This is a genomic window from Acidobacteriota bacterium (assembly GCA_004299485.1).
Taxonomy (GTDB): domain Bacteria; phylum Acidobacteriota; class Terriglobia; order Terriglobales; family SCQP01; genus SCQP01.
Genome location: SCQP01000008.1, coordinates 1 through 230,686, shown reverse-complemented (window position 1 = coordinate 230,686; position 230,686 = coordinate 1). Strand labels below are relative to the sequence as shown.

At 64.9% G+C, this 230,686-nt stretch carries 166 protein-coding genes, 5 tRNA genes, 1 other RNA gene, 1 pseudogene and 1 CRISPR repeat array (1 of these 174 cut by a window edge); of the genes and pseudogenes, 91 read left to right on the top strand and 82 right to left on the bottom strand.

Going from position 1 to position 230,686, the window contains the following annotated elements; genetic code table 11:
• The 4 genes in view from EPN33_07425 to tig are tightly spaced (at most 58 nt apart) and all read right to left on the bottom strand, a layout consistent with a single transcriptional unit that may run on beyond the window.
• Positions 1 to 42 carry the beginning of an endopeptidase La gene (locus tag EPN33_07425; protein TAN22752.1) on the bottom strand. Its footprint begins 2,352 nt before the window's first position, so 42 of the gene's 2,394 nt are visible here — the first part of the coding sequence; it begins with the start codon at positions 40 to 42; its stop codon lies off the left edge, out of view.
• 36 nt (positions 43 to 78) lie between these two features.
• Positions 79 to 1,350, bottom strand: a complete 1,272-nt coding sequence (clpX, locus tag EPN33_07420) for an ATP-dependent Clp protease ATP-binding subunit ClpX (protein TAN22751.1) — start codon at positions 1,348 to 1,350, stop codon at positions 79 to 81.
• A gap of 58 nt (positions 1,351 to 1,408) precedes the next feature.
• Entirely contained in the window at positions 1,409 to 1,996 is a 588-nt protein-coding gene (gene clpP / locus EPN33_07415) for an ATP-dependent Clp endopeptidase proteolytic subunit ClpP (GenBank protein TAN22750.1), read from the bottom strand.
• 8 nt (positions 1,997 to 2,004) lie between these two features.
• Positions 2,005 to 3,321: a trigger factor gene (gene tig / locus EPN33_07410; protein ID TAN22749.1), complete on the bottom strand. Its 1,317-nt coding sequence runs from the start codon at positions 3,319 to 3,321 to the stop codon at positions 2,005 to 2,007.
• Positions 3,322 to 3,345: 24 nt separating this feature from the next.
• Here tig and EPN33_07405 point away from each other — a divergent pair, with 24 nt between their 5' ends.
• Positions 3,346 to 4,353 (top strand): alcohol dehydrogenase, encoded by a 1,008-nt coding sequence (locus EPN33_07405; GenBank protein ID TAN22748.1) that lies wholly within the window; start codon positions 3,346 to 3,348, stop codon positions 4,351 to 4,353.
• Here EPN33_07405 and EPN33_07400 read toward each other — a convergent pair.
• From EPN33_07400 to EPN33_07375, 6 genes are all read right to left on the bottom strand, one after another.
• Positions 4,350 to 4,772, bottom strand: coding sequence for a PIN domain-containing protein (locus EPN33_07400; protein ID TAN22747.1), 423 nt, complete (start codon positions 4,770 to 4,772; stop codon positions 4,350 to 4,352). The two genes, EPN33_07405 and EPN33_07400, sit on opposite strands and share 4 nt — an antisense overlap.
• Positions 4,772 to 5,059, bottom strand: a complete 288-nt coding sequence (locus EPN33_07395; protein TAN22746.1) for a hypothetical protein — start codon at positions 5,057 to 5,059, stop codon at positions 4,772 to 4,774. The genes EPN33_07400 and EPN33_07395 overlap by 1 nt, the downstream gene beginning before the upstream one ends.
• A 262-nt stretch (positions 5,060 to 5,321) precedes the next feature.
• Positions 5,322 to 5,831 carry an HPP family protein gene (locus EPN33_07390; protein TAN22745.1) on the bottom strand — a complete coding sequence of 170 codons (510 nt, stop codon included), beginning with the start codon at positions 5,829 to 5,831 and terminating at the stop codon, positions 5,322 to 5,324.
• A complete protein-coding gene (locus EPN33_07385; protein ID TAN22744.1) occupies positions 5,821 to 6,126 on the bottom strand; it encodes a transcriptional regulator in 306 nt (101 codons plus the stop codon). The genes EPN33_07390 and EPN33_07385 overlap by 11 nt, the downstream gene beginning before the upstream one ends.
• Positions 6,107 to 8,488 (bottom strand): cadmium-translocating P-type ATPase, encoded by a 2,382-nt coding sequence (gene cadA / locus EPN33_07380; GenBank protein TAN22820.1) that lies wholly within the window; start codon positions 8,486 to 8,488, stop codon positions 6,107 to 6,109. The genes EPN33_07385 and cadA overlap by 20 nt, the downstream gene beginning before the upstream one ends.
• Positions 8,489 to 8,505: 17 nt before the next feature.
• Positions 8,506 to 8,727, bottom strand: a complete 222-nt coding sequence (locus EPN33_07375; protein TAN22743.1) for a copper chaperone — start codon at positions 8,725 to 8,727, stop codon at positions 8,506 to 8,508.
• Between the two features lie 158 nt (positions 8,728 to 8,885).
• Between EPN33_07375 and EPN33_07370 the strand changes: the two genes are divergently transcribed.
• On the top strand, positions 8,886 to 11,015 hold the full coding sequence (locus EPN33_07370; GenBank protein ID TAN22742.1) for a hypothetical protein: 2,130 nt from the start codon (positions 8,886 to 8,888) through the stop codon (positions 11,013 to 11,015).
• Here the strand turns inward: EPN33_07370 and EPN33_07365 are convergent.
• From EPN33_07365 to EPN33_07350, 4 genes are all read right to left on the bottom strand, one after another.
• Positions 10,969 to 11,220 (bottom strand): hypothetical protein, encoded by a 252-nt coding sequence (locus EPN33_07365; protein TAN22741.1) that lies wholly within the window; start codon positions 11,218 to 11,220, stop codon positions 10,969 to 10,971. The genes EPN33_07370 and EPN33_07365 overlap by 47 nt on opposite strands.
• A gap of 29 nt (positions 11,221 to 11,249) precedes the next feature.
• Positions 11,250 to 12,140, bottom strand: coding sequence for an iron permease (locus EPN33_07360; protein ID TAN22819.1), 891 nt, complete (start codon positions 12,138 to 12,140; stop codon positions 11,250 to 11,252).
• Positions 12,141 to 12,400: 260 nt separating this feature from the next.
• Positions 12,401 to 14,428, bottom strand: a complete 2,028-nt coding sequence (locus tag EPN33_07355; protein ID TAN22740.1) for a phospholipase C, phosphocholine-specific — start codon at positions 14,426 to 14,428, stop codon at positions 12,401 to 12,403.
• Between the two features lie 32 nt (positions 14,429 to 14,460).
• The gene (locus tag EPN33_07350) at positions 14,461 to 15,861 is read right to left on the bottom strand and encodes a divalent metal cation transporter (protein TAN22739.1); all 1,401 of its coding nucleotides are present in this window, start codon (positions 15,859 to 15,861) and stop codon (positions 14,461 to 14,463) included.
• Positions 15,862 to 15,941: 80 nt separating this feature from the next.
• Between EPN33_07350 and EPN33_07345 the strand changes: the two genes are divergently transcribed.
• Together EPN33_07345 and EPN33_07340 are read left to right on the top strand one after the other, a co-directional pair.
• Positions 15,942 to 16,604 carry a metal-dependent transcriptional regulator gene (locus tag EPN33_07345; protein TAN22738.1) on the top strand — a complete coding sequence of 221 codons (663 nt, stop codon included), beginning with the start codon at positions 15,942 to 15,944 and terminating at the stop codon, positions 16,602 to 16,604.
• Positions 16,605 to 16,647: 43 nt separating this feature from the next.
• The gene (locus tag EPN33_07340) at positions 16,648 to 18,591 is read left to right on the top strand and encodes a M61 family peptidase (protein TAN22737.1); all 1,944 of its coding nucleotides are present in this window, start codon (positions 16,648 to 16,650) and stop codon (positions 18,589 to 18,591) included.
• Between the two features lie 4 nt (positions 18,592 to 18,595).
• On the opposite strand, the gene EPN33_07335 is transcribed toward EPN33_07340, so the two are convergent.
• The 4 genes from EPN33_07335 to EPN33_07320 form a co-directional block, all read right to left on the bottom strand.
• Positions 18,596 to 19,384 (bottom strand): PhzF family phenazine biosynthesis protein, encoded by a 789-nt coding sequence (locus EPN33_07335; GenBank protein TAN22736.1) that lies wholly within the window; start codon positions 19,382 to 19,384, stop codon positions 18,596 to 18,598.
• A gap of 8 nt (positions 19,385 to 19,392) precedes the next feature.
• Positions 19,393 to 20,331, bottom strand: a complete 939-nt coding sequence (locus EPN33_07330; GenBank protein TAN22735.1) for a GNAT family N-acetyltransferase — start codon at positions 20,329 to 20,331, stop codon at positions 19,393 to 19,395.
• A 22-nt stretch (positions 20,332 to 20,353) separates the two neighbouring features.
• Positions 20,354 to 21,208 carry a hypothetical protein gene (locus EPN33_07325; protein TAN22734.1) on the bottom strand — a complete coding sequence of 285 codons (855 nt, stop codon included), beginning with the start codon at positions 21,206 to 21,208 and terminating at the stop codon, positions 20,354 to 20,356.
• A gap of 242 nt (positions 21,209 to 21,450) precedes the next feature.
• Positions 21,451 to 23,217, bottom strand: a complete 1,767-nt coding sequence (locus EPN33_07320; protein ID TAN22733.1) for a nitrite/sulfite reductase — start codon at positions 23,215 to 23,217, stop codon at positions 21,451 to 21,453.
• A gap of 745 nt (positions 23,218 to 23,962) precedes the next feature.
• Between EPN33_07320 and EPN33_07315 the strand changes: the two genes are divergently transcribed.
• Complete coding sequence (locus EPN33_07315; protein ID TAN22732.1) at positions 23,963 to 24,232, top strand: DUF4242 domain-containing protein; 270 nt, start codon at positions 23,963 to 23,965, stop codon at positions 24,230 to 24,232.
• A gap of 16 nt (positions 24,233 to 24,248) precedes the next feature.
• Here the strand turns inward: EPN33_07315 and EPN33_07310 are convergent, their stop codons facing one another.
• From EPN33_07310 to EPN33_07295, 4 genes are all read right to left on the bottom strand, one after another.
• Positions 24,249 to 25,778 (bottom strand): MFS transporter, encoded by a 1,530-nt coding sequence (locus EPN33_07310; protein TAN22731.1) that lies wholly within the window; start codon positions 25,776 to 25,778, stop codon positions 24,249 to 24,251.
• Complete coding sequence (locus tag EPN33_07305) at positions 25,739 to 26,614, bottom strand: isoaspartyl peptidase/L-asparaginase (GenBank protein ID TAN22730.1); 876 nt, start codon at positions 26,612 to 26,614, stop codon at positions 25,739 to 25,741. Before EPN33_07305 ends, EPN33_07310 begins: the two co-directional genes overlap by 40 nt.
• Complete coding sequence (locus EPN33_07300) at positions 26,611 to 27,315, bottom strand: creatininase family protein (GenBank protein TAN22729.1); 705 nt, start codon at positions 27,313 to 27,315, stop codon at positions 26,611 to 26,613. Before EPN33_07300 ends, EPN33_07305 begins: the two co-directional genes overlap by 4 nt.
• Before the next feature lie 128 nt (positions 27,316 to 27,443).
• Positions 27,444 to 27,698 carry a hypothetical protein gene (locus tag EPN33_07295; protein TAN22728.1) on the bottom strand — a complete coding sequence of 85 codons (255 nt, stop codon included), beginning with the start codon at positions 27,696 to 27,698 and terminating at the stop codon, positions 27,444 to 27,446.
• A gap of 106 nt (positions 27,699 to 27,804) precedes the next feature.
• Between EPN33_07295 and EPN33_07290 the strand changes: the two genes are divergently transcribed.
• The 6 genes from EPN33_07290 to EPN33_07265 all read left to right on the top strand — a co-directional run bounded on the left by EPN33_07290 (position 27,805) and on the right by EPN33_07265 (position 34,092).
• Positions 27,805 to 28,056, top strand: a complete 252-nt coding sequence (locus EPN33_07290; protein ID TAN22727.1) for an AbrB/MazE/SpoVT family DNA-binding domain-containing protein — start codon at positions 27,805 to 27,807, stop codon at positions 28,054 to 28,056.
• Entirely contained in the window at positions 28,053 to 28,463 is a 411-nt protein-coding gene (locus tag EPN33_07285) for a PIN domain-containing protein (protein ID TAN22726.1), read from the top strand. Before EPN33_07290 ends, EPN33_07285 begins: the two co-directional genes overlap by 4 nt.
• Before the next feature lie 11 nt (positions 28,464 to 28,474).
• Positions 28,475 to 29,980, top strand: a complete 1,506-nt coding sequence (locus EPN33_07280) for a serine hydrolase (GenBank protein ID TAN22725.1) — start codon at positions 28,475 to 28,477, stop codon at positions 29,978 to 29,980.
• 23 nt (positions 29,981 to 30,003) lie between these two features.
• Entirely contained in the window at positions 30,004 to 31,779 is a 1,776-nt protein-coding gene (locus EPN33_07275) for an MFS transporter (GenBank protein TAN22724.1), read from the top strand.
• A 5-nt stretch (positions 31,780 to 31,784) separates the two neighbouring features.
• Positions 31,785 to 32,021, top strand: coding sequence for a DUF2945 domain-containing protein (locus EPN33_07270; protein ID TAN22723.1), 237 nt, complete (start codon positions 31,785 to 31,787; stop codon positions 32,019 to 32,021).
• Between the two features lie 112 nt (positions 32,022 to 32,133).
• Positions 32,134 to 34,092, top strand: a complete 1,959-nt coding sequence (locus EPN33_07265) for a heavy metal translocating P-type ATPase (GenBank protein TAN22818.1) — start codon at positions 32,134 to 32,136, stop codon at positions 34,090 to 34,092.
• 13 nt (positions 34,093 to 34,105) lie between these two features.
• On the opposite strand, the gene EPN33_07260 is transcribed toward EPN33_07265, so the two are convergent.
• The 8 genes from EPN33_07260 to EPN33_07225 form a co-directional block, all read right to left on the bottom strand.
• Positions 34,106 to 34,948 carry a phosphosulfolactate synthase gene (locus EPN33_07260; protein TAN22722.1) on the bottom strand — a complete coding sequence of 281 codons (843 nt, stop codon included), beginning with the start codon at positions 34,946 to 34,948 and terminating at the stop codon, positions 34,106 to 34,108.
• 64 nt (positions 34,949 to 35,012) lie between these two features.
• On the bottom strand, positions 35,013 to 37,544 hold the full coding sequence (locus EPN33_07255; protein ID TAN22721.1) for an adenosylcobalamin-dependent ribonucleoside-diphosphate reductase: 2,532 nt from the start codon (positions 37,542 to 37,544) through the stop codon (positions 35,013 to 35,015).
• Positions 37,545 to 37,698: 154 nt separating this feature from the next.
• On the bottom strand, positions 37,699 to 38,544 hold the full coding sequence (locus tag EPN33_07250) for an alpha/beta hydrolase (protein TAN22720.1): 846 nt from the start codon (positions 38,542 to 38,544) through the stop codon (positions 37,699 to 37,701).
• A 59-nt stretch (positions 38,545 to 38,603) separates the two neighbouring features.
• Positions 38,604 to 39,383: an SDR family oxidoreductase gene (locus EPN33_07245; GenBank protein TAN22719.1), complete on the bottom strand. Its 780-nt coding sequence runs from the start codon at positions 39,381 to 39,383 to the stop codon at positions 38,604 to 38,606.
• Positions 39,384 to 39,502: 119 nt separating this feature from the next.
• The gene (nth, locus tag EPN33_07240) at positions 39,503 to 40,162 is read right to left on the bottom strand and encodes an endonuclease III (GenBank protein ID TAN22817.1); all 660 of its coding nucleotides are present in this window, start codon (positions 40,160 to 40,162) and stop codon (positions 39,503 to 39,505) included.
• Positions 40,163 to 40,179: 17 nt separating this feature from the next.
• Positions 40,180 to 40,881, bottom strand: a complete 702-nt coding sequence (locus EPN33_07235) for a uracil-DNA glycosylase (protein TAN22718.1) — start codon at positions 40,879 to 40,881, stop codon at positions 40,180 to 40,182.
• Between the two features lie 69 nt (positions 40,882 to 40,950).
• A complete protein-coding gene (locus EPN33_07230) occupies positions 40,951 to 41,700 on the bottom strand; it encodes a cysteine hydrolase (protein ID TAN22717.1) in 750 nt (249 codons plus the stop codon).
• A complete protein-coding gene (locus tag EPN33_07225) occupies positions 41,528 to 42,916 on the bottom strand; it encodes a nicotinate phosphoribosyltransferase (GenBank protein ID TAN22816.1) in 1,389 nt (462 codons plus the stop codon). The genes EPN33_07230 and EPN33_07225 overlap by 173 nt, the downstream gene beginning before the upstream one ends.
• A 114-nt stretch (positions 42,917 to 43,030) precedes the next feature.
• On the opposite strand from EPN33_07225, the gene EPN33_07220 reads away from it, so the two are divergent.
• From EPN33_07220 to EPN33_07165, 12 genes are all read left to right on the top strand, one after another.
• Positions 43,031 to 44,422 carry an MmgE/PrpD family protein gene (locus EPN33_07220; protein ID TAN22716.1) on the top strand — a complete coding sequence of 464 codons (1,392 nt, stop codon included), beginning with the start codon at positions 43,031 to 43,033 and terminating at the stop codon, positions 44,420 to 44,422.
• On the top strand, positions 44,400 to 44,864 hold the full coding sequence (locus tag EPN33_07215) for an OsmC family peroxiredoxin (protein TAN22715.1): 465 nt from the start codon (positions 44,400 to 44,402) through the stop codon (positions 44,862 to 44,864). Before EPN33_07220 ends, EPN33_07215 begins: the two co-directional genes overlap by 23 nt.
• Before the next feature lie 12 nt (positions 44,865 to 44,876).
• Positions 44,877 to 45,863 (top strand): hypothetical protein, encoded by a 987-nt coding sequence (locus tag EPN33_07210; GenBank protein TAN22714.1) that lies wholly within the window; start codon positions 44,877 to 44,879, stop codon positions 45,861 to 45,863.
• A complete protein-coding gene (locus tag EPN33_07205) occupies positions 45,860 to 46,849 on the top strand; it encodes a methionine synthase (protein ID TAN22713.1) in 990 nt (329 codons plus the stop codon). Before EPN33_07210 ends, EPN33_07205 begins: the two co-directional genes overlap by 4 nt.
• A gap of 14 nt (positions 46,850 to 46,863) precedes the next feature.
• Entirely contained in the window at positions 46,864 to 47,286 is a 423-nt protein-coding gene (locus tag EPN33_07200) for a BrxA/BrxB family bacilliredoxin (GenBank protein TAN22712.1), read from the top strand.
• Between the two features lie 249 nt (positions 47,287 to 47,535).
• Positions 47,536 to 50,628 carry a glycosyl hydrolase gene (locus EPN33_07195; GenBank protein TAN22711.1) on the top strand — a complete coding sequence of 1,031 codons (3,093 nt, stop codon included), beginning with the start codon at positions 47,536 to 47,538 and terminating at the stop codon, positions 50,626 to 50,628.
• A 4-nt stretch (positions 50,629 to 50,632) separates the two neighbouring features.
• Complete coding sequence (locus EPN33_07190; GenBank protein TAN22710.1) at positions 50,633 to 50,989, top strand: DUF4236 domain-containing protein; 357 nt, start codon at positions 50,633 to 50,635, stop codon at positions 50,987 to 50,989.
• A 14-nt stretch (positions 50,990 to 51,003) separates the two neighbouring features.
• Entirely contained in the window at positions 51,004 to 51,462 is a 459-nt protein-coding gene (locus tag EPN33_07185; GenBank protein ID TAN22709.1) for a type II toxin-antitoxin system HigB family toxin, read from the top strand.
• The gene (locus EPN33_07180; protein ID TAN22708.1) at positions 51,459 to 51,863 is read left to right on the top strand and encodes a DNA-binding protein; all 405 of its coding nucleotides are present in this window, start codon (positions 51,459 to 51,461) and stop codon (positions 51,861 to 51,863) included. The genes EPN33_07185 and EPN33_07180 overlap by 4 nt, the downstream gene beginning before the upstream one ends.
• A gap of 1,000 nt (positions 51,864 to 52,863) precedes the next feature.
• Positions 52,864 to 53,073, top strand: coding sequence for an addiction module antidote protein, HigA family (gene higA, locus EPN33_07175; protein TAN22707.1), 210 nt, complete (start codon positions 52,864 to 52,866; stop codon positions 53,071 to 53,073).
• A gap of 85 nt (positions 53,074 to 53,158) precedes the next feature.
• The gene (locus EPN33_07170; GenBank protein ID TAN22706.1) at positions 53,159 to 53,716 is read left to right on the top strand and encodes an HdeD family acid-resistance protein; all 558 of its coding nucleotides are present in this window, start codon (positions 53,159 to 53,161) and stop codon (positions 53,714 to 53,716) included.
• Between the two features lie 68 nt (positions 53,717 to 53,784).
• Positions 53,785 to 55,809 (top strand): S9 family peptidase, encoded by a 2,025-nt coding sequence (locus EPN33_07165; GenBank protein TAN22705.1) that lies wholly within the window; start codon positions 53,785 to 53,787, stop codon positions 55,807 to 55,809.
• A 47-nt stretch (positions 55,810 to 55,856) separates the two neighbouring features.
• Here the strand turns inward: EPN33_07165 and EPN33_07160 are convergent, their stop codons facing one another.
• Positions 55,857 to 56,120, bottom strand: coding sequence for a hypothetical protein (locus tag EPN33_07160; protein ID TAN22704.1), 264 nt, complete (start codon positions 56,118 to 56,120; stop codon positions 55,857 to 55,859).
• A gap of 384 nt (positions 56,121 to 56,504) precedes the next feature.
• Between EPN33_07160 and EPN33_07155 the strand changes: the two are divergent.
• Positions 56,505 to 56,660, top strand: a pseudogene (locus EPN33_07155) (ISL3 family transposase).
• Positions 56,661 to 56,731: 71 nt separating this feature from the next.
• On the opposite strand, the gene EPN33_07150 reads toward EPN33_07155, so the two are convergent.
• A tRNA-Glu gene (locus tag EPN33_07150) sits at positions 56,732 to 56,809 on the bottom strand.
• A 94-nt stretch (positions 56,810 to 56,903) separates the two neighbouring features.
• Here EPN33_07150 and EPN33_07145 point away from each other — a divergent pair.
• The gene (locus tag EPN33_07145; protein TAN22703.1) at positions 56,904 to 57,188 is read left to right on the top strand and encodes a hypothetical protein; all 285 of its coding nucleotides are present in this window, start codon (positions 56,904 to 56,906) and stop codon (positions 57,186 to 57,188) included.
• A 19-nt stretch (positions 57,189 to 57,207) separates the two neighbouring features.
• On the top strand, positions 57,208 to 58,113 hold the full coding sequence (locus EPN33_07140) for a CBS domain-containing protein (GenBank protein TAN22702.1): 906 nt from the start codon (positions 57,208 to 57,210) through the stop codon (positions 58,111 to 58,113).
• Between the two features lie 36 nt (positions 58,114 to 58,149).
• Here EPN33_07140 and EPN33_07135 read toward each other — a convergent pair whose 3' ends face one another.
• Genes EPN33_07135 through EPN33_07110 form a run of 6 tightly spaced genes read right to left on the bottom strand, consistent with a single transcriptional unit; the run spans position 58,150 to position 64,355 of the window.
• A complete protein-coding gene (locus EPN33_07135; protein ID TAN22701.1) occupies positions 58,150 to 58,386 on the bottom strand; it encodes a DUF1902 domain-containing protein in 237 nt (78 codons plus the stop codon).
• A gap of 25 nt (positions 58,387 to 58,411) precedes the next feature.
• Positions 58,412 to 59,539 (bottom strand): hypothetical protein, encoded by a 1,128-nt coding sequence (locus EPN33_07130; protein ID TAN22700.1) that lies wholly within the window; start codon positions 59,537 to 59,539, stop codon positions 58,412 to 58,414.
• 25 nt (positions 59,540 to 59,564) lie between these two features.
• Positions 59,565 to 61,283 (bottom strand): aldehyde dehydrogenase family protein, encoded by a 1,719-nt coding sequence (locus tag EPN33_07125; GenBank protein ID TAN22699.1) that lies wholly within the window; start codon positions 61,281 to 61,283, stop codon positions 59,565 to 59,567.
• 12 nt (positions 61,284 to 61,295) lie between these two features.
• Complete coding sequence (eutM, locus tag EPN33_07120) at positions 61,296 to 61,592, bottom strand: ethanolamine utilization microcompartment protein EutM (protein ID TAN22698.1); 297 nt, start codon at positions 61,590 to 61,592, stop codon at positions 61,296 to 61,298.
• A 38-nt stretch (positions 61,593 to 61,630) separates the two neighbouring features.
• Positions 61,631 to 63,301 (bottom strand): single-stranded-DNA-specific exonuclease RecJ, encoded by a 1,671-nt coding sequence (gene recJ, locus EPN33_07115; protein ID TAN22697.1) that lies wholly within the window; start codon positions 63,299 to 63,301, stop codon positions 61,631 to 61,633.
• Between the two features lie 31 nt (positions 63,302 to 63,332).
• The gene (locus tag EPN33_07110) at positions 63,333 to 64,355 is read right to left on the bottom strand and encodes a radical SAM protein (GenBank protein ID TAN22815.1); all 1,023 of its coding nucleotides are present in this window, start codon (positions 64,353 to 64,355) and stop codon (positions 63,333 to 63,335) included.
• 247 nt (positions 64,356 to 64,602) lie between these two features.
• Here EPN33_07110 and EPN33_07105 point away from each other — a divergent pair, with 247 nt between their 5' ends.
• Positions 64,603 to 67,050 (top strand): ABC transporter permease, encoded by a 2,448-nt coding sequence (locus EPN33_07105; protein TAN22696.1) that lies wholly within the window; start codon positions 64,603 to 64,605, stop codon positions 67,048 to 67,050.
• A 6-nt stretch (positions 67,051 to 67,056) separates the two neighbouring features.
• The gene (locus EPN33_07100; GenBank protein TAN22695.1) at positions 67,057 to 69,501 is read left to right on the top strand and encodes an ABC transporter permease; all 2,445 of its coding nucleotides are present in this window, start codon (positions 67,057 to 67,059) and stop codon (positions 69,499 to 69,501) included.
• 5 nt (positions 69,502 to 69,506) lie between these two features.
• On the opposite strand, the gene EPN33_07095 is transcribed toward EPN33_07100, so the two are convergent.
• Positions 69,507 to 70,316: a methyltransferase domain-containing protein gene (locus EPN33_07095; protein ID TAN22694.1), complete on the bottom strand. Its 810-nt coding sequence runs from the start codon at positions 70,314 to 70,316 to the stop codon at positions 69,507 to 69,509.
• A gap of 87 nt (positions 70,317 to 70,403) precedes the next feature.
• Between EPN33_07095 and EPN33_07090 the strand changes: the two genes are divergently transcribed.
• From EPN33_07090 to EPN33_07045, 10 genes are all read left to right on the top strand, one after another.
• Positions 70,404 to 72,704 (top strand): hypothetical protein, encoded by a 2,301-nt coding sequence (locus EPN33_07090; protein ID TAN22693.1) that lies wholly within the window; start codon positions 70,404 to 70,406, stop codon positions 72,702 to 72,704.
• Between the two features lie 71 nt (positions 72,705 to 72,775).
• Positions 72,776 to 73,501 carry an LPS export ABC transporter ATP-binding protein gene (lptB, locus tag EPN33_07085; GenBank protein ID TAN22692.1) on the top strand — a complete coding sequence of 242 codons (726 nt, stop codon included), beginning with the start codon at positions 72,776 to 72,778 and terminating at the stop codon, positions 73,499 to 73,501.
• A 7-nt stretch (positions 73,502 to 73,508) separates the two neighbouring features.
• The gene (gene rpoN, locus EPN33_07080) at positions 73,509 to 75,071 is read left to right on the top strand and encodes an RNA polymerase sigma-54 factor (protein ID TAN22691.1); all 1,563 of its coding nucleotides are present in this window, start codon (positions 73,509 to 73,511) and stop codon (positions 75,069 to 75,071) included.
• Positions 75,068 to 76,165, top strand: a complete 1,098-nt coding sequence (rapZ, locus tag EPN33_07075) for an RNase adapter RapZ (GenBank protein TAN22690.1) — start codon at positions 75,068 to 75,070, stop codon at positions 76,163 to 76,165. Before rpoN ends, rapZ begins: the two co-directional genes overlap by 4 nt.
• An 83-nt stretch (positions 76,166 to 76,248) precedes the next feature.
• Complete coding sequence (locus EPN33_07070; protein TAN22814.1) at positions 76,249 to 78,030, top strand: ABC transporter ATP-binding protein; 1,782 nt, start codon at positions 76,249 to 76,251, stop codon at positions 78,028 to 78,030.
• A 38-nt stretch (positions 78,031 to 78,068) separates the two neighbouring features.
• On the top strand, positions 78,069 to 78,329 hold the full coding sequence (locus EPN33_07065) for a hypothetical protein (protein TAN22689.1): 261 nt from the start codon (positions 78,069 to 78,071) through the stop codon (positions 78,327 to 78,329).
• Positions 78,326 to 78,745, top strand: coding sequence for a PIN domain-containing protein (locus EPN33_07060; GenBank protein ID TAN22688.1), 420 nt, complete (start codon positions 78,326 to 78,328; stop codon positions 78,743 to 78,745). The genes EPN33_07065 and EPN33_07060 overlap by 4 nt, the downstream gene beginning before the upstream one ends.
• A gap of 17 nt (positions 78,746 to 78,762) precedes the next feature.
• Entirely contained in the window at positions 78,763 to 79,695 is a 933-nt protein-coding gene (locus EPN33_07055) for a bifunctional 5,10-methylenetetrahydrofolate dehydrogenase/5,10-methenyltetrahydrofolate cyclohydrolase (protein ID TAN22687.1), read from the top strand.
• Positions 79,696 to 79,823: 128 nt separating this feature from the next.
• The gene (locus EPN33_07050) at positions 79,824 to 80,405 is read left to right on the top strand and encodes a dephospho-CoA kinase (GenBank protein ID TAN22686.1); all 582 of its coding nucleotides are present in this window, start codon (positions 79,824 to 79,826) and stop codon (positions 80,403 to 80,405) included.
• Entirely contained in the window at positions 80,402 to 81,580 is a 1,179-nt protein-coding gene (locus EPN33_07045) for a trypsin-like serine protease (protein TAN22685.1), read from the top strand. The genes EPN33_07050 and EPN33_07045 overlap by 4 nt, the downstream gene beginning before the upstream one ends.
• Here EPN33_07045 and EPN33_07040 read toward each other — a convergent pair.
• Positions 81,558 to 82,559 carry a 1-phosphofructokinase family hexose kinase gene (locus EPN33_07040; protein TAN22684.1) on the bottom strand — a complete coding sequence of 334 codons (1,002 nt, stop codon included), beginning with the start codon at positions 82,557 to 82,559 and terminating at the stop codon, positions 81,558 to 81,560. The two genes, EPN33_07045 and EPN33_07040, sit on opposite strands and share 23 nt — an antisense overlap.
• Here EPN33_07040 and EPN33_07035 point away from each other — a divergent pair.
• Together EPN33_07035 and EPN33_07030 are read left to right on the top strand one after the other, a co-directional pair.
• Positions 82,545 to 83,384: an ATP-binding protein gene (locus tag EPN33_07035; GenBank protein TAN22683.1), complete on the top strand. Its 840-nt coding sequence runs from the start codon at positions 82,545 to 82,547 to the stop codon at positions 83,382 to 83,384. The two genes, EPN33_07040 and EPN33_07035, sit on opposite strands and share 15 nt — an antisense overlap.
• Positions 83,385 to 83,393: 9 nt before the next feature.
• Positions 83,394 to 83,666, top strand: coding sequence for a hypothetical protein (locus EPN33_07030; protein TAN22682.1), 273 nt, complete (start codon positions 83,394 to 83,396; stop codon positions 83,664 to 83,666).
• Here EPN33_07030 and EPN33_07025 read toward each other — a convergent pair whose 3' ends face one another.
• Entirely contained in the window at positions 83,667 to 84,104 is a 438-nt protein-coding gene (locus EPN33_07025; protein TAN22681.1) for a CrcB family protein, read from the bottom strand. It lies immediately after the preceding gene.
• 191 nt (positions 84,105 to 84,295) lie between these two features.
• Between EPN33_07025 and EPN33_07020 the strand changes: the two genes are divergently transcribed.
• Positions 84,296 to 85,510 carry an MFS transporter gene (locus EPN33_07020; protein ID TAN22813.1) on the top strand — a complete coding sequence of 405 codons (1,215 nt, stop codon included), beginning with the start codon at positions 84,296 to 84,298 and terminating at the stop codon, positions 85,508 to 85,510.
• Here EPN33_07020 and EPN33_07015 read toward each other — a convergent pair.
• Positions 85,452 to 86,717 carry a hypothetical protein gene (locus tag EPN33_07015; protein TAN22680.1) on the bottom strand — a complete coding sequence of 422 codons (1,266 nt, stop codon included), beginning with the start codon at positions 86,715 to 86,717 and terminating at the stop codon, positions 85,452 to 85,454. The genes EPN33_07020 and EPN33_07015 overlap by 59 nt on opposite strands.
• A gap of 203 nt (positions 86,718 to 86,920) precedes the next feature.
• Here EPN33_07015 and EPN33_07010 point away from each other — a divergent pair, with 203 nt between their 5' ends.
• On the top strand, positions 86,921 to 87,385 hold the full coding sequence (locus EPN33_07010; protein ID TAN22679.1) for a hypothetical protein: 465 nt from the start codon (positions 86,921 to 86,923) through the stop codon (positions 87,383 to 87,385).
• A gap of 164 nt (positions 87,386 to 87,549) precedes the next feature.
• A complete protein-coding gene (locus tag EPN33_07005) occupies positions 87,550 to 88,713 on the top strand; it encodes an ATP-dependent Clp protease ATP-binding subunit (protein ID TAN22678.1) in 1,164 nt (387 codons plus the stop codon).
• A gap of 3 nt (positions 88,714 to 88,716) precedes the next feature.
• On the opposite strand, the gene EPN33_07000 is transcribed toward EPN33_07005, so the two are convergent.
• Together EPN33_07000 and EPN33_06995 are read right to left on the bottom strand one after the other, a co-directional pair.
• Complete coding sequence (locus EPN33_07000) at positions 88,717 to 90,576, bottom strand: beta-galactosidase (GenBank protein ID TAN22677.1); 1,860 nt, start codon at positions 90,574 to 90,576, stop codon at positions 88,717 to 88,719.
• A 4-nt stretch (positions 90,577 to 90,580) separates the two neighbouring features.
• Positions 90,581 to 93,949 carry a protease gene (locus tag EPN33_06995; protein ID TAN22676.1) on the bottom strand — a complete coding sequence of 1,123 codons (3,369 nt, stop codon included), beginning with the start codon at positions 93,947 to 93,949 and terminating at the stop codon, positions 90,581 to 90,583.
• Positions 93,950 to 94,144: 195 nt separating this feature from the next.
• Here EPN33_06995 and carA point away from each other — a divergent pair, with 195 nt between their 5' ends.
• Positions 94,145 to 95,257 (top strand): carbamoyl-phosphate synthase small subunit, encoded by a 1,113-nt coding sequence (gene carA / locus EPN33_06990; GenBank protein TAN22675.1) that lies wholly within the window; start codon positions 94,145 to 94,147, stop codon positions 95,255 to 95,257.
• Positions 95,258 to 95,273: 16 nt separating this feature from the next.
• Entirely contained in the window at positions 95,274 to 98,555 is a 3,282-nt protein-coding gene (gene carB / locus EPN33_06985; protein ID TAN22674.1) for a carbamoyl-phosphate synthase large subunit, read from the top strand.
• A gap of 277 nt (positions 98,556 to 98,832) precedes the next feature.
• Here carB and EPN33_06980 read toward each other — a convergent pair whose 3' ends face one another.
• The gene (locus EPN33_06980) at positions 98,833 to 100,242 is read right to left on the bottom strand and encodes a DUF262 domain-containing protein (protein ID TAN22673.1); all 1,410 of its coding nucleotides are present in this window, start codon (positions 100,240 to 100,242) and stop codon (positions 98,833 to 98,835) included.
• A gap of 77 nt (positions 100,243 to 100,319) precedes the next feature.
• Here EPN33_06980 and EPN33_06975 point away from each other — a divergent pair, with 77 nt between their 5' ends.
• Genes EPN33_06975 through EPN33_06965 form a run of 3 tightly spaced genes read left to right on the top strand, consistent with a single transcriptional unit; the run spans position 100,320 to position 101,062 of the window.
• Complete coding sequence (locus EPN33_06975; protein TAN22672.1) at positions 100,320 to 100,604, top strand: toxin; 285 nt, start codon at positions 100,320 to 100,322, stop codon at positions 100,602 to 100,604.
• Complete coding sequence (locus tag EPN33_06970) at positions 100,601 to 100,873, top strand: antitoxin (protein TAN22671.1); 273 nt, start codon at positions 100,601 to 100,603, stop codon at positions 100,871 to 100,873. Before EPN33_06975 ends, EPN33_06970 begins: the two co-directional genes overlap by 4 nt.
• 3 nt (positions 100,874 to 100,876) lie before the next feature.
• Positions 100,877 to 101,062, top strand: a complete 186-nt coding sequence (locus EPN33_06965; GenBank protein ID TAN22670.1) for a ribbon-helix-helix protein, CopG family — start codon at positions 100,877 to 100,879, stop codon at positions 101,060 to 101,062.
• Positions 101,063 to 101,166: 104 nt separating this feature from the next.
• On the opposite strand, the gene EPN33_06960 is transcribed toward EPN33_06965, so the two are convergent.
• The 10 genes from EPN33_06960 to ffs all read right to left on the bottom strand — a co-directional run bounded on the left by EPN33_06960 (position 101,167) and on the right by ffs (position 113,667).
• On the bottom strand, positions 101,167 to 103,701 hold the full coding sequence (locus EPN33_06960) for an FtsX-like permease family protein (protein ID TAN22669.1): 2,535 nt from the start codon (positions 103,699 to 103,701) through the stop codon (positions 101,167 to 101,169).
• The gene (locus EPN33_06955) at positions 103,698 to 106,268 is read right to left on the bottom strand and encodes an FtsX-like permease family protein (GenBank protein TAN22668.1); all 2,571 of its coding nucleotides are present in this window, start codon (positions 106,266 to 106,268) and stop codon (positions 103,698 to 103,700) included. The genes EPN33_06960 and EPN33_06955 overlap by 4 nt, the downstream gene beginning before the upstream one ends.
• A gap of 2 nt (positions 106,269 to 106,270) precedes the next feature.
• Positions 106,271 to 108,859, bottom strand: coding sequence for an FtsX-like permease family protein (locus EPN33_06950; protein ID TAN22667.1), 2,589 nt, complete (start codon positions 108,857 to 108,859; stop codon positions 106,271 to 106,273).
• Positions 108,856 to 109,185, bottom strand: coding sequence for a PadR family transcriptional regulator (locus tag EPN33_06945; GenBank protein ID TAN22666.1), 330 nt, complete (start codon positions 109,183 to 109,185; stop codon positions 108,856 to 108,858). Before EPN33_06945 ends, EPN33_06950 begins: the two co-directional genes overlap by 4 nt.
• Before the next feature lie 55 nt (positions 109,186 to 109,240).
• Positions 109,241 to 109,405: a DNA gyrase inhibitor YacG gene (yacG, locus tag EPN33_06940; GenBank protein ID TAN22665.1), complete on the bottom strand. Its 165-nt coding sequence runs from the start codon at positions 109,403 to 109,405 to the stop codon at positions 109,241 to 109,243.
• Between the two features lie 5 nt (positions 109,406 to 109,410).
• Positions 109,411 to 110,841, bottom strand: a complete 1,431-nt coding sequence (gene rimO / locus EPN33_06935; GenBank protein ID TAN22664.1) for a 30S ribosomal protein S12 methylthiotransferase RimO — start codon at positions 110,839 to 110,841, stop codon at positions 109,411 to 109,413.
• On the bottom strand, positions 110,838 to 111,452 hold the full coding sequence (gene recR, locus EPN33_06930) for a recombination protein RecR (GenBank protein ID TAN22663.1): 615 nt from the start codon (positions 111,450 to 111,452) through the stop codon (positions 110,838 to 110,840). Before recR ends, rimO begins: the two co-directional genes overlap by 4 nt.
• Before the next feature lie 14 nt (positions 111,453 to 111,466).
• Positions 111,467 to 111,778 (bottom strand): YbaB/EbfC family nucleoid-associated protein, encoded by a 312-nt coding sequence (locus EPN33_06925; GenBank protein ID TAN22662.1) that lies wholly within the window; start codon positions 111,776 to 111,778, stop codon positions 111,467 to 111,469.
• The gene (gene dnaX, locus EPN33_06920) at positions 111,775 to 113,466 is read right to left on the bottom strand and encodes a DNA polymerase III subunit gamma/tau (GenBank protein ID TAN22661.1); all 1,692 of its coding nucleotides are present in this window, start codon (positions 113,464 to 113,466) and stop codon (positions 111,775 to 111,777) included. Before dnaX ends, EPN33_06925 begins: the two co-directional genes overlap by 4 nt.
• Positions 113,467 to 113,570: 104 nt before the next feature.
• Positions 113,571 to 113,667: signal recognition particle sRNA small type (gene ffs / locus EPN33_06915), an RNA gene on the bottom strand.
• A 256-nt stretch (positions 113,668 to 113,923) separates the two neighbouring features.
• On the opposite strand from ffs, the gene EPN33_06910 reads away from it, so the two are divergent.
• Genes EPN33_06910 through EPN33_06875 form a run of 8 tightly spaced genes read left to right on the top strand, consistent with a single transcriptional unit; the run spans position 113,924 to position 122,728 of the window.
• Complete coding sequence (locus EPN33_06910) at positions 113,924 to 114,946, top strand: ketoacyl-ACP synthase III (GenBank protein ID TAN22660.1); 1,023 nt, start codon at positions 113,924 to 113,926, stop codon at positions 114,944 to 114,946.
• Between the two features lie 6 nt (positions 114,947 to 114,952).
• Positions 114,953 to 115,771 (top strand): hypothetical protein, encoded by an 819-nt coding sequence (locus EPN33_06905; GenBank protein TAN22659.1) that lies wholly within the window; start codon positions 114,953 to 114,955, stop codon positions 115,769 to 115,771.
• A gap of 10 nt (positions 115,772 to 115,781) precedes the next feature.
• The gene (locus EPN33_06900; protein TAN22658.1) at positions 115,782 to 116,483 is read left to right on the top strand and encodes an ABC transporter ATP-binding protein; all 702 of its coding nucleotides are present in this window, start codon (positions 115,782 to 115,784) and stop codon (positions 116,481 to 116,483) included.
• A gap of 2 nt (positions 116,484 to 116,485) precedes the next feature.
• The gene (locus EPN33_06895; GenBank protein ID TAN22657.1) at positions 116,486 to 118,978 is read left to right on the top strand and encodes an FtsX-like permease family protein; all 2,493 of its coding nucleotides are present in this window, start codon (positions 116,486 to 116,488) and stop codon (positions 118,976 to 118,978) included.
• On the top strand, positions 118,979 to 119,989 hold the full coding sequence (locus EPN33_06890) for a carotenoid 1,2-hydratase (protein ID TAN22656.1): 1,011 nt from the start codon (positions 118,979 to 118,981) through the stop codon (positions 119,987 to 119,989).
• Positions 119,990 to 120,023: 34 nt separating this feature from the next.
• Complete coding sequence (locus tag EPN33_06885) at positions 120,024 to 120,980, top strand: ATP-binding cassette domain-containing protein (protein TAN22655.1); 957 nt, start codon at positions 120,024 to 120,026, stop codon at positions 120,978 to 120,980.
• Between the two features lie 30 nt (positions 120,981 to 121,010).
• Positions 121,011 to 122,279 carry an ABC transporter permease gene (locus EPN33_06880; GenBank protein ID TAN22654.1) on the top strand — a complete coding sequence of 423 codons (1,269 nt, stop codon included), beginning with the start codon at positions 121,011 to 121,013 and terminating at the stop codon, positions 122,277 to 122,279.
• A 14-nt stretch (positions 122,280 to 122,293) separates the two neighbouring features.
• A complete protein-coding gene (locus tag EPN33_06875) occupies positions 122,294 to 122,728 on the top strand; it encodes a nucleoside deaminase (protein ID TAN22812.1) in 435 nt (144 codons plus the stop codon).
• A gap of 6 nt (positions 122,729 to 122,734) precedes the next feature.
• Here EPN33_06875 and EPN33_06870 read toward each other — a convergent pair whose 3' ends face one another.
• From EPN33_06870 to EPN33_06860, 3 genes are all read right to left on the bottom strand, one after another.
• Entirely contained in the window at positions 122,735 to 123,550 is an 816-nt protein-coding gene (locus EPN33_06870; protein ID TAN22653.1) for a hypothetical protein, read from the bottom strand.
• Positions 123,551 to 124,207: 657 nt separating this feature from the next.
• Positions 124,208 to 124,624, bottom strand: coding sequence for a type II toxin-antitoxin system VapC family toxin (locus EPN33_06865; protein TAN22652.1), 417 nt, complete (start codon positions 124,622 to 124,624; stop codon positions 124,208 to 124,210).
• Positions 124,621 to 124,902, bottom strand: a complete 282-nt coding sequence (locus EPN33_06860) for a hypothetical protein (protein TAN22651.1) — start codon at positions 124,900 to 124,902, stop codon at positions 124,621 to 124,623. The genes EPN33_06865 and EPN33_06860 overlap by 4 nt, the downstream gene beginning before the upstream one ends.
• A 36-nt stretch (positions 124,903 to 124,938) precedes the next feature.
• Between EPN33_06860 and EPN33_06855 the strand changes: the two genes are divergently transcribed.
• From EPN33_06855 to EPN33_06845, 3 genes are all read left to right on the top strand, one after another.
• Positions 124,939 to 125,028, top strand: a tRNA-Ser gene (locus EPN33_06855).
• Between the two features lie 10 nt (positions 125,029 to 125,038).
• Entirely contained in the window at positions 125,039 to 126,082 is a 1,044-nt protein-coding gene (locus EPN33_06850; GenBank protein ID TAN22650.1) for an ABC transporter ATP-binding protein, read from the top strand.
• Positions 126,073 to 126,843, top strand: coding sequence for a hypothetical protein (locus tag EPN33_06845; GenBank protein TAN22649.1), 771 nt, complete (start codon positions 126,073 to 126,075; stop codon positions 126,841 to 126,843). The genes EPN33_06850 and EPN33_06845 overlap by 10 nt, the downstream gene beginning before the upstream one ends.
• Here the strand turns inward: EPN33_06845 and EPN33_06840 are convergent.
• Positions 126,840 to 128,153: a carbohydrate porin gene (locus EPN33_06840; protein TAN22648.1), complete on the bottom strand. Its 1,314-nt coding sequence runs from the start codon at positions 128,151 to 128,153 to the stop codon at positions 126,840 to 126,842. The two genes, EPN33_06845 and EPN33_06840, sit on opposite strands and share 4 nt — an antisense overlap.
• Here EPN33_06840 and EPN33_06835 point away from each other — a divergent pair.
• The 3 genes from EPN33_06835 (at position 127,925) to EPN33_06825 (ending at position 130,580) form a co-directional block, all read left to right on the top strand.
• Positions 127,925 to 129,682 (top strand): PLP-dependent aminotransferase family protein, encoded by a 1,758-nt coding sequence (locus EPN33_06835; GenBank protein TAN22647.1) that lies wholly within the window; start codon positions 127,925 to 127,927, stop codon positions 129,680 to 129,682. The genes EPN33_06840 and EPN33_06835 overlap by 229 nt on opposite strands.
• Positions 129,683 to 130,120: 438 nt before the next feature.
• Positions 130,121 to 130,357 carry a hypothetical protein gene (locus EPN33_06830; protein TAN22646.1) on the top strand — a complete coding sequence of 79 codons (237 nt, stop codon included), beginning with the start codon at positions 130,121 to 130,123 and terminating at the stop codon, positions 130,355 to 130,357.
• 37 nt (positions 130,358 to 130,394) lie between these two features.
• Positions 130,395 to 130,580, top strand: coding sequence for a hypothetical protein (locus EPN33_06825; GenBank protein ID TAN22645.1), 186 nt, complete (start codon positions 130,395 to 130,397; stop codon positions 130,578 to 130,580).
• Between the two features lie 137 nt (positions 130,581 to 130,717).
• Here the strand turns inward: EPN33_06825 and EPN33_06820 are convergent, their stop codons facing one another.
• From EPN33_06820 to EPN33_06805, 4 genes are read right to left on the bottom strand one after another with little or no spacing between them, the layout of a single operon-like run.
• Entirely contained in the window at positions 130,718 to 131,281 is a 564-nt protein-coding gene (locus tag EPN33_06820; GenBank protein ID TAN22644.1) for a hypothetical protein, read from the bottom strand.
• A gap of 1 nt (position 131,282) precedes the next feature.
• Positions 131,283 to 132,071 carry a hypothetical protein gene (locus EPN33_06815; protein TAN22643.1) on the bottom strand — a complete coding sequence of 263 codons (789 nt, stop codon included), beginning with the start codon at positions 132,069 to 132,071 and terminating at the stop codon, positions 131,283 to 131,285.
• Positions 132,068 to 135,457, bottom strand: coding sequence for a CHAT domain-containing protein (locus EPN33_06810; GenBank protein ID TAN22642.1), 3,390 nt, complete (start codon positions 135,455 to 135,457; stop codon positions 132,068 to 132,070). The genes EPN33_06815 and EPN33_06810 overlap by 4 nt, the downstream gene beginning before the upstream one ends.
• 52 nt (positions 135,458 to 135,509) lie before the next feature.
• Entirely contained in the window at positions 135,510 to 136,148 is a 639-nt protein-coding gene (locus tag EPN33_06805; protein ID TAN22641.1) for a sigma-70 family RNA polymerase sigma factor, read from the bottom strand.
• An 88-nt stretch (positions 136,149 to 136,236) separates the two neighbouring features.
• Between EPN33_06805 and EPN33_06800 the strand changes: the two genes are divergently transcribed.
• The 3 genes from EPN33_06800 (at position 136,237) to EPN33_06790 (ending at position 138,116) form a co-directional block, all read left to right on the top strand.
• Positions 136,237 to 137,139 (top strand): hypothetical protein, encoded by a 903-nt coding sequence (locus EPN33_06800; protein TAN22640.1) that lies wholly within the window; start codon positions 136,237 to 136,239, stop codon positions 137,137 to 137,139.
• 82 nt (positions 137,140 to 137,221) lie between these two features.
• On the top strand, positions 137,222 to 137,758 hold the full coding sequence (locus EPN33_06795) for an RNA polymerase sigma factor (GenBank protein ID TAN22639.1): 537 nt from the start codon (positions 137,222 to 137,224) through the stop codon (positions 137,756 to 137,758).
• Positions 137,742 to 138,116, top strand: coding sequence for a hypothetical protein (locus EPN33_06790; protein TAN22638.1), 375 nt, complete (start codon positions 137,742 to 137,744; stop codon positions 138,114 to 138,116). Before EPN33_06795 ends, EPN33_06790 begins: the two co-directional genes overlap by 17 nt.
• On the opposite strand, the gene EPN33_06785 is transcribed toward EPN33_06790, so the two are convergent.
• Both EPN33_06785 and ribD read right to left on the bottom strand, forming a co-directional pair.
• Positions 138,082 to 138,729, bottom strand: coding sequence for a riboflavin synthase (locus tag EPN33_06785; GenBank protein ID TAN22637.1), 648 nt, complete (start codon positions 138,727 to 138,729; stop codon positions 138,082 to 138,084). The two genes, EPN33_06790 and EPN33_06785, sit on opposite strands and share 35 nt — an antisense overlap.
• A 4-nt stretch (positions 138,730 to 138,733) precedes the next feature.
• The gene (gene ribD / locus EPN33_06780; protein TAN22636.1) at positions 138,734 to 139,825 is read right to left on the bottom strand and encodes a bifunctional diaminohydroxyphosphoribosylaminopyrimidine deaminase/5-amino-6-(5-phosphoribosylamino)uracil reductase RibD; all 1,092 of its coding nucleotides are present in this window, start codon (positions 139,823 to 139,825) and stop codon (positions 138,734 to 138,736) included.
• On the opposite strand from ribD, the gene deoC reads away from it, so the two are divergent.
• The 5 genes from deoC to EPN33_06755 all read left to right on the top strand — a co-directional run bounded on the left by deoC (position 139,797) and on the right by EPN33_06755 (position 142,804).
• Positions 139,797 to 140,591: a deoxyribose-phosphate aldolase gene (gene deoC / locus EPN33_06775; protein TAN22635.1), complete on the top strand. Its 795-nt coding sequence runs from the start codon at positions 139,797 to 139,799 to the stop codon at positions 140,589 to 140,591. The genes ribD and deoC overlap by 29 nt on opposite strands.
• A gap of 9 nt (positions 140,592 to 140,600) precedes the next feature.
• A tRNA-Gly gene (locus tag EPN33_06770) sits at positions 140,601 to 140,675 on the top strand.
• 232 nt (positions 140,676 to 140,907) lie between these two features.
• A complete protein-coding gene (locus EPN33_06765) occupies positions 140,908 to 141,477 on the top strand; it encodes a hypothetical protein (GenBank protein TAN22634.1) in 570 nt (189 codons plus the stop codon).
• 12 nt (positions 141,478 to 141,489) lie between these two features.
• The gene (locus EPN33_06760; GenBank protein ID TAN22633.1) at positions 141,490 to 142,077 is read left to right on the top strand and encodes a hypothetical protein; all 588 of its coding nucleotides are present in this window, start codon (positions 141,490 to 141,492) and stop codon (positions 142,075 to 142,077) included.
• Positions 142,078 to 142,399: 322 nt separating this feature from the next.
• Complete coding sequence (locus tag EPN33_06755) at positions 142,400 to 142,804, top strand: hypothetical protein (GenBank protein TAN22632.1); 405 nt, start codon at positions 142,400 to 142,402, stop codon at positions 142,802 to 142,804.
• Here EPN33_06755 and EPN33_06750 read toward each other — a convergent pair.
• Together EPN33_06750 and EPN33_06745 are read right to left on the bottom strand one after the other, a co-directional pair.
• Positions 142,801 to 143,634 carry a tetratricopeptide repeat protein gene (locus EPN33_06750; protein TAN22631.1) on the bottom strand — a complete coding sequence of 278 codons (834 nt, stop codon included), beginning with the start codon at positions 143,632 to 143,634 and terminating at the stop codon, positions 142,801 to 142,803. The two genes, EPN33_06755 and EPN33_06750, sit on opposite strands and share 4 nt — an antisense overlap.
• 71 nt (positions 143,635 to 143,705) lie before the next feature.
• Positions 143,706 to 146,300, bottom strand: coding sequence for a penicillin-binding protein 1A (locus EPN33_06745; GenBank protein ID TAN22630.1), 2,595 nt, complete (start codon positions 146,298 to 146,300; stop codon positions 143,706 to 143,708).
• A gap of 60 nt (positions 146,301 to 146,360) precedes the next feature.
• Between EPN33_06745 and EPN33_06740 the strand changes: the two genes are divergently transcribed.
• A complete protein-coding gene (locus tag EPN33_06740; GenBank protein ID TAN22811.1) occupies positions 146,361 to 147,332 on the top strand; it encodes a radical SAM protein in 972 nt (323 codons plus the stop codon).
• Here EPN33_06740 and EPN33_06735 read toward each other — a convergent pair.
• A complete protein-coding gene (locus EPN33_06735; GenBank protein ID TAN22629.1) occupies positions 147,329 to 149,005 on the bottom strand; it encodes a proline--tRNA ligase in 1,677 nt (558 codons plus the stop codon). The genes EPN33_06740 and EPN33_06735 overlap by 4 nt on opposite strands.
• An 82-nt stretch (positions 149,006 to 149,087) precedes the next feature.
• On the opposite strand from EPN33_06735, the gene EPN33_06730 reads away from it, so the two are divergent.
• Together EPN33_06730 and EPN33_06725 are read left to right on the top strand one after the other, a co-directional pair.
• Complete coding sequence (locus EPN33_06730; protein ID TAN22628.1) at positions 149,088 to 149,483, top strand: metallopeptidase family protein; 396 nt, start codon at positions 149,088 to 149,090, stop codon at positions 149,481 to 149,483.
• 77 nt (positions 149,484 to 149,560) lie between these two features.
• Positions 149,561 to 149,636 (top strand) — tRNA-Thr (locus tag EPN33_06725).
• Between the two features lie 2 nt (positions 149,637 to 149,638).
• Here EPN33_06725 and EPN33_06720 read toward each other — a convergent pair.
• Positions 149,639 to 150,745, bottom strand: coding sequence for a two pore domain potassium channel family protein (locus EPN33_06720; GenBank protein ID TAN22627.1), 1,107 nt, complete (start codon positions 150,743 to 150,745; stop codon positions 149,639 to 149,641).
• A 52-nt stretch (positions 150,746 to 150,797) separates the two neighbouring features.
• Positions 150,798 to 151,397 carry a short chain dehydrogenase gene (locus EPN33_06715; GenBank protein ID TAN22626.1) on the bottom strand — a complete coding sequence of 200 codons (600 nt, stop codon included), beginning with the start codon at positions 151,395 to 151,397 and terminating at the stop codon, positions 150,798 to 150,800.
• Between the two features lie 88 nt (positions 151,398 to 151,485).
• Between EPN33_06715 and EPN33_06710 the strand changes: the two genes are divergently transcribed.
• The 3 genes from EPN33_06710 (at position 151,486) to EPN33_06700 (ending at position 153,189) form a co-directional block, all read left to right on the top strand.
• A complete protein-coding gene (locus tag EPN33_06710; GenBank protein TAN22625.1) occupies positions 151,486 to 152,064 on the top strand; it encodes a DUF2249 domain-containing protein in 579 nt (192 codons plus the stop codon).
• 192 nt (positions 152,065 to 152,256) lie between these two features.
• Positions 152,257 to 152,739, top strand: coding sequence for a nucleotidyltransferase (locus EPN33_06705; GenBank protein ID TAN22624.1), 483 nt, complete (start codon positions 152,257 to 152,259; stop codon positions 152,737 to 152,739).
• A gap of 33 nt (positions 152,740 to 152,772) precedes the next feature.
• Positions 152,773 to 153,189 (top strand): DUF4190 domain-containing protein, encoded by a 417-nt coding sequence (locus tag EPN33_06700; protein TAN22623.1) that lies wholly within the window; start codon positions 152,773 to 152,775, stop codon positions 153,187 to 153,189.
• Between the two features lies 1 nt (position 153,190).
• Here the strand turns inward: EPN33_06700 and EPN33_06695 are convergent, their stop codons facing one another.
• The 3 genes from EPN33_06695 to EPN33_06685 form a co-directional block, all read right to left on the bottom strand.
• Positions 153,191 to 153,676 carry a carboxymuconolactone decarboxylase family protein gene (locus EPN33_06695; GenBank protein ID TAN22622.1) on the bottom strand — a complete coding sequence of 162 codons (486 nt, stop codon included), beginning with the start codon at positions 153,674 to 153,676 and terminating at the stop codon, positions 153,191 to 153,193.
• A 276-nt stretch (positions 153,677 to 153,952) separates the two neighbouring features.
• Positions 153,953 to 156,541 carry a serine/threonine-protein kinase gene (locus EPN33_06690; protein TAN22621.1) on the bottom strand — a complete coding sequence of 863 codons (2,589 nt, stop codon included), beginning with the start codon at positions 156,539 to 156,541 and terminating at the stop codon, positions 153,953 to 153,955.
• Positions 156,538 to 158,559, bottom strand: coding sequence for a S9 family peptidase (locus tag EPN33_06685; GenBank protein ID TAN22620.1), 2,022 nt, complete (start codon positions 158,557 to 158,559; stop codon positions 156,538 to 156,540). Before EPN33_06685 ends, EPN33_06690 begins: the two co-directional genes overlap by 4 nt.
• Before the next feature lie 74 nt (positions 158,560 to 158,633).
• Here EPN33_06685 and EPN33_06680 point away from each other — a divergent pair, with 74 nt between their 5' ends.
• Together EPN33_06680 and EPN33_06675 are read left to right on the top strand one after the other, a co-directional pair.
• Positions 158,634 to 162,053 (top strand): hypothetical protein, encoded by a 3,420-nt coding sequence (locus tag EPN33_06680; protein TAN22619.1) that lies wholly within the window; start codon positions 158,634 to 158,636, stop codon positions 162,051 to 162,053.
• A gap of 2,217 nt (positions 162,054 to 164,270) precedes the next feature.
• Positions 164,271 to 164,504, top strand: a complete 234-nt coding sequence (locus EPN33_06675; GenBank protein TAN22810.1) for a hypothetical protein — start codon at positions 164,271 to 164,273, stop codon at positions 164,502 to 164,504.
• A gap of 2,963 nt (positions 164,505 to 167,467) precedes the next feature.
• A CRISPR array of direct repeats spans positions 167,468 to 175,763; the repeat unit is 36 nt; unit sequence GCTTCAATGAGGCCGCAGCCGATTGGCTGCGGAAAT.
• Positions 175,764 to 175,976: 213 nt separating this feature from the next.
• Here the strand turns inward: EPN33_06675 and cas1 are convergent.
• Together cas1 and cas2 are read right to left on the bottom strand one after the other, a co-directional pair.
• Positions 175,977 to 177,779 (bottom strand): CRISPR-associated endonuclease Cas1, encoded by a 1,803-nt coding sequence (cas1, locus tag EPN33_06670; protein ID TAN22618.1) that lies wholly within the window; start codon positions 177,777 to 177,779, stop codon positions 175,977 to 175,979.
• Positions 177,780 to 177,787: 8 nt separating this feature from the next.
• Entirely contained in the window at positions 177,788 to 178,078 is a 291-nt protein-coding gene (cas2, locus tag EPN33_06665) for a CRISPR-associated endonuclease Cas2 (GenBank protein TAN22617.1), read from the bottom strand.
• Between cas2 and cas3u the strand changes: the two genes are divergently transcribed.
• The 4 genes from cas3u to cas5u6u are packed head-to-tail and all read left to right on the top strand — an operon-like array spanning position 178,077 to position 184,583.
• Positions 178,077 to 181,001, top strand: coding sequence for a type I-U CRISPR-associated helicase/endonuclease Cas3 (cas3u, locus tag EPN33_06660; protein ID TAN22616.1), 2,925 nt, complete (start codon positions 178,077 to 178,079; stop codon positions 180,999 to 181,001). The two genes, cas2 and cas3u, sit on opposite strands and share 2 nt — an antisense overlap.
• Positions 180,991 to 181,770 (top strand): hypothetical protein, encoded by a 780-nt coding sequence (locus EPN33_06655; protein TAN22615.1) that lies wholly within the window; start codon positions 180,991 to 180,993, stop codon positions 181,768 to 181,770. The genes cas3u and EPN33_06655 overlap by 11 nt, the downstream gene beginning before the upstream one ends.
• On the top strand, positions 181,767 to 183,029 hold the full coding sequence (gene cas7u / locus EPN33_06650) for a type I-U CRISPR-associated protein Cas7 (protein ID TAN22614.1): 1,263 nt from the start codon (positions 181,767 to 181,769) through the stop codon (positions 183,027 to 183,029). The genes EPN33_06655 and cas7u overlap by 4 nt, the downstream gene beginning before the upstream one ends.
• Before the next feature lie 6 nt (positions 183,030 to 183,035).
• Positions 183,036 to 184,583 (top strand): type I-U CRISPR-associated protein Cas5/Cas6, encoded by a 1,548-nt coding sequence (gene cas5u6u / locus EPN33_06645; protein ID TAN22613.1) that lies wholly within the window; start codon positions 183,036 to 183,038, stop codon positions 184,581 to 184,583.
• A gap of 485 nt (positions 184,584 to 185,068) precedes the next feature.
• Here cas5u6u and EPN33_06640 read toward each other — a convergent pair whose 3' ends face one another.
• Entirely contained in the window at positions 185,069 to 187,858 is a 2,790-nt protein-coding gene (locus EPN33_06640) for a multifunctional oxoglutarate decarboxylase/oxoglutarate dehydrogenase thiamine pyrophosphate-binding subunit/dihydrolipoyllysine-residue succinyltransferase subunit (GenBank protein ID TAN22612.1), read from the bottom strand.
• 5 nt (positions 187,859 to 187,863) lie between these two features.
• Between EPN33_06640 and EPN33_06635 the strand changes: the two genes are divergently transcribed.
• Entirely contained in the window at positions 187,864 to 189,345 is a 1,482-nt protein-coding gene (locus EPN33_06635) for an aminotransferase class V-fold PLP-dependent enzyme (protein TAN22611.1), read from the top strand.
• A gap of 104 nt (positions 189,346 to 189,449) precedes the next feature.
• On the opposite strand, the gene EPN33_06630 is transcribed toward EPN33_06635, so the two are convergent.
• Positions 189,450 to 190,073: a hypothetical protein gene (locus EPN33_06630; protein ID TAN22610.1), complete on the bottom strand. Its 624-nt coding sequence runs from the start codon at positions 190,071 to 190,073 to the stop codon at positions 189,450 to 189,452.
• Between the two features lie 120 nt (positions 190,074 to 190,193).
• Positions 190,194 to 195,170: a choice-of-anchor D domain-containing protein gene (locus EPN33_06625; GenBank protein ID TAN22609.1), complete on the bottom strand. Its 4,977-nt coding sequence runs from the start codon at positions 195,168 to 195,170 to the stop codon at positions 190,194 to 190,196.
• A gap of 485 nt (positions 195,171 to 195,655) precedes the next feature.
• Between EPN33_06625 and EPN33_06620 the strand changes: the two genes are divergently transcribed.
• Positions 195,656 to 195,731: transfer RNA gene (locus EPN33_06620), tRNA-Phe, on the top strand.
• A 116-nt stretch (positions 195,732 to 195,847) separates the two neighbouring features.
• Here the strand turns inward: EPN33_06620 and EPN33_06615 are convergent.
• Positions 195,848 to 197,809, bottom strand: a complete 1,962-nt coding sequence (locus EPN33_06615; protein ID TAN22809.1) for a CocE/NonD family hydrolase — start codon at positions 197,807 to 197,809, stop codon at positions 195,848 to 195,850.
• Between the two features lie 125 nt (positions 197,810 to 197,934).
• Entirely contained in the window at positions 197,935 to 201,261 is a 3,327-nt protein-coding gene (locus EPN33_06610; GenBank protein ID TAN22608.1) for a TonB-dependent receptor, read from the bottom strand.
• A 155-nt stretch (positions 201,262 to 201,416) separates the two neighbouring features.
• On the opposite strand from EPN33_06610, the gene EPN33_06605 reads away from it, so the two are divergent.
• The 4 genes from EPN33_06605 (at position 201,417) to EPN33_06590 (ending at position 223,822) form a co-directional block, all read left to right on the top strand.
• On the top strand, positions 201,417 to 204,740 hold the full coding sequence (locus EPN33_06605; GenBank protein ID TAN22607.1) for a hypothetical protein: 3,324 nt from the start codon (positions 201,417 to 201,419) through the stop codon (positions 204,738 to 204,740).
• A 287-nt stretch (positions 204,741 to 205,027) separates the two neighbouring features.
• Positions 205,028 to 219,682 carry a choice-of-anchor D domain-containing protein gene (locus EPN33_06600; GenBank protein ID TAN22606.1) on the top strand — a complete coding sequence of 4,885 codons (14,655 nt, stop codon included), beginning with the start codon at positions 205,028 to 205,030 and terminating at the stop codon, positions 219,680 to 219,682.
• Positions 219,683 to 219,726: 44 nt separating this feature from the next.
• Positions 219,727 to 222,378 carry a serine/threonine protein kinase gene (locus EPN33_06595; protein ID TAN22605.1) on the top strand — a complete coding sequence of 884 codons (2,652 nt, stop codon included), beginning with the start codon at positions 219,727 to 219,729 and terminating at the stop codon, positions 222,376 to 222,378.
• 301 nt (positions 222,379 to 222,679) lie between these two features.
• Positions 222,680 to 223,822: a mechanosensitive ion channel family protein gene (locus EPN33_06590; GenBank protein ID TAN22604.1), complete on the top strand. Its 1,143-nt coding sequence runs from the start codon at positions 222,680 to 222,682 to the stop codon at positions 223,820 to 223,822.
• On the opposite strand, the gene EPN33_06585 is transcribed toward EPN33_06590, so the two are convergent.
• Together EPN33_06585 and EPN33_06580 are read right to left on the bottom strand one after the other, a co-directional pair.
• A complete protein-coding gene (locus tag EPN33_06585; GenBank protein TAN22603.1) occupies positions 223,737 to 226,460 on the bottom strand; it encodes an ABC transporter permease in 2,724 nt (907 codons plus the stop codon). The genes EPN33_06590 and EPN33_06585 overlap by 86 nt on opposite strands.
• Positions 226,409 to 226,738 carry a PadR family transcriptional regulator gene (locus EPN33_06580; protein TAN22808.1) on the bottom strand — a complete coding sequence of 110 codons (330 nt, stop codon included), beginning with the start codon at positions 226,736 to 226,738 and terminating at the stop codon, positions 226,409 to 226,411. Before EPN33_06580 ends, EPN33_06585 begins: the two co-directional genes overlap by 52 nt.
• Positions 226,739 to 226,827: 89 nt before the next feature.
• On the opposite strand from EPN33_06580, the gene EPN33_06575 reads away from it, so the two are divergent.
• The 3 genes from EPN33_06575 to EPN33_06565 are packed head-to-tail and all read left to right on the top strand — an operon-like array spanning position 226,828 to position 230,552.
• Entirely contained in the window at positions 226,828 to 229,878 is a 3,051-nt protein-coding gene (locus tag EPN33_06575) for a peptidase S9 (protein ID TAN22602.1), read from the top strand.
• 34 nt (positions 229,879 to 229,912) lie between these two features.
• Entirely contained in the window at positions 229,913 to 230,188 is a 276-nt protein-coding gene (locus EPN33_06570; GenBank protein TAN22601.1) for an AbrB/MazE/SpoVT family DNA-binding domain-containing protein, read from the top strand.
• Entirely contained in the window at positions 230,169 to 230,552 is a 384-nt protein-coding gene (locus tag EPN33_06565; protein ID TAN22807.1) for a PIN domain-containing protein, read from the top strand. The genes EPN33_06570 and EPN33_06565 overlap by 20 nt, the downstream gene beginning before the upstream one ends.
• Positions 230,553 to 230,686: the final 134 nt, after the last annotated feature.

Here is a 230,686-nt window from a genome sequence, read left to right as displayed (position 1 = left end):
GGGCAGGGATCGAAGTGCGGCCTGTACCTTTTCTTTCGGCATGGCTTTCTGTACCTGTGACCTGTAACCTTGAGCCGCTTAGCCGGCCTTTTCCAGGGTGGGCAGCATCACTTCCCGCCGCTCCACCATTTGCTTGGTTACCTGAAACTCCCGCACCCGCTTCTGCTGCGGCAGGTTGTACATCAGGTCCAGCATCAGCTCTTCCAGAATCATCCGCAGGCCGCGCGCACCCACTTTCCGCGCCAGCGCCTCGTCGGCTATCTGTTCCAGGGCGGCTTCGTCAAAGCGCAGCTTCACATTCTCGAATTCGAACAGTTTCTGGTACTGCCGCACCAGCGCGTTGCGCGGCCGCGTCAGAATCTCAATCAGCGCCGTCCGGTCCAGGTCGTCCAGAACGCCGATGACCGGCAACCGGCCTACAAATTCCGGAATTAATCCGAACTTGATCAAATCCGCCGGTTGCACCTGGCTCAGTAACGCCGTATCGCGCTGCCGCACCGGCAGCGGACTCGCCGCCGTGTCCGCCTCGCCGCGGAAGCCCATGGCGCGCTTGCCCACCCGCCGGCCAATCACCTTTTCCAGGCCCACAAACGCCCCGCCGCAGATGAACAGAATGTTGCTCGTGTCCACCGGCGTGAACTCCTGGTGCGGATGCTTGCGTCCGCCCTGCGGCGGCACGTGCGCCACCGTGCCTTCCAGGATCTTCAGCAGCGCCTGCTGTACCCCCTCGCCGCTCACGTCACGTGTAATCGAAGGGTTTTCATCCCGCCGCGAAATCTTGTCGATTTCGTCGATGTAGATGATGCCGTGCTGCGCGCGAGCTACGTCTCCCTCCGCCGCCTGCAGCAGCTTGAGGATGATGTTCTCCACGTCTTCGCCCACGTAACCGGCTTCGGTCAGCGTGGTGGCGTCGGCGATGGCAAAGGGCACATCCAGCACTTTCGCCAGGGTCTGCGCCAGCAACGTTTTGCCGGTGCCCGTCGGCCCGACCAGCAGAATGTTGGCCTTTTGCAACTCCACCTCGCTGGTGGTACGCATGCGGTTCATGTGCAGCCGCTTGTAATGGTTGTACACCGCCACCGCCAGCCGTTTCTTGGTCGAGTCCTGACCGATGACGTACTCGTCCAGAAAGGCTTTCACTTCGTGCGGTTTGGGCAGCGTCTGCACGCCATGTGTCTGCGGTTCGGCGCGGTCGTCTTCCAGAATCGAATTGCACACCGCCACGCACTCGTCGCAAATGTAGGCGCGCGGGTACTCATTTGGGCTGGAGATCAGCTTCGCCACCGCCTCCTGGCTTTTGTGGCAGAACGAGCAGCGCAGCGTTTCCGGGTTTCCGTTTCGTGGTTTCACAGTGGTTTTACTCCGTACAGCCTATAACCAACCGTCCACTTGCCGGCGGCTCCAGCCGTCATTTGTGCTTAGTGATGATATCGTCAACGATGCCGTATTCCTTAGCTTGCTCGGCCGTCAGGATGTGATCGCGCTCCACATCGGCTTCAATTTTGCTCATTTCCTGGCCCGTATGCTTGACGTAAATTTCATTCGTGAGCTGCCGCAGCCGCAGGATTTCCCTGGCGTGAATGTCAATATCGGTCGCTTGGCCGCTCAGTCCCCCCATCGACGGCTGATGAATCAGCACTCGGGACGTTGGCAGTGCAAAGCGCTTCCCCTTCGCGCCCGCCGCCAGCAGCAGCGAGGCCATGCTCGCCGCCTGCCCGATGCAGATGGTGGTCACATCCGGCCGGATGAATTGCATCGTGTCGTAAATCGCCAGCCCCGCGGTAATCGATCCGCCCGGGCTGTTGATATAGAGCGAAATGTCTTTTTCGGGATCTTCGGCTTCCAGAAACAGCAATTGCGCCGTTACCAGATTGGCGACGTTGTCGTCGATCGGCGTGCCAATGAAAATAATGTTGTCGCGCAACAGGCGCGAAAAGATGTCGTACGCCCGCTCTCCGCGCGGGGTCTGCTCGACCACCATCGGAACCAAGCCCATGGGTATCCTTATTCCTTTGCCGCGGTCTTCCCGGTCGCCTGCGGTTCCTGTCCAAATCCGCCTTGCGTCGCGCTCTCCACTAGAAGCGCCAAAGCCTTTTCCTGACGGATTCTGTTCTGGATCCTATCCAGACCACCATTCTCTGTCAATCGCGCGCGCACGGAATCCGGGCTTTGCCTGAGTTCTGCCGCCGCTTGCTGTACTTCCGCATCCACCTCTTCAGGGGTGGCCGTCAAATTTTCCTGCCCTGCAATCTTGTCCAGCAGCAATCCCGCCCGCACATCCCGTTCGGCATCGGTCATGTGCCGCTCGCGCAGCTTGCTCCAGTCGACTTCCAATTTCCTTAAGTCCACGCCCTGCCGCGCCAGCCCGTGCAGGTTACGCTCGATGCGGTCTTCAATCCGCCGGTCCACCATCGCCTGTGGTACCGGAAACGCCACCTGCGCCAGCAGGGTATCCATCAACTTTTCTTCCACCGTATGGCGCGCCGTGTGCCTGCGCTCCGCTTCCAGCCGCTGCCGCACCCACGCGCGCGCTTCTGCAGCGGTCGTGGTGCCCAGGGTCTCGGTAATGGCAGGATCGGTCAACTCCGGGATCGCCTTCTTTTGGATGCTGTTCAGCTTCAAATGGTATCGGCGCGTCTGCCCCTGCAGCGCCTGGTCCGGAAAATCAGCAGGATAGTTGACCTCCAAGTCCCTCTCTTCGCCAATTTTCATACCGCGCAGCGCCGCGCTGAACTCCGGTAGCGTCGCCTCCGCGCCCACGTCGATCGGCACTTCACTGCGTTTGGCCTCTTCTTCATTTGCCGGCTCCGGGGCATCGGCTGGCCGCGCTTCCGCGATCGCCGTCAGCCCGTCGGCGGCTTCGGTCGCATCGCTCGGCTCCAGGTGGCTGTGCCGTTCCTGCAAGCTCTCGACCGCGGCTTCCACTTCCTTGTCGCTGACTTCGAGCGCCGGCATATCAACCCGGATTGCCTTGTAGTCTCCCGGCTCAAACACCGGCATCACCTCGAAGCTGGCTTTGAACTTCAGTGCCTCGCCCGGCTCGAACTTGACGTCGCTCAAGCGCGGCTGCGACACCGGCTCCAGGCTCTCGCGCTCAAATGCCGCCCGCAGGTGTGCCGGCACCAGCGTCTCCAGCGTCTCTTCCCGGATCTTCGCGTTGAAATGCTGCCGCACCAGGTTCAGCGGCGCCTTGCCCGGCCGGAAGCCCGGAATGCGCGCCCGCTTCTGAATCCCCTGTGCGATCCGCGTGTATTCGCGTTCCACTTCGCCCGCGGGGACTTCCACTTCCACCTCGCGGATGCATTCACTCGTACTTGCCATTCGAGCAATTATAGACTGTATTGCATGCAGGCATTACGCATCCACACGCATGGAGGGCCGGAGGTGCTGAAGCTGGAGGCGGCGCCCGATCCGGTGCCGGCGCCCGGCGAAGTTCTGGTGCGCGTGCGCGCCTGCGCTCTCAACCATTTAGATCTGTTTATTCGTGAGGGCATACCCGGCATCAAAATTGGCCTGCCGCGCATTCTCGGCTGCGACATCGCCGGCGAGCGTGCCGACAACGGCGAGCGCGTCGTCGTTGCGCCCGGTGTCGGCTGCGGCCACTGCCATTTCTGCCTCGATGGGCGCGATAACGAATGCCGCCAATATCAGGTGTTCGGCTACCAGCGCGACGGCGGCTGCGCCGAGCTGGTTGCGGTGCCCGAACGCTGTCTCATCCCCATGCCGCCGCAGCTTGATTTCGTGCAGGCCGCTTCCATGCCGCTCGTGTTTCTCACCGCCTGGAACATGCTGGTGCGCCGCGCCGGGGTTCAGCCCGGGCAAAGGGTGCTGGTCTGGGCTGCCTCAAGCGGCGTTGGCATCGCCGCCGTTCAGATCGCGAAATTCTTCGGCTGCCCCGTCATCGCCACCGCCGGCGGCGCCGCCAAGTTAAAGCTTGCCCATGATCTCGGCGCGGATGAAGTCGTTGACCATTACGACGCTGCAACGCCGGTGTCCAAAGCTGTCAAGCGCTGGGCGCCCGAAGGCGTCGATATCGTTGTCGAGCACGTCGGCCAGGCAAGCTGGGAGCAAAGCGTGCGTTCCCTCGCCCCCGGTGGCACGCTCGTCACCTGCGGCGCCACCACCGGTTACGACGCCACAATCGACCTTCGCTTCCTGTTCTCGCGCCAGCTCCGGCTGATTGGCAGCTATATGGGACGCCGCGCCGACCTCGATACCGTGTTTGCGCTCATCGCCGCCGGCCGCCTTCGCCCCGTCGTCGACCGCACCTTCCCTCTCGCTCAAGCCCCCGACGCCCATCGCTACCTCGCCGCCAAGAAGCAGTTCGGCAAGGTTGTACTGACGCTGGCCTAAAACAGCTCGGTGTCTAGTGGTGCGATGAAGTCGATACCCGGTACGTGCAGGCGACACAGCGCGCGATTGTTGGTCAGAAACAGATTGGCCCGCGCCCGTGCGGCAGAGGCCAGATGGATTGCGTCGGCGGGTGCGACGCGACACACCGCCCGTATACGCGCGAAGTGATCGGCTGTTTCCTCATCGAAATGGATAATTTCGATTTCCGGTGGTCGCATCAGCCGCCGTAGTTTTTCGACCGCCGCCAGGTCTCCTAGCCGGTAGGGCCGAACCATAATTTCGCCCAGGGTCAGCATCGCCGTGCATAGCTTGTCGCCTCGCTCTTGCATTGACTTTCGCACTGACCAGATGCGATCCATCGCCGGGCCGCCCTCCGACAAGTAAATAAACAGCATCGTATCCCAGTAAACGCGGCGCATTATCGGGCGCGGACCCCTGCCCCGCTGCGTTTCTGGTTGCGCTTGACCGTGCGCCGGGCTAGAGGCGTCGCGGCTGCGGCCGCGTTTAGGTCGTCGAGGTAGCCGTAAGGCCGGTTCGGCCCGTAGAACTCGCTGCGCTCCTTTTTCAGCCACGCCTCGCCGCCGCCCTCGTCATCCCACGCGCCGCGCAACATCCCTCTCATTTCGTCGAACCACGCCCAGCTCTGCTTCACCGTCGCCGGCGCTTCCGCCTTCAGGCCGTAGGTGAGCACAACGCGCGGTCCCAAACCGGATGGCGGACCTTCGATTGCCTGGATTGTTAAGCCTTGATCGCGCAAGAACGACCTTTTCTGTAGCGCTCGGCACACAGTAGGCGCTCGCTGCTTGAGACCCATCTCCCGCTCCACGTCGCCAACCCGAATCCGCACCCGTGCTGCGGCGCGCTGGCGCGCTGGTGCGATTATGCTTCGCACGACGTGCTCACGTATGCGGTCCGACAACCCGGCCATGCCCGTAGCATAGCACAAATAGCACAAAGTCTATTTTGTGCTATTGCCCCTGTGATAACGGCCGCGGGTAGGCCGGCCAGCGCTTGACCCGCTGACTCAGCAGGGCTGCGGTAACCACGGCGACTAGCGTGAACGGCAGCACCACCGTGAGCGGAAACCAATTGCCCGGATGCAACAAGAGCGGATAGATCGCCAGCGCCACGCCGGGCGGATGATAGGCGTGCAAAAGGCTGATCACGCCGAAGGCAATCACCGCTGCCAGCACCGCCATGGGGAGCCCATGCGCGAAAAAGCTGACTGCCGTTCCCACCGCCGCGCCGGCGACTGACCCCACGATGAGCGCATACGGCTGCGCGATGGGAGATTCCGGGAGCAACAGTAAGATCGACAGCGTCGCGCCGAACGGCGGCACCAGGTACAAGCCCACCCGGTTCGTCTCCAGCACCGCCAGGAGCGCAAACATGGCGGCCAGCCAGACGTAGCCGGCGACAAACGGATAGGGCTTGGTTCCCCATGCCGCTACGATCTGGCTCAGACGATTAGCGCGCATGCTTGTAAAACAAATCCGTCAGCTCGGCGTAGGTCGCCTGGGCGCGGGCGGCGTCACCGGAACGCAGCGCCGAGGTGGCGCAGTGCTCCAGGTGGCGGCGCATGAGCAGCCGTGCCACGCCCCGCAGCGATTCCTGCACCGCCGAGATTTGTGTCAGCACGTCGGGGCAGTAACGGTCATCATCGACCATGCGCTGCAGGCCGCGCACCTGGCCTTCGGCGCGCTTCAGCCGCAGCAGCAGCGCGCGCTTGCCCGCCGCGGTCACCCCTTCCGCTTTAGTTGGCTTTCGCATCATACTGATTCCCCCTTGGTTCGGCGGTTCGCGGCAAAGGGGAGGCCGACCAGCGGGAGGCTCGGGGCGCAGCCCCGCTTACAGGCGGCGCGAGCCGCCACCTCCGCAGTCTCAGGCTGTTCGACACGACGCTCACCGAGCTGAACGCCATTGCCGCGCTGGCAACCACTGGCGACAGTAGCACCCCCAGCCAGGGGTACAACACGCCGGCGGCAATCGGAATTCCGATAGCGTTATAGATCAGCGCCCAGAACAGATTCTCGCGGATGCGGCCCATCGTCGCCCGCGACAGTGCGATGGCCGTGGTTACGCCCCCCAGGCCGCTACCCAGCAGCGTAATATTACCCGCCGCCATCGCCACATCCGTTCCGCTGCCGATGGCAATGCCGAGATCGGCTTGCGCCAGCGCCGGGGCGTCGTTAATCCCATCGCCCACCATGGCGACGACTTCACCCGCCTGCTGCCGCCGCCGCACGGCGTCGAGTTTGCCGCCTGGCAGCACGCCCGCCTCCACGTCTTCCGGCGCGATCCCGACCGTCCGCGCGACGGCCAGTGCCGCCGGCGCGCTGTCGCCGGTCACCATCGCCACCTTCAGCCCCCAGCCACGCCAGCGCGTTACCGCAGCCGCAGCTTCCGGCTTGACGGCATCGGCGATCGCCAGCAGCCCAGCGCTGGCGCCTGCGATGCGCACCGCAACCGTCGTCCAGCCGCGCTGCCGCCACTCTTCGGGAATGGCCGCGTCCTCGCCGGGCCGCCCCACTTCGGTGATCCGCCCGTCGACCTGCGCCCGCACGCCCTGTCCGGCTGCGCTCGCGAAGCCTTCCGCCTGCAGCAGGCTCAACCCGCGCGTGCGTGCTGCCGCCACAATCGCTGCGCCCAGCGGATGCTCCGAATGCCGCTCCACCGCCGCCGCCAGCCGCAGCAGCTCGTCCTGGCTGCATTCGTTGGCTGGCGCCGCTGCCAAAACCCGCGGCTTGCCCTCAGTCAACGTTCCTGTCTTGTCCAGCAGAATCGTGGTCACCGCCTGCGCCCGCTCCAGGGCCTCGCCTTTGCGGATCAGCACGCCCAGCTCGGCGCCGCGCCCCGTGCCCACCATCACCGCCGTCGGCACGGCCAGCCCCATGGCGCACGGACAAGCAATGATCAGCACCGTGACAGCCGCGATCATGGCCCACAAAAGCTGCGGCGCCGGCCCCGCCAGCATCCAGACCGCAAAGGTCACTACCGCAATGGCAATTACCACCGGCACAAAAATGCCCGCCACGCGATCGGCCACACCCTGAATCGGCGCCCGCGAGCCTTGGGCCTGCTCTACCAGCCGCACGATCTGCGCCAGTATGGTGTCGCTGCCTACGTGCTTGAGCTCGACCACCAGCGACCCCGAGCCGTTGAGCGTCGCGCCCGTCACCGCCTCGCCCGCTGCCTTGCTCACGGGCGTCGGCTCGCCCGTCAGCATGCTCTCATCCACGTGGCTCGCACCCGACGTCACCACCCCATCTGCCGGAATCCGCTCGCCCGGCCGCACCCGCACCCGCATGCCCGGCTGCAGTTCGCGTAACGGCGTCATGGCCTCGCTGCCATCCGCATGAATCACCAGCGCTGCGCTTGGCTGCAGGCCCATCAGCTTGCGCACTGCATCCGACGTGCGTGCCCGTGCCCGCGCTTCCATCCAGTTGCCCAGCAGAATCAGCGCCAGAATCCAGACCACTGCTTCGTAGTACACATTGGCCGGCATACCATGCGCGGTGAAGACTGCCGGCGCCACCGTCGCCACCAGCGAAAATAGAAATGCCGCGCCCGTGCCCACCGCGATCAGGGTGTTCATGTCGGCGCTCGCGTGCCGCGCTGCCTTCCACGCGCGTTCATAGAACCGCCGTCCCGGTCCGAGCACGACCGGCAGCGTCAACGCCAGCAGAACCCAGCGCAACGCGCCCGCGCCAACCCGGCCCAACCAGGGCAGGGAAGTGCCCAGTGCGTGGTTCAGCGGCGCCATCCACCGCATCAGCGGATCGAGCGCATGGCCGCCCGCCATAGGCAACGCCATCTGCACCGCATCGAGCGCCATTGACCCGATCATCACGGCGACGGCCAGGCCCAGCGCCCACCAGAACGACCGCGCCGTCTGCGCGGCTTCGTTCTGCGCCCCGGCCGGCTTGTTCTCGGCCACTTCATATCCCGCTGCACGCACCGCGGCTGCCATGCCTGCTACATTGCCCGCGGCGGGGTCATACGCCACCAGTGCCCGCCGCGTGGCGAAGTTCACCTGCGCCGTCTTTACCCCCGGCGCCTGCGCGAGCGCCCGCTCCACGCGCCGCACGCAGGAGGCGCACGTCATGCCCTCCACCGGCAGTTCGACTTCCTTCACCGCTATCGCCGTTGCGCTCATACGATTTCGGCTGTGTAGCCCTCCTCGCCAATGCGCCGCGCAATCTCGTGCGATGAAATTTTCACCGGGTCATAGTCCATCTCCGCCCGGCCAACTTCGACCTTGCCCGCCTTTACCCCTGGCGCCGCCGCCAACACCCGCTCCACTGACTTCACGCAGTGGCCGCAGCTCATGCCCTCAATCTTCAACGTGAGCTTCTCCATCCCGGTCTCCTCCATATACCCAGGTAGGGTATACAACAAGCGTACCACGGGGTGTCAATGATGGGCACGGGGCCCCGCTCGGCTGCACCGGGCGACCCGCGTGCCTGGGCAGGGCTGGGGCCCCGTGGCCCCAGTCCTGCCGGCGCGGGCACGTGCTACAGTAGCGATGCACCATGCGGCCCGCCGCTGCCACGACTCAGGTCAATAAGCTGCGCCCGGAAGACAGCGCCCTCCACGACTGGTATCGGTTCGTCCTGTCCTACCCGCCGCATCTGGTCCGCAACTACGCCGAGCGGTTTTCCCTCGGCAGCGGCGCCACCGTACTCGATCCGTTCTGCGGCACCGGCACCACGCTTGTCGAGTGCAAACTCCGCGGGATCGGCAGCGTCGGCGTCGAAGCCAACCCTATGGCAGCGTTCGCCAGCCGCACGAAGCTGGATTGGGACATCGACGCCGGAGGCCTCAGCGACCACGCTGACGCCGTTGCAGAAGCTGCAGCCAGCCGCCTTGCCGCACAGGGTCTGGGCGACGGTCAGGATTTGCCGCTGTTCCGCAGCGGTCGCCCCCTCACTGGTGCCCCGTTGCTTGCGCTCCCGGAAGAATCGAACGCGATCCTGCTCACCAACAGCATCAGCCCGGTCCCGCTGCACCGGCTGTTGACTCTGTTAGCAGTGTTGCGAGAACAACACGATCCGGCCTTTGTCGCCCACGAGCGCCTGGCTCTGGCCAAAATCGCCGTTTTTGGCGCCAGCAACCTGAGCTTCGGGCCCGAGATCGGCTTGGGCAAAATCCGCCGGGACGCGCCTGCAGTTGCTCTCTGGCGCGCTGCGGTCGCGCAAATGGCGGCTGACCTGCGCGGCTTGCCGCCCGAGCGGACTGCATCTTCGCTGCTGCAGGCAGATTCGCGCCAGTTGCCCAGAATGCTGTCGGCCGAATCGATCGACGCTGTCATTACCTCGCCCCCGTATCCCAACGAGAAGGACTACACGCGCACCACGCGGCTCGAATCCGTCCTGCTCGGCTTCCTCAACAGCCGCCAGCAGCTCCGCAGCCTCAAGCAGGATCTGCTGCGCTCCAACACGCGCGGCGTCTACATCGGCGACCGCGACGATCAGCTTGTCGCTCACAACCAGGCGATCCAGAAGATTGCCGCGCAAATTGAAAAGCGCCGGATCGAGTTGGGCAAGACTTCCGGTTTCGAAAAACTGTATGCCCGCGTCACCCAGCTCTACTTTGGCGGTATGACGCGCCATTTCGCCGAACTCCGCGCGGCGCTCCGGCCCGGCGCGCAGCTCGCCTACGTGGTCGGCGACCAGGCCTCGTACCTGCAGGTCATGATCCGCACCGGTCAATTGCTCGCCGACGTTGCCGATTCGCTTGGCTACGAGGTCGTCGGGCTCGATCTCTTTCGCACTCGCCTAGCCACAGCAACACGCGAGCAATTGCGCGAAGAAGCTGTCATTCTCCGCTGGCCCGGCCCCAAATCCCGCCGCATGAGAGGGAGCATGAACACCAAAAATGCGTATACCGCCATCATAGAGCACCTCTTTCATGACAAGTTCAAGCCTGGCGATCGCCACATCGATTTCCGGCGCGAGGAGCTTGCCGAGGCCGCCAGCGCCCTCAATCTCGACCTGCCCAAGAACTTGGGCGATCTGGTCTACAGTTTCCGTTATCGCACCGCGCTGCCCGCCAGCATCCAGCAGCACGCTGGCGCGGGCGAAGCATGGCTTATCCGGCCTGCTGGCCGTGCGCGCTATCGCTTTGTACTCGCGCGGGACAACCCCATCGCGCCCAATCGCGCCTTATCGACAACGAAGATCCCCGACGCAACGCCCGGCGTGGTCGCCAAATACGCGTTGAGTGACGAGCAGGCCTTGCTGGCGAAGGTCCGCTACAACCGGCTCATCGACATCTTTACCGGCGTGGCCTGCTACTCGCTCCAGAGCCACCTGCGCACTGCGGTACCGGACATCGGTCAGGTCGAGACCGATGAAATCTACATCGGCATTGACAAGCGCGGCCGTCAATACGTTTTGCCCGTGCAGGCGAAGGGCGGCAACGACAAGCTTAGCGTCGTTCAGATCGAGCAAGACCTGGCGATCTGCGCGCACAAATTTCCCTCGCTGATTTGCCGCGCGATTGCTGCCCAGTTCATGGCCGAAGGGGAGATCGCGCTGTTCGAGTTCGAGGAATCAGACGATGGGGTTACGGTCACCGAGGAGCGGCATTACCGCCTGGTGCCGCCCGAGGAGCTCAGCGACGCCGATCTGGCGGTCTACCGTGCTCGCGCCGAATCCTAATCCCGTTTTTTAGGCCGTGCAGGCGGTGGATGTAGGCGAGCTTTTGCTCGAAACCTTCCATCGGATCAGCCGGAGGCCAGGCGCCCAGCGCGCGCGCATACTCCAGAGCCGACTCGTACCAGCGCAGATTCTTGTCGAAGTCGATCGGCTCATCCGCCTTCTGCGCCGCCTCCCACTTCCGCCATTCCTCGATGTGGCGAATCATATGCAGCCAGTGTAAGCTACCTCGCGCCGCTAGACCGCGCGCGGCCGGCGGCGGTTGGCGACGAAGTAGGAGCCAATCACCGCGCCCGCCGCCACGACCTGCGCTAGCAGCGACTCCACCGTCGGGAACACCGACAGCCACAGTCCCATCCAGCCCGGAATCCGCCCCTCCAGCCAGGGAATCGTGGTGGTCGAAACCCAGTGCGCCAACTGCATCTCCTGCACTTGCTCGCCCACCATCACAAACAGCACAATCCCCAGCAGGATACCGGTAAACACCAGCATTTTCCGGTAGGGCAGCTTCTTGTGCGCCACAAACGTCAGCACCGCGACCACGCCTGCCAGCAAAACCCCGATCAGCGCGCCCCACATCACCATGGCGTTGCCAAGCTGCAGCCGGTAAGTCTGCAAAAACAGCACCACCTCGAAGCCTTCGCGATAGAGCGAGGTGAAACCCAGCAGCACCATGCCCCAGAACACCGCCCGCCGCGCGGTGTGTTCGCTATCGGCCCGCTCCATCAGCCGGCGCTTCTGCTTGTTGTGCATCGAAATCCAGCCCGTCCAGTAGAGCTTATGAAAGAACCAGTTCATCACCACCAGCAGCACGATCACCGCCAGCAGCCCGGTCGCCGCCTGCAACGCCAGTGCCGAAACGCTATGGCTGAGGCCGTCAACCACGCGCACCGCACCTATCCAGGTCAGGACCGTGGCGATGAAGCCGGTACCCACGCCCAGCGCGATCGGCCGCAGGTAGGACTGTCGGCTCTCCGGCAGCCCTGCGGTTACCGCCGCGAGCACCAGCACGCACTCCAAACCCTCGCGGAACACCAGCACCGCAATATCCAGCAACGCCGCCGAGCCGCTATTCGCCGGCGTCAGGGGATTGGGATTGCCCGAGGCTGTCAACGCCTGCCAGGCGATCAACGCAGCTACCGCCAGACCGCCAAAGATGAGGAAGTACCGCAGCCAGCCCGGTCGCGGATGGCTGCGCGCCGGTGCCGGCAAATTCGGTGTAACCGATGTACTCACGCCAGCACCCGCTTGCGAAATTCTCGCAGCCTCATTGATTTCGACTTCCGGACCCACGCAAATTTGCCCTTATCTTCAACTGCGATTAATTCGCAACTGATTGGACCAAGTCCAGTACGAAGCTCTAGATTCCCCTGCCCGCCGCTACGCTGTCAAGCACTTTGGCCGATATGAGGGTCGCTTAGGCTGTTCGCACCGCGCTCCAGATGCCCGGCAAAGTGCCTCCGGAACCCTGGCTCGGCCGCGCAGCGCACATCCAGATCGTACCAGCCATGGCCCGCTTCGAGTGCCCATCTCTGTCGCCACGACTCCCCCGCCGCCAGCGTATACGAATGTACCCGCCGCGTGTACCCGTCGCGTACGGTAATCTGCACCACCTGGCTCGGCCTCCAGTGCAGCTCGACGGCATTCTGTGCATCGTCATAACGCAGCTCCGGCTCGCCCAGCTGTTCCGTCACGGTGCCGGTCAACTCGCGATAGAATCCGTTCGGCCCGTGAGCCGCGAGCGCGTAATTCCGTGCCGCTTTCCAGGTATCGCGCAGTTCCGCTCCCACGCCGATGGTAAAGCATCTCGGCTTCGCAGCGCGTGCGCGCACCTGCACGGTCGCTGCGGCTCGCCCGGCATTGTGCAACCTTAGTTCCACGCCTGGCGCCATCACCTGGGCATGAATCTCTAACCCGTAGGGCACGGCCCGCGCCGGCCGCTGCCCCAGCTCCTGCTGCGGCATTTGTTGTTCTTTGGGAAGCGCAGGTTTGTAGCTGGCATGCCGCGTTCGGTCTGGCGGTGCATACGCCACGGTGCTCGGCAGCGCCACGTCCGCCTCGTTGGGGGTGGCGAAATCGAGCGTCGCGGTCAAGTCCCCGCACACTGCGCGCCGCCAGGGGGTAATGTTTTCCGCTCGCACGCCGAAGCGCCGTTCGGCAAACCGCAGCATGGAGGTGTGGTCGAACACCTCCGAGCTTACCCAGCCGCCCTTGCTCCAGGGCGAGATCACCATCATCGGCACCCGCACGCCCAGCCCATACGGTCCACTCGGATACTTTTGGCTGCCCGGATAGATCTCGTTTTCAATCGACACTGTCGACTGTCCCAGCTCCGCCGTCATGGGCGGTGTCGGCGGCACAACGTGGTCGAAGAACCCATCGTTTTCGTCGTAGGTCAAAAACAGTATCGTCTTGCTCCACACCTCTGGGTTCGCAGTCAGGGCGTCGAGCACTTGCGCCGTGTACCAGGCGCCGTAGTTGGCCGGCCAGTTCGGATGTTCGCAATACGCTTCCGGCGCCACGATCCACGACACCTGCGGCAATCTACTTCCGCGCACGTCGCGTGCGAACTCTTCAAATAAGGTGCCGCGGCGCTCGGTGCGCGTTCCCGTGCGTGCCTTCGTGTACAGTGCCGAACCGGGTGTGGAATCCTCATAGGCTTTGAAATACAGCAGCGCGTTGTCGCCGTAATTGCCGATGTAGGCGTCGCGCTCGTCGCCCCAATCCGTTTTTGTACTCAGGCCGGTGCCGGTGTCCTGATAAATTTTCCAGGAAATTCCCGCCTGCTCCAGCCGCTCGGGGTAGGTCATCCAGGTGAAGCCGTCGCCGTCGTTGTCCACCCGCGGCCCGCCGCCGCGGCCGTCATTGCCGACCCAGCCGGTCCACATGTGCATGCGGTTTGGCCCGGTTGGTCCCAGCAGCGAGCAGTGGTAGGCGTCGCAAATCGTGAAGGCATCGGCCAGCGCGTAGTGAAACGGAATATCGCCGCGCACCAGATGCGCCATGGTGGTCGGGGTTTTGTGCTGTACCCAGCCGTCGTACCATCCCTCCCGCAACGCCGCGTGCGTCGAGGTCCAGTCGTGCGCCAAATCTTCCAGAAACCGCAGCCCCGGATTCGGCGCGCCCGGATGAAACGGCAGCACTGCTCCGCCCCCGGCCCGCGGCTGCGCCCATACCGATGCGCCATCCTCGAGCCGAATCGCCCTGGGATCGCCGAAGCCGCGCACGCCGCGCAGCATGCCGAAGTAGTGGTCAAAGGAGCGGTTTTCCTGCATGAAGAAGACGATGTGCTCGACGTCTTCAATCGTGCCCGTGCGCCGGTGCGCCGGAATGGCTAGTGCCTTCAGGATCGAAGCCGGAAACGCCGCCGCCGCCGCGCCCGCTCCGAGTACGCGCAGGAACTCTCTTCTCTGCATCGCGGCCAGTATACATCCCGGGCTGGACGGCTTTAGTGGCCAATGATGACGTGCCAGGCGATTCCCAGCGACGACGGCAGCGCGTAAATATCCGCCGCCGTAATCAAAATCGCCGTCGACCAACCGGCAATTTGCAGCCACGCCGGGCTGCGCCACTGGCCCATGCGCTTGCGGAAACTGGTGAAGTGCAGCAGTGGATACATGGCGAAGGGAAGCTGCAACGCCAGAATCACCTGGCTCAGGGTCAGCAGATCGGTCACGCTGCTGTCGCCGCGCAGTCCAATGATCAGCACCGCTGGAATCAGCGCGAACAGGCGCGTGATCAGCCGCCGCACCCAGGGCGCGATATGCCAGTGCATGAAGCCTTCCATCACCACCTGCCCGGCAAGCGTACCGGTGATGGTGCTGCTCTGGCCGCTGGCCAGCAGGGCAATGGCGAAAAACAGGCTGCCGGCGATCGTGCCCAGCAGCGGCTCCAGCGTCAGGTAGGCCTGCCGGATCCAGTCCGTGTCGGCGTTGAAGTGTACATACGCACCGCCCGGCAGCAGCACGCCCGCCTTGCCGTAGAACACCATCGCCGCCAGCACCAGAATGGCGGCGTTGAGAAAAAATGCCAGCGTCAGCGCCACCGTCGAATCCAGCGTGTTGAACTGGATCGCCTTGCGCAGCGAGGGCTTGTCACGCCGGATTTTGCGGCTCTGCACCAGCGCCGAGTGCAGGTACAGGTTGTGCGGCATCACCGTGGCGCCAATGATGCCGATCGCCACATACATCATGGCGTAGCTGCCGAAGGTGGGGTGAATCAGGGCGCTGCCCATCTCCCGGAAGCTGGGCTGCGTCGCCGGCAGCACAAAAATCTCCAGCCAGTAGCACACTCCCATGGTCAGGATCAACAGCGTAATCACTGCTTCCAGCGTGCGCACGCCGTAGCGCTGCAGCGCCAGCAGCAGCAGCACGTCAAAACCGGTGATGATCACCGCCCACAGCAGCGGAATGTGAAACAGCAGATTCAGCGCCACCGCGCTGCCCAGCACCTCGGCCAGATCACAGGCCGCAATCGCAATTTCGCTCAGCAGCCAGTTCGGCCAGCGCGTCCAGCGCGGATACCAGTCCCGGCAGCACTGCGCCAGGTCCTTGCCCGTCACCACCCCCAGGCGTGCCGCCAGAATCTGCATGAAGATGGCCATCAGGCTGGCGACCGCAACCACCCACAAGAGGTTGAAATGGTACTGCGCGCCGGCCTGCAGATCCGTGCCCCAGTTGCCCGGATCCATGTAGCCCACGCTGACCAGCACCGCCGGGCCGACAAACGCCTTCCAGTGCCGCCAAAAGCCTGCCTGCGCCTCGGGAATGGCCACGGTGTCGTGCATGGCCTCCAGCGACGGGTGCGCCCCGTTCACGACTTCCGTCGCCGTTCCCATCTTGGGTTGCATTGCTTTATTTAACCATAGTTAACTTAAACATTTCACCTGGATTTTGCTCGTTTTCTTTGCTAGGCTACAAGCAACCCTCTATGGAGCTGACCGTTTCTAAAGAGGACTACCTCAAGGCCATCGCCGAAGCCGAATCCGAGGAGGGTCCGGTCATTGCCGCCACCCTCGGCCGCTGGCTGCGCATTTCCGCGCCTGCCGTGACCGTCGCTCTCCGCCGTCTCAAGCGCGACAAGCTCGCCTGGGTCGACGCCAAAGGCCGCATCCTGCTCACCAAGAAAGGCCGCGCCATCGCCAACCGCATGCGCCTGCGCCATCACCTCATCGAGCGCATGCTGCACGAAATGCTGGGAGTGGAATGGTACAAGGTGCATGACGAGGCTGAGCGCCTGGAGCACTCCATCTCGCCCGACGTCGAGCGCCGCCTGATCGAACGCCTCGGCCCCGGGGGCCTCTGCCCCCACGGCAACCCCATCAACAAAAGTGCTGCCGAACGGCGCAAAGCCGGCCTGCAAAGTCTCTGGGAAGCCGTGCCCGGCTCCAGCCTGAAGATCGCCGGCATGCACGAGCGTGACCGCCAGTTACTGGAGTATTTCGACCGTCTCGGCCTCCGTCCCGGTACTCCTCTGACCATTGCCAGCCGCAACTACGACGGCACTCTGACACTCGGCGTTGCATCCGGTCCCGTCACCCTCGCCTCCTCTGCCGCCCAAAAAATTTGGGTCTCACCAGTCCTCAATCCCTAATCCCTTTTCCCTTTTCCCTGCTACCCTGTACTCCGGAGGTCCCATGCGTCTTCGGTTTGCTTCCGCCCTCGTTCTGCCGCTTCTGGCCCTGAGTCTTCTCGCCCAGCAAGGCGTCGGCCCCATGCCCGCCCCCGAGCCGCCCCCGCTGCCCACCCCGCGCGACGTGCCCTACACCCCTGGCACCATCACTCTCAATGCCAACTTCACCAACGTGCCCCAGCGCGTCGTTCAGGTGGAGGAGACCATTCCCGTCACTCCCGGTAAACTGACGCTGCTCTATCCCGCCTGGATTCCCGGCAATCACGCCAAGGATGGCCCCATCAAGAATGTTGGCGGCCTGGTGATCACCGCCAACGGCGCGCGCCTGCCCTGGACCCGCAACGACGTGGAATACTACGCCTTCACCGTCAATGTCCCCGACGGTGTCCGGTCGCTCGACGTGAAATTCCAGTATCTGCCCGCGCTCCGCCCCAATCAGGGCCGCATCAGCTTCGATCACAACATGATTGATCTGTCCTGGAACCAGGTCGTGCTCTATCCGGCCGGTCATTTCTCGCGCGACATCAATTTCTCTCCCTCCGTCACCATGCCCGCCGGCTGGAAGTACGCCACCGCCCTGACCACCGCCAGTCAGGACGGGGATGTGGTTCACTTCGCCACCGTCCCGCTCAACACCCTGGTCGACTCGCCGCTCTACGCCGGCGTGAACTTTCATCGCTACAATCTTTCGCCCAATCCCAGCGACATCGTTCATCTCGATATTTTTTCGGACACGCCCGCGGAAGGCATCATGTCGTCCGAGGAGCTGCAGTTCCATCGCAACCTCGCGACCCAGGCGCTGGCCCTGTTCCACGCACGCCATTACGAGCATTACGATTTCCTGCTCAGCCTCTCGAATAGCATCGGCGGCGAGGGCCTCGAGCACCATCAGTCCAGCGAAGACGGCACCGGCGCCAACTACCTCACCGACTGGCAGGCCGGCGTCGCCCAGCGCGACTTGCTTGCCCACGAGTACACCCACTCCTGGAACGGCAAATACCGCCGCCCCTACGATCTCTGGACGCCCAACTTCAACGTCCCCATGCAGGATGACTTGCTTTGGGTCTATGAAGGGCTGACCCAGTACTGGGGCGAGGTTCTCTCCGCCCGCTCCGGCATGCGCACGCCCGAGCAGACGCGCGATCTGCTCGCCAATCTCGCCGCCAACTTCGCCATTAGCCGCGGCCGCGACTGGCGCTCGGTGGAAGACACCACCAATCAGGAGCAGGCCTCGCACCGCACCCCGGTCACCTGGCCAAGCTGGCTCCGCGGCGAAGACTACTACACCGAAAGCGTCCTCGTCTGGCTCGATGCCGACACTACCATCCGCAAACTCAGCGGCGGCAAAAAATCACTCGACGACTTCGCCCATCTCTTCTATGGCATGGACAACGGCAGCTTCGTCACCAACACCTACACCTTCGATCAGCTCGTCCACGCCTTGAACGAGGTCCAGCCCTATGATTGGGCCAAGTTCTTCCGCACCCGCATCTACGACGTCCACCCCGCCGTACCCATGGACGGTATCACCCAAGGCGGCTACAAGCTCGTCTATAGCGACGCCGTTCCGGCCTGGGAAAAACAATCCGGCTTCAGCCGCTTCGGCGCCAGCTTTGCCACCTCGCTCGGCTTCAGCGTCGCCGCCAATGGCGACCTCGCTCAGGTCTGGTGGGACGGTGTTGCCTTCAAGGCCGGCCTCGCGCCGGGCATGCAGCTTGAGGCCGTCAACGGTAAGATCTTCTCCATTGACGCGCTGCGCGATGCCATCCTCGGCGCCGAGCATACTTCCGCCCCCATTGCGCTGCTGGTCAAGCACGCCGGCGAGGTCTCGACCTACTCGCTCGACTACCACGGCGGCCTGCGTATCCCGCACCTGGAGCGCGCCTCCGGCACCGACCGCCTCGACGCCATCCTCGCGCCGGTGCACTGGTCCGGTGTTAACCAGTAGAGGATTACGCCAGCTCGCCGCGCAGTACGGTGACCGCCTGGCCGCCGAGCTTCACCCGCTCGCCGCGCACGCCCACGCGCAGCACGCCGCCGCGCGGCGAGGCCTGGTAGGCGAGCAGGTCGCTTTTGCCGAGGCGCTTCGACCAATAAGGCCCGAGGCAGCAGTGCGCCGAGCCGGTGACCGGATCCTCGTCCACGCCGCTGCCGGGCGCAAAGAAGCGTGACACAAAATCGTACGGTTCCTTTTCCGCGCGGCAGGTCACCATCACGCCGCGTACTTTAAGCTGCCGCAGTAGCCCATGGTTGGGCTGCAGACCGCGCACCGCCGCCTCTGATTCCAGCTCCACCAGGTAGTCATACTGATTCCGCCCAACATACTTCGGCCGGACGCCCAGCGCGGCTTCCAGCCCGTCCGGCGCCGCCGCTTTCTTTTCTGCCTTGGCGGGAAAATCCAGCTCGATCCAACCATCCTGCTTCGCCGCCGTCAGCACGCCGCTTTGCGTGTGAAAACGCAGCAGCCCGTCCGGCTTGGCCAAGCCCTCTTCCCAGATGGCATGCGCGCTGCCCAGCGTCGCGTGGCCGCACAGCGCCACCTCCACTGCGGGCGTGAACCAGCGCAGCCCGAAGCCGTCGTCGCGCCTTTCCAGAAACGCGGTCTCCGATAAATTCATCTCCCGCGCCACTTTCTGCATCCACGCCGCCTCGCGCGGCGCACGCAGAAAGCACACCGCCGCGGGATTGCCGCCGAACTGCTCGGCCGCAAAGGCGTCCACCTGCACGATTCGCTCGCCCATGGATATACTTAGCGGTTCTGTACCGCGCTCGCTGCCAACGCCAGTTCCCACGTCTGCTCGACCAGGTCGACGCCGAAGCTATGGTGCGCGGCTTCGTGGGCTTTGATGAATCCGGCCTGCTGGTAGAGATGGATGGCGGCGCGCAGAACGCTTTGGGTCCAGAGCGTCATCTGCTGGTAGCCGGCCGAACGCGCGAAGCTGACGCATTCCCGCACCAGTGTCCGCCCCAGCCCCTGTCCGCGCGCTGCTTTCTCCACGTGCAGCAGCCGCAACTTTGCGGTGTCGAGCCGCTCGGGGTGCTGCACCAGGAAGATGCAGCCCAGCCGGTCGCCATCGCGTTCGGCGATCCAGCAGCGTTCGCGCTGGGCGTCAAAATGATCCAGAAAATCGGCCACAATGCGGGAGGCGAGCGCTTCGTACTGACTGTTCCAGCCATATTCTTCGGCATACAGGGCCGCCTGCCGGCTTACCACCCAGCCCATGTCACCGGCGCGGTGCGGCCGGAGCACGAAGGGCGCGGGGTTGGCGTCGCCCAGCAAATCCTCAATGGTCTGCATCGAGCGGATGAGGCGGGATTGTTGCTCCGCAGTCAACGGCGCCAGCAGCTCTCGCGCCAGCTTGTCGGCTCGCTGGTTGACCACTGCAAATGCGCGCCGGCCCTGCGGCGTCAGCGTCAGCCGTAGCTCCCGCCGGTCGTGTGGCGAGGTCTCGCGCCGCAGCAATTTCGCCGTTTCGAACTTCCGCACGAGCCGGCTGAGATAGCCGGGATCGAGTTCGAGTTCGGCGGCAATGGCTTGCGCTGAGATTTCGCCGCGCGTGGAGAGTTCGAACAACACCCGCGTCTCTGTCAGCGAGTACGGTGAATCCAGTAGGTGTTCACGCAGCGTGCCCGCTTTGCGGGTGTAGAAGCGGTTGAAGCGGCGCAGGGCTACAACTTCGGTTTGCATGCAACCATTATACTTGCTTGTGTCAACTACTCTGCAAAAGCGCTTCTTCGGCGCGCGCAAGCACGGCGGTGCGCAGCGCGGGATGACCCTGCAGGCTGGCGGCTACGGTGATGCGCAGGCGCGGATCGCGGCGCTGTTCGGCGGCGACGAGCGCGGGGAGATCACGCTGGACATGCAAACCCGGCGCGAGAAAATAGGGCACGACGACGAGGCGCCGGACGCGCTGCTCGCGCGCAGCCTGCACGGCGTTGGCCAGGCTCGGGGCCACCGGCGGCAGAAAGGCGGCGTAGGTGAACTGGCCGGGCGCGGCCAGCTCCTGGGCAAGCTGCACCACGCCCTGCTGCCAGCCGGGCAGCGGCGAACCGTGCGCCATCAAAATCAGGCCGGGCGGTATTTCATGGCGCACGCGTTGCGGCCGTGCGAGCTTGCGCGGCGCCGCCACGGCACCGGTGATCAGCAGCGCGGGCGATTGAAGCTGGGCGCGCTGTGCCTGGGCGGCAATGTCGCCCAGGGAAGCGAAGAAGCGGCGCTCGCGCCGGAGGGTGCCGCGCTCGATCAGCGCTGCCGGAGTGGCTGGATCCCATCCTTGCGCCACCAGCTCGGTGGTGCGCTCGGCAAGCTGAGCGGCCGCCATCAGCAGAACGAGGGTTTCGCTGCCGGGCGCGGGCGCAGCGGGGAGCGGGGCGTGGCCGGAGAGAATGCGCACGCCCGAGGCCACTCCGCGGGCGGTGAGGGCAATGCCGGCGGCAGCGGCTACGCCGGTGGCAGCACTGACACCCGGGATGACCTCCCAGGCGATGCCGGTGCTTTCAAGCGCCGCGACCTCTTCTGCGCCGCGGCCAAACAGCATGGGATCGCCGCCCTGCAGACGAACCACAGTAAGTCCGCGGCGCGCTCGCACCACCATCCAGCGCGCAATCGCGTCCTGCTCCAGCGCATGGCAGCCGGCGCGCTTGCCGACGTAACAGCGCTCCGCCCCGGCGGGAGCCAGTGCCAGCAGATCCGGGCTGGCGAGGTGATCGTAGAGAACGGCATCGGCGGAGCGGAGAATGCGCTCGCCCTTGCGGGTGAGCAGCTCGGGATCGCCGGGTCCGGCGCCGACGAGATAGACTTTGCCGTTCAGACTAAATCCTCCACGGGAACGAACGTCTGGTGTTCGCGCCGCGGCGTCTCGGCGGCGGGCACGGTGCCCAGCACAGCTTCGAGCGCGGCGGTGCCGGCGCGCGCCACGAAGTCACGGAAGCTCTCGTCCGGCTGCCGTCCGGCGAGATAGTGGCGGAACAGCGCTTCGAGGCGATCGGGGAGTTCGGTAGCAAGCACCCGGCCCAGTGTTTTCTGCGAGAGGCGCGCGCCCGCACCCAGGCCGCCGCCGAGGTACACGTCGAAGCCATCGGCCGGACCGTTGGTTGTTTTTACGCGTGCGCCTTGCAAGCCCACATCGGCGACCCAGTGCTGGCCGCAGGAGTTGGGGCAGCCGTTCAGATTCACGCGCAGCGGCACAGGAAAGTCGGGGAGCCGCTGTTCCAGCTCGGCCATCAGCGTCGCGGCGAAGGATTTGGTTTCCGTCACCGCCAGCTTGCAGAACTCCTTGCCGGTGCAGCTCATGACGCCCCGCCGGAACGCCGAAGCGCGTACCGGCAGTTCCCAATGTTCGAGGTGCCCGACCAGGGCCATGACATTGCCCTCGGCAACGTGCGGAATCACCGCGTTTTGCATGGCCGTGAGCCGCACCTCGCTGGCGCCAAAGCGCCGGGCGCCCTCGGCGAGCGCGGCCAACTGGCCGGCGTGCAAGCGGCCGCGCGGCACACTCGCGCCCACGCAGTAGCGGCCGGCTTGCTTCTGCTCGTAAATGCCGAGGTGGTCGCGGAATTCGGGCACCGGCGCCGGGTCCGGCGCCGAGGGCTCAAGCACAAACCCGAGGCGGCGCTCCAGCTCGGCCTGAAACTGCGCGGCCGTCCAGCCATGCTTGAGGAAGAGAAATTTAAGCCGCGCTTGCGCGCGGCTTTGGCGCAGCTCCTGGCGATCGCGGTACAGGCCGGCGATCGCGCAGGCGACTGGCACCACCTGCTGCCATGCCACCTTGACCGGCAGTGGCAGGGCGAGAAAGGGTGTGTTCGACAGGCCGCCGCCCACGCGCAGGCCGAACCAGACGGGTTCGATTGACTGGCGCGGGGCCTGGCGTGGCTGCGCCCCGCCACCCGCTTGACGCTCGGCCGGGCTGGGGACCCCGAGAGCCCCAGCCCGATCCTCGCGTCGGGCACCAGGGCGGGGAAAGGCAGTGAAGGCGACGTCGTTGATCTCCGGATTCGAGCACCAGTCGCGGCAGCCGGTGATTGAGATTTTGAATTTGCGCGGCAGGTTGTAGTAATCGCCGCTGGCGAGCAGGGCCCGGTTGACGGCCAACGCCAGCGGACTGGCGTCAGCGTATTCGGTGGCGTCGAGACCGGCGAGCGGGCAGCCGGTGAGGTTGCGCGGGTCGTCGCCGCAGGCGGATTTTGAGGTTAGTCCGGCCGCCTCCAGGCGCTCAAGAATTTCCGGCAGCGCCTCGGCTTCCAGCCAATGCAGTTGGATGTTCTGACGCACGGTGACATCGGCCAGGCCGCGGCCGAACTCCTCCGAGAGCGCGGCGATGGTTTCGGTCTGCGCGGCGGTGAGCAAGCCATTGGGGATGCGGATGCGCAGCATGAAATAGGGCGCCGCCGCGCCAAACGCGCCCGCGCCATCACCCTGGGTGTACAGCCCCCACCAGCGCAGCCGGTGGCTGAGATCGTCGGGATCGATCGCCGCGGCACCGCGGCGGAAGCTGGCGAGCAGGCGCGGCAGTTCGTTCCAGGGGTTCTGCTCCTGTTTCAAGCGCTCGGCTTTCTGAATGGCTGTTTCTGGCATTGGCGTAAATACTCCTGTCCCTCCGTCCGGTAACGGCGGTGAGTGGCTGGATCTGAGTGAGAGACGAGGGAAGAAGGTTCAGATCACGCGCAGGCCACGCCACCGGTGCCCCTACACATGCACCGGCAACAACAACCGCAGCTCTGCATCGCGCGCGTCATCTTGAGACTGATCTAGTCATGGTACACCCAATCACTTGCCGCGCCGCCCTGCGTTGGCCCAAGATGAGGCTGTCATGCGTATGCTCATTAGCGGCGCTCACGGCATGCGGCTGCTGTGTGACGCACTCCTGCGCCTGCCGCAACCTCCTCGCATGCTGGGAAACGCGTCTGCGATTGGATATTACAGTGATCGCAGCGACGAGATCCTTACCGAGGCGAGCGCAGCGGGGACGGGTTTTCTCGCCACCGTTTGCCAGGAGCTGGAAGCAGAGAGCGCTCGCGCGGCTAGGAGGTGGGTTGGCTGCCGTCCCGCGCTTGAGGCGGAGAATAAAGTCCGACTTCCTCATCATGCGCCGGATCGGATTGTCACTACAGAAAAAGCGACACCACCGGCGGCAGCTTGGAGGAGCCCGGAGCGCCAGCGGGCGGACCCTGCCGGGAATCGAAGCCCGCACTCCAAGCGACCAACGGGAGCGACCAGGGCAAAAAGTGGCGAGCCACCGGCGGGTGGCTCGTTCTGGCAGCACCGTCGCAGCAGACCCTTCTGCATCCAAAGAAAAATATAATAGCCATGAGGTACATCTATGCCGCGATTCGTGATCGAGCGGGAGGTTCCCGGAGCAGGCACGCTGGGCGACGAGGAGGCGCGGGCGATGGCGCGGAAGTCGTGCGCGGTGCTGCGCGGTATGCCGGACGTGCAGTGGCTGGAAAGCTTTGTGACTGATCATAAAATCTACTGCATCTATCTCGCCCCCAGCGAGACGGCGATCCGCGAGCACGCACGGCTGGGCGGTTTCCCCGCGAACGCGGTGGCCGAGGTGCGCCGCATCATCGATCCGTCCACAAGCGAATAGACAGCGGCGCTTCCGGCTATGCTGCGGTCCAGCGGTTAAGGCGGGGGATAAGGGCGGTGGAGGCCAATGCACAGACCAGGGCGCCGGCGCCCAGCCAGGCGAAAACGTGCATGTAGAGCGACAGACTGAGCGTCACGCTGGCGACGCCGCTGGGGACGCTGGCGAGGCCGGCAATCCAGCCGCCGGCGTAGAGGCCCACGCCTATCCCCAGATACCACGCGCCCATGGTGATGCCCCGCGCCCGCTCGGGTACAAGCTGCGAGACCATCGAGAAGCCAAGGGCGCTCATGAGCAGTTCGCCCAGCGATTGCGCGCCATAGCCGGCCACCAACCACCAGGGCGAGACGACGCCGCCGGGCGCATGCAGGCCGCTCGCGGCATAGAGAAAAAAGCCGATGGCCAGAAGATACAGTCCCGCGGTGTATTTTACGGCCATGGAGAAATCACCGTGACGCGTGCGCGCCATCCGCTGATAGAGGCCGGCGAGCGGCATCGCCATCAGCACCAGCCAGAACTCGTTCAGATCCTGAAACTGCGCCGGCGCCACGTACAGGCCGAGCAGACGATGGTGCACGTTGTGGTAGGCGAACAGAGTGAGCGAGGTGTAGATCTGCTGATTGAAGATCGCCCAGACGATGGACAGGATCGTGAACACCAGGCAGGCCCAGATGCGGCCGCGCGCCCCGCGCTCGCGGTTCGTTCGCAGCAGATGTGCAAACACCCAGGCGATCAGGATCGCAAACACCACAACCATCCCCGTTGCGATCTGCGGATGGCGGATGATTTCCGCCAGCACCCCGATCGCGATGAGGCAGGCCACGATCACCGCACCCAGCTTGCGCCAGGGCAGCGGCTGGAAATCCGGTTCGGTGCCGTACGGCCGCATGTAGCGCCGCCAGGTGCCGTAGTTGATCAGTCCCAACGCCAACCCAAGGGCGCTCAGGCCGAACGCGAGGTGCCAACTGTCGAACCGCAGACCGGCGATGCTCACGGTCCACTTCTGATGCTCGGCAATCCACGGCGTCAGCAGGATCGACACGAACGAACCCACGTTCAGCGACATGTAGTAAATCGTGAAGAGGATGTCGAGTTTGGTGCGATCGTCGCCGTAGAGGCGCGAGACCAGGTTGTTGGGGTTGACCTTGAACAGCCCATTGCCGGCGGCAATGACGGCCATGGCGGCAAAAAAGGTCGCAGTTAGCGGAATGGCCAGCAGCAGATAACCCAGGCCGAGCGTCGCCGCGCCCAACACCAGCGTGCGGCGGGCGCCCAGGACGCGGTCGCCAATCCAGCCCCCGGCAATCGGCATGGCATAGACCAGCGCGGAAAACGCGCCCCAGATCAGATCGGCGCGCTGATCGCGCCAGCCCAGGCGCTCCACCATGTAGAGCACCATGATCGAGGCCATGCCGTAGTAGCCGAAGCGCTCCCAGATTTCAACCAGAAACAGAACGAAGAAGGCGCGGCGCGGGTACTGCTGCGGCGGCGCGGCGGGCTGCGCGGCCGCTACGCCTGGACTAAGGTTCCCTGGTGGCTGATCGCGCATACGGGCATGTTAGGTGTGTTTTTGCAAAACGCAACCCGGCCTTGCCGGTCAACCAGAATCAGGCCGGCATCGCCGGCCGCGGTGGCGTTGAGTTCTGCGAGCGCGGCTTCACCCGCGCGTTGCGCATCGCTGGAGCTTTCGTATTGAAATGCCGCCAGCCGCGCCAGCGTCATGCGGATAATCTGCTCGCCGTGGCCGGTACAGGAAACGGCCAGGCGCGCGTCTGCCCAGGTGCCACAGCCGATGAGCGGAGTGTCACCGGTGCGTCCGGGCAGCTTGTTGACCATGCCGCCGGTTGAGGTCGCCGCCGCCACATGACCCTGGAGATCACAGGCCACCGCGCCCACCGTGCCATGCTCACTCTGCGATTCGGCAGTCCGCACGCGCTCCCACTGCGCCCGGCGGGCATCGACGATTAGATCCTCAGGGCGCAGCCGCGGAAATCCCTGCGATTGGGCAAAACGTGTGGCGCCCTCACCGGCGAGCAGCACATGGGGCGTGGTTTCCATCACCCGCCGCGCAAGCTGCACGGGATGGAGAATGCCGCGCACACAGGCGACAGCGCCGGCGCGGCGGGTGGCCCCATCCATGATGGAGGCGTCGGTTTCGATTTCCCCTTCGGCATTGAGTACCGAGCCCCGTCCGGCATTGAACAGCGGCAGCTCCTCGAGCACTTCAACCGCCGCTTCCACGGCATCGAGCGATGTGCCGCCCGCGCGCAGAACCTCGAAGCCGCGCGCCGCCGCCTGGCGCACGCCTTCCGGCCGCTCGGCCACGGTTGCGGCCTCGATGCGGCCGCAGCCGCCATGAACCACAATCGCCGGCGCGACGCTCATGCCGGCCAGTCTCCGGCGATGACCGCGCGGGTTTCTTCCACACCCGCCTGCCAGACGCGATCCATTACCGTCTCGGGCATCTGGTAGGCGCCGCCGAGATTGCCGTCGCCGATGTTCTCGCGCACTTGCTTCGGCCCCAGCATGCGCATTTTGCTCATATCGAGCACCGGCTTGCGCTCACCGGGATATTGGCGGCCGTCGATGCGCGTCCAGCGGAAATTTTCCATCCAGGAGGCATGGCCGGTGCCGGCGTTTGCGGCCTGCACCGCTTCCCAGGTATTGGGCGCGTTCCACCAGTTGTGCCACTTCACGCACACGCCCGCACGGCCCGCCAGCGCCGACACCACCGGTTGCTGCGCGAAGCTGTTGCCGCCGTGACCATTGACCACCACGATGCGTTTGAAGCCGTGGGCCGTGATACTGAGCAAAATTTCCGTGAGCAGCCGCAGGTAGGTCGCCGGCTGCAGCGTCACTGTGCCGGGAAACCCCATGAAATAAGGCGTTACGCCATACGCCACGGCGGGAAATACCGGCACGCCGAGCGGTTTGGCGGCATCGACCGCGACGCGCTCCGCCAGAATGCGGTCGGTCTCCAGACTCAGCCCGCAATGCTGCTCACAGCTTCCAATCGGCAGCACCGCCCGGCCATCCGTGCGCAAGTAGGCCTCGACGTCCGCCCACGCCATCTCGCTGATCTTCACCGTGCTCCTCCTGTGCGTCTCAGTATATGCCGCTGCGCAATTCAGGTAATCGCACCCCGCTGCAAGGAGAAGCGCCCCGCGGCGGATAGTAAGAGCGTTGCAGCAATGGTGCAGCGCGTAGGGATGCGCTACTGGCTCGCAAGCGCCTGATTGATTCGCTTTGCTGAATTGTTGGCGTCGACCATTCCCCAAATCCAGAGTGCAGGAGTGGTGAGGAAGCCCACGATCACGAACATCAGGAGTACGGAAACGATGTAGCTCGCCATGAACGCGACGCCCTTGCCGATTTCGCCGTTGTAGATTTGTCCAACGCCCATCCAGAAAAAGGACAGGAGTGTAGCAACGTTGGGATTCTTGTAAAACTTTGGCGGTTCGTTTGACATGAAAATCCCTCTAACTGTGGTTCGTACTCTGGCACTATACCTGAACGCACGGTCAGCCCCGCGTTTCAGCAGCTTCACCCTTTACTTTTGTTAAAATGTAAAGACTATGCAGTCCACCATCAGCAGCAAGGGCCAGACCACGATTCCCAAGGAAATCCGCGACCACCTGCGGCTGAAGCCGGGAGACAAGGTCAAGTTCTTCATTCACCCCGACGGGCACGTTGTCATCCTGCCCATGCTTCCCGTAACCGCGCTTAAGGGCATGTTGCACGCCCGGCGCAGAGCCTCGCTGGAGGAAATGGCGGAGGCGCCAGTGGCAGGCGCGGCCGAGCGTTACCGGCGCTCGCTGCGCTCGTGATCGGCCTGGACACCAACATCCTCGTTCGCTACATCATGCAGGACGACGTTGAGCAGTCCCGCATCGCAGCAGATGTCCTTGAGCGCCTGGCGCCGGAGCGTACAGGTTATGTGAGTCTGGTCGCGATGGTGGAACTGGCTTGGGTGCTCGAAAGTGTATTTCAATCGTCACGCCAGGAAATCGCCGCGGCGATCCAACGCCTGCTGCAAATGGAGAGCGTTGTCGTGCAGAATCAGCGGGAGGTCTTCGCGGCAATGGAATGCCTCAAGGTCGGCCTGGCGTCGTTTCCGGACGCTCTGATCGCCTTCGTGGGCGCTTGGGCCGGCTGCGAGACAACGCTCACCTTCGATAAGGCGGCAGAGCGGCTGCCGGGGTTCACGCTTGCCAGGTCACGGCCTTTGGCCTAAGATCCCGGCTCATGAGGTTAAGGCAAACTTATCGCAAGGTACTGTGTCTCGCGGTCGCGATGGCGGCGCTGGGCGAGTTGGCGGCGGCGCAGGCCGTCACCTCCTTCACTGCGGCGCCGGCGCTGAGCCGCTATATCGAGACCTCAATGCGGGCGTGGAAGGTGCCGGGCGCCGCGGTGGGCATTGTGCGCGGCACGGCGCCGGTGTACCTGCGCGGCTTCGGCGTGCGCGACGTGCGCACGGGCCAGGCGGTGACGCCGGATACGCTGTTCGACATCGGCTCCTGTACCAAAGCCTTCACCGCGGCTGCGGCGGCCATGCTGGTGGACGAAGGCAAGATGCGCTGGGACGGCAAGGTGCGCGACTATATTCCCTGGTTTCAGCTCTACGATCCGCTGGCGGATGAACAGGTCACGCTACGTGATCTGCTCACGCACCGCACCGGCGTGCCCGGCACCGATATGCTCTGGTACGGCACGCACCTCACGCGCGCGCAGGTGATCCGCCGGCTGCGCTATGCCAAGCCGGATGCCGGCTTCCGCGCCGCGTTTCAGTACCAGAACGTCATGTACGTGGCCGCGGGCTACGCCGTGGGGCAAGCCGCCGGGGAAACTTGGGACGCCTTCGTGCAGCAGCGTATTTTTGCACCGCTGGGGATGAGCGAATCTGATACCAGCGCCGAAGCGGTGCAGCGGTCGCCCAACCATGCCGCGCCGCACGTCGAGGCGCCCGATGGCCGCGTGCACGCGATTGCCTACCGCAATATAGACAATGCCGGTCCCGCCGGCTCGATCAATTCGAGCGTGCGCGACATGGCGCGCTGGATTGGGCTACAACTCAACGACGGCGTGTACGATGGCCGCCGGCTGATCTCCGACGCCAGCATGCAGGCGATGCACACGCCGCAAATGGTAGTGCCGATGCAGAGCGAGATCGGGCGTGTATTCTTCCCCGATTCGATGCAGCTGAGCTACGGGCTGGGCTGGTTCATCCAGGATTATCGCGGCCACCAGCTCATTCTCCACCCCGGTGACATTGACGGCTTTTCGGCATTGGTCGTGCTCATTCCCGAGATTCACACCGGCTACGTGGTGCTGATTAACCTTGGCGGAGGGACATATCGCCAGGTGCTCGGCTATCACATTGCGGACCTGCTGCTGCATCTGCCGCCTGAACACTGGGGCGCCTATTTCCGGAGACTGCAAACCCGGCTGGCGAGCGAACAAAAGCAACAGGTGGCCGACTTTATGAAGCAGCGGCATCCGGCCACGCATACGACGCTGCCGCTCGCCGACTACGACGGCAACTACGCCAACCCGCTCTGGGGCCCAGCCACCATCACGCTCGCCGATGGCCACCTGGTCTTTCACGTGTTCGACCGCACGCTGCCGCTTACCCATTTCCAGTACGACACCTTCCTCACTTCCGCGCCCAATGCGCTTACCTTCACGCTCGATGCCCGGGGTCGCGTCAGCGAATTCACCTATTCCGGCGCGCGCTTCCAGCGTAAGCACTGAAACTCCTGCTATTGTTGGGGGCAATGCCCGAGACCGCGACCCCACCCGCGCTCGACGCGCTCGCCCGCTATAACCGCCGCCTGCTCTGGGTGGCGAGCCTGGGCGGGCTGCTCTATGGCATCGATGTCGGCATCATTGGCAGCGCGCTGCCCTATCTGCAGGCGACCTCCGGCCTGAACGGCGATCAGCTCTCCATTGTGGTCGCCGCGGTGCTGCTGGGCATGACGCTTTCGACGCTGTTTGCCGGCTGGCTGGCGGATGCCATCGGCCGGCGGACACTCATGATTCTGGCAGGAGTGCTCTTCGTCGCCAGCATTCCTATCATCGCGCTGGCGCACGGCTATGCGCCGCTGGTGAGCGGCCGGTTGCTGGAGGGCATCAGCGCCGGTCTTGTGGGCGTGGCCGTTCCGCTATATCTGGCCGAAACCCTGCCGGCGGCGATCCGCGGCAAGGGCACGGCCATGTTTCAGTGGCTGCTGACGCTGGGCATCGTGCTGGCCGCGGCGGTAGGCATGTACTTCAGTCTGCGCGTGGCCGAGGTGGCGAAACTGGGCGATGCCGCGCGGTTGTTGGCCTTCAAGGATGCGGCGTGGCGCAGCATTTTCTGGGTGTCGTTACCGCCCGGACTGGTGTTTCTTGCCGGTTGCTTCTTTCTCGAGGAATCGCCGCGTTGGCTCTACCTGCGCGGCCGGCGCGAGCGCGCGGCGGCAGCGCTGGCCCGCTCGCGCAATGCCGCTGACGCTGCCGCCGAGCTGAACGCGATCGCCGCCTCACAGACCGAAGAGCGCGAGCGCAAGCAGCGCCGCAAGGAATCGCTGCTGCAGCGCAAGTACGTGCTGCCCTTCGTACTGGCCTGCGTGATTTTGGTGCTCAACCAGACCACCGGCGTCAACTCCATCATCCAGTACAACGCCAGCATTCTGATTCAGAGTGGCCTGTCCGATCTCGCCGCGCACAGGGGCTACATCGTCTTCACGTTGGTCAACTTTCTCGCAACCATCATCGGCATGATGCTGGTCGACAAGCGTGGCCGCAAGTTCCTGCTGACCCTCGGCACCGCCGGCGCCGTGATCGGCCTGGCTTGGGCGGGCACGCTGTTCTGGATGAATCAGCGCCACGAAGTGCGCGTCACCGCTGCGGTGCAGGCGCTGGTGACGCCTAACCAGTCGCTCGCCCTGCGCTTCACGCCCGCGCTGGCGCACCAGCTCGCGCCAGCGATCACAGGCCCGGCCTCGCTATCAGTAATTTACAGTTATGGTGGCTATCGCGCCGCCACGCCGGTACTGCGCTCCGACCAGACGGCAGTCGCCCCGGTGGTCATCACCCGCGCCGCCAGCCTGCCGAGCAATCGCGTGCTGGCGTTCTCCGCCAATCCTTTCGGCTCGCTCGCCGCCGCCCGGCGCGCGCCGCTGAAGATCGTCCAGGCCACGCTCACGCCGCTGCCCAGCGCCGCCTGGGGATGGCTGACGGCGCTCAGCCTGTTTTTCTTCATGGCCAGCTTCGCCGTTGGGCCCGGCATCGTCGTGTGGCTGGCATTGAGTGAGCTGATGCCGACGCGCATCCGCTCCAATGGCATGAGCATCGCGCTGGTGCTGAACGAAGCCGCCTCGACCCTGATCGCCGCTGCATTCCTGCCCGCGGTGGGCGAATACGGTTACGCCACGCTCTTCTTCCTCTTTGCCGGCTGCACCATCATCTACTTCCTCGTCGCCCTCTTTTGGCTCCCGGAGACCAAAGGCAAAACGCTCGAAGAAATCGAAGGCTTCTTCCACCCCCGCCGTGCCGGTGCCGCACAATAAGTGGAGTGGCGAAGCGCGAATTTTACGTTGGCGATCGGGTGAGCTGGAATTCCGAGGCCGGACGCGTCTCGGGAGTCATCATCGCCGTACATACCGCGGATTTCGATTACAAGGGCTACACGCATCACGCCAGCCCCGCCGATCCGCAGTACGAAATCCGGAGCGAACGCACCGGGCACATCGCCGCGCACAAGGGAGCGGCACTGCGGCGGCTGGCCACACGGCGGCGACCGACCCGCTGAAGTCCCTACAGTTTCCGGAAGGGTACAAGCGGTGCACAAGCAACATCATCCTCCTGCAGCGGGCGCCCACCCTCACGCCGGCCACGACCGGCATGCCGGCCACTCCGTCGCGATGTTTCGCGACAAGTTCTGGCTGACCCTCGCGCTGACGATTCCGGTAGTCGTCTGGTCCCCGCAAGTGCAGCACTGGCTGCATTATCGTGCCCCCACTTTTCCCGGCTCGCCCTACCTGCCCGCGATTCTGGGCACGGTCGTGTTCTTCTATGGCGGCCTGGTTTTTCTCCGCGGCGCGCGCACCGAGTTGGCCGATCGCAAGCCCGGCATGATGAGCCTCATCAGCCTTGCGATCCTGGTCGCGTTTGGCACCTCCATCGCCGCGACGCTGGGCCTGTTTCCGATTGAAGTCTGGTGGGAACTCGCCTCGCTCATCACCATCATGCTGCTCGGTCATTGGATGGAGATGCGGGCGATCGCCAGTGCGAGCGGCGCGCTGCAGGCGCTCTCCGCCCTGCTGCCCGACACAGTCGAGCGGCTCGAGGGAACACAAGTGGAAGTGATCCCGCTCTCCAGCCTGCGGGCGGGCGACCTGCTGCTCATCCGTCCTGGAGGACGCGTGCCCGCTGATGGCGTGGTGGTCGAAGGCGAGGCCGAGGCGGACGAGGCCCTGCTGACGGGCGAGTCGCGGCCGGTTGCCAAGAGCGCGGGAGCGCCCGTCCGCGCCGGTTCGGTGATCGGCGGCGGCAGCCTGCGGGTGCGCGCCGAAGCTGTGGGCGCGCAGACTGCGCTGTCCGGTATCGAGCGGCTGGTGGCGGCGGCGCAGGCCTCCAGCTCGCGCGCGCAAGCGCTCGCCGACCGCGCCGCCGGCGTGCTGTTTTATGTTGCGGTGGCCGCCGGCGCCGCGACGTTCCTCACCTGGTGGTTCCTCGGCGATCGTGAAGCCGCCCTGCTACGGACGGCCACCGTGCTCGTCATTGCCTGCCCTCACGCTCTCGGGCTGGCGATTCCGCTGGTGATTGCCATCTCCACCTCGCTCGGGGCGCGCCACGGCCTGCTGGTGAAAGACCGCTTGGCGCTCGAGCGCGCCCGCGAGCTCGACGTCGTCATTTTCGACAAGACCGGAACGCTGACGCGTGGTACACCCGCGATCACCGATATCGCGGTGGCGCCGGGCGTGAACGAGGCCGAACTACTCCGGCTGGCCGCTGCCGTCGAGTCCAGCTCCGAACATCCCCTCGCCCGGGCGGTCGTGGCCGCAGCCGATCGCCGCCGCCTGCCGCGCGCCACCGCCTCGAACTTCGAATCCCTTCCGGGACGCGGTGCGCGCGCGCGCGTCGGCGCATCCGAGGTTTGGATTGGTGCGCCGCGCCTGCTGGCTGAAACCAGTGTGCAGCCAGTTCCGGAACTGGAGCGCGCAACCGCGGCCTGGAGCGGCAGAACCGTGCTGTTCGTGGTGGTTGACGGCGCGGTGCAGGGAATGCTCGCGGCCGAAGATGAGATCCGGCCCGAGTCGGCGCCAGCCATTGCGGCGCTGCACCGGCAGCACATCCGCGTGGCCATGATCACCGGCGATGCCCGCGCCGTGGCCGAGTCGGTCGCGCGCCGCCTCGGCTTGGACGAAGTGGTCGCCGAGGTCTTGCCGGCCGGCAAGGCCGCGGCGGTGGCTGCTTTCCAGCGCGGCGGCCGGAAAGTCGGCATGGTCGGCGATGGCGTCAACGACGCGCCTGCCCTCGCCACCGCCGACGTCGGCATTGCCATCGGCGCCGGCACCGACGTGGCAATCGAATCCGCCGGGATTGTACTGGTCCGCAATGACCCCGGAGACGTGGTGGCCGCCATCGAGCTTTCCCGCGCCAGCTACCGCAAGATGGTCCAGAACCTGGTGTGGGCCACGGCCTATAACGTGGTCGCCATTCCGGTGGCCGCGGGCGTCTTTGTCCGCTGGGGCGTGAGCTTGCCGATGAGCCTGGGCGCGGTCGCCATGAGCCTGTCCACCATCATTGTGGCCGTCAATGCCCAGCTCCTGCGCCGCCTCCGGCTGCGGTTACCGGAAGCGGAAACCCACGCGGGGTGACTGTTGGTGAAGCTCAGCCTTTGTAGGTCAGCACCCGCCCCCACAGGCTCTTGGTGCCCCAGATGCCGGAGCGCAGGCATTCGAGCTGCACAATCTGGCTGTGGTCGATGAAAAGGTTCACCTCGGCTCCGTAGTTCTTGACGTACCAGGCGAAGACTTCTGGATCGGCGGCCTCGAACATGACCTTCCCGGTGCCTAGTTTCTGGACGATCTTAGCGGGCACATCGGTACGCCAGACTTTGACGTTCTCGGTAATGCCTTCCGACTCGATCATGATGAGGTAGGCTCCAGCATCGATAAAGCGTTTGGCCAGTGCGATGGCGCCCTCCGGGTCGCGCGTACCCTCGGCGGCCAGCTCTTCGGACGAAGTTGCGCCGCCGGCGCCGAACTGGATGCCGACTTCGGGCTTGGCCTTGAGCCCGGCCTTCTGCACTTTTTCAATCAGGCGCATCCAATCGTCGCCGGGAATGGTGATGAAGCCGCTGGAGATCTCGATGATGTCAAAGCCCAGCGCCTTGCATTCGTTGATGTATTGGCTTACGGCTTCCGGCCCCTGCGTGAGGACATGTTCGAGGAAACCGCCGGTGGAGACCAGCACGTTATGGCTGTGGCAGAGATCGTTGAGGTCTTTGACGGCCTTGCGCGGCATGAGGCTGAACGAGCCGCCAGCATACTTCACCGAATCCACATACCACCCCATGGTCTCGAGCACGTCAGTGAGATAGCGGGTTCCCATGGGCGAGTAGTAAGGACCGCGAATTTCTGTCAGCCCGACAGTACGCGGCTTGGCGGGGCGGTCGTTCAGGCGGAGAAAGGGAAACGCGCGATCAGGAGCAGCAGCAGGGGATTTGGGCATTGCCATTCGTTCCTTTCACACTCAGTTAGATGCGACACGCCATGATGCGTTGCCGCAGATTCTATTAGTTGATAGACCCTCCGCAGGTGGAATAGCCGCAGCGGACGCAGGTGAGGCAGCCGCCGGAGGGGTACAGCGCCTCGCGGCCGCACTCCGGACACTCGCGGGCGCGGGCGGGCGTGGGCGCTGGCGGTGCCGCCGGCGATGTAACTGGCAGCGCGGCCGTGCCGGCATCCGGGGAGCGGAAGATCTCTTCCGCGCTCTCGAGGGTGTGGGCAATGGCCTGCGCCGTCGAGGTCAGGATGCGTTGGTCGAGCACGATGGTGTTCTGCCCGCGCGTGCGGTAAAGCTGCGGCAGGATTTTCTGTAGCGGCACGCGCGCCCGCAGCAGCAGGCTGAGCAGGCGGCCGATCAGCTCCCAGGCCTCGTTGCCGCTGCTCTCGCGCACGAAAACCTCGGTAATCTGGCGCGCTTCCGTGTCGTAGTTGACGGTCACGTAGACGGTGCCGGCAGGTGTGCGGATCTTGCGCGTCAGGCCGCGCAGGTACTCGGGCCGGACGATTGCACCCGCCGGCGCGACAGCGTGGACCGGGGCGGCCACCGGAGCCACAACGGCGGTCGCGGTGTCAGACCGGGGTGCGCTGCGCCGCAGCACGCCCTCGCGGCTGCCTTCTACGTACACCGTGACCGACTTCAGGCCGTGCTCGTAGGCCAGCCGATAGGCTTGCTCCACGTCGCGCTCGCTGGCGCCGGCGGGCAGGTTCACCGTCTTGCTGACGGCGTTGTCGATGTGCTGCTGAAACGCCGCCTGAACCAGGATGTGCTGCTCCGGCGTGATGGCGGCGGCATCGACGAAATAGTCCGGCAGCGGCTGCCCGGGGCTCGCCTGCGCCCAGGCGGCAGCCGCGGGGTGCTGGTAGGCGCGCGTGCCCAGCGAGTCCTGACGCTCGTAGGCAAAGGCAAACACGGGCTCGATGCCCGAGCTGCATTCTGCGATCAGGCTGAGCGAGCCGGTGGGCGCCTCGACCGTGACCTGGCAGTTGCGCACGCCCCACTGGCCATAGAGCTCGTCCAGACGCGAGGGCGCTTCGCCGCCCAGTGCAACGAATTCCGGACCGGTGAAGGTCTGACCGAAGCGCTCGGTCAATTGCCGCATCTTGGCGTCGAAGTAGCCGCGGTTGCGGTCGAGCTCGGGGAACGACCCGAACTCCCGCGCCAACTGGGTCGATTCCACCCACGCCCAGTACTGGATCCACTGCATCAGGCGCCCCGCCAACGCAATGGATTCGGGACTGCCGTAGCGGATGCCGAGTGCCAGCAACAGATCGGCATAGCCCATCACGCCCAGCCCGGTGGGTCGCGTCTGCCGCGTGACGCTGGCGATTTCCGGAATCGGATACTGACTGACCGTAATCACATGATCGAGAAAGCGTGCCGCGGTGCGCGCCGCGCGTGCCAGCCGCGCCCAGTCAATTGATCGGTTCGACCGCAGGAATCGCGTCAGGTTGAGCGAGCCCAGATTGCAGGAGTTGTAGCCCACCTGCCAGTACTCGCCGCAGGGATTGCTGCTCCGGATCTCGCCCAGCGAGCGTACCGGGTTGTCACGGTTGATCCGGTCAATGAAGGCGATGCCGGGCTCGGCCGCCTGCCAGGCGTTGGCGATGATGCGCTGCCAGACGGCGCGCGCGGGCAAGCCCAAGCCGCCTTCCGGCAGCGGCGTGGCGCGCAGTGCCCCGCGCGGATCGGTGATGCCGCCATTCCAGACGCCGCCCTGCGGGTCACGCAGGGGAAAGAGGCCATCGGTTTCGACCGCGGCCATGAAGGTGTCGGTGAGCTTTACGGTCAGGTTAAAGCCGGAATAGGGCGCTTGCCAGCCTAAGTCAGTCAGCAGTTCCTGGGCAAGTGACTCCGGCAGGTTGTGCTCCACGGCCAATTGCCGCGCGCGCCCGGGCGGCGTGGCGCGCTTGGCGTCGAGGAAAGCCAGAATATCGGGGTGCTGCACGTCGAGCATGGCCATCATGGCGCCCCGCCGCCGGCCGCCCTGACGGATGGTTTCCGACATGGTCTGAAACGAGGTCATGAACGACAGCGGGCCCGAAGCGACGCCGCCGAGGGCCGTGCGCGCCCCCTGCGGGCGAAGCTGCGAGAAGTCCATGCCAATGCCGCCGCCCAACTTTTCGATCACCGCGCCGTCAGCGATGGATTTGTAAATACCACGGATGGAATCCTCGACCGGCAGAATGAAGCAGGCCGAGAGCATCGGTTGCGCCGTGCCCGCGTTAAACAGCGTCGGCGAGTTGGGTAGAAACGTCCGGCTTTCCATCAGCCGGTAGAATGTCTCTTCCACTTCCGCGCGCCGGCCGTGCGGCTCGTCCGGCTCCGCCTGCGCCACATAGCGCGCGACGCGGCGGCACAGGCCCGGGAAATCCTCCAGGATGCGTCCCGCCTCGTCCTTCCGGAAGTAGCGCTTCCGCAGAATATCGAGCGTATTCGCCTGCAGCACTGCGCTCACCCAACACCTTCTCCGTTTATTATCCTGCGCTTTAACGCCGAGGTATAGAGTGTGAGTAATATCACACCGAGGAGGTATAGGGATGGCGACGCCCTGCGCGGCGGTTCAAGGCCTGGCAGCGCGCTCGCGTCACGTGGGGGCCGCGCCGTTGGCACCGTGGGCCCCCGGCCCGGCCGAGCGTCAAGCGGGTGGCGTGGCGCAGCCACGCCAGGCCCCGCGCCAGTCAATGTGGCTCTAGTTAAGCCGCTTTGCGCGCCTGGTGTACCGAGTTGAGGAACTGCAGCAGGTCGGCGTTGACTTCATCCTGATGAGTGGCGGTCAGGCCATGCGAGCGGCCGGGGTAGTAGATTGTGCGGGCGCTCGGGATCAGGCGGGCGGACTTCTTGGCGGAATCCCCGATCGGCACGATCTGATCGTCCTCGCCGTGCATGATCAGCGTCGGCCGGTCGAATTTGCGCAAATCGGCGGTGAAGTCGGTCTCGGAAAACGCCCGGATGCACTCGTAAATATTGAGCAGGCCCGCCTGCATGCTCCACCGCCAGAACTGGTCCAAGAGTCCCTGTGAGACCTTTGCGCCGGCGCGGTTGGCGCCATAGAAGGCGAGCGCGAATTCTTTGTAGAACTGCGAGCGGTCGGCCGCCAGGCGGCGACGCAGCTCGTCGAAGACCGCGATGGGGATGCCTTCCGGGTTGGAGTCGCTGCGCAGCAGGAGGGGCGGCACCGCCCCAATCAACACAGTGGCCGCTACCCGCCCGGTGCCATGGCGCCCGATATAGCGGGTCACCTCGCCACCGCCGGTGGAGTGTCCCACCAGGGTCACGTCGTTGAGATCCAGCGCTTCTATCAGAGTGGCGAGATCGTCAGCGTAGTGGTCCATGTCGTTGCCCCGCCAGGGCTGGCTCGACCGTCCGTGGCCGCGCCGGTCGTGGGCCACCGCGCGGTAGCCGTGCTGCGCCAGGAAAAGCATCTGGCCATCCCACGAATCGGCCTGCAACGGCCAGCCGTGCGCCAGCACCACCGTCGGCCCCTGGCCCCAATCCTTGTAATAAATCGAAGTGCCGTCGCTGACGGTAAGGGTGCTCATAATGTCTCCTTTGACTGCGACCTTCGCACCGCCGCGCGGCCCGCTTTCCGCGAGTGGATTCATGCGGCCGGCGCCTGCGCATCCGGTCTCGGTGCTCCAGCCCGGGCCAGCCAGGTTTCGAAACGGATGGTTCCCGTTTCTGCGTCCTTGCCCGGAAGCAGCGTGTTCTCGGCCAGCTTCGCTCCCGAGTAGCGCGCCTCGGGATCGGCGACCACCCGGCGTGGGTCGCCGAGTGCGCGCAGGCGGCGCTGCACTAGCTCATCCAGCCAGAATGGCTCCGGCCCGGCAATTTCGACCACGCGGTTGGCGGGGGCGCGGAGCGCGATGCCGGCCACGGCGCGGCCCACATCGTCGGCCGCCATCGGCTGGAAGCGCACATGGGGCATGCGGATTTCGCCGTTGCTGGCCGAGAGGTCAGCCAGCTTCTTGAGAAATTCAAAAAACTGGGTGGCATGCACGATGGTGTAGGGGTTGCGTGACTCGCGAATCAGCTTCTCCTGCACGATCTTGCCGCGGAAGTAGCCGCTCTCGCTCAGCCGGTCGGTGCCCACCACCGAAAGCGCCACATGATGACCCACGCCCGCCGCCGCTTCCTGGGCAAGCTGGTTGCGGGTGGAAGTCTCAAAGAACTTCAGCACCGCCGCGTCATCCCAGGCGGGCGAGTCGGAAACATCTACCACCACCGATGCTCCCCGCAGCGCCGCGGCCAGCCCCTCGCCGGTAATCGTATTCACGCCGGTTTCGGGTGCGGCGGCCACCGTCTCGTGCCCCTGCCGGCGCAGGTTGTTGACAGTTCTGGAACCGATTTTTCCGGTGCCGCCCACCACCACGACCTTCATGGCGTCCTCCGCATTCGCCGGATGATTCCGGGCGCCGTGGAATGGTTGCGTGAACTTCGGGCTTCAGCCTCCCTGGGACGGACACCGGCCGGGCAGTGGCGCCGGCGGCGCGGTGTAGCTTAGACGGTTTTTTCCGGTGAGTCGCAGATGGGCTCGAGTGGGCATTGCGCGCAGCGGGGTTTGCGCGCCAGGCACAGCTCGCGGCCGAAGAGGGTGGTCTGATAGCTGAACGAAATCCAGCGGTCGCGCGGCACCAGGGTGATCAGGTCCTGCTCGACGCCGGCGGCCGTGGTCGCGCTGGACAGTCGCAGGCGGCGGGTAGCCACGCGGAACACGTGGGTGTCGACCACGATGCCGCTCGCCACGTGATACGCGCTGCCCAGAACGACGTTCGCTGTCTTGCGCGCCACCCCGGGCAGCGTCAGCAGCTCGTCCATGGTCTTGGGAACCTGCCCGTCAAAACGCGCCACCAACTGCTGCGACGTGCCCACGATGCTTTTGGCTTTATTCCGGAAAAAGCCGGTGGAGTGAATCTCGGGCTCCAACTGCTCCGGCCGCAGCGCGGCGAACGCCTGCGGCGTGGGATATTTACGAAACAGCCCGGGCGTCACCTGATTGACGCGCGCATCGGTGCATTGCGCGGAGAGAATGGTGGCGACCAGCAGCTCGAAGGCGTTGCCGTAATGCAGCAGACAGGCGGCGTTGGGATACAGTCCCGCCAGTTCTTTGAGAATTTGCTTGACGCGCCGGGGCCCGGTGTAACCGCCCAGCGCCTCGATGGCAGGCGTGCGATTGTTCACGACAGATACTCCTGGATATCGTGCAGCACCTGGCCGAACATGGCCGGCGTCAGCCGCCCGGTCTGGGTGTTGTGCTGGCTGGGGTGGTAGGAGCAATACAGGCGCGGCAGCGGTCGCGGCAGATCGAAGACCGCGCCGTGCGCGAAGGGCATCTGGTTTTTTGGCGGCAGCTTGGCCTGCTCGCGTGCGAGACGGAGATAGGCGTCATAGGCAAGCCGGCCCAGCGGCAGCACCGCGCGCACGCGGTCCAGCAGCTCCAGCTCGCGTTGCAGAAAGGGCAGACAGCGGCGGATTTCCTCCGGCGTGGGCTTGTTCTGCGGCGGCGCCCAGCGCACCACCGTCGAGATGTAGCAGTTGCGCAGCGCCAGGCCGTCGGCGGCGTGTACGGAGGTCGGTTGATTGGCGAAACCGGCTTCATATAGCGCCCGGAAGAGAAAGTCGCCCGAACGGTCGCCGGTAAACATGCGGCCGGTGCGGTTGCCGCCGTGCGCGGCCGGCGCCAGGCCGATGATGAGCAGTTCCGCGCTCTGGTCGCCGAAGCTGGGCAGCGCCTTGCCCCAGTAGGGCTGATCGCGGAACATCAGCCGCTTGGTCTTCGCCACCCGGCGGCAATAGACGGCCAGCCGCGGGCAGGCGCGCGAGCCGATAATCTTCTGCTGCAGCCGCTGGAACGCCTGCTCACGCTCAACAACCGTCATGTTGTCATTCTGCCACCTCGCGCAGCAGCCGGACGAGGCCCTGCAAGCGGTCGACGGATTGCACCTCAATCAGCCCGTGGCCGACAGGGCAAGCACGTCATCGGTGCTTGCAAAACGGACACCAGCCTCAGCGAGCGTGCGCAAAGCCGTTTGGTGGCCCTCCTCGGTGATGCCGCGAATGGCGTCGGTCACGACGATGACGGCATAGCCGCGGCGCCGGAGCGCCAGCGCCGAAGCCTGGACGCAGTAGCCGGTAGCGACGCCAAAAACGACGAAGCGGCTGTCGCCCAGTGCGCGCAGCAACGGATCGAAATTCGGATTCGAGGAGACGTCGTAGTCGATCTTTTCCAGAATCACCTGGCCCGCAGCCGGCGCCGGCGGCCGGAATGCCCCCGGCCGGTTGAGGAGAAGGAGCGGCGCGGGCATTCGCGTCTCGGCAATCCTTTGCTGTCCGGGCGTGCCGGCGACGCAGTGCGGTGGCCATTGCGCGAAGCTGGGGTCGTCGGGTGCGTGGGCGTCGGCCGAAGACAGCACCAGCAGCCGCTGCGCGGCGGCGAAGGTCATCAACCGTTGCAGGTTGGGAATGATGGTTTCCGCGCCGGGCACGTAAAGCGCGCCCGCGGGCAGCATGAAGTCCACCTGCGTGTCAATGTCGAGAAATACCAGCTGCGCTTCGCTCATGATTCTTTGGCTCGCCGAGTGCCTTGCGTACTCCGGCGTCGAGTTCCTGTAACGCGGCGCTGGGCTCAACGCGATAGGCAGTCGCGTTCCTGAGCGCCCTGACGCCCTCTGGCAGGCTCTGCACCTGTTCGCGCGCATGCGCCCGGATCGTCTGCGCCGCCGCCGCTGCCTGCAATCGCTTCCCCGACCGCATCACCGGCTGCAGCAGCGGCCTTGCGCCGGTGATCGGTTCGTCGCTGCGAGCCAGAACGTCGTGATCGAAGCGGCCGCTGCGGCTGAACCGGAATACCTGCTTCTTGCCGGGAAAATAGCCCTTGCCTTCTTCCGTCTTGGTAATCGGGCGGATGCGGCCCTGCGCCTCGATTTCCACCAGCTTGTAGATGGCGTTCAGAGCGGGGGCGTCGTGCGAGGTGGCCAGCTCGGTGCCCACGCCAAAGGAGTCGATCGGCGTGCCCGCCGCCACCAGCGCCGCGACTTTGTCCTCGTTCAGATTGCCGCTGGCCATGATTTTGGTTTCGCGGTGACCGCCCCGGTCCAGAATCTTGCGGACTTCGCGGCTCAGCGCCGCCAGATCACCGCTATCCAGCCGGACCCCGGGAATCGGCACATCGAATTCTGCCGCCATGCGGGCCGCAGCCAGCGTGTCGTAGGTGTCCAGCAGCAAGTAGGCGGATTGCGGAAACGTCTTGAGCAGCGCCTCAAAACTCTCGCGTTCACTGGGGAACGCCTGCGTCCAGGAGTGTGCCGCCGTGCCGGCGATAGGAATGCCCCAGCGGAAGCCGGCCAGCACGTTCGAGGTCCCGGCGCAGCCGCCGAGGTAGGCGGCGCGCGCCGCGCGCAGCCCGGCCTCGGGCCCCTGTGCGCGGCGTGTGCCAAACTCGACGACGTCGCGGCCGGCCGCGGCTTCCACCACCCGCGCCGCCTTGGTGGCGATGAGGGTTTCGAAGTTGACGACCGAGAGCAGATAGGTTTCCACAATTTGCGCCTGAATGATGGGCGCGGAAATCTGAAGAATGGGTTCGCCGGCGAAGACGGCGGTGCCTTCCGCTACGGCGGCCACATCACCCTCGAATCGGAGCCGGCCAAGAAAGTCGAAAAACCGGCTCGACACCGTACGGAAGGCTGGAAGCTGACGCAGGTAACCGATCTCCTCACCCGAAAATGAGAGCTGCTCGATGTAATCCAGTGCGGCCTCGATCCCGCAAGCGAGCAGAAACCCGCGGCGGGGCGGCAGCGAGCGCACAAACAGTGCAAACGTGGCGCGTGCCTCCAGCCGGCGCTCGAAATAACCCGCGGCCATGGTGAGCTCGTAAAGATCCGTCAGCAGGCTGAGGCGGCTGGGAGCAATCGGCATAACGAATACGCGCATTTCGATAGTAGCGCGGTTCTACTCACGTGACTTGTATCACACCCATGCTGTGTTCCACACATCACGCTGTCGGGTAAACTGAAGAAGGAGGTGGGTGCGATGACCTATGCCGCAGCGCTTGCGGAATTCGCAGTGGGGGCCTCGTACCGCAGCCTGTCGGAGGCTGCCCGCCTGCAGGCCAAAATCCGGGTGCTCGATGCCCTGGGGTGCGCCATCGGCGCGCTGGACGGTCCTCCCGTGCTGCTGCTGCGTCAGCACACCGATGACTTTGGCGGCCGGCCCATGGCCACGCTCATCGGCGGCGGCAGGACGGCGCCCGACCGCGCTGCCTTTTACAACAGCGCGCTCGTCCGCTACCTCGACTTCAATGACAGCTACCTCGCCAAGGGCGAAACCTGCCATCCCAGCGACAACATTGGCGCCGTCCTCACCGCGTCGGAGTACGCCGGCCGCGACGGCAAGGAATTCCTGGCCGCCGTGGCGCTGGCCTATCAGGTGCTGTGCCGTCTGTGCGACGTGGCGCCGGTGCGCGCCAAAGGCTTCGACCACACCACGCTGGGTTCGTTTGCCGTCGCTGCCGGCGTAGCGCGCGCGCTGGGACTGAACGTGGCGCAAACCACCAACGCGATCGCCATCAGTGGCACCGCCTTTAACGCCCTGCGCGTGACCCGCACCGGCGCCCTGTCCAACTGGAAAGGCCTGGCGTACCCGAACACCGATTTCTGCGGCACCCACGCCGCCTTTCTGGCGATGCGCGGCATCACTGGCCCGCCGGAGGTGTTTGAGGGCAACAAGGGCTTCATGGACGCCATCTCCGGACATTTCGAGATCGACTGGGCGCGCGAAGACCTGGAGTGCGTCACCCGCACCATCGTCAAGAAGTACAACGCTGAGGTGCACTCACAGTCGGTGCTGGAGACGGTGCTGGCTATGAAGCGCCAATACGGTTTCCAGGCGGCCGCTGTCAGCCGCCTCGAGCTGGAGGTTTTCGACGTCGCCTTCAACATCATCGGCGGCGGCGAGGAAGGCGCCAAAACGCTGGTGCGGACGAAAGAAGAAGCCGACCATAGCCTGAACTACATGGTCGCCACTGCGATTGTGGATGGCGAAGTTACGCCCGAGCAGTATCTGCCTGAGCGCATCCAGCGGCCGCAAGTCCAAACCCTGCTGCGCAATGTCAGCGTGAAGCCGAACGCCGCCTACAGCGCCCGCTTCCCGGAGGAGATGCCCTGCAAAGTGACGATTCATTTGACCGATGGCCGCACGCTGACAGAGGAGGGCCGCGACTACGAAGGCTTCCATACCCATCCGTTTACCTGGAAGACCGCGCTCGATAAATTCAACCGTCTGAGCGAGCCGTACGCGCCTGCACCCTTGCGCCAGAAAATCGCAGAAGCGGTCGAGGATCTCGAGAACCGGAAAATCGCCGACCTGATGAACCTGCTGGCCAGCGTGAAAGGAGTCCACCATGGAGCCCCAAAAAGCGCTTAAGACCTTCCAGTTCCACAACACTGTAGTGCTGCAAACCGCCAAAAGAGGCGTAATGCGTCTGCCGCAACATGCCGAGGTCGCCATCGGCAGCCCGCCGGAGTTTCGCGGCACGCCCGACGTGTGGTGCCCCGAGGAGCTGCTGCTGGGCAGCGTCAACAGTTGCCTGATGCTCACCTTTGTCGGCCTCTCGCAGCGCCGCGGTCTGAACGTGGCCGCGATAGACAGCCAGGTGGATGGCACCGTCGAAAGCGTAGACGGCCATTACGAAGTGACACGCATTACCGTGAAGCCCGTCATCACGCTCGGTCCGCAAGGCGATCCTGCGCTTGCAGCGGAGTTATTCAAAGCGGCGCGGCAAGCCTGCATTCTCTCCAACTCGGTCAAAGCCACCATCGCTCTGGCGCCGGAATTCCGCACCGGCGGCGCCAGTGCGCTCGCCTAGGAGGTTCGCGCTATGGAACTTCGCACACTGACCCACGGGAGCTATCCGCGCATTGGCAGCACACCGGAGGAGCAAATCCTGCGCAAGACTATCGCCCAGCTTGATCGCGGGGAAAAGACCGAAGCCGACGTACATGCCGCCGAAGACCGCGTCGCCGCCCTAGCCTTGGCGGAGCAGGACGCGGCCGACATCGACGTCGTCACCGATGGCCTGGTGCGCTGGTACGATCCGGTCTCGCATTTGGCAGGCAAACTGGCGGGCGTGCGCATTGGCGGCTTGCTGCGCTTCTTCGACACCAACTTCTACTTCCGCCAGCCCGTGGTCGAAGGCAAAATCGTGCGCACCCAGCCACTGGTGTTGGACGAATACCAGTGGGCAGCGAAAAAAGCGGTGCGGCCGGTCAAGCCGGTGCTGACCGGACCCTACACACTGGCGCGCTTATCGCTGCGTGAACCCGGCGCGCCCAGCTTCGAGGCAACCGTAGAAGCCATGGCCGATGCGCTGGCGGCCGAAGTGGCTGCGCTGGCGGGGGCCGGCGCGCGCCTGATCCAGATCGACGAGCCGGCGCTGCTGCAGTACCCCAGGGACGTACGCATGGCGGCGGAGGCCTTCGGCCGTATCGCCGCGTACAAAGGGCGGGCAGAGCTGGCCTTGGCCTTGTATTTCGGCGATGCCGTGCCACTGTACAAGACGCTGCTCGCCTGGCCCGCCGATGTGCTCCTGCTGGATTTCACCTATAGTCCGGATCTGCCCCTGGTGGTCGCCGGCGAAGCCTGCGGCCGGCAGATCGGCTTTGGCTTATTGGATGGCCGCAATACTCGCCTCGAGGACCGCACCCTGGTTCTGCGCCAACTCGAAGCCATGCTGCACAAGTGCCAGGCGCCGCGCGCCTACCTCACCACTTCCTGCGGCCTGGAATACTTGCCGCGCGACCGCGCCCGCGCCAAATTGCAGCATCTGGGCGCGCTCAAACGCGAATTTGCCGGAGGCATGCAATGAGCCGGGCCAAGTTGCAGCATCTCGGAATCGAGCTCCCGCCGCTGCCCACTACCTCGGTCGGCAGCTTTCCCAAGCCGGACTATCTGCTGAAGGCCCGCGCCGATTTCGCGCAGAAACAAATCGCGGCCGATGCCCTGCATGCCGCCGAGCAGCGGGCCACCGAGTTCTGGATTCGCAAGCAGGAAGAACTCGGCCTCGATGTGCTGGTCGACGGCGAGATGTACCGCGGCGACATGACCGCCTACTTCGCCGACAACCTCGCCGGCTTTGCGCAAGGCGGCCTCGTTCGCTCCTACGGCAACCGCTACTATCACAAGCCCATCATCACCGGCGCCATCGCATGGAAGGGGCCGATCGCGCTCGACTGGTGGCGTTACGCCCAGGGGCTCACCCGCAAGCCCGTCAAGGCCATCCTCACCGGCGCCTACACTATGATGGACTGGTCGTTCAACGAGTTTTATCCCACCCGTCGCGACGCCTGCCTGGCGCTGGCGCGCGAGATCCGTAAGGAAGTCGAAGCCCTGATCCAGGCAGGCTGCAAGTTCGTGCAACTCGACGAACCCGCGGTTTCAGTCCGCCCGGCCGAGCTGCCGCTCGCGGTTGAGGCCATGCGCCTCATGACGCATGATCTCGACGCCTACTTCTTTACCCACATCTGTTACGGCGATTTCGAGCGCATTTATCCCGCCATGCTGGAGCTGGCGGTCGATAACTTTGACCTCGAAATGTCGAACAGCGGCCTCGACATGCTTGATCTCTTCCGCAAAAACGCCTTTCGCAAGGACATCAGCTACGGCGTCGTCGACGTGCATTCACACGTTGTCGAAGACTCGGGCACGGCTACCCAACGGCTGCAACAAGGCCTGGCCGTTCTGCCGCGCGAGAACGTCTGGGTAGACCCCGATTGCGGCCTGAAAACGCGCACCACCAATGAGGCGATCGCCAAGCTGGGCGCGGTAGTGGCGGCAGCGCAGGCGATGCGGTAGGAGGGATCACGCGAATGTATCCAGAAATATGGGTCACACCGATGCGGGAAGAACTGACGCGCATCGGCTTCCTTCAGTTGCACACGCCAGCAGACGTGGACGCAGCCCTGGCCACAGAGGGCACGACGCTGCTGGTAGTCAATACCTTTTGTCCTCACGCCGTCCTGGCGCGTCCGGCCGTCGCGCAGGCGCTCCAGAGCGCGCCGCGGCCGGATCATCTCGTAACCGTGTTTGCCGGTCAGGACCTGGCCCCGACCGCCCGCGCCCGCGCTTTTCTCGCTCCCTATCAGCCGTCCTCGCCTGCCTTTGCGCTATTTTCCGGCGGCAAGCTGATTTTCATGATGGAGCGCGATCAAATCCTCGGCCGTCCGGTTGAGGCCATCGCCGCCGATCTTGCCGCTGCGTTTGGGCATTTTTGCGTTGCCAGCGGTGTGTGACGCGGCCCCAGACGCCCCTATGGCGGCAGCTTGGAGGAGCCCGGAGCGCCAGCGGGCGGACCCTGCCGGGAATCGAAGCCCGCACTCCAAGCGACCAAAGGGAGCGACCAGGGCAAAAAGTGGCGAGCCACTATGAAATTTCCTGCATCTATAGCTCTGCCACTCCCCTCTGCGCTATAGTTCCTTCGCCAGCTCTTTTTTGGGCCTAGGCTCGGTCACTCTGTGACCTGTGAGAGGGGATCTGCCGCCATGTTCAAATCCAAATGGTTCTTGCTTGCTTCTGGTCTGTTGCTGACGCTGCCACTGACGCTCGCGGCGCAGGTGCCGGTGAGCCAGCTCACCGCCGGCCTGCATTGGCGCAGCGTCGGTCCCTACACGGGCGGCCGCGTGACGACGCTCGCGGGCATCCCCTCCCAGCCCAATGTCTTTTTCGAGGGCACCGCCGGCGGTGGCGTCTGGGAAACCACCAACTACGGCTCAACCTGGGAGAACATCTCCGACAAATACTTCAAGGTCGGTAGCATCGGCGCCATGGCCATCGCGCCTTCCAATCCCAAAATCATCTATGTCGGCACCGGCGACTCCGCGCCCCGCAATACCGTCACCACCGGCGAAGGCATGTACAAGTCCACCGACGGCGGCAAAACCTGGCAGTTCACCGGCCTCGGCAACACCCACATCATCAGTTGGATTCTGATCGACCCGCAGAACCCCAATATTGTTTACGCCGCCGCCCTGGGCCATCTCTTCGGCCCTAATCCCGAGCGTGGCGTCTTCAAGTCCACCGATGGCGGCCAGACCTGGCAGAAGATTCTCTACGTCAACGACCACACCGGCGCCATCACCATGGCTATGGACCCGTCCAAACCGCAGGTGGTCTATGCCGCCATGTGGCAGATGCGCCGCCGTCATTGGGGCTTTTCCAGCGGAGGTCCGGGCAGCGGCATTTACAAAACCACCGACGGCGGCGCGCATTGGACCAACATCACCCACAATCCCGGCCTGCCCACGGGCATTTTCGGCAAAGTCGGCCTTGCGGTCTCCCCGTCCGATCCCAGCGTCGTCTACGCCCTCATCCAAGCGGATTACAAAGGCCAGGCAGGCGGCCTCTTCCGCTCTGACAACGCCGGCCAGACCTGGAACCTCATCAGCCTCAGCCAGGACATCACCCAGCGCGCCTTCTACTACGGCCGCGTCTACGCCGATCCCAAAGATCCCAACACCGTCTACCTGCCCAACGTGGGCGTTTACATCTCCCACGATGCCGGCAAAAAGCTGATCACCCTCCGCCCGCCCCATGGCGACAATCACGCCTTCTGGGTCAACCCCGACAACACTCAGATCTTCATCGAAGGCAACGACGGCGGCGCCACCGTCACCCGCGATGGCGGCAAGACCTGGAGTTCGGAAGATAATCAGCCCACCGGCCAGTTCTATCACGCCAACCTGGACGATCAATTCCCCTTCCACATTTACGGCGCGCAGCAGGACCGCGGCTCGGATGAAGGCTCCAGCGCCACGCCCGCCGCCGTCTGGACCACCGTTCGCGGCGGCGAAATGAGCTGGGTCGTCCCCCAGCCCGGCAAGCCCTGGATCACTTATGCCTCCGGCTACTACAGTGATGAGTACCGCGGCAACCGCCGCACCGGCTTCTCCCAGCTCGTTAGTCCCTGGCCTGCCTTCAAGTTCGGCGACGGCGGCCGCATGCTCAAGTACCGCTTCGGCTGGAATCATCACGCTGCCGTGTTCAATCCGCATAATCCCAGTGAATTCGTCCTCGGTGCTCAGGTGCTGCTCGTCACCACCGATCAGGGCATTCATTGGAAAGCCATCAGTCCCGACCTCACGCGCAACGACCGCACCAAGCAACTGCGTCCCGGCGGCCCGATCAGCAAAGATGTCACCGGCGAAGAGATGTTTGACACGATTTCGTCTATCGCCTTCTCGCCGCTCACCGATGGCGTCATCTGGACTGGTTCCGACGACGGCCTCGTCTACCTCACCCGCAACCATGGCGCCCACTGGAGCGAGGTTCGCCCGCCGCAGCTACCCGAGTGGTCGACCATTACCTGCGTCGAACCTTCCAACACCCAGCCCGGCACTGCCTACGTCTCGGCGAGCCGCTTCGACTGGGATGATTTCCACCCCTACATCTACAAGACGACCGACTACGGCAAAACCTGGACGCCGCTCACCACTGGCCTTCCCGACAATGAATACGTCGAGTCCGTCCGCCAGGATCCCAACGACCCCGATCTGCTGTTCGCCGCCACCAGCCGCACCGTCTATTTCAGCCTCAACGGGGGCGCGCAATGGCAGCCACTAAGCCTCAATCTTCCCGCCGTCCGCGTCGACGACATTGAAATTCAACCGCAGCAGCACGCCGTCGTACTCGCGACGTTTGGCCGCGCGTTTTGGGTCCTCGATGACCTGCAATACCTCGAACAGCTCAACACTGCCTCTGTCACCGCGTCCGTGCCCTATCTATTCAAGCCGCAGCAATCCTGGGAGGGCGCTGCCGGCGGCGGCGGCTTCGGCTTCGGCGGACGCGGTGGTCCCGAGCGCCGTGCCTCGGGCGCGACCGTCTTCTTCTATCTGCCCTCCGATTACACCAGCTCGACTCCGGTCAAGCTTACCTTTACTACCGCTGATGGGCAGCTCATCAACAGCTACACCCTCCCGCTCAAACCCGTGCGCTCCCGCTTCGGCGGCATGAGCCGCGTGGTCAAGCTGCATCCCGGCATGAACCGCTTTCAGTGGAACCTGCGCTACGCGGACGCGGTCGAGGTGAAAGGCATTTACCACTACACCCAGCAGAACGGCCCCATCACCGGCCCCGAGGTCGTTCCCGGAACCTACGACGTCAAACTGACGGTCGGCAGCAGCACCGTGACGCAGCCCCTTACCGTCACCCTCAACCCCAACCTGCCCACCACGCAGGCTGAGTTGCAGGCGCGTTTCGATCTCCTCATGGGCCTGCGCAACGCCGCCAACAAACTCGACACCGCGCTGAACCGCGCCATCGACGCCCGCGCCGTGCTGCAAAAAGACGTGCGCACCAGCTCCTCCGGCTCGGCTGCGGCCCAGCCTCAGATCGCCCGCCTCACCACCGACATCAACGACCTGGTGAATCTGCACATTCAGTCGGGCGAAGGCAGCCTGGTTTTCCGCAATCACCTGCGCTCGTGGCTGTTCCGCATCAACAGCCGCATTGATCGCAATTACCTCCCGTTGACCTCGGGCATGATCGGCGTCGCCCACATGTATATCCAGCAGGCCGATGCCGGCGCCGCCCGCCTGCAAGCGGACCTCACCGCGGGCAAGGTGGCTACGGCCAACTAAGCCGATGGCCTACGTCCGCCTCTTCCGCCGCGTCCGCGTGGCTCCGGGCGTGACTATGAATCTGAGCAAGTCCGGTCCCTCGCTCAGCTTCGGCGTGCGCGGCGCCCACCTCACCGCCGGCCGCCGCGGCCTCACGCGCACGGTCGGCATTCCCGGCACCGGCGTCTACTGGACCGACCGCTCCGGCCGCCACACCGGCGCCCACACCGCCCCGCACTTCGCCGACGCCGCCAACCCCGCCGGCCAGCCCCCAAAGCACGCCTCAGTCCGCTCGGCTGCGTCCTCTGGCTCATCGCCGCCCTCGGTGTCCTCGGCTTCCTCGGCCAGGCCTTCGGTTCCTGAATTCGCAACCGCCGTTTGACAACTTCACGACTCGTGAAGTACGGTAAGGAAGTGCATCTCGTCACCCGCAGGCATCTGCGCGAGGCCATGAAGCAGCACCCCGATGCAGCGAGTGAAGTGGAAGCTTGGACGACCATCGTTGAGGCGGTCCGCTGGCGCAATTTTGCCGAAGTGCGAGATATGTTTAAGGACGTCGATTATGTCAATGGTTATGTAATCTTCAATGTCCGGCGCAACCGGTACAGGCTGATCACCGTCATTCATTACGCGAAGACGATCGACGGGAGGCAGACCGAGGGCCACGTGTACATTCGCTCGTTCTTGACGCACAAGGAGTATGACAACCCTGGGAATTGGGACAGGAGGTTTGCGCATCCGGCGGCAGCTTGGAGGAGCCCTGAGCGCCAGCGGGCGGGCCCTGCCGGGAATCGAAGCCCGCACTCCAAGCGACCAACGGGAGCGACCAGGGCAAAAAGTGGCGAGCCACAATGAAATCAGTTCTTGCCAATCCCGCAGAGATGATCGCGCATGGCGCCCCGCGTGTCATTCATAACGATCAAGAGCTCGAGTCGTACACGGACGCACTATTCCAGCTCACCGCCCTGGAGCATCCGTCTCGGGCGGAAGCACAGGCAGTCGAACTGCTGACCCTGCTCGTGGAGCGCTACGAGCGAGCTCACTATCCCATCCCGGCGGCTGATCCCGTATCGATCGTGCGGTTTCTCATGGCGCAGCAGCACCTCAGGCAACGCGATCTGATTCCTCAGTTTGGGTCCGAGAGCGCAGTGTCCATGTTTCTTGCCGGCCAGCGCAAACTCACGCTGGAACAGCTTCGCCGCCTGAGCACCCGCTTCAGCCTCTCCGCCGACGTCTTTCTCGCGCCCTCGGGCTGAATCGGTGCGTGTCGCCGCCGTCATTGAAAGCGGCCTAAGCAAAGGGCCGGAGTAGGATCCCCCCGTCGTGCCGCTATGTGAGAAAATGCGCCGATGCCGGCAAAGCCATACAAAAAACCAACGATGGGGACCTGCCCGCTTTGCCGACAGCACCGTAAGCTCTGCCTGAGCCACTTTCTGCCGACTGGCGCGTACAGGTGGCGGCAGCTTGGAGGAGCCCTGAGCGCCAGCGGGCGGACCCTGCCGGGAATCGAAGCCCGCACTCCAAGCGACCAACGGGAGCGACCAGGGCAAAAAGTGGCGAGCCACAGACTGTGGGGCAACGATCAGCATGCGCTAGTCGTATTTGGCTCCAGAGGCGCAGTCACGACGGTCCGCCAACTGAAGGAGTACGTCCTGTGTGAAGACTGCGAGTCCGCGTTCTGCACTAAGGGGGAACAATACACGCTGAAGCACTGCTTCGACCGCCGAAGCAACTCCTTTCCATTGTGGCTACTTTGCTCTCAGCCTTCTCTGGCGTTCTGCCATTCGGCGGTGGAAAGTGCCTGTAGAATTCGGAAGCTGCGCCACACCGATGCAGTTGGGCCCGTACGCGGAAAGGATCAGACAATTCCTCAGTGGCAGAAGCTGCCCTGGCCGACACCATAAGCGTGATCGTCACCGCCTGCACCGACGCGGTTTCACAACAGACCGCGGTTCTCCCGTATGACATGGGTCGAGGAGGCAGAGCTTTCCGGTATGGGCTCAAGGTCCCCACCAGGATTTCACCCACCGTGGGCGGCTTGCGCTTTGTGTTTAGCATGATTCTCGTCATCGATAGGTGCCGCGGGACGGACGGGTTCGTACATTACTGCACAAATGGCGGGTGCTGCGAAAGGATGCCAACCGCACAGAGATCGCTGATCGCGCCAAGAATGTCTTGGCTCCTGCCGGAAATGAGCAGGCAGTTGGGCTGGCGAGTGATCGAACATCGCCAACCCAGGCCGCGCTGGCCGAAGCGATGGGCGTGCCTCGCAAGCACGTGAACCAGCTTTGCAACGACCGCCGGGCCGTCACCGCGCCCACCGCCCTGATCCTCGCCCGCGTATTCGGCACCAGCCCGGACTTTTGGCTCAACGCCCAGCGTCGCCTGGACCTCTGGGAGGCGATGCATAGCCCGCGCGAGCACGCTCGCATTCGCCGCGCCAAGCGTATCGGCGCCGTCGCCTGACCGGTCAAAATGGGACTCGGCTGCGGCTCTCGATCTCCAGAACTGGATTCGCTCATCCGCATTAGGATGAGGGCAAGGAGCCAATATGACACCAGCTCTGTTCCCTGCCGGATTCCGCGAACTACGTCGCAATTGGATATGGCTGTTTGTACTCGGCATACTCTTGATTATCCTGGGCGTGGTCGCGCTCATCGATTCGGTGACTGCCACCGTCATTTCCATGCTGTTTTTTGGCTGGGTGCTGTTGATCGCGGGCATTGTTGAGGCGGTGCAAGCGTTCCGGCATCGCAACGGGAGCCACATCTTCCTCCATGGGATGAACGCCGTCCTTGGCATTGTTGTTGGCCTGTTGTTGCTCCGGCACCCCGTGGCGGCAGCGATGGTGATCACCCTGCTGCTCGCCGTCTACTTCACGGTCGCCGGGGTTTTCCGCATTATGAGTGTGTTGGCACTAAGGCCGCCGCGCTGGGGCTGGGCTCTCGCCGACGGCATCATCACCTTTATCCTGGGCGTTCTGGTGTGGGTACGCTGGCCGAGTTCAAGCCTGTGGATCATCGGTTTATTCATTGGTATCGATCTGATTGTCGTCGGTTGGTCAGAGGTGATGTTGGCTTCCGCTGTCCACCAGATCCCTCAGGAATAAGCCAGGTTTCAGCATTGTGTTCACTGGGGTTTGGCATTACGCTACAGGGTGACCTATCCGGATACCCTATGAACCCCAGCCGCTTCCATTGCTTGTTTGCGTTCCTGCTCGCCTTCGCCGTTGTTCCGATTGCTGGCGCCCAGTCTCCCGCATCCGAAAACGCCCGCATCGACCAAGTCCTGGCGCAACGCGCCGCCGTAAGGCGGATCTCCGATGTCGCGATGTCTCCCGACGGCCAGCATCTCGCCTGGGTCGTCGCAAGCCGCGGCCGATCGCTTGTGATCGGCGATGAGAACGGCCGCGAGGCCCACAGCGTCGCCATCCCCGGCGGCTGCGCTACCGCAGCCCTGAGCTGGGCGCCCGATTCCCGCTCCCTGGCCGTCCTCACCCGCTGTCGCGTCGCCGCATCCAACACCAAGCCGATCGCCGGCGCCCTCTGGCTCGTCAGCGCTAACTCCTCCACCGCACCGCACAAAGTTGCCAGCCTCGACGGCTACACTACCGACCTCGAATGGGCTCCCGACGGCGCCCACGTCGCGTTCCTCTACGTGCGCGGCGCCACGCGCCTGGCGCGCGCAACTGCATCCAGCAACCCCCGCGTCGGCGTCATCGGCGGCAACGACGTCCGCCCGGAGCGCGTCGCCACCGTGGCCATCGCCCACGGATCACTGCGCGAGCTCACCCCCGCTAGCCTCTACGTCTATGAGTTCGCCTTTTCGCCCCACGGTAACCGCATCACCTACACCGCTGCTCCGCCGCCGGGCGACAACAACTGGTGGATCGCCAAACTCTATACCCAATCCGCCCGTCCCGGCGCCGCGCCGCAAGCGCTGGTCGATCCTGCCACCATTACCGGCGAACTGCATGACATGCAAATGCAGCAGCCCACCTTCTCGCTTGACGGTAAAAATATCTACTTCGTCGGCGGCCTCATGAGCGATCGCGGCGCCGATGCCGGCAACCTCTATCGCGTCGCCTCCGCCGGAGGAGCACCCGTCGACCTCACGCCCGGCATCCCCGTCACCCTCCATCAGTTCACCTTCCTCGACGCCCACAATCTGGTGATCACGCAAGAGTCACTCGGCTACGTGCAGCTCGCCCATTACACCCTGTCCGGCAACGCCGCCCACCAGACGCACGTCCTGTTCACCGCGCCCGGCGCTTTCCGTCAGGTGTCGATCTCGGCCACGGCGCCCCGCCGCATCGCCTTTGCCGCCAGCTCCTTCGAGCATGCCCCGGAGGTTTACGCCGGCCCGCTCGGCGATCAAGCCCCGCCTGCCGTCACCGCCGTCAACGCTGCTCTCAAGCCCTCCTGGGGTCAGGCTCGTTCGGTCGAATGGCACGATGGTTCGCTTCTGGTCCAAGGCTGGCTGCTCTACCCGGTGAATTTTGATCCCCACAAGACCTACCCCATGATCGTGTCGGTCCATGGCGGTCCGACGTTTGCCAACCTCCCCTCTTGGGGCGGCAATGCGACGGTCTATTCCAATTTCGGTTATTTCGTCCTGCTCCCGAATCCGCGCGGCAGCACCGGCGAAGGCGAAGCTTTCACGCAGATGGATCGCGGCTCCGGCAAAATGGGCTACGGCGACCTCGACGACATCCTCAAAGGCATCGACAAAGTCGAAACCATTGCGCCCGTCGATAACCACCGCCTCGGCATGACCGGCTGGAGCTACGGCGGCTTCATGAGCATGTTTGCCCCGACCCAGACCAACCGTTTCAAGGCCGTGGTCGCCGGCGCCGGCCTTTCGGATTGGAAAAGCTACTACGGCGAGAACCAGATCGACAAGTGGATGATCCCCTTCTTCGGCGCCTCTGTCTACGTCGCCCCCACCGCCTACGCCAAAAGCTCAGCGATCAACTTCATCACCCACGATCACACCCCGGCGCTGGTCGTCGTCGGCGAGCGCGACGAAGAATGCCCCGCGCCGCAGTCATTTGAATACTGGCACGCGCTCCGCGCCATGGGCGTGCCCACGACACTCGTCGTCTACGCCAACCAGGGCCACGGCATCTCCAACCCCGCCGACCAGAAAGACATCCTCCGCCGCTCCCTGCAGTGGTTCGCCCGCTACCTTGCCTCTCGCTAGCGCGGAAGGGCGCCGTGTGCGCCCGCTGCACCATTCCGGCTTCGCCTTCAGGCCGCCCGCGCTGATATGTTCTCTCCGTGGGAACCGAGCTGCTTCACGAGTTTGTTGTAGACGCCCATCAGCAGAATAGGGGCGGCCCACTGCCCTACGAAGAGAGCCGCTGAGTCCCGCCGGGCCAGCTTGAGGCCGGCCGAGATCCCCATGGAGGCAATCGCCATCCCCAGATAACCTATTGAGGGTATGCGCGCAGTTTGGCGCTCGATTTGTTGAGTGAACTGATCTTCCCGTGCATTTTGTGCCATGGATTGCATGGATGCATCCACCGGAGCTGGTGATCCTGCCCTGGCCGCCGATTGAACATTAGTAGGCCGCCTGGCGCCTCGACTCCGCCGCAGGGTGGACTGCTGATCGAGAAGCGCAACGGGCTCTCCCGGTAGTGGTTCGTCAATACCTCGCACCCGGGCGTTAGCCCAACCGGCGGACACGCGGTTGGCGGGCGAAGGCTTTATCGAAGGTTAGAATCTCGGTGGCGCAAAGCCGGTTGCGCACGGCTTCAAGCAGCGGCTGCGCTATCTGCTGGTCAAGAAAAACCGCACCCGCTGACAGCGCGCCCAGCTCGCGGCCCGCTTTTTGCGCGCGGTTTGCGGCAGGCGCGCCTGCCGCAACTGGTGCAACTGCGTGAAACGCTTCACTACTCCTGGTCAGAAAAAATCGCCACCATGTGGCGCTTCAGCCGCAGCAAGGGCATCACCGAGGGCTTTCACAACAAAATGGAACTGATCAGCCGCCAAGCTTACGGCTTCCGCAACTTCGAAAACTACCGCATGCGCGTCAAGGTACTATGTGGTTGAACCGTTCCGGGGACCGGCACTCCCCCGTTGTTGGCGTAGAGCCCGAGGCAAAAACGGCCAAATTTGAGAACTGGCGTCCCCGACGGGATTCGAACCCGTGTTATCGCCGTGAAAGGGCGGTGTCCTGGGCCGGGCTAGACGACGGGGACGCAGAACAGGAAGGCAGTGCCAGTTTACCATGTGCTCCCCCGCGTCCCCTCGCGCCTTCTCGCACCCGCTCGCAATCCCGGCTAGACTGCGCCTATGATCTCCTGCACACACGTCGATCAAGTCCGTCACGTTACCCCCCGGACCCCGAACGGCTGCGAAGAATGCCTCCAGTCCGGCGACACCTGGGTGCAACTGCGCAAGTGCATCACCTGCGGCCACATCGGCTGTTGCGACAGCTCCAAAAACAAACATGCCACCGCCCATTTCCATGCCACGAAGCATCCCATCATGCGTGCCTACCGGGCCGGCACTGATTGGGCCTGGTGCTATGTCGATCAGGACTACCTCAACCCGATTCCGCAACCCAAGGCCGCCTGAATATTGAGGAGCGTTCAACATGTCCCTCGAACCCTTCCGCCGCGAAAAACTCGTGATCCTTTCCGCGCGCTCGACCGTCTATCAGGCCGCGCGTGCAATGGCCGACAACCACGTCGGAGCCGTCCTCGTCTCGCGCGAGGGCCGGCTCGCCGGTATCCTCACCGACCGCGACATCGCCCTTTCGGTGGTCGGTGAAGGCCTCGATCCGGTCATCACATCCCTCGATGAAGTCATGACCGAAGGTGTACTCACCTGTCCTATCAGCGCCAATCTCGCCGATGTGGCGCGCCTGATGCGCGATTACGGAGTCCGCCACCTGCCGCTGCTCGAAGCCGACCGCCCGGTCGGCTTAGTTACCTTCGACGATCTGGTCCTGTCCGGCGAGGTGCGCCTCGACGATCTGCGCGCCGTCGTGCACGAGCAGCTTGTCGAATCCGAAGCGCCCGGCAAGCCCATGGGCGTGCCGCATCCCGCCCGCGCCACCGATGCCGGCACCCGGATGCGTTCCCGCATGCGCGCCGAAGCCCGCGCCCAGCACGTGAACGACCGCTTCATCACGGCCGTGATGCAGGCCACAGGTCTTGACCATGACCGTGCCGAACGCGGCATGGCGCTGGGCATTTGCATGTTGTGCCATCGCCTCACGCCCGAGCAGGCGCAGCACACTATCGCTCAGCTCCCCTCCAAGCTGCACGAGCGCCTGATCTCCTGCGCCGACGGACCCGACCGCGCCGTTACAGCGGCTGCCATGCAGGTGGAAATCTCCCGTTCCCTCAGCCTCGACTCGGTCACCGCCAACGATTTCCTGATCTCCCTGTTTTCCGTGCTTCACGATTTCGTCTCGCACGGCCAGATGGAGGAGGTGCGCGACCAGCTCCCCGAGGACCTCCGCGCGATGTTCCCCGTCGTCCGCCGCGCCGCGTAGCCTGCTTCAGCACGCCGTTCGCGGTGTGAATGTTATCTACACTCGAGCGGGCGCCACAGGCTCAGCGTAGGCCGCGACCAACTCCACGGTGAAATCGGGCTCAGCCGGCGCAGATAGACCATTAGCTTCAAGTAACTCGGGTATCAGAACCCGCAGCTTCGCCTGAAGCGCATCGGGTCCAGTAGCCTCGGTGACCAGCCCGGGCCCGTCGGACGATTCCGCGACCCAAACCTTAGCTTCGCAATCCCAAAACGCACGAACGTGAATCACCATTCTGGCCCCAGCATACCAGACGGGCTTACGCCGCCCTGAGCCAAGCGGCCAGGCCTCCCGCGCCACGCTCCAGCTCCTCGGCCGCTGGGCCGGCCACAATCTCCACCGGCACGCCCCGCGCCTGCGCCAATTGCGGCAGCACCGCGCGCGGCGACTGCACTGGCCGTTCATGGCCGCACTGGGGACACTCCGCCGGCCCGCCCCGCTCCACCCAGCCGCACGAAGGGCAGGCGCGCACACGCCCGCGCAGGTCGCGCATGGCGATGAGTTCGCGCACGCGACCCTCCTGCAGCGCGTTCAGCGTCGCCTCGAAACCGGTGACCACATCCGGTCGCGTCCGCTGTTCCAGCAGGCGCTGCACATCCGCGCGCTCCCGCTCGCGCTTCCACTGCTGGATCAGCGGCTCCGCGACCGCCACGATTTCGCTGGCGCGTTCGCAGGTGATATTCCGCTCCGAGCTGAGCACCCGCGCCGCAAATGCTTCCGGCAGCGCTGCCTGCACCTGCGCAACGGCTTTCGTGTCTCCCAGCAGCAGCACCGGCTCCAACCGCTCGCGCTCGCTCCATCGCTGCGTTTCCGTAGCCACGCTCTCGTAGAAGCGCTGGTGGTTGGCCGCGAGCCGGCGCTCAAAAATGTCCTTCTCGTCGCCGGGCCCCATCACCCGCGTAATCTTACGCCACTGCGACGTGTCAAGCTGCAGGGGCCGTGCGGCATCCTCCTCGATCTCACCCATCCGGTACCGGAAAAACCGCGCTCCGCCCCGGCTGACCACCACGATCCCACAGGGCTGATGTTCGTCCAGCAGCCATAGCAGTTGCCCCAACGCCGGCTCGCCCCAGTAGATTTCCTCCTCCACGCGCACCTGCAGCGGCAGCAAGCGCCAAGTCCTGGGACCCGCAAATACCACCAGCCCCTTCGATCCTCCGCCGCGCCGGTCCATCAGATACTCGGCGACTCGTTCCGCCTGCGCCAGGCAGGCTTCTCGCTCCGACGGTCCCCACGCCGCCACTAGCCGCCGGGCTTCCGAGCGCAGCCATGTTGCCGGCCCCTTGCGGCCCTGGTTACGGGGATTGGCAGGATCGGTGTCGAGATAGGCGGTGAGAACCGGCTCCCCAATTTGCGGCAGAGCAAGCACCTCGCGCGTGTCGAGCATGCGTCTTTAGATGCTCGTGCCCAGCCTACGTGGTGACCAAAAATATGTCGCGCTCACGCCCCAGATCCCGCGCTGCGGGCGTCACGATAGTCTTTGGGCCAATCGCAATTTTCCTGCCCGCGTTCGCCGCCTCGCGCACATCCGCTTCGCACACAAACGCCACCGGCTTGGGCTTCGGCGGTAGTGGCGGCGGCGTGAAGGCAGGGGTCAGGGGCCTGGGGTCAGGGGCCGGCGGGGTTGCCTCGGGGGCAGGATGGATGCCGCGTTCCGCCAGGATGCGCTCGACCGTCGCTCGCAGCTCATCCTTGGGCGCGGCGTGCTGACAGGTACACGTGGATCCCACCGGCGCCCCCACCCCGCTGACCCGCTGATCCGCTGACCCGCTGACTCGCTCCCCTTTGTCCCACGCGATTCTCTTGATGTTCATCAAGTGCTGCGGTCCAATATTGTCGCTGGTGATGTTGCCGCCAATCGCTCCGCAGCCCAGCGTCATGGCTGGAAACAGGTTTGTCGTGAGGCCAATCGATCCCTGCGGCGAGGGGCTGTTCACCACCACGCGGTACGCCGGCATGCGCGCTCCGTAATCGCGGATCACGGCTTCATCCTGGGCGTGAATCACACACGTATGTCCCAGGCCGCCAAAGTGCAGCAGGTCGCGGCAGCGGTCCATCGCGCGCACCCGGTCCGGGAGAAAAAACAGCGCCAGCACCGGCGACAGTTTTTCCGCCGAGAGCGGATACTGCTTGCCCATGCCCGCCAGTTCCGCGGCCAGCACACGAATTTCCGGCCCCACCTTCTCGCCAAACCCCGCCATCGCTGCCAGCTTTTGCGGCGCCTGGCCGACACATTTGGCGTTGACCGTGAACGTCTCCGGATGGATCAGCGTCTTGCCCATCTTGTCCGCTTCTTCCGGCGACATCAAATAGACGTTCTGCTTTTTCAGCTCCGCCAGAATCGGCTCGCGCAGCGCCGTCTCCGCCACCAGCGCCTGCTCGGAGGAGCAAATCGTGCCCCAGTCAAAGCTCTTGCCCGCGACTACGTGCCCCACCGCCCGCGCCACATCCGCCGAGCGGTCGATGTACGCCGGCACATTGCCTGGTCCCACCCCAAACGCCGGCTTGCCCGAGCTATAGGCGGCCTTCACGATGCCCATGCCGCCCGTCGCCAGAATCACCTTGGTGCGCCGGTGCGACATCATCTCCTGCGTGCCTTCGCGCGTCGGCGTCGAAAAGCAGCCGATCAGATCGCCCGGCGCACCCTGCGCCACCGCCGCCTGATGCATCAGCCCCACGGTCTCGCAAATGCAGCGCATCGCCGCCGGATGCGGACTCAGCACAATCGCGTTACCCGCCTTGAGCGAAATCAGGATCTTGTAAATGGCAGTCGACGTAGGGTTGGTGCAGGGAAGTATCGCCGCCACTACCCCCATCGAAACCCCCATCTCGATGATGCCGCGCTCTCGGTCTTCGCTGAGCGGGCCCACGGTGCGCATGTCCCGGATGGCGCTGTAGACCTTCTCCGAGGCAAACAGGTTCTTCTGGATTTTGTCGGCGACCTTGCCGTAGGTGGTCTCGTCGACCGCCAGTTTCGCCAGCCGCTCCGCATGTGCAGTTGCGGCTGCCGCCATGGCGCCCACAATGGCGTCCACCTGGGCCTGTGAAAATTCGCGGTAGGTCTGCCAGGCCGCGTGCGCGCGCTCGATCAGCTCGCGTGCCTCAGCTACGGATTGTGCCGCGTTGGCCACGCCGGCTCCGCCTTACTTCTTGCTGTCGGCGGGGATGACGCCCTTGTTCGGCAGAATCTTTTCGACTTCGCTGTGCGGCCGCGGAATCACGTGAACGCTCACCAGTTCGCCCACTCGCCGCGCCGCTGCCGCGCCCGCGTCCGTGGCCGCCTTGACCGCGCCCACGTCGCCGCGCACCATTACCGTCACATAGCCGGCGCCGATATATTCCTTGCCCAGCAGGACCACGTTGGCGGCCTTCACCATGGCGTCGGCGGCTTCAATCGAACCCACCAGGCCTCTGGTTTCAATCATTCCCAAAGCTTCCATCCGCGTTTCCCTCCCGAGACACCAACGCGCTTACGCTATCACAGAACTGCTGCCGAGGTCACGAAAAACTCACGCAGCATCAGCCGGGTCTGCTCCCCAAAGCGCTCGTGCATCGTCGTCTCCAGCCGCCCGATCAGCTCCAGTTCCACTCCCGGCGCCAGCCGTGCGCAATCGGTCGAATTCCACAGCAGCGCCGTATGCCGCACCCCATCCTCTTCGACCACCAGCTTCAAATGACGCTCTTTCAGGACTTGCGGCGCCTCCGCCAGCCGCGCGCCCCGCACCCGCAGGACGGGCTCGGGGTTGCCTTCCCCGAACGGCTGCAGGCGCGCCAGTTCTTTGCAAATCGGCGGCGTCAACTCGCTCAGCCGGACCTCGAAATACTCCGCGTTTTTGCGAGCCGGCGTAGGCATCTCCGCCTGCGCCAGGTAGGTCCGCAGCGCCTCCAGCTTGCCCGCGTCCATTGAAAACCCCACCGCCTGCGCATGTCCGCCAAAGCGGTCAAACAGATCTCCGCAGCCTTCGATGACCTGTAGCAAATGCATCCCGTCCGGCGCCCGTCCCGACCCATGTGCCCGTCCCTCCTCGAGGCTCACGATCACCACCGGCCGCTGTGTCCTCTCCACCACCTTGTTGGCCACAATCCCCAGCACGCCCCGGTGCCAACCCTCGCCGGAAATGACCTGCACCCCGGGCTCCTCGCCCAGCCCCCGCGCTTCAATTTCCGCCAGCATCCGCGCGCAGCACTGCTGCCGCTCCTGGTTCAGCCCCTCCAGCGCCTGCGCAATCCCACCCGCCTCCGCCGCCGGGGCAGAGAATAGCTCGACCACCCGATCCGCCGCGCCCATCCTGCCCGCGGCATTGAGCCGCGGCGCCAGCCCAAACGCCACATCCCGGCTGGTGACGCGCGTTTTTCCCTTCGCCATCGCAAATCCCAGCAGCGCCCGCAGCCCGGGATTCACCGGCCGCTCCAGCCCCTCCAACCCAAACCGCGCAAACACCCGGTTTTCTCCCAGCAGCGGCACTGCATCCGCCACCGTCGCGATCGCCACCAGCTTCAAATATGACCGCAGCCCCGCCGGCCACGTGCCCTCCAGCTTGCCGCTGCGCTCCAGCAGCGCCTGCGCCAGCTTGAACGCCACCCCCGACCCGCATAAATTCTTATCCGGATATTCGCAACCCGCCTGATGCGGATTCACAATCGCCACCACCGTCGGCAATGTTTGTGGCGGCAAATGGTGATCGGTGATGATTACGTCGATGCCCAGCGCCTGCGCCCGCTCCAGCGCCTCCTGCTCGCGGATGCCGTTATCGACCGTAATCGCCAGCTTTACGCCATCCGCTGCCGCGCGCTCGAACGTTTCCGCCCGCAACCCATACCCATTGCCCAGACGCTCCGGCAGCTCATAGCTAACTTCGGCCCCCAGTGTCTTCAGCGCCTGCCGCAAAATGACGGTCGCAATCGTCCCATCGACGTCATAGTCCCCGAGAATCCGTATGCTCTCGCCGGCGGCGATGGCCCGCAAAGTCCGCGCAACGGCTGGCTCCATCCCCAGCATCAGCCAAGGCGAATGAGTATGCTCCAGTCGCGGATACAAAAACTCCGTAACGGCTTCAATTTCACTCCACCCGCGCTCGGCCAGCAGCCGCGCCAAAAGAGGCGACACCCCCAGCGCCACCTGAATCCTGTCGGCAGAGTTCGTCTTCACTGACCACTAACCACTAACCACTGACCACTGTTCATTTGATCTGCACCAACTCCGCCCCCTCGGCCGCCTCCGCGCTCCGCGCCCTCATGGCCTCCGGGGCCTTCTGCTCATCCCGCCAGAAGTCCATGATCGAGGTGTAATGCGCGCAGGCCACGGTGCAATAGGGTGCGCAGGCTTTCTTCAGCCCGTACTCGCGGCGGATGTCTTCGATGGTGTATTCGGCCAGTGGGATGCCCGGCGTGCCGCGCTGCTGCGAGCAGTAATGCACCAGCCCGTTTTCGCAGATATACAGATAACGGCTGCCGGCGCGGCACTTCCAGTCGTTCGGTTTGCCGCGCGCGATGTTGTCCTGAAACTTGTTCAGCCGGAAAAACTCGCGCTTGCCCAGCCGCCGTACCTGCTCGTAGATCGCCATTTCCTGCTCCGCGAGCGGCCGAAGCTGTCCATGCCCATCGTGAATAATGCCCACCGTGGTGGCAAAGCCGCATTCCACCGCCCGTTTCGCAATGGTCAGCGCATCTTCCGGATGCCGCACGCCTGATCCCAGCACACTATTAATGTTCACGTTGAACCGGGCATATTCCGCCAGCAGCGCCAGCTTCTTGTCCAGTACCTTGAGACTCTTGACCGACACGTCATCCGGCTGCACGTTGTCGATCGAGATCTGCAGGTAGTCGAGCCCGGCCCGGTTCAGCCGCTCAATGCGCTCCTTGACCAGCAGATAGCCGTTGGTAATGCAGCCTGCCAGCATGCCCCGCTCGCGGATGCGGGCGATGATGTCGTCCAACTCCGGGTGCAGCAACGGTTCGCCGCCGCTGATCGTCACCAGGCTCGTGCCCAGCCGCGCCAGATGGTCCACCCGGCGCCGCATCTCCTCAATCGGCACCGGCTTCGAGTGATCGTCGTACTCGTTGCAGTAGCCGCATGCCAGGTTGCAGCGCCGCATCGGCACCATATGCACCTGCACCGGGTGCTCGGTCGAGCGTACCCCATGCCAGATTGCCGCCCACTCGCGCAGGCGCCGGGAGATCGGTTTGTGGCGTGCCTTGACCATGCCCTGATCCCACACAGTGTGCCTGTAAAGCCGCATTTTGTCACTATTTTCGGCGCGAACGGTCGGAACCGCGCCATGAACTGCGCGTATATTTGGGTAACATGCGGGACTTGCACTATGCGTTGCGTCTTTGCTCAATCGCGGGCACCCGGCTTCACTCGGCGCTGCGCGCCTCGCAAAGCCGCCCGCTCTCTGGGCTGGGGGCCCGGCGCCCCAACCCAGCCGCGCTTGCGAAAATTGAGGAGCCATGCGAGACCTGCGCTATGCGTTGCGTCTGATCGCGAAAAGCCCCTGGCTGTCGCTGGTTGCGGTGCTCTCGCTGGCGCTGGGCCTGGGCGCCAACACCACCATCTTCGCCTTCGCCAACCGTCTGCTGCTGCAGAAGCCGCCGGTGGCCAATCCCTCGCGTCTGGTCGAAATCTACACCCACGACCCCGACCCCCGCGCCGCGCTCAATGGCGACTATCCACTCAGCTATCCCGACTACCTCAGCTTCCTCCATCGCGCTCACAGCCTTTCCGGCTTGCTCGCCTACAGCCCGCTCAACCAGGTCAATGTGGTCACCGCGCCCGGCGCGTCAACCCAGCCCTGGACCGGTGAGCTTGTGACTGACGGCTACTTCCATGTCCTCGGTCTCCACCCGGCCCTCGGCCGCTGGTTCGTCTCCGCCGAAGATACAGTGAATGACGCCAGCCCCGTCGTCGTGCTCTCCTTCGCCATCTGGAAAACCCAGTTCGGCGGTTTGCCCGGCATCCTGGGCCGCACGGTTCAAATGAACGGCGCTCCCTACAGCGTCATTGGCGTCGCCCCGGAGAGTTTTCATGGCCTGTTTGGCGGCGTCGAGTGCAATTTCTGGGCGCCGGTCACCATGTCCGATCATCTCGGCGAACCTGGCGTCATCGAACAGCGTGCCCACCGCGCGCTGCTCGCCGTCGGCCGTCTCAACCCCGGCGTGACCCTCGCCGCGGCCTCGACCGAGCTGGACATGATCCAGCACCAGCTCGATCAGCAATACCCCAAGGCTGAACTAGCAACGTTCGGCGGACTCGCCGTGCCCTTGGAGGCGATTCCCAAGCCCTTCCGCGGCTCGGCCAGTTCCATTGTTCTGCTGCTCGAAGTCGTTGTCGGCCTGGTGCTGCTGATCGCGTGCACCAACACCGCGCTGGTGCTGCTGGCGCAGGCGCTCGGCCGTCAGCGCGAGTGGGCGCTGCGCGCCGCGCTGGGCGCCAGCCGCCGCCGCCTTCTCCGCCAAGGCCTGGTGCACAGCGTCCTTCTCGCCCTCATCGCCGGCGGCCTCGGTCTCGGCATTGCCGAGTTGCTCTGGCCGCTCTTGATCCGCCTGCGGCCCTCGGGCTTTCCGCTGGCGCCGCCCACGGGTTTGAGCGCCTCGCTCATCGCCTTTACGTTCGCTCTGGCGCTCGTGGCCGGCATTCTGTTTGGACTCGCTCCTGCCCTGCAAGCCACGCGCCTGCGTGTCCTCGACTACATCAAAGACGGTACGCCCGGCTCCGGCGGCGTGCGCTCGCGCCTGCGCAGCGGCTTCATCATCGCCCAGATGGCGCTCTGCGTCGTGGTGCTGGTCGGCGCGGCGCTGTGCCTGCGCTCGCTCGCCCGCGCCCGCGCCATCAATCCCGGCTTTGACACCCAGCACCTGGTCCTCGTCCATGATGTCAGCCCGCAGTCGCTCGGCCATAACGGTCCCGCAGCGCATCAATTCCTGCTTCAGGTTCGTCAGGCGGTCGATCGCGTGCCCGGCGTCACCGCGGCCGCCTGGATCGTCGAAGTGCCGCTCCAGACCGGCGAATCCGATGCCATGGTCCTGCCCCCCGGCGCATCCCCTGGCACTCACGGCGAAGGTTATCGCGTCGAGGTCACCAGCGTCTCGCCCAATTATTTCCGCGCCAGCGGTACGCCGCTGCTGGCGGGCCGCGGCTTCACCGAAGCCGACCTCGCCGCCGGCCGTCACCTCATCGTGATCAACGAAAATCTCGCGCGCCATTTCTGGCCGCAGGGCGGCGCCGTTGGGCACGAGTTCACCTTCCCCGGCGACAGCACGCATCCGCCCGCGACCATTGTTGGCGTCGCTGCCAACGGCAAGTACCACAACCTGAACGAATCCCCCCGCCCGTACCTGTATGAGCTCACTCCCATCGCCACCCCCGGCTCGCTCATGATCCACGTCGCCGGCTCGCCGGCCAGCTTTTTGCCGGCCATCCGCAAGCAGTTGCAATTGCTCGATCCCAACTTGCTCAGCGCCAATATCCAGACCGGCGCTGCCTTTATGGAACTGCCGCTCTACACGGCGCGTATGACAAGCGTGCTCCTCGGCAGTTTCGGCATCTTGGCGCTGCTGCTCGCCATTGTCGGTCTTTATGGCGTCATGGCCACGACGGTCACGCGCCGCACCCGCGAATACGGCATTCGCATGGCCCTGGGCGCCGGCTCTGGAAATTTGCTGCGCCTTGTGCTCGGCCAGGGCCTCCGCCTCGCCCTCTGGGGTACCCTTGCCGGAGTCGTTCTGGCTGCGCTCCTCACCCGTTATCTCTCCTCACTCCTTTACGGCATGAGCCCGGCCGATCCGGTCAGCTACTTCGCTGCGGTGGCGCTCCTCATCGCCGTGACCCTCCTCGCCAGCCTCATCCCCGCTTTGCGCGCCGCCCGCGTCGACCCCCTGCCTGCGCTGCGTCAGGAGTAATCGGATATGCGTGATCTTCGCTATGCCCTTCGTCTGATCGCCAAAAGCCCCTGGCTGTCGCTCATCGCCGTGCTCTCCCTCGCCCTGGGCCTCGGCGTCAACGCCACCATATTCAGCGTCGCCAACGGCCTGCTGCTGCAAAAACCAGCCGTCGCCAGTCCCGACCGTCTGGTCGAGGTTTACACCCACGATCCCTCGCCGCGCGCGGCGCTGAATGGCGACTACCCGCTCAGCTACCTCGACTATCTCGCCTACGAAAAGCAAGCCACCAGCCTCTCCGGCCTGCTTATCTACAATCCCGTCAGCCAACCCAACGTCATTCCTTCGCCCGGCGCTTCGCCCATGCCCTGGACCGGCCAGTTGGTCTCGGGTAATTACTTCGACGTCCTCGGTCTGCACCCGGCTCTCGGCCGCTGGTTTTTGCCAAACGAAGCCGCCGTCAAGGGATCCAGCCCCGTGGTCGTGCTCTCCTGGGCCACCTGGCAGCGGCAATTCGGTGGCGACGGCAGCGTACTCGGCCGCACGGTTTCGCTGAACGGCATGCCCTTCGTGGTTATTGGCGTTGCCCCACGTGGTTTCCAGGGTCTCTTCCATGCTGTCGAGTGCAATTTCTGGGCGCCGGTCACCATGTCCGACCGTCTGGGCTTGCCCGGGATTCTAGAAAGCCGTGGCAACCGCAGCCTGTTCGCCGTCGGCCGCCTCAAGCCTGGCGTCACCGTCGCCGCCGCCAGTGCCCAGCTTGATGCCGTACAGCACCACCTCGACCGCGAATACCCCAATGGCGAGCTGCCCACCTTCGGCGGTCTCGCCGCGCCTCTCGGCTCCGTGCCGCTGCCCTTCCGCGGCTTCGCCACCGGCGGCATTCTGCTGCTGGAAATTGTCGTCGGCCTCGTCCTCCTCATTGCTTGCGCCAATGCCGCCCTCGTGCTCCTGGCGCAAGCTCTCGGCCGCCAGCGTGAGTGGGCTTTGCGCGCCGCCCTGGGCGCCGGCCGCGGCCGTCTCATCCGCCAGGGCCTGATCCACAGCGTGGTGCTGGCCGTCATCGCCGGCGGCCTCGCGCTGGTGATCGCCGCAGGCTTGCACCCACTGTTGCTGCATCTCGTACCCGCCGATACGCCCATTGCCGCGCCTCCAGCACTGAGCAGTACCGTCGTTTGGTTCACTTTTGCCCTGGCTCTCGCGGTAGGCATCCTCTTCGGCCTGCTGCCGGCACTGCAAGCCGCGCGTGTGCGCATTCTCGATTACATCAAAGACGGCACGCCCGGCTCCGGCGCCGTTCGCTCCCGCACCCGCAGCGGCTTCATCATGGCCCAGATCGCCCTCTGCATGATGGTGCTGGTGGGCGCGGCTCTTTGCCTGCGCTCGCTCGCCCGTGCCCGCGCCATCAATCCTGGCTTCGACACCCAGCACCTGATCGTCGTCACCACCCTTAACCCGCAGTCCCTCGGCCACACCGGAAAGGATGCGGAGACGTTTCTGAAAAACCTGCGCGCTGGCGTCAGCGCCGTCCCCGGCGTCAGCGCGGCCGGCTACACCACGCAGCCGCCGCTGCAAGTCGGCGAGTCCGATACTTTCGTGCTGCCCGAGGGCATGGCGCCGCCGCCGCATGCGCAAGGCTTCCGCTCCGAGTACACCCAAGTTTCGCCGGATTTCTTCAAGGCGTCCGGCACGCCGTTGGTCAGCGGCCGCGGCTTTACCGATGCCGACTTGGCCTCCGGCCGCCAACTCGTCGTCATCAACCAGACCTTGGCGCAGCAGTTCTGGCCGCACGGTGATGCCGTCGGCCACACGCTCTTGCGCAACGGCCAGGGCGGCACGCCCATGACCATCGTTGGCGTCGCCGCCGACGGCAAATACAATTCCCTCGACGAATCTCCCCGTCCGTACTTTTATCCCCTCACCACCATCGCTATGCCCGCCACGATGATGATCCACGTCGCCGGCAACCCGCAGGCGTTTCTCACTCCGGTCCGCCGCGTTCTGCAAAACGCCGACCCGCAGATGCTCAGCAGCAACGTCGAAACCGGCGCTCAGTTCATGCAGTCACCGCTGTTCACAGCGAAGATGTCCGGCGTCCTGCTCAGCGGCTTTGGCATTCTCGCCCTGCTGCTCGCCCTCGTCGGCCTCTACGGCGTCATGGCCTCGACCGTCGCCCGCCGCGCCCGTGAATACGGCATCCGCATGGCACTGGGAGCCGACGCCCCGAATCTCCTGCGCCTGGTCGTGAGCCAGGGCCTGCGCCTCGCCGCCTGGGGCATTCTGGCCGGCGTCATTCTGGCCGCCCTCGCCACTCACTTCATGACCTCGTTGCTCTATGGCATGAGCCCCGCCGACCCCATCAGCTATATCGCCGCCGCAGTCCTCCTGGCCCTCATCACTCTCCTCGCCAGCCTGATCCCGGCCCTCCGCGCCTCCCGCACCGACCCCCTCCGCGCCCTGCGCCAGGAATAGACGGACTAGGCCTTCACCGCTACGAACGCGATCGCGCCCATCTGCTCCGTATACTTCCGGAACAGCCGCCGCATGGTCTTCACCCGCGCCCGGGCGGCCGGCCTGCGTGCCAGGTTGCAGGCAATCCGCGCCACCCCCAGCAGCCCTTCGTCCGCGATCAGGCGGCGGGGCTCCAGCAAGTGCATCGGGGCATGCGATTCCGCCACGACGCGCAGGCCGGCCTCGGCCAGTAACTCGCGCCATTCCGAACTGGTAATGGGTTGCACGCCCACGTGGATCTCACGCGACATCACGCTGGAAATTTCGCGCCGCGAATCCGCATCGATCTCATCCGGCGTCAGACACAACTCGTGGATCCCGTAGCGTCCGCCCGGCTCCAGTAACCGGGCGGCCTCGGCAATGATCCGGCGCTTCTGCTCCGCCGTATGCAGGCTCAGCATGGCTTCGCCGTAGACCACGCTGTAGCTTGCCGAGGCCAGCCCGGTGGCGTCGGCGCTGTTTTCTACGCAGCGCACCGCGTCGCCACCTATCGCTGCCAGTTTGCGGCACATGCGGGCCGCCGCCGCGGCGTCGCGTTCCACCGCGACGTACTCCCGCGGCTTGGCGGCGAGCGTCTGCCGCGCCGTCGCCCCCATCCCCGGCGCGAACTCCACCACGCGGTCGTTGGCGCCAATCGCCAGCCGCGACAGCATCCAGTTCGTCAGCTCGCGTCCGCCCGGCCGCAGCACCCGCTTGCCCAGGCTCGCCAGCAACCAGTGGCCCGGCTGCCGTTCCTCTTGTATCCCTTTGATCCCCAGCGCCGCATCGGTTGCCATGGCCTACCCTCCCGACGTTTACTCTGGCTCCCCGCCGATCCCTTGGCTGTGACGCGGATCACCCGCCCGGCATATCCTTAATAGCGAATGCCCAGCGCGCCCAATCCCTACACCCGGCGCGTCGAGCGCCTGACGCGCCTCCGCCGCGGCATTGCCGCTGCTCTGGTCCTCGGCGCGGTCGCGCTGGCGGCGACCTATTTCGTCCAGCGCCGCCGCCATCCCGCACCCACTGCACCGCTGCTCGGTTTGCAGGTGCAGCAAAGCGCTGCCGGCGTGGACATTTCTAAATCGGTGAATGGCCGCCCGGTGTTCCGCGTGTATGCCTCCCGGGCCGACAAGCTGCGCTCCGGCGGGGTGGTTGCGCTCCACCAGGTCCGCATCCTGGTCTACGATGGCCAGGGCCGCAATGCTGACGAAATCAGCGGCGCCGCCTTCCGCTACGATCAGGCGAGCGGCGATTTGCAAGCCGACGGCCTGGTGCATATTCAGCTCGAGCGCCAAGTGGACCTCACCGCCCGCGGCCTGCGTTATAACGTCAAGCAGGGTACTGGCTCCATTGCCCATGGCGTTCTTTTTGCCATGGGCGGCGCGCGCGGCCGCGCCGCTTCCGTCGAGTTGGACAGTCACCGCGGCCAGGCCAGTTTCGCCGGTGGAGTGCAACTCGACTGGCCGCGAGCGCGCCAGCCCGATCTCAATCTCAGGAGCGACTCCGCCCGCCTGCAACGACTGTCCTCTGGCGCCGTCACCATCAATCTGGATGGCCATGCCTATCTGCGGCAGGGCGTCCAGTCGCTCGCGGCAGATCATTTCGTGGTTGCCGTCAGCCCCACCTACGCCCTGCAGCGCCTCGATGCCAGCGGCCATGTGTTGGCCACCAACGCCACCGTGAGCGAACCCTTACGCGTTCGTGCCGATACCGGCCACGCGGAGTTTACTCGGGCAACACAAAAGTTGCAGCGCCTCGAACTCGACGGCCATGTCCTCGCCGAGCAGACCCAGACCCTGCGCGGTCAGTATTTACTCCGCCGCCTGCGCGCCGGCCAGCTTGCGCTGCGCTTCGCCCCCGCCAATATCCTGCACATGCTGATCGCGCGCCAGAACGCCGTGCTTACCGAAACCGGCGCTGTACCCCAGCGCCTCGCCGCTCCCGAACTCGACTTTGCCTTTGGCCCCTCCGCCGCGGGCCGCCCAGTTCCCAGCCTCATCGCCGTTTCCAGCCAGGGGCGGACAGAGATCGTGCGCGGCCCTCTGCGCGCTGCCGCCGACCAGTTGCAGCTTACGCTCGCGGGGAATCAGCAGCCGCGCCTTCTGCGTGCCCGCGGCCACGTCGCGGTTCATCAGACCGTCAACGGCATCGAACGCACCTCGCAGAGCCAATCGCTGCAGATCGAATTTTCTCCCTCTGCCGGCCGCGGCGCTCAGCCGGGCAAAGTCGTCGAAACCGGCGACGTTCAGTTGCGCGCGGGCGAGCGTGAGCTTTCGGCGCAGCAGCTCACCTATACCCCCGCCGACGGCAAAGCCATCCTCACAGGCAGCGTCCACGGCTCCGATCCCCAGGCCGCATTTTCCGCCGAGGCGGCCACTTGGATCAGTCATCCCGATGGCAGCGCCAGTCTGTCGGCCCACGCCGCGCCTGCGGGTAACATCGAACTCAGCCTTTCCGGCCGTTCCTCCAACGTCGGCCCCATGCTCGCCGCCAACCGACCGGTCGTCATCACCGCCGGGAGCGTCCATTGGGACCAGCCTGCCGGCCCGAAACCCACCTCCGCGGCCAGCTTTCGCGGCACCGCAGTCTTCACCGGCTCCGTGCGCTTGCTGCAAGCCCCAAGTCTGCTGCGCGCCGGTCGGTTGACCATCACCGCCGGAGCCAATGGCATGCCCGCCCAGCTCCTTGCCACCGGTGATGTGCAAACCGATTTCCTCGCCAACCGCAGCTCTGTTGGGAGCCTCAACCGGCAACTCACACACACTGCGGCTGGCCACGAGCGTGCCGTGCGGGTGCGGGCGCGCCAATTGGTTTATTCGGCAGCCGCTCACCAGGCGCGCTACAGCGGCGCCGTTCGCCTCGCGGTGGATGATGCAACGCTCTCCGCTCCGCAACTGACCATCTATCTCAGCACCTCAGGCAATTCACCATCTCTGGAGCGTGCGCAAGCGACCGGCGGCGTCGCCCTCCGCCAGCCCGGACGCAGCGCGCATGCTGCCCGGCTTAGCTATGACTTTGCCAGCAACCAGGTCCGCCTGGACGGCGGACCCCCCAGCATTTTGGATGCCGAACACGGCAAAATCACCGGTGATCCCTTGACTTTTTCTCTGTCGAGTGATGAAATTCAGGTGGGTGGCAAGTCCGGAACCCGCGTTTTGGGAAAAACCAAGGGACGTAACTAATTCGTTTTCACTAGCTTACAATCACCCCAACGCGCCCCGCCCCTTTCCCTCTTCCCTTGTCCCCTTTGTCTATGGAGCGTCTCGCCACAGATCAGATTTGTAAACTCTTTAAGGGTCGCGCGGTCGTCAACGGCGTCAGTATCTCTATTGCTCGGGGCGAAGTCGTTGGTCTGCTCGGCCCCAACGGCGCCGGCAAGACCACCACCTTTCACATGATCGTCGGCCAGATCGCGCCCGACATGGGCCGCATCCTGCTCGACCAGCACGACATCACCGCCCTGCCCATGTATCAGCGGGCGCAACTCGGCATCAGCTACTTGCCCCAGGAACCATCGGTGTTCCGCAAACTCACCGTCGAGCAGAACCTGCTCGCCATTCTCGAAATCCTGCCCCTCTCGGCCGGCCAGCGCAAAGAGCGGCTCGAGAAATTGATCGAGATGCTCGGCCTGGGCAAAGTCCGCCGTACTCTCGCCTATTCGCTCTCCGGCGGCGAGCGGCGCCGAGTCGAAATCGCCCGCGGCATGGTGCTCGAGCCGGCGTTCATGCTGCTCGATGAACCGTTCAGCGGCATTGACCCTCTCGCGGTGCTCGATTTGCAGCACATCATTTCCCGCCTGCGTGCCGATCATATTGGCGTGCTGATCACCGACCACAACGTGCGCGAAACCCTGAGCGTCACCGACCGTGCCTACATCATTCACGACGGCCGCATCTTCCGCGAAGGCACGCCCGCCGAGCTGGGCGAGGATGCCGATGTGCGCCGCGTCTACCTCGGCGAAAGCTTCAGCCTGGTATGAGCTGCCTATGAATCTTGGCCCCAAGCTGATCGCCAAGCCGGCCCTCAAGCAGACGCTCACGCCCGGGCTCGTGCAAATGGTCAATATCCTGGCCATGAACAAGCTCGAGTTGCAGGAAGCCATCAGTCACGAGCTGCTCGAAAATCCCATGCTCGACGAAAACCAGGAGGACGGCAACGCTCCCGGTCTGGACGAGTTGACGCGTCTCGAGCAGGACCTGCAGCGCCAGAACGAGATGGAGCGCACCCCCGCGCCGGCCGCCGCCGCGCCTGCGCCTGCCGATGGCAGCACGCCCGAAGCTGGCGCCGAGGCGCCCGCCAAGGATTCGTTCGAGGAGATCGATTACGGCGATTTCTTCAAGAACTATCTCGACCCCGGCTATCAGCCCCACGAGCGCGAGGAGATCGACCGCCCCTCCTTCGACAACTTCCTCAGTGCCCCCACCACCCTCACCGATCACCTGCGCTGGCAACTCAGCGTCGAGCCTATCGATAACGGCCTCCGCCAGGCCGCCGAAGCCATCATCGGCAATCTGGACGAGGACGGCTATCTCACCGCCGAGGACGACAAGGGCCGACGCCCGCTGCGCATCGAGGAAATCGCCACCGGCGAGGGCATCGCCGAAGACCTCATGCGCGAAGCCCTGAATCTGGTGCAGCGCTTCGATCCGCCCGGCGTGGGCGCCCGCGATCTGCGCGAATGCCTCCTCATCCAGCTCTTCCAGCTTCCCAGCGTCCAGATTCTGGCGATCGCCCTGGTGAGCGAGCACCTGCCCGCCCTGCAGAATCCCCGCCGCCAGGAGCTGGCGCGCACACTCAATGTCAGCGAGGAAGAGATTGCCGGGGCGCTCGCCGAGATCCGCAAGCTCGATCCCTTCCCCGGCCGCCGCTACAATCCCGCCAACACCCGCCTCATCGAGCCCGACGTCGCTTTCGTCAAGGGCCGCGCCGAGCGCTGTCCCATCTGCGGCTCCGAGTCCTGCCGCAATCCGTATCAGATCATCATGAACGATGACGGCATGCCCAACCTGCGTCTGAACTATCAGTACCGCGACATGAAGTTCGGCCGCGAGCAGCGCGACACCAGCCGCTACATCAAAGAGCGCTACGCCAGCGCCATCCAGTTCCTGCGCAACCTGGAGCAGCGCAAGCAGACCATCGCCCGCGTCTGCCACACCATCGTCGAGCGCCAGAGCGACTTTCTCGACTTCGGCATGGATTTCCTCAAACCCATGATGATCAAGGAGGTCGCCGAGGAGATCGGCGTCCACCCCTCCACCGTCAGCCGCGCCGTCGCCAATAAGTACGTCCATACCAGCCAGGGCGTCTTCGAACTGCGTTTCTTCTTCACCGAGGCTGTCCAGGGCGTGCGCGGCGGCGAAACCTCGCTGCTGATTCTCAAGCGCCGCGTCAAAAAGCTGATCGCGGAGGAAGATCCCAAGCACCCCCTCACCGACGACCAGGTTGCCGCGGTGCTCAAGCAGCAGGGCATCGACGTCACCCGCCGCACCGTCGCCAAATACCGCGAGGACATGCACATCCCGTCCACGCACCAGCGGCGTGTGCGATGAAGACGCCTCGGGGAGTCCGGAGCGCCAGCGGGCGGACCCTGCCGGGAATCGAAGCCCGCACTCCCAGCGACCAACGGGAGCGACCAGGGCAAAAAGTGGCGAGCCACGCGGTTGCGCGGGCACAGGGAGTGGGCCGGCGGCCGCACTCGCGGCGCCGCGCGCCGCACAACCGAACCCGAACGCCATCGGATCTGCACGTCGTAGTCATTACCGGTCTGAGTGGCAGCGGCAAGGGTTCGGCCGAAAAAGTCTTTGAGGATTCCGGCTACTACTGTGTCGATAATCTGCCCGTCGGCCTGATCGGTCCCTTCGTCGATTTGGTCCGCCAGGCCTCGTTTGACGGCTCCGGCGAAGTGAAGCGTGTCGCCGCCGTCGTCGATATCCGTGAAGGCCAGCGCCTCGAGGCGCTGCCCGCCCTGCTGCAAACCTTGCGCGACTCACCTCTGCGGCTGACGCTGCTCTTTTTGGAAGCCAGTGACGAAGCCATTCTGCGCCGTTTCAGCGAAACCCGCCGCCCCCACCCCCTCGCCGAGCGCGATGGCAGCCACGGCCGCGACCGCCGCAAAGGCGAAACGGAGCTCCGCCGTGGCATCGAGGCGGAACGCAAGGCCCTGGCGAAAATCCGCGCCGCCGCCGACCTCGTGGTCGATACCTCCCGCTTCAACGTCCACGAGCTGCGCGCCTTCCTGCGCGAGCACGTCATTGAAGCCGGTCTCGCTCCCAGCCTGCAGATCGCGGTCACCAGTTTCGGCTTCCGCAGCGGCGTCCCCAGCGATGCCGATCTGGTCTTTGATGTCCGCTTCCTGCCCAATCCCAACTACATCCCCGCCCTGCAGGCGCATGACGGCCGCGACCGCAAGGTGGCCGAATACATCCGCTCCTTTCCCCAGACCGCCGAGTTCCTCACCCGCATCCGCGATCTGCTGGCCTACCTCATCCCCCATTACATCGAGGAGGGCAAGAGCTATCTGAATATCGCCGTCGGATGCACCGGCGGACGCCACCGCTCCGTCTATATCGCCGAGGCCTTGCGGCGCGAGCTGCGCAAGCTGGGCTACCGCCCCACCCTGGCGCACCGCGACCTGCGGCACTGAGACTCCCGGCGATGCGCCCTTTCTATCGCCTGCTCGGCTTCGTCACGCGCTATTGGATCCAGTTCCTTGCGGCCCTGGGACTCATGGCCGTGGCCAGCGCTCTCGATGCCTCCGTCGCCCTGATGCTGGCGCCGGTCATTGACAAATTCCTCAAGCCCGCGAGCGGCGGCGGTGCGATTCTGCTGCTCAAAGCGCGTCCGCCGCTGCTTGACCATAACATTTACCTCAATAGCTTCATCCCCCACGGCTTTTCCCACAACCCCGCGTCCATCATCGCTCTGGCGCTGATTGTGCTCGTCGTCGGCAAAGCCATCGGCGAGTACTGCGGCACCTACCTCATCAACTGGGTCGGCTATGGCGCCATCACCGATCTGCGCAATGCGGTCTACGAAAAGTTGATCCATCAATCTGCCGCCTTCTTTTCCCGTCAGGCCACCGGCAAGCTCATGTCCACCGTCGTCAATGATCTGGAGCGCATCCAGGTGGCGGCGTCCAACTCCCTCGCCGACAGCGTGCAGCAGACCTTCAGCTTCATCTTTTTCGCAGCCGTGCTGCTCTTCCTGAACTGGAAGCTGACCCTCTACGCCGCCGTCCTTACCCCCGCCGTCATTCTGCCCACCGCCTGGCTGGGCAAGCACGTCCGCCGTACCGCCCGCCGCGGCCAGGACGAAATGGCCGACGTGCAGCACATCCTGCACGAGACCGTCACCGGCCACCGCGTCGTCAAAACCTTCAGCATGGAAGGCCGCGAAGTCGCCCGCTTCCGCGCCGCCGCCCACCGCCTGCTGCACTCCAATCTGCGCTACATCCTGCAGCAGAGCATCGCTTCCCCGCTGATGGAAATTCTGGGCGCGGTGACCATCATCCTCTTCCTGCTCTACGCCCGCGGCGCCGTCGGGCGCGGCATCATGTCCACCGGCATGGTGGTGGCCTTCATCTACTCGCTGTTCAAGCTCTATGAACCCCTGCGGCGTATGGCCGGTATTTACAACAATTTTCAGACCGCGGCCGGCTGTGCCCAGCGCGTCTTCGAGTTTATGGATCTGCACGAGGAGATCCACGAGCGTCCCGGGGCCCGCCCGCTCGCGCCCTTCTGCACCGCCATCCGCTTTGCCGGCGCGGCGTTTGCTTATCAACCCGACGAACCCCTGCTGCACGATCTCGATTTCGAGATCCGCCGCGGCGAAGTGGTCGCCCTGGTGGGCTCCAGCGGCGCCGGCAAAACCACCGTCGCCAATCTCATTCCGCGCCTGTTTGACGTCACCGCCGGCGCCGTCCTGGTCGATGGCGTGGACGTACGCGCCTGCACCTTGCGCTCGCTACGCTCGCAGATCGGCTACGTCACCCAGGAGACCATCCTCTTCAACGACACCGTCGCCAACAACATTGCCTACGGCAGCCCCGCCGCCACCCCCGCCGCCATCCGTGCCGCTGCCCAGGCTGCTCTCGCCGATGAGTTCATCGCCGCCACGCCCCAGGGCTACAACACCATGCTGGGCGAACGCGGTGTCCGCCTCTCCGGCGGTCAGCGCCAGCGCATCGCCATCGCCCGCGCCCTCCTGAAGAACGCCCCCATCCTCATCCTTGACGAAGCCACCAGCGCTCTCGACAACGAAAGTGAAATGCTCGTCCAGCGCGCGCTCGCCAACCTCATGCAGCATCGCACTGTCGTGGTTATCGCCCACCGCCTCTCCACCGTCCGCAATGCGGACCGCATCCTGGTGCTCGACGCCGGCGCCATCGTCGAGGTGGGCAGCCATGACGAGCTGCACGCGGCCAACGGCATCTACCGCCGCCTCTACGACCTCCAGTTCGCCGATTTCGACGCCGTCGCTGCTGTCCCCGGCCCCCTCGATCCCGCCTGATGCGGCGTAGTGTATTACACTTGTATTACGGAGGGAAGATGGCGATTCGGACCGTTCGACTCGGAGCCGAGGACGAGCGCATTCTACGGCAATTGCAGCGAACGACCTGCGAGCCGGTCTCGGCGATCCTGCGCCGCGGTTTGCGCGCGCTGCAGCCGCGGCAGCCGGTTAGACAGCACCCGCGTGCCTTCGATATCTACAAGACCCTCGATCTCGGTCCGGGAGGCTATGCCAGGGGTGCATCGTTGGAGGTCGAAAAGCGCATGAAGGATGCAATCCGCCGCAAACACGGCCTGTGAAGCCACCTGTGATGATCGATGCGGGTCCACTGATCGCCCTGTTTGATCGGACCGAAGCGCCGCACGTTGCTGCCCGCGCAACCTTGTCCACTATCTCCGACCGGCTGTTCACCACGGTTCCCGTGCTCGTGGAGGCCGCTCACCTGCTGCAGCCAAGCACCCCGGGCGGCCGCGCGCTCCGCGATTTTGTCCTGCGTGGGGCGGTTGCCATTTGGTATCTTAGCTCGGCTACACTGACCCGATGTTTCGCGCTGATGGAGCAATACGCAGACCAGCCTATGGATCTGGCGGATGCCAGTCTCGTGGTCGCCGCCGAACGGCTGCGGACCAGCCGCATTTTCACCTTGGATCGCAAGCACTTCAGCGCTTACCGCATCCGCCGCGGCCACCGCTTGCTGCCGTTCGAGCTCGTCTGATCCGCTAAACTTTTAAAGTGAGCGCCAAAGTCCTGGATGGCACGGCCGCCGGCGCGGCCATTCGCAGTGAAGTCGGTGAGCGCGTGCGCGCCTTCAGCGCCCACCCGCCCGGTTTGGCCGTGATCCTGGCCGGTGACAACGCCGCCTCCGCCGTCTACGTCCGCGCCAAGATCCGCGCCTGCAACGAGCTGGGCATCTTTTCCGAGCAGATTCTGCGCCCGGCCAGTGTCTCCACCGCGGAGCTGCTCGACGATGTGGCCCGCCTCAACGCCCGCGATGATATCGACGGCATTCTCGTCCAGCTCCCACTCCCCCCTCAGGTCGATGCCGCCGCCGTGCTCCTCGCCGTCGCGCCGGAAAAAGACGTTGACGGTTTCCATCCCGTTAACCTCGGCAAGCTGGTGACCGGCCGCCCCGGCCCGCGCCCCTGCACACCTGCCGGCATCATGGAGCTGCTGCGCCGCAATCAGATCGCTGTCGCCGGCCGTGAGGCTGTCGTGGTCGGCCGCAGCGACATCGTCGGCAAGCCCCTGGCCCTGCTGCTGCTCCACGCCAACGCTACGGTGACGCTGTGCCACTCGAAAACCCGCAACTTGCCCGAAGTCTGCCAGCGCGGCGAGCTGCTCTTTGCCGCCATCGGCCGCGCCGCCATGCTGGGCGAGCGCCATATTCGCCGTGGCGCCGTCGTCGTCGATGTCGGCGTCAATACTCTCATCCGTGCTGAGGATGTCGAAACCTATTTCCCCGGCAGCCGCAAACGCCGGGAAGAATTCGACCGCCGTGGTCGCACTCTTATTGGTGACGTCGACCCCCGCGCCGCTTGCGCTCTGGCCTCCGCCTTTACTCCGGTGCCCGGCGGGGTCGGTCCCCTCACCATCGCCATGCTTATGAGCAACACCGTCGATCTGGCCGCCGCCCGCCGCGGCGTAGCCGTCGCCCCAGCTTCCTGACGCTATGCTGCGCTCGACGAAACGCAACGCAGCGAAGCCGGGGAGTAGGGGGCCCCGGCGTAGCGGGCTGGCCGCCTTGGAGAGCGGGCCGCGCGGCGCAGCCGCGCTGGGCGCCCGCGATCAATAGAATGCTTAAGCTGGCGATAACCGGCGGCCTGTCCAGCGGCAAGAGCACCGTCTCCGCCCTGCTGCGCGAGCGTGGCTGTCCCGTGGTCGATGCCGACCGTCTCGGCCACGAGCTGCTCCAAACGGAGGCCCACGACGCCGTGCTCGCCCGCTTTGGCACCGTGGAACCCGCACAATTGGCGGCCATCGTGTTTGCTCCCGGCGCCACCGGTGCTCTAGGCGAGCTCAACCAAATCCTGCATCCGCTGATCATGGCCCGCGCCTGGAATCAGTTGCACCAATGGCAGCAGCAGGGAACTAAGGTCGCCGGCATCGAAGCCACGTTGTTGATCGAAGCCGGGCTGCTGACGGGCTTCGATCACGTAATCCTTGTGGCCGCCGATCCGGAAGTGCGCATCCAGCGCTTCATGCGCAAGGCCGGCGCCAGCCGCGAGCAGGCTCTGGCCCGCATGGCGCATCAGTTGCCCGAGGAACGCAAACTAGCGCAAGCTGATATTGTGATTTCAAATAAGGGAACCCTTGCCGCCCTCGCCGCCGAGGTGGGGCGCCTTTGGAATCGCTTTCTCGCCGAGGCAAACGCATGAAATGGAGACCGGTGCTGGCTCTCGCCCTAATTCTGGCTGGGGGCTTTTTCCTGTATGTCTCGACTCACGGCGGCCCATTTTACCCGGACTTTGGGAGCGCACTGGCGCCACGCGCTATCGGTCACACGGTGGCTCTGGCGGAGGCGCCGCCCCAGACCCAATTCGAGCCCGACGAGCTGCGCGACATCAATATCTACCACCGCGTCAAGCCCTCAGTGGTCAACGTCACTTCGCAGATTATCCAATACAGCATGCTCTGGGGACCGGTTCCGGCCTCGGGCCAGGGTTCCGGCTTTTTCATCAACGGCAAAGGCTACATCCTGACGAATTATCACGTCATCCGCGATGCGCAAAAGCTGACCGTGACTTGGACGCCCAAAAAGGATGACTCCCATCAATACCCCGCCACCGTCGTGGGCACCGCCCCGCAGCTCGATCTGGCGGTGATCAAGATTGACGCCGGCCAGTCCGTGCCGGCCATGACCCTGGGCGACAGCGGCAATCTGCAGGTGGGCCAGCATGTGCTCGCCATCGGCAATCCCTACGGGCTGCCGGGCACTATGACTTCCGGCATCATCAGCTCCATCCGCACCGTGCATGAAGGCCCGCAGGATAATGGCGCGCCCGGCGCCGACATCGAAAATGCCATTCAGACCGATGCCCCCATCAACCCCGGCAACAGCGGTGGCCCGCTGCTCAATACCCTGGGCGAGGTGATCGGCATCGACACCATGATTTACACCCAGACCGGTTCTAACGTCGGCATTGGCTTCGCCATTCCTATTAATAGCGTCAAGGCTGTGCTGAATCAGCTCATCACCACCGGCCATGTGCAGACCGTTTCGCTCGGCATGCTGACCTATCCCATTTCGCCCAGCGTCGCCCAGCAGCTCGGCCTCAACGTCAGCCACGGTCTGTTGGTCCTGGGCGTACGCCGCGGCAGCCTGGCCGCTAACGCCGGGCTGCGCGCCGGCAATGAACCCGGCTACATCGGCAATACGCAGGTCCACTTTGGCGGCGACATCATCCTGGCGGTTGACGGCGAACCCCTGCAGGATCAGGGCCAGTTAGGCAACATCCTGTTGCTGCAGAAACCGGGCAGCACCATCACCCTCACCATCCAGCGCCACGGCAAGCAAATCAAGATCCCCATCACGCTGGGCACGGAGTTGTAGCTTCGACCCTGCGAACCGCGATCTGAGGCAGCAGCCCCTCCAAATCCTCGCGCCGCACCTGCGCGCATTCCTTGGTCAGCACGTTCGCGCCGCCGCAGGCTGCCGCGAGCTGCAGCATGGCTTCCGGCTTCAGGCCGCGCGCCAGTCCTGCCGCCAGTCCCGCTACCGCGGCATCGCCCGATCCTACAGAATTCACCCGCTGCAGCTTGGGCATCACGGCACGCAGAACCTGTCCGCCCGCCAGTGCGTAGAGCCCCGCCGCTCCGTCCGAGATCACCGGCATCCCAATGCCCGCCTGTGCCAGCCGCTGCAGAGCACGGCCAATGCCTGGCGCATCGGCCAGCGTTTCGCCAAGCAGCGCCTCGGCTTCCCGCCGGTTGGGTTTTACGATGGCCGGAGCCGGCCGCGGATGCGACTCGTATACCGCCCGCAACCACCGCCGGCTCGTATCCACGATCACCGGGCAGTGCCCGCCACAATCGCGCAGCAACTGCACATAAATGTCATCCGGACATCCCGGCGGCACGCTGCCCGACAACACCACCACCGCCGCCCGCGCTGCGGTCTGCCGTAGCTGGGCGCGCAGTTGCACGATCTCCGCCGCGCTCACCTCACCGCCCGGCTCGACAATTTCCGTTTCACATCCGTCCGCTTCGACAACTACGAACGCCGTCCGCGTCGTCGCCTGAATCCGCACCGGGTCGACGTGAATCCCTTCTCGTGCCACTTCTTCGAGAATGTACGCACCCGTGTGACCGCCAAAAAATCCAATCACCTCAACTTCTTCGCCCAGCACCCGCAGCACTCCGGCTACATTGATTCCCTTGCCGCCCGCTGACGTCACCACTTCTTCCACTTCTACATGCTCCCCGCGTCGCAACTGCTGCAAGCGCAAATACTTGTCCACCGCGGGGTTGAGCGATACCGCGCATATCATGCCGTCTATAATAAATCGAGTACTGTTATGCCTGCTCCTCATCCGTCTCACCCGCCCGCACCGACCCAACAAATTCCCGGAGTCAAACACATCGTCGCCGTTGGCAGCGGCAAAGGCGGCGTCGGAAAAACCACGGTCGCCGTCAATCTGGCCATCGCCCTGGCCGAGTTGGGCCAACTGGTGGGCCTGCTCGACTCCGACGTATATGGGCCGAACGTGCCACTGATGATGGGCAAAAGCGAAATGCCCCACGTCCTCGAAGGCAATCGCATCGAGCCGCTCGAGAATTTCGGCATCAAGTTCATGTCCATGGGCCTGCTCAATCCCGGCGACAAGCCCGTAATGTGGCGCGGCCCGCTGCTCCACAGCGCCATGCAGCAGTTCCTGCGCCAGGTGCAGTGGGGCGATCTCGATTACCTCCTGATCGATCTGCCGCCCGGCACCGGCGACATTGCCCTCAGCCTGGCGCAAAGCGTCCCCCTCAGCGGCGGCATCGTCGTCACCACGCCTTCCGACGTTTCTCTCCAGGATGGCCGCAAGGCCCTGAACATGTTCCAGCAACTGCGCATTCAGGTGCTGGGCGTGATCGAAAACATGAGCTACTTCAATTGTCCGCACTGCCACAAAGGCGTCGACATCTTCAGCCACGGCGGCGGGGAAGTGACGGCCGAAAAGTTCGGTGTCCCCTTCCTCGGCGCCCTGCCGCTCATGGCCGATATCCGCCAGGGCGGGGATCGCGGTTGCCCCGTGGCCACACTTGGCGAAGCCAGCGAGGCCGCGGGTCCATTTTTCGAAGTGGCCCGGCGGCTGCGTGCTAGTGTGGAAGAGTTGGGCGCCGAGGGCGATGTGCTGCACGTCCGCGCCTGACCATTGCCTATGGAAGAGCGCGAATTTTTCAACGAATCGAACGAGCCCAAAAAGGCGCGGCTGACTTGCCCCCATTGCCGCACGGAGGCCGAATATGCCGTCACCTGGGTGGTGCGCCGCAAAAAACCCGCGCCGCCCGCCCGCGCCGACTCGCTCGACCGCGCCAAGTTCGCCAAACTCTCCAGCTATATGGTCCGCCGTGACGACAAACTCGCCTGCTCCAACCCCCGCTGCCGCAAATCCTTCGAAATCACCGGCCTGCAGTCCATAGTCTCGCTCTAGTTAGTGCAGTAGCCCCGTGGCGAGCCGTCCGCCCGCCCAAATCAGCAGGAACCCCAAAAATACGTTCACCGCGAAGTTGCCCGCCGCCAGCAGCACTTCGCCGCCGCGCGCCATGTGCAGTGTTTCGAACTCCCAGGTGGAAAACGTTGTCAGGGCGCCGATAAATCCCACCGCGATGATGGTGCGCATCTCGCCGCTGATCCAGCGTGCGTGGCCGCCGATGTGCATCACGAAGCCCAGCAGGAAGCAGCCGATCAGGTTCGCGGCCAGCGTGTCGTAGGGGAAGTGTCCTCCGCCTAACACCTCCAGCCACTGCCCCAGTCCCCAGCGGCTCAGCGCGCCCAGCGCCCCCGCGATGGCAATGCCCAGCGCCAGCGTGCGCCCGGAAAGCGCATGCTGCACCACTTCAGCAGGCACAGAAACGGTTGTAGCCAAAATTTAACTCCTGCCAATGATTTGGTAGGAGTCATCTGCTCCGGCCCCATTTAGGAGCTAGAGCGGTTGGGTAAGGCGAACTCCAACGCCCGACAGCAACTCCATGCTAGCATCAACCCACTGCTCCCGTGTCTTTCCCCGCGCATGTAGAATCGCCGCCGCAGCATCGTTGGCTCAACCGTGATGTGGCCGGCATGGCCATTGCCAGCTTCCTGTCCGATGCGGGCCACGAGTTGGTCACGGTCATGCTGCCCGGCTTCCTGCACGCCCTCGGCCTCGCGGCCGGCGATCTGGGCTGGATCGAAGGCGCTGCCGATGCCTCCTCCAGCTTCGTCAAGCTAAGCGCGGGCTGGCTCTCCGACCGCGCCGGTAACCGCAAGGGCCTGGTCGCCAGCGGCTACGCCCTCACGGCGCTGGCGCTGGGCGTGCTCGCCGCCGCCGCAAGCTGGCCCGTCGTGCTTGCCGGCCGCGCGGTGGCCTGGATGGCGCGTGGCATCAAAGGACCGGCGCGCGACGCCCTGCTCTCGGAAGCCGCGCCGCCGGACGTGCGCGGTAAAGCTTTCGGCCTGCACCGCGCCGCCGATACTTTAGGTGCCGTCGTGGGACCGCTCGCCGGCATCTGGCTGTTGGCGCATCTGCCGCATCTCAATCCCGTGACTCCGTTCCGCACGATTTTCCTGCTGGCCATCATTCCCGGCTTGGGAGCGGCGGCCGCCTTCTGGTTCCTGGTGCGCGAACGCAGCCACGGCGCGCGCCGCGGCCTCAAACTGCATCAAGCGGTGCGCTCGCTGCCGCGCAGCTTTTTCCAGTTCGCGCGCGGCGCCGGCGTTTTCGGTCTGGGCGATTTTTCCCACACCCTTTTCATCCTCGCCGCCACCCAGTTGCTCACCCCTGCGCACGGCCTCATCCGCGCCGCGCAAATTGCTGCCCTGCTCTACGTGCTGCACAACATCGTGTATGCTGCAGTGTCGTTTCCTGCCGGTGCGCTCGCCGACCACGTTTCCAAAACTAAATTACTGGCGGGCGGCTATGTCCTCGCCGCCGCCAGCGCGGTCGGACTCGCCCTCCTGATGGCGCGGCATGCGGCGCCGGTTGCCTGGCTGGCGCTGGTCTTTGCCGCCGCCGGCGCGTACGTCGCCTTCCAGGATGCTCTCGAAGGCGCCATCCCCGCCGACTTGCTGCCCGCGCCCTCCCGTGCCACCGGTTACGGCGTGCTGGGCGCAGTGAACGGTGTGGGCGATTTCGTCGCCAGCGCGCTTGTCGGCGGGCTTTGGGTCATCTCCGCGAGCCTGGCCTTTGCCACTGCCGCCGCCCTCATGTTCGTGGGCGCCGTGCTCGTCTGGCGCCAACCTACGGCCGGCGGGCCGGGCCGGGCTGGGGCCCCGGGCCCCCAGTCCGGCCCGGCCTAAGCGGGTCGCGTGGCGCAGCCACGCGGGGCCCCGCGCCAATCAATGTCACGGGGTAGGGATAGCCGCCGCTGAAATATTTGCTCCCGGCAGCCAGCATTGCCGGCATCGCCGCATTCGGCGCGGTGTAGATATTGCCCGCGTTCCAGAGCATGAAGCCCCCGCCGCCCGCGGCGTGCTCCGTCGCCACCTGCTCCTGCACGTATTCCGGTCCGTACGATTTCGTACGCCAGTGGAACGCCTGCAGCCACGGACGGATCACCACCCCGTCGCCCCGCGTCAGCTTTTGAAACTTCTGCATCCCCGCCTCGATGAAATGCACCGGGTGCGCTGAGGGATCGGCGAAGCCGTCGAAATGCCCGAAGAAATGCGATGGATAGATCATCGGGCAGATGACGTCGCAGTAGTGCGCCAGCACCGCGATATTTTGCCCCGTCGCCTTCAGATCTACGGAATGTTGCCAGCCGGTGATGCCGTACACGTCAATCGAAATCCGCACGCCGCTGGGCTTCAGCTCCTGCTGCGCGCGCCGCAGAAAGCTGGTGATGAAGTCCGCGCGCGCCTCCTCCGGGTGCGCCGCCTGATAGGCAAACCGCGCATCCGCCTGATGCCCGTCCACCGGAAAACGGATCGCGTCAAACTGCACTTCATCGACGCCCGAGGCCGCCACAATCTTCGCCAGCGCCAGATTGTAGTCCTCGACCGCCGGTTGCGACGGATCCATCCACGTAGCCGCGCCATGCTCGCGCCACACGCCGCCCGTCGCGCGCGAACGCACCGCCAACTCTGGATGGGCTTGCACCAGCCGCGCATCCAGAAATACGTCAATGCGCGCGATCGCGTACAGACCGTGCGCGTGCAGCCAATCCACCCACGCGGGCAAATTCGCAATGTACGGATGCCGTAGATGGCTGGCCAGCGCCAGTGGCGCATTGAAGCTCACCGGGCTGCTGTCGTCTTTGATGTCAAAGACCACCGCATTTCCGCCTTCACTCCGCCACTGCTCCGCCAGGCGCCGGCCCAGGGCTCGGCCCGCCGTTGGCCCGGTTAGGTAAATGGCACGAATTTCCGCACGCGCCGGAACCGCATGGCGCGAGCTTGCCCTCGGCGTCTGCCCGGCCGCCGGGGCACTGGCCGCAATCAGAAAAATACCTAGCGCCACAGGCAAAGGCGAGAAGCAATATTTGGGGAAGTGCATAGAGAATGACATCCGCTGGAACTACAAGAAGGTAACATGTACACTATCGGTAAGGGGATTACCAGCCGGGTGCGTTTCGACGCTTGCGCGGCCAAGGGCGTCCAAGTCGGTGCTTGCGGCAGGGACAACCCGAATCGCTTGCTGCCCCATCCTACCCGTGGTGGGAGTAGAACCACCACGACAGGAGCCTGGGGCGGAGAACTGAGGAGGTTGGGATGGCGTTCGTTCGCAAAAAGGGCAAATCGTACTACTTGGTACATAACGTTCGTGAGGACGGCCACGTTCGGCAAGTCCACTTGGCTTGCCTCGGCAACCGGCCTCGGGTTAGCGATGAGGTGCTCGATCAGGTGCGCGCCTCCCATCCGCAATTGCAGATCGACTGGGCCGCAGTACGTGCCCGCGCGGCCGAAACCTTCGTTTCGCCGTTTGCCGATCTGGAAGGCGTGGATTTGTTGCTTCGTTCCATCCGCACGCTCGTCCAGGACTTGGCCGAGCTTGATTTCGGCCTGCTGCAGCGCCACTTGCAGGAGCGTGGCCAGGTCGCCGAAGGGGAGCCCCGCGTCCGCGAACTCCTGCGCGAGATGGCGGAACTCCGCACCCAGTTGGACCTGAAATTGAAGCATCAGCCCGGCGCCGCCGCCGCGCCCTCGGTGGGCGAGCATCAGGGCCTGGGCGACTGAACCGCAACCGCAGCGGATGCCGGCGTACCCGGCATCCGCTGCGGTTGTCGAGCCAAAAGCGGCAGGACCCGCGCTCGAATCCATTACGGTTCAGTCCCACCTATTGGCGCCTGGGTGGCATTATCCCCCGCCCTCCGCCCTTGCATCCCATCATGCAGGGCGATATGAAAACAGGCTGCCAGGAACTGTTGGATCCAACCTTACGCTGCGACGACGTCTGCCAGTTTGAGTCGGCTTTGCGGCGCAAAATTGTTGGGCAAAATCAGGCCGTCGGCTGCGTGGTGGACCTCTACCAGACCTTTCTCGCAGGACTGCATCCGCCCGGCCGTCCTATTGCCAACCTGCTGCTGCTCGGGCCCACTGGCTCCGGTAAAACCCGCGTGGTCGAGGCTATCGCCGAAACCTTGTTCGGCGATGCTCGCGCCGTTATCAAAGTGGATTGCGCTGAATTCCAGCATAGCCATGAAATCGCCAAACTCATCGGTTCCCCTCCCGGCTATCTCGGCCACCGCGAAACTCACCCTCTGCTGACCCAGGAAGCGCTGGGCCAATGGCACACCGACCGCCTGCGGCTTTCGCTGCTGCTGTTCGACGAAATCGAAAAAGCCTCCGATGCCCTTTGGCAACTGCTGCTCGGCATCCTCGACAAAGCCACCTTGACCCTCGGCGATAACCGCCGCGTCGATTTCACCCAGACCATCATCTTCATGACCAGCAACCTGGGCGCGGCCGAGATGGATACCCTCACCCTGGGCGGTACCGGTTTCATGCCCCCGCAGATCGGTCACGACGCCCGCTTCGACGCCCGCCTTGACGCCCAGGTCGATCGCGTTGCCGTGGCGGCCGCCCGGCACAAATTTTCTCCCGAATTCATGAACCGTATCGACCGCACCGTCGTCTTCCACACCCTGCGGCCGGAAGAACTCGGCGCTATCCTCGACATCGAGCTGGGCATGGTGCAACAGCGCATTCTCGCCTCCAGCGGCAACCATCCCTTCCTGTTCAACTGCACCCAGGAAGCCAAGGATTGGTTGCTTCACGAAGGCTATGATCCGCGCTACGGCGCCCGCCATCTCAAGCGCGCCATCGAGCGCCACGTCGTTTTTCCCCTCGCCAAGCTCATCGCCACCGGCCAAGTCCGATTGGGTGATGTCGTCCGCGTTGACTACTCCGCCGAACAGCAGGCCATGACTTTCGTCCGCGAGGCCGAGGGCATGACCACCATGTATCGGCCCAGCCCCCCTACGCCTATGGCCGCCTCCATGGCCCGCGGCGCCGCCCGTGGCGCACGCCGCTTCGAGTTCCCCATGGCCATGGACGGGAAATAGTTGTCAGTTATCTGTTGTCAGTTCTCGGTTGGCGGAGCGTGGGCGAGAGTAGATCGGGTCGCGGAGGCCTTGTAGCCGGAAGGGGCTCGCGGCGCTCCAGCAGAAGACGATCACTTCGTTCGTGCCGCGCCGCAGCCAGCAGCCGGGCAGGAATAGCGTTTGCTGCGGACCACGATCCCAGTAGCGGCCGAGGTTGTGTCCGTTCACCCAGACGCAGCCCTTGCCGCAACCCCGCAGGTCGAGGAACGTATCGCCGGTTTGCGCCAGCGTGAACCGGGCGCGCTGAAACCCAGGCCTATCACTCGCTTTCGCCACAAAGCTCAATTCCGATAGCTCTTCCGCCAGCGGCAGCGGGTAGATTTCCCAATCCGTCAGCTCTTGCTCGCCCACCAGCACCCGCTCGGTGATACCTTGCAAGTTATCCTGCAGCTTCGGTCCGAAATTAATCCGGCCCATGTTCTCCACCAGAATGTCGAGCGTGTCGCCGGCCGCAAGTTGCACCGGTAGCGTCACCCGCTTCCGGCTCCGCTCCAGTTCGCCCATCTCGCGCCCGTTCACATAGACGCGCGCATAGTCGCGCAGCTCCAGCGGCTGCAGCGAGCCCGCGGCCGGCTGTTTAATCCTGGTCCGATACCAGACGAGACCGTAAGCCTGGCCCAGAGCCTCCATCGATAGCGGCCGCTGGCTGCTGTGCGGCGCGTGGAGCAGTTGTTCGAGTGATGCATACTCGCCCAATGTGAATTCCGGAATCGTGATCGCGGGCAACGCCGCCGGCAGCTCCGGCAACCGTTCACCGGCCGGCAGGTGCTTTTCGATCACCGCGCGCAGCGCATGAAACTTGGCCGTTGGCCGCCCCGCTTCGTCAATCGGCGCGTCGTAGTCGTAGCTGGTGGTATCGGGCTCATAGCTGCGGCCGTGGTTCGCGCCCGCCATAAAACCGAACGAAGTCCCGCCATGCGCCATGTACAAATTGCACGAAACCCCGCGCGAAAGCATCCAGTCCAGCCCGCGCGCCGAATCTTCCGGCGGTGTGGTGTGATGCTTTTCGCCCCAATGGTCGAACCATCCGCACCAGTACTCGCCGCACATGCGCGGCCCCTGTGCCCGGTATTTCTCCAGCTCCGCAAACGCCTGCGCCGGATCATCGCCGTCGCCGAAATTGATCACGCTCGTCAGATCGGGCAGGGAACCATTGGCCAGCATTTTCTGCCCCGGCCCGTTCGAGGTGTACAGCGGCCCGCGAAAGCCAGCTTCACGAATCTGGTCTCGAATTGCGGCGAGATAGCCGTGATCGCCCGCGAACGACCCGTACTCGTTTTCCACCTGCACCAGCAGAATCGGTCCGCCCCGTGCCGCCTCCAGATGCGCCACCTGTGCCCCGACTTCGCGCAAATACCGCTGCGAAGCCTGCAAGAATTTCGGGTCTGCGGTTCTCACGTTCATGCTTGGCGGCTTGAGCAGCCACGCCGGACAGCCGCCGAAATCCCACTCCGTACACACGTAGGGTCCGGGCCGCAGAATCACCCACAGCCCCTCCTCGTGCGCCGTCCGCAGATAGGCCGCGAGGTCATGCTGGCCGCTGAAATCAAACCGCCCCGGCTCCGGCTCGTGCAGGTTCCAGAACACGTAGGTGCAGACGGTGTTCAGTCCCAGCGCGCGCAGCTTGCGCATGCGGTCGCGCCAGTACGGCCGCGGTACGCGAGGATAGTGCATCGACCCCGAGCGGATGACAAAAGGCTTTCCGTCGAGCAGAAAGCTCTTCTCACCCGCCTCGAACCGAGGCGCGCCTTTCGCCCAGGCGCGCGGCAGCGCCAGCGCTGCCGCCGCACCCGCGCCGGCTTTCAGAAACTGCCGTCGCCGCACGCCGCTACCGCCCTCCGCCGTTGCCGTGAGGAATCGGTGGCAGCACCGGATGGTAGTTCTGATAGGCGGGGTTGGCGTAGGCCGGCCGCGGATGCGCCGCCAACTGCTTCATGGCGATGGTGACCGCCGCATCCAGTTGCGGATCCTGTCCTTCGCGCATCTTGGCCGGGTCCTGCCACACGGTCACATCCGGCGCCACGCCGTGATCCTCGACCACCCAGTGCCCGCGCAGCCCCGTAATCGCCCAGCGCGGCGCGGTCACCGTGCCGCCATCCATCAGCACCGGATAGCCGCCAATGCCCACCAGTCCGCCCCAGGTCCGCACGCCCACCATAGTTCCAACCTTCGCCTCGCGGAAGTACCACGGCAGTGCGTCGCCGCCCGATCCCGAGAACTGGTTGATGACCAACACCTTGGGCCCAAAGATCGCCTCCTGCGGATCAATGGTCCGGTGCCCGTGTTTGGTAATGTCGAGGCTCATGGGCACGCGCCGCAGGTAGTCAATAATGTAGTCGCTCAGGTCGCCGCCATGGTTGAAGCGTTCGTCAATGATGGCGCCCTGCTTGCCCACCTGCGAAAAGTAGTAGCGGTTGAAGTTGGTGAACCCACCGCCGGCCGTGTCCGGCAGATACACATAGGCCAGCTTGCCGTGGCTGAGCTTATCGACCTCGCGCCGGTTGCCTTCGATCCAGTCCATGTTGCGCAGCCCGTGCTCGTTGGCAGTGGGCGTCACCACCACTTCGTGCGCGCCGCTGCCATCCGGGTTCGGTCCGACGTCAAGGGTGGCCTGCTTGCCCGCCGTCTGCTGGAAGTACTGGTAAATGTTGTCGCTCGCCGTCAACGGACGCCCGTTCATCGCCAGCAGGTAATCACCTGCCCGCACATTCACGCCCGGTTCGGTCAGCGGGGCATGCAGCCGCGGGTTCCAGTTTTCGCCGCTGTAAATTTTGGCGATCTGATAATGGCCGTTGGCGATGCGGTAATCGGCGCCCAGCAGACCGGTGTGCTCGGGGTTACCGGTTTCCGGCTCCGCGCCGCCGCGCACAAACATGTGGCCCACCGACAAATAGCTCAGCATTTCCCGGAACAGCAGGTTCAGGTCGTCGCGACTGGCGATGCCGGGCAGGTAATTGGCAAACTCAGCTTCGGCGGCCTTCATGTCCAGACCGTGGAAACCGGGATCAAAATAATAGGCCCGCTCAATCCGCCACACGTCGTGGTACATTTCCGCCCACTCCTCGCGCGGCACGACGTGAACCTGCAATTCGCTGACGTCCACCTTGCCCGCGTCGGGCGCCGGCGCTTTGGTGGCATCGGTGATATACCAGCTTTTGTTGCGGTCCAGCAGCATCTTCTTGCCGTTATACGAAATCGCTACCCGCGAAATCCCGCTGGCAATGGGCTTGGCCTTGCGGTCTTTCAACGTGAACCGCTGGAGCGAAATCCGCCGCGGTCCCTCTCCCCCCATCTCCGGCGCCGACATCAGGAACAGCGCCCCATCCGGCCGCGCCGCGAGATCCACAAAGTCGGCCGCGGGAATCGGCAGCGCCAGCGTCCGCTGCAAAATCCCCTGAAAGTCGATGCGCACCTCCGGCGCTGTGTCCGGTCCCGGTTCCGGCTTGGGCTTCGCTTGCTGTTGCTGAGGCGTCTCATCGCTCGACTGCGGCGGCAGCGGTGAGGGCAAATCTTTCCGCAGCACTGCCACGTAGACGCTGCGCGTCACCGGGTGGTCGAGGCTGGTCATATCCAGCCAGCCCGGCGTCAGGCCGGTATTCGTGCTGGCGGTAAAGTACAGATATTTCCCGCTGCGGTCGAACTGCGGGTACAGGCAGTCGCTCATCCCGTCCGTTACCTGATGAATGCTACGCTCGGCGAGCGAATAAATAAAGACCGCGTGCAAATGGCTGGGCAGCTCGCGCGTATAGGCAATCCAGCGGCTGTCAGGCGACCACGCCGGATCGAACTGGTGCGTGGGGTTCTCGTACAGGTCGGTATCCACTTTCACGGGCGTACTGCCCGCCGCAGCGTTAACCACCCACAAGTGCAGCGCCTGGTCGCTGTACACCAGAGACTGGCTGTTGGGCGACCATTTCAGGTCGCCGTAATACGCGTTCGGATCACTCAGATGAATCGTTCGCGCCGGTTTCAGCCCCTTCTGGTCCACAATCCGCAAATCATAAGCGCCCGCTCGGTCGGAGAAATATGCAATCCATTCTCCGTCCGGTGACCACGCCGGATCGCGGTCCATCACGCCGGGTGAGTTGGTCACATTGCGTATGCTGCCGTGCTCGGCCGGCACCGTCAGTATTTCCCCGTGCGCGGCAAACAGCGCCCGCTCGCCGCTCGGCGAAATCGCCGCCGTCTGTATCTGCTTGGCTGCCTTTTCCCAGCGCGGCCGCACCTGCGGCATATCGCCAGGAACCGTAATGTTCACCACCTGCTGCCGGTGACGCGCAATGTCGTAAATGTGAATCTGCCCGAACTGCGAGTACACGATCGCATCCGGCCCAGCGCCCGCCGAGGTAATGTCAAACTGCCCGTCGGTATTCACGAGCTGCTGCACCTTGCCGGTTGCGGTGTGGTACGCGTATAGCCCAAACGGCCCGTTGCGGTCCGAGACAAAGTAGATGTCGTTGCCAATCCACATCGGGTCGCGGTCGCTGCCCTCAAGGCACGGATTTCCTGCCACGCCGCCGTTTCCCGGATCCGCTGCCTGGCAAACCTCCGAAGCTGTATTGGGCGCACTGGTGCGCGGAATCTTGATTACGCTCGAATCCGAAAGCCGTGCAATCCAGATCGGCGTTGTCTGCCCGCCGCGGTACCGCTGCCAGAAATCCTCCCACCTCGAGTTCGGAATGTAGGCGATGTGCGAGCCGTCGGGTGAAAACGAACCCGTCTGCGCCATCGACAGCGGCAGCTCGGTCGGGAAGCCGCCGGTGACCGGTACCGTCCACAACTGGTTGGGATCGGAGAAGCTGGCGCGGTTCGACCGGAACAGCACCGCCTTGCCGTCTGGCGTCCAGCCCACCGCCACATCGGGCGCCGGGTGATAGGTCAGCCGCCGCGGCGTCCCGCCCTCAGCCGGCGCCACGTACACATCCACGTTGCCGTCGTACTCGCCTGTGAACGCCACTTCGCTCCCGTCGGGAGAGAAAATCGGTCCGCTCTCCTTGTCGAAGCCAGTGACCAGCCGATGCGCCACACCTCCCGAGCGCGCGACGATCCAGATGTCGCCGCCATAGGCAAACGCAATTTGCGTGCGGCTCAGGGTTGGCGTTTGCAGCAACAGCGGTTCAGGCGCTTGCGCGTTCGCAAAAAAGCCTAACGAAGCGGCCAGTGCGAGCACAGCGGCAAATCGTAGTGACAGGCGCATGAAAATTTCCTCCGGCCCGAGAATTCTAAACCAAAGCTGATAAAATGGTTTGATCCAAGGGCAAACACCGCCGGTGGATCATAATCCACGCGAGCGGCAGGGATGGGCCACCGGGTCCCGGCTCTGCCGCGAGCAAGCGGGTCGCTCGGCGCAGCCGAGCGGGGTCCCGCGCCATTCAAATGGGAAGGACGGGCGATGGAAGCCTTACTGGCACTAGAAGATGGCCGGGTATTCCGGGGCACTGGCCACGGCGGAATCGCCAAAACCAAAGCCGGCGCCGGCGAAGTAGTTTTCAACACCTCCATGACCGGCTATCAGGAGATCTGCACCGATCCCTCCTACGCCGGCCAGATCGTCTGCCTCACCGCGCCACAAATCGGCAACTACGGCACCACCGCCGAGGATGACGAGGCCAACCACCCCTTCGTCGAAGGCCTGATCGTCCGCGAATTCTCTTCCATCACCAGCAACTGGCGCAGCCAGCAGGACTGCCAGGACTATCTCGACCGTTTCGGCATTCCGGTGCTCGCCGGTATCGATACCCGCGCCCTGGTCCGTCACTTGCGTTCCCAAGGCGTGCTGCGCGGCGTCATCGCCCCCGCCGCCGGCGCATCGATCGATGCGCTCGTGGCCCGCGCCCGTGCCATCCCGCCGATGACCGGCACCGATCTGGCGCAGGTGGTCAGCACCAAATCGCCCTACGACGGCCCTCCGCCGTCGTCTCTTGAGATCGCCCCCCTGGTCGTAGCCTTCGACTATGGCATGAAGCGCAACATCACCCGCCAGCTTGCCGGGCACGGCTGCCGTGTCCGCGTCGTTCCGGCGAAAACCTCCGCCGCCGACGTACTGGCGCTGCATCCCGATGGCGTCTTCCTTTCCAACGGTCCCGGCGATCCCGAACCCTGCACTTACGCCGTCGAAACCATCCGTGGCTTGATGGGCCGTGTCCCCATCTTCGGAATCTGTCTTGGCCACCAGCTCATCGGTCTCGCCCTCGGCGGCAAAACCTACAAGCTCAAGTTCGGTCATCATGGTGGCAACCATCCGGTGCGCTATGAACCCACGGGCCGCATCGAAATCACTGCCCACAACCACAACTTCGCCGTCGATCCCGACTCGCTCCGCGCCAGCGACGTCGACCTCACCCATTTCGACCTCAACGACGGCACCCTCGAAGGTCTCCGCCACCGCTCCCTGCCGCTGTTTTCGGTGCAATACCACCCCGAAGCCGCTCCCGGCCCCCACGATTCCCAATACCTCTTCCACGACTTCGTGACTCTAATGACCGACCGACCGACCGACCGATAGACCGACAGACCTCCTCATGCCCCGACGCTCCGACATCCACAAAGTCATCATCCTCGGTTCCGGCCCCATCGTCATCGGCCAGGCCTGCGAATTCGACTACTCCGGCGCCCAGGCTTGCAAAGCGCTGCGTGCCGACGGCTTCGAAACCGTGCTGGTCAACTCGAATCCGGCCACCATCATGACCGACCCCGAGATGGCCGACCGCACCTACATCGAACCGCTCACGCGTGCCTACGTGGCCGAAATCCTTAAGCGCGAAGCCTCGCCTGCTGGAGGCGTCGCCCTGCTGCCCACCGTCGGCGGTCAGACGGCGCTCAACCTCGCGGTCGAGCTGGCCGATAGCGGCGACCTCGAGCGTTACGGCATCCGCCTCATCGGCGCGCAGCTCGAAGCCATCAAAAAAGCCGAAGATCGCCTGCTCTTCAAGGACGCCATGAAGAGCATCGGCCTCGACACCCCGCGCTCGCGCCTGGTCAACAACCTCAAGGACGGCCTCGACTTCGCCGCGCAGTATCCGGTCATCATCCGCCCGTCGTTCACCCTCGGCGGCACCGGCGGCGGCCTTGCCTACAACCGCGAAGAGCTTTCCGCCATGCTGGTGCGCGGCCTCGACCTCTCACCCGTGCATGAAGTGCTGGTCGAAGAAACCGTGCTCGGCTGGAAAGAGTACGAGCTCGAGGTGATGCGCGACAACGCCGACAACGTCATCATCGTGTGCTCGATCGAGAACCTCGATCCCATGGGCGTGCACACCGGCGACTCCATCACCGTCGCCCCCGCCCAGACCCTCAGCGACCGCGAGTATCAGGCCATGCGCGACGCCTCGCTCAAGGTCATGCGCGAAATCGGCGTCGAAACCGGCGGCAGCAACATCCAGTACGCCGTCAACCCGCGTGACGGCCGCATGGTCGTCATCGAGATGAACCCGCGCGTCTCGCGCTCCTCCGCACTCGCCTCCAAAGCCACCGGCTTCCCCATCGCCAAAATTGCCGCCAAGCTCGCCGTCGGCTACCGCCTGGACGAAATCGCCAACGACATCACCCGCAAAACTCCTGCCTGCTTCGAACCCACACTCGACTACGTGGTGGTGAAAATCCCCAAGTGGCAATACGAGAAGTTCCCTGGCGCCGACACCACCCTGGGCCCGCAAATGCACTCTGTCGGCGAGGTGATGGCCATCGGCCGCAGCTTCAAGGAAGCCCTGTTCAAAGGCGTGCGCTCGCTCGAAACCGGCAAGAAGGCCGGCCACATCGCCATTGACCCCGCGCGCCTGATCCAGCGCCTGGTCTCGCCTCATCCCGACCGCCTCAACTACGTCCGCTACGCCCTCGGCGCGGGCGGCATGAGCGTCGCCGACGTCGCCGGGTGGACGGGCATGGATCCCTGGTTCCTGCACCAGATTCAGGACGTCTCCCGCCTCGAGGCGACCGTCGCTGACACGGGCGATCTCGCCAAGCTCCCAGCAGCCATCTTGCACGAAGCCAAGCGCAGTGGTCTCAGCGATGCCCGCCTCGCCGAGCTGACCGGCGCCGACGACTCCAAGGTCGCAGCCCGCCGCCGCGAACTTGGCCTGCTGCCTGTCTACAAGCGCGTCGATACCTGCGCCGCCGAATTCGAATCCTTCACGCCCTACATGTACTCCAGCTACGAGGAAGAGGACGAGTCGGAGCCCTCCAGCCGCCGCAAAATCGCCATCCTCGGCAGCGGTCCCAACCGCATCGGCCAGGGCATCGAGTTCGACTACTGCTGCTGCCACGCCTCCTTCGCGCTGCGCGAGCGCGGCTTGGAGACGATCATGGTGAACTGCAATCCCGAGACCGTCTCCACCGACTACGACACCAGCGACCGCCTCTACTTCGAGCCGCTCACCTTCGAGGATGTCTCCCGCGTGCTCGAGCACGAAGCCTCGACCGGCAAGCTCGAAGGCGTCATCGTCCAGTTCGGCGGTCAGACGCCGCTCAACCTCGCCCTGCCGCTCGAAAAGGCGGGCTTCAAAATCCTCGGAACCTCGCCCCGCTCCATCGATCTCGCCGAAGACCGCAAGCGCTTCGGCGCCCTGCTGCGCCGTCTCGACATCCGCCAGCCCGAAAGCGGCACCGCAACTTCGGTCGAGCAGGCCCTCAAAGTGGCCGCCCGCATCGGCTATCCCGTGCTCGTGCGGCCCTCCTACGTGCTCGGCGGCCGCGCCATGGCGATTGTTTACGACGACGCCATGCTGCGCGAGTACATGGCCCTCGCCACCGAATACTCCTCCAACCGCCCCATCCTCATCGACCGCTTCCTGGAAGACGCCATCGAAGTCGACGTGGACGCCATCTCCGACGGCACCGACGTCGTCCTCGGCGGCATCATGGAGCACATCGAAGAGGCCGGCATCCACAGCGGCGACAGCTCCTGCGTCCTGCCGCCCTTCAGCCTTTCGCCCGAACTCCAGCAGCAGTTGCAGGAGCAGACCATCCGCCTTGCCCGCGCCCTCAAAGTCGTCGGCCTGATGAATGTCCAGTTCGCCATCACCCACACCAACGGGGACGGCGCTCCCGAGGTCTACGTCCTCGAAGTCAACCCCCGCGCCTCGCGTACCATCCCCTACGTCAGCAAGGCCACCGGCGTTCCGCTCGCCAAGCTCGCCGCCATCGTCATGAGCCGTGCCGCCAAGCTGCGCGCGCTGCTGCCGCCCGAGGTGCTTGCCGCTCAGCGCTTGCCCACCGGCGCCAACTACTGCGTCAAAAGCCCGGTCTTCCCCTGGAACAAATTCCAGGGCGCCGACCCCGTTCTCGGCCCCGAAATGCACTCCACCGGCGAAGTCATGGGTGTCGCACCCACCATGGGCGAGGCTTTCGCCAAAGCCCAGCTTGCCGCCGGCCAGGCGCTGCCGGAGCAGGGAACCGTCTTCTTCAAGCTCCGCGAACGCGACAAAACCCGCGGCATCCCGCTCGCCCGCCGCTGTCTCGATCTCGGCTTTACGCTCCTCGCCACCCGCGGCACCGCCGCCGTCTTCCGCCAGGCCGGCCTGCCGGTCACGCCCGTCTTCAAGATCAGCGAAGGCCGCCCCAACTTTATCGACCTCATCAAAGGTGGCGGCGTCACCCTCGTCGTCAACACCCCCGCCGGCCGCGAGCAGTTCTTCGAGGAAAAAGAGATCCGCCGCACCGCCGTCGCCCGCCGCATCCCCATCGTCACCACCCTCGCCGCCGCCCAGGCCGCCATCGAAGCCATCGCCGCCCGCGCCGCCGCCCACCCCTCCGTCCACGTCCTCCAGGACATGCACCGCCACCTCGCCCACCCCGCCACGCGGTAGCGGTGGCGCCGCTGCTGCGACATGCCGGCCTACCCGGTGGCGCCCCGCCAATCTGGAGATTTCAGCACCAGGCAGGCCGAGCGACCGGCAAATGGCCATCCACTTCGGGGCGGACTTCTTCAAATGGGCCTAGCTGGAGCAACGCCGTCCTACTCGCCTCCCGACCCCAGCAATGATCCGATAAGGACACCCTACGCATCGACGGCAGCTAGCCAGTAGCCGGCACGGGGCTGGAGACGAAGTCGTGTCAACAGAGCGATTGCAGGTCAGGAGGAGCTTACACAGAGCCGATGAGCTTGGCAAAGAGGTCCTGCCGCTGCTGCCTCCTGCCGGGGTGGGTTGTCTGCTTGGACGAGAGATCCATATAGTCCCTCAGGTCCTGCGCATAGCCTCGCGGCGGCTGGTCCTTCCCATCGATGACCTTAGCCAGTGCCGCGATACGGTGGCTCAGATCCGGGTACGCGCTGGCGAGGTTTAGCGCAATGATCGACGTAACCATTGTGTAGAAGTGCGGTTGGTCCATTGCCAAGCGCGACTCCTTTAGCTCCGGCCGACCGTAAAGCGAGCGAAGGAATTTGAAGGCCGACGCGAGCCGCTGCCTCTCGTCCGGCGATAGCTTCGCGCTGTCCACGCGGACGCCAATGAACGCCTTCAGGATCTGGGCCAAGGTGCGGTGCTGGCCTGTTCTCACAAAGAGAGCAATCTCGAGGAGCCGCTCCCACATCCGGTCAACCCGTTCTTCGGACTGATTTTCCTCAAGGCTTTGGACAGACTGAAGGCGCTTCAGCACGAATGTGAAGTCATTGTCTACCATCTTGTAAAACCAGTCTTTGCGTCGCTTCTGTCTGATTGCAACCAGCTTAAAAATATCAGCCAGCAGGCGGTTTTTCGAGTACATCGTTCTCACGATGTTCCATCTGCTCACCTTGACCCCAAGCTGGTTGATGTCGATGAAAAGGTCAATCAGCTCCTGGATGCCGCCCTCTTCCCGGTCCATGTCTATCTCGATCGTTGGGATCTTGTACTCTCGGAAGTTTCTCACCGTCTCGTCGTCGAGATCCGCGAAGGATCTGTTGTCCGCCGGCTTAAGGGCTTTCGAGACGTCAATCTTGAAGTCCGGCTTTGCGGTCGTTTTGAAGAAGTACTGCTTCCAGTTCGGGATCGCAAGGTCTTCCCGCTTGCAGCCTATGAAAAGCAAAATGCTCTCGAGGCGCTGCTTGCCATCAAGGATGTTGTAAGAGTACTTACTGCCTGCCTCATCCTTGTAAAGGAAGATCGCCGGAATCGGTCTGCCACGTACCATATTCTCCAACAGTTTCTTGCGCAGCGCGGGCGACCATGCACGGCCACGTTGGAACGGCGGGATCAGATTTATCTTTCCATCTTTGAAATAGCCAGCGAGTTCGTCAACCTTCATCTTCCCAATTTCGTAGTTCATCTCGTCTCCATGGCTCGGCAACCGCTGACATTGGCAGCTCACCGGGAATGGTACGATGGTCGGCAATTCTGGGCAAGCCCGAATTTTTGAGTATCGCCCTGCCTCAGGGAGATCGACGGCCAGGTCGTGCGGCAGCCGCTGCCTACCTCGCGGGTGTCGACGCGCAGCTACGGTGGACGAGCAGCGTGCCGCAAAGTGGTTTGCGTGGGCGCCCGACGCTGCCACTTCCACCGCTCCAAAGCAAGACATGCACCGCCACCTCGTCCCCGCAGACCGCCTGGCCGCATTTGTGTGCCGATCCGGCACACAAGTGTTATTCTGGCGGTGTGCCGCGCCTTGCCTGGAACCCTGAAAAGGACGCCAACCTGCGCGCGACGCGCGGCATCGGATTTGAGGATGTCGCCTTTTACATTGCCGCTGGCGACTTGGTGGATGTGCTCGAACATCCCCACCCAGAGCGCTATCCCGGCCAGAAGATTTTTGTCGTCTGGTGCCGGGACTACGCTTACTTGGTGCCGTTTGTCGAGAGTGAGCACGAGGTTTTTCTGAAGACCATAATTCCCAGCCGCCGTTGGACCCGGAAGATCCGAGAGGAAAGAGGGAATCTATGAAATCCAATCTGACCGCGCAAGAGCGCCAGCTCCTGAAAGAAGTGGAAGCGGGCAAGTGGCAACCGGTAAAGCTGAGCCCCGCAGCACGCAACCGCTACGTCCAGGCTGCACGGGATTCGCTGCGCAAAGATTGTCGCCTGAATATTCGCATCTCACGCGCCGATTTGAAAGCCATCCAGAAACGCGCCGTCGACGAGGGCCTGCCCTACCAGACCCTCATCGCCAGCCTGATCCATAAGTACGCCGCGGGCCGCCTGCGCAGCGAGTGAAATATGAGGGCCACCACCATCTCGCTGCCTGACGATCTGATCCGCCGGACAGACCGGCTCGCGAAAAAGATGAAGCTGTCGCGCAACGCTCTAATCGCCAAAGCGATCGAAGCTTTTATCGCCGACCAGCGCGACGCCGAGATTACGGAGCAACTCAATCAGGCCTATGCGCACGACGATGGTCGTTAGCACGAATGGATGAGCCGAGCGGCGAGGCGCATGCTGGCGCGGGAGCCCTGGGAAGAAGCTGACCCGTTGCCCGAGCCAAGCCATCCGGGCCGACGCGCTAAACCTTAGCCGTCATCCCGTAGCGTGCTCATCGGATCCGTGCGCGCCGCCCGCCGCGCCGGCAGCCACGCCGCCGCCAGCGCCGCGGCCACCAGCACCACGACCGCCGCCCCGAGCGTGGCCGCATCGGTGGGTCGCAACCCATATAGCAGCTTGCTCAGCGCCGCCTGCGCTGTCCGCGCGCCCACCCACGCCAGTGGTACGCCGATCGCCACGCCAATGCCGACCACCCATGCCGCATCGCCCAGCGCCAGCCGCAGCACCGAGCGCGGCTCGGCCCCCAGGGCCAGCCGGATGCCGAACTCACGCTTCCGCCGCTCCGCGTTGTACGCCATGATGCCGTACAGGCCGATGGCCGTCAGCAGCAGCGCCAGCCCTCCAAACAGCCCCGACAGCCATGCCAGCAGCCGCTCGGTGCTGAGCGTGCCTGCTATCGCGTTGGAAAACGACCGAAACTGGTAGCTTGCCTCCGGCTCGTTTCGCCGCATCACGCGGTGCACTTCCGCCGCCAGCGTAGCTTGCGGCAGAGGCGAGCGCAGCTCAAAGTTGATCGTCGGGGAGGTCTCCGCAAGCTGCGCCAGCGCGAAGTAAACCTGCGGCGGCGCAGGATCGCGCAAGCCCTGGTACTTGGCATCCTCCGCTACGCCGATGACCTCATAAGCGCTTGCTCCACTCGCACCCGCCCAAAGCGGTTGGCCAATCGCTTCTGCACCCGCGGACAACACGTGTGCCGCAGCCTGATTCACGATAACCACCAGCGGTGCGCCTTCCGTGTCGCCTGTTCTGAAATCCCTGCCCGCGACCAGCCCGGTGCGCAGGGTGCGGAAGTAGTCCGGCGAGACCGCGTTAAAGAACATGCCCGCCGTCCGCCCCGTGCGGTTGCGCACCGGTCCATCCCATTGCAGCCCCTGCGAGGGCACGATGAGGCTGGCGCTGGCCGCCGTAACGCCAGGCAGCGCACGCAGCGCCGCGACCGTGCGGCTGCGTGTCGGCGCAATATCGCTAGTGGCGTGCGATGCATCCGGCGCCATCACCTCGACCAGCGCGACATGAGCCGGATCAAAACCCAGGGGCGCCGCCGCCAGCTTGGCAAAGCTTCGCAGGAACAGTCCCGCGCCCGCCAGCAGGATCACCGCAATCGCCACCGCGGCGACTGTCGCGCGCCGCCCGGCAGCGCGCGATGTGGCCTTGGCGCGGCTGACGCTGAGCGCTGGCGCCAGTCCCACCAGTACTGCCGTCGCCAGCGTCAATCCCAACGCGGCCAAGAGTACGCGCCCATCCAGCGTCAGATTCAATTGTGCCCGTAGCAGTCGCTCGGCCGCCTGGCACGCCCAAACTGCGAAGGCCACGCCCAGCGCCGCGCCCCCCAGCACCAGCAGGCCGCTCTCGGTCAGCAGTTGCCGCACCAGCCGCAACCGGCCCGCGCCTAGCGCCCGGCGCACCGCAATCTCCTGCCGCCGTGCCGCCGCGCGCGCCAGCATCAGCGCGGCCAAGTTGGCGCAGGCGACCAGCAGCACCAGCAGCGCAATGCCGAGCAGCAGTAGCAGCGCCGTTCCATAGCTGCGCCCGAACCAGTTCATGCCGCCGCTCGCCGGCGTCAGCGTCCAGCGCCGGTTGCGCCGCTTGGTGGGCATCCAGCCGGGTGCCTGCGCCGCGAGACGCGTGCGCGCCGCCGCCAGAGTGACGCCCGGCTTCCGCCGCCCCATCAAAAGCAGAAGCCAATTGTCGGGACCGCCCGCGCTCATCGCAGGACTGGCGCACAGCGGCGCAACGATATCCGCGCGCCTGCCAATATAGGTCCCCAGAAATCCCGGGGGCATAACGCCGACGATGGTAAACGGACCATTGGCTACGTCCAGTGCCACGCCCAGCGCGCGCGGCGAGCCGCGAAAATGATTGCGCCAAAAAGCGTCGCTGATCACCGCGACCTTCGCGCACCCGCGGTAGTCATCGTGCGGCCCAAGCAGCCTCCCAGCCTCGGCATGAACGCCCAGTCCAGCGAAGTAGCTGCTGCTCGCATACGCGCCCCACAACGGCTGCTCTCTATCGCGTGGGTAAAACTCCGTGTTGGCCCACGCGAACACATTCGAGAACACGTCCTGGTGCTCCCGCATCTGCTCCCACATATGCCGCGTGAACCATGGCGCCGCGCTTGCCTCATCCGGTCCCTGCGTGTAGACCTGCGCCAACTGCTCGGGATGGTTGACCGCCAGCGGCCGCAGCAGCACCGCATCGGTGAGCGAGAACAGTGTCGTTGTGGCGCCGATGCCCAGCCCCAGCGACACCAGCGCCAGCGCCGTGATCAGCGGCGTGCGCCGCAGCAATCGCAATCCGTGCCGGATATCCTGCGCCCACGTCTCCAGCCACGTCCAGCCCCACTGCGCCTGGCTGCGCTCCAGCAGCCGCAGTTCATTTCCAAAGCGCCATTCGCCGCGGAGCTCCCGGTGCAGCCGCATCTCCTCGGCCAGCTCGCGCCGCCAGCGCCCCATCGAGAGCAACATGCCGAGTCTGCGCAACAGCTCGCCCATAAGCTTGCTCACTCGTCCCGCAGCGTGCTCATCGGGTCGGTCCGCGCCGCGCGCCGCGCCGGCAGCCACGCCGCCACCAGTGCCGCGGCCACCAGCACCGCAACCGCGGCTCCGAGCGTGGCTGCATCCGTCGGCCGCAAGCCGTACAGCAGCTTGCTCAGCTCCGCCTGCGCCGCCCGCGCGCTTGCCCACGCCAGCGGCACGCCGAGGGAAACCCCAATGCCCACCACCCAGGCTGCATCGCCCAGCGCCAGCCGCAGCACCGAGCGCGGCTCGGCGCCCAGCGCCAGCCGGATGCCGAACTCCCGCCTCCGCCGCTCCGCATTGTACGCCATGATGCCGTATAGCCCGATCGCCGTCAGCAGCAGCGCGAGGCCGCCAAACAGGGCCGACAGCCACGCCAGCAGCCGCTGCGGCAGCAGGATGCCCACCAGCAGCCGGTTGTAGCTCAGCACCGCGTAGCTCGCCGCTGGATCCGCGGCTGCCATTGCCAGCTTCACCTCCGCCCCCAGCACTGCTCCCGGCAGTGACGAGCGCAGCTCAAAGCTGGTGGTCGGAAAACCCTCCTTCAACTGCGCCAGCGCAAAATACACCTGCGCCGGCGCCGTCTCTTGCACGGTTAAATATTTGGCGTCAGCCACCACCCCCACCACCTGCGCCCGCTGAATGTCCTTGCCTTCGCCTTGCATGATCTCCTGCCCCAGTACCCGGCCGTTGGGGAATAGCATCCGTGCCGCCGCCTCATTCACGATCGCGACCGTGGCCGTGCCCCGCCGGTCCTGTGCCTTGAAGTCGCGCCCCGCGAGCAGCGGCGTGCGCAGCGTGGCGAAATAGCCGGGCGAGACGCCATTCAGCAGCGCATCCGGAATTGCTCCTGTGCGGCTGTGCACCGGCGTATCCCACTCCATTCCCTGGCCCGGAATGATAAACGACCCGCTCGCACTGCTCACGCCCGGCAGCGCCCGCAGAGCCGCTAACGCCTGTGCGCGCGCTGCCACGGCGGCGTTGCTGATCCGGAGCGCGTTTTGATTGTCGACCTCCAGCAACGTCACATGCGCCGGATCAAACCCGAGTCCGATGTTGCCCAGCTTGGCAAAGCTGCGCAAAAACAGTCCCGCTCCCGCCAGCAACACCACCGCAATCGCCACCGCCGCCACCGCAGCGCGCCGTCCCGCCGCCCGCGAAGGCGCCTGGGCGCGGCTGGTGCTGAGCGCCGGCGCCAGGCCCACCAGCAACCCCGTCAGCACCGTGGCTCCGATCGCGCAGGCGAGCATGCGGCCATCCGGCGCCAGGTTGAGCTGCGCCTTGAGCAACGTCTCCGCCGCGCGGCACGCCCACTTCGCAAAGGCCACGCCCAGCGCCAGGCCGCCCGCGGCGAGCAGCGCGCTTTCCGTCATAAGCTGACGGATCAGCCGCGCGCGCCCCGCTCCCAGCGCTTGCCGCACGGCAATTTCCTGCCGCCGTGCCGCCGCCCGCGCCAGCATCAGCGCCGCCAGATTGGCGCAGGCGACCAGCAGAATTAGTCCGGCAATGGCAAGCAGGATCTCCAGCGCCGAACCGTAACGACGCCCTATCCTCGACATGCCGCGCGCGCCCGACGCCAGGCCCATCCGCCGCGCGCGGTAGCCCGCTTGCTCCGCCGCCGTCCAGTCGCCCGGCACGGTCGCCGCCAGCCACGCCGGCGCTGTCGCCGCCAGCCGCACTCCGGCCGCCTTCAGGCTCATTCCCGGCCTCAGCCGCCCCATCACCATCAGCCACCAGGCGTCGCGGACGTTCAACATCTGCCGTTCGTCGCACAGCGGCACCACAACGTTCACCTGCGTGCCCACGTCCGTGCCTGGAAATCCCGCCTGCATCACACCTACGACGGTGTACAGATGGCCGTCGAGCCGCAGCGTTGCCCCCAGTGCTTTGGCCGATCCGCCGAAACGGCTCCGCCAGAAGGCGTCGCTGATGTCGGCAATGTTCGGGCAGCTCGGGTAGTCATCCTGCGGCCCAAACACCCGCCCCATCTCGGCGTGTACGCCCAACGTCGAGAAATACCCTCCGCTCGCCCAAACGCCCCACACCGTCTCCCGTGGCCCGCCCGTCGTGAGCACAAACTGATTCGCGCTCCACGCGAACGCGCCCGAGAACACATCCTCGTGATCGCGCACCTGCTCCCACATCGGGTTGGTGAACGAAGGCGACGGCCGCTTCATCCGCGGCGCCTGTGTATAGACTTGCGCCAACTGCTCGGGATGGCTCACCGGCAGCGGCCGCAGTAGTATCGCATCGGTCAGCGTGAATAGCGCCGTCGTGGCGCCGATCCCCAGCCCCAGCGATACCAGCGCCAGCGCCGTGATCAGCGGCGTGCGCCGCAGCAGGCGCAGCCCGTGCCGGATATCCTGCGCCCAGGTCTCCAGCCACGTCCAGCCCCACTGCGCCTGGCTCCGCTCCAGCAGCCGCAGCTCATTGCCGAAGCGCCGCACGCTGCCGCTGCCCCGCAGCTCCCGGTGCAGCCGCATCTCCTGGGCCAGCTCCCGCCGCCAGCGCCGCCGCCCCAACAGCATCCGCACCCGCCGCCACAATTCGCCCATGCCTATTCCTCCCGCAGCGCCGCCATCGCATCGGCTCGCGCCGCGCGCCGCGCCGGCCACCACGCCGCCAGCAAGGCAACCGCGCACAGCAGCGCAACCGCGCCCGCCCACGCCGCCGCATCCTGCGCCTTCACGCCGTACAGCACCCTGCCCAGCTCTGCCCGCAGCACGCGCGCCAGCGTGAACGCCACGCCTCCGCCGATGACCAGCCCCGCCGCCAGCGCCACGCCCGCCTCCCGCAGCACCTGCCGAGCAATCGTGCCCTCGCCTGCGCCCAAGGCCACACGAATGCCAAACTCCCGCCTCCGCCGCAGGGCATTGTAGGCCGTCACGCCGTACAGCCCCAGCCCGGCCAGCACCACCCCTAAGCCGCCAAACAACGCCGCCAGCCACGTCAGCATGCGCTGCGGCTTGATGCCCTGGTCCATCAGCGCGGTAAACGGCTGGACGGTGAATGCGGCGCTGCTGCCGAGCGCGTGCCGGACCTCCTCGCCCAACGCAGCGGCCGAAAGCGGCGTGCGCACAAAGAGCGTCGAAGCCGGCCAGAACACGCCGGTGATCGGAATGTAGGCGGTCGGCGGTGCGGCCCGCTGCAACTGCCAGTTGTGGGTATCAGCGACCAGGCCGACGACTCGCACCGTGCGCCGGCCCTTGGGGCCAGTGTAGGCCTCGAAAGTTTCGCCAATGGGGTTGTGGCCGGGAAACAACATCCTGGCGAGGGCAGAGTCGATGATCACCACCGGCTGATCGATGTCGCTGGGCTCGAACGTCCGCCCCTGCAATACCGGTGTGCGCAGCGTGGCGAAGTAACCAGGCGATACGGCATTGAAGAGCGCGGCCCGCCAGTGACCGCCATCGGCCTTGGGCCAAACGGTTGCCGTCAGCGTGGACTCCCATCCGGCCGGAATCGTGCGGGCGGCGGCGATGTCCTCGACGCCCGGAAGGACCTTAATGCGCTCCATAGCCGTTTGCCGCACGGCAACCAGCCGCGTAATCTCGGCCCTGCTGGCGCCACGTACCACTGGGTATTCAACCAGCAAGACATGACGAGCGTCAAAGCCCTTGCTGGGCCCAGTAAGCTCCGCCAGCGAGCGTGCGAACAACCCTGCCGCGGCAAGCAGCACCAGCGCCAGTGCGAGCTGCCCGGCGATCATCCGCCACCCCAGCGCCGCACGCGGGCGGTTCTGCCGCGCGCTCGAGCTGAGCTGCGCGTCGCTCGCCCGCAGCGACGGCCACAAGCCCATCAGCAGCGCCGTTGCCACCGTCAGACCGGTGAGGAAGAGCAGCACCCGGAAATCGGTCCTGAGATCCAGGGCCGGTGCAGTGCCGTGCATCGACCAGAACGCTACGGCGGCACGGCACGCCCAGACCGCGAGCGGCCACGCGAGCGCCAGGCCACCGAGAGTAAGCAGAATACTTTCGGTGATTAGCTGCCGCACCAGCCGCGCCCGCGACGCGCCAAGCGCAAGGCGCATGGCGATTTCCGGTTGCCGTGCCGACGCACGTGCCAGCATCAGTGCCGTGAGATTCGCGCAAGCCAGCAGCCAGACCAGCCCGGCAATTCCGAGTAAAGCCACAATTGGCGCACCCAGATTTATGCGTAGGGCCGACGGCCGCTGCGAAGCGGACTCCAACCGTACGCGGAAAGACTTTCGTTGCGCCACGAGTGTGTCCGCAGGCATGGCTGCGATCAGTTGTTGCTCGACGGCGTTCAGCCGGGCCTGCGCTTGTCTTGCGTTTTCACCAGGCAGCAGGCGGGCGTACACATTGAGGTTGGTCGAGTCGCCCCAGGCCTCGCCATAATTGTTGGGCCCGAGCACGATGCTCTCGTCGCACAACGGCAGGGCGAGGTCGAATCCCCGGCCCGCTATCGTGCCCGAAAATCCGGGTGGCGTGACCCCGACAACATCAAACCATTGCGCGCCAAGTTCGATGGCCGAGCCCAGCGCCGTGAGGGAAGCTTGATAATGACTGCGCCAGAACGCGTCGCTGATATCGGCTATCGCTGGGCAGCCTTCATAATCGTCGCTGGCAGCGAGCAGACGCCCGCGTTCGGCGTGCAAGCCGAGTGTGCCGAAATAACTGCCGCTGACCAAGAGATTCGACGCACGCCCCCCGCCCGCAGTCGGCAGCATTACATCGTCAGCGGCAGCAACGCCGGCGAAAAGTCCGTTCTGCTCCTGAAGGCGGCTAAACATCCGCGGGCTGAAGCCAAATCTTGTCTGCAGCCAGACCAGCCGTTCCGGATGACTCACTGGCAGCGGCCGCAGCAGCACCGCATCGGTCAGCGTGAATAGCGCCGTCGTGGCGCCGATCCCCAGCCCCAGCGATACCAGCGCCAGCGCCGTGATCAGCGGCGTGCGCCGCAGCAGCCGCAGGCCGTGGCGGATGTCCTGCGCCCAGGTCTCCAGCCACGTCCAGCCCCACTGCGCCTGGCTGCGCTCCAGCAGCCGCAGCTCATTGCCGAAGCGTCGTGCGCCACCGCCCCGCAGCTCCCGGTGCAGCCGCATCTCCTCGCTGAGCTCGCGCCGCCAGCGCCGCTGACCCACCAGCATCCACACCCGCCGCGCGCATTCGCCAGGCCAGCTCATACCGGCTGCAGCACCTTTCCCACCGCGCCCATTACCCGCGCAAACTGCGCCCGCTCCGCCGTCAATTGCTTCCGCCCGGCAGGCGTCAGCCGGTAATAGCGGGCGCGCCGGTTCTCGCTCGTCTGGCCCCACTCGCCCACGATCCAGCCTTTCACCAGCATCCGCTGCAGCGCCGGATACAGCGACCCCTCTTCCACTCGCAGCACGTCCTCCGACCGCCGCTCAATGGCTTCGGCAATCTCAAACCCGTGCAGTGGCGCCTGCCGTTCGAGCGTGACCAGAATCAGCAGCACCAGCGTTCCCGGCGGAATCTCATCAGGACGCATGACATAGACAATCTATGCCACACTCCCGCCGCCTCTCAACTGGGTAATCTACGAACTATTGTTTCTCGTCGGGCGGAGAGTCAGGTTCGTCCGGTTTTACCGGCACGCGGTAGACGCCACTCGCCCAGTTGCCCAAATCAATCGTCCGGCAGCGCTGGCTGCAGAAGGGGAATTCCGGGTCATCTTCCGCCACCGGTTTGTGGCATATCGGGCAGCGCATGGCTCTTATTGTACGAGCCGTGCGAGTAGATCGTAATCCTGCGCTCCGGTGATCTCCGCCCGCGCCAAAATCCCGGTCCGCAGCTCAGTACCCTCGGCACAATCGTTGATCAGTACCTTGCCGTCAATCTCCGGCGCCTGCCCCTCGATCCGGCCTTCCCACAGCAGCTCGGTCTCGCTGCTCGGGCCTTCCACCAGCACCGGCACGGTCCGCCCGATCATTGCCTTGCGCCGCCGCCGCGAGATCGCGCGCTGCATCTGCATCAGCTTCTTCTTGCGCTGCTCGATTACCGCCTGCGGCACTTTGCCCTCAAGATGCACCGCCTGATTAATCGCCTCATCGGAGTACGCGAACACGCCCATCCAGTCAAACTCGACCTCGCGCACGAACGTGCACAGCTCCTCAAACTCCGCCTCAGTCTCGCCCGGAAAGCCCACGATGAACGACGTCCGCAGCGCCACGCCCGGAATCGTCGCCCGAATCCGCTCGATCAGCTTCAGAAAAATCTCCCCCGACCCGCCGCGCTTCATCCGCTTCAGCACGCCCGCGGCGGCATGTTGCAGCGGCATGTCCACGTACTTGCACAGCTCCGGGTGCGCCGCGATCGTGTCAAGCAGCGGCTGCTTGACCTTGTTTGGATAAAAATACAGCGTCCGGATCCAGCGCAGCGTCTCGGACTCCGCCGCCACGCCCGCCAGCCGCCCGAGCAGCGCCGCCAGTCCGTCCTTCAGCCCCAGGTCTTCGCCGTAGCAGGTCGTGTCCTGCCCAATCAGCACCAGCTCGCGCGCGCCCTCGCCCGCCAGCCGTCGCGCCTCGTTCACCACCGACTCAAACCGCCGGCTGCGGAAGCGGCCGCGATACTTCGGAATCACGCAAAAGCTGCACGGATGATCGCACCCTTCGGCGATCTTCACATACGCCGAATGCTTCGGCGTCGCCCGCAGCCGCGGCGTCAGGTCATCGTACAGATACGGCGCCGCCGGACTGGGATCAAAAAAATCCTGCGGCAGGATCGGCAGCAGCGACCTAAGCGGGTCGCTCGGCGCAGCCGAGCGGGGCCCCGCGCCAGTCGAGGTCCCGGAGCACGCCGCTTCAATCTGCTGCAGTTCATTCGTCCCGATCAGCGCATCAATCTCGGGCATCTCCTTCTGCAGTTCGCCCCGGAACCGCTCCACCAGGCATCCGGCTACCACCAGCCGCTTCGCGCGCCCGTTCTTCTTCTGCGCGGCCATCTCCAGAATGGTGTCAATGCTTTCGCGTTGCGCTGGTTCGATGAAGCTGCACGTATTCACCACCAGCACATCGGCGTCGCTGGCATCGGCGGTGACGCGCCAGCCGTTTTTCTGCAGCATGCCCATCATCACCTCGGAGTCCACGAGGTTCTTTGGGCAGCCGAGGCTGACAAACCCCACCGTTTTCGGCTCGCTCTCGCTCACAGTTCTTGTCTCCCTTCGAGCGCCCGCGACATGGTCACCGCATCGGCGTGCTCGATCTCGCTGCCCACCGGAATCCCCATCCCGATGCGGCTCACCCGCACGCCCAGCGGCTTCAGCAGCCGCGCCAGATACAGCGCCGTCGCCTCGCCCTCGGCGTTGGGATCGGTGGCTATAATGATCTCCCGCACCACCGGCTCGCCGCCCGCGCCCGTGGCCCGCAGCCGCGCCAGCAGCGAAGGAATCTTCAACTGCTCCGGCCCAATCCCCGCCAGCGGCGCAATTGCACCGCCCAGCACGTGATACTGCCCGTGAAATTGTCCCGATTTCTCCACCGCGACAATGTTATGCGGTTCCTCAACCACGCACACCACCGACGCATCACGCTGCGCATCCCCGCAGTACCCGCATGGATCGCAGTCAGTGATGTTGTTGCACACCGAGCAGAAGTGCAATTGCTCCCGCAGCGTGGCCACCGCCTCCGCCAGCTCGCGCGTCTGCTCCTCCGGCGCGTTCAGCAGATGAAACGCAATCCGTTGTGCCGACTTCTGCCCCACGCCGGGCAGCCGATGCAGGGCATCGATCAGGCGTTTCAGCGGCGGCGCAAGTTCCATAGCAGTCGCCTGGCCTAAAACAATCCCGGCAGCGGCATGTTGCCCATCAGTCCGCCCAGTTCCGACTTCACCATTTCATCCACCCGCCGTGAAGCGTCGTTGACCGCCGCGCGGATCAGGTCCGGCAGCATATCGGGATCATTCTTGACCACTTCCGGGTCGAGCTTGACCTCCAGCAGTTGCTTATCCCCGCTCATCTTCACCGTCACCATGCCCGCGCCCGCTGTCGCCTCGACCGTCGTGCGCGCCATCTTTTGCCGCAGCTCTTCGTAGTGCTTGCGCGCCTCGCCCAGCAGCGACTGCATTTGATTCAAGTCGAAGTTCATTGGCCCTTTCCTTTAGCTTCACTCGCCGGCAGCGCCCGCGTCCGCAGCACATGCATCGGAATCTGCGCTTTCAACTGCCGCAGCAAGGGATGATTTTCCGCCCGCTCCTCTGGACTCCCCGGCAGCGCCGGCGCTGGGTCTGTCGATCTCTCGGTCTGTCGGTCTGTCGGTCCCGCGCCGTCAAGGATGACGCTGATCTCCGGCGCCGCCCCCATTGCCTTCAAGCACGCCGCCGTCAGCGCCTTTTGCGTGGAAGCCTGCTGCGCCAGCGCCGCCCGCCCATCGCCCTCGGCAAACGTCAGCGTCAACTTCCGCTTCCCGCCCTCTTCATTCCATTGCCACCCCGCCGCCCCCAAAATCGCCAGCAGTGACGCCTTTCCTTCCCGCTCCAGTACGGCCCTCACCGCGACCGTAGGATCCGCGGCCGCGCGCGTGTGCTGATGGCTGATAGCTGATGGCTGATGGCTGATCGTCCCTGTCCCCTGGCTCCTCGCTGCCGTTCCCTCTTCCCTTTCCCCTTTTCCCTCTTCCCTTTTCCCTTTTCCCTCTTCCCCCTGCCCCTCTAGCGCCGCGATCACCTCCTCCACGCTGCTCAGCTTCCGCGCCTCCATCATCTTCATCAGCGCCAGCTCAAAATGCAGCCGCTGCTGTTGCCCGTGCCGGAAATCCCCCGCCACCCGCAGCAAAATCTGCAGAAACCGCGTCAGCTCCTCTTCCCGGAACCATCCGCCCAGCTCGCGTGCCAGCGCGCGCTCGCCCTCGCCCGCCGCAATCAACTCCGGCTCCTCCGGCGCCGCCTGCGCCACCAGCACGTTCCGCACCGTCTGCGTCATCTGCGCGCAAATCTGCGCTGGCCCCACGCCCGTCGCCAGCAGCTCGTCGGCGCGCTCGAGCAGATCATGCGCGCTCGCCTCGCGCACCGCTTCCAGCAGTCCGCGAATGCCCGCTCCGGCAACACGTCCCAACAAACTGCGCACCGCCTCCGCCGTCAGTCCCTCGGTCGCGTAGGTGACGGCCTGATCGAGCAGCGACAGCGCATCCCGCACCGAGCCGTCGCCGGCTTCAGCAATCAGCTCCAGCGCCTCCGGTTCCGCGGCAACATTTTCTGCCGCGCAAATCTCCTGCAGCCGCTTGAGCAACACCGGGAAACTCACTGCCCGGAACGCAAACTGCTGGCAGCGGCTGCGGATGGTCGCCGGCAGCGCCTCCGGTTCCGTCGTCGCCAGCACAAAGATGGCCCACTCCGGCGGCTCTTCCAGCGTCTTCAGCAGCGCGTTGAAGGCATCGCCGGTGAGCTGATGGGCTTCGTCCAGGATGAAAAACTTGTACCGGTCCCGCGCCGGCCGGTAGCGCACGCGCTCGCGCAGTGCCCGGATCTCGTCAATGCCGCGGTTGCTGGCGGCATCAATCTCGATCACATCGACGGCATTACCCTCGCGGATCTCCGTGCAGCTCACGCACTGCTGGCACGGCTCCGGCGTTGGCCCCTCACTCGCCTGGCAGTTCATCGCCTTGGCCAGAACGCGCGCCACGGTGGTCTTGCCAATCCCGCGATGGCCGGAAAAAATATATCCGTGCGCCACCCGCCCGCTCGTGATCGCATTCCGCAGCGTGCGTACAATCGCGTCCTGCCCGATCACTTCCTCGAAGCTTTGCGGCCGGTAGCGTCTGGCGATCACAGGAGGCATGGTGAAGTAAGCGGGGCAGAAATGCACTATCAGTTCGGCCGCCCGTCCGAGCCTTCGCTAGCCACAAACCACTAGCCACTGACCACTGCTGCGGTCGTATTGCCAAGCTTCGGGGATCGCGCTGCACAGTCCAGTCCCGTTACCGTTGCTTCCTTCCGGACCTGGCGGGGTTCGCAGGCGGAGCTTGCGCGCGTGCCGTCGGCATCTTGCGACGCCCACGGCGGCCCGAAGCTTGACGGTCTATTATATCGCGGGCCGCATTCCCTAAATCGCGGGCACCCAGCGCGGCCGCGCCGCGCGGCCGGCTCTCAATAGGCCGCATGCGCCGTGTTGGGGACCCTCTCGATGAATTCGCTTCAACTCTGCGGACCCGCAGACCGACAGACCGACAGACTGATAGACCGATAGACCGATAGACCGTTACAATCGAACTTCTACCGCTTTCGCACCCCCAACCATGTCGAACCCTGTCAGAGCCAAGATCACCTCCGTCGGCACCTATGTGCCTCCCCGCCTGCTCACCAACGCCGACCTGGAAAGATTGGTCGAGACCTCCCACGACTGGATCATCTCCCGTACCGGAATCACCGAGCGCCACATCGTCGAGCCCGGCGTTATGGCCACCAGCGACATGGCGGTGGAAGCCTCGCGCGACTGCCTCCGCCGCCGCGGCCTCATCGATGCTGCCGGCAACCCCGATGCTTCCAGCGTGGAAGCCATCCTCGTCGCCACCGTCACGCCCGACATGCTCTTCCCCTCGACCGCCTGCCTCGTGCAGGACAAGCTGGGCGCCAAGTGTTGGGGCTTTGACGTCGTCGCCGCCTGCAGCGGCTTTCTCTACGCCCTCGCCACCGGCGCCAGCCTCATCGGCGCCGGCACGCATAAGCGCGTCATGGTCATCGGCGCCGATACCATGAGCAGCATCATTGATTACACCGACCGCGCCACCTGCGTCCTCTTTGGCGACGGCGCCGGCGCCGTACTGCTCGAAGCGGCCGCTCCGGACGAGCCCTATGGCCTGCTCGATTACTTCCACCAGATCGAAGGCGTCGGTGGCCCCAACCTCTATATGCCCGCCGGCGGCAGCCGCCGTCCTGCCAGTGTCGAAACCGTCCAGGCGCGCGAGCACTTCGTCCATCAGGAAGGCCAGTCCGTCTTCAAGTACGCCGTCCTGAAAATGTACGAAATCTGCCAGGCTATTCTCGACCGCAACGGCTTCAAAGCCAGTGATCTGGATTGCTTCATCCCCCATCAGGCCAATCTGCGCATCATCAAGTCCACCGGCGAGCGCCTCGGCCTCGATCCCAACAAAGTCCTGGTCAACATCGGCAAATTCGGCAACACCACCGCCGCCACCATTCCGCTGGGCATGCGGGATGCCCAGGACCAGGGCTTGCTGCATCCCAATGCCTTGGTGCTGCTGGCCGCCGTTGGCGCCGGCTACACTGCCGGTGCCCAGCTCATCCGCTGGGCCATTTAGGAAGAAATGCGGGCGAGAATCACTCCTCTAGTGCTGCTGCTCCTGCTGCTCGGCTGCGCCAGTGCCCCGGCGCCCCAGCAGCCTGGCAGCGGCAACTACTACCACCCCGGCTTCAATATGTTTTCTCCGCAACAGGATGTCGCCGTAGGCCAACAGGCCGCTGCTCAAGTCGAAAAGCAGGTTCCGATCCTCCACAACGCCCAGGCCACCCACTACCTGACCTCGCTCGGTGACTCGCTCGCGGCGCACATGCCTGGCCCGAAGTTCCCCTACAACTTCCACATCGTCAATCAAAAGGAGATCAACGCCTTCGCCCTTCCCGGCGGCCCCATCTTTGTCAACGTTGGCGCCTTCTGCGCGGCCACCGACGAAGCGCAACTCGCAGGCGTCGTAGCGCACGAAGAATCCCACGTAGCGCTGCGCCATTCCACTTCCATGGCCTCGAAAAAGCAAATTGCCGCCATCCCTCTCAGCATTTTGGGTCAGGCGCTGGGCGGCAACCAACTCGCTCAGATCGCCGCGCAGTTTGCCGTCGGCAGCGTCTTTCTCAAATACTCGCGCGATATGGAAAGCCAGGCCGACGCCCTCGGCGCACAGGACATGAACGCCACCGGCTTCGATCCCCGCGCCATGGCGCAGTTTTTTGAAACTCTGCAAGCCCAGGGCGGGAGCCAGGCCATCCAATTCCTGTCCGACCACCCCAACCCCGGCAATCGCCGCGCCGCCATTGAAGCCGAGATTCCTACCCTCGGCCCACACCCTTCCTATCACGACGACTCGCCCGCCTTCGAACGTACCAAAGCGGATCTCTGCGGCAGGCACTAATCTAAAAGGTATGGCGAGCGCCGAGACGGAAACCGCCTTGCGGACAGCCGTAGTGCGAGCCGATGCCGTCAGCAAGCGCTACGGCGCCGGCGGTGCCGCCACGCTCGCCGTCCGCGACGTCTCGCTCCAGATAGAACCTGGCGAGTTCGTTGCCCTCATGGGCCGCAGCGGCTGCGGCAAAACCACGCTGCTGAACCTGCTCGGCGCCATGGACCTGCCCACCCGCGGCCACGTCTGGCTTGCCGGCCAGGACACTTCCGCGCTCGCCGATGACGCTCTCACCGCCCTCCGCCGCCGCTCCGTCGGCTTTGTCTTTCAGGCTTTTCATCTCCTGCCCACGCTCACCGTCGAAGAGAACATCACCGTGCCCCTGCGCCTCGCCGGCCAGCCCGCCGGCTCCCGCGTCCTCGAGCTCGCCGATCGCCTCGGTATCGCCTCCCGCCTCGCTGCCTACCCGCATCAACTCTCCGGCGGCGAAGCGCAGCGCGCCGCGCTCGCCCGCGCCTTGATTCATCGCCCCGCTCTCATCATTGCCGATGAACCCACCGGCAATCTTGACACCCAGGCCGCTGCCACCGTCATCGATCTCCTCGGCCGCCTCAGCCGCGAGCAGAACGCCGCTGTCGTGATGGCGACGCACAGCCCCGAAGCTGCCGCCCACGCCGGCCGCACCCTGCACATGCGCGATGGCGAGCTGATCGCGGCACAGTAACCATGTTCCTGCGCGCTCTGATCCTGCGGCCGCTGCGCAACGACTGGGGTCGCACCATCCTCAGCCTGCTCGCCATCGCGCTTGGAGTCGCCGTCGTCATCGCCATTCGCGTGGCCAACCGCGCCGCCATCGCCTCCTTTGAGCGCACCACCAACTCCCTCGCCGCTCAGGCCGATCTCCTGGTCACCGGTCCCGCGCCCATTCCGCTGACGCTGCTGCCCAAACTGTTTCTGCTGAACGCCCACGGCGAAATCACCCCTTACATCGAGCGCCGCGCCTGGGACCCCGCGCACCAGGATGCCCTTGAAGTTCTCGGCATCGATCTCGTCGCCGAGGCCAGCCAGCGCGGCATTTCCTTACGCGATCCAGGCCCAATTCCCAAAGCCACCGCGAACCTGCCGCTGATCCTGTTGCCCTCGGCTTACGCTTCACGCTTCCACTTGCAGCGCGGTGCCCGCGTCGACTTGGCCATGGGCGGCGGTATTCACGCCTTCCGCACCGGCATCGCGCCCACGGGCGATCTCGCCCTGCTCGATCTTCCCGATGCCCTCGCCGCCTTCGAGCCCAACGGCCCAGGAACTGCCGATGGTCTTCGCGTCTCGCTCGCCCCGGGCGCCTCGCGCCGCGCCGTGGCCGCGCGCCTCGCCGCTCTCGTCCCCGCGGCGGATAGCGTCGCCCCGCCCGCCGCCCGCGTCCAGAACCAGGCCAAGATGCTGGCCGCCTTCCGCGCCAACCTTACCGCGCTCTCCTACATCGCGCTGCTCATCGGCCTTTTTCTCATCTACAACACCGTTTCTATCTCCGTCGTCCGCCGCCGCACGGCCATTGCCACGCTGCGCGCCCTCGGCGCCCCGCGCAGCCAGGTTCTGCGCTTGTTCCTTGCCGAAGGCGCCGTGCTGGCGCTCGCAGGTGGCGCGCTGGGCGTGCTCGCCGGATGGTCCCTCGGCGCCCGTGCGCTGGCCCTGGTCGAGCAAACCGTCCACAGTCTCTACACCTCGAACGCCGCCCACACCTCCGCCGCAGCACACCTCATCGCCGCCGACTGGCTCTGGGGCCTCGGCCTCGCGCTCGCCGCCGGTCTGCTCGCCGCCTGGTCGCCCGCACGTCAGGCCGCCGCGGTCGCTCCCGCGCAAGCTCTGCGCCCGGGCAGCGCCGAGGCCGTGGTTCGCACCCGCCTGGGCTGGCTCGGCGTTGCGGCTGTGGTTCTGGCCGTGCTCGCGGTGGTTCTGGCGCACTTGCCCGCCATCGGCCGCATCCCCTGGTTCGGCTTCGCCAGCGCGCTCGCCGCTGTGCTCGCCTGGGCTGCGGTCACGCCGCTCACCCTCGCACAACTGTTGCCACACCTGCGCCGCGGCCGCAGCCTGCCCGGCGTCGCCGCTGCCTCGCTCGCCGGCGCCCTCCGCCGCAGCTCCATTCTCACCGTCGCCGTAGCCGTCGCCATCGGCATCATGCTTGGCGTCGCCATCATGGTCGGCAGCTTCCGCGCCACCGTCTCCACCTGGATCGGCCAGCAGCTCCAGAATGATGTCTTCGTCCAGGCCGCCGACTGGGATCGCAATCGTCCCGTCCCGCTTCCGCCCGCCGTGATTGCCGCTGCCTCCGCCACGCCCGGCGTCCGCGCCGTCGGCGCCGGCCATTCGCAATCCTGGCGCTTCCGCGGCCAACCCGTCATCCTTGAAACCCGCTGGCGCGTGCGTGGGGAGGCCGCCCTGCCGCTCCGCCATTTCCTCGCCGGCGGCCGCATCACCCGTCCCGGTCAGGTGCTGGTTTCTGAGCCCTTCGCCCGCCGCTTCCACCTCTGGACCGGCTCCACCCTCCCGCTCACCGGCACGCAGGCCGCCGCACGCCTCCGTATCGCCGGCGTCTTTTACGACTACTCCAGCGATCAAGGTCTCGTCGTCATTCCGCGCCCTGAATACACCCACCTCTTCGGCCCGCCCGCCGCCACGGTTCTCGGCCTCGATGCCGCACCCGGCCTTGCCTCTTCCACTTTGCAATTGCGCGTCCAGCGCGCCCTGCCTCCTCGCGCTGCAATCGTTGTCGCCGACAATGCCTCCATCCGCCGCCAGGCCATGGCTGTCTTCGATCAAACCTTCCGCATCACCTACGCCCTTGAGATCATTACCCTCCTGGTCGCCATTCTCGGCGTCGCCAACACCTTGCTCGCCGTCGTGCTCGAGCGCGCCCCCGAATTCGCGGTCCTGCGCTTCCTCGGTGCCACCCGCGCCCAAATCCGCCGTCTGCTGCTGGCCGAATCCGCCCTGATCGCCTCCTTCGCGCTGGCGCTTGGCTGGGGCATGGGCATCGTGCTCTCGCTGATTCTCGCCCGCGTCATTAATGTGCAATCTTTCGGCTGGTCGATTCAGTTCCATCCGCCTTATCTATTCCTGGCGATTGCCTCAGTCATCGTCTGGCTCGCCACCGTGGCCGCCGGATGGCTTCCCGCCCGCGCCGCCCAGCGCAGCGCCGTGCCCTCGGCTTTGGAGGCTACCTAAATGCGCCTCCTCGCGCTTTTGTTCGGTATCTTCCTCTTCGCTACGCCCGCCACCTTCCGCGTCGCCACGCCCGGCTACGTCTGGCATTTCCCGCAGGACGACTTCGCCCACCCCAACTTCGCCACCGAATGGTGGTACTTCACCGGCAATCTGCACTCTGCCGCGGGCCAACAATTCGGCTTCGAGCTCACCTTCTTCCGTATCTCGCCCCAACCCGGCGCCGACCCAAAGCACGACCTCTACTTCACCCACTTCTCCATCACCGGCGCGGCGGATCATCGCTTCCTGTTCCACACCCGCGCTCGCCGCGGCAACTGGTCGCAGGCAGGCGTCGCCCACCGTGCCTCTGGCTTCCGCGTCTGGAACGAAAATTGGTACGTCGATTTCACCGCCGCCGGTCCCGATCACCTCCACGCCGCCTGGGGCGGCCAATCTCTCGACTTGGCGGTAACGCCCGGTCAGCGCATGCTCAACGGCATCCACGGCTGGAGCCAGAAGGGAAGCGCCCCCGGCGAAGCGTCTTACTATTACTCGTTCCCGCACCTGCAAGTGACCGGCACGGTGCAGGGAAGTACCGTCTCCGGCCTCGCCTGGATGGACCACGAGTTTGCCACCGATCAGCTCGCTGCGGATCAGTTAGGCTGGGACTGGCTCGGCCTGCACCTGCCCACCGGCGATCTCATGCTCTACAATCTCCGCCTCACCGGTGGCCGCCGCGATCCTCATTCCGCGGGCACCTGGCGTCCGCATGGCGGTGCGCCCGTTCACCTCACCGCCGCCGACTTCACCATGACGCCGCTCGCCCACTGGCAGTCGTATCCAACATCCTGGCGCGTCACTGTGCCACGCTTCGGCTTGCAATTCACGGTGACACCGCTGGTAAAAGACCAGGAGATCCGCGCCCCCGCCATCGGTGTCGAATATTGGGAAGGCGCAGTGACCGTCTCTGGCGGTGGTGAAGGCTATCTGGAGTTGACTGGCTATAAAAACCGCTTCCGCCTGTTGCAATAATTCGTTCTGCGCCGTTATCATTTTGCGAACTGCCATGCCTTCATCCCCCGCTATCGCCTGCGATGCCATCGAGAAGTCCTTTGGCGCCGTCCGCGCCGTTCAGTCGCTGACGCTGAACGTGCCTGAGGGCAGCGTCTACGGCATCCTTGGCCCCAACGGCTCCGGCAAAACCACCAGTATCCGGATGATGGTTGGCATTTACATGCCAGACTCCGGCACCGTCACGGTCCACGGCAAGCCGGTGAGCGACGAGACCAAAGACGGTATTGGCTACCTGCCCGAAGAGCGCGGCCTCTATGCCAAAATGAAGGTCCGCGAGCTGCTCGAATTTTTCGCCCGCCTCAAAGGCCTTCCCGCCGCCGAGTCGCGCACGCGCGTGAAGCAATGGCTCGCGCGCGTCGAACTCAGCGATTGGGCCGAAAAGAAGGTCAACGATCTCTCCAAGGGCATGCAGCAAAAAATCCAGTTCATCGTCGCCGTCATCGCCGATCCCGAAATCCTGATCCTCGACGAGTTTTCGAGCGGCCTCGATCCTGTCAACGCCAACCTGCTCATGGAAATCCTGCTGGAGCAGCGCGCCCAGGGCAAGACCATCCTGCTCTCGACCCACCGCATGGAAGAAGCCGAACGCCTCTGCGATCACGTCTGCCTCATCAACAAGGGCCGCAAAGTCCTCGATGGCCGCCTCGCCAGCCTCCGCGCCGCCGCCGGCAAATCGACCGTCCGCGTCGACTACACCGGCGATCCCGCCGTGCTCCGCCAGGCTCCCGGCGTCCTCCGCACCGACGACTTCGGCAACTACGCCGAGCTCAAGCTCGCGCCCGACGCCCAGTCGCCCGCCGCCGTCTCCTCGCTCCTGCGCTTTCTCGCCCCACAGCTCTCCATCACCCGCTTCGAACAACTCCAGCCCACCCTCAACCAGATCTTCTTAGACACCGTCGCGGCGACCACTCTCGGCACCCAAGAGCGCGCGGTCGCCGCAAGAAACTGAAAACTGACGACTGAGAACTGATAACTCTCCATGAAAATCCTCACCGTCATCCACCGCGAGCTCCTCACCCGCGTCCGTACCAAAGGCTTCCTCGTCATCACCTTCGGCTTTCCGGTCCTGCTCGCCGCCTTTGGCCTGTTCGAGTACGCCATCATCCACGCCAGCCAGCACGCCGCCGGCTCGGTCGCCGTCGTGGATCTTTCGCACCAGGTCCTGCCCGCGCTGGAAATCGCCGCCGCCACACCCTCGGCCCTCGGCACCCAGCTCAACCTCGAACCGGTCACCGCCACCGCGGCCACGCTCCCTGCCGTCCAGCAGCACTTGCGCGCCGAGGCGCTCAACAAGACTATTGACGGATATCTCGTAATTCCCGCCGATGTCCTCACCAGCCGCACCGCGCAATATCATGCCCGCAACTCCGCCGCCCTGGCCGTGAATCAGGAGCTCAACAGCCGCCTCGAACGCGCCGTCAATCAGGCGGCGCTGCTGCACGCCGGTGTTTCCGTCAGCGAAATCAAGGGCCTCATGGGCAGTTTCAAACTGGACGAGCTCAAAATCACCGCCCAGGGCGACCGCAGCGAGAACAACGCCTCCATCGTGGTCCCGATCGCTCTCGTGATCGTTCTCTATCTGTTCCTGCTCGTCTACGGCGTGGTCACCATGCGCGCCGTCACGGAAGAGAAAACCTCGCGCGTCTCCGAAGTCCTGCTTTCCGCCGTCGATCCCTTCTCGCTCATGATGGGCAAAATTCTCGGTATCGCCGGCACCGGCCTCACGCAATTTGCCGTCTGGGGCCTCTGCCTGGCTCTCTTCGCCGGCTATGCTTTGACCATGGCCAAGGCTGGCGGCGCCAATCTCGCCCAGTACCTCCCCCACAACGCCACCGCGCTTTTCCTCGCCGTCGTGATCTTCTTCGTCCTCGGCTATCTGCTCTACGCCAGCATTTACGCCGCCATCGGCGCCGTGGTCTCGAGCGAGCAGGAAGCCCAGCAGATGCAAATGCCCCTTTCCATGCTGCTCGTCGTTGCCATCTGGCTGGCGTTTCTGGTCATGGCCAATCCCACCAGCCCCCTCAGCGTCGTGCTTTCGCTGATTCCCTTTCTCGCCCCCATTCTCATGGTGATGCGCATTGCGGTCTCCAACCCGCCGCTCTGGCAGGTGCTGCTCTCCATGGCGCTGGTCGCCGCTTCCTTCTGGGGCTGCACCCTGCTTACGGCTAAAATCTACCGTGTGGGCATCCTCATGACGGGCAAGCGTCCCAATCTTGCCGAACTCCGCCGTTGGCTGAAATACTCTTAGACGACAACGCCTGGATGACGGAGGCGTTGAAGCTCGCCCGCGCCGCCGAGCTCGCCGGCGAAGTCCCGGTCGGCGCCATTGTCGTCTCCGAGGGTGGCGTCATCCTTGGACGCGGCTACAACCGCACCCTCCTCGACGTCGATCCCACCGCCCACGCCGAACTCGTCGCCCTGCGCGAAGCCGCCTGGCGCGCCGGCAACCATCGCCTCAACGGCGCGACTGTCTACGTCACCATCGAACCCTGCGTCATGTGCGTCGGCGCCCTCATCCAGGCCCGCATCGCCCGCCTCGTCTACGGCGCCCCCGAACCCAAATCCGGCGCCCTCCACTCCCACCCCTCCCTCGCCGCCCACCCCGCCCTCAACCACACCTTCGCCGTCACCTCCGGCCTCCTCGCCGCCGACTGCGCCGCCCTCGTCCAGGAATTCTTCCAGAAGCGCCGTTGCTGAGCTGGTTCAGTTGCTTCCCGCGAATGGGTTCGCCGCGCAGCCAAGAATCTCGCTCAGGAGCGTATCTGCTTCCGGTAGCGGCCGCCCCATGCGTGCCAGTAGGTTCTGAATCTGCCCCGGCCCGATAATCGGAATTTCGTGATCCGCTGCGTCAGTAACCTCAGCACCGACAGGCTCAGTCGCGCTAAAGATGACACCGCGGACCTCAACTCCGCGCCCGATCCCTTGGCTCCCCAGATGCTTGGAAAGCTCCTGAACTCGGACTGCCAGGTTTGAGATCTTCTTCATCGGCTGCTCGATCGTGCACTCGACCAGTACAACCCGGGCTGTACCGCTGTCGTGGATAATAACCGCGTCCGGCCGTGACTGCCTCGCACCTGTCTTCTCCGCATACGAGATGACGCTGAACCCAAGGCTCGCCAGCAGCCTCACCACGCCGCGCTCAAAGTTATGCTGCCGGCCATCCCGGTTCGGCGCCGCCGCAAGTGCGTCGCGAAGCCAGCCATGGCCTTCATCGAAGTATCCGTTCACTGCGGCGCCCAAATTGCCGGAACCGCGCCATCGCTGCACTTCCAACGAATCGACGGTTACGCCCTCCGCAGTGATGTGTACCGTCGCAAATGAGGTGCCATCGGGCCACCGCATTTCAGCGCCGAACCCCCCGGCGCTGCCGTTCGAAAGGATAAGCGATTGGGATACGTTGTTATCGAAGAACGCCGCCGCCTTTATGTTTCGCCGGAACGCCGCCGGGCACTCCACGACCACGCGGCCAGTATCCGCTACGTACCTGCCACGAATCGACAGGGGCGCAACGATCTCCATCGACGTATGCGAGCTAGCAAAAGGGAGGGGCGATATCCCCGGGGCGTGCGTGTATAGCCAGCCGTCGATTCCGTTGTACGGGGATTGGTCGCTGGCGCGCAGCTCCGCGTCCGCGCTTGCGAGCAGGTCCGCGCCTGGGAAGCTTGCGATCCGCTCGCCCCCGCACGCCAGAGCAAGCGTGTACGGCCGCCCCTCCCATCGCTCCCGCCTCTGAAACTGCCAATACGCTCCACTCGCACCCGCGAGCTGGATGGTGGTGCTGCCGACGCCGCTCAGCGTAAACCGGTTCTGTTCGCACGCCTCTTGCGCTATGTCAAGCACGCGTTCGCGGTTAATAGGCCCACATTCGAGCACGAGTTCTTGGCCGACTGGCCACAGCCTACACCGCTTCGGTTCGGCCACGCAGAGCTCGATCCGAAGTGCCAGCGCGCGGTACTCACCGGCGTGGCGAATCGCAACGCAAACGACCCTCGCATACGCCCAGAGCTCAAGAAACGGTGCAACCGCACTTTGGAAATCATCCCAAGGAGTCACACGCACATTCTCCCACGAGGCGAGCACCCTCCGCCCATCACCCTCAACTCTGGACCGGCCCTACGACCGCATTCTCCCGCCGTTACGTTGGAGGTCGCCGTGCGGAAGTGCAGACCTGCCTGGTTACAGTTCACGGAATGGGTTGAACACGCGTACGCCCGCATGCTGGAAATCACGCTCATTGCCGGTAGCGACAACCAGTCCGCACCGGCTCGCGGTTGCGGCGATGTAGCTATCCGCTAGCGGCATGGGGTGCCCGGTCAGAGCCCGCGCTCGCTCCTGCTCTGCCCAAACATGCGCCACGGCCACGTTGAAGCTATACACTCGACCCTGCAATGCCGCCAGCAGTTCGGTTAACCAAATCTGCAGCTCGCTCCGCCGCCGCCCCTCACGGCTGCGCACCCAGTAGGCGAGTTGCGCGATCACGATCGCGCTGGTGTAGCACCGCGCCCGTTCCGCTTCCATCCAGGCAATCACGCGGCTGTCACCGCTCCGCTTGGCGGGCTGGCTGAGGACATCAGTATCCAGCAGCCAATTCACAGCTTGCGATGCCTCGGCAACTCCCGGCTTCGCGGTGGAATATCATCCATGCTCACGGGACATGACTTCAGCACATCCAGCCAGTCCCGCCCGGCGGGCAGGCGGCGGAAGATCAAGGTATCCTCATCGGCATCAAAGCAGGCCTCAAACCGGTCGCCGGGCAATGCTGGCGCGAGCTCTCGCGGCACCGTCAACCGCCGTTTGGAGTCCAGTTTCAATACCATGGTGGGATTGTCCCACCAAGTCACGCCCCCGTCAAATGGCGCCCGCGCCGCCATGCTAAACTCATCTCTGGCGCAACGCACGCGCGATCCGGAGAGGTGGCCGAGTGGTTGAAGGCGCGCGCCTCGAAAGCGTGTGTACCTTAACGGGTACCGGGGGTTCGAATCCCTCCCTCTCCGCCACTCCCCCGCTATGGCCGAGCCTGCTCTCGAGGTCGACAACCTCATTAAAGTTTATGAGCGCCGCGGCAGGCCCGCTGTGCGGGCTGTCGATGGCATCAGCTTCTCCGTCCCGGGCGGCGCCATCTTCGGTCTGCTCGGTCCCAACGGCGCCGGCAAAACCACTCTGCTCAAGGTGCTGACCACTCTGCTGCGTCCGACCAGTGGTAGCGCCCGCGTCGCCGGCTTCGACGTGGCCGCGCGCCCGCTGGAAGTCCGCCGCCGCATCGCCACCGTCTTGCAGGAAACCGCGGCCGAGCTGCTCCTCAGCGTCCGCGATAACCTGCTTACTTACGCCCGCTTTCGTGGTCTTGACACCCGCGAAGCCCGCCGCCGTGCCGCCGCGGTTATGGAAAAATTCCAGCTCACGCCTTACGCCGAGCAAAAAGTGCAGGATTTGAGCGGCGGCTCCCGTCGCCGCGTGCAAGTCGCCAAAGTTTTCCTCGCCGACACGCCCGTTATCTTCCTCGACGAGTTCTCCACCGGCATGGACCCCATCCTCAAGCGCGCCATCATGGGCTACGTGCGCGAGGAAGCTGCCCGCGGCCGCACCATCATCCTCACCACCCAGATCCTGAGCGAGGCCGAGGAACTCTGCGACGACATCCTCATCATGCATCACGGCAAGCAGGCCGCCCGCGGCAGCTTGCAGGATCTCAAGCTTCTATCCGCCGGCGTCTATGAAATTTCACTCACCTTCGAGACCTTGCCGCCTGGCATCGCCGAAGCGGCTGCCGCGTTGTACCCCCTGCGCTGCGACCTCGAAGGCAACACCCTCGAAATCACCCTGAAGACCGGACTCGGCCGGGTTGGGGACCGCGGGGCCCCCGGCCCGGCCGAGTCGCAAGCGGGTGGCGTGGCGCAGCCACGCCAGGCCCCGCGCCAGTCAATGGAGGCGCAGATTCTCGATCTGGTCAGCGCGCTCGCCCGCCGCGGCCGCGTCCTCCGCGTGGAAGTCCGCGGTGCCAGCCTGGAAGACATCTTCGTCCAGCTCACGCAGGCAACCGCATGCCGGTGAGATACGGTCCCCTCGCGGCGGTGTTTTATCGAGAGAGCAAGATTCGCGCCACCAACACCACTTTCCTCTTCTTCGATCTCTTCTATCCGCTTCTCTACCTGCTCGTCTTCGGCATCGGCGTGAACGCCGCGCTCGGCGCTGCGCCCGCCCTCGGCAAGGGCGTCGATTACAATTCCTTTTTCCTCGCCGGCGTGCTCGGCATGGCCAGCCTTGGCGTCGCCGTCAACAGCTCCTGGTCGTTCTTTCTTGACCGCGACAACGGCATTTTCCTCGAAATGCTCACCTACCCCATGCGCCGTTCCGAATACCTGCTGGGCAAGGTGTTGTTCAACGTTTGCGTCGCCGTCCTCCAGGCCGCCATCACTGTCGCGGCCGGTTGCCTGCTGCTGGGCATCCATCTGCGCTGGAGCCTGCTCCCCATCCTCGCCATCGCGGTGATCGCCGGCACCGCCGGCTGGTTCTTCTTCTATGCCATCTTCGCCCTGCGCATCCGCCGCAACGACGCCTTCAACAGTCTCGTCAACGCCTCCTATTTCGTGCTGATGTTCGTCAGCTCCATGTTCTATCCGCTCGCGCCGCTGCCCCGCTGGCTGCGCCTCACCGCCCGCGCCAACCCTGTCACCTGGCAGGTGGATGTGCTCCGCTACGGTTCCATCGGCCTCGGCACGCCCTCGCGCCTCGCTCTCGAAGCCCTCGCCTTCGTCATCTTCGCCCTCGCCTGCTTCGCCCTCGCCGTCCGCAGTCTCCGCGACCAGGGCTAAAACGTGTGTTGCATGCGAATGGAATAGAGCCAGGCGTTCGGTGTCGCCCTGCCTCCGGGATGCTGCCAATACTCCACATCCGGCTGCACCGTCAGACAGCTCGAGACGTAAATCTGGTAGTACGCCTCAAACTCATTTTCAAACCCGTGCAGAAATCCGCCCTGCGGTGATAGCGAGCCGTCGCTGAACGCAAACCCGATCTCGTCGTGCGGCCGTGCGTCGAACGCCCCCGTCCATACCACTCCCGCGCCCGCGTGCCGGTCGATCGCCGCCACCGTCGGCGGTGCGCTGCCAAGCTGCAAAAACGCGCCCAGCCCCCGGTCCGGCGCCTTCGCCGGATGCCACAGCTTCTGCCCCGCCACCAGATACGCGCCCGTCGCGCCAGGCACCACGCTGCCCACCGGCCCGGCCAACGGCTGGAAGCTCCCCGTGTCATGCCACGCACCCACCTGCAGGCTGAACGGCAGCCCACGCCACGGATGCTGCCAACCCTCTTCGGTCACCCACAAGTCCCCGCCCGGATCGTACGGCAGCTCCGCGCTGTGGTCGTTGAACACGCCCGCCGATACATACACGCCTTTCACCGGGTAAAAAAACGCGCTCCCGCCAAACGATCCCCTGGGATACGTGGGCAGCACGAACGTGCTGATCGTGGCATCCGAGGAGAAATTCAGCGAAATGAAATTGTCCCCGTAGGGCACGGTGAAAAACTGCTCGTCCACATACATCAGCCCCACCTGCAGTTGCAGCTTCTGCCCCCACAGCATCTGCCGGTACCAGGCGCGGTCAATCTCGGTAAACGAGTGCGCGTCCATATTGTCCGGATCCTGAATCGCCGGTACGTACTGACTCACGATATTCGGTCCGCTGTGCGTCTGCATATCCACCAGCAGCGTTCCGCCCGCCCACCCCGCCAGCTTCTGCGTATCAAACGTGGCAGACAGGTCCAGCAGATACTGCCCGTCGAAGGCCCGCGCCGGACTCAGTCCGCCGCCCAGCGTCGCGCCATCGAGCTGCAGCCAGCCTTCAAAATCAATGCCGCGCTTGGCGAACCCCGTCTCCGGGCCGAAGACCTTCTTGCATGCTGCAGGACATAAGCAGTCTCCCGCGGGTTGCACGCGGGGGCCGGGCTGGGGCTCCCGGGGCCCCCAGCCCGGCCGAGCGTCAAGCGGGTGGTGTGGCGCAGCCACGCCAGGCCCCGCGCCAGTCAATGCTGCCGCTTGCGCCCGCGCGCGCGCCGGCCCGAGCAGCAATCCAGGAAGGCAGACACAGAGGCATAATAGGCGCGGGCACCGTACGGGCATGTTCATCTATTTTAAGAAACCACCCGCCCCATTCCTGCCTCTCACCCATGTTTCCTAGTTCTATGCCCGCCGCCGACGGTATCCTCCCGCTGATTCCCCTCGATCGCCGTTCGCCGCGCCCTCTGCATCAACAGATTTGTGCGGCCCTGCGCGCCGCCATTGGGCGCGGCGATCTGCGTCCAGGCCAGCGCATTCCCTCCAGCCGCGAACTGGCAGCTACGCTCCATCTATCGCGCATGCCGGTCACGACCGCCTACGCGCAGCTCACCGCCGAAGGCTATCTGGAAGGCCGTGCCGGCGCCGGCACCTGCATCGCCCGCGCCCTGAGCGAGTTGGCGCCGCGCACCGCCGCCGCCGCCAAACTCGCGCCGGGCTCTGCATCCCCTCCGCGTCCCCTCGCGCGCCGCATGGCGCTACTGCCGCCCTACGAGCGCCTTCCCTGGTACGTCTGGGGCGCCTTTGGCGTTCACCAGCCCGCGCTCGACCAGTTCCCCTTCGTGCTCTGGGCGCGCCTCATTCAGCGTCACGCCCGCAATCCTCAGGCGCACGCGCTGCACCGTATGCGCCCGGAGGGTTCGGCGCGTTTGCGTGAAGCCATCTGTTCTTACTTGCGCACTGCCCGCGCGGTGCGCTGTCAGCCCGAACAAATTCTAATTACCTCCGGATCCCAGCAGGCCGTGGATTTGTGCGTGCGTGTGCTTTGCGATCCGGGCTCGCCGGTCTGGTTCGAAGAACCAGGTTATTGGCTCGCGCGCCAGGCCTTCCTCGCCGGCGGCGCGCGTCTGGTGCCCGTGCCCGTCGATGCCGAAGGCCTCAGCGTCGCCGCTGGACGCCGCCTCGCTCCCCGCGCCCGCCTCGCCTACGTCACCCCCTCGCATCAGTACCCCCTCGGTTCCACCATGAGCGCCGCGCGCCGTTTCGAGCTCCTGCGCTGGGCCGCGCAGGCGGGTGCCTGGATCATCGAGGACGACTACGACGGCGAGTACCGTTTTTCCACCCCTCCCGTCGCCTCCCTGCAGGGTCTCGACAATCAGCAGCGGGTCCTCTATATCGGCACCTTCAGCAAAGTCCTTTTCCCCAGCTTGCGCGCCGGCTATTTGGTCGTTCCCCCGGATTTGGTTTCCGCTTTCGCGGCCGCCCGCTACGCTGCCGACATTTCTCCCTCCTTCCTCACGCAGGAAGTGCTCGCCGACTTTCTCGCCGAAGGCCATTTTGCCCGTCACATTCAGCGCATGCGCCGCCACTACGCGCAAAAACAGGAGATGCTGCTGGCGCTGCTTCGCCCCGCGCTTGGCCCCGCCTGGGAAATTCACGGCGCCGGCGCCGGCATGCACATCACCCTCACCACCTCCCGCCGCTGCAACGATGTTGCCATCGCCACCCGCGCCGCCCACCAAAAGCTTTCCCTCTGGCCGCTGTCTCCGGCCTACTTTGCTTCCAAGCCCCGCTCCGGTTTCATTCTCGGCTTCGGCAGCATCGCGCCCGCGGAACTCCCCGCCGCCGTCCGCCGTCTCATCGCTCAGCTTCCTTTCTAAGTTGGCTATGGCAATCTGTCAGCGAGTGGCTATTGCTCCAGGCGATTGCCTGGGCGAAAGTGACGGTACAAAGTAACGTCGCGGACGGAGCGGAACTTCTCGCGAGGCAGGCTGCTCCGCCCGCGTTGTTTCCAGCGGAGGTCTACTGTGTGGAGACCGCGTGCCATTACCGCGGCGGTGGGATTATTGGCTGTCTGCGCCCTCGGAGAAGTTTCCCAGCCGCCGCTTCAGGTTCCCGAACCCAATACTCATGTTGTCTACGTCTGCGCGTGCCTGGGCAAAAGTTCCTGTTCCTGCATGAGCGAGGCCATGACTAAAGGTCCTTGCGCCTGCGGTACGAGCGGTGGTCCGCCGATGAAAGCTGTCCTCGCCAACAGCGCCTGGGCCCGTCACAACCGCCAGGTCCTGGCCGGTGCGGACTCCCGGTAATCGCTTTCTTTGTCTGGCATGCCGGCCAGCGGCTGCACCACGCTGGTGCAGCAGTACAACGACGGCATGGCAGCCCCCAAAAAAGTCGGCGGGGTGCGAGCCGAGGCCGAGGCAGAACGTGCGCTGCGCGTCTCGCATCGCCGGTTCTTAAGCGCAGCCACCGACACCGAGCGAGCTGTGGCCGGCCGTGATCTGATTCAAGCGGTGTTCGGAGAGCAGGCGGTTGCCGAAAATCAAGTTCGCTGATCTTCCGAGGCCGGTCTGCGAACATCTGCTGCAGCGGGTGCAACAGCGGGAAGCCACGCTGGAAGATTTGCAACGCCTGCGTCAATGGGTAGCGAGCGGCCCACTTGCTCCCGACGGCCCTCGGCACAAGGATTTCGGTTCGTTCAAGCTCTGCAGTAATGGTGAATACCCGCTCACCGTGCTTGCGCCCGGGATGGCCGCCTTCGGTCTCGAGATCGACTGAACACCGGCTCCCACCCGTGCCCCGGCAGCCGGGCAACCGTTGAACTGCAGCGGCGCCCGCTACCGGCGACTCAGAGTGGTGTGCTGTCACCTCTGTTGTTTTCTGTATCGTAGGCGCGGGAGAAATCCCTGCAACTCTCACCAACACGCGGCGGAAAGTTGCGCCTCGGCCGCGATCCCAGTCCGCCAGGTCGGCCTCGCCGCGATCATGGCGTAAACCCTATTGCGGTTGGCGACGGGCGCCGCGCTCAGGCGCGCCAGTTCCTCTGCCTCGAGCAATCGCACTTCGACGATGGCCGCCGCGGTCCGCAGTTCCGTGCTCGGTTCAGTTCCTACGACCACTAAGCTTCGCACCGGGATCGCAGTCAGACCGCAGGCGCGCAAGAACGCGCGCAATCGCGCCGCCTGGTGTACCACCCGGCCGATTTCCTCTTCTGGCTGCCCCGACGCCGCTCCGAACACCACCACCGCTCCGGGATCCGGGTCTGGAGCCGTAAAAAGGTATACCTGCGCATCGCCCACGTAATCCCAACCGAGCCGGCTCAGTAGCAGCGCCACCGACGCCCGGAACCGCTGCGCCCCGACATCGCATCTCGCAGACCCCGCACGGGCGGGGAAAAGCTCGCGCCAGATCGCCTCCCGCTCCAAGAACTCGCTTACCGGCGCGACGAGCGAATGCCCAAATTCCGCCTTCGCTGCCATCTCAGGAGTAAATGACAATGTTGCCGCCGCAGGTAAACGGTGGATCTTGGCGCAGCACGGGGGCCAAATCCTGCAAGTCGGCATCAATGAGCGGCGCCGGCGCCGGCGCTACGGTGTGCGGCCCACCGGCATCCTTCAGCGCCACATCGATTCCGAACACTCGCGTCATGCAGGTGAAATGGCTTGCGCACATGTCGTCGCGCATGGGCGTGACGCCCGCATACTGCGCATACAAATGCAGCTTGCGGCAACCGCCGCCCGGCGGATTGGCCGGACTCCACGGCTTGTGCGCTCCCGGAAACTGCAGCTCAATGTCTGCGGCCGCCGGGTAATGCAACGCAATGCAGTGCGGAAACGTCGTGCCTTGCACGGCCGCGCCGTCCCGGCCATTGAAGCCCACCCAGGCGTTGGCACTACCATCGGCGCAGACCGCGTGACCCAGCAAGCACGTCCCAAAGCTAGGCAACCGGACGCGCAAATACGCCAGGTCTGAGATGCACGCGGTCCGTCGGATATGCGCCTCCGGCGGATTGGGCGGGAACGCCGTTGTCGCTGCGGCTTGCAGCGAGGTCAGCCGCAATTCATACCCGCCCGCCGGCAGCGCCGGCAGCACATTGTTCTCATAAACGTTCTGATCCTCGCGGTAGGCATAGGTATGCGGCATGCCGCCGCCTATGATCGCCGGAGTCGCCGCAGTCACGCTGCCGTCGCGTGAATTGACCAGCACGCCCCAGGGGCCGTGCAGAATCAGGCAAAAATCTTGTTGTGGCAATGAGGGTATCGGTTTCATCGGTACTCCGTGCTGAATAAGCCAAAACTGGCCCAGTAGTAGGGAGCGGCGCGCCCCGGCCGGCGGCGCGCCGTGACCTCCGCCATCTGTAACGCGCGCGCTGGAGATTTTCCTGCAAGCAGCGCCGAATAAAATGCCCGGTCAAGCTGCGCCGTGCTTTCTGAATCCACCGGCCACAGGCTCGCCGCCACGTTCGCCACGCCCGCCCGCAGCAGCGCCCGCACCAGTGTGGTCGCATCCATCGCCCCCGCCGCGCCCGGCGCCGTCGTGCAGGCCGCCAGCACCGCCAGCCGGCAGCGCTGCAATCCGCGGCGCGGAATCTGCTCTGGTCCGAGCATCCCCGGGCCGCTTCCCGCCAGCACCAGCCTCACCTCGCCCGCCATCTCCTCAGCGTGGCCGGCAAAATGAAACACCTCCGCCTGCCGCAGTCCCTGCACCACCGCCGCCGGCGTCGCCTGCGGTCCTTCCAGCACCTGGGCATGATGAAACTGCGCTGCAATCGCACTCGCCTCTTCCGCCGCCTCGGGCAGCGGTGCGTAGCTGTTTCCGCTGGCCGGATCCGCTACCGCCAGCAGCCGGCTCCCGGTCGTGACCGCTGGCCCAGTTCCCGCCCAACCTGCGTAGGCCAGTCCGGGTGCGTATTCCAGTGCAAAGCGCTCGCCCAGCCAGGTTCCTTGCCCATCGCGCAGCGCCGCAAACGGCAGCGGCCCCATCGTCGGGTCCGCCTCGATCACCAGCGTCCGCGCCGGGTCTAGATCTTTCGCCACCGGCGCAATCAGCCAGCTATACAATTGCTCCGCCTCTGCATCCAGCTCCCGCGCATCCGGCGCCGGGTTCGCGCACGCCACCGCAAACTTCCGCACCCGCTCCTGCAGCGCTTTGGCCGCAATCGGAGTTTGCCGCATCTCGATGCCCTGGTCATCAAACCGCCAGATCACTACTTCTTTCGGCAGCACCGCGTAGCTGATCACCTGCACCGTGCGCAAACGCGCCAGCCCCGGAGCAAGCTCCACGCCTTCAGGCGGCGCCGGCACGCCCGCCGCGTTCAAGTTCGCCAGCTCCCGGCTCGGTGCCGCCGGCCATGCGCCAGCGACCACTGCGCCCCGGCTGGCTTCCCACGCTGCCAGCATCTGCTGCGCTGGCGCCTTCTGCGCCAGCATCACCTGCAACAGCCCCCGGTACGGCGCATCGTTCGCTTCGCGCCACGCCAGCCGGTTGCGGTCGCGCTGCATCTCCGTCAGATAAATGTGGTTGATCCAGATGGCCGCCTGAAACGCCTGTTTCGCCGGCTCGTACTTTTTCTGCGCCAGCGCGATCTGCCCGCGCAGCTCGAAATAGGGCAGAGCGCGGTTCTTCAGGTTCTCTACGGCCGGCTGCTCGCGCTTGTACGCGCGCAGCCGCGCTGCTGCCAGCTTCAGTTTCCCTTGCCGCAATCCCGCCCGCGCCAGCTCCAGGTCATTGATGGCCATGAAGTTCCGCGTCGCCGGCGTGGCTGGCAGCGTGGCATAGAGCTGGTCCGCCTTCTGGATTTCCTTCTCCGCCCCGCCCACCTGCCCGCACTCGGTCAGGTACACCGCCAACTGCCGCCGCGCGATGGCCTGAAACGAGCGCTCGGGCAGCAGGCTCACTTGCGCGACCGCTGCCCGCGCAAAGTCCCTCGCCGCGTGCGGCCGCTGCATCTGCGCCGACCGCAGCGCCAACGTCATATAAAGCTGATACCCCCACATCGGCGACACCGGCTCGGCCCAGAATTCCCGTAACGTCTCCAGGTGCTGCCGCCACAATACTGGCGAGCCCGGCGCTAGCGGTGCCGCCGCTAGAAATGCCTCCGCCCGCATCGTGACTCCGGGATATCGGGCCGTGCGTGCAATCGCCAATGCGCGCCTCACATCCACATCCTGCCCCGCCACATCTCCCGCCAGCACTTTGCAGTTGGACTGGTCGAGCAATGCCTGCGCTTCCATCCACCGATACTGCCCCTGCGCGCTCGTTGAAATTACGGCGCCGGATTGCTGGAGGCACGCCGCCGCATGTTCCTCCCGTGCCTGCGCGTAAACCCACTCCAATTCCGCTTGCCAGTATCCGGGCAACGAATACCCCTCAGGAGATAAAAAATCGCGGCGCGCCGCTTGCGCTGCCGCCGCCGCTTCTCCGGGTTTACCGGAATCATTCGCCGTCTCCGCTCGCCCCAGCTCCGCCACGCCGGCTCCGAACTCCGGCCCTGCTCTCGCGCCTGCGGTTACCAGCAGCTCCTCCAGCCACCGGTCCCCATGCCGCTGCTGCAATCGCGCCGCCAGCGCTTGCACCGCGGCACGTGCCGGCCCGCGGGCGGCGCCGGTTCCAGAAAATGCATCTGGCAGCCATTGCTCCAGCGCCTGCCGCAGATAGGCTTCATCCTGGCCCGTCAGTGCCGGGCTGCCCCGCGCTGCCGCCTCGACAAACTGCCTCGGCGGCAACAGCGGACGCATCTCCGTCTTGTCATGCGTCGCCAGTAACGCCTCGTCCTTTTGTAAATGCTGCCGTGCCGCCTCCGCCCACGCTCCGGTGCTCTCCACCCGCAAATACGCGCGCCAGTCGCTCACCGCCAGCGAGTACAGCCGCAGCCGCTCCGCCGTCAGCGCCCGGTTGAAGCGCGCGACGCGATCGTCTGGCGCCTGCGCCAGCGCTTGTCCCAGCACCTCCAGCGCGGCGTCGTAATCGGAGCCGTTGCCCTCCGCCTCCGCTCGTTCGAAATAAGCCCCTGCTTCGTCGCTCAGCGCGTCCAGCGCATGGGGTTGCGTTTTCAGCACCGCTTGCGCATGCTGCAGCGCTTCGCTGTAGGCAAACCGCAGCAGATCGGCTCTCGCTTCCAGCTCCAGCCATTTCGTGCTCGCCGGCTCGCGCTCCAGCGCGTGCGCAATTCGATCTTCCGCTTCCAGCAGCGCCGCCGGCGCCTCGCCCTGGTTCCCGCGTGTGGTTGTCAGCGGCGCATACGCCGCGCCCGGCAGCCGCCATGCCAGCGTTCGGTTGGCGCTATAGGCGTCGGCCAGCAGCACCGCCGGGGCATGCCGCCGCTGGTAAACGCTATAGAGCAGCGCCGCACTAAGGATCACAATGGCCGCGACCGCCCACGGCGCCACCTTCAAGCCCCAGCCGCGCTTCTCCCGCGCCTCTGCCGGCTCGATCCCCAAATCCTCAATCGCCGCCCGCAGCCGCGCGCCGCATGCCCGGCACTCCGCCGCGTGCGCCAGCGCGCGCCGCGCCTCGTTGGGCGGCTGACTCCCGGCCGCGACCTCATACCAATCTTCTGCCGGAGGACATGCATGTTGGGGCGCATGCAGTCCCCCGGTCCCGGCGCCAGGTCGCCGTAGCAGACGGCCAAGTTGTGCCTTGCTACCTACCGGCATCCGGCGCCTCTTCCTTCTCTATCGCAATCCATCCCCGCTATCCTTTGCGCCCTCATTTCGCTCCTGCTCCCACAGCCTTCGGCTTCAGCACCTCTCCCTGGATCAGCCGTATCATCCGCCCCAGCGCGCTTTCTACCCCTTTGGCGCTCAACTCCAGCGCCGGTATCGACGCAATCGCCTGTGCCGTCATCCCCAGCCGGTAATGAAGTTGAAAAATCAATAGGTTGCGGTCCACCCCCCCGACGCGGCTCAGCCGCTGCAACGCGCTCTCGACCTCGCTCAACAAGAGCTGCTGTTCCGCCCCTCCGTTGCCGCTCGCCGCCGGCTCGGCCCAGTCGTACAACGGCAATTCCTCCACGCCCCCGCCGCGCTTCTGGGCCGCAATCCCGCGAAAATGGTCATGCGTCACCGCGGCCGCAATCGCCTTTAGATACCGTAGCCCCGAGCCTTCCCCGCGCGCTTCAAACCGGCTCAGCGCCGGCGTCGCCACCAGCCGCGCATAGACCTCCTGCACCATATCTTCGGCCACACTGAGGTCCCGGTTGCCCCACCGCCGCGCTACGCGCCCGCAGACTGCCGCCAGTTCCTTCCGCGTACGTTGCGCCAGCGCCGCCCAGTCGTCTTCCTGCGGCGCTCCGGCGCAGCGCGACAACAGCTCCTCGAGCGATTCGCTTTCGTTCCTGGCTTGCATCCAACCCTGCCCCGCGGGTGTATGATCCGCGCCATTGTACCTCAGCCACTACACAATCGAGGGGTCAAATCTGTGATGTAATCAAGGCATGCAGAAACTTGCTCCGCTTTCCGCCGGGCTCGTGCTGGCTCTCGCCGCTGGCCTGTGCGCTCAATCCACCCCCAAACCGGCCGCCCACAGCACTGATCCGATCGTCATCGCGGCCGGTCCGGAGCATATCCGCGCCAGCCAGTTCCAGGCACTCATCGATTCCGCCCCGCCTCAAAACCGCGCCGCTATGTCTGCCAACAAGCGTGCGGTTGCCGACGAGCTGGGCAAAATGCTCGCCCTCGTGGATGCCGCCCGCCAGCGCGGCCTCGACCAGCAGCCTGCCTTCAAGGCCCAGATGATGCTGGCGCGCGACAATGCCCTCGCCAAGGCCATGGTGGACAAGCTCCAAACCGAAGCCAAACCCACGGCCGCGCAGGAGCAGGCCTACTACACCGCCCACGCCTCCGAGTTCCAGCAAACCAAGCTCCGCCACATCCTGATTACCGATACCGAAACCCCTGGCGCCGGCAGCAAGCTTACCCCAGCTCAGGCGCTCGCCAAGGCCCAAAAAATCGACGCCCAACTTAAGGCGGGCGCCGACTTTGCCACGCTCGCCAAGCAAAATTCTGACGATCCCGGTTCCAAAGTTAAGGGCGGGGAACTGGGCGAAATCTCTCCCGGCCAGACCGTTCCCGAGTTCGAAACCGCGGTCAAAAAGCTCGCCGTGGGCGCCATCAGCGATCCCATCCACACCCGTTTTGGCTACCACATTGTCCAGGTCGAGTCCCGCTCCACCCAGCCCTTCGCTCAGGCGCAGCCGGAAATCGAACAGAACCTTTCGACTCAAAATGTCGAGAATGCCATCGATTCCATCGCCGCCAAGGCCCATGTGATCATCAGCAACAGCTACTTTGGCCCGGCCAAGCCCGCCCCCGCCAAACCCGGCACGCCGCATCAATAAATTCGTGAACGAACGCCGCCCAGCCCGCTCTTTATCTGGTGAGGCACAGGTGGCGACAACAGTAGCTCCGTGGGCTGCAGCCATGCCTACGGACGAGCAAAGGCATTGGGAGGCGGTCGTCTGGGCGCACGCGCGCACCCTCTACCGCATCGCTTTCGCCGCGCTGCGCAACCACCATGACGCCGAGGACGCGGTGCAGGAAACTCTGCAGCGCGCCTGGAAATACCGCCATCGCCTTGCCTACGTCGAGAGCCCCGAGGCCTGGCTCGCCCGCATTGCGTGGCGCGTCGCCAAAGCCCACCGCTCCCGCGTACACACCGTCTCGCTTGACGACGACGAATCGCCGCTCCAGCTCGCCGCCACCGGCATCGCCGCCGACGAGCTCGCCGCCGATCATCAGCTTCGCCGCCTCACCCACCAGTTGATCCAGCACTTGCCCGCCAAGCTGCGCGAGCCCCTCATCCTGTCCACCGTCGAAGAGCTCTCGGCCCGCGAAATCGGCCGCATGCTCAAAATTCCTGAGGCTTCGGTGCGCACCCGCTGCCTGCGCGCCCGCCGCCTGCTGCGCGAGAAACTCGCCGCGAAACTGGGGGAGGCCAACGTTGCCGCGCGATCTTGACCAGTTCGTGGACGGTGTTCTCGCCGATTACAGTCGCGTCGAACCCGCGCCCGGCGCCGTCGCAACCTGGATGGCCCACAGCGCCGACTCTCCTCGCCCCGCCAGCCGCTTCCTCTCGCTGCCCGCGCCCGCCTGGGCCGCCATCGCTCTGGCGCTGCTCATCCTGCTGGCCCTAAGCTGGTACCGCGCGGATGTATTTGCCCGCCAGCAGCCTCGCCTTGCCAGCGAATCCACCAGCCTGCGTGCCCTCTCGCCCAACACGCCGCTCACGCCCGAGCAGAAAAAGTTGATGCACATCCTGCTCACCAATCCCGCCGCGCTGTCTAAAATCCCTGCGCCCGCAGCGCACGTTCACTAAGCCCACTTCGCGCCGCTCGCGCGGCCAGCAACTGCTCCACATGCCGCGCAATCGGATCGGTTTCCAAGTTCATCGTCGCTCCCGCCTTCAGCCAGCGCAGATTCGTGTGCTGCCAGGTATGCGGGATGATCGCAAATCCGGCCTCGTTGCCCGTAAGCGCCGCCACCGTCAGGCTGATCCCGTCCACCGCAATCGACCCCTTCGGCACCAGCAGCGGCCGCAGTTCCGCCGGGATGCCAACCCGCATCCACCACCCACCGTCGCCCGCAAGCTTTTTGATCCCGAGCAGCTTCCCCGTCCCCTCCACATGCCCCTGCATCATGTGCCCGCCCAGCGGATCTCCCATCCGCAGCGGCAGCTCCAGATTCACCCGCGTCCCTGAGCTGTAGCCGCCCAGCGCCGTCTTCGCCAGCGTCTCTTCGCTCAAGTCGGCGGTAAATCGCCCCGCATGCTGGGCAACCATCGTCAAGCAACACCCATTGACAGCAATGCTGTCTCCCCGCCGCATCCGCTTCAGCATCGCGGTTGGCGCCCCAATCTCCATCCGCGCCCCCGCCCCCTTGCGCGCCAGCTTCTCCACCTTCCCTATCGCCTTCACAATCCCAGTAAACATGGTTCTAGTCTGCCAGATAGACTTCGATCATGAGATCCGGACCCACGCTCTCACTCGACAGTGCTCCAGTCACGCCGCGCTCGAGCTCCGCGAACCCACAGGCCAACGGCACACCGCGATCGCCCAGCAATACCGGCGCCTTAAAAAGAATCAGCTTATCGACCCAACCGCCTGCCAGCATGGCGCCATTGAGCTGCGCTCCCGCCTCGAGCAGCACCGACGTGATCTGTTCCTGCCCCAGCATGCGCAGGACAGCTTCCAGGTCCACGCGTCCGCCGCCGGCTTCCGGCAGCGCCACGGCCCGCGCTCCCGCCTTTTCCAGCGCCTTCTGCGGCTCTTCGCCTCCAGTGGCATGGCACACCAGCAAATCCTTCTGCCGCCTTGCACCCTTCAATATTTGCGCCGTCGCCGGCAGCCGCAGCCGGCTGTCCAGCACCACCCGCAGCAGCGGACGCCGTCGCGGCAGCTTGGTCCGGTCGGTGAGCAGGGGATCATCCGCCAGCACCGTCCCGATGCCGGTCATCACCGCGTCCACCTGATGCCGCAGCGTCTGCACCCGCTCCCGTGACTGCTGCGAGCTGATCCATCGCCGCCGCGGGCCGGCAATCCGCCCATCCAGACTTACCGCCACCTTGAGCGTTACAAACGGCAGCCCGGTGCGGATCCACTTACAGAAATCCTCGTTCAGCCGCCGCGCCTCGCGCCCCATGCAGTCGGTCTCGACCTTGATGCCCGCCGTCTCGAGCTGCTGCAACCCTACGCCGTTGACCTTCGGATTGGGATCGCGCAGTCCGATCACCACGCGCCCAATCCCCGCCGCAATCAGCGCCTCCGTGCACGGCGGCGTCCGGCCGGCATGGCAGCACGGCTCCAGGTTCACGTAGAGCGTTGCCCCGCGCGCCGCCTCGCCCGCCTCCGCCAGCGCCAGCACCTCGGCATGGCTTTTCTCTTCGTAGCGGTGCGTCCCGCGCCCCACGATTTGTCCCTCGCGCACAATCACCGCGCCCACGCGCGGGTTCGGCGACGCCAGTGCCGTCCCCTCTGCCGCCAATCGCAGCGCCTCACGCATGAAATCGAGATCTTCCAGCCGGTACATGCTCTTTGGGAATGCTATCATCGGCCCGATGGTCGAGCTCGCCCCGGAAGCCTACGAAGCCCTCGTCAACGACATCGTTGCCGCGGTGCGCCCCAAGTCGGACGCCGCGCCTTCCTCCGGCAGTCTTGCCGCCGCCGTCGAATCTACGCTGCTCGCCCCCGGCGCCACCGCTGAGCAAATCGACCGCCTCTGCGACGATGCCGCCGCCTGGGGCGTGGCCGCCGTTTGCGTGCCGTCCGTCTGGCTTGCGCACGCCGCCGCCCGCCTGCGTCCCACGCCCGTGCTCGTAGCAACCGTCGTCGGCTTTCCGCTCGGCAACTCGCTCGGTTCGGTCAAACTCTTCGAAGCCGCCGAGTGTCTCAAACTCGGCGCCGACGAACTCGACGTCGTCATCAACTTCGCGGCGCTCAAGTCTGGCCAGGACGCTCTCGTTCAGTCCGAGCTCGCCGCCGTCACCGCGCTCGCTCACGCCGCCGGCGCCCGCGTCAAAGCCATTCTTGAAATGGGCTTGCTTTCGCCCGCCGAACTCGGCCGCGCCGCCGCCGCCGCCCTCGCCGCCGGCGTCGATTTCCTCAAAAACGGAACTGGCTTCGGCGGCCATGGCGACGCCACGCCTGAAACCATCGCCCGCTTGCACGAACTGGCCGCCGGCCGCGCCCGCATCAAAGCTGCCGGCGGCATCCGCACTCCTGCCCAGGCCCGCGCTCTCCTCAACGCCGGCGCCGATCGCCTTGGCACCAGCACCGGCGCTGCTCTGCTATCCTGAACTCAGCGAGCGGGAGTAGTTCAGCGGTAGAACGTCAGCTTCCCAAGCTGAATGTCGCGGGTTCGATCCCCGTCTCCCGCTCCAGTGCAACTGATTGAGCCGCACGCGCAGCGCGAGCACGCCGGGGAGGATGGGTTCCGGGCTCTGACGAAGTGACCAGGGCAAAAAGTGGCGAGCCACCCACCCCTCCTTTGAAGTTCAAGCACGAGAAGAGCGCCACGCAGGGCGCATCAAGCTAGCAAACGGCCTCCCACCGCTCCCCTTGCTATACTGTGGACACAGGTTGTCCACTCGCAAGTAGTCTCGGAGGTGTCATCTGAAGCTCACTCGTTCTGCAGTTTTGTCCACTCTGCTCCTTGTGGTCTGCCTGTTCCTGCTCCCTTCGGCCCGTGCTCAGTCGCTGGATGTGTTTGGCGGTCTCAACGCCCTCACGGCCAAGCAAGCCGTGCAAAACTTCCCCAAACTCGGCGGCGGCTTATTTCCTAGTGCCGGTGTCGATCTGTTCCTGGGTCCCGTCGGCGTTGGTGCTGAAGTCGCCTTCCGCGCCACCCAAAACTCTTCCGGACTCCGGCCCACGTACTACGATTTCAACGTCCTTCTGGACCCGATTCACATCAGCCGTTCCCTTATCCCTGTGCTCATGCTCGGGTTGGGTTCGCAAAATATTCAGGGCTTCCAGAACCTCACCACTTGCGGCAGTCTGTCCAACTGTGCTCAATTCGCCGGCAATCACCTGTCGGCCCATGTTGGCGTCGGCCTCAAATTCTACGTCACCGAGCATATTTTCCTGCGCCCCGAGGCGCATTTCTATTTCATCCACAACAACACGCCCTATCCCAACGCCCAGCGCTGGGGCGTGTCGTTGGGCTACACGTTTGGGTCTTAGTTAGGAGGTTGTGTGAAACACGTTCGCTGGATGCTGGTTGCCCTAGCCTGCCTCACCCTGATCGGCTTCTCCGCCGCTCAATCCGTTGACGCCTACATCGGGGCCGGAACCCTGCTCACCAAAGCCGGCCCGAGTGGTGTCCCCAAATTGGGCGGAGGTACGTACCTCAATGCCGGTGGCGATCTGATCTTTCTGCCGCATAATCTCGGCATCGGCGCCCAAGTGCAATGGCGCGCCAGCCAGAGTCAATACTTCGGCGTCGGCTCGCGCCCGGTCCTGTACACCTTCAATCTCGTATGGGAGCCGGTGCCCACCGGAGTCAGTATCCGCCCGGATTTCTCCGTCGGTATCGGCGCCGAAAACCTGCGTTTCTACACTGGCTTCTTCTCTTGTGGCACCTTTACCGGCTGTACCAACCACCAGAGCAACAACCACTTCGCCTTTCACGTCGGTGCCGGCCTGAAGGTCTACTGGGGTGAGCACATCTTCCTTCGCCCCGCCATCGACTACTACCATATCCACAACAACATACAGTACGGCGTCCCCACCGCCTGGCAGGTCGGCATTTCCCTCGGCTACACCCTCGGCCCCAGCCAATAGCCCGCCCTTGCGGGGATTGAAGTTGACAGAGAGCAGCTTTCGCGCCAGCATCAAAAGTAGAAAGAAATGAGACGGCGCGGAGGCGATCATGATCACCAAACAATGCGCAGGGTGCGGCCGATATTTTTCCGGTCAGTTCGACGGCGATTACACTTGCGCTGAATGCCGCCAACATGGTGTTATGCGCCTGCGCCCTTTGGGGCCGCTTGATGACTATTGCTGCACCATGGCGGCCGAGGCCGGTGCTTATCCGCCTCGCCGTGTCGAGTGGCCGCTTGCTTCCCGCCACAGCGCCCGCGGCCAGGCCGCCTGAAGCTGCCACGTGCCCTGCCTGATCTGTGACCTGAGGCCGCACGCGGCCTCGCTGCTTGACGAGTACCGTGCACTGCTTGGGGCCGGGGAAGCGGTAGCCCTCTTTTGGCCGGCCATCGAGGAGGCGCTTGGCGCTTGCACTGCCAGCGCTCAGGAATTACAGACCTGCTTCGAAAATGAGCAGCTCGCCTTCGTGCCCGGCTCGGAGCTCCCGCTCTGGCTGCCGCTGGATGAGTTCCACCGCGTACTCCTGATCGCCCAAGGCCCTGAGCTGCACCCTTCCGAGCGTGACCTTGCCAGTCTCCTGCTCGCCCGCGGAGCCGAAGCCGTCGAAGTGCTCTCGCCCGCCGCGGCTGCCGATCTGGCGCAGAGCTGGGCCAGCGGCCGCCGTACCGGCTCCATCGTCCTTACTTAAAAGCTCGAATACGCTCCCCGCAAGCTTCCGCCGTTTCCGCCTTTCGTCGGCACAGGCGGCAGGGGCGGCAGCCCCATCAGCGTGCGGTACTCCGGCCGCTGCCGCAGCGGTGCAAACGCCGGATCAGTCAACGAGGCTTTCAGCTCTTTGTAATGCATGTCGTAGGCCTGGCTGAACTCATGCACCGCCTCGTTCAGCATGCCCATGCTGCAAAACAGCCGCGCCAGGTCATAGTGAAACCGGGCCGTGTTCGCTCCCTGTACATCCTGCACAATGGGTCCGCCGCTGCTCACCGGAAACAGCGAATCCGGATCGATCCGTAGCGCCACCCGGAATGCGGCGAGGGCCGGCTCGAACTTCTTCTGTGCAAACAGCACCCCGCCCAGGTTGACGTAATACGTGGCCTTGGTCGGGTCCAGCCGGATCGCCTGCTGGAATTGCTTGGCCGCATTCTTCCATTTGCGTTTCATGTAGTACACCGTGCCCAGGTTGTTGCGGTACCGGCCCGACTTCTTGTCTTTCTTGATCGCTTCCTTGTAGTACTTTTCCGCCATGCCCAGGTTGTTGACCTGTTGGTACGCAATGCCCAGTCGGTTGTACAGCGGCGCGGTCCGCATGTGTTTGTCGCGCAGCGTTTGCTGCAGCAGCGCAACTGCCTCGGTGTAGTTCCGCTCCGCCAGATAAATGTCGGCGCGCTGTCCCACTGTCAGCTCCGCCGGCTTGGCGGGTGCATTCGAACTGTACGTTTGTGCCGCTGCTGGCAGCCATAGCGCCGCCATCAGGAAGAGTGCAACCCCTACCGCGCTTGCGCCTGCTACTCGCGTTCGCATAGTGCCTCCACACTTGGCTATCTATGACGCCAGTATCCTCCCGTCCCGTCTCTATGGCAAGCCCACGTGGGTTACAGTAGGCCGCCGCCCCCGCCGCCGTTTTTACTGTCTCCACCGCCGCCGATCGCATGCAGCAACCGCCCGAAAAATCCGCGCTTGGGCTGGGGTTTTGGCTTCGCTGCGGGCAATTCCGTGGCCGGAGCTGCGGTCAGCCGCGGCGGCAAGGCTTCCCCTTTCCTCGTGGCCGCAGCCGGCTCCGGCGGCGGTGGGGCCTCGACGTGCAGGAACTGCAGGGCTTTGTGCGTGGCCTCGGCAATGCCGCGCGGAATCAGCGGGCTGGGATGCAGGTGACACATCACCGTCGGTTGCGTCCCGTCAATGTAGTAGTTCACCTCGGTCTGGTCGGGCGGACACAGCGGCGTCGCCACTTCGTGCGAGACCGTATCGACCTTCACCGCTACCACCCCCGGTGGTGGCGCGAACGGCTGCGGATGCGAATAGCCCGGCAACTGGATGGCGGCCTTCATGAAATCCGTCCAGATGGGCAGAGCAGCGTGCGCGCCTTCAATGTCAATGTCCTGATAGTTGTCCAGCCCCACCCACACCACGCACAGCAGATTGTCGGTAAAGCCGGCAAACCAGGCATCGTGCGAGGTGCCCGTCTTGCCCGCCGCCGGCACGTCAAATCCCATGGCCCGTACCCGCACCGCCGTACCCGCCTGCAACACCGACTCCATCAGGTTCGTCGTCAGGAACGCGATCCGTGGATCCAGCACGCGTTTCGGCTTCGGCAGATGCTGCAGAATGACTTGCCCCTGCGCGTCCTGCACCGAGTCGATCAACCGCGGTTTTTCCAGCACCCCGCCGTTGTCGAACATGGTATACACGCCCGCCATCGTCAGCGGCGACGCTGTGTAGGTGCCGATCGCCTCCGACGGTGTCGGCTCCGCGCTGGTAATCCCGGCTGCGTGCGCCAGATCGGTCACCGCCTGCAGGCCCACTTCTTCCGCCAGCGTAATCGTTGCGTTGTTGAGCGAGTGTTCCAGCGCTACCCGCAGCGTCACGGGCCCGAAATATTTGTTTTCGAAGTTTGCCGGCGCATACCCGCCCGGAAACACCGTCGGCTCGTCGTTCAGAATCGAACTCTGGGTAATCGCCGGAAGATTCGGCAGCAGCCCGGTCTCCAGCGCCGTGGCGTACACGATCGGTTTAAATATGCTGCCCGTCGGCCGCTGCGCCAGCGCGTGGTTGAGTTGGCTGAAGGCGAAGTTCCGCCCCCCCACCAGCGCCAGCACCGCCCCGGTGTGCGGATCCAGCGCCACTAGCGCCACCTGCGCCTTTTCCTCCGGTTTCTTCGGCTGGCGGCCGTGATGGCGCGCCCGCCGCAGTGCCGCCAGCTCCTTATCCACCCCTACCATCCCCTCGCTCACCGCCTGCGCCGCCGCCGCCTGCAGCTCCGGGTTCAGGGTGGTGTAGATGCGGTAGCTTTCCGTCGACAAATCCTCGTTCGACGCCGCATCGCTCAGCCGGTCGCGCACCATCTCGGTGAAGTAGGGTGCATCGCTCGCCTCATTGTTCGCCGCCGTCGTCACCAGTGGCGCCTTATCGGCCTCCAGCCGCTGCGCTTCCGTGATCGCTCCGTCCGCCACCATGAACCGCAGCACTCCGTCGCGCCGCTCCTGCGCGCGCTTCGGATGCCGGTAGGGCGAGTCTCCGTTCGGCGCATGAATTATCCCCGCCAGCAACGCATCCTCCGGCAGCGTCAGTTGATTCACCGGTTTGCCGAAATACGCATCCGCCGCTTCGCCAAAGCCGTGAATCGCGTAACTGCCGCGCTGCCCCATATAAAGCTGGTTGGCGTAGAGCTCGAATATCTGCTGTTTCGTCAGCCGCTCTTCCAGCTCCATCGCCACCAGCACTTCCTCCAGCTTGCGTTTGGCGGTTTTTTCAAATCCCAGGTCGAAAATATTCCGCGCCACCTGCATGGCGATCGTGCTCGCGCCCTGTTCCTTCCGTCCCGCGCGCACGTCCCGGTAGGCCGCCGCTACCACGCGCGGCCAGTTCACCGCCCCGTGCTGAAAAAACCCCTTGTCTTCGGTGTCCAGCACCGCCTGAATCAGCATCGGCGGCAGATCCTGATAGCGCACAATCCGCCGCTTAATCCGCTTCTCATTGAACAGCGTCGTCAGCAGCTCCGGCGCCAGCGCGTAGTTATCCATCGCCTGCTGGTTTTGCAGATCGGTAATGGTCGTGACTTCGCCGTTCTGAAACTGCACCTGCACCGGAATCGTCGCGTGGTACGCCTCCGGTCCCGGCGCAATCCGTACGCTGTCGCCGGACACCAGAAACGTTCCCACCGGCGAGGCCTCACGCGCCGCATATCCCGCCGCCGTCAGCCAGTTGCTCAACTGTTGCGGCGTCAGATTCTCGCCTACCGCCACCACCTTGGGCGTCGCAAACACCAGCGACGAAGGATGAAAAATCGGCGAGGCCAGCCGTGCGTCAATGATCTCCGCGTAAAAGTTGTAGTAGTGGATAAACGCCACGCCACAGGCCACAAACACCGCGAACACCAGCGCCAACAGCACCCGTCCCGACGGCCGCGCCAGCCACCGCGCCAATCCCCTGGTTGTGATGCTTACCCGCACTTGCGACCGCTTCGGCACGTAACTTCAGGATACATTAGAGTGTTCCGGCGAACGTTTCGGCTGCATCCTATTTATATGGTGCCTAAACGGGATGTCCTGCGTGCCTGGGCCGCGCTCTTGCGCGGCCGCAAGCCTGCACTTTCTATCGAAATCACCAAAGAATGCCCGCTGCACTGTCCGGGTTGTTACGCTTTCAGTGAGGACCATGTCGGTGATGGCGTGAATCTGCGTGACTTGCATGACCTGCGCGGCGACGCCCTCGTCGAGGCCGTTGTCGCTCTGGTCCGCCGCTACAAACCGCTCCATGTCTCTATCGTCGGCGGCGACCCGCTCGTCCGTTACCGTGAAATGGAAGTCATCGTCCCTCGGCTGCTGGCGATGGGCGTATTTGTGCAAGTCGTCACCAGCGCTTTTCGCCCGCTGCCGGAATCCTGGCAGGCGCTGCCGAATTTTGAGCTGGTGGTTTCCATCGACGGCCTGCAGCCCGACCACGACCGGCGCCGCGCGCCGGCCACTTACGACCGCATTCTGAAAAATATTGCCGGCCATCAGATCGTCGTTCACTGCACCATCACGGCGCCCATGATCCGCCAGCCCGATTACCTCGATCGCTTCGTCGCGCAATGGTCCGCCAACGCGAACGTCAAAAAAATCTGGATGAGCATTTTCACGCCGCAGATCGGCGAAACGCTCGCCGAAATTCCCACCGCTCCCGAGCGCGCCCGCATCATCGCCGAACTGTTCCGCCTGCGCGAAAAATATCCCAGCCTCGACATGCCTCGCGGCCTGGTCGCGGCGCTCGAACATCCGCCGTCTTCGCCGCGCGAGTGCATCTTCGCCCGCGCCACCACCGTCGTCTCCGCCGATCTGCGCTCCACCATCGCTCCCTGCCAGTTCGGCGGCCGGCCCGATTGCGAACGTTGCGGCTGCTTCGCCTCCATGGGCTTGGCCGCCATCGGCGACTACCGTCTGCCCGGCGGCCTCAAAGCCGGCACCATTTTTCACGCCTCCGCTACCCTCGGCGAGCAAATCGAGCGCTGGGTCAACTAAAGTGCCGCGACCGCAGCTTCCGCGCTGAGTTCCTGTTTCTCCCGTTTGGCGCGCTCCACCAGCTCGACAATCCCTTCGCCGGCTTTCTTGCCCACCGTGATCCGGTGCGGAATCCCGATCAGGTCGGCGTCCTTGAACTTCACCCCCGGCCGTTCATCCCGGTCATCGAGCAGCACATCGCGCCCTTTCGCCCGCAGTTCTTTATAGAGGCGCTCGCTCAGCTCCGCCACGTTCTTGTCGCTCAAGTTGGTCGGCGTAATCACCACTGCAAACGGCGCAATTGTCCGCGGCAGCCAGAAGCCTTCGCTATCGTGGTTCTGCTCAATCGCTGCGGTTAGAATCCGCTCCATGCCGATGCCATACGATCCCATAATCGGCACGATTTCCTTGCCGTCCTTGTCCAGTACCCGCACGCCCAGCTTGTCGGCGTACTTCCGCCCCAGCTTGAAAATATGTCCTACCTCGATCGCCTGCGCCACCGTCAGCGGCTGGCCGCACTTCGGGCAGCCGTCGCCGTGCCGCACGTCGCGCACATCCACCCACTCCGCCTGAAAATGCACCCCGGGCGTCACCTGCCGGAGGTGATACCCCTCTTCATTCGCGCCCACGGTAAGATTCCTCCGCCCCTGCAGCGCCAAATCCGCCAGAATCCGCACCGGCTTCGCCGTGTGCAGCGGTCCCACCGATCCCGGCGGCGTCCCAAAATATTCGACAATCTCTTCCGGATGCGCCGGCCGGAACTCTCCGCCCAGCGCGGTGCCCAGCTTCGCCTCGCTGGCCTCGTCATCGCCCCGCACCAGCACCAGCACCGGCTTTTCGCCCACCATATACACCAGCGATTTTGCCAGCCGCCCCTCCGCCTCACCGGTAAACGCCGCCAGCTCGGCAATCGTGTGCGCCCCCGGCGTGGCAAACTTTTCCGGGTCGCCTTTCGCTTCCGGATCCTTCACTGCTGCCGGCGTTCCGCTCGCCTTTTCCAGATTCGCTGCGTACCCGCACGCCACGCACTGTGCGATCACGTCTTCGCCCGCATCGCCCAGCACCATGAACTCCTGCGACTCCGCCCCGCCCATCGATCCCGAGTGCGCCTCCACCGCCACGTACCGCAACCCGCACCGGTCATAAATTCTCCGGTACACGGCATCGTGCTTGCGGTAGCTCACATCGAGCCCGGCTTCGTCCACGTCGAAGCTGTAGGCGTCTTTCATGATGAACTCGCGCACCCGCAGCAGCCCCTGCCGCGGCCGCGGTTCATCCCGGAACTTCGTCTGAATCTGATACCAGATCTGCGGCAACTGCTTGTAGCTGCGGATCTCGCCCGCGGCAATCGAGGCCATCACCTCTTCTTCCGTCATCCCCAGGCACATATCCCGCTGGAAGCGGTCCTTGAGCCGAAACATGTTCCCGCCCATCAGCTCCCACCGCCCGCTTGCCTGCCAGAGCTCCGCCGGATGCAGCGCCGGAAGCTGAAACTCCTGCCCGATGGTGTCCATCTCTTCCCGCACGATCTGCTGAATCTTCAGTAGCGACCGCCATGCCAGCGGCAAATAGCTGTACAGCCCCGCCGCAAGCTGCCGGATGTACCCCGCCCGCAGCAAATAAATGTGGCTCGCCACCTCCGCATCTGCCGGCGCCTCGCGCAGCGTCGGAATAAACATTTGGCTCCATCGCATAGAACAACAGGTTATCAGTTCTCAGTTTTCAGTTGTCAGTTTGCTCCCTCCTCTGGCTGCCACATAATCAAGGAAGTAGCGTATGCGCGCCTCAGAGTTTGAAAGCATCGTGGAACAAGCTCTGGCCAATATCCCTGAGGAGTTTCGCGCCCGTCTCGATAACGTGAGCATCACGGTTGAGGACGAACCCACTCCGGCCACTCTTGAGGCGCGCGGCGTAGCCCTTGGCGGAACCCTGCTGGGGTTGTACGAAGGCCGGCCGCTGACCGTCCGCAGCAGCTTCGATACCTTCTCCCTCCCCGACCGCATCACCATTTTTCAGGGCCCCCACGAGCGCCTCGCCCGCAACCGCGAGCATCTTGAGCGTCTGGTCGAGCAGACCGTCTGGCACGAAATCGCCCATTACCTCGGCATGGATGAAGATCACGTCCGCGCCGCCGAGCGCACCCGCCACGCCCACCACCTCTGGCCTCACTGAAACGCCTTGCCCTCCGGCTTGCTACAATAATTCCTGCCCGTCCGTATGCAGCGGCAACTCTCCGGCCCCAGTACTTGGCCGACGTAGCTCAGTTGGTAGAGCGGCTGATTCGTAATCAGCAGGTCTCCGGTTCGAACCCGGACGTCGGCTCCAGCTTAATAGTGGCGTTCGACTTCACGTTCGCGCTGCTTGACGATGCCGGTGGCGCCGGTGGCGAAGCGATCCCAGGGGCTGCGCTGCCAATTGTCGGGGACGTTCGGATTGCCGAGCCAGCGCGGAGGTTCCAGTTTTAAATGGGCGGCGATTCCCAGCAAATGCGGTTCATAGAGCTGGCGCAGGGCAATGAGCTGGCGCCGGTTCGCCTCCTCCCAGCGCAGCGGCACGCCGGCTTCGGTCAGCCCCGCCTGCAGCCGGGTCAGGTCGGCGTCCGGTAGCCGGTCGGGAATCGTCCGCGGAAGCCGGTGGATGAAAATCTGCGCCAAATCCACCACGGCATGCCGGGCGACCGCAAAGGTGAGCTGGGCTTGCCGGGTGCAGTGATCCTCGCCGCAGGCCAGCAGCAAGGCACAGGCATCGAGCATGCTTCCGAGTGCCGCCACCCAGGATTGGTTCACGTGTTGGGAACGGAAATATCCCAGCACCGGGTACGAGATATGGGTTTCCAGTAGCTCGGCCGACCACCGCTCCCACTCCGCCAGGTAGGTCTGTAATTCCTCCAGCGCGCCCGCATGGCGGCGCAGCAGTTCCGACGCCGAGGGTGGCGAACCGGCGCGGGCGTCGAGCATCGAAATGGAGGTCTCGCGGCGTGAGAAGCCGGCGTACAGCACCGGCAAGTAGCTGATGATGATGGCCACGAAACCGAGGCCCAGCCCCCCTTCGGCGACTGCCAGTACGCGGCTGAAGGCGGTATGCGGCACGGCGCCGCCGATGCCGATGGTGAGCAGCGTGACCCCGCTCAGGTACACGTCCATGCCGAAGCCGCGCAGTGGTTCGGGTGTCTGCAGCGGCGACCCCAGCGACCAGTACACGCAGGCAAATCCGCCAATCAGGATCACCGCCCAAAGGACAAAGAGCAGCAGCATGGATAGCGGGCCAAACAAGCTGAGTGCCGATTCCCGGCGCCGGCCGCGCAGCCGCGCTGCTGCCGCCGACCACACTGGCCAGATGCCCTGGAAATAGACGCGGGTGAAGCGAAACCGCCCGTTCAGCCGCCGCGGCAGGATCATGGTTTCGAATGCATCGCGCAGCACAAACGCGATCATCGCCCATCCTGCAATCCCGCCGAATACCCTGCCGATCACTGGTTCGAGCCCCTCATGAGACCCCTGGTTCGATGATGCTGCCTTGGCGGTCGCCTTCCACGCTGGCAGCGTAAGCTTTGGCCACCTCGGCGGCCGGCAGACCGACATTGGGGTCCATGTGGAGTTGGATCAACGTCTCTCTGACCCACGGCGGGCTGACCACGTTGATCCGCAGCCGCCGCGGCAGCTCCAGCGCCGCCGCCCGCACGAACCCCTCCAGCGCCGCGTTCACCAGGGACACCGCCGCGCTGCCCGCCATCGGTTTCTGCGCCAGCACGCCCGACGTGAGCGTAATCGAGCCGTCCTCCCGCAGGTAATCTTTGGCAATCCGTGCCAGTCCCACCTGCCCCATCAGCTTGCTCCGAAGCCCAAGCTGGTAGTCGGTATCGGTCAGTTCCGCAAACGGCCGGAACGCCGCATCGCCGGCGCAGCACACCACCGCATCAACGTCTTTCACCTGTTCGAACATTGCCCGGACCGACCCCGCATTCTCCAGATCAACCTTCACCGCCGCCTTACGGCTGGCGCCAATCACTTCGTGCCGTTTCGCTTCCAGCGTCTTGACGACCGCCGACCCAATCGTCCCACTTCCGCCAACCACGATGATCTTCATGTCTATCAGCCTAACGCGGAACGCCGCCAGTCTCGCCCCGTGACGCCGGTCACGGCAGCTTCGGTCTCGCGCCTGCCACACTGATTTCGTGACTCCCACCAACGTGCTCGAAGCTGCTGATTTCAACGATCATCATATTGGCCATCGCGTCGTGCTTGAGGATCCCATCCGCCGCGTCCTGCTGGTCTCGCTCCGCAAAGGCCAAACCCTCGCCGAGAACACCGCCGAGGGGTTGCTGACCATTTACTGCGCTTCCGGCCAGGTCGAGCTGAACCATCGGCCCGGCAAATCTACCCTCAAAGCCGGCGACATCATCGGCCTGGTTCCGGGCGAACGCCACAGCCTCCTGGCGCTTGAGGATGCTCGCCTTCTGGTCACCCTCGTTCATCCCGCCCCGGAAGCGCTCTGGAACTCGCTCGCCCCCAGCGGACGCGACCTCGACCTGCGCTCCGTCCCCCACGCCCAGCGCCACAGTACCGTCTTTTACGCCTTCGACAATCTCGCCGTCGGTGAAAAATTCTTCATTGTTAATGACCACGACCCCCAGCCCCTCCGCTTCCAGATCGAGCAGGCCCGCCCCGGCGAAATGAGCTGGGAATACGCCCTTCGCGGTCCCGAGCATTTCCGCATCGAGATCGCCCGCGTCGCCGCTCCCGCCCGCGCCTGAACCCCTCTATACTGGGTCCATGGAGCGGCGCATTGCCTGGGCCGATTCGATCCTCGACACCATGGAAAGCGGCATTGACGTGTCGCAAATCGACGAGCGTCTCGCCATGACTCCCGAGCAGCGTCTGGAGAGCTTGCAGTCGTTCCTGGCATTTCTCGATGAGTTGCGGTGCGTCTGGAAGAACGCTCCGAAATGACCGCTGACTTTCACGGACTGCTCTCCACGCTGAAGGCGCATGAGGTCGCGTTCGTCGTGATTGGCGGCGCCGCCCTCGTCCTCCACGGCTCGGCACGTAGCACCCAGGACCTTGACATCTGCTACGACCGCGAGCGCAGCAATCTGCTGCGCCTTGCGGAAGCCATTGCTCCGCTGCGCCCTCGCCTGCGCGATGCGCCTGTCGAGCTACCGTTTCGTCTCGACGAGGCGGCGTTGCGCAGCGGATTGAATTTCAAGCTGACCACGGATCTGGGGGATCTGGATCTTCTCGGCGAGGTCGCCGGGATTGGCGGCTACAGCGTCTTGCATGCGACAGCCACGGTCCTGCCACTCTATGGCGTTACCGTCGAGGTCATGGATCTCGATTCCCTGGAGCGTGCCAAGGCTGCGGCCGGCAGGTTGAAAGACGTACTCGATATCGCCGAGATCCGCCTCCTCCGCGCCCGTCAGCCCAACTAGCCTGTGCTACACTCGGCGGGCGAGCCATCTGTCATGACCGACGCTCCTCATTTCTGCGGCGCCTGTGGCCAGCCCGTCGATCCCGCTCAGCCCCTCTGCCCGCATTGCGGCGCCGCGCTGTCTGCTCCCCTCCCGCCACCGCCTCCGGCAGTGCCCGTGCCCGCGGCCGCGCTTGCCAATGGCGAAACCAACGGTTTTGCCATCGCCAGCCTCGTGCTCGGCATTCTCTGGCTTTACTGGCTCGGCTCCATTCTGGCCATCGTCTTCGGCCACATCGCCCTGGTGCAGATCCGGCGCAGGCAAGGCAACTCTGCCGGGCGCGGCATGGCCATTGCCGGCCTCGTGCTCGGCTACATCGGTATCGCCATCGCCATCCTGATCATCGCCCTCGTGCTCTCTCTCCCGATCTTTTTTCACGGCCATTTCCCCGGTCGCGGCATCGTCGTGTGAACTAAGCCGCCTTCTCGCGCAGTTCCAGGCGCTGCCGGGGATGATACTGACCCGGCGGTGTCCGGAACGGAATCGCCAGCCGGTTCCAGCAGTTGATCGCGATGATCGCCATGGTCAGGTCCACCAGCTCCTTTTCGTCGAAGTGCCGTCGCGCCTCTGCATACACCTCATCCGGCGCCCGATCCCGGCTGATCTGCGTCACCGCCTCGGTCCAGGCGAGCGCCGCCCGTTCGCGCTCGTTGAAAAACGGCGTCTCCCGCCATGCCGATAGCGTGTACAGCCGCTGCTCGGTTTCACCCTTCAGCCGCGCATCCTGCGAATGCATGTCCAGGCAGTATGCGCAGCCGTTGATCTGCGAGGCTCGCATCTTCACCAGCTCCTGCAGTTTCGGATCCAGACTCGTCTGTCCGTCTACGTAGTGCTGCACCCCCAGCAAGGCATGAACCGCCAGAGGCGCTACTTTGTTGTACTCAATTCGCTGCGCCATAGTGCCTCGACGGATGCGAAGGGCCTTCCCGTTGTTGCCCGCCGCTCCCGCAGCGCCGATGTTGCATCCAACCCTCCGGGACTTTTCCCTTGTGAGGCTGTGCCATGGCCATGGAAACCGGCGAACGCTACACCTGCTCCAACCCCAACTGCGGCTGCGAAATCGAAGTCACCCGCGGCGCCAAGCCGGGCGGCGGCGGCGCCATGAATCCGCGCTGCTGCTGCGGCAACGAGATGAGGCAGAGCAGCGCGGGCGAGCGCGAAGAAGTCGCATAGGTCAATGCCGTAGCAACGATGTCCAGTGTGTAATCACGGTGATTGGCGCAGCGGAACCGCTGTTGAGCAAGCCAATGATGCGGCCGCCATCGGAGGAGACGGCGTAGCTATAGCCGCTTCCATAGGCATTCAGCGGCCCGAATAGAGCTTTGGGCGAGCCCAGGGTTGCCGCGTTGGCCTGTAAACGCACGGGCACGGCCATCAGGCGCGGTTGCGGAGCGAGGAAGTAGATGGTTTTGCCGTCGGCACTCCAGCGCGGTTGGTGGCCGCCCGCCAGCGAGACCTGATAGCGCGCTCCCGGGCCGGGGAACTGGGTCAGATAGACCTGACGGTCCGACATGTAGACGACCCAGCGGCCGTCGGGCGAGAACTGCAGATCGCGCACAACTCCGGTGGAGTGGATGCGGGCGGCAGGGCTTGAACCCATCCAGATGTAAGGCTTGCCCGCGCCCTGGAGCGGAAGAACCAGCACGTTGTCGCCGGCTTGCCCCAGCAGCGCCAGACGCCCATCGCGCCCAATGCTAAATGGGACGAAGGGAATGGAGGCGGAATATAAAACTGTGGGCGGACTGACGCTGTCGGGGCGGCGTTCCACCAGTTCAAAGCGTTCGCGGTTGCGGCGTATGTAAACAATCTGGCCATTCGCCGGGTTCCAGGCCGCCGCCGTGCTCTTGGCGGAAGGGTCCAGCAGCGTGCGCGCATTCCGCGTCAAGTCGTAAATCCAGAGGCCCGAGTCCGGCTGAACGTCCGCCAGTTGCTGGCCATTGGGGGAAAGCTCAAGATCGCCAAATGTCGCCGCCGCGGCGAGGGTTTGCAACTGGTGGCCGCTGCGGTCAAAAATGGCGAGCTGTGCGGGGCCGCCGCTGCCGAGCTGATAAAACAGCGTGCCGTGGGCGGCGCCGAAGAAGGCGTGCGGTGTAACGCTCTCGGTGGTGATGGCGCCGGCAAGCGTTTGCGGTTGTCCGGCGAAGGCGAGGGTCCTGGCGTCGAACGGCTGCGCCACCAGCGCCCCGCTGCGTTCAAAGATCAGGGAGCCGGAGTCATAAACGGCGTTGCTGTCGGCCATTCCGAGCGATACGACGCGTGGCGAGTCCAGGCTGCCCACCTTGAGCCGGCTGCCCTGGGTGGTGGTGGCCATGAAGAGGAAATGATTGCCATCGGGCAAGAACCAGGGCATGACATCGCCGGTTTCGCCAGCTTTGACGTCGACCACCGTCGCTGGCCGGCGCGAGCCGCCGGAGGCCGAGATGCGGAAGATTGGGCCAGTCGTAGCGGGGCAATAGAGAATTACACCGCGCGGGCTCCAGCTTCCGCCGACGTCGTTGGGCACGGGAGCAAGGGCGGTGGGAGTGCCGCCGTTCAGATCGAGGCGCATCAGTTCGCCATGGGCGAAGTAGGCGACGGAGTTGCCGTCCGGCGACCAGAACAGGCTCGACCAGCCGCTGCCATCCACTGAGCCAGCCGCCTGTGTGCCGGCCAGAGGCGATACGGTCACAGAATCGAGCGGGCGCAGAAACAGCTGCGACATCTGGTTGGGCGCGGCGCCGAAGACCAGTCGGCGGCCATCGGGTGAAAGCGCGGCGATGCCGTTATCGAAGTTCGCATCCGCGGGCGGCGCGACGGTGAAGGCGACGGCGGAGGCAGCAGGAGCGGGATGCCGGGCGAGTGCGAGCCAGGCGAAAACCGCCGCGACGGCCAGAGCCACCGCGGCCACAATCCACGCGGCCAGCGGTGAGCGGCGTGTCCGTGCGGGAGCTGTGGCGTCCGGTTGCGATTGGGCCACCAGCGCCATGGTGTCGCCAATGTCGCGTAAGCGCAGCTTGGGGTTCTTTTCGAGGCAGCGCCGCAGCAGCGGGCGCAGCGGCGCGGGCGCGCGGTTCCAGTCGGGCGTTTCCTTGAGCACCGCGGCCAGGGTCTCGGAAATTGTTTCTCCGGCGAAAAGGCGCTCGCCGGTGGCCATTTCCCAGACCACGGCGCCAAACGCCCAGATGTCGGCACGCTTGTCCACGGGCTTGCCCTTGGCCTGCTCGGGCGCCATGTAGGCGGCCGTGCCCAGAATCGTGCCCACCAAGGTTGCGGGCGTGGTGAGGGTGGGCGCATCGGATAAATCCGTGCTGGAGTCGGTGCTCAGCGCTTTGGCGAGGCCGAAGTCGAGGATCTTTACGCGGTCGTCGAGCGAGAGTTTGATATTGGCGGGCTTGAGATCGCGATGGATCACGCCGTGCTCGTGGGCGAACTCGAGGCCGTCCGCGATCTGCTGGGCGATGGGCAGCAGCTCGTCGAGCGGGATGGGGCCTTGCAGGATGCGCTCTGCCAGGGTCGGGCCCTCGACCAGCTCCATCACCAGTGCCCGCTCCTCGACGCCGTAGACGGCGGCGATATTGGGGTGATTCAAGCCCGCGAGCAACTGCGCTTCGCGCGCGAAGCGGGCCATGCGCATGGCGTCGCCCGCCATCGCCGCGGGCAGCAGCTTGATGGCGACTTCGCGGTTGAGCTTGGTGTCGGTCGCGCGCCAGACCTCTCCCATGCCGCCGGCGCCCAGTGGGGCCGTGAGACGGAAATGCGCAATCGAAGTGGGCGCCGTACTCATGGCTGTAGCATACCTAGAATCCAGGCGTACTCAAACGCGGTCTCCTTGAGGCGGTCGTAGCGGCCGGAGGCGCCGCCGTGGCCGGCGCCCAGGTTGGTCTTCAGGAGCACCGTCGCATTCGGGTTGAGTGCCTGCAGCTTCGCGACGTACTTGGCCGGCTCCCAGTACATCACCTGACTGTCGTTCAGGCTTGTCGTGACCAGCAGCGCCGGATAGCGGTGCGCCGCGAGGTTGTCGTAGGGGCTGTACGAGAGCATGTAGGCGAACGCGTCTGCCTGCCGCGGATCACCCCACTCCAGATACTCGCCCGTCGTGAGTGGCAGCGACTCGTCACACATGGTGTTGATCACATCCACAAACGGTACCGCCAGATGCGCCGCCGCAAACAGCTCCGGCCGCATATTCACGACTGCGCCGATCAGCAAGCCGCCGGCGCTGCCGCCCTCAATCGCGAGCTTCTCTGGCTGCGTCCAGCGCTGGGCGATCAGATACTCGGCGCAGTCGATGAAATCCGTAAACGTATTTTTCTTCTGCATCAGCATGCCGGCGTCGTGCCAGGCCTCGCCCAGCTCATTGCCGCCGCGCACATGGGCGATGGCGTAGGCCACGCCCCGGTCCAGCAAACTCAGCCGGGAAATCGAAAATCCAGCGGACAATCCATAGCCGTAGGATCCGTAGCCGTACAGCAGCAGCGGCGAGGCGCCATCGCGCGCGAAGCCGGACGGATAAACGATGCTGATGGGCACGCGCACCCCATCCCGCGCCGTGGCCCAGAGCCGCTCGCACTTGTATCGTGCCGCGTCATATCCGCCCAGCACCGGCTGCTGCTTCAGCAGTCTGGCGGCACCGGTCGCGAGGTCGTACTCGAAGATGCTGGCCGGCGTCACCGGACTTTCGTACTGATACCGGAATGCCCTCGTCGCAAACTCCGGGTTCGCTGACGGGAACAAACTGTACACCGGCTCGGGCACTGCAATCGTGCTCCACTTGCCTGTGGCGAACTCCAGCACCCGCAGCCGCTCCAGCCCCAGGCGCCGATCTGCTATCACCGCGTAGTCCTGGAATAAGTCCACGCCCTCCAGCAGCACTTCCGGATCGTGCGCCAGCATCTCGCGCCAGTGCTGCGGCTCCGGATGCTCCACCGCGGTCGTCAGCAGCCGGAAATTCTTCGCCCCGCGGTTGCTGCGGATGTAGAACAACCCCGCCCGGTGATCGAGGTCATATTTATGATCCCGCTCGCGGGCCAGAAATAGCCGCGGCTCGCTCGCCGGCGCATCGGAGCGCCAATAGCGGAACTCGGTCGAATCGGTTGCCGCCGCTTCCAGCAGCAGATACTCCCGGTCGCGCGTGCGCTGGACGCCGATGCTGTAGAGCTCGTCGGCCTCGTGATAGATCTCTTCCGCGGCGCCGTCGAGGGGATGACGCCACAAGCGATCGCTGCGCTTGGTGGTTTCATCTTCGGTCGTGTAAAACAGCGTCTGGTTATCGCTGGCCCACTCGAGCGAGGTTACGCGCTCTGCCGTCGTCTTCAGCAGGCCGCCGGTCGTCGTCAAATCCTTCACGTACAAGCGGTAGCGCCGCATGCCGGTGGTGTCGGTCGTGTAGGCCAGCGTGGTGGCGTCATCGCTGATCGCAAATGCCCCCAGGCCCAGAAAGCTGTGCCCCTCCGCCAGCACATTCAAATCCAGCAGAATCTCCTCTTCCGCCTCGGTGCTCCCCTGTTTGCGTGCGTAGATCGGGTACTGTTTTCCCTCGACCGTCCGGCTGTAATACCAGTACTCCCCCCGCCGCACCGGCACGCTCAAATCCGTCTGCTGAATCCGCCCCAGCATCTCCTGGTACAGCGCTTCCCCGAACGCCTTCGCGTCCGCGGTCGCGGCCTCGGTATAGGCGTTTTCGGCCTTGAGGTAGTCGAGCACCTCCGGGTTTTCCCGTTCGCGCAGCCAGTAATAGTCATCGCTGAACGTTTGGCCATGACGGTTTTCAACATGTGGGTGTTTGGCAGCAATGGGAGGCATACTTTATTAATTTTCTCTTGGCACGGTCCGCAACGGCGAACTACTATATTCCTGTTTTCCTCGAGGTCTTTCCAATGCGCCGGACGCTGCTGCTCGCTTGCTCCATTCTCACCCTCGCCCTTTGCCTGCCCGCCGCCGCCCAGTTCGGCCGCGGCCCGCGCGGTCCCGAGAAGACCACCACCCCGCCGGCACTGCAGTTCCATTTCATGGGTCCGCCTCCCGGCGGCCGCGTCGCCTCGGCTTCCGGCGTTCCCGGCGATCTCGCCACCGTGTATCTCGGCTCCGCTTCCGGCGGCCTGTGGAAATCCAGCGACGGGGGCCACACCTTCCAGCCCATCTTCGACGATCAGGATGCGGCCGCCATCGGCGCCATCGCCGTCGCGCCGCTCGATCACAGCGTCGTCTGGGTCGGCACGGGCGAGCCCTGGGTCATCCGCCCCAGCGACATCATCGGCGACGGCGTTTACAAATCCGACGATGCCGGCGCCACCTGGCAGCATATGGGTCTGGTGAAAACCGGCCGCATCGCCACCATCGTCATCAACCCCAAAGACACCAACAACGTCTTCGTCTGCGCCGAAGGCCGTCTCAGCAGCCCGCAGCAGTCGCGCGGCGTCTTCCGTTCCGCCGATGGCGGCAAGACCTGGCAGCGCACGCTGTTCGTCAATCCCAACACGGCGTGCAGCGGCCTGAGTATGGATCCCAGCGATCCCAACACTCTCTTCGCCGCCACCTGGCAGGTCGAGCAGCGCACCTGGGTTGAGGCCAGCGGCGGCGCCGGCAGCGGCGTTTACGTCTCGCATGACAACGGCGTGACCTGGACGCATCTCACCGGTCACGGCCTGCCGCATTCGCCCCTCGGCAAAATCGACGTCGCCATCGCGCCCTCCCATCCGCAGCGCGTCTACGCCCTCATCCAGACGGCCGATCAGGGTTCCCTCTGGCGCAGCGACGACGGCGGCAATAACTGGAAAGATGTGAGCTGGGATCGCTCCCTCATCGGCCGCGCCGGTTACTACATCCACATCGAAGTCGATCCCAAAAACGACAACAACGTCCTCATCACCAGCTCCAACGTCCATTACTCCACCAACGGCGGCGAGACCTTCTCCGGCGAAGGCGGCACCGGCGTCAAGCCCATCGGTCCGGCAAGCTGCGGCGACTGCCACGACACCTGGATCGATCCCACCAATTCCGCTCATTACATCCTCACCGATGACGGCGGCGCCAGCATCTCGACCGGCGCCGGCAACGCCCTCCGCGTCAGCCTGCCCAACGGCCAGACCTATCACGTCTTCAGCGACAATCGCGTGCCGTACTGGCTCTACACCAACCGCCAGGACAACGGCACCTGGCGCGGTCCCAGCGATCTCAGCGCCGATACCGGCAACGGCATGCTGCCTAAAGCCGACTTCATGCCCCAGGGCGCGCGCTTCGACTTCGCCCGCTTCTTCCGCCGCCGCGGTCAGGCCAAGGTGAATCAGGCCCTGCTCGCCGCCTATCCCAAGCAGCAAAAATCTCCCGCCGGCTGGGCCTTCAGCCCGGAAGGCTCCGACAAGCCCATCGGCGGCTTCGGCTTCGGTGGCCCGCCCGCGGCCCGCCCGCAGTGGCAGTTCAATCTCGGCGGCTGTGAATCCGGCTTTACCGTCCCCGATCCCACTAACGCCAACATCGTCTGGGCAAGCTGCTACGGCAACAAACTCACCCGCTACAACGCCGCCGAAGGCACGCCGCATTCCGTCGCGCCCTCCAAAATCACCCTCGACTCTCCGCCGACCGAGGTCAAGTACCGCTGCCACTGGACCTCGCCTGTGGCGATTGACCCCTTCAATCACAACAACGTCCTCTACGGCTGCCAGATGGTGCTGCGCACCTCCGATGCCGGCCATCGCTGGATGGAGTTCAGCCCCGACCTCTCCCATCGCAATCCCAAATACATCGTCAACAACGGCGGCATCATGGGCGACAATCTCGCCCAGTACGACGGCGAGGTCATCTGGTCGCTCGCCTACTCGCCTATCGTGAAGGGCCTGCTCTGGGCCGGCACCAACGATGGCAAACTCTGGTACACCCGCGGCGCCGAATCTCAGGCCGCTCCGCACTGGGTCGACGTCACCGCCCATCTCCATTTGCCGCCCTGGGGCGAAATCAACCAGATCGCGCCATCGCCGTTCACTCCCGGCACCGTTTCCATCGCCATTGACTTCCGCATGGCAGGCAGCAACGATTACAAGCCTTACCTGCTGAAAACCACCAATTACGGTCAAACCTGGACCAGCATCAACGGCGACATCCCCTCCTCCAATCCGCTCGACTACACGCTCTCCATCGCCGTCAATCCGAATCGCAAGGGCATGCTGTTTGCGGGAACCGGTCACGCTTTCTATTACTCGCTCGATGACGGCGCCCATTGGATTCACTTCAATCAAGGCCTTCCCCCATCCCCGGTCACCTGGATCAACGTCGAGCGCCGCATGCACGACGTCGACGTCTCCACCTACGGCCGCGGCCTCTACATCCTGCCGCACATCACCGCGCTCGAGCAGTCGGGCGCAACCGCTGTTCCCAGCGGCGATGACGTCAAGCTCTTCCAGCCGAGCGAAATCTTCCGCAAGACGCGCAGCGTCTATCCCACCACGATGGAACCCGCCCGCCCGCAGTTCCAGTTCTATCTCCCCACCGCGCCCACCAACCCTGTGACTCTCGACATCCTCGACCGCGCAGGCCACGAGATCCGCACCATGAAAGTGGATGCCCACCAGGGCCTCAACGGCGCCTACTGGAACCTGCTCTACGATCCGCCGACGCTCGTCAAGCTGCTCACCACCCCGCCCGAAAATCCGCACATCTGGGCTGAGGCGCGCTATCAGGGCAAGACGTTCCGCACTATTATTCATTGGGGCATTACCGGAACTACCGGCGTCCCCATGGCCGCTCCCGGCGACTACACCGTCAAGCTCACGGTCGACGGCCACAGCTACACCCAGCCCTTCCAGGTCACCAAATCGCCCGAGGTCGAAGCCAGCGACGCCATCCTGCGCGAATCCACGGCTCTCCAGGTCCGCCTGCGGGCCGATCTCACCCAAACCTCGCTCATGGTCAACCAGATGGAGCAGTGGCGGAAGCAGATCGAAGACCAGCTCAAGACCGACTCGCCCGCGACCGGCGCGGCGCTGGCCAAGCTCAACGGCCAGATCCTGGACGTCGAGCACCAGCTCGTGAGCGAAGAATCCATGCTCAGCGACGACAAATATTTCCCCACCGCCTACAAGGTCTACATGAACCTCATCTGGCTCAGCGGCCAGGTCGGCCAGGGCGCCCAGGACGCCGCCGGTGGCCTCGACTACGCCCCCACCGCCGCCCAGCGCCGCGTGACCGCCAAGCTCGAAGCCCAGCTCACCCAAGCCCGCGCCGGCTTCGCCGCATTGAAGGCGACGGTGCTGCCCGCCTTCAACGCCGCCATGTTGGGCAAGGGGGCGCACATCGTCATGTAGGTCAGTATTTCAGTACTTCAGTATTTCAGTACTTCAGTATTGTCGTGCGCCTCGAAGCGGTGGAGCATGCGTTCTACGATCTTGTCCAAACCGGTGGCTCGCCACTTTTTGCCCTGGTCGCTCCCGTTGGTCGCTTGGAGTGCGGGCTTCGACTCCCGGCAGGGTCAGCCCGCTGGCGCTCAGGGCTCCTCCAAGCTGCCGCCATTCGAAGCATCGCCTAATATCGGGCCCGGCATTGCAAACAGATCGGGCGGCGTGCTAGGGTGGAACCGTTTGTCGCTGTAGCCAGGAATAGCCTACCCATGCGGAAATCACTGTCACTAGCAGCCTGTCTCCTTTCCATCGGCCTTGTTTTGAGCCTCGCGGCTGGCGCGCAGGCGCCGAATCCGCTGCGGGCGCTGCATTTCCGCTTTGTCGGGCCGCAGGGCAACCGGGACATCTCGGTGGCCAGCGTGCCCGGCAACCCGCTCATCGACTACTTCGGCGCGGCGGCGGGCGGGCTGTGGAAAACCACCAACGGCGGCGTCACGTTCAAGCCCATCTTCGACCATGAGGACGTCTCCGCCATCGGCGCCATCGCCCTCGCGCCCTCGGCCACCAATATCGTCTGGGTCGGCACCGGCGAGCCTTCCATCATCCGCCAGCCCACCTCGCCCGGTGACGGCGTCTACAAATCCACCGACAGCGGCGGCCACTGGCAGCACATGGGTCTGGAAGACTCGGGCCACGTCGTCGGCATCGCCATCAACCCGCACGATCCCAAAATCGTCTTCGTCTGCGCCGTCGGCCAAGCCTACAACGACAATCCCCAACGCGGCGTCTTCCGCACCGAAGACGGCGGCAAATCCTGGTCCCAGGTTCTCAAAGTCAACGCCCAAACCGGCTGCTCTGGCCTCTCGATGGACGCCCACGACCCCAACACGCTCTTCGCCGGCATGTGGCAGCTTTCCATCCGTCCCTGGAACGAAAACAGCGGCGGCGCCGGCAGCGGCATCTTCGTCACCCACGACGGCGGCACCACCTGGCATCGCCTCAGCGGCCACGGCCTGCCCGCAGCCGGGGCTGACATTGGCAAAATCGCCGTGCGCGTCGCTCCTTCCGACTCCAGCCGCGTCTACGCCCTCGTGCAGGAATCCCCCGCGCCGGGCTTCTATCAGTCCGACAACTCCGGCCGCACCTGGCACCTGATGAACCGCAACAACCGCATGACCGGCCGCGGCCCCTACTTCACCAACTTTGACGTCTCGCCCGGCAACGAAAACCTCATCTACTTCACCGCCCAGTACTGGTCGGTCTCGCGCGACGGCGGCAAAACTTTCGCCACCGACGCCGGCCGCGCCGGCGGCGACCTGCACGCCATCTGGATCGATCCCAAAAATCCCAACCGCATCCTGACCGCGCATGACAGCGGCGGGTCGATCAGCCTGGATGGGGGGAAAAGCTGGCAGCAGATCAAGCTGCCGATCGCCCAGATCTATCACGTCTACACCGACAACCGCATCCCCTACGACGTCATGGGCAACCGCCAGGATGACGACGGCGAATGGGGGCCGAGCCGGTCGCTGTTCAGCTCCGACTTCAGCGGCGTCGCGGGCGGCGTCATCACCTCCGCCGAGTGGCACGGTTACGCCGGCTGCGAAAGCGGCTTCACCGTCCCCGATCCGGTCGATTCCAACATCCTCTGGACCGGCTGCTACAACGGCGACCTCACCCGCGTCGACATGAAAACCGGCCAGGCGCGCAACGTCTCCATCTGGCCCATCGACAACTACGGCGGCGCCCCCAGCATGTACCGCGACCGCTGGAACTGGACCTTCCCCATCGCCATCTCGCCGTTTGATCACAACCAGGTCTTCGCCGGCAGCCAGTACGTCTACGAAACCGGCGATGCGGGCCAGAGCTGGAAGCGCATCAGTCCCGACCTCACCCTCAACCTCAAAGATCATGAAGGCAGCTCGGGCGGCGTTGCCGGCGACAACCTCATGACCTTCGACAGCGAGACCCTGTCGAACATTTCGATTTCTCCCGTCAAGCCCGGCATTCTCTGGGTGGGCAGCTACGACGGCGAAGTCAGCGTGACCCAGGATGGCGGTAAAACCTGGACCAATGTGACCAAAAACATCCCCGATCTGCCGCCCTACGGCGAAATCACCCGCATCGAGCCCTCCCACTTCGCCGCCGGCACCGCCTATCTCAGCGATGACCTGATGATGATGGGTGACTACAATCCGTACATTTACAAAACCACCGACTTCGGCCGCACCTGGACCAAGATTTCCGGTGACATCCCGCACACCCTGTTCAGCTACGTCCACGTGGTGCGCGAAGATCCCGTGCGCGCGGGCATGCTCTACGCCGGCACGGAAAACTCCATCTACTTCACCCTCGACGATGGCGCGCACTGGACGTTGCTCAAAAACAACATGCCCGCCGCGCCTATGTACTGGCTGACCATCCAGCCCCATTTCAGCGATCTCGTCATTGGCACCTACGGCCGCGGCATCTGGATTGTGGATGACATTACGCCGCTGCGGAGCTGGGACAAAGTCGTAGCCGCCGCCGCGCCGCACTTCTTCAAGCCGCGCGACGCCTACCGCTTCCGGCGCTCGGTGCTGGTGCCGCAGGACGGCCCCAACGATCCCGTGATCGGCCAAAACATTCCCTACGGCGCCGACCTCAACTACTACCTGCCCACGTCCGCCAAATCCGCAACCCTCACCATCCGCAGCGCCGATGGCGCCGTGATCCGCACGGTGAAGGGAACTACCCGCGCCGGCCTCAACCGCGTCTGGTGGGATCTGCGTTACCCCGCAACCACCGTCGTCCACCTCCTCACTCCGCCGCCCGACAAGCCCTGGGTCAAAGTTGGCGCTGAAGGTTGGCGTCCCCTGGTCGCCTGGGGTGGCGAACCGGGCTCGCCGCGCGTGGTCCCGGGAACCTACCAGGTCCAGCTCACCGTTGATGGCTCCGCCGTCGGCACCGAGCCCCTGACCGTCCTCAAAGATCCCAGCGCCTCGGGCACCCAGACCACCATGGAGGCGCAACTCAAATTCGCCCTCATGATGCAAGGCGAAGTCAACGACGTGGCCGAGATGATCAACGGCGTCGAGCGTACCCGCAAGCAGCTTGCCGATGCTCTGCCGCTGCTCGCCGATCACGCCGATGCCGTCCGTGCCGCTCACGCCCTCGATCAGAAATATCTCGCGCTCGAAGGTCAGCTCTTCGACACCCACCTCAGCAGCGAGAGCATTGAGGAGAGCTTCATCACCCCCGTCCAGCTCTACGCCAAGCTCTCGACGCTCGCTGCCGATTTCAACGGCACCGGCCGTTACGGAGCCGGCGCCGACCTCGGCCCCACCGCGCAGGCCATCGCCGCCAATCAAACCCTGGCCGCGCAAATGAATCAGGTTCGCTCCGGCCTCGCCGCCCTCAACCACGGTGACGGCGCCGCTTTCAACGCCAAGCTTCACTCGCTCGGCCTCGGCCTCGGGATTCAGTTCACGGCGCCGCCGGCGGAGCATCGCTGAGCGGCCGGCAGTTGCCACGAGACAGTGACTGAGGCCGCGCCGGCTCGATTGGCCGCGAGTGTGAGGCGACGAGAAGGCGCGTGGTTGTTGGGCGGGAGCGGATTTGTCGGCTGTGCCGTTGGCGCCTGCGCAAGGTGTGCTGCGCGGTTTTTCCACCACGTTAACTGTCTCATTCCTTGATCGGGAGCAGGCGCCACAGGCGCCTGTTCCCCCAGCGCGGCTACGCCACGCGGCCCGCTCTCTATGGACTTCCAGGCCGCTCAGCCGGGGGCCCCTACGCCCCGGCTTCGCTACTGGGGAGGCGCGAGGGGCTTGCGGGCACCCAGCGCGGCGCTGCCGCGCGGCCCGCTCTCCAAGGACTTCCAGGCCGCTCAGCCGGGGGCCCCTACGCCTCGGCTTCGCTACGGGAGAGGCGCAACGGGATTGCGGGCGCCCAAACTGGCTCCGCCACGCGGCCCACTCCCTATGGAGGTCCGGACCGCTCGACCGGGGGCCCCTGGGCCCGGGCCTCGCTACGAGGGAGGCGCAGCGACGACGGCGGAGGGGGTAGGAGGGGTTGAGGGCGCGCTGGAGGAGGAGGATGGTGCGGACCGGATTGACGTAATTTGGGTGCGGGTACCCAGCCGGGCTGCGCCGGCAAACGACGCACTGCGTCGTTGTGCCCCGCTCTCTATGGACCTCCAAGCCGCTTAGCCGGGGGCCCCTACTCCCCGGCTGCGCTACGCTGAAGACCTTCGGGTCGTCTGGCGGCTCATCGACGAAGCCGTGACGGCGGTTCCACTCTTCCACAGACTCGGGATGGTAGATGGGGAAGCCGTTGGGGCTGATTTCGGGAGGCGGAGGGGGAGGGAACTCGCTGTCCTTGTAGAGCTCGGCCACCCAGTCGGGTTGGGGCCGGGGGCCGGCTGGGGGTTTGGGCTTGGGTTTGGGTTTGACGCCGGGGCCAGGGAGAAAGGCGTCGGGAGGCAGGTGGACGAGCGATTCCTGCCATTTGGCGATGGCGCCGAGGCCTTTGGGATCGAAGGTGAGATCGGAGAGGGCGCGCCAGTAGGAGAACTTGTCGGGAGCCTGGGCGCGGGCCTGGTTCATCAGGGCCACACCGTCGAGGAGCAGGCGGGAGGACCAGGCGATGCCGAGCCAGGCGCGGAAGTTTGGGTCGCGGCACCAGCGGTAGAAGCTGGCGCGGCTGACGTTGGCGGACTGGCACAGCCCCAGGGTGGGCAGGGGCGAGGGGTTTGCGTGGATGTAGTCCAGCAGACGGCGCTGAGCGGGAGAAGCCTTGAAGTCCATGGAGACCTCCGTGGCAGGGGAACAGTGGCTAGTGGCTAGTGGTTAGTGGCTAGCGAAGGCTCGGAAGGCGTGGGGGCCTCAGGAACCTGAGCAGGGATCGGATGTTCTTCGGAGAACCGCGCCCGCGATGGTGCGCGGCGGGCTGCCCGCGTGGGAGCGTTGGGCGGCGCGAAGCCCACGCCGGTAGCGTTCCGCAGAAATTGGGTGTCAATAGATTAGAGGCGGAAAATTGTACTTTGGTTGGCTGGAGCGGGGGATGCGTGCGCGTTTGTTCTAGATCTCGTCGCGCGTGCTTTCGTGCTTGCGCGCGCCGCTCATGCCGCCGAGGACGTATTTGACGTTGGCTACCGCCTTGGCCGCGAGGTACTGCGGCGCGGCGTAGCCAGCCGCCGATCGGGCGCCTCCGCGCCGGGGTGCAAGCGGTCCAGCCCGAGGGTTGCGGCCCGCGTTTACGAGCCGCTGGCAAGCCGCGCCCGCGCGCGTGCGCGCCGGCGAGCCAGCGGAGACTTGCTCTCCGTTGCAATCTGCCAGGCAAGCCAGGTCTCGGCCGCCTGCATTTCCGCTGCCCGCCCGTGGCATGAGACTGGCGACCCGGCCGCTTCAATGAGGCCGCAGCCGATTGGCTGCGGAGATGACCGTCCCCGTCGCGCTCACCCATGCCTGCCACGCGCTTCAATGAGGCCGCAGCCGATTGGCTGCGGAAATAGCATGGCCCCGCCTCCCTCCGCGTCCAAAGCTGAGGCTTCAATGAGGCCGCAGCCGATTGGCTGCGGAAATGGCTTCGTCCTCATCCCATAGCGTCTGATACGGCAGGCTTCAATGAGGCCGCAGCCGATTGGCTGCGGAAATGCCTGCATCCATGGCTGCGGTGCCCCGTCCGTCGCGTGCTTCAATGAGGCCGCAGCCGATTGGCTGCGGAAATTGACCGCCGCGTCGAGATTCCCGACGACCGCGATCTGCTTCAATGAGGCCGCAGCCGATTGGCTGCGGAAATACGCCCGGCGAAGTAGGCGCCTTCCTGCTGGTAGTTGCTTCAATGAGGCCGCAGCCGATTGGCTGCGGAAATGCTTCGCGTCCCCGCCGAGCTGCTTCACCCTGGTCAGCTTCAATGAGGCCGCAGCCGATTGGCTGCGGAAATCAGTTCCGCAAGGCCGCACTTGGCGCAGACGTTCACGCTTCAATGAGGCCGCAGCCGATTGGCTGCGGAAATGGCGGGGGCGGCGGCCGCACAGATTGGTGTCGAACAGCTTCAATGAGGCCGCAGCCGATTGGCTGCGGAAATAGGCCGCCGCTGAGATGGGGCTGGCCATCGAAGGCCTGCTTCAATGAGGCCGCAGCCGATTGGCTGCGGAAATTATCGGCGCCAGCAAGGGCCAGACGGTTTCCTTGGGGCTTCAATGAGGCCGCAGCCGATTGGCTGCGGAAATAACCGGCACGGCTTCAAGCACTTTGCCCAGGTCGTAGCTTCAATGAGGCCGCAGCCGATTGGCTGCGGAAATAGGCAGTAGCGCAATATATCGCTGCTGGTGACAAAGGGCTTCAATGAGGCCGCAGCCGATTGGCTGCGGAAATTACGCCTACTGGCTCAACATCAACGCCTGGAACGAAGCTTCAATGAGGCCGCAGCCGATTGGCTGCGGAAATACCTCACAACGGAGTATACAATGACCCAACGATTACGCTTCAATGAGGCCGCAGCCGATTGGCTGCGGAAATGGCGCTGGCGGCACGTCGTTGGTGTAGGTGACCTTGCTTCAATGAGGCCGCAGCCGATTGGCTGCGGAAATATTTCCCAACACCATTTCCACGCTGACTTCTCCCGGGCTTCAATGAGGCCGCAGCCGATTGGCTGCGGAAATAGCTCGAGGACCGGCACGCGCTCGCCGTTTATCAGGCTTCAATGAGGCCGCAGCCGATTGGCTGCGGAAATCATTGGTGCTCAGCGGCAACCGCCGGAAGTCACCTGATGTTGCGGTACGGGCTTCAATGAGGCCGCAGCCGATTGGCTGCGGAAATGCGAGAGTCCGACGGGCGCGGCCATTGGCGCATGGGCCGGCTTCAATGAGGCCGCAGCCGATTGGCTGCGGAAATGAGCGTATTCGTAGAACCTATTCCGCTCGCACCCACAGCTTCAATGAGGCCGCAGCCGATTGGCTGCGGAAATCGCGGGCTTACGAACTACGCGCAGCAGGACGCCTCGCTTCAATGAGGCCGCAGCCGATTGGCTGCGGAAATCCCGCGACCCCTACGAAGTCGAGATGGCCCGCGCCGCTTCAATGAGGCCGCAGCCGATTGGCTGCGGAAATGGCAAGCTGTTGCACGGCTCCGATGTGCCCGAAGGCGTGCTTCAATGAGGCCGCAGCCGATTGGCTGCGGAAATGCCCACTCATGCGACACAGAGTCGATCACTAGAACATGCTTCAATGAGGCCGCAGCCGATTGGCTGCGGAAATCCGGGCTGCGGCTGCGCGTCGCCCTGCGCCACAGCAGGCTTCAATGAGGCCGCAGCCGATTGGCTGCGGAAATACAGGCGCTCCAGTTCAAGAGCACGCAGGGCCTCATGCTTCAATGAGGCCGCAGCCGATTGGCTGCGGAAATGCAAGGAGATTGACGCAGAAGCGCCGGATGCCGTTGCTTCAATGAGGCCGCAGCCGATTGGCTGCGGAAATCGAAGTGACACGTACATTGGGAACAAAGCTAGAAGCACGCTTCAATGAGGCCGCAGCCGATTGGCTGCGGAAATCAGCGCGGGCTGGGCGATGACAGCATCACATCTCTCTGGCTTCAATGAGGCCGCAGCCGATTGGCTGCGGAAATCAAATATCTGCGGCCGTATTTCAACTACCACGAGTTGCTTCAATGAGGCCGCAGCCGATTGGCTGCGGAAATTTTGGTGTTGCTCCGTGAGGGACAGTGCAAATGAAGCTTCAATGAGGCCGCAGCCGATTGGCTGCGGAAATTACGATGAATCGCTGGACGGCTGGCACCGCGTAGAGCTTCAATGAGGCCGCAGCCGATTGGCTGCGGAAATCATTCTTTCGGTTCCAGGTCGCATCCACGCACTGCGGGCTTCAATGAGGCCGCAGCCGATTGGCTGCGGAAATATTCGATGAGAGCATCACGGGCACCATACCGCTGCGGGCTTCAATGAGGCCGCAGCCGATTGGCTGCGGAAATCATTGGTGCTCAGCGGCAACCGCCGGAAGTCACAGTGCTTCAATGAGGCCGCAGCCGATTGGCTGCGGAAATACGCCCGACCGGCGCGAGGATGGAGCGCGCAGTGAAGCTTCAATGAGGCCGCAGCCGATTGGCTGCGGAAATGATCAGCGTTGAGCTTGCATTAAGCAATTCGATTCAGGCTTCAATGAGGCCGCAGCCGATTGGCTGCGGAAATCGCGGGCGCCCGAGCGGCGCATCTCCCTGAATGTGAGCTTCAATGAGGCCGCAGCCGATTGGCTGCGGAAATCCATGCTCCGGGAGCGTACTCCCAGCCGGGATGAACGCTTCAATGAGGCCGCAGCCGATTGGCTGCGGAAATCGCGACATGGACGCCCAAGCGTGGCGGCCGACGAAGGGGCTTCAATGAGGCCGCAGCCGATTGGCTGCGGAAATGCTGGAACCTTGCGAAGCGAGAGCACAAGCGTTTCATGCTTCAATGAGGCCGCAGCCGATTGGCTGCGGAAATCTGACTGGGTGCCAGCGGATGCCTGGTGCGCGTGGGCCGCTTCAATGAGGCCGCAGCCGATTGGCTGCGGAAATGCGCCTCCGGAAACTTGTGCCACTGGATGCCGTCGAGCTTCAATGAGGCCGCAGCCGATTGGCTGCGGAAATTGGTTGCTCCCTGTCCCTGCCCAATGCCAAGAGCAGCTTCAATGAGGCCGCAGCCGATTGGCTGCGGAAATGCTCTTGAGCGCACTAAGTGCCTGCTGCGCTTGAATCAGCTTCAATGAGGCCGCAGCCGATTGGCTGCGGAAATGCACGCATGGTCCTTGCGAACACCGCGACGCTTGCGGGCTTCAATGAGGCCGCAGCCGATTGGCTGCGGAAATCCTGTCGGTGCCCTGGCCAGCGCGTGCAGATACGTTGCTTCAATGAGGCCGCAGCCGATTGGCTGCGGAAATGTGGACCGACGAGCGCAAGCCCACTGGAACGACGACGCTTCAATGAGGCCGCAGCCGATTGGCTGCGGAAATATGCTGCTCTCCGGCTCCGACACGACCTTCTACACCGTCGCTTCAATGAGGCCGCAGCCGATTGGCTGCGGAAATAGACCAGCCCCAGCGCACTCGCCGGGCTCGGCGATCTGCTTCAATGAGGCCGCAGCCGATTGGCTGCGGAAATCTGCCGAATGGGGGGCGGTGGTCCCAGCTTCAAATAGCTTCAATGAGGCCGCAGCCGATTGGCTGCGGAAATAGGATGACCGTGGTGCCGCGCGTAATGTGGTATCACGCTTCAATGAGGCCGCAGCCGATTGGCTGCGGAAATGCCTTTGCGCGTTTGGCGAAACCAGACCCTGGAATGGCTTCAATGAGGCCGCAGCCGATTGGCTGCGGAAATTCACGGTGACCGCCCAGCTTGCCGCCGCCTACTGAGGGCTTCAATGAGGCCGCAGCCGATTGGCTGCGGAAATCTGCTAAAATACACCGTGCTCGTCAACGGCGCAACGCTTCAATGAGGCCGCAGCCGATTGGCTGCGGAAATGGCGGCGTCCGGGGCCACGCTCGAACGCATGACGCGGCTTCAATGAGGCCGCAGCCGATTGGCTGCGGAAATGCGCATCGTGGACGGCGAAGGCGTGTGGCGCTCTGACGCTTCAATGAGGCCGCAGCCGATTGGCTGCGGAAATCTGGCCGCCACGACTGCTGCCACCGGCGCCCCCGGCGCTTCAATGAGGCCGCAGCCGATTGGCTGCGGAAATGCCGTGGCTGTCGGCCAGCTCGGCACGGAGTCTGGTGGCTTCAATGAGGCCGCAGCCGATTGGCTGCGGAAATGGCATCGTCGCTGTTGGCGCCGATCTTGAAAAGTAGCGCTTCAATGAGGCCGCAGCCGATTGGCTGCGGAAATGCGTGCTTTACGGGGCCGCCGCCTGCCGGTACTACAAGCTTCAATGAGGCCGCAGCCGATTGGCTGCGGAAATGAGGCGCAGTTTAACCAGCAGCAGGCGCGCGAGCAGGCTTCAATGAGGCCGCAGCCGATTGGCTGCGGAAATGCGCGGCCAGCGCCGCCGGGAGACGGCTGTTATGGCGCTTCAATGAGGCCGCAGCCGATTGGCTGCGGAAATAAGAAACGACCCCGGCGCTGAGTGGCGCAACCGCTGGCTTCAATGAGGCCGCAGCCGATTGGCTGCGGAAATGAGCGACCACGCGCTGCTCGGCGCCGACTACGTGAAGCTTCAATGAGGCCGCAGCCGATTGGCTGCGGAAATCTGTACGAGCGGCGCGAGGACGTTGCAGCGTCTATTGCTTCAATGAGGCCGCAGCCGATTGGCTGCGGAAATCAGGGCGGCCGTATCGCCATCAGGACGCCGCACCCGCGCTTCAATGAGGCCGCAGCCGATTGGCTAAGGAAATATCGATTGCCAGAATCGGGTCGCTGTTCGCATAGTCAGCTTCAATGAGGCCGCAGCCGATTGGCTGCGGAAATGGCAGTCGCGGACGAAGCTGCGAGCGCCTCCTGCGCGCTTCAATGAGGCCGCAGCCGATTGGCTGCGGAAATGACGGCCCGGACAAGCAGCAGGCGATTGACAAGCTGCTTCAATGAGGCCGCAGCCGATTGGCTGCGGAAATCCGGGCGCAGTGGCCGCTTGAGATCCCCTCGACTTCAGCTTCAATGAGGCCGCAGCCGATTGGCTGCGGAAATCCGCGGCGCAAGCCACCATTTCCGCGCCATCGTCAGCTTCAATGAGGCCGCAGCCGATTGGCTGCGGAAATCAACCACGCCATGACACGAGCGATGCGGCACACGACGCTTCAATGAGGCCGCAGCCGATTGGCTGCGGAAATATCGCCAATCGGGTCGTACTCGACGACGTCCACGGGCGCTTCAATGAGGCCGCAGCCGATTGGCTGCGGAAATGCCGGTAAGGAAGAACCGTCAGATCCGTCAGGGAAGACGCTTCAATGAGGCCGCAGCCGATTGGCTGCGGAAATGCGAACGACGGCGTGCTCGCAACGGTGGTAGGAGCAGCTTCAATGAGGCCGCAGCCGATTGGCTGCGGAAATCTACTCGGCCGAGATCATCCCCGGCTCGACGCTCAAGCTTCAATGAGGCCGCAGCCGATTGGCTGCGGAAATGTGCGCGTCAGCCGCTTGGCAGCGCCGCGCCAGCTTGCTTCAATGAGGCCGCAGCCGATTGGCTGCGGAAATCAGCAGCTTGGCGTAGCCAGCGTCCTCGTTGCGCGGGCTTCAATGAGGCCGCAGCCGATTGGCTGCGGAAATTATACGCCGGTCGAGTTTGCGAGCCGGGAACCGTTGCTTCAATGAGGCCGCAGCCGATTGGCTGCGGAAATCTACTCGGCCGAGATCATCCCCGGCTCGACGCTCAAGCTTCAATGAGGCCGCAGCCGATTGGCTGCGGAAATCCGCCCTCGAAGCGCGCCGCCACCAGCAGGACGATTTGCTTCAATGAGGCCGCAGCCGATTGGCTGCGGAAATTCCGCGCTCGATGCCCGCGCCCACCGGCACCACGAAGCTTCAATGAGGCCGCAGCCGATTGGCTGCGGAAATGGGCATCGGACAGCTTAGCGCCGAGCTTGGACCGCGCTTCAATGAGGCCGCAGCCGATTGGCTGCGGAAATCAGGCGGATCGCCCATCGCCTGCCGTTGGTCACGCCGCTTCAATGAGGCCGCAGCCGATTGGCTGCGGAAATGGCTATCGACGCGGCCCGGCGCGAAGCGGACAAGAAGCTTCAATGAGGCCGCAGCCGATTGGCTGCGGAAATGTGGGAAGGGTCCGTCTCGGGGTACATTATCGAGGGTCGCTTCAATGAGGCCGCAGCCGATTGGCTGCGGAAATTTCAGTAGAGGTGTAGGACGTGGTGTTCATTTTGCGCTTCAATGAGGCCGCAGCCGATTGGCTGCGGAAATGTATCAGCTCGCCATGACGCCTACCGGCCAAAACGTCGGCTTCAATGAGGCCGCAGCCGATTGGCTGCGGAAATGCCTGCCCGAAGCTGTGCGCACAACGCCGCGTAGTCAGCTTCAATGAGGCCGCAGCCGATTGGCTGCGGAAATATCTTCGCGCTGAGCACGCCGGGTGAGCTGGTGATGCTTCAATGAGGCCGCAGCCGATTGGCTGCGGAAATCTATGCGGTGACTGCAACTGGCGCGCCTCGTCTACGAGCTTCAATGAGGCCGCAGCCGATTGGCTGCGGAAATCCGCCCCCGCCTTTGTGACCACGGTGCAACTTTGGCCGCTTCAATGAGGCCGCAGCCGATTGGCTGCGGAAATGCGGCCGCAGACGACTTTACTGATTAGTCACTCCCCGCTTCAATGAGGCCGCAGCCGATTGGCTGCGGAAATACCCGCACCGCCGTCCAGAGCAAGATTGAAACACTCGCTTCAATGAGGCCGCAGCCGATTGGCTGCGGAAATCTGAACTACCCAGGGCTGTTTGCCACCCTTGCGGATGGCTTCAATGAGGCCGCAGCCGATTGGCTGCGGAAATCGTAGCAGGTTCACTCAGCCGCCGTCCGCGCGCGTTGCTTCAATGAGGCCGCAGCCGATTGGCTGCGGAAATGCCGACCGGGACCTTCTACACGGCGACGCTCGAGGATGCGCTTCAATGAGGCCGCAGCCGATTGGCTGCGGAAATGCGACGTGCGCCTGTATCAGGCGCTCTCCGACCTGGCGCTTCAATGAGGCCGCAGCCGATTGGCTGCGGAAATCCCCGAGCCTAACATGACTCCGCGCAAATGGTCCCCGGCTTCAATGAGGCCGCAGCCGATTGGCTGCGGAAATCTTCCTGGACCAGGTGCAGCAGCTCGGTGACACAGAGCTTCAATGAGGCCGCAGCCGATTGGCTGCGGAAATGGCGCGTCAACGTCACCCCGGCGATGCTCGAGCGGCTTCAATGAGGCCGCAGCCGATTGGCTGCGGAAATGGTGCCGCTGGTGGCGGGCACGGCGCTGACGACGCAGCTTCAATGAGGCCGCAGCCGATTGGCTGCGGAAATGACCGCGACGGTAGGGCTGACGCCAGAGCAGGTCGAGCTTCAATGAGGCCGCAGCCGATTGGCTGCGGAAATTGGTCGCCGCGGCCAGCAGCCGCGCGGGATCCGACGGCTTCAATGAGGCCGCAGCCGATTGGCTGCGGAAATGAGACCGCGGCGACAGTGAACGGGGTGAATGAGACCCGCTTCAATGAGGCCGCAGCCGATTGGCTGCGGAAATGGAGCTGGCGGATGGCACGATCGTGGACGCCATCACGCTTCAATGAGGCCGCAGCCGATTGGCTGCGGAAATGAAAGCCCCTGGTGGAACCGCCCAGGAAGCAGCGATGCTTCAATGAGGCCGCAGCCGATTGGCTGCGGAAATGAAACGATCCGGGTGGAGCTAAGCGAGTTGAAGGGGCTTCAATGAGGCCGCAGCCGATTGGCTGCGGAAATAACCGATAGCATCTGGCAATGGACCGTCACGCAAACGCTTCAATGAGGCCGCAGCCGATTGGCTGCGGAAATCTGATGGTGCACACGCTCACGCCCGCCTTCAGCGGGCTTCAATGAGGCCGCAGCCGATTGGCTGCGGAAATTGCCCGCCCCGCGGGTTTGCCAGGCTCTATTATTTCCGCTTCAATGAGGCCGCAGCCGATTGGCTGCGGAAATGTCCGCAATCTGGTACGGAAACCGGACACCAGCAGGGCTTCAATGAGGCCGCAGCCGATTGGCTGCGGAAATGGACCGCGTAAAACTGGCGTGTTTTCAAGCGTTCCGCGGGCGGTTTGCGAGCGGCCCTTGGGGGCGACAACGTTTTCAGCATAGGTCTGTTGCTGTGGTTGCGCAAGTGGATGGAGGGCAAGGGTTTATTGGGTGCGAGCGGGTGCCGGGATTTCCGCATCACGGGACCGCTCGCGGCGGTGGCGGCACTCGGCCCGGGCATCGGCGCTGCGCTCATCGGGTCACGAAGGGCGGGTAGGTCATCAGCTCGCCGTCGAGGTAGCGGATGAGCAGGCGCGCCTGAATCTCCAGCAGGCGACGGTAGCTGACGCGGTAGTCCAGGTCGGGGTGGGTCACCAGGCTGCCCATGCGCAGCTCGTAGGCGTGGAGAAAACCCTTTCGGCCCTTCTCGGTCAGCGCCACGGCCGGTCCGGACTGGACGAAATCGTCGGCCGTGACCATTCTCGTGTTGACCGCGCTTAGGACTGCGGAGTCGGCGATCAGCGGGCGGAAGGGCTCCATCAGATCCAGCGCCAGGGCGGGGCGGCTGAAACGCGGCTGATGGTAATAGCCCCAGTAGGGGTCAAAGCCCAGCGCCTGGCAGACCACAGTCAGGTCTTTGGTGAGCATGCTGTAGGCGAGCGAGAGCAGAGCATTCACGGGATCGCGCGGCGGGCGGCGGTTGCGTCCGCGGAAGTCGAAGCGCAGCCCGGCGCCGGCGGAGGCCCCGGCATCGAAATCATCTTCGGGCTTCAGCATCCCCGGAAAATGCTGGAAGTAGGTTGCCGCGGCTGCGCCCTCAATGCCCAGCAGACTCGCCTGCGACGGCGCCAGCAGGGCCTCGTCGGCCAGCCGTTTCATTTGCAGCAGCGCCTCGGGCGGAGGTGCGATATGGTTGCGCTGCAGCAGGGTGCGCTGATTGCGGATTTTGCCGGCCACCAGGGCGCGCGCCAGTTCCAGCGCCAGGGCGGAGTTGTCGGCGGTGTGAAATTGCCGCCGGCGCAGCAGCACGTTGCGGCTGCTCAGGCCGGTGGTGATGCCGTAAAACCATGCGCTGTGCGAGAAATAGCAGACCGGCACATTCGTCCTGCAGAACTCCTGAATCGCCTGGGTGGAGACCTGTACGTTGCCGAAGACGTTGACCTGCGAAATCTCGCCCAGGCGCGCCTCCTGCACCAGGGCGTCTTTCTCTCGCACCTGAATTACCTGGCCCGATTTGCCCACGCGCATGCCCTGCGAGTTGAGGTAGAGCGGGCGCAGATCGTCGCGCGCGCTGACGAGTTGGCGCACCGGCCGGCCTGGCTCCGCCGGTTCGGCAAACAGAGCCAACTGGCGCCCGGCTCCGGCGTGGGAGAGCTCGAGCGCGTGCAGGGCGCTGGTTTCATCGGGCAGGCAGATGCCGACGAGCGAACAGCGCGGGCACTTGGGGCTGTCCTCGAGCGGCGGCGGAAGCGGACCGGCCGCCGCCGTGCGCGCTTGCTCTAATAGGGAGGCAATTTCGGCTTCCAGCGCCGCATCGACCGGCACCGTCACCCGCTGCTTGGTGGCGGCGTAGTAGAGGACGCCCTCGCGGCAGGCGTAGCCGTTGTCGCGCAGCAGCAGCACCTGGGCGGCAATCTGGGCGCGGTCGGCGGGCCAGGCGGCGGGCATGCCGTCCGCATCGGCGGGACGGCCGCGTTTGTAGTCGACAGGGGTTACCTCGACGCCTGCCCCGCCGTCGGCCGATTCCACCAAGTCGAGGCGCGCGAACAGCTTCAAGCGGTCGCTGGAAAGTTCAATTGATCGCGCTTTGATTCCGGCTTCTGCCAGTTGAGGCGCGGGCGCGAAGGCGCCCGGCTCGCCATCGACGCGGCGGTGGCGCGCCGAGCCGTCGGCGGTGTCGGCGCTGCCGCGGAATACGCCCTCGACCCACTCGTAGTAGAACAGCCGCGGGCAGTAGACGAATTCATTCAACATGCGCGCGGGCAACAGCTCGGGGAGCGGCTTTTTCCCCGGACTGGTTTCGACATTCTCCGGCTGTAGGGATGGTGTAGCCATATCGCGCCTCAGACCACAATGCAGGGGGCATCGATCTGCGTATAGGGTTTACCAAGCGCGGTGATGACGCGCTCGCCGCGCCCCTCGCTCGGACCGAGATTGACGAACAGGACCTGGTCCTCGCGGTGATGGATGATGCCGCGCAGCTCCTCGCGGCAGCGGACCAGGTCCTCGGGCGTCATCTGGCACTCGAAAATCGAAAATTGCAGATGATCCCCATACCCGCGCATCGCCTGAAACACCTTGCGCAGCCGCTTGTCATCGGCAATGTCGTAACAGACCAGGTAAGAAGATCGCATGGGGGCGCCCTCAGTGCCTTTTGGCCAAATAATACACCCGTTTGGGGAATTGACAGTAGCTCATTCCATGCTACTCTCCACAAGTCAGCAGTATCTCAGCATGCCGGCGAGCAACCCAGCCCCTGACTCATTCGGGCACCAGTACGAAGCGCTCCGCGATTTCACGCCCATGCGTTGGATGGAGCGCATGTTCGGAGAAATCGCGGCCGGCGATTATCCCCGGCTGGTTGACCTGCCCTGCGGCGCTGGTAAAACGGATCTTGTGTTCCTCTGGCTAATCGCCCTCGCCCGCTACGGCATGCAGCGCCCGGGGGCCAAAGCAGTCCCGCGCCGTCTGGTGTGGGTTGTCAATAGGCGCGTCCTTGTTCAGCAGGTCTATCGGATTGCGCAAGCCCTGCGCGAAAGGCTTGCCGACAGTTCAACCCTCGCCCCGGTTCGCAGCGGTCTCACCACTCTGGGCGCCGACGCGCAGCCCTTCGAGATCGTGGAGCTCCGTGGGCAAACCCTGCAGGACCGGGATTGGGTAATTCGCCCGGCCGCTCCCCAGCTCATCGTCGGGACGGTCGATCAGATCGGCAGTCGTCTCCTTTTTCAAGGCTATGGCCTCGGTAAGTGGGGGCGCGCGCAGCATGCCGGCATTCTCGGTACCGACACCTGGGTTGCCGTCGACGAAGCCCACCTCGTCCCTGCCTTCGTCCTTACCTTGCGCCAGATTCACGCCAAGCAAACGTCCTCGCTCGAAAGTCTCCCACTTCCGCTGGCTGCGGCGTTCGCCCGGCTTCCGTTCTGGCTTACCGAGCTTTCGGGAACCCCGGGCCTGCCACCACCCACCCCAACGCCGTTCCGGCTAACCGAGCACGAACGCGAGGATCCAGCGCTGAGGCCTCGCCTTGCCGCCGAAGCGACACGCCGCGCCGTCATCGAGGTGCCCGCCGTCGAAAAGAAGCAGCTGCCGGGAAAGCTCGCGGAAAAAGCTCTCCAGCTCGCCCATGCAGGCCAAGTGCGCCGAATCGCCATTTTCGTCCGCGAAGCCACCGCCGCTGCGAGCGTCGCTAGGGGGCTGAAATCCAAAAACGTCTGCCTCATCACCGGTCGTCTGCGCGGCTACGAGCGCGAGCGACTCGCGGACAATGTCATCTTCCGGCGCTTCGTTGGCGAGCGCACGTCCGCTGAAGGGAGGGAACCCTGTTTCCTCGTCGGCACCGCCGCCGCCGAAGTCGGCCTTGACGCTGACGCCGACGCCATCGTCTGCGACTTTGCCGACCTGCCGACGCTCCTGCAGCGCCTCGGTCGCCTTGATCGTCGTGGCCAACTGAGCACCAGCGGCATTGTCCCGCAAATGCATATTATGGGCGTACCGCCCGAACCCGACTCGGCGGTCGCCGAGAAACTCCAATGCCTGGCAAAGGATCTGCGCGCCGCTAACCAGCCGGTCTCGGGAGCCCTCCTCGCCGGTGCCGCGTGGGCAGAGGCCGACGAAAAGCAGCTTAAGGCTTGGCCGCTGGGCGCCACTCGTAAGATACTTGCTGAGGCCGCAGCCCCCAACGACTGGTCCTCCTGCGAACTTGCCGCCGCCGCCGCCCCGCCCGTTCAGGCGCCTCCCCTAACCGACGCCGTCCTCGGCGCCTTCACCGCAACCACCGAGGATCGCGGCCCTTATCTCTCGCCCCATCCGTTCCTTTACGGGTTTACGGAAGATGAAAGCTCGGCACCCCTAATCGATGTCGCCTTTCGCCTCGAGGTGGAAGCTCTGCGCTGGATAGATCTCGACGATGACGCCGAGAGCGCAGGCGACGTCCGCGCCGCTCTGGAAGCAATCTTTACGCGGTTCCCTCCGCTACGCGCAGAGCTGCACCACGTCAGCATCGGCGCCGTTCGCGATTGGCTCAAGGGCAGTCCAGGCTCCTCGTTACCGCTGCTCTACCGCGACCGCGACCGCTGGCGCTGCAAGCTCGCAGATGGGTCCTGCGACCCGATCCTGCGGGCGCTCCGCCCCGGCTCGACGCTCATCCTTCCCGCAGCCGCCAACACGCTGGACGGTTGCGCCGGCCTGCTGAAGGACGCTGGCGGCGAAGCGGGCATGGTTTCCATCTCCGACGTCCTCGATGGGCTTCAAAAAGCCGCGTGTTACCGGCGCACAATCGCACCCGCCACAGGCCGCGTCGCTCAGGATGGCGCAATTGCCTGGGACTCTGAATCCGAAGCGAGCCCGCCCGATCAACCGGATCCCAGCTGGAAGCAAACCTTCCGCCAGATTCTTCGCGTTGGCGCCGTCGACTATACGTTTCGGTATTTCCGTCCTGACCGCGCGGCCAGCCAGCAACTCCAATATCTGGACGACGTCGGCTGTGTCCACGGCCACCTCACTCGCGCTGCCGCTGAAGCCCACCGCCTGGCGGAAGCGGCCGCACCCGGCGATGCTTTTCTCGACTCACTTCTTACTACCGCCGCCCGCCTGCACGATGAAGGCAAGCGCTTCCCAAAGTGGCAAGATGCCTTCGGCCGGCAGTCCGCCGAGCCGGAACTCGCCAAGCTGAACCCGCGTCTCTCTCGTCCGCGGCCCCTCAACGGCTTCCGCCACGAATGGGAATCCCTTCGCCACGCACTCGACCACGTCTCGCCCCCGCCCGGCCTGCCCGTCGATCACGCCGCGCTCTGGCGCGATCTCGTACTTCACTTCGTCGCCTGCCACCACGGCCACGTCCGGCCATCAATCGCCGACGAGGGGCTAACGCCTGGGATCGAGCCCGCCAAGCAAAACGCCACCCGCGTCGACGCCGCTCTGCGCTTCTGCAACCTCCAGCGCCAGCTCGGCTCTTGGCGCCTCGCCTATCTCGAGGCCCTCATCCGTTCCGCCGACGTCGAGGCCAGCCAAGTCCAGACCGAAGACGAGCAAGCTGAAGGAGATGCCGATGAATCCTGAGCCCCTCCTCCTCGCTCTCGACGAGCGCAACCTCGCCCACTTCCTCGCGGCGATCGCGCTCGCGGGAATCGCTGAGCGTGAGTCGGCCCTTCAGCAGCCCTCCGGCACCTGTCGCTGGGCAGAGAACGGGAAGTTCGAAATCGATGCTGGCCTCACCAAAAACCGGCTCTTCACCGCGGCTCACGACTATGTCGGCAATTTGAACTGGTCGCCAAGCCCCTCCGGCCCCGCCGCCGGCGTCATCGCCTGCGGCGACGAGCTCGGTGCCAACCCATATATCTCGCTGCAGGACAGCAGGGGCAGAATGAGTGCCCTCAAGGTCTTCAGTGGCAACGTCCGCGCCGCCAAGTTCTTGAGCGAACAGAAGCTCAGGCCTCCTTCGGAAACGAGCGACTGGTTGCGGCAGGTTGCTTATGGGGCCGGTCGCTGGGGTTTCGACTCCGAACTGGAATCCCATGCCAGCGACTTGGGTTTCTCCAGCGACGCTGAAGGTACGAGCAACCGCGACCCTGTTTTCCCGGCGATTGAACGGCTCAGCTTGGCTGGCGCGAGTTTCTTCGCTCCCGTCCATATCTGGCAAACGTCGGTGCATGGCGTCGAAGTATTTGCCTGGTGCAACCCCATCCCGCTGGCAATGGCAGGACTTGTGAGCACCGGCCGCGTCCGGGGCATGGCCGGTAGCAAGCTTGCCTTCGCCCGCCGACCCGCCGGCCACGGCGATGCCGGCAACTATAAATTTTTCCCCGAAGCATCCCCTGCAGGAGCATGAAAATGTCCGAACCCCCTAAAGTCACAGAGCAGCAAATCACGGAAGCGAACCAGCACCTTGATGCTCTCCTCGGCGTCGAAGCGCGCAAGCCCGGCAAAGCGGCCTCGCATCCCGCCGTCATCCGCGTCATCGAGCAGCTTGAGCCGGCCGGCGGCTTCGACTTCCCAGTCTTCCCCGCCTCCTATGCCGGCGAAGGCAAAAACGACCCTCCGCCCGTTTACGACCTCAATGGTATCGAGTGGGGCGATCTGGAACAGGAATGGGCCGACGACAACCACCGCAAGCACCTCCGCTACAAGGTCTTACGTGCGCGCCAATGCACGATCGACTCGCCTCAGTCCCAGGCGAACCGCACCGAACTTGCCTTCCTCGTCGACGAGGAGCTGCGCAAGCTTGTGCCGCAAGGCACGGCCAGAATCCCTGGCAAGCCAGAGCCGACCAGCGTTTTGCAGCTACCGCATCGCATTGGCGACTTCCGCGTCCGGCTCTCCAGGCAGAGCGAGACGGTCAAGGCGGCGATCAGCGATTTTGCTCATGGCGATGGCCTCGCACTGCTGAAGCTGATGCCCACGAGCCTTATCTTTGGCTTCTGGGATAGCCGCGGCGACGGGTACAAGCACGCTCGCATCCTCCTCAGCCGCATCGACGCCTTCAATGTCACCCCGTTTGAAAAGCACTCCGTCTATAACGCCCCATACTCGAAGGATGAGTTTGCCAGCGAAGTACTCGAAAAACAGTCCACAACGAAGGCCGAGGAGGACGCGATCGCAACCTGCGGATTCTCCAACGCGCTTAGCAAGAAAGGCTCTCTAGGTGGCATCCTTTGCGAAAAGATCGAGCGCCTGTCGCTGATCTCTCTCACTGACATCGCCTCGATCTTCTGCGGTGAAGCTCAGAAAACCAACGCAGCCCGCCGTTATCTTCTTGCGCTCGCCGTCCTTGCTGAGGCCTATCCGCGCTCGCGAGGCAGCCATCGCCTCCGCTCCGGCTGCGAGCTTCTTCAAAAAGCAGCCACGAAGCATGAGCTTCTCGGCGCCGGCAGGGGTTCCGCTGAGGCCCAGGGGCTGCTTGGCCTTTGCGACAACCGCGAGCTCCTGATCGCCGTGGCGGTTAGAGCAGGCGACGAGCTCGGTATTCCGCCAAACCTGCCAGAATTCGAGTGCTTTGCGCCGGACCTTAAGGCGGAATTCGAAAAGGCCGCCAAAGTCAAACCGCCTCAAGAAAAAATCGAAGCGGCGAAGGCGGGCAAAGGGAAGTAGCGCCCGATGCCCTGCCTCGTCATCTCCTGCTGCTTCATCGCGCACAGCTATTCGGGCGTCCGCCAGGACAGGACCATGCGCGACGAGCTCGATTGGCCGCCCGCGCCCGCTCGCCTGCACCAGGCCCTCATGTCCTCGGTTCTCGCCAATTTACCCGCATCGCTGCGATCCGAATACGCCGGCGGGACGCTTGCTGCCCTTCGCTGGCTCGAAAAGCTCTCGCCGCCCACCATACTCGCGAACAGGCTAGGTGACGACCGCGAGCGCCAGCGTCCGCAGGTCGCCATGCCCCACAACAGTCCCGCTAAAAAAGAGTTCGCCCGCTACCACATCGACCTCGCTCCTTACTTGCGCGCTGCGGCATCTGATCCCGGCGCCCTCCGGGTTGACTATTTCTGGGAGCTTAGCGGGCACGGCCTCGCCGAAGCAAGAGACAACCTCGATTCTCTGAACGAAGCGGCTGCCAAGCTGGGGTATCTCGGCCGCGCTGAGGACCGCGTCCTATGCCGCGCCCTGATCACTAGAAGCGGGGGCCGGCCATCTGTCGACCTGCAAGCGTGGCGGCCGTCGGAGCCGCCAGCCGGCATCAGCCTGCTGGCCGCAATGCAGTACTCAACCGATAAGCTGCTTGAGCGCTTCGACCAGCAGCGGAACCGAATCGCACGCAGCGCAAAACCGCCCGCTCGCCGCGACCTTCGCCTTCAGGGCTACAGCTGCGACATCGCCTCGCCTCGCCTCCCCGTGCACATCTCACTTTTTCAGATTGTTCCCGATACGTGTGACCCCGACGAGCGTCCGGTTTCCTGCGACCCCTTCAGCGCCCACCGCTGGCGCTCGCCCCTGCGGTCCCTCGCCTGCAGCTTCGCCCGCGAGGTATGGCGCTGGGCGGACCCAGCCCTTGCGCTCGAACTCATTTCCGGCCACGCGCCGGATAACAGGCCCACGCGGAAACCCCACCTGGCCTTTGTTCCGCTCCCGTCCTTGAGCCCCTCGGGCAATGCCGACGGCCGCGTGCGCCGCTTTGCGCTGTTTGGCCACGCCAACGCGTCTGATACTGCCCTCGCCCGTTCCATCTACAGCACCCTCGCATCGGCAATCGCCGGCACAGAAATCGAACCCGGTTTTCGGGTCCGCCGCCTCGAACACGATGGCGATGACGGAGTTTACCGGCTGTACGTCAGCGCGGGCCGCGTCTGGCTGTCGGCGACCCCCGTCGCGCTCGCCCGCAGCTACAAGGTCCCAAGCAAGTCGCCCGACGGTAGCGCGCTGACGCGCAACGAACGCGACCTCCGGCGTCTTGCCGAAATCTCGGCCCTGCTTCGCCAAAGCCTGAGCGACGCCGGGCTGCCCAACGACCTCGTCGCCAGCGCGTCAATCACGCCCACTCTTACTCCGTTGCTTCCGTCCACGGCCCGCGCCGAAATCTACCGCGCCCCGGGCGACGCCGTCACGATCACGCACGTTAGGCTGGAATTCACCGAGCCGGTCCGCGGCCCACTCCTCATCGGTGACCGGCGCTACCAAGGCCTTGGCCTGCTCCTACCGGAGCGCTGAAGCGGGCCAGCGAGCAATCAACCGGCTCTCGGCCGGCGACACGCTACCAATGGGTCCCCTGCGTTTTCGCAGCACTTCGCATCCGGGTCGGTCAGGGCGCGAATTTCAAGGTGAGCTTCCGCCCTGCCGTCGCCCTCTAATTCGCATAGCCGGGTCGGTTTGGGGTCGCGTTGCGTAGTAACATGTGGTTACAACTCCCCCCGCCAGAAGCGGGGTTGGGGCGGTCTATAGGACCGCCTCTTTTTCTTTGCGCTGCGCGTCGCTCCGCGCAGACGCGCGGGCAGGGAAGTGGCCTGTCGCTTCGCTAGATCTCGTCCCAGGCGGTGTCGTGGTCGGCCGAGGTCGCGCGGAGCGGGCCTTTGATGATTCCAACCGGGCTCTTCGGCGCCGGCAGCGGCGCGTTTTTCGGGTGGGTGAGGCGCCAGGCCACGTAGATGCTCGCCGCGGCGATGGCCCAGATGATCCGCATCGACGCCTGCTTCCGCTTACCCCAGCGCCTCGGCGACCAGGGCGGCTTGCTCCTGGTTGTGGCGGCGGAGGGAGCCGGCGGCGGGGCTGGGGCTTTCGTGGCGGCTCACATGTTTCAGCTCGAGGGCTGAGGGCAGCAGGGGGCGGAGGCGGGGGGCGACGAAGGTCCAGGCGCCCATGTTTTCGGGCTCTTCCTGGGCCCAGTAGCATTCGCGCATCTGGGGATAGCGCGAGAGCTCGCGGGTGATTGCCTCGGCGGGGAACGGGTACAGCTGCTCTACACGGATGATGGCGGGCTCGGTTGCCTTCTTCGCTTTGCGCGCCTTGGTCAGGTCGTAGCAAATCTTGCCTGAGCAGAGGAGAACGCGCTTGGTCTCCGCCGGCGCCGTGGCGTCGCCGATTACGGGCTGGAACGCGCCGCTGGTGAAGGACGCGAAGGGCGAGGGGACTTCGGCGTGGCGCAGCAGGCTCTTGGGCGTCATCAGGATCAGTGGGCGGCGCGGGCGGCGGAGGCCCTGATCGCGCAGCAAGTGAAAATACTGCGCCGCGGTGGTGCAGTTCGCCACACGCCAGTTGCCCTCGGCAGAGAGCTGCAAAAAGCGCTCCAGGCGGGCGCTTGAATGCTCCGGCCCCTGGCCCTCGTAGCCGTGCGGCAGCAGCAGCGTCAGGCCACTCGCGCGCTGCCACTTGGTCTCCGATGCCGCCAGAAACTGATCGATAATCACCTGCGCTCCGTTGGCGAAATCGCCAAACTGCGCCTCCCAGAGCACCATCGCCGTGGCGTGCGACATGGCGTAGCCGAACTCGAAGCCCATCGCTGCTTCTTCCGATAGCAGGCTGTCGTAGATCTCGACGGATCGCTGCGCGGGGTCGATATTTGCCAGCGGGATATACGGCGCCGCGGTCTCGTAGTCGTAGAGCAGCGCATGGCGCTGGCTGAACGTCCCGCGCCCCGTGTCCTGGCCGCTCATGCGCACCGGCACGCCCTCGACTGCCAGCGTGCCCAGCGCCAGCGCCTCCGCCAGCGACCAGTCGATGTTGCCGCGCTCGCGGATGGCCTGCAGGCGCTTGCCCAGAAAGCCCTTCAGCTTCGGATGCAGATGAAATCCCTCCGGCAGCGCGGTCAGGCCTTCGCCTACCTTCGCCAGCTCCGCCTCCGCCACCGCCGTCGCCGGCACGTACGGCTCCGGTTCGGCTTCGATTGCCGCCGCCGCTGCTGCCGGCTGCGAGGCCGCCTGGCTCAGCGCCTCGTGCGTCGCCTTGCGCTCCGCCTCCGCCTCTTCCGCGCTCAGCACCCCCGCCTTCACCAGCGCTGCCGCGTACAGCACCCGCACCGAGGGATGCTGATCAATATTCCGGTACATCACCGGCGAGGTCAGGCTGGGGTCATCGCCCTCGTTGTGGCCATGGCGCCGGTAGCAGACGATATCGATCACCACGTCCTTGCGGAACTCCCGCCGGTAGGCATACGCCAGCTCGGTCGCCCGCACCACCGCTTCCGGATCGTCGCCGTTCATGTGAAAAATCGGCGCTTGAATCGTGCGCGCAATGTCGGTGCAGTATAGCGACGAGCGCGCCCCCTCGGGCGAGGTCGTAAACCCGATCTGATTATTAATGACGATATGGAAGGTGCCACCTGTCCGGTAGCCGCCCAACTGCGACAGGTTCAGGGTCTCCGCCACCACGCCTTCGCCCGCAAACGCCGCATCGCCGTGAATCAGGAGCGGGATCACGTGGCGCCCGCGCTCGTCGCCGAAACTGCCGCGCAAATCCTGCCGCGCCCGGGTGCTGCCCTCGGCCACCGGATCCACTTCCTCGAGATGGCTGGGATTGTTGATCATCTCCACCGGCAGGCGCTTGCCCTCCGGCCCCACATGCACGCCGCGCGCGCCCACGTGGTACTTCACGTCGCCCGAGCCTTCGACGCTCTCCGGGTCCTGATCTTCGAACTTCGAGAACATCTCGCTCATGCTCAGGCCGAGGACATTCACCAGCACGTTCAGCCGTCCGCGGTGCGCCATGCCCAGCACCACTTCCTGCGCCCCGTCCCGCGTCGCCAGGTTCAGGAAGCGATCCAGCGCCGGAATCAGCGATTCGGCGCCTTCCACCGAGAAGCGCTTGTGGCCCACAAAGCGGGCCTGCAGCAGATGCTCGAACTCCTCCGCCTCGGTCAGCTTGGCCAGAATGCGCCGCTTCTGCGCCGTGCTCAGGCCGCGTTCGTCCTGGAACGGTTCCATATGGTCCTGCAGCCACTGCCGCTCCTCGGGGCGCTGCAGGTGCATGAACTCCAGGGTGAGGGTGCCGCAGTAGGTCGTGCGCAGCACATGCAGAATGTCCGCCAGGCTGCAGGTCGGCCCCGCTTCCGGCGAGCGCCCCGCCAAGGGACACAGAAACGGCTGCTGCATTTCCGTCGCGCCCAGGCCGTAGTGCTCGGGCTCCAACTCCTCATGCGGCACAATCTTTCTCATGCCCAGCGGATCGACGTTGGCCAGCAAATGCCCGCGCACCCGGAAGGCATGAACCAGTTGAAACACCGCGGCCTGCTTGCGGATGGTGTCCAGATCGGGGGCCGCGGAGACGAGCGCCGGCGCCGCCGCCGCGGTGCCGTTGGCATGAAAGCCGTTGTGGCGGGGAAATTTCTGAAAGACTACGCGCCAGGCTTCCGGCACGGCGTGCGTATTGGCCTGATACAACCGCCACAATTCGCGGCCGTAGCCTTCATTGGCGCCCAGCGATTGCAGGTAAGAATCGATTTCGGTAAAGAGTTCCGGCATGGTGGTGCAGTGCTCTTCTAAAATTATAGCCATCTGCTATGGACCTGAATGTGACTTCCGCTAACGCCGATCTAGCGCTCGATGCCGACCTGCGGCTGGAGCTCTGGCAAAAGCTTTCCACCGAAATCGAGCGCTATCTGCGCCTGCTGCCCGGCGACCCCGTCTCCCAGCCGCTCGACGCGGCCGGCACGGCCGCGCTGCGCGCCCAGATTGGCACGATCGACCTCGACCACCCGATCGCGCCTGCCGAGGCGCTGCAGTTCGCCGTCACCGGCCTCTGGGAGCATCAGGTCCACACGCCCCATCCGCGCTACTTCGGCCTGTTCAATCCCGCGCCCACCACCATGGGCGTCGCCGCCGATGCTCTCGTCGCCGCCTTCAATCCCCAGATCGCCGCCTGGAGCCACTCCCCCTTTGCCGCCGAAATCGAAGCCTACGTCCTGCGTGCCGTCGCCGCCAAATTCGGCTACCCGGCCGCCTCCAGCGATGGGGTCTTCACCAGCGGCGGGGCCGAAGCCAACCACACCGCCCTCCTCTGCGCCCTCAGCCACGCCTTCCCCGAGTTTTCCCGCGGCGGCGCCCGTGCGCTGCCGCGCCCGCCCGCCATCTACGTCTCCAACCACAGTCATCACTCCATCGTCAAAGCCGCCCGGCTCTGCGGCCTCGGCACCGGCGCTGTGCATGTGCTCGACGTCGACGACGCCATGCACCTCCAGCCCGCAACCGTTGCCGCCGCCATCGCCCGCGACCGCGCCGCCGGCTTCCAGCCCCTGCTGCTGGTCGCAACCCTGGGCACCACCGGAACCGGCGCCGTCGATGCCATCGGCCCGCTCGCCGATCTCGCCGCCCGCGAAAAAATCTGGCTGCATGCCGATGCCGCCTGGGGTGGTCTTGCTGCTCTCGTTCCCGAGCTTCGCCCCGTCATCGCCGGCGTCGAGCGCGCCGATTCCATCACCTTCGACGCCCACAAATCGCTTTCTGTCCCCATGGGCGCCGGCATGTTTCTCACCCGCCATGCCGACATCCTCGAACGCGCCTTCCGCGTCGATGAAAACTACATGCCGCGCGACGCCTCCGGCCTCGCGACCGCCGGCATCGACCCCTTCGCGCACTCGATGCAGTGGTCGCGCCGCTTCATCGGCCTCAAGCTCTTTCTCTCGCTCGCCGTCGCCGGCTGGGAAGGTTACGCCGCCGTCCTGCGTCATCAGCTCGCCATGGCCGCCCTGCTCCGCCAGGCCGCACCTGGCGCCGGCTTCCGCATCGTCAACGACACCCCTCTGCCGCTGGTCTGCCTCGCCCCCGACCGCCCCGATGGCGACACGCCCGCGGTCATCGACCCCATCGTCCGCGCCGCCGTTGCCAGCGGCCAGGTCTGGGTCTCCGCCGCGGCGTTGCCGGCGCGCGACGGCAAACCCCGCGCCGCCATCCGCTGCTGCATCACGAACTACCGCACGCAGGCGGGCGACATCGCGGCGCTTCTGGAATGCCTCACTCAGTTTTCAGTTATCAGTGATCAGTGAACGCTACTCAGTTATCAGTTATCAGTTATCAGTGAACGCTCGTCAGGCGTGCTATCGGCGGGGGCGGCCGCAGAACTGAAAACTGAGGACTAAGAACTGTTAACTCAGAAGGTGAGGATCAACCCCACCGACGGCTGCGACACGTGCGTCCACTTATTCAACGCCAGTGCCGGGTTGCGGAAATCCGGAGTCTTGAACCACAGCATCTGAAACTCCGCCCGCGCTCCCAGGTGCCCGACGTGGAAGTCAAATCCCGCCCCGGCGTTGAACGCACCCCGCGTCTGCCGCCGCAGCAGCAGCGTGGAAGGACCGGACCGCGGCGAGAACATCACCGCGCCTCCGCCGCCCAGAATGAAGAACTGGAATGTCCCCAAGATCCTGGGCGTCGTTATTACTTCGTTTCCGATCAGCTCTTGAAAATTCGACGTGATCGCAAAATTCGTCGCCGGCGTCCCTACCGCCGTTGCCGGCGTAAAGTAGCGCTGACCGTCGCGCGTGTAGCCGTACTCCGCTTCCAGCGCTTCCCACGACGTCAGGTGAAAGCGGTAGCCCACCAGCAGCCCGGCTGAGTCGGTTGCCAGATGCCTCGTCGGCGTGCCATTGCTATTGGAGGTGAACAAGCCGGACACTTGCAGCGAAATCTCTGATCGCTGCAATCCCTGCGCGCCTGCCGCCACGCTCAATGCCAACACCGCGATGGCGAAAACAATAATTCCACTCTTGTGCATGGACCCTGCCTCCGTAGCGGGTCCGATGCGCCGTTTTACGCCCGCGTTGGGCCTTAGTGGCAGGCCAGAGTGGTAGGTTCGCCATCTGGTCTGTCGGTCTATCGGTCGGCGGGGTGTGGTTTAGCGGACGGTGAAGGGGAGCTGGGCGGTGCGGCTGCCGCCGGCGGCGGTGGCGGTGACGGTTAGGACGTAGTTGCCGGCAGGTGTGCTGCCGGCACTGGGGTTGAGCGCGGCGGGAGGCGTGCCGCAGGCGGCCAGCAGGAGGGCGGCGCCAAAAACCAGGGCGGCCCAGTGGCTGCGGCGGCGGCGCAGCGCGAAAGCGAGGCCCGCGAGTAGAGCGAGGGCGGCCAGCATCCAGAGCGGCCAGGGGCTCGCCACTATTTGCCCTGGTCGCTCCCGTTGGTCGCTTGGAGTGCGGGCTTCGATTGCCGGCAGGGTCCGCCCGCTGACGCTCAGGGCTCCTCCAAGCTGCAGCCAAGCGTTGGGTGAGCCTGGGGCGCCGGGCAGCGCCCAGCCGGCCGCGCCGGCGGCGGTATTGGCGACCACGGAAATCGTCTCCGGGCTGGCGCCGCTGAGCGTCAGACTCGTGGGGGCGAGCGAGCAGCTTACCTGGGTGGCCGGCTTTACGGCGCAGGCGAGCCCAACGCCCCCGGTGAGGCCGCCGGAGGGCGTGATGCTCAGGGCGAACAGCGCCGGCTGGCCGGGCGTGACGATGGGCGGTGGGTTGGCGCCGGGCGCCAGCAGCAGATTCTCTCCCGAGCCGCTGAGCGCCACGGTGGCCGTGGCCGGACTGGCGTTGGTAGTCACCGTGAGCGCGCCGCTACTGCTGCCCACGACGGCCGGCGTGTAGGTCACCTGCGCGGTGCAGTGCGCACCGGCGGCGAGGGTGGCGGCGCAGCCGCTGGTTTCGGCGAAGCCGCCGCTGGCCGCAAGGGAGGCAATGGTTAGCGTCGAGGTTCCGGTGTTGGTCAGCGTCACGGTCTGGGCGGCGCTGGTTGAGCCGGTGAGCTCGCCACCGAAGGCGAGCGTGGAGGGGGAGATTGTAAGTCCGGGTGCGGTGACCAGGAACGTCCGCGTGACCGGCGTGGCCGCCTGGTAGTCGTTGTTGCCGGCCTGCGTGGCCTCGGTGGCGACCGTGCCGCCGCCGGTGAGGGTGAGCGTATCGCCAGAAAGCGTTGCCGGACCGGAGACCAGTACGAAGGTTACTGGCAGCCCCGAGCTGGCGGTGGCGGCCAGGGTGAGCGGCGCGGCGCCGTAGGCCTGCGTGGAGATGGTGCTGAAGGTGATGGTCTGGGCCGCGGGTGTGACGGTCAGCGTGCTGCCGGCGAAAGTAAAGCTGTAGTTGGCCGCAGCCAGTGTTCCGGCAGCGGCGGCGATGGGGTAGGTTCCGGCGCCGCTCTTGCTGGTTGCCGTGGTGGTGAGCGTGGGCGCGCCGGTGAGCGCGCTGGCCGCGGTGTCGCCGTTGACGAAGCCGCTGTAACTGGGCGAGAAGGCGGGAACGGCGCTGCCATAGGCGATGGAGACCGGCGCTGCCGTTACGGTTAGGGTTGCCTTGTTGACGGTGAGCGTGCCGCTCGCGTAAGTGATGGTGTAGTTGGCGTCAACTGCGCCGGAGCAGGTGGTTTTGCGGGTGGTGGTGGAGGCGGAGCAGGTGATGGCGCCGAGGGCGCTCGATGTATCGCCGTTCACGAGGCCGGAGATGGTCGAAGTGACGGAGGGTACGCTGCCGCCGTAGGTCATGGTCGCGTTGGACGCGGTGATGGTCAGGGGAGCGGGGGTGATGGTGAGCGTGCCGCTCGCGTAGGTGATGGTGTAGTTGGCGTCAACTGCGCCGGAGCAGGTGGTTTTGAGGGTGGTGGTGGAGGCGGTGCAGGTGATGGCGCCGAGGGCGCTCGACGTATCGCCATTCACGAGGCCGGAGATGGTCGCAGTGACGGAGGGCGCGCTGCCGCCGTAGGTCATGGTAGCGTTCGCGGCGGTGATGGTCAGGGGAGCGGGGTTGACGGTGAGCGTGCCGCTCGCGTAGGTGATGGTGTAGTTGGCGTCAACTGCGCCGGAGCAGGTGGTTTTGAGGGTGGTGGTGGAAGCGGAGCAGGTGATGGCGCCGAGGGCGCTCGACGTATCGCCATTCACGAGGCCGGCGATGGTGGAGGTGACGGAGGGTAATGTCCCGCCGTAGGTCATGGTGGCGTTCGCGGCGGTGATGGTCAGCGGAGCGGGGTTGACGGTGACGTTGACGGAGCCGGTTACGGTTGTGTAATCGGTCGTGTCGGTGGGGGTGAAGATCACGCTCTCGGAGGCGGTGCCGGAACCGGGCGCGGCCGTTGGCGTCACGAGGGCGAACGTGCCGGGTACGATGCTGCCGTTGTTGCTCACCGAGCCGCCGGTCAGATGGGATGCGCTCAGCGTTTGCCCATAGGTGATGGCGCTAGCCGCCGGCCAAGCCGTCACGGAGGGCGTCGCCATCGCCACCGTAAACGACTGCGAAACCGTGGGCGCTGCGGTGTAGTCCGTGTTGCCCGCCTGGTTGGCGTCCATGGTGCATGTGCCGAGGGCGACCACGCTCAGCGCGCCGCCGGTGGTGACGGTACAGACGCTGGCCGTGGCCGAGGTGAAGCTCACCGCCAGTCCGGAGCTGGCCGTCGCAGCCAGGGTGGGCGAGGCGCCGTAGGTCTGCGTGCCGGGGTTGGCGAAGGTGATGGTCTGGCTGGCCTGGGTGGCTGCGCCGCTCAGGCTAATCGTCTGCGTGGCGTTGGCGGGTGGCGTCACGCCCAGGTTGTTGCGCGTGTTGTCGGTGAGCGTCACGCTGCCCGGGATGCTGCTGCCTACGATCGCCGGAGCAAAATCAATCGCGACCGTGCAGCTCGCGCCGGTCTGCAATGTGTAGGCGGTTCCCGTGCCGGAGTTTGTCTGCTGGCAGGACGACCGGCTGTCCCAGGTAAAGTTCGCGCTTACGCTGGGGTTAAAGGCGCCGGCGGTGGTGGGCAACGGGAAGTTCAGCGTGGCATTGCCGATGTTGCTCAGCGTCACTGTTTTCGGGCTGTCGCTGCTGTTGCCGGAATACACGACGGTGCTCGCGAAGCTGAGTGACGGCGGTGTCGCCACGTCTTCCAGGAGCACCTTGCTGAGACCCCTATCGCCGATATAGACGTTGCCGCTGCCGTCCACTGCCACGCCAATGGGCTGGTTCAGGCTGCCGGCTACCGTGGTCTGGGTGTAGCTGCTGCCGGAGAGCGTCTCCTTCAGCACGCGGTTGTTGTTGTAATCGGCGATATAGACGTTGTTGCCGCTGCCGTCCACCGCCAGGCCCTCGGGAGCGTTCAGACCATTCGTACTCGCGTCGGCCACCACACTCTGTGTGTAGCTGCCGCCAGAGGGCGTCTCTTTCAGCACGACGTTGTTGGTGTCATCGGCGACATAGACGTCGCCGCTGCCGTCCACCGCTATGCCGGCGAGAATGCCCAGGCCGCTGACGACGGTGCTCGATGTGTAGCTGCCGCCGGAGGGCGTCCCTTTCAGCACGCGGTTGCGGAGGGAATCGGAGATATAGACATTGCCGCTGCCGTCCACCGCTACGGCAAAGGGCTGTTGCAGACCATTTGTACTCAGGTCGGCCACCGTGCTCTGTGTATAACTGCCGCCGGAGAGCGTCTCCTTCAGCACGCGGTTGTTGAAGGTATCGGCGATATAGACATTGCCGCTGCCGTCCACGGCTACACCCTGGGGAGAGTTCAGGCCGCTGGCGACCGTGGTCTGGGTGTAGAGGCCGCCGGAGAGCGTCTCTTTCAGCACGCGGTTGTTAGCGGCATCGGCGATATAGACATTGCCGCTGCCGCCCACCGCCAGGTTGTAGGGTTGACTCAGGCCGTTTGTGGCATTGTCGAACACTGTGCTCTGTACGGCCGGCGCAAACGTCACCTGCGGTCCTGTTCCCGCGCCATAAACGTAGGCCGTGGCGATGACCGCGCCGGAGCTGTTGGTCAGCTCCACCGCGCCGTCGCGCGCGCCCGCGTACTGTGGATTGAAGTTCACGGCTACCGTGCAGGTGTTGCCGGAGATGTAGCTGTGGCTGGTGCCGTTGGTGTCGCAGCTTCCCGTGCCGGCGTCGGCAAAGTCCAGCCCGGTCGCGCCCTGGGTCAGCACCACCGGCGTGCCGATGGTTGCGGCCGTAGAGTTTGTGAAGGTAAAGGCGAACGTGACTGCGGCATTGGCGCCGATGGCCGCCGAACCGAAATCCACCGCGGCGAACTGCAGCTTCAGCACGCGGTGGTTGCCGTCATCGGCGATATAGACGTTGCCGCTGTTGTCCACTGCCATGCCTGCGGGAGTGTTCAGACCATTCATGCTCGCGTCGGCCAACGTACTCTGGGTGTAGCTGCCGCCGGAGAGCGTCTCTTTCAGCACGACGTTCAAGGTGTATTCGGTGATATAGACGTTGCCGCTGCCGTCCACCGCTACCCCATCGAGAGGGCCCACGCCGCTGACGACGGTGCTTTGCGTGTAGGCGCCACCGGAGAGCGTCTCCTTCAGCACGCGGCTGTTGCCGTTATCGGCGATATAGACGTTGCCGCTGCCGTCCACCGCCACGGCAGTGGGAGAATTCAGACCATTGGTACTCGCGTTGGCCACCGTACTCTGCGTGTAGCTGCCGCCGGAGAGCGTCTCCTTCAGCACGCGGTTATTGCCGGGGTCGACGATATAGACGTTGCCACTGCTGTCCACCGCCACGCTAATGGGATTGAACAAACCGCTGGCGATGATGCTTTGCGTGTAGGTACCGCCGGAGAGCGTCTCCTTCAGCACGCGGTTGTTGTTGTTATCGGCGATATAGACGTTGCCGCTGCCGTCCGCCGCGACGCCAGTGGGAGAATTTAGACCATTGGTACTCGCGTCGGCCACCGTACTCTGCGTGTAGCTGCCGCCGGAGAGCGTCTCCTTCAGCACGCGGTTATTGCCGGAGTCGGCGATATAGACGTTGCCGCTGCCGTCGACCGCCACGTCAAAGGGGGAGTTCAGGCCGCTGCCGATGGTGCTCTGCGCGCTGGTGAACTGGGCTGTCTGCGCTCGCGCCGCGGTCGCGATCACGGGAAAGAGCATTCCAACAAGCGCCACCCGTCTGAGTCGCGGCAATCTCCGCCGGACACAATTCACACTGTCATGTGGACACACAGAGCAAAGTATATATAAGCGCGCGGCTTTTGCAATCTGCTAACTAGCGGATACGGCGCGGTAAGAAGTGGCTTGCCACTTTTTGCCCGGGTCGCTCCCGTTGGTCGCCTGGGGTCCGGGCTTCGGTTCCCGGCAGCGTCCACCCGCTGGCGCTCAGGGCTCCTCCAAGCTGCCGCCAGGTGCCAACGTGCGGCCCCCGCGTATGGCTGGTGTGGATATCCGAACTGTGCAAGAATTAATAGGTTATCGGACCGTTGCCATGACGTGCCGTTATGCCCACCTCGCGCCGCAGCACCGGTTGCAGGCCGTGGAGCGGCAGGCGGGTCCGGAGCCGGCCGCAAGAGCCACTGAAACCGCCACCGACGGTTTTGGACCGGCTGGAGCGGATGTTGTTCGACAGCACCAACCCAAGGGGCCAGGTAGCTCAGTCGGTAGAGCAGCGGACTGAAAATCCGCGTGTCGGCGGTTCAATTCCGTCCCTGGCCACCATCCCTCACCTGCATTCTGCGACTACGGCCGGTGGCTCGCCACTATTTGCCCTGGTCGCTCCCGTTGGTCGCTTGGAGTGCGGGCTTCGATTCTCGGCAGGGTCCGTCCGCTGGCGCTCAGGGCTCCTTCAAGCTGCCGCCGAAGGCGAGCGTTGGCCGTGCTGCCCGCGCGGGCAGCACCGTGAGCGTGACGCTGGAGGGGTATTCGGCGTCGTGATGGATGGCGTTGTGCGCAATCACGCCCCGGGCTTCGTCATAGTTGTTGCCGCCGGTGTTCAGGTTGCGGTCAAAGCGCGGAAAGTTGCTGCTGGAGAGCGCAATTCGCAACCGGTGGCCGGGGAAGAAGTAATAGCTGGTGTCGATGGGCTGGAAGGTAACCTTATAGACGCGTCCCGGCTGCATCCACACCGGCGCGTGGTTGTAGCCGTCGCGCCAGCGCATGCGCTGGATGTTTTCGGTGATGTTGAAGGCGCGGCCATCCGGGTACACATCCATGACCTTGAAGGTGAAGTCGGTATCTTTCGCGCTCGAGGACACATACAGCGTCACCGTGATCGGCCCGCTGACTTCGGTTCCGGTGGTGAAGGGCTGGGAGTTGTATACCAGAATGTCATTGCGCATCTCATGCTCGTCCTGGTCGTACGAGCCGAACTTCACCGCATTGCCCTCGCAGCAGCCGCCGCCGCCGAAGGTCAGCACCGGATGCGCCGGGTCATAGAGGTAACCGTCGGGGTGGTCGCTGGCTTGCGGTGCCGGCGTCAGCGCGCCGTCGCCGTGCAGGGTGTTGGCGTGGCCACCGCTGCTGAAGTACAACGTCTGGGTGCTTACGCCCGGGGGCGGCCACGACGGCGATTGCTTCCAAACGTTCTTCCCCATCAGGTAATACAGCACCCGCGGGCGCTGCAGCGCGCCGTCGTGCTGGTCTTTGAGGAAATGGTCGAACCACTGGTAGATAATGTCGTTATAGTCGAGCCGCGCGTCGCCCACGCTCAGGTCGCCGATCATGGTGTTCTGCGTGGCGCGGGTGTAGGCGCAATGCAACACCGGCGCAATGATGGCGTACTGCTCGTCATTGACCGGCGCGGGCGCGGTGCGCCGCACAAAGTTGTACTCGGCCAGGTTGGGCGAGACCGAGACGTCAAACCAGCTCATGAACCACAGTCCGGGCTTGCGGATCGTCATGCTGTCGTTCCACAGCCCGCCTTTGGTCCACTGCGGCGAGTTGGGCGTGCGGGCGATCATGTCGCCGCCGGTGGCGATGCCGCCGACGTGGCTGCCGAAGATGCCCGGCGGTCCATCCACGTGCTTAATAATGTCCTCTTCGGGCAAATACCACAGCGCCTGCGACCAGTCCACCGGCGGCATTTGCGGCGCCAGGTCGAACATTTTGGAGGCGCGGATCAGGTCCGCCTGGGGGGTGTTGGGCGGAAACGCGGGCCGCACCTGGTTCTGTTCGCCGTAGAGCCAGTCAATGAACAGCATCTGCACCGCGCCGCCGCGATACCAGTTGCCTTGCTCGTAGTACGGGCCTACGCGCCCCACGCCGGCCCCAAAGCCCTGCACGTTGAAGGTCGTCCAGCCGGGAATGTCCTGCGCTACCGCCGCCGATTGCCATTCCGCCGTGGAGGAGCAGCCGGTCGTTCCCAGCTTGCCGTTCGACCAGGGCTGCGTCGTCATCCAATTCACTTCATCGGCCGAATCCGACAGCGGCGGCCCCAGGATGTCGTAGTTGCCCTGCGAGAAAAAGTGCCCGCGCTCCTCGATCTCGACATACGCGTAGCCGTGCTCGACCGCGTAGAGCTGGCGGCTCATGTCGGCGTAGGTGCCGTTGCGCACGTCCCAGAAATTGAAGTTGTACGGCGTCCGCACGAAGATGATCGGGGCCTTGGCCTGTGTTTTCGGCCGGTAAATGTCGGCCATCACTTCCTTGCCGTCGCGCATGCGGATCATCACGCGCCGGTCAATGATGGCCACTTTTTCGAGCTGCTTCTCGACCGCTTCGCGCTGCGCCCGCAGCCGCTCGATCGCGGTGGGAAACTGCGCTCCCGCGCTCGTGACCAGCAACGCCGCACCCACCATCCCGGCCGCGCTCAACGCCACGCGCCGCACCCATCGCTTCGTTCTCATCGCTTTTCTCCCCTTAATAAGCGGGGCATCCGTATTAGGAATGCCCCTGGCCAGTGTTCACCATCGGCGCGAGCCGCCTACCAGGTCAGTCCGATCTGGAGCTGGATCATGCGCACGGATGCATCGCCCCCATTGCCGCCCAATATCGACGACGCGTTATAGGTCGTGCCCGTAATCTGCCCGAAAAGCGGGTTGCCGAGCGAAGCCACGGGCCGGGCGAAGTTGACGTGATTGAACAGGTTGTAGGCATTGGCCCGCAGTGCCAGTTGCGCCGATTCCCAGCCCGGCACCGCAAAGCCCTTCTGCACCGACAGGTCGGTGGACCAGAAGCCCGGCCCCCGGAACATATTGCGCCCCTGGTTGCCGAAGGCGCTGCTCGCCCGGCTGAACTCGCTGGCGACCAGACAGGACTGATCCGGGCTCGAACAACCCGGAACCGCACCCCCGAGGAAATTCGCCAGCACGTCCCGGCCGTCATAGTTCGTCCGGCTCAGCACCGAGCGCGTGTGGGTGTCGAGCACCGAGTACGGCAGACCCGAGCGCGCCATGAAGGTGCCCGTTACCTGCCATCCGCCCGCCAGCGTCGAGCTTCCGCCCAACCATTTCTGGAAGGGTACGTTCCAGACGTAGTTGCCGCTGAAGGAATTCGGAATGTCGTCATCCGAATTGCCGTACAGCGCCTGCAGGTTGTCCGGCAGTTCGACCATCCGGATCTGCCCCGAACCAAATCCCTGGTCCATGCTATGCCCCCAGGTGTAGTTCAGCATCAGCACGCCGCTCGTGAAGTTATCGCGGAACGTGCCCGTCATGCCGTTGTAGTTGGACGAACCATTGCTCTGGTATTCCAGCACCTTGCCAAAGCGGGCATCGGGCGCCGCGCCCGGCAAGCCGGCGTAGGCGGTTTTGCTGTAGGTGTTCAGTGCCGGGTTCTGCATCAGCTCATGATCGCCTTTGTTGCCCTCATATCCCACCGTGAGCGCCGCGTTAGTCCACAATTGCCGCTGCACTTGCAGGCTCCACTTCTCGTAGCTGGGGTTCTGCAGCGGGCTGGCCGCGGTCGTCAGCGTGGGCGGTTGAAAGCCGGGCACTGCCGCCTGCAACTGCGCCAGCGTCGCACCGTTGGAAAAGCCTGATTGCAGCGCCGCTTGCGCCTTCGCCGCCTGCACCGAGAGCGCATTGTTGCCCTCCGCCGGCGAAATCAATCCGTTGGAGGGCGTGAACAGCGGATTCAGCGGCAGATTGCCCAGAAACCCGCTGGCGATGTCGATGGGGAAGTTGTCGGCAAACAGCCCAAATCCCCCGCGCACCACCGTGCCCGCGCTGGCACCCCACGGCTGCCAGGCAAAGCCAATGCGCGGTTGCCACTCAATCGCCCCGATATTGCCGATGGCATTGTTCAGGCCGGTTTTAATCGCCGCATTATACGGCTGCGTCGCGTCGTGGTTCATCGCCAGGAAGTCGCCCGGGCTGGCAAAGCAGTTCTGCCTGCAGGACGGGCTGGTGGGGTGATCCATCCGCAGTCCCAGGGTCAGCATGAACCTGGGCGTCACGTGCCAGTTGTCATCCGCGTAGCCGCCGATGCGCATCATCTCCAGCGGCGCCATTCTAAACGCCGGATAGCCTTTGGCGTACTGGGTGTTGGAACCCGTCGCCGTGTCCAATCCGCCGTTGTAGAACGAATCCATGTCGCTCGTCACCCAGTCGCCGTTCTTGTTGTTGCCGATCAGGGTGTTGGACAGGTATTTCGAACCCGTGAAGCCGACGTCGAAGGAATGCGCGCCGATGGTCTTGACGAAATCGTCGGAAATCTGGATGCGCGTCACCGCCCGGCCGACGTTCGCGCTGCCGTCAAAGCCCCCCAGCGTGGTGATGCTGCCGTCGCCAAAATCGAGCTGACCGGGAAAGGTTTGCAGCGCTGACGCCAGATTGGGCGGTCCGAACGCAGCGTTATAGTGCTGCGCCGCCAGCAGCAGTGAGTTCACCGCCGAGCCACCGAAGGTGTGCTCCCAGTTCGCCTGCGCCTGAAATTCGGGCTGATTGCTGACCTGGTTGAACACCGGATTGATGGGATCAATGCCGGAGGACTGCACGCCCCGGTCCAGCAGCCAGTGCACATCGGCGTGATCGGAGGGATCGATGTTCCAGTCCACTTTCGCCACCGTCACGTTTTCCCAGGCGAAATTGCTGGCGTTCGAATAAAACTGCATCGCGCACGGCGCCCCCGCGAACGGTGCCGGCATCGTAAAGTCGCTGCTACAGCCGCCGCCCGGTACCGCCGTCGCCCGGCTCGCCCCCGCCGCCCCGTTGTACAACTTGAAAATCGACTGGTAGAAGGGCACCGAGGCCGGATGATTCGCTGTCAGATTCGCCAGCGTCGCGGCCTCATACGGCTGGCTGGGAATCGTCGCCAACTGACTCGAGGGCAGCACCACCGCCAGGCCTTCATCGTCCACAAAGAAAAACAGCTTGTTGTGCAGGATGGGCCCGCCGACGCTGCCCACCCACTGTTTCGCCATCGACGTCGGCCGGGGCGTGCCGCTCGCATTGTTGAAGAAATCGTTGGCCATCAGGTTTTCTCCGGCCCAGTCAAAAATCAGGTTGCCGTGAAAATTGTTGGTTCCCGACTTCGTCACCATGCTCACGTTTGAGCCCGCCAGCGTTCCGTACTTGGCGCTGTAGCCGTTGCTCACCGTGGTCACTTCCTGCACGTCGTTAATGCCCAGCAGCAGGTTGGTCGCGCCGCCGTTGGTGTTGTTGTTGTACGGGTCGATGTCTTCCATGCCGTCCAGCGTGTACATGTTCGAGCTGGTCGGCATCCCGTCTACCGACGGGAAAAAGCTGCCGGTATTCACCGCCCCCGGCTGCAGTTGCGCCAGGTCATAAATATCGCCGCCCGGTATCGGCAGCTCGCGCACCTGCTTTTCGCTGATCGTGCTGGCCACGTTGCCATTCTGGGTTTGCAACAGCGGCGGCGCTGCGCCCACTTCGACCGTTTGCGTGCTTCCCGCCAGCGCCAGCTTCAACGCCCCTGAGGACACCTGTCCCAACTCCACCAGCACACTGCGCTGCGCTTTTGCGAAGCCGGTGGCGTTAACCGTCAACGTATACGTGGCCGGCGCCAGCAGGGGCAGCACATAATTCCCGTGCGCATCGGTCCTGGCCATATGCGCCGCTCCTGTGCCGCTATTGATCGCCACCACGGCGGCATTCGGTACGGCAGCGCCGCTGGGGTCGGTAATCATTCCAGAAATGCTGCCCGTCGTGCTCGCTTGTGCCCACAGCCGCTGCCCCAGACCCATCAGGCCAACCGCCATAAGCAGAACAAAACCCGATTTTAAGATCCGCATCACTATCCTCCGTGACCCGCGGCGCCCCATGGCCGCCATCGTCGCACATCTATCCACTCCGGTAGCCAATTTAATTCAAACGCTCCGCCATGACGGGGTCATCAACTGTGCAACACTCCAGCGTCATTACAAGGGCAGCCCCGGTCGATACTGGAAACTCGAGACTTAGTACCTATTGATGTAAACTGTCGGTTCAACCTGGAGGATCTTTCATGTCGGTTCGCGCCCTTCGTCTGGCCGCCTTTACTTTCCTCGGTTTCTCGGTTGCGGCCTTCGCGCAAGTCAACCCCAAGCTCTACGCCGGTCTGCAGTGGCGCGACATTGGGCCCCATCACGGCGGCCGTATCTCCTCCGTCAGCGGCGCCATGGGCACCGGCCAGACCGGCGTCTTCTATGCCGGCCTGCCGCAGGGCGGCCTCGAAAAAACCACGGACGCGGGCGTGACCTGGCAGTTCATCTTCGACGGTTTCAAAAACGTCAACAGCGTCGGCGCCGTGCAGGTTGCCCCCTCCAATCCCGACATCGTCTACGCCGGCACCGGCGACTCCATCGGCGGCAGTGACGGCGATGGCATGTACAAATCCACCGACGCCGGCAAGACCTGGAGCCACGTCGGCCTGGAGAACACCGTCAAGATCAACCGCATCCTGATCTCACCCACCGACCCCAACGTCGTGCTGGCCTCGACCCAGGGCGACGCCACCCGCACCGGCCGCGGCGTCTTCCGCTCCACCGATGGCGGCCAGACGTGGACCAACGTTCTCGACCCCAAGGGCTTCAACGGCACCCGCGCGCTTTCCTACGCCTTCGACGATCCCAACGTCATCTTCGCCGCCACCCAGGGCAGCGGCGGCTTTCGCTTCGGTCCGCCCCGCCCCGGCGCGCCCAAGCCCAAACCCGCCGAGCTCTACAAATCCACCGACGGCGGCCAGACCTGGACCCAGATCACTACCATCCCCAGCCTCCCCGAGCAGATCGGCGTTGCTGTCGCCATGCATACCCATGCCCAGCGCGTCTTCATCATCGGCAACAGCGTCGATCACGGCTCCGGCCTGTTCCGCTCCGATGACGGCGGCCAGACCTGGACGCACATGGATCCGCACGACGCCCGCATCTCCAACGGTCAGGGCGGCTACAACTGCGGCGTCTACGTCGGTTCGCAGAATCCCAACGTCATCTACACCATCTCCACCGCCCTCTATCGCTCGACCGACGGCGGCAATACCTTCGAACCCTTCAAGGGCGCGCCCGGCGGCGAAGACGCCCACATCATGTGGGTCGATCCCAACAACGGCAGCCGCATGGTCGTCGGCTTCGATCAGGGCGCCGGCGTCACTCTCAACAACGGCGACACCTGGAGCACCTATTACAGCCAGACCATCGGCCAGCTCTACCACATCACCACCACCAATACCTACCCCTACTGGGTCATCGGCTCGCAGCAGGATACCGGCGCCGTCATGGTCCGCAATCGCAGTGACTACGGCGAAATCAATCACGACTGGGCGCCCTTCCCGTCTTCCGAATTTGGCCGCCTCACCGTTTCGCCCACCAACCCCAACATCGTCTATGGCGTCGGTTACGGTCCCGGCGGCGGCGGCAACGGTTTAATTAAGATTGATATCGCTACGGGCGACTGGCAGAACGTCGCGCCCAACTTCGGCGTCAACGAAGAAAAATTCCATCAGGGCCGCGACTTCCCCAAGCATTTCGATACCGCCTTCCATCCGGATGCCCTCTACGTCGGCTACCAATGCCTGATGGAGTCCACCGACGGCGCCATGAGCTGGAAAGTCGTCAGTCCCGACCTCACCACCACCCAGGATCAACCCGCGATCGTCTGCGGCGCGCCCGAGCCCAAGCCCGCCCACGCGGCGCCGCCCAGCCCCTTCGGCCCGCGCGGCAACTCCATCAACGACTTCTCCATCTCCACCGCCAAAAAAGGCGTCATCTGGACGGTCAGCAGTAACGGCCAGATCTTCAACACCATGGACGGCGGCAAGCACTGGACCAACGTCAGCAACATCCCCGGCGCTGAGCACGTCAACTTCCTCAACATCCAGGCCAGCCATCAGAATCCGGAAGCCGCCTACATCGCCGGCCGCCTCGGCAGCAGCCGCGGCGCCCCGCAGGGTATTGCGCCTGCCGATGACGATGTGCCCCTCATCTGGCGTACCCTCGATGGCGGCAAAACCTGGACCAAAATTGTCAACGGCCTGCCCAGCGATCAGCGCACCGGAAGCTGGGTCAACGTGGTGCGCGAAGATCCCTACCAGGCGGGGCTGCTGTTCTGCGGCACCGAATCGGCCGTCTACGTCTCCTTCGATGACGGCAGTAACTGGCAGTCTCTGCAGAACAACATGCCCACCACCTCGATCCGCGATCTGGTGTTCCACACCTTCAATCACGAAAACGACATCGTGGTTGCCACCTATGGCCGCGGCGTCTGGGTGCTGGACGACTACACGCCCCTGCGCGAAATCGCCGCCCACGCCTCCGCCATCGCTTCCGCTCCGGCCTATCTGTTCTCACCCGGCGACGCCATCCGCTCCCGCGTCAACGTCAACTGGGATCAACCCACCGAGCCTTGGGAGCATTACGCCCAGAACCCGCCCTACGGCGCCATCATTTATTACCATCTGAGCCAGCCACCCTCCGGCCCCATCTCGCTGAGCATCTTTAACTCCGACGGCGCCCTCGTCAACACCATCAGCAGCACCTTGCCGCCGGCCATCACCGGCGCCGCGTATCCCGACTACTGGCTGGCCACACCCCAGAGCCGCGCCCTTTCGACCGCCGCCGGCACCAGCCGCTTCGCCTGGAACCTCGACTACGCCGCTCCGCCCGCTTTCCAGACCGATCTGGAAAACCAGATGAACTCGGTCGAGCATGAAACCACCCAGGGTCCCAAAGGCCCGCAGGTCATCCCCGGCGTGTATACCCTCAAACTCACCGTTGACGGCCAGACCTATACCCGCAAACTCACCGTCATCAACGACCCCCGCATCGGCCAAAGCCCCGAACTGATGGCCGCCCTGCGCGCCCAAATGAAGCTGACGCTGAACGCCTATCACGCCATGACCGGCAGCTACGACGGCCACGCCGCCGCCGCCGCGGCCGAAGCCCAGGTCACCGCCCTTACCCAGCAGGCCAATCTGCCTTCCGCGGTCGCCTCGCAGGCCAAGGATGTGCAGACCCAGCTCCAGGCCATCGCCGGAAAAGTTGAAACCGGCTTCTTCTTCCGCCGCGGCCCGGCTCCCAAACCCGGCGCCCTGCGCTCGTTTGTGGACGCCAACAACGGTTTCAACACCCTCGTCAGCATGATGCAGGTCGGCCTCGATATGGCCCCCACCCCGGCCCAGATCGCCACCTGGGAAAGCGACTGCCGCAATTACGACCGCACCGTCGCCGCCTGGAACACCATGCGCGCGAAGACGCTGGTTGCCTTCAACCGCACCCTCAGCCAGAACCATCTGCAGCCCATCACCATCTCCCCCAACTCCATTGCTGACCCGAGCTGCAGCTTTAAACCCTGAAACAAATCCCACGCGGGGCCGCGCCGTTGGCCCTGTGGGTGCGAAAGGCCGCGAACCTCACGATCCTTCCAGCTCGCCACCATTCACCGCAAAGCCTTAGCGCCGCAGTCAAAATGCGGAGTCCGACATCACCGCTGACCACTTACCGCTGTTGTTTGTGACCCGATTCGTGAGATACTACCCTAGAGGATTTTCACTCAGCAGTCGATCCATAGATGTGTATGCGCCGATCAGGCTCCCCCCTCCTGACCCTGGCAATGTCGCTGGCGTGCACTCTTGCGCTCGGCTTGCCCCTTGCGTCCGCGCAGTCCCCTGCGCTGGCGGTCCCGACTGTTCTCAGCCTGCCTGCGCCGTCTACTTTCACCCCCAGCGGGGGCGTCGCCCTCGATGCCGGCGGCAACATCTACTTTTCCGGATCCACCCGCACTGCCGGCCAGTTCCTCTGGTCCTACAACCGCCTCACCGGCCAACTTAGCCCGGTCGCTTCCGGCTCCTCCATCGCCTCCGCCCAATCCCTCGCCACCGACCGCCAGGGCAACCTCTACGTCGCCGACGCGACCGCCAATAAAATCTGGAAAGTCACCCCCGCCGGCGCCGTCAGCGCCCTCGCCTCGACCTCCTCGGGTGCGCCCGCGCTCGCACTCGCCATTGATCCCGACGGCGATCTCCTCTTCGCCACCAGCACCGAAGTCTTCGAGATCGCTGCCGCCAACGGCATCCCCGGCGCCGGCGCCCCTCAGGTCATCGCCGGCGGCGGTCCCTCCGCCCTAAGCAACGGCACCATCAAGAGCAAGCAAGCCACCGATCTCCGCCTGCAACCCTCGGGCGTTGCCACCGATGCCGCCGGCAATATCTATATCGCACTGGTTCAGAACGAAATCGTCGCCAAACTCGCCGGCGGCAAGCTCCAGATCGTCGCCGGCCAGCTCAATCAGTCGAGTGGCGGCGGCAACGGCAAGGGCGGCAAGGGCGACGACGACAATCACGGCCAAAACTACAACGGCAACAACAATAACTCCTCCAACAACGGCGACGGTGGTCCCGCCACCAGCGCCTACCTGTACGGCCCCCGGGCCATCACCGCCGATAGCGCCGGCAACCTCTACATCGCCGAAAACAACGGCCTCGATATCCGCGAAGTTTACGCTTCCACGGGCGTCATCGTCACCCTCGCCGGCGACGGCAATCAGGCCCGCCGCGCCGGGCAGGGCGATGGCGGCCTCGCTTCCCAGGCCGAGTTCCTCAACGCTTCCGCGCTTGCTATCGGTCCTGCCGGCGATCTCTTCGTGTCCGACGCCGGCAGCAGCACCGGCACCATCCGTGAAATTACCGCCCGCGGCGATTTCCCCGCGACGGCCGTCGGCGCGGCCAGCGCCTCGCAAACCCTTGCCATTCAGCTAACCGCCTCCCAGAGGGCTACCCAGATCACCGTCACAGGCAACGGTTTCACCCTAAGCACGGTGCAGGGCTGTACGCTCGGCGCGCAGGTCTGGGGCTTCAGCTTCAACGGCGGCAATCCCGCCGGCACCGTCTGCCTCGTCCCCATCACCTTTACACCCAGCGCCGCCGGCCTGCAGACCGGCGCGGTCACCATCTCCGACAACGGCCAGAACCCCGTCAGCTTCCCGCTCACCGGCATCGGACTCGGCCCCGAAGTCATGATCCAGCCGCCGCAGGCCGCTACGTTGCCTGGCGAAAACATCCCCAGCCTCGCCGGCGCTCTCGCCACCGACGGCTTCGGCAATCTCTTCGTCCTCGCCCGCCCGGGCGGGAGCACGCAGCCCGTCTACGACTACAAGCTCCAGTCCCACTCTCAAGCCAGCTTCGCCGGCTCCGGCATCGCTGGCGCTTACAACGGCCCCGGCTCCGGCGGCGACGGCGGTCCCGCCTCTGCCGCCAGCTTCCAGAACCCCAGCGCCCTCGCTGCCGACGCCGCCGGAAATCTCTTCATCGCCGACACCGGCGACCACGCCGTGCGCGAAGTCAGCGCCGCCACCGGGAACATCGTGACCTATGCCGGCAACGGCAAGTCCGGCAACAAGGGTGACCTTGGCCCCGCCCTCAGCGCCCAGTTGAATGCGCCCGCGGCCGTCGCCGCCGGACCCTTCGGCAACCTCTTCATCAGCGATAGCGGCAACAACAACATTCGCAAGGTCTTTGCCTCCAGCGGCGCCATTACCACGCTGGTGGTCCAGCTCGATCACCCGGGCGCGCTTGCCGCCGATACCCAGGGCGATCTCTACTTCCTCAATCACAACGGCGCCCAGCTCGAGGAATGGATCGCCGCGACCCAATCCGTCGTCACCCTCGCCGGCTCGACTACCGCCGGCTTCGCCGATGGCGCTGCCGCCAGCGCGCTGTTCAATCAGGCCAGCGCCCTCGCCGTCGATGCCGCCGGGGATGTCTACATCGCCGATCAGGGTAACGACCGCGTCCGGCTCTATTCGCCCGCTTCCCAAACCGTCTCCACCGTCTATCAGGGCAAAGCGCCCGCGGGCGTCGCCATCGGCCAGGACGGCACTGTTTACGTCAGCATCGCCGACAGCAACGGCACCCAGGGTCTGCAGGCGCTCACCTCTTCCACCGCGATGGCTCCCCTCAGCGCCGTCGTCAACTCCACCAGCCCCGCCGGTACCGCGGTGCTGCGCAATGCCGGTAACCAACCGCTCAATTTCTCCGCCCTCACGGTCAGCGGCGCCGGCTTCGCTCTTGCCGCCGCGCATGACGCGCAAGCCTGCACGGCCTCTTCCGGCAACACGCTCGCTGCCGCCGCCACCTGCAGTCTCGACGTCACCTACACCGCCGCCACAACCGTGGGTTCCGTCAGCGGCACGCTTTCGCTCACCGATAACGCCCCCAACTCGCCCCAGTCTGTCGCCCTCACCGGAACCACCACCGCCACGCAGCCCACCAAGCTCGTCTTCAGTCCGGCTCCGCCCGCTGCGACGACCTCCGCTCTGCCCTCGCTCACCGTCCTGCTCGAAGACAGCAACGGCCACCAGACCACCAGCACCGATAGCCTCGTCGCCGTCCTCTCCGGCCCCAGCAGCTTCACCCACACCCTGGCTGCCGTCGCCGCGGTCAACGGCTCGGCCACCCTCGATCTCACCGGCGTCTCGCTTCCCGTCGCCGGCGCCTACAGCATCACCGTCTCCGACTCCACCAATCCCGAAGTCACTTCCGCCCAGGTCACGATCACCGTCTCCGCGCCCGGCAGCGGCGGCTCGCACATGCCACCGCCGCCGAAGATCACGCTTCCGCCGCTCACCTTCACGTTCTCGCAGACCGCCGCCGTCGCCGCCATCCAGGTCTACACCCAGGGCGTCACCGGCATGGATTACACCCGTGACACCTCCACACCGGGCACTTGCATCCTCAAGACCTACAGCCCGGGCCAGAGCTGCACCGTCATTGTCGACTTCCAGCAGACCGCGGTCGGTCCGCGCGCCGGCGCTGTCGTCCTCTTCGACGCCAACAACCACGCCCTGCAGACGCAGTACCTCAGCCAGACCGGCACCGGCGCTCTCACCACCTTCGATACCGCGCCCGTGCCCGATCCCGTCCAGCCCGCCTTCGACAACTCCACGCTCCAGCTCGCCCCCGTCCAGCTCGCCCTCGATCCGGCCGGTGACATGTTCGTCGCCGATCTGCGTGGCAACGATGTGACCGAGCTCCAACCCTCCTCGCCCGGCGGCGCGATCAATACTTCTAATCCCATCGCTCTGGGCGCCAACATCAACACCTGGGGCCTGCCGATCCAGGGCGTCGCGCTCGACGGCGCCGGTAATCTCTATCTCCTCTATCCCGACGCCGTCTACGAGGTCCCCAACGAAAACGGAACCTTAAGTTCGGCCGACTACACCACCGTCGCGCAAGTCAACCTCTGGTCCGGCCATTGGCTCAGCAGTATCGCGGCCGACGGTCAGGGCAACGTTTACGTCGCCGACCTCTTCGCCGGCCTGTTCAAAGCCGCGCCCGGCTCCAACACCCTGCAGCAGATCGCCAGCGACGTGCTGCCCTACGGCGCCGCGCTCGTCACCGCCGACGCCGCGGGCAATCTGTTCGCCAGCGACGGCGTCTGCAATGTATTCAAGATCTCCGCCAGCGGCTCCGATTCCAAAGTCGTTCCCAGCCCCGGCCCGGGCTCGCTGCTCTGCTACTCCGGCCTCGGCACCGATGCCGCCGGGGATTTGCTCCTGGCCTCCAACGCTACCGTTCAGATCTATGAGATCCGGCCCGACGCCAGCCAGACCGTCATCGCCCAGGCGCCCAGCGGCCACTTCGTCTTCGCGCCCCTGTTCGACAGTTCCGCCAACGTCTACTACGACGACTTCGTCCGCACCGGCGGCCTGCTCTCCGGCACCAACACGAATACCGTCGAGAAAGTCACCCGCTCCGCGCCCAGCATCATCTTCGGCAACGTCACTCAGGGCAATCCCAATTCCCAGGTTTCCGTCACCATGGCCAATGCCGGCAACCTGAACCTGCAAGTCTCCAGCCTGCAACTCGGTGGCAACGATCCCAGCGTCTTTTCCTTCGCGCCCGCTGCCAGCAACGGCTGCTCCACCGCCTCACCGGTGAATCCGGGCACGGCCTGCGAATTCCTCGCCACCTTCACTCCCAGCATTCCCGGCGCCGCCTCCGCCACCGAAACCATCACCGACAACACCCGTCCGTCGCCCCACGTGTTGCCCTTGAATGGCAACGGCAACGGCGTCGACAACGCCGCGAAGGTCGCCTTCACCAGCACCTTGCCCGCCGGCCTCACTGCCCCCGCGCCGCTCGGCAACATCACCGTCCAGGTCGAAGACGCCGCCGGCAACATCATCACCGGCTCCGACGGCATCACTGTCACCGTCACCGGCAGCGGCCAGACCCTCACCGCCACCGGCACCGCCGGCCAGCCCATCACCCTCGGTACCGTCACCAACGGCGGCATCTACACCCTCACCGCCACCGACACCAGCGAAACCAATCTCGCCCCCGCGATCGCAACGATCTATGTCGCCGCGCCCGCCATCGCCGTCGGCCAGTCTTCCGCCAGCGGCCAGAGCGGCAGCGCTGGCGTGGTCCAGATCGCCGACTTCTCCTTCGGCACCTCCCGCGAAACCGTCAGCAGCATCACGGTTACCACCCTCGGCGCCACCGGTCAGGACTTCACCCGCGATCCTTCCGATACCGGCGCCGGCGCCTGCGCCACCGGCGCCAATTATCAGAACGCCGCTTGCACCGTGATGGTCGACTTCAAGCCTGCCGCGCCCGGCTTGCGCGCCGGCGCGGTCACTGTCACGACCAACACCGGCACGCACACCCTCTACATCAGCCGCATGGCCACCGCCCCGCTGGTGACCGTCGATGTGCCCACGCCCGCGCCCGTCGTCGTCGCCACCAACGTCGATGCCTCCAGCCTCGCCCTTGACGGCGGCGGCAACCTGTACCTCACCGACCCCGTCCACGCCACCGTCCTTGAGCAGCAGAATCCGGCGCAGTGCACCAGCAACTGCCAGACGCAGATTTCCGCCGGTTCCTGGTCCAAACCCTCCGGCATCGCCGTCGACGGCGCCGGCAATCTCTACGTCGCCGACCAGGGCAGCGGATTGGTTGAGGGCCTCGCCACCGGGACCAGCAAGCTCACGCCGCTCCAGCATTTCGGCGCGAACACCGTGCCCATCGCCGTTGCCGTCACCGGCAGCGGCATCGTCTACGCCGGCAACAACACCGCGCAAAGCCTCGCGGCCGCCTGCGCAATGAACTCGAGCTGCTCTGCTCCGGCCACCGTCACTGGCCTCGGGGCCAATCTCACCTCGATCGTTGCCGACGCCTCCGGCAATCTTTATTTCCCCGGCTCGGGTGCTGTAGAAAAACTTGCCGCCGGCGCCACCAGCCCGACGGCGCTGGCCACGGGCTTCACCGGTCCGCTCAGCCTTGCGGTGGACGCCGCCGGCGATGTCTACGCCCTCGACTCCGGCGCCGGCACGCTCACCGAAATTTTCCCGAGCGGCACCAAGGCGACGCTCGTCACCGGCCTGACTCCGGCAACTTCGCTTGCCGGCCTCACCATCGATGGCTTTGGCAACATCTACTACGCCAATCTCGCCGCCAACGAAGTCGTCGAAATCGAGCGCTCCAGCACCACCACCCTGCCCATCGCCACCGTCTCGCTCAGCACCAGCTACGGCACCGCGGGCCAGGGTACGTTCTCCGTCTCCAACTCCGGCAATGCCGTCCTCAACCTGACGAGCGTCGCCATTTCCGGCACCGGCTTCAGCCAGAACGCCGCCGCCACCAACTGCTCGACCTCGCTTGCCTCCGGCCTGGCCTGCACCGAAGCCGTCACCCTCGGCGCCACCACCCCTGCCGGCAGCTACACCGGCGCCGCCACGCTCGCCGACAACTCGCTCAACGCCACGGTCTCGCAGTCCGTCACCCTCACCGGCTCCGTTACCGGCGGCACGCAAACCATTACCTTCCCCAACCCTGCCGGTCTCCTCTACGGCAGCTCGGTCACGCTCGCCGCCACCGCCAGCTCCGGTCTGCCCGTCTCCTACGCCATCGCCGCCGGCGGCACCGGCACGGGTACGCTCACGACCACCGGCGGCGTCACCACCCTGGCCGCCACCAAGGCCGGCACCATCAACGTCACCGCTTCGCAGACCGGCAGCAGCTCCTATACCGCCGCCAAGCCGGTCACCGTGACCATCACCGCCGCCCCCGTCCCATTGACGATCACGGCGGCCAGTGTCTCGGTGACTTACGGCGGTACGCCCAGCTATACCAGCACCGTGACCGGCTCGCTCGTCGGCAACGACGCGATTACCGAGACCTACGCCACTTCGTCCGCCAACGGTGTCTACACCACCACCAGCTCCGCCGGCAGCACTTTCACCATCACGCCCACCGCCGTTGCCGGCGCTAACACGCTGCTGTCGAACTACGACCTCACCATCGCGACCGGCGCGCTGACCGTCAATAAAGCCACCCAGACGATCAGCTTCACCGCGCCCACCACCCCGCTCAACTACGGCGGCTCCGTACAGCTCCACGCCACCGGCGGCGGCTCGACCCAGCCGGTCACCTTCAGCACCAGCGGCGGCGCCACCATCGCCACGGCAAACGGCGTGACCACGTTGACCGCGACCGCAGCCGGCAGCATCTCCGTCACCGCCTCCCAGGCCGGCGACACCAACTACCTTGCTGCGACCCCGGTCACCGTGACGCTCACTGCCGCTCCGGTGGCGCTCACCATCGCGGCCAGGAGCGAGTCCATTGCCTATGGCGCAACGCCTTCGTACACCAGCACCGTCACCGGCACGCTGGTGAGCACGGATGCGATCACCGAGACCTACGCCGCGCTTTCCACCGTCAATCAGGCCCCCTACACCACCACCAGCGCGCCCGGCACCTTCACCATCACCCCCACCGCCGTCGCGGGAACCGGCACGCTGCTTTCCAACTACACCATCACCCTCCAGCCCGGCACGCTTACCGTCACCCAGGGCTCCCAGACCACGAACTTCTCGCCGTCCACCTCCATGCTCTACGGCGATCATCAGATCCTCAGCGCTACCACTAGCTCACAGCTCCCGGTAACCTTCGCGGTCGCCAACGGCACCGGTACCGCGGCCTTAGCCACTGTCAATGGCGTGACCACGTTAACCGCAACCAAAGCCGGTACCTTCACCGTGACCGCCTCGCAAGCGGGCAACACCGACTACACCGCTGCCACGCCCGTCGCGGTGACCATCACCGCCGCTCCGGTGCCGCTGACCATCACTGCGGCTAACGTCTCGGTTGCCTACGGCGCGACGCCTTCGTACACCAGCACGGTGACCGGCACGCTGGTGGGTACAGATGCGATCAGTGAGACCTACGCCACCTCTTCGGCGAATGGTCCGTACTCGACCACGAGCGCGGCGGGCACGAGCTTCACCATCACGCCCACCGCGGTTGGCGGCACGAACACTCTGCTCAGCAACTACGACATCGCGATTAAGACCGGCACGCTGACGGTGACGACGGCGACCGCCTCTGCCATAACCTTCACCGGCCCGACAACCTCGCTCCGCTATGGCAGCTCAGTTGCCCTCAGCGCGAGCGGCGGGATCCCGAACGTGCCCATCACCTTCGCGGTGACCAACGGCACCGGCGCCGCGACGGTCGCCACCTCGGGCAGCACGACCACGCTGACGGTGACTAAGGCGGGCACGTTCTCGGTCACGGCGTCCCAGGCGGCCAGCAGCAACTACTCGACCCCGGCCGCGATCACCGTAAACTTGACCGCTGCACCGGTTCCGCTGACCATCACTGCGGCTAACGTCTCGGTTGCCTACGGCGCGACGCCTTCGTACACCAGCACGGTGAGCGGGGCGCTGGTGGGTACGGATGCGATCAGTGAGACCTACACCACCTCCTCGGCCAACGGCACGTACTCTACCACGAGCGCGGCGGGCAGCACCTTCACCATCACGCCCGCCGCGGTGGCGGGTACGAACACGCTGCTGTCGAACTACGACATCACCAATAAGACCGGCACGCTGACGGTCACGACGGCGACGGCCCCGGCCATCGTCTTCGCCGGCCCCATGGTCCCGCTAAGCTACGGCAGCTCGGTCGCGCTCTCGGCCTCGGGCGGCATCCCGAACGTGTCCATCACCTTTGCGGTGACCAACGGCACCGGCGCGGCCAGGGTCGCAACTTCGGGGAGCACGACCACACTGACGGTGACCAAGGCGGGCACGTTCTCGGTCACGGCGTCCCAGGCGGCCAGCAGCAACTACTCGACCCCGGCCGCGATCACCGTAAACTTGACCGCTGCACCGGTTCCGCTGACCATCACCGCGGCTAACATCTCGGTCGCCTACGGCGCGACGCCTTCGTACACCAGTACGGTGAGCGGGGCGCTGGTGGGCACGGATGCGATCAGTGAGACCTACGCCACCTCTTCGGCCAACGGAGCCTACACCACCACGAGCGCGGCGGGCACGAGCTTCACCATCACGCCCACCGCGGTTGGCGGCACGAACACGCTGCTGTCGAACTACGAGATCACTCTGAAGACCGGCACGCTGACGGTCACGACGGCGACGGCGCCCGCCATCACCTTCACCGGCCCCACGACCTCACTGAGCTACGGCAGCTCGGTCGCGCTCTCGGCCTCGGGCGGCATCCCGAATGTGCCCATCACCTTTGCGGTGACCAACGGCACTGGCGCTGCGACGGTCGCCACCTCGGGCAGCACGACCACGCTGACGGTGACTAAGGCGGGCACGTTCTCGGTCACGGCGTCCCAGGCGGCCAGCAGCAACTACTCGACTCCGGCCCCGGTCACGGTCCCGCTGACCGCTGCACCGGTGCCGCTGACCATCACCGCGGCTAACATCTCGGTCGCCTACGGCGCGACGCCTTCGTACACCAGCACGGTGACCGGCACGCTGGTGGGCACGGATGCGATCAGTGAGACCTACGCCACCTCCTCGGCCAACGGAGCCTACTCGACCACGAGCGCCGCCGGCAGCAGCTTCACCATCACGCCCACCGCGGTGGCGGGCGTGAACACGCTACTGTCGAACTACGACGTCACCGTCAAGACCGGCACGCTGACGGTGACGACGGCGACCGCTCCAGCCATCACCTTCACCGGCCCGACGACCTCGCTCCGCTATGGCAGTTCAGTTGCCCTGAGCGCGAGCGGCGGCATCCCGACCGTGCCCATCACCTTTGCGGTGACCAACGGTACCGGCTCGGCCAGGGTCGCAACCTCGGGGAGCACGACCACACTGACGGTGACCAAGGCGGGCACGTTCACGGTGACCGCTTCCCAGGCTGCCAGCACGAACTACTCGACTCCGGCCGCGATCACCGTGAACCTGACCGCCGCGCCGGTTCCGCTGACCCTCACCGCGGCTAACGTTTCGGTGGCCTACGGCGGGACACCTGCGTACACGAGCACGGTGACGGGAACGCTGGTGGGCAGCGACGCGATCACTGAGACCTACACCACTTCCTCGGCGAACGGGTCCTACACGACGACGAGCGCGGCGGGGACGACGTTCACGATCACGCCTGCCGCCGTCGCGGGCACGAACACGCTGCTTTCGAACTACGCCATCACCATCAAGACGGGGACGCTGACGGTGACGACCGCGACCGCGCCGGCGATTGTGTTCACCGGGCCGAGCGGGCCGCTGAGCTACGGCAGCGCGGTGCAGCTCTCGGCGACGGGCGGCATTCCGAATGTGCCGATCACCTTCGCGGTGACCAACGGGACCGGAGCGGCGACCATCGCCACGGCTAGCGGCACGACGACGCTGACGGTGACCAAGGCGGGGACGTTCACGGTGACCGCTTCGCAGGCGGCGAGCGCGAACTACACGGCGCCGGCGGCGGTGACGGTGAACCTGACGGCGGCGCCGGTGGCGCTGACGATCACGGCGGCGGATGTGTCGGTGGCCTACGGCGGGACGCCTGCGTACACGAGCACCCTGACCGGGACGCTGGTGGGGACGGATGCGATCTCGGAGACCTATACCACCTCGTCGGCGAACGGGCCGTATACGACGACGAGCGCGGCGGGGACGACGTTCACGACCACGCCGGCGGCGGTGGCGGGGACCGGCACGCTGCTTTCGAACTACGCCATCACCATTAAGAGCGGCACGCTGACGGTGACGACCGCGGCGGCGGCGGCGATCAGCTTCACCGGGCCGAGCGGGCCGCTGAGCTACGGGAGCACGGTGACGCTCTCGGCGTCGGGCGGGATTCCGAATACGCCGATCACGTTTGCGGTGACCGACGGGACGGGGGCGGCGACGATCACGACGACCGGAGGCACGACCACGCTGACGGTGACCAGGGCGGGGACGTTCTCGGTGACGGCGTCGCAGACGGCGAGTGCGAACTACAGGGCGCCGGCTTCGGTGACGGTGAACCTGACGGCGGCGCCGGTGGCGCTGACGATCACGGCGGCGAACGTGTCGGTGGCCTACGGCGGGACGCCTGCGTACACGAGCACGGTGACGGGAACGCTGGTGGGCAGCGACGCGATCACTGAGACCTACACCACTTCCTCGGCGAACGGGCCCTACACGACGACAAGCGCGGCGGGTTCGACGTTCACCATCACGCCCAAGGCGGCGGCGGGGAACGGGACGACGAACCTGGCGAACTACACCATCACCTACCAGACGGGGACGCTGACGGTGACGACAGCGACGGCGGCGGCGATTGTGTTTACTGCGCCGGCGCAGAGTCTGAGCTACGGCGGCTCGGTCGCCCTGTCGGCGAGCGGCGGCATCCCCAACGTGCCGATCACGTTCGCGGTACCGGCAGGGCAGGGCACGATCACGCCGGGTCCGACGGACACGGCTACGCTGACGGCCAGCGTCGCCGGCACCATCGAGGTGACGGCGTCGCAGGCGGCGAGCGCCAACTACAAGGCGCCCTCGCCGGTTACCGTGCCGGTTACCGCCGCGCCAGCCGTACTGACCGCTACCGCGCAAAATGCCACCCGCATCTTCGGCGCGAGCAACCCGAGCTTTTCGACGGTGATCACCGGCTTCGTCAACGGTGACACGCAAAGCGTGGTCCACGGCACGGTGCAGTGGACCACGACCGCCGGACCCACCAGCGATGTGGGGCAGTACCCGATTACGGCCGGCAGCGAGGGCCTGAACGCAGCGAATTACACCTTCCACTATGTGGGCGGCACGCTGCAAATCACCCAGGCCGCGCAGACCGTCAACTTCAGCTCGATTCCGAACCACGCCCAGCAGGATCAGCCCTTCTCGATCCAGGCGTCGGCGACCTCGGGCCTGCCCCTTACGTTTACCATCACCGGTCCGGCGACGATCTCGGGTAACACCGTGACGCTTACTGGTGCGACGGGCACGGTGGCCATTACGGCGTCCCAGGCCGGCAACAATGACTACACCGCTGCCCCGAGCGTAACCCAAAGCTTCACGGTCGGTCAGGGCGTTTTCCTGAGCACTGCTGATCTGAACTTCGGCAGCGTCCAGATCGACCAGGTCTCGATCGCGCAGACCATCTTTGTCACCAACAGCAGCGACCGGGCCATTAGCGCCCTGCCCCAGATTCCGCCGGGCTTTACGTACAACGGCGATTGCTCGGCCTCGCTCGGCCCCAATCGCTCGTGCAGCGTGAACGTCAGCTTCGCACCGACCGCGATCGGTCCAGCCAACGGCACGGTGGTGATCATGGGCATGCAGGTCACGGTCGCCGGCATCGGCACGCAGCCGGGCCTCGAAGTCGGACCCACCGATATGATTTTCGGCTCGCAATTGGTCGGCTCCGTCAGCCCGACGCAGACGCTGACGGTCACCAATAACGGCTCCGCCAATCTGGTTCTGGCACCGGTTACCATCAGCGGCGACTTCCAGGAGACCAGTCAGTGCTCGACCACGAGGGTGCTCCGGCCCGGCGATTCCTGTCTGGTGAGCGTCAGCTTCGCTCCCTCGACTAAGGGCGACCGCAGCGGTACGCTGACCGTCACCTCCCGTGATGGCAGCCTCAGCGCGCAGGCCGCACTGAGCGGCACCGGTACTGTGCCCAGCGCGGTCAATGGCGCGATCCTCAATCCGGCCAACCTGTTCTTTGGGGGTGAGCCGGTCAATCAGCCCAGCCAGGCGCAGACGATCACCGTCACCAACCCCAACGCGAACGACGCCCTCGCGATTTCTTCCATCACCGCCAGCGGCGATTTCAGCGAAGTCACCAACTGCCCGCAGTCGTTGCCTGCCAACGGCGTTTGCGTTATCAACGTTACGGTGACACCCTCGACGGTCGGCTCGCGTACCGGCACCTTAACGGTTAACGACAACATCGGGTCTCACATTGTGGCCTTGTCCGCTCTCGGTCAGGCGGCCACGGCTGCGGTCTCGCCCACCCACCTGGCGTTTGGCAGCCAGCCGATTCCGGGCTCGAACCTCACCTACAACGGGACTGCGCAGATTGCCACCCTCGCCAATACCGGCTCGGCGGCGCTGGCCATCAAGTCCATCTCCGTCACCGGCGACTTCACTCAGACCAATACCTGCGGTTCGACCCTGGCGGCGAATTCGAGCTGCACCATTGCCATCACCTTCGCACCCTCGGCGCTCGGCCATCGCACCGGCACGCTGACGATTACCGATAACGCCGGGGGCGCAAGCTCGCAGCAGCAGGTGGCGGTCGAGGGCAATGGCAGCGTCAACGGCCTGGTGCTGGCGCCGCCGCTGTTGCGCTTCGGCACGGTGCCCGTCGGCCAGACCAGCGAATCGCAGACCAGCACGCTCACCAACGGCACGGGCCAGCCGATCACCGGCCTGACCATCACCGCTTCGGGAGAGTTCAGCGAAACCGACAACTGCGGCTCGACGCTGGCGAACGGGGCCAGTTGCCAGGTCACAGTCACGCTGACGCCGGCAATTTCGGGCGCAGCGACCGGTTCGATTACTTTCAACGGATCGTTCAACAACACCAGCGGCGCTCCGGGCGGCACGGAAACCGTCAGCAACTTCTTTGCGGAGTCTTATGAGATGCCGCACATGGAGCCGGCGCGGTATGTCATCGGCGCGGCTTCAACCTCCAGCTCCCTGGGTTTCCGCGTGCAGCCGCGGGTGCTGGCCGAGATGAATGCAATGCTCGCCGCCACGCGCACGCGCCGCGAGGCATCGCTGCCCCTGTTTGCGACGCTGAACGATCTGGCCACCGTGGCCCTGTCGGGCAGTGGCAGCAGCACGACGGCGAACAAGTCGGCGCCTTCGCTGCATGCTTCCCCGGGCATCATGAGCTGGTCGGCGGGCGAGGCGATCGGCCATTCGGGCACAGCGCAAACCATTACCATCACGAACTCCGGCCAGCAGGCGCTCACCGGGATGGTGATCTCTTCTTCCGCCGAGTTCCCGATCACGGCGAACCAGTGCGGCAGTGTCCTGGTGGGCGGGGCGAGTTGCTCGATCAGCGTCGCGTTTCAACCGAGTTCCACCGGGCCGCGCGCCGGGACGCTGTCGATTGCGGGAGGCGGAGGCGTTTCCGATCAGGTGCCGCTCAATGGCACGGGTAGCGATTTCACCATCGCGGCTGCCGGGGGCGCGCCGCTGCTCTCCGCGGGCAGCTCGGTGCAGATTCCGCTGTCGCTGAACTCTATTGCCGGCGATCAGCAGACGATTACCATGACGTGTTCGGTCTCCGGCGGCGCTACGTGCAGCGTGGCTCCGGCTTCGGTATCGATCGGTGGTCCGGCGGCGGTGATTGCACAGCTTACCGTGACTTCATCTGCGGCATCGGTGCCTTGGCCGGGAGCGGGCAATGGGCGCTGGCCCTGGGCGGTCGCCGCGGCGGCGCTGGTCGCACTGGCCCTGTGCTTCCTGCTGGCTGACGCGGACGAGCGGCGGCGGCGCTGGAAGGCGGCGATGATTGCGGGCGCGCTGACGTTCAGCGTTGCCTGCGGTGGCTTGGGCAATCCAGAGACGGCGAAAAAGGAAGAGCAGAATTCCATGCTCTCCGCCTCGGCCATGACGGCGACGGTGAACGCGGTATCGTCGACTGGGATGATGCACAATGTCACGCTGACCATTCCGGTCGGCGGGCTGCAAGTGCGCAATCACAATCAGCAGGATCAAAATCAGGGCCAGAACCCAGCCGGTACGACTACGCCGCCGCCGGCGAGCAATGTCCCGAATACCTCGGTTATTCCTGCCGAGCCGGAGAAATCATCGACCCCTGCAGTAACCAGCAATCCTGCAGCGCCTGGCGCCAAGCTGGCGCAGAACTGCGTTGAGACCAAAAAGGGCGCAGAGACCAAGGCGCCGTCTGAGGCCTCCAAGAATGGCCAGGACAAGAACAAGCCTGCCAACAATTGCCCTCCGGTTGCGCCCAAGGCAAAGAAGCCTCCCGGCTCTCCTGGCGGCGGCGGTAGTGACTCGGGTCTGCGCGCAAGACTCTGACAAGACTCTAAAGTGACCCGCGATGCGGGGATATACTGTACACTATGGCCCGAGACGGGGAGTCACCACTTCCACCGGATGAGCTGCCTACCTTAGCAGGAGATTCTGCGCCCAGCGGCGTCGACTCTGACGCGCCCACGCTCGTCCATGTGGATGCGGATGCGCCCACGCTTGCCGCAGGTTCGCAGGCGGCGGCTGAGGCTGCACCCGCGCGCGTCAAAATTGGCAACTACTCCATCCTGGGCCGGCTGGGTGAGGGCGGCATGGGGGTGGTGTACGAGGCGATGCAGGAAAACCCGCATCGCGTCGTGGCGCTGAAAATCATCCGCGATGCTTTCGCCGGCGCGCAAGCGGTGCGCATGTTCCAGCGCGAGGCGCAGGTGCTGGGGCGGCTGCGCCACCCGGGGATTGCGGCGATCTATGAATCCGGGCGCACGCCGGATGGGCAGCATTTTTTTGCCATGGAACTGGTGCGCGGGCTGCGGCTGGATGAGTACCTGCGGCAGCATGCGGAGGAAGATCTGCCGCAGCGGGCGCGCGTCCGCCTGCGGCTGGATCTGTTTCTACTGCTCTGTGATGCGGTCAGCTATGCGCACCAGCGCGGCGTGATCCACCGCGACCTCAAACCCGCCAACGTGCTGGTGCAGGAACCGGAAACCAAAACGGTGAGCATCTCTGGCCAGGCGGCTGCGGTGAAGGTGCTCGACTTCGGCTTGGCACGCTTGACCGAGGAGGAGGGCGAAGGGCCCAGCCCGGCGACGCTGCCGGGCGCGGTGCAGGGAACCGTGCCCTATATGAGCCCGGAGCAGGTGCGGGGGCAGAGCGAACTGGTGGATGTGCGCAGCGACGTCTACGCGCTGGGCGTAATGCTGTACGAAATGCTGGCCGGCGAGCTTCCCTATGATTTGCGCCGCGCCAGCCTGCTTGACGCGGCGCGGATCATCTCGGAAACGCCACCGCGCCCGCTGCCAGCGGCGCTGGCCAAGACCCCCATCGGCCGCGACTTATCCGTGATTGTCCGCAAGGCGCTGGAAAAAGATCCGCAGCAACGCTACCAGAGCGTGGCGGCACTGGGCGAGGACATCCGCCGCGCCTGCGACGACCGGCCCATCCTGGCGCAGCCGCCCAGTTCCATGTATCAGATCCGCAAGCTGGTGGCGCGGCATCGGGTGGGCGTGGCCTCGGCGGCGGCGGTGATTGCGCTGCTGGTTATGTTTGCCGTGGGTATGGCGATTGCCGCCCGGCGCATCGCCACGCAGCGCGACCGCGCCAATCGTTCGGCGCAGGTGGCGCAGCAAGTCTCCGGCTTTTTGGTCAATTTGTTCCAGGCCTCCAACCCCAACCAGGCGCGCGGCAAAACCGTCACCGCCCGCGAGCTGCTCGATACTGGCGCGGCCAGCATTCAAAAGGACCGCGCCATGGATCCGGAGGTCAAGGCCTCACTCCTCGGCACCATTGGCGCCGCCTATTCCAGCCTGGGCTTCTTCAAGACCGCCGAGCCGATGCTGCAGGCCTCACTCGCCGTCCGCACGCGCCTGTTCGGCTCCGGCAGCAAACCCGTCGCGGATTCCCTGCGGGATCTGGGCCTGCAAGCGCTGGCTCGGGGCGATGACAAGGATGCAGTTCAGTACTATCAGCAGGCGCTCGCCATTGATCAGCGTATCGAGGGACCTTCCAACAGCGATGTCGCCGCGCTGCTCAATGGCATCGGCACTGCGCTGTATCAGCGCGGCATGTTGCCCGAGGCGCAATCGTACTTCCAGCGTTCGCTGGCGATGCGCATTAAACTTGATGGACCCGACAGTCCCAAGCTGATTCCCATGCGCGCCAACCTAGCCGAGATCGCCGCGACGCAGAAGAACTACGCCGTCGCCGCCTCTCAGTTCCAGAAAGATCTGGAGCTCGCCGACAAGGTGTACGGCCCCGACGCGCCGGTGGTCTCGCAGCTTGAGAACAACCTCGGCGCCGTGATGTTCATCGAGAAAAAATACGATCAGGCCGAAGGCTACTACCAGCAGGCGCTGGCGCTCAATCGCAAATTGCTGGGCAACCAGCATCCCGAGATCGGTCTCAATCTGGCCAACATCGCCCAGGTGCAGGACGCGAAGGGAGACTTGGCTGCCGCCGCGGCAACCTTCCAGCAGGCACTCCAGATTTTGAGCGCCAAGGTGCCCGCCACCGACTACAGTTTGCGCTTTGTGGATTTAAACCTGGGTTCGGTGCTCGTGCGCCTGGGCGGGACCAAAAACCTGCTCACCGCCGAAGGTCTGCTGCGGACCGCTCTTACCGCCGACGAGCAAACGCTGCCGGCCGGCTCCTGGGATATTGCAGATGTGCAAAGCGAATTCGGTGGCTGCCTGCTCGCCCAGGGCAACCTGCGCGCGGCCGAACCGCTGCTGGTGGATAGCTTCCCGACGCTCCAGGCCAAGCTCGGCGCCAATGATCCGGTCGCGATTACGCGCGCGCTGGGCCGCCTGGTGGCGCTGTACGAGGGCTTGCATCAGCCCGCCCAGGCGCGCCATTATGCGCAACTGTTGACTGGCGCGGGGCCGGGCGTGGCTGCGCCACGCCACCCGCTTGGCGCCCGGCCGGGCCGGGGGCCCCGGAGGCCCCGACCCGGCCGGGGCGTTGGCCAAGGCGAGCCACAGATGAGGGGCGAGTTGGGCGATCCGCGATCAGCTTTCAGCCATCAGTGATCAGCTTTTGCCGTCCTGGGACGAAGCGCGGCTTCTCCACGCTCTCTAACCAATAAGCCGGTGGCCAGGGCGGTGGCGATGCCCGTCCATGCGGCTCACAACGGCGTCCAGGGCGAGCACGCTTAGCGCCAAGCTCAGGCCGACGCCTCCGAGCACGGCAAAGATGAAGAGCAGTCCACCGACGAAGTTCAACATGACTCCCTCCTTATCGGCAGAAAGCCCGGGAACTTGAGCCGCCGTCCACCGGCTTGCGCTGGGCCCGCCTGCCCCTCCAGAATTGGAAGCAACGGAGGTATTACGGGTGCATATCCTGGTTACTTTTCACGCCTGGCTGCGTGCCGTTCTGGTCCTGGGTGCGGCGCTGATCGCTGGCCTGATTGTCCACGCCATCCTCTTCGGCATCCTGGCCCGCAGGGCCGGCAAGCCCGGCCGCATCGTAGAGGCCTCGCTCCACCAGCACGCCCGCCGCCCCGCGCGCTGGCTCCTGCCGGTGGTCGCGATGCTGCTGGCGCTGCCCGCCGCCCCCTTGCCGCTGCTCTGGCACTCCGGTCTGCAGCATCTGTTCAGCCTCATCCTCATCGCCGGCGGCGCCTGGTGCATCATGCTCGCCACCGCGGTGCTGGCCGACATCGTCGCCTCCCGCTACCGCATCGACGTAGCCGATAACCTCGAAGCCCGCCGCATCGCCACTCAGGTCCAGGTCATGCGCCGCGTCATCGGCGTCATCGTGGTCATCCTCACCCTGGCGCTGATGCTGCTGACCTTCCCCGGCGCCAAAGCCATCGGCACCAGCATGCTGGCCTCCGCCGGCCTGGCGGCTCTCGTGGTCGGCATGGCCATGCGGCCCACGCTCAGCAATCTCGTCGCCGGCATCCAGATCGCCCTCACCCAGCCCATGCGCCTCGAAGACGCCGTCATTGTCGAAAACGAATGGGGCTGGATCGAAGAAATCACCGCCACCTACGTCGCCGTCCGCCTCTGGGACTGGCGCCGCATGATCCTGCCGCTGACCTATTTCATCGAAACCCCGTTCCAGAACTGGACCCGCAAAACCGCCACCCTCATCGGTTCTGTCTACCTCTATCTCGACTACACCGCCCCGCTCGACGCGCTCCGCCAGGAACTCGAGCGCCTCTGTCACGCCACCGACAAATGGTACGGCGGCGTCTGCGTCCTCCAGGTTTCCGACTGCAAGGAATACACCATCGAGGTCCGCGCCCTCGCCGACGCCAGAGACGCCCCCACGGCCTGGGACCTGCGCTGCCTAATCCGCGAAGGTTTAATCGAGTTCCTGCAGAAAAACTACCCCTATGCCCTCCCCAAAACCCGCGGGGAACTGTCGGGCAAGCTCGACGGCCTTACCTCCGCAACACTTGCGCCGGGTCGGCCCGAGCCGCCCGCCAGCCGGGTATCGCCGCCGCCAACAGCGGCAACACAATCATGACCGCGATGGCCGCTGCCAGCGTAACTGGATCTGCTGTTGCAACACCGCCATGCAGCAGGGGCTGCACCCAGCGGCCGCACAGCAGCACCAGCCCCACCCCAATCACCGCGCCGATGGCCAGCAGACGTGCCGTCTCGCCCAGCACCAACCCCAGGACCCCGCCACGCGTCGCCCCCAGCGCCATCCGCAGCCCGAATTCACTCGTTCGCGCCGCGACAGCATACGCCATCACGCCATAAACTCCGAGACACGCCAGCAGCAGCGCCAGCAGGCCAAAGCCGCCGCTCAACTGCGCGACCAGCTTGTCCCGGCTCAGCAGCCGGCTCACGCGCTCGCGTACCGGTACAATCGAGAACACGCGCAGCCCCGGATCGGCGGTTGCGATCGCTGCCCGCAGCGGAGCTGCCATAGCCGATGGCGAGCCCGCGGTCCGCACCACCAGGCGCAGCGGGACGCCGGCCACCTGATCCGCCAGGTGATAAAACATCGGCACCGCCGGCTTGTGCGGATCATTCACCCGCGCGTCCGCCACCACGCCGATAATGCGAAATTTGCCGATACTGTCGCGGTCATACCCGAACGTCTGACCCATCGGGTCACGCCCCGCGTAATGCGCCCGCGCAAACGCCTGATTCACCACCACAACCGCCGGGCTGTGCGCGGTATCCGTAGGGTCAAATCCGCGCCCGCGGACCAGGTTCATGCCGACAGTGCCAAAGAACGACCGGGTCACAGTGTCTTCTTCCGCTCGGGGTTTCTCTTTCGGGTTGGGGTCGTCCGGGAACACAATCCCGCTGTTGGAGTTGGAGTTGGCATCCAGGCCGTTGTCGCTCAGCGCCGCCGTGGTGACGCCCGGAATCGCGCGCGCCTGTCGCAGCAATCTCTGCTCCAGCGCAAGACTAGCGGCCAGCGGCAAGTCTGTCCCCGGCGGTAGCAACAACTCCGCGCTGAGCAGATGATCGGGCTGAAAGCCCAGATTCACGTGAAACATCCCCGCCAGATTCCGAGCAAACAAGCCGGCGCCAGCCACGAGCAAAAGCGACAGCGCCACCTGAGCGATCACCAGCCAACGCCCCAGCGGCACGTGTTTTCCGCCGCTCGCTTGCCCGGCTTCGCTCTTCAAATCTTCCGCCGGTCTCCCGCGTTTGGCTTGCCACGCCGGCAATAGTCCCAACACCACCCCGGTCACCAGTGCAACTCCAGCCAGCAGCACCCACACCCGCCAATCCAAATCCGGCTGGAACGGGACGCCGTCCCCGGCGCCCGCGAGCCGCACCAGAAATCCGCTCAGCCACAACGCCAGCGCCACGGCCGCCGCCCCGGCAAGCGCCGCCAGCAGAACACCCTCGGTAACCAGTTGCCGCGCCAGCCGCCCGCTGCTGATCCCCACCGCCAACCGGACGGCAATCTCTCTCCGCCGCCGCACTGTCCGCGCCAGCAACAATGTCGCCACGTTGGCAATCGCGATCAGCAGCATCAGTGCCGCCAGCGCCATCAGCATGCGCAACGGACCGCCGTATTCAAGGCGCAACTGCCCGTCGCCGCTGGCGCCGTGGCTCATCGTTAGCGTCATCGGCGTCGCATCCGGCGCTATCCGCTTCCAGCTTTGCGCCAGTAACCCGTTCCATTCGCCCTGCAAGCGCGCCGCGCTCCCCGGCCGCGGCATCCGTGCGTATGCGGCCAGCCACGCGATCTGCTCCTGCGAGGTCCAGGGTTTGCTGTCGTCGCCGTTGACACTCATCCGGCTGCCGCCGGCGTGCAGCACCGCTTGCATCGTCACCGGCGCCCACACATCTGCCGGGTTCGCCGGATTCAGCCCCGTAAAGCCGCGCGGCGCCACGCCCACGATCGTGAGCTTGACACTGCGCAACTCAATCGTCCGTCCGATCACATCCACCGCGCCGCCCAACTGCTTTTGCCAAAACCCGTAGCCTACCACGACTACCGGCGACGCCCCCACCGCCCGGGTATCGCTGTCGTTGATCCATCGTCCCAGCGCCGGCTTGATCTCCAGTCCGCTAAAGTAGCCACCCGTGACCAACTGCAGGCTGGCGACCGCCGGCCCGGTTTCGTTCGGCCCCAAGCGGTAATCGTTCGCACCGCTCGCGGCTCCCACCTCGACGCCTTCCGCTCGCCCCGACGCAGCCATCTCCTGCACCAGCGGATACGACAGCAAAGGCATCGACCCCATGCCGTTGCCCTTCTGCCCCAGCAACACAATCTGCTGCGGCTCGGGCACCGGCAGGGTCTTCAGCAGCACTGCGTTCACCAGGCTGAAGATCGCCGCATTCGCCCCAATCCCAAGCGCCAGTGAAATCACGACGACTGCGGTAAACCCCGGGCTGCGGCGCAGCATCCGGCCCGCGTGCCGCAAATCCTGCAAGCAGGACTCCAGCCACGTCACCACGTCGCGCTCATGCGCCTCGGCGCCGATACGCTCCGGTGGTCCAAACCGCAGCCGCACCTCGCGCGCGCTCTTGCCCTCGCCCGCGCGCATCGCCAGATGGTGCTGCATCTCTTCGGCAATGTCCTGATCCAGCTTTCCCGGCCTCACCGTCCGTCCCAACCGCTGCCAAAGTCCCATGGCTATAGCTCCTGTGCCAGCACCGCGCCCACCCCTCGCACCAGCCGCTGCCATTGCTGCTCTTCTTCCGCCAGCCGTTTCTTTCCCGCTGGCCGCAGCGCATAATACCGCGCCCGCCGGTTTGTCTCCGACGTCCTCCAATCACCGGCAATCAGCCCCGCCTGCTCCAGCCGGTGCAGGGCAGGGTAGAGCGACCCCTCTTCGACCTGCACCAGCGCATCCGATATCCGGTCAATGTGCGCGGCGATAGCGTATCCATGCGCTGCGCCGCGCACCGCCAAGGTCTTCAAAATCAGCAAATCCAGCGTTCCTTGCAGCCGGTCCTTCGTCATCGCCATACCCAGTTCTCCATGCCTAGACAACTATACGTGAAGCGGAAACTGTTGACAACAACGTGCCGTTCTCGTCCATCTATATAGGCATGAGACGCCTCCCGACGCTCGTCTTGTTAATCGCCTCGTGCGCGATGCTCGCCCTGGCTGCGCGCGCTCAGTATTTTGGCCAGAACAAGGTCCGTCACAAGACGCTCAATTTCGAGGTGCTCAAGACCCAGCACTTCGATATCTACTTTTATCCCGAGGAACGCGCGGCCAGCGTCGAGATCGGCCGCATGGCGGAGCGTTGGTACGCTCGTTACACCAAGCTCTTTCATCACGTCCTCACCACCCGCCAGCCGCTGGTGCTTTACGCCAGTCATACCGACTTCGAGCAGACCACGGTACTGCCCGGCTTCATCTCACCCTCGACCGGCGGCGTCACGACCGCCATCGGCCGCAAAATCGTACTGCCGCTCGCCGGCTCGCTCGCCGCTGATGATCACGTCCTCGGTCACGAGCTGGTCCACGCCTATCAGTACGACATGACCCTCAGCCGCGGCAGCCCGATTCCGCTGGTCTCGCGCCTGCCCCTTTGGTTTGTCGAAGGCATGGCCGAGTACTGCTCGCTCGGCCCCCGCGACGCCAACACCGCCATGTGGATCCGCGATGCCGTTGCCCGCGACACATTTCCCACCGTCAAGGACCTCGGCAACCCCAACAAATACTTCCCCTACCGCTACGGCGAAGCCTTCTGGGCCTATGTCGCCGGGCGTTATGGAGACGACAAAATCGCCCCCATGTTGCTCGACGCCGCCCGCGCCGGCAACGTCGATGCCGCTATCCAAGCCGTCCTGCACGTCAGCGCCAAACAGCTTTCCGCCGATTGGCTGCAAGCGAGCGAAGCCAAAAATCGTCCGGTGCTGCAAGCCACCGAGGCCGTGGCGCCGGCGCAGGTTCTGGTGGCGGCCAAAAAGAACGAGGCCAGCCTCAACGTCAGCCCCGCGCTCAGCCCCAACGGCCAGTGGGTGATGTTTTTTTCCGAGCGCGGCGTATTTTCCATCGAGTTGTTCCTGGCCAATGCCGAAACCGGCCAGATCGTCCGCCAGATTACCTCGACCGCCATCGACGCGCACTTCAACAATCTGGAGTTCATCAACTCGGCCGGCGCCTGGGCCTCCGACAGCAACCGCTTCGCGTTTGGACACGTTGAAGGCGGCAATGCCTACGTCTCCATCTACGACGTCGCCCAAAACCGGGTGGTCCACAAATACCTCATCCCCGGCGCCGGCGAAGTCTTCAGTCCGACTTGGGCGCCCGATGGCCGCCAAATCGTCGTGAGCGCCATTGAGGGCGGTCAGACCAATTTGTACCTGCTCGATCTCAGCAACGGCGCCGTGCGCAAGCTCACCAACGACAACTATGCTGAACTCGAGCCCGCCTGGTCGCCCGACGGCAAGCAAATCGCTTTCGTCACCGACCGTTTCACCGCCGACCTCAGCGATCTCTCCCACGGCCCGTACCGCTTAGCGCTGCTTGATGTGGCCAGCGGCGCGGTCAGTGCTATTCCCACCGCCGGCAGAGGCAATCAGATCAATCCGCAATGGTCGCCCGACGGGCAATCGCTTTACTGCATCTCCGACACCAGCGGCATTCCCGGTATCTACCGGCTGCCCCTCACCGGCGGCGCCGCCCCGGAGCAACTCACCAACCTGCAGACCGGCGTCAGCGGCATCACCGCCCTCAGCCCAGCGCTGTCGGTCGCCACCGGCACCGGCGCCATCGTCTACAGCGAATTCTCGGACAACAACTACAGCCTCGTCCGTCTCTCCCCGCAAGCCGCGCCGGTTCCGTCCGCCACCGCGTCGCTGCATCCCGCTCTGCTTCCGGGGCGCACGAGCGACACCGGCGAAGTCGCCACTTACCTGGGGAACTGGCAGGATGGCCTCGCGCTCGCCGCCAATTTCACCACCGAGCCCTACCACCCCGGCCTCGAGCTCGACTACATCGCCCCGCCCAGCGTCTCCGTCGGTGTCAGCAACTTCGGCACGCTGCTCGGTGGCGGCACGGCGCTGCACTTCAGCGATCTGCTGGGCTATCAGAATCTGACCGTAGCTTTCGAATCCCTCAGCAGCAGCGGTGCAGCCGGTTTTCTCAATAACCTGTCCGCCTCGGGTCTGTACACCAACGAACGCCATCGCTGGACCTGGGGCATTGGCGGCGGGCAAACGCCGTTTGTCTCCGGCAGTGTCGCCGCCGTTACCGGCGTCATCAACGGCCGCCCGGTGGCCCAGACGCAGGAAGTCACGCAATGGCAGCTCGACCGCCAGGTGGTCGGCGTGCTCGAATATCCTTTCAGCCGGGCGCAGCGGATCGAGTTCACCGCCGGCTTTGAAAATATTGGCTTTGCCGCTGAACAGCGCACCAACCTCGTCGATCTCGTCACCGGATCAACCGTTGCTTCCCGGGAAGAGAGCATTCCCGCCCCGCCGGGACTCAATTTTGCCGTCGGCTCCGCCGCGCTGGTCTATGACACCTCGATCTTTGGCGGGGTCAGCCCCATTCGCGGCCAGAGCTACCGCCTGCAGGCCGGCGGCAACGCCGGCAGCATCGACTTCGCCACCGCTCTGGCCGACTACCGTAAATATCTCGGCGTTACCAACTCTCTCAGCCTTGCGGGCCGCGTCCTCACCTTCGGCCGCTACGGCTCGGGCGCGGGTGACCCCCGCATGCAGGACTTGTTCCTGGGCTATCCCTCGCTCGTCCGCGGCTACGACTTCAATTCCTTTTCGCCCCAGGAGTGCGGCCCCAGCATTGAGACCACCGGCGCCTGTCCCGTGCTCGACCGCCTCATCGGCAGCAAGATTGGCGTCCTCAATCTCGAAGCCCGCCTCGAACTCACCGGCCCCCTCGGCGTGCTCCGCAGCCCGCAAATTCCTCCCATCGAACTGGCGCCCTTCTTCGACGCCGGCACCGCCTGGACCGCGGCGATCAAACCCGACTTCCTCGGCGGATCCCGCCGCCCCGTCACCAGCGAAGGCCTCACTCTGCGCGCCAATCTCCTGGGTTTTGCAGTCGTCTCCATCGACTACGCCATCCCCAACAACCGCCCCCTCAAGTCCCACGTCTGGGAGTTCAGCTTCCTCCCCGGCTTCTGAAGACACCTCTCATTACCCGTGGTAATCTATTGCCATGGCCACGACTCCTGTCCACTCCCGGGTGACGTCGCAGAACCAGACTTCTGTGCCCGCTGAGGTCCGCAAAGAGCTCGGAATTCAGGCCGGCACCACGCTCGAGTGGAACCTCCGGGACGGCGAGGCCATCGTCCGTCGTGCGCGCAAATCCAGTTTCGAGGATATCCACAAGGCGCTTTTTCCCGAAGGCCCACCGAAGCGTCAGACGCTCAAGCAGTTGAAACAGGGCATCGCCGATTACATTCGAGAAAATGCTGAGCGCCGCGGATACTAACGTCCTCGTCAGGGTGCTGACCCGTGATGATCTCAAGCAGGCTGCCGCCGCGAGCGAGTTCCTGGTAGGCGGAGCCTGGATTTCCCAGACCGCGATCGCCGAACTGGTGTGGGTTCTGCAGAGCCGCTATCGCCGCACTCGCCAGGAACAGATCGAGGCGTTGGATTTACTCCTGGACAACCCCCACCTGGCCCTCGAAAACGCGCCCGTGATCGCAGCGGCCTTGCGCCTGTTTCGCGAGTGGCCTCGCGTGAGCTTCACAGATTGCCTCCTGCTCGAACAGGCGCGCGCCGCCGGCCACCTCCCGCTCGGCACCTTCGACCGCGAACTCGCCAAAGCTCCCGGCGCCAAACTCCTCCGTTAACGCACGCCGCGCAGAAACATAGCGAGGCCGACGGCGAGGGGGTCGAACATGGACTGCACGCCGGTGAGGATGGTGACATGGTTGCGGCCAGGGACCATAGTCACGTTGGCGTGGCCGCCGCACTGCTTGAGGGC

Excerpts from the sequence above, each read along its gene's own strand:
- EPN33_06995 (TAN22676.1), bottom strand. The coding sequence starts at position 93,949 with ATGCGCCTGTCACTACGATTTGCCGCTGTGCTCGCACTGGCCGCTTCG.
- EPN33_06615 (TAN22809.1), bottom strand. The coding sequence starts at position 197,809 with ATGGTGGGTGCGGCGTTGCTGGTCACGAGCGCGGGAGCGCAGTTTCCC.
- EPN33_07205 (TAN22713.1), top strand. The coding sequence starts at position 45,860 with ATGAGCCGGGCCAAGTTGCAGCATCTCGGAATCGAGCTCCCGCCGCTG.
- EPN33_06580 (TAN22808.1), bottom strand. The coding sequence starts at position 226,738 with ATGACGAAGGACCGGCTGCAAGGAACGCTGGATTTGCTGATTTTGAAG.
- EPN33_06955 (TAN22668.1), bottom strand. The coding sequence starts at position 106,268 with ATGGGCGAATTGTGGCGGCGGGTGCGGATGCTGTTGGGGCGGCGGCGC.
- EPN33_07100 (TAN22695.1), top strand. The coding sequence starts at position 67,057 with ATGCGTGATCTTCGCTATGCCCTTCGTCTGATCGCCAAAAGCCCCTGG.
- EPN33_06835 (TAN22647.1), top strand. The coding sequence starts at position 127,925 with ATGCTGCAGGACATAAGCAGTCTCCCGCGGGTTGCACGCGGGGGCCGG.
- EPN33_07245 (TAN22719.1), bottom strand. The coding sequence starts at position 39,383 with ATGAAGGTCGTGGTGGTGGGCGGCACCGGAAAAATCGGTTCCAGAACT.
- EPN33_06735 (TAN22629.1), bottom strand. The coding sequence starts at position 149,005 with ATGCGATGGAGCCAAATGTTTATTCCGACGCTGCGCGAGGCGCCGGCA.
- dnaX (TAN22661.1), bottom strand. The coding sequence starts at position 113,466 with ATGCCTCCTGTGATCGCCAGACGCTACCGGCCGCAAAGCTTCGAGGAA.
- EPN33_07160 (TAN22704.1), bottom strand. The coding sequence starts at position 56,120 with ATGCAATCCATGGCACAAAATGCACGGGAAGATCAGTTCACTCAACAA.
- EPN33_07040 (TAN22684.1), bottom strand. The coding sequence starts at position 82,559 with ATGAGGAGCAGGCATAACAGTACTCGATTTATTATAGACGGCATGATA.
- EPN33_06575 (TAN22602.1), top strand. The coding sequence starts at position 226,828 with ATGAGACGCCTCCCGACGCTCGTCTTGTTAATCGCCTCGTGCGCGATG.
- EPN33_06970 (TAN22671.1), top strand. The coding sequence starts at position 100,601 with ATGAAATCCAATCTGACCGCGCAAGAGCGCCAGCTCCTGAAAGAAGTG.
- lptB (TAN22692.1), top strand. The coding sequence starts at position 72,776 with ATGGAGCGTCTCGCCACAGATCAGATTTGTAAACTCTTTAAGGGTCGC.
- EPN33_06750 (TAN22631.1), bottom strand. The coding sequence starts at position 143,634 with ATGCGAACGCGAGTAGCAGGCGCAAGCGCGGTAGGGGTTGCACTCTTC.
- EPN33_07355 (TAN22740.1), bottom strand. The coding sequence starts at position 14,428 with ATGCAGAGAAGAGAGTTCCTGCGCGTACTCGGAGCGGGCGCGGCGGCG.
- EPN33_07235 (TAN22718.1), bottom strand. The coding sequence starts at position 40,881 with ATGACGGTTGTTGAGCGTGAGCAGGCGTTCCAGCGGCTGCAGCAGAAG.
- EPN33_06625 (TAN22609.1), bottom strand. The coding sequence starts at position 195,170 with ATGCTCTTTCCCGTGATCGCGACCGCGGCGCGAGCGCAGACAGCCCAG.
- EPN33_07065 (TAN22689.1), top strand. The coding sequence starts at position 78,069 with ATGGCGATTCGGACCGTTCGACTCGGAGCCGAGGACGAGCGCATTCTA.
- EPN33_06715 (TAN22626.1), bottom strand. The coding sequence starts at position 151,397 with ATGAAGATCATCGTGGTTGGCGGAAGTGGGACGATTGGGTCGGCGGTC.
- EPN33_07260 (TAN22722.1), bottom strand. The coding sequence starts at position 34,948 with ATGCCCAAATCCCCTGCTGCTGCTCCTGATCGCGCGTTTCCCTTTCTC.
- EPN33_06870 (TAN22653.1), bottom strand. The coding sequence starts at position 123,550 with ATGGAGATCGTTGCGCCCCTGTCGATTCGTGGCAGGTACGTAGCGGAT.
- EPN33_07020 (TAN22813.1), top strand. The coding sequence starts at position 84,296 with ATGGCCATTGCCAGCTTCCTGTCCGATGCGGGCCACGAGTTGGTCACG.
- EPN33_06680 (TAN22619.1), top strand. The coding sequence starts at position 158,634 with ATGCGCCGGACGCTGCTGCTCGCTTGCTCCATTCTCACCCTCGCCCTT.
- yacG (TAN22665.1), bottom strand. The coding sequence starts at position 109,405 with ATGCGCTGCCCGATATGCCACAAACCGGTGGCGGAAGATGACCCGGAA.
- EPN33_06605 (TAN22607.1), top strand. The coding sequence starts at position 201,417 with ATGTCGGTTCGCGCCCTTCGTCTGGCCGCCTTTACTTTCCTCGGTTTC.
- EPN33_07265 (TAN22818.1), top strand. The coding sequence starts at position 32,134 with ATGTTTCGCGACAAGTTCTGGCTGACCCTCGCGCTGACGATTCCGGTA.
- EPN33_07210 (TAN22714.1), top strand. The coding sequence starts at position 44,877 with ATGGAACTTCGCACACTGACCCACGGGAGCTATCCGCGCATTGGCAGC.
- recR (TAN22663.1), bottom strand. The coding sequence starts at position 111,452 with ATGGAACTTGCGCCGCCGCTGAAACGCCTGATCGATGCCCTGCATCGG.
- EPN33_07090 (TAN22693.1), top strand. The coding sequence starts at position 70,404 with ATGCCCAGCGCGCCCAATCCCTACACCCGGCGCGTCGAGCGCCTGACG.
- EPN33_07310 (TAN22731.1), bottom strand. The coding sequence starts at position 25,778 with ATGCGCGATCAGCCACCAGGGAACCTTAGTCCAGGCGTAGCGGCCGCG.
- carA (TAN22675.1), top strand. The coding sequence starts at position 94,145 with ATGGAAGCCTTACTGGCACTAGAAGATGGCCGGGTATTCCGGGGCACT.
- EPN33_07350 (TAN22739.1), bottom strand. The coding sequence starts at position 15,861 with ATGCAACCCAAGATGGGAACGGCGACGGAAGTCGTGAACGGGGCGCAC.
- EPN33_06705 (TAN22624.1), top strand. The coding sequence starts at position 152,257 with ATGACCGCTGACTTTCACGGACTGCTCTCCACGCTGAAGGCGCATGAG.
- tig (TAN22749.1), bottom strand. The coding sequence starts at position 3,321 with ATGGCAAGTACGAGTGAATGCATCCGCGAGGTGGAAGTGGAAGTCCCC.
- EPN33_07045 (TAN22685.1), top strand. The coding sequence starts at position 80,402 with ATGAAATGGAGACCGGTGCTGGCTCTCGCCCTAATTCTGGCTGGGGGC.
- EPN33_07340 (TAN22737.1), top strand. The coding sequence starts at position 16,648 with ATGCGTCTTCGGTTTGCTTCCGCCCTCGTTCTGCCGCTTCTGGCCCTG.
- EPN33_07315 (TAN22732.1), top strand. The coding sequence starts at position 23,963 with ATGCCGCGATTCGTGATCGAGCGGGAGGTTCCCGGAGCAGGCACGCTG.
- EPN33_07105 (TAN22696.1), top strand. The coding sequence starts at position 64,603 with ATGCGAGACCTGCGCTATGCGTTGCGTCTGATCGCGAAAAGCCCCTGG.
- EPN33_06895 (TAN22657.1), top strand. The coding sequence starts at position 116,486 with ATGTTCCTGCGCGCTCTGATCCTGCGGCCGCTGCGCAACGACTGGGGT.
- EPN33_07215 (TAN22715.1), top strand. The coding sequence starts at position 44,400 with ATGGAGCCCCAAAAAGCGCTTAAGACCTTCCAGTTCCACAACACTGTA.
- deoC (TAN22635.1), top strand. The coding sequence starts at position 139,797 with ATGAAATCGAGATCTTCCAGCCGGTACATGCTCTTTGGGAATGCTATC.
- EPN33_07320 (TAN22733.1), bottom strand. The coding sequence starts at position 23,217 with ATGCCAGAAACAGCCATTCAGAAAGCCGAGCGCTTGAAACAGGAGCAG.
- cas2 (TAN22617.1), bottom strand. The coding sequence starts at position 178,078 with ATGCGATCTTCTTACCTGGTCTGTTACGACATTGCCGATGACAAGCGG.
- EPN33_06730 (TAN22628.1), top strand. The coding sequence starts at position 149,088 with ATGCGCGCCTCAGAGTTTGAAAGCATCGTGGAACAAGCTCTGGCCAAT.
- EPN33_06695 (TAN22622.1), bottom strand. The coding sequence starts at position 153,676 with ATGGCGCAGCGAATTGAGTACAACAAAGTAGCGCCTCTGGCGGTTCAT.
- cas1 (TAN22618.1), bottom strand. The coding sequence starts at position 177,779 with ATGGCTACACCATCCCTACAGCCGGAGAATGTCGAAACCAGTCCGGGG.
- EPN33_07365 (TAN22741.1), bottom strand. The coding sequence starts at position 11,220 with ATGATTCGCCACATCGAGGAATGGCGGAAGTGGGAGGCGGCGCAGAAG.
- EPN33_07140 (TAN22702.1), top strand. The coding sequence starts at position 57,208 with ATGTCCCTCGAACCCTTCCGCCGCGAAAAACTCGTGATCCTTTCCGCG.
- EPN33_06570 (TAN22601.1), top strand. The coding sequence starts at position 229,913 with ATGGCCACGACTCCTGTCCACTCCCGGGTGACGTCGCAGAACCAGACT.
- rapZ (TAN22690.1), top strand. The coding sequence starts at position 75,068 with ATGAAGACGCCTCGGGGAGTCCGGAGCGCCAGCGGGCGGACCCTGCCG.
- EPN33_07280 (TAN22725.1), top strand. The coding sequence starts at position 28,475 with ATGAGGTTAAGGCAAACTTATCGCAAGGTACTGTGTCTCGCGGTCGCG.
- EPN33_07145 (TAN22703.1), top strand. The coding sequence starts at position 56,904 with ATGATCTCCTGCACACACGTCGATCAAGTCCGTCACGTTACCCCCCGG.
- EPN33_06950 (TAN22667.1), bottom strand. The coding sequence starts at position 108,859 with ATGAGCTGGCCTGGCGAATGCGCGCGGCGGGTGTGGATGCTGGTGGGT.
- EPN33_06850 (TAN22650.1), top strand. The coding sequence starts at position 125,039 with ATGGCCGAGCCTGCTCTCGAGGTCGACAACCTCATTAAAGTTTATGAG.
- EPN33_07375 (TAN22743.1), bottom strand. The coding sequence starts at position 8,727 with ATGGAGGAGACCGGGATGGAGAAGCTCACGTTGAAGATTGAGGGCATG.
- cas3u (TAN22616.1), top strand. The coding sequence starts at position 178,077 with ATGGGGGCGCCCTCAGTGCCTTTTGGCCAAATAATACACCCGTTTGGG.
- cas7u (TAN22614.1), top strand. The coding sequence starts at position 181,767 with ATGAAAATGTCCGAACCCCCTAAAGTCACAGAGCAGCAAATCACGGAA.
- carB (TAN22674.1), top strand. The coding sequence starts at position 95,274 with ATGCCCCGACGCTCCGACATCCACAAAGTCATCATCCTCGGTTCCGGC.
- EPN33_07275 (TAN22724.1), top strand. The coding sequence starts at position 30,004 with ATGCCCGAGACCGCGACCCCACCCGCGCTCGACGCGCTCGCCCGCTAT.
- EPN33_07035 (TAN22683.1), top strand. The coding sequence starts at position 82,545 with ATGCCTGCTCCTCATCCGTCTCACCCGCCCGCACCGACCCAACAAATT.
- eutM (TAN22698.1), bottom strand. The coding sequence starts at position 61,592 with ATGGAAGCTTTGGGAATGATTGAAACCAGAGGCCTGGTGGGTTCGATT.
- ribD (TAN22636.1), bottom strand. The coding sequence starts at position 139,825 with ATGTACCGGCTGGAAGATCTCGATTTCATGCGTGAGGCGCTGCGATTG.
- EPN33_07180 (TAN22708.1), top strand. The coding sequence starts at position 51,459 with ATGAAATCAGTTCTTGCCAATCCCGCAGAGATGATCGCGCATGGCGCC.
- EPN33_07290 (TAN22727.1), top strand. The coding sequence starts at position 27,805 with ATGCAGTCCACCATCAGCAGCAAGGGCCAGACCACGATTCCCAAGGAA.
- EPN33_06815 (TAN22643.1), bottom strand. The coding sequence starts at position 132,071 with ATGAAACCGATACCCTCATTGCCACAACAAGATTTTTGCCTGATTCTG.
- EPN33_07095 (TAN22694.1), bottom strand. The coding sequence starts at position 70,316 with ATGGCAACCGATGCGGCGCTGGGGATCAAAGGGATACAAGAGGAACGG.
- EPN33_07050 (TAN22686.1), top strand. The coding sequence starts at position 79,824 with ATGCTTAAGCTGGCGATAACCGGCGGCCTGTCCAGCGGCAAGAGCACC.
- EPN33_07305 (TAN22730.1), bottom strand. The coding sequence starts at position 26,614 with ATGAGCGTCGCGCCGGCGATTGTGGTTCATGGCGGCTGCGGCCGCATC.
- rpoN (TAN22691.1), top strand. The coding sequence starts at position 73,509 with ATGAATCTTGGCCCCAAGCTGATCGCCAAGCCGGCCCTCAAGCAGACG.
- EPN33_07385 (TAN22744.1), bottom strand. The coding sequence starts at position 6,126 with ATGATGCGAAAGCCAACTAAAGCGGAAGGGGTGACCGCGGCGGGCAAG.
- EPN33_06805 (TAN22641.1), bottom strand. The coding sequence starts at position 136,148 with ATGCAAGCCAGGAACGAAAGCGAATCGCTCGAGGAGCTGTTGTCGCGC.
- EPN33_06820 (TAN22644.1), bottom strand. The coding sequence starts at position 131,281 with ATGGCAGCGAAGGCGGAATTTGGGCATTCGCTCGTCGCGCCGGTAAGC.
- EPN33_07295 (TAN22728.1), bottom strand. The coding sequence starts at position 27,698 with ATGTCAAACGAACCGCCAAAGTTTTACAAGAATCCCAACGTTGCTACA.
- EPN33_06640 (TAN22612.1), bottom strand. The coding sequence starts at position 187,858 with ATGGCTATAATTTTAGAAGAGCACTGCACCACCATGCCGGAACTCTTT.
- EPN33_07005 (TAN22678.1), top strand. The coding sequence starts at position 87,550 with ATGAAAACAGGCTGCCAGGAACTGTTGGATCCAACCTTACGCTGCGAC.
- EPN33_06910 (TAN22660.1), top strand. The coding sequence starts at position 113,924 with ATGTCGAACCCTGTCAGAGCCAAGATCACCTCCGTCGGCACCTATGTG.
- EPN33_06585 (TAN22603.1), bottom strand. The coding sequence starts at position 226,460 with ATGGCAGCGGCTGGTGCGAGGGGTGGGCGCGGTGCTGGCACAGGAGCT.
- EPN33_07200 (TAN22712.1), top strand. The coding sequence starts at position 46,864 with ATGTATCCAGAAATATGGGTCACACCGATGCGGGAAGAACTGACGCGC.
- EPN33_06875 (TAN22812.1), top strand. The coding sequence starts at position 122,294 with ATGACGGAGGCGTTGAAGCTCGCCCGCGCCGCCGAGCTCGCCGGCGAA.
- EPN33_07195 (TAN22711.1), top strand. The coding sequence starts at position 47,536 with ATGTTCAAATCCAAATGGTTCTTGCTTGCTTCTGGTCTGTTGCTGACG.
- EPN33_06860 (TAN22651.1), bottom strand. The coding sequence starts at position 124,902 with ATGGCGGCGCGGGCGCCATTTGACGGGGGCGTGACTTGGTGGGACAAT.
- EPN33_06840 (TAN22648.1), bottom strand. The coding sequence starts at position 128,153 with ATGAACATGCCCGTACGGTGCCCGCGCCTATTATGCCTCTGTGTCTGC.
- clpP (TAN22750.1), bottom strand. The coding sequence starts at position 1,996 with ATGGGCTTGGTTCCGATGGTGGTCGAGCAGACCCCGCGCGGAGAGCGG.
- EPN33_07335 (TAN22736.1), bottom strand. The coding sequence starts at position 19,384 with ATGGGCGAGCGAATCGTGCAGGTGGACGCCTTTGCGGCCGAGCAGTTC.
- EPN33_07170 (TAN22706.1), top strand. The coding sequence starts at position 53,159 with ATGACACCAGCTCTGTTCCCTGCCGGATTCCGCGAACTACGTCGCAAT.
- EPN33_06900 (TAN22658.1), top strand. The coding sequence starts at position 115,782 with ATGGCGAGCGCCGAGACGGAAACCGCCTTGCGGACAGCCGTAGTGCGA.
- EPN33_07225 (TAN22816.1), bottom strand. The coding sequence starts at position 42,916 with ATGCCGATTGCTCCCAGCCGCCTCAGCCTGCTGACGGATCTTTACGAG.
- EPN33_07220 (TAN22716.1), top strand. The coding sequence starts at position 43,031 with ATGACCTATGCCGCAGCGCTTGCGGAATTCGCAGTGGGGGCCTCGTAC.
- EPN33_07400 (TAN22747.1), bottom strand. The coding sequence starts at position 4,772 with ATGCGCCGCGTTTACTGGGATACGATGCTGTTTATTTACTTGTCGGAG.
- EPN33_06965 (TAN22670.1), top strand. The coding sequence starts at position 100,877 with ATGAGGGCCACCACCATCTCGCTGCCTGACGATCTGATCCGCCGGACA.
- EPN33_07030 (TAN22682.1), top strand. The coding sequence starts at position 83,394 with ATGGAAGAGCGCGAATTTTTCAACGAATCGAACGAGCCCAAAAAGGCG.
- EPN33_07015 (TAN22680.1), bottom strand. The coding sequence starts at position 86,717 with ATGTCATTCTCTATGCACTTCCCCAAATATTGCTTCTCGCCTTTGCCT.
- EPN33_06925 (TAN22662.1), bottom strand. The coding sequence starts at position 111,778 with ATGAACTTCGACTTGAATCAAATGCAGTCGCTGCTGGGCGAGGCGCGC.
- EPN33_06690 (TAN22621.1), bottom strand. The coding sequence starts at position 156,541 with ATGAGTACGGCGCCCACTTCGATTGCGCATTTCCGTCTCACGGCCCCA.
- EPN33_06905 (TAN22659.1), top strand. The coding sequence starts at position 114,953 with ATGCGGGCGAGAATCACTCCTCTAGTGCTGCTGCTCCTGCTGCTCGGC.
- EPN33_07345 (TAN22738.1), top strand. The coding sequence starts at position 15,942 with ATGGAGCTGACCGTTTCTAAAGAGGACTACCTCAAGGCCATCGCCGAA.
- EPN33_07165 (TAN22705.1), top strand. The coding sequence starts at position 53,785 with ATGAACCCCAGCCGCTTCCATTGCTTGTTTGCGTTCCTGCTCGCCTTC.
- EPN33_06890 (TAN22656.1), top strand. The coding sequence starts at position 118,979 with ATGCGCCTCCTCGCGCTTTTGTTCGGTATCTTCCTCTTCGCTACGCCC.
- EPN33_07330 (TAN22735.1), bottom strand. The coding sequence starts at position 20,331 with ATGCAAACCGAAGTTGTAGCCCTGCGCCGCTTCAACCGCTTCTACACC.
- EPN33_06655 (TAN22615.1), top strand. The coding sequence starts at position 180,991 with ATGAATCCTGAGCCCCTCCTCCTCGCTCTCGACGAGCGCAACCTCGCC.
- EPN33_06785 (TAN22637.1), bottom strand. The coding sequence starts at position 138,729 with ATGTTTACTGGGATTGTGAAGGCGATAGGGAAGGTGGAGAAGCTGGCG.
- EPN33_07135 (TAN22701.1), bottom strand. The coding sequence starts at position 58,386 with ATGGTGATTCACGTTCGTGCGTTTTGGGATTGCGAAGCTAAGGTTTGG.
- EPN33_06795 (TAN22639.1), top strand. The coding sequence starts at position 137,222 with ATGCCTACGGACGAGCAAAGGCATTGGGAGGCGGTCGTCTGGGCGCAC.
- EPN33_07390 (TAN22745.1), bottom strand. The coding sequence starts at position 5,831 with ATGCGCGCTAATCGTCTGAGCCAGATCGTAGCGGCATGGGGAACCAAG.
- EPN33_06630 (TAN22610.1), bottom strand. The coding sequence starts at position 190,073 with ATGCACAAGAGTGGAATTATTGTTTTCGCCATCGCGGTGTTGGCATTG.
- cas5u6u (TAN22613.1), top strand. The coding sequence starts at position 183,036 with ATGCCCTGCCTCGTCATCTCCTGCTGCTTCATCGCGCACAGCTATTCG.
- EPN33_07110 (TAN22815.1), bottom strand. The coding sequence starts at position 64,355 with ATGGTCAAGGCACGCCACAAACCGATCTCCCGGCGCCTGCGCGAGTGG.
- EPN33_06845 (TAN22649.1), top strand. The coding sequence starts at position 126,073 with ATGCCGGTGAGATACGGTCCCCTCGCGGCGGTGTTTTATCGAGAGAGC.
- EPN33_06810 (TAN22642.1), bottom strand. The coding sequence starts at position 135,457 with ATGCCGGTAGGTAGCAAGGCACAACTTGGCCGTCTGCTACGGCGACCT.
- EPN33_07070 (TAN22814.1), top strand. The coding sequence starts at position 76,249 with ATGGCCGTGGCCAGCGCTCTCGATGCCTCCGTCGCCCTGATGCTGGCG.
- higA (TAN22707.1), top strand. The coding sequence starts at position 52,864 with ATGGGCGTGCCTCGCAAGCACGTGAACCAGCTTTGCAACGACCGCCGG.
- EPN33_07010 (TAN22679.1), top strand. The coding sequence starts at position 86,921 with ATGGCGTTCGTTCGCAAAAAGGGCAAATCGTACTACTTGGTACATAAC.
- EPN33_06700 (TAN22623.1), top strand. The coding sequence starts at position 152,773 with ATGACCGACGCTCCTCATTTCTGCGGCGCCTGTGGCCAGCCCGTCGAT.
- EPN33_07405 (TAN22748.1), top strand. The coding sequence starts at position 3,346 with ATGCAGGCATTACGCATCCACACGCATGGAGGGCCGGAGGTGCTGAAG.
- EPN33_07190 (TAN22710.1), top strand. The coding sequence starts at position 50,633 with ATGGCCTACGTCCGCCTCTTCCGCCGCGTCCGCGTGGCTCCGGGCGTG.
- EPN33_06945 (TAN22666.1), bottom strand. The coding sequence starts at position 109,185 with ATGCGTCCTGATGAGATTCCGCCGGGAACGCTGGTGCTGCTGATTCTG.
- EPN33_07230 (TAN22717.1), bottom strand. The coding sequence starts at position 41,700 with ATGCGCGCGAACAGGTGCAGAGCCTGCCAGAGGGCGTCAGGGCGCTCA.
- EPN33_06720 (TAN22627.1), bottom strand. The coding sequence starts at position 150,745 with ATGATCGCGTTTGTGCTGCGCGATGCATTCGAAACCATGATCCTGCCG.
- EPN33_06595 (TAN22605.1), top strand. The coding sequence starts at position 219,727 with ATGGCCCGAGACGGGGAGTCACCACTTCCACCGGATGAGCTGCCTACC.
- EPN33_06880 (TAN22654.1), top strand. The coding sequence starts at position 121,011 with ATGAAAATCCTCACCGTCATCCACCGCGAGCTCCTCACCCGCGTCCGT.
- EPN33_06635 (TAN22611.1), top strand. The coding sequence starts at position 187,864 with ATGGACCTGAATGTGACTTCCGCTAACGCCGATCTAGCGCTCGATGCC.
- EPN33_06685 (TAN22620.1), bottom strand. The coding sequence starts at position 158,559 with ATGCCTCCCATTGCTGCCAAACACCCACATGTTGAAAACCGTCATGGC.
- EPN33_06800 (TAN22640.1), top strand. The coding sequence starts at position 136,237 with ATGCAGAAACTTGCTCCGCTTTCCGCCGGGCTCGTGCTGGCTCTCGCC.
- EPN33_07130 (TAN22700.1), bottom strand. The coding sequence starts at position 59,539 with ATGCTCGACACGCGCGAGGTGCTTGCTCTGCCGCAAATTGGGGAGCCG.
- EPN33_06885 (TAN22655.1), top strand. The coding sequence starts at position 120,024 with ATGCCTTCATCCCCCGCTATCGCCTGCGATGCCATCGAGAAGTCCTTT.
- EPN33_06980 (TAN22673.1), bottom strand. The coding sequence starts at position 100,242 with ATGTCTTGCTTTGGAGCGGTGGAAGTGGCAGCGTCGGGCGCCCACGCA.
- EPN33_07250 (TAN22720.1), bottom strand. The coding sequence starts at position 38,544 with ATGAGCACCCTTACCGTCAGCGACGGCACTTCGATTTATTACAAGGAT.
- EPN33_07370 (TAN22742.1), top strand. The coding sequence starts at position 8,886 with ATGCGGCCCGCCGCTGCCACGACTCAGGTCAATAAGCTGCGCCCGGAA.